We start from the raw sequence: 228294 nt of genomic DNA on the forward strand, positions 1-228294 counted from the left end.
GAGGACCAGCTCACTGATGCGGGATGCCATGTCCGCGAGTGTACGTTCCCGCCCTGCCGTGACGCACTGTCATATGGCGTTACCGAGTGGTCGGTTGACCGCGCGTGCGAGGGTGTCTCGGGCGCGCTTCCCGCGACGCCCACCCTCACCGGCACCCGGAGCGGCGAACACCTGCACACGGTCGCGGTCACCGCCACCGTCCCCTCCGGGGGCACGCTCAGGTCCGGGACCATCCACCGGTACGCGCTCCGCTTCTGCACCGACCTGTCCTCGCCGGCCACCCCGGTGGCCGGCGGAGCGGACGGACTCTTCTCGCTCACGTGATCGCCACGGACGAGGCCGCCGCCCGCAAGGCCCTGCTGTCAGGGGACTTCGGACGCGCCCACACCGCCCGGCCGCGGCCCCCGCTGGGGCCGCGCCCCAGCACGTACGTCCTGAGGCTCGGGCACCTCGACGGACCCGACGGCGAGCCGCTGCGCCCTCTGGGGCGGCTGCTCGTCCCCGGGCTGCCGGACGCCTGCGACCTCTTCTCAGCCGTCCCAGCCACCCCAGCCGCCCCGGTCGTCCGAGCCGTTCCGGCCCTTCCGGCCGGGCCGGTGGGTCTCGGCGTACAGGGCCGCGCGGGTCATCGGTCCGTAGACGCCGGGCTCCTCGGGGACGGCGCGGGCCACCTGGAAGCGGCTCAGGGCCACCTCCAGGGACTCGCCGAAGACCCCGTCGGCCGGGCCGAGGTACAAGTACAGCTGCTGGAGGCGCCCTTGGAGGTCGACGACCTCGGGTCCGGTGCTGCCGAGCGCGAGCGCGGACGCGCCGGGCGGATCGGAGCGCGGGGAGCTGCGGACCGGTGTCGGCGAGGGCGTCGGCCGGTGCGTGCGCGTGGGCGGGGGAGTCGGTGCCGACGGCGGGGGAGCGGGTGCGGCCGGCGGCGGTGAGGCGGTTGTCGAGACGGTCGTCGGCGCTGCCGTCGGCTGCGAGGTCCGGCCGGTGGCCGACGGTTCGGCGTCCGGGGTCACGTGGGGCGCCGGCAGGTCGGGCATCACGAGGGACAGGCCGTCCGGGGGCGTCGGACCGGATTCGGGCGTGAGGCCGACCGCGAGTCCGATCCCCGCGGCGAGCGCGCCGGTCAGCAGCAGCGGGAGCGAGAGGCCGCCCCGGCCCTCCCGCTCGGGCGCCCGCGCGGCCCGCCGCGACCGGGACTCCTTCCGTACGTGCCGGGGCCTCCCCGCTCCATGGCGTCCGTGCGTCCCGGCCTCCCCGGGGACGCGCGGCAGGGTCCGCGTCACGTCGAACAGCTCGACGTCCTGTGCGCGTGCCCCCGGCCCGTCGGCGCCGGGTTCGGCGACCTTCCCGAAGACGAGGTCGTCCCGCGCGGGAGGTGATGCCGGTTCGGGGGTGCCGTTCGTGACTGCTGCGGTCAGGGCAGTCCTGTCGAGCATCGATGCTCCAGGTGTGGTGAAGCCGTGGAAGTTGCGGCGAAGCCGAGGAGAATTTGACCGGCGGTCAAGGCAAGCGTCAACTGCGCCCAAGGTGTGCGAAAAGGGAACCTTCGCGACGTTGATTCTTAAACAACCCTTAACAAGTGACACAGGTCACGCCCGCTCGGGAATCCTCACATCAGCAGCGAGCCGGGATCCCGCACCAGGGGGGCCGTGCCCACCGAGTTGCTCACGTTGAACGTGACGCTCCCCGCGCGGTAGCGGTCCTCGGTCCACTCGATGGGGCGGCCGTCCTGATTGCTCGTCAGGTGCCGCTGCCGCAGCAGCGGGCTGCCCCGGCGGACCCGGAGCAGCCGGGCGTCGTCGCTCCCGGCGGGCACCGCGTCGATGAGGTGCTCGCCGTAGTGCGCGACGATCCCCGCGTCCTCGGCCATGCTGTCCATGATCGAGGCGCAGTCGACGGGCAGGGACTCGACGGTGGGCGCGACCCACTCCGCGTACGCCGTCCGTTCCACCATGACCGGCTCGTCGTCCAGGCAGCGCAGGCGCAGCACGTCGAGGACCCCGGCCCCCTCCGGGAGGGACAGGCGGCGCGCCTCCTCGGCCGTGGCCCGGCGCCGCTCGCGGTGGAGGAAGCGGCTCGCCGACCGGTAGCCCATGGCCCGCGCCCACTGGGCGAAGCTGTGGAGTTCGGCGAAGCTGTGCCGGCGCTCCCTGCGCAGCACGATGCGGCGGGCGCCCTGGCGCGAGCCGATGATCCCTTCCGAGGTGAGCAGGGCGACGGCCTGGCGCACCGTGCCCCGGGACGCGGACCAGCGGTCGGCGAGGTCGCTCTCGGACGGCAGGCGGGCGCCGACGGGGTACTCGCCGTTGAGGATCGAGCGGCGGAGCTCCTCCGCGATCTCCACGTACAGCGCCGTCACAATGCCCCCATCTCCCGTGCGGCTGTGCACATCCGGTCGGTCGGTGTGCCGTCCCGTCGCCCACCCTAACCCGATGACGGGTCGTCGGACGGCTCCGTCGGTTCCTCTCAAGACCTCCGCCCCCACCTGTGGTTCGCCACAACCGGCTCTTCCGGGAACCGTGTAGAACGCGCCATGTTCCGTTCACTTTCCAGACAGGAGGCGCGGGCGAACTAGGGGCGTCTTGTTCAGACAAGTTCCGTCACTTGCTCCTGGGAGAACCCCGTGCGCAGAACCCCCGTGGCCGCAGCCCTGCTCGGCGCCGTCGCCCTGACCGCCCTCACCGCCTGCGGTGCCGCCCCCGAGGGCGCGGCCGGCACCGACGGCAAGGGCGCGAAGTCGGCCACCGCCGCCTCGGCCAAGGACTTCGGCGGTATGGACGCCCTCGTCAAGGCGGCGAAGCAGGAAGGCGCGCTGCACGTCATCGCGCTGCCGCCGGACTGGGCCAACTACGGCGAGATCATCAAGGCGTTCGAGACGAAGTACGGCATCAAGGTCGAGAGCGAGAACCCGGACGCCGCCAGCGCCGACGAGATCGCCGCCGTCAAGTCCCGCAAGGGCCAGAAGCGCGCCCCCGACGTCCTCGACCTGGGCATCGCCTTCGCCCGCAGCGGTGCCGAGGAGGGCCTGTTCGCCCCCTACGAGGTCGAGGCCTGGGACAAGATCCCCGCGGCCCAGAAGGACGCCGACGGCCGCTGGTACAACGACTACGGCGGCTACGTCTCCATCGGCTGCGACGCCAAGCGCATCCCGAACTGCCCGAAGACCTTCGCCGACCTCCTCAAGCCCGAGTACAAGGGCAAGGTCGCCCTCAACGGCAACCCGACCAAGTCCGGCTCCGCCTTCGGCGGCGTGTACGCGGCCGCCCTCGCCAACAAGGGCTCCTTCGCCGACATCCAGCCCGGCATCGACTTCTTCGGCACCCTGAAGAAGAGCGGCAACTTCATCCCCGTCGAGTCCACCCCGGCCACGGTCGAGAAGGGCGAGACGCCCATCAGCATCGACTGGGACTACCTCAACGCCGGCTACGCCGACCAGTTCAAGGGCAAGGGCGTCGACTGGCAGGTCTCCGTCCCCACCGACGGCGTGTACGCGCAGTTCTACTCCCAGGCCGTCAACAAGGAGGCCCCGCACCCCGCGGCCGCCCGCCTGTGGATGGAGTTCCTCTACAGCACCGAGGGCCAGAACCTCTGGCTCAAGGGCTACGCCCGCCCCGTCCTGCTGCCGGCCATGACCGCCGACGGCACCGCCGACAAGACGCTCCTGGCCAAGCTCCCCAAGGTCGAGGGCACCCCCTCCTTCCCGGCCTCCGCCGAGCTCGACAAGGCCAAGGCCACCCTCGCCGAGAAGTGGGACAAGGCCCTCTCCTGATGTCCTCAGCCACCCCCACCACGGGAACCGCCGGCGGCAGCAGCCGCCGGCGGCGCGGCCCCCGCACCTGGCTCGCCGCCCTCCCCCTGATCGCCTTCACCGCCCTGGCCTTCGGGCTGCCCCTCGGCGCCCTCCTGTTCGGCGCCGTCACCCGCACCGACCCGGCCACCGGTGCCACCGCCCTCACCGGCGAGCACCTGAGCCGCTCGCTCCAGGGCCCCTACCTCGGCTCCCTCGTCGGCAGCGTGCAGCTCTCCGCGCTCACCGCCCTGATCGGCTCGGTCCTCGGCGTCCTCATCGCCCAGGCCGTCGTCACCTCCCGGTCCCAGGCCCTGCGCAGCGCCGTCCTCACCGCCTCCGGGGTCCTCGCCAACTTCGGCGGCGTCCCCCTCGCGTTCGCGTTCATCGCGACCGTCGGCATCTCCGGCGTCGTCACCCAGCTCGCCGACCTCACGAGCCTCGGCTGGAACCTGTACTCCTTCGGCGGCCTCGCCGTCGTCTACCTGTACTTCCTCATCCCCCTCATGGTCCTGGTGATGATGCCCGCCCTCGACGGCCTGCGCCCCCAGTGGCGGGAGGCCGCGCAGAACGCGGGCGCCGGCGGATGGCAGTACTGGCGCCACGTCGGCATCCCGGTCCTCGCGCCCTCGCTGCTCGGCGGGTTCGTCCTGCTCTTCGGCAGCGCCTTCGCCGCCCACGCCACCGCCGCGGCGCTCGTCGGCGGCTCCGTCCCCCTGGTCACCCTGAAGATCGCGGACGCGCTCTCCGGCAACGTCATGGTCGGCCAGGAGAACGTCGCCCTCGCCCTCGGCCTCGACATGATCCTGATCGCCGGCCTGGTCATGGCGGTCTACCTCCCCCTCCAGCGCAGGAGCGCCCGATGGCTGCGATGACCCCCACCGCCCCGGACGTCACCCCGGAGTCCGCGGCGCGGGCGGCGGCCCGGCCCACCGCCCCCGCACGGACCCGGCGCCGCCCCCGCGTGTGGCGCGGCCTCGTCCTCGGCCTCGGCGGCGCGTACTTCCTCGTCCCGCTGATCGCCTCGTTCGTCTTCACCGTGCACACCCCCGGCCAGGGCGTCTCCTTCGAGGCGTACACCGCGCTGCTCTCCGCCGACGGGTTCACCCAGAGCCTGCTGCTCTCCCTCGGCCTCGCCGCCGCCACCATCGCGCTCGCCCTGCTGCTCGCGGTGCCCGCCCTGGTCGCGGTCCGGCTCGGCGCGCCCCGCCTGCGGCCGGTCGTCGAGGTGATGTGCATGCTGCCGCTGGTGGTGCCGCCGATCGCGCTCGTCACCGGCATCAGCACCGTACTGCGCTGGGGCCCCGACCACCTGTCGCGGACCCCGCTCTACCAGACGTTCATCGCCGTCCAGAACGAGGACTTCCCCTTCGTCCTGGTCCTCGCGTACACCGTCATGGCCCTGCCGTTCGTGTACCGCTCCCTCGACGCGGGACTGCGCGCCGTCGACGTCCCCACCCTCGTCGAGGCCGCCCGCAACTGCGGGGCGTCCTGGCCGTACGTCATGCTCCGGGTGATCCTGCCCAACCTGCGCTCCTCGCTCGCCGGCGCCGCCTTCCTCACCCTGGCGCTCGTCCTAGGCGAGTTCACCATCGCCTCGATCCTCGGCTTCCGGCCCTTCGCCGTGTGGATCGTCTCCATCTCCGGAGCCCAGGCCCGCATGTCGGTGGCCGTCTCCCTCCTCAGCCTCGTCATCACCTGGCTGCTGCTCCTCGTCCTGTCCCGGGCCGGAACGGCACAGACCGGCACGCCCGGAGCCCCCCGCACCTCCCGCAAGGAGTCCTGACCCATGACCTCAGCCACAGCGGAACGGACGGAGTCCACCGCCGCCACCGGGGCCCGCGTCGAATTCCGCGGCCTGCGCCGCGCCTTCGGCACCACCACCGCCCTCGACGGCCTCGACCTGACCGTCGAGCCGGGCGAACTCCTCGCGCTCCTCGGCCCGTCGGGCTGCGGCAAGACCACCGCGCTGCGCGTCCTCGCCGGCTTCGAACGCCCCGACTCCGGCGAAGTCCTCGTGGACGGCCAGGACATCACCCACGTCCCGGCCAACCGCCGCGACGCCGGCATGGTCTTCCAGTCGTACAGCCTCTTCCCCAACCTCACCGCCCGCGACAACGTCGCCTTCGGCCTCCGCGTCCGCAAGGCCAAGGCCGCCGAGCGCCACGCCCGCGCCGCCGAACTCCTCGACCTCGTCGGCCTGCCCGAGCACGGCGACCGCTACCCGCACCAGATGTCCGGCGGCCAGCAGCAGCGCGTGGCCCTGGCGCGCGCCCTCGCCCTGCGCCCCCGCGTCCTGCTCCTGGACGAGCCCCTCTCCGCGCTCGACGCCAAGGTGCGGCTCAGCCTGCGCGAGGAGATCCGCCGGCTCCAGCTCTCCCTCGGCATCACCACCGTGTTCGTCACCCACGACCAGGAGGAGGCGCTGTCCATGGCGGACCGCGTCGCCGTCCTCAACGCCGGGAAGCTGGAGCAGTGCGCGGCCCCCGCCGAGCTGTACCGCCGCCCGGCGACCGCCTTCGTCGCCGAGTTCGTCGGCACCATGAACCGCCTCCCGGGCCGGCTCACCGACTCCGGCCTGGTGGAAGCGGCGGGCAGCCGCCTCCCCGTCGACGGGGACGTCCCCGGCACCCCCGACGTCGAGGTCCTCGTCCGCCCCGAGAACGTCACCGTGACCGCCGACGCCGACGGTGAGGCCGTGATCGTCTCCACCTCCTTCTTCGGCTCCGTCACCCGCGTCCACCTCGACCACCGCGGTACGACGGTCAAGGCCGACCTCCCGTCGCGCGACGCGGGCGAGCTGACCCCGGGCACCCGCGCCACCGTCGGCATCGCCCCCCACCCCGCCCTCGTCGTCCCGAGGACGGAGCGGTGAGCGGACTCGCCGCCGTCCTCTTCGACATGGACGGCACCCTCGTCGACACCGAGGTCCTCTGGTGGGAGGCGACGGAGGAGGTCGCCGCCCGCCTCGGACACCGGCTCACGGACGCCGACGCGCCCGAGGTCGTCGGACGCGCCGTCGAGGACACCGCCGCACACCTCGTACGGGCCACCGGCGCGCCCGACCCCGACGGCGTCGCGGCGGCGCTGACCAACGCCTTCCAGAAGCGCGTCGACGAGGGCGCGCCGATGCGCCCGGGAGCGGACCGGCTCCTCGCCGAACTGGAACAGGCCGGCCTGCCGTTCGCGCTGGTCAGCGCCTCGCCGCGCTCGGTGGTCGACTCGGTGGTCGGAGGCGCGCTCGCGCACGTGCCCTTCGCGTTCACGCTCTCCGCCGACGACACCGCACGCACCAAGCCGCACCCCGATCCGTACCGCACGGCCGCCGAACGGCTCGGCGTCCCGGTCACGGCATGCGTGGCCGTCGAGGACTCGCCGGACGGAGCGGCCTCGGCCGACGCCGCGGGCTGCACCGTCCTGGTCGTCCCCTCCCTCCTCCCGGTGCCCCCGGGCCCGGACCGGATCTTCGCGGACAGCCTGGAGGGCGTGTCCCTGGAAGGCCTTCGCCGCCATGTCAGCGACAGAAAGGCCACCTGAAGCCGCCGGCCGGCCGGTCGGCCCGCCGGTCAGTCGGACATGCGGGTGAACAGCCCGGGCTCGTACGCGCCGCCCGGGTTGTGCACGATCACGTTCATCCGCGTGGCGGCGTTGATCAGGGAGACGAGGCAGACCAGGGCGCCGATCCGGTCGTCGTCGTAGTGCTCGCGCACCTCGGCCCAGGTCTCGTCGGACACGCCGTGGTCGCCGAGCCGGGTGCCCTCCTCGGCGAGCGCCAGCGCGGCCCGCTCCGCCTCGGTGAACACGGTGCTGTGCCGCCAGGTGGCGACCAGGCTGAGCCGGACCGCGGTCTCACCGGCGGCGGCCGCCTCCTTGGCGTGCGCGTCCGCGCAGAACCCGCAGCCGTTGATCTGGCTGACCCGGAGCTGCACCAGCTCCCGCAGGGACCTCGGCAGCGACGACTCCTCCAGGACCAGCGAGGTGGCGTAGAAGCGCTTGGCGACCTTCGCGGCGGTCGGGCTGTCGAACAGGTTGAAACGGGGTTCCATGACATCGTCCTCACTCGTGGTGCCCCGTGCGGTCGCACCGGGCGGACACAAGACGCCGATGCCCCGCCCCGTGTGACGGGACGGCGCCGTGACGTGATTCACCGGCCCCGGACGTCACAGAACGGCGGTGCCCGGCGTCTGGGGAGCATGCATGACGTCACCGGGGCGTTCGTCGCCCACCGCAACCTGCTGTTCACCGTCGCCTACGAGATGCTCGGCTCGGCCGCCGACGCCGAGGACGTCCTCCAGGAGACCTGGCTGAAGTGGGCGGGCGTCGACCCCGGCACCGTACGGGACCCGCGCGCCTACCTGGTCCGGATCACCACGCGCCAGGCACTGAGCCACCTCCGCACCCTCGGCCGGCGCAAGGAGTCCTACCTCGGCCCCTGGCTGCCCGAGCCGCTGCTGACCACGCCCGACGTGGCCGAGGACGCCGAGCTGGCCGACAGCGTCTCGATGGCGATGCTCCTCGTCCTGGAGACCCTCACCCCGACCGAGCGGGCGGTGTTCGTCCTGCGCGAGGTGTTCGACCTGGCGTACGACGAGATCGCCGGAGCCGTCGACAAGACCCCGGCCGCGGTCCGTCAGATCGCCCACCGGGCGCGCGCCCACGTCGCCGCCCGCCGGCCGCGCGGGGTCGCCTCCGCCGCGGAGACCCGTCGCACGGTCGAGGCGTTCCGGCGTGCGGTCGAGACGGGCGACCTGCGGGGCCTGCTCGACGTCCTCGCGCCCGACGTCGTCCTGCTGACCGACGGCGGCGGAGTCGTACGGGCGGCGCTTGAGCCCGTCGTGGGAGCCGAGCGGGTGGCGGGGGTCCTGGCCCGGATCGCCGCCACGACGACGCTCCAGCCCGCCCGGGTCAACGGCGACCCGGCGCTGATCGTCCGGATGGACGGAGCGGTCGACACCGTCCTCGCGATGCGCGTCGAGGACGGCCGCGTCACCGGCCTCTACGCCGTGCGCAACCCGGAGAAGCTGTCGCACCTGGAACGGGAGACCGCCCTGAGCCGCTGAGCCGGACCGGGGAACGCCCCGACTGTCCGCCCACCCCCCTCCTTCCTATGCTGGAGGGAGGAGAGGTGAGGAGGGCCGCGATGGCCGCCGTCGCCGTGCACGACGCCGTCCTGGGGGAGGGGCGCCCCGTCCTCCCGTACGCGGAGACGGGCCGGCCGGGAGGCACACCGCTCGTCCTGGTGCACGGCTACCTGGACTCCTGGTGGACGTTCGAACCGATGCTGCGCCGCATGCCCCCGGGACTGCACGCGTACGCCCCCACCCAGCGCGGTCACGGCGACGCAGACAAGCCGCCCGACGGCTATCTGCCGGAGGACTTCGCCGCGGACCTGATCGCGTTCATGGACAGCCTGGGCCTGGAACGGGCGGTCCTGGCCGGCGGGTCGAGCGGCGGGGTGCAGGCCCGCATCGTCGCGGGCCGCCGGCCGGACCGCGTGGCGGGCCTCGTCCTGCTCGGCGTCCCGGCCACCCTCTCCGACAAACCGCGGGCCGCCGAACTGTGGGACACCGTAAGGAAGTTGCGGGACCCGGTGGACCCCGCGCTCGCGGCGGCCCTCGTGGACGGCATGACGGCGGCCCCCATGGGACGCGGCTTCCTGCAGACCGTCGTCGACGAAGTCCTCAAGTCCCCGGCCCACGTCTGGCGCGAGACCCTGCGCGGCCTCCTCGAGACCGACCTCCGGGCCACCCTGACGGGAATCCTCGTCCCCACCCTGGTCGTCTGGGGCGACCAGGACCCGATCCTGACCCGCGAGGACCAGCAGACGATCCTCGACGCCGTCCCCGACTCCCGCCTCCTCGTCTACGAGGGCGTGGGCCACGTCCCGTACTGGGAGGCCCCGGACCGCGTGCTCCGCGACCTGGCCGCCTTCATGGCCGACCACCCCTGAGGACCGGCCGCCCGAAACCGCGGATCAGTACGCGTCCGCGCTGGACAGGGCGTCGTCGATCAGACGGGTGGCGAAGTCCTGGTCGTCGGTGATCCGGTTGATGACCTCCGCCAGCAGGAAGGCGGTGGCCTCCAGGGGGTTCATCTCCTCCCGGGTCCAGTCCCCGTACTGCTGGCGCCACAGACTGGGGCTGAGCCCGGTGCCGGCCGCGATGACCAGCCCGGCCATGGTGGGGACGGCCTCGGGGCGGATGCTCTTGGGCATCCTGCCCATCGAGGTCACGAGGTTGGGGACGATGTACTCGATCACGTTCTTGTCGTGGTCCTCGCAGGCCATCCGCAGCCACTTCATGTACATGAAGATGATCGTGCACACGCCGTCCAGGAGGTCCTGGGCCCCCGTGGGCCCCAGGGAAGCGGTGAACTGCCGGTCCAGCAACTGCCGTTCGGGATCGACCTCGGTCCTGCCGTCGTAGATGGCCTTGAGCCGGGAGTCGACCAGCATCAGCGCCGCACTCACGTCGCCGGCGGGAGCGTACTGGGGGTCGCAGGGCGAAGACACAGGATCCTCCTCGGGTGACCGCGTTGCCCGTACGCTAGACCGCCGCCGAGGCGGGGGTCCGGCGAATGCCGAGGGAGGCCCCTCAGGAGTGAACGCCGCCCCCGCGTGCGCCAGGTGTCGCGCGAGGGAGCCGGGACGCGCGACGGACGGCGGATGAATCACCGGCGGGCGGCCGCCAGGATGACCGTCATGGATCCCGAACTCCAGGCATTCGTCCCCCTGTTCCCCAAGATGGACCTGACCGACCCGGTCGCCGAACGCAAGCAGTACGCCCGACTCGCCGCCACCCGACCCGCCCCGGACACCACGGATCTCGACATCGAGGACCGCCTGGTGACCGCCGACCCCGACGTGCCGGTACGGATCTACCGTCCGCGCGCGGCGCGCGGCGCGGTCATCTGGCTCCACGGCGGCGGATACGTCGTCGGGGACGTCGACACCGAGCACGCGTGGGCCGCCCGCATCGCGCGGGGTTCCGGCGCGGTGGTGATCTCGGTGGGCTACCGGACGGCCCCCGAGGACCCGTTCCCGGCCGCGCTGGACGATGTCTACGCGGTGCTGCTCTGGGCCGCCGGACACGCCGCCGAACTCGGCTTCGACCCCGAGCGGCTCGCGGTCGCCGGACACAGCGCGGGCGGCGGCCTCGCGGCCGCCGTGGCCCTGCGGGCGCGGGACGAACAGGGCCCGCGGATCTGCTTCCAGCTGCTCAACGAGGCCCAGCTCGACGACCGCCAGGAGACGTGGTCGCAGCGGAACTTCACGGAGACGCCGTGGATCACGCGGGACATCGCCGCCCAGTCGTGGCGCCACTACCTGGGCCCGGCGACCGCGACGCCGTACGCGGCGGCCGGACGGGCGGAGGACCTGTCGGGCCTGCCGCCGGCCTACATCGCCACGGCGGAGTACGACCCGAACCGCGACGACGACATCGCGTACGCGCTGCGGCTGCTGCGGGCGGGCGTGTCGGTGGAGCTGCACCAGTGGCCGGGGACCTTCCACGGCTCGCAGGCCATCCTCTCCGCCGAGGTCTCGCACCGGCAGATGGCGGCGATCACGGACGCGCTGCGGCGCGCGCTGACCGACTGACGACGGCCCGACCGACAGCGAGGAAGAAAGGACGACGGTCATGAAGATCCGAATGGCCCTGTGCGGCGGCCTGGCCGCGCTGACCCTCGGCACGGGAACGGTGGCGGCGGCTCCGCCGCACGGCACCCCGGACGAGACGGCCGCCTTGCGGTCCGCCCTGGAGGACGTCCACGAGGCGGGCGTGCCGGGGGTGTTCGCGGAGGTCCGCGACTCCGGCCGGACGTGGCGCGGCGCGTCGGGGGTGGCGGACACGGCCACCGGCCGCCCGGTCACCCCGGACATGCTGCAACGCGTGGGCAGCATCACCAAGACCTTCACGGCGGCGGCGGTCCTGCAGCAGGTGGAACGGGGCAGGATCCGCCTCGACGCACCGGTGGCCGACTACCTCCCCGACCTGCTCCCCGGCGAACGCGGCCGGAGGATCACGATCCGTATGCTGCTCAACCACACCAGCGGCATCCCCGACCACATCCGGTACGCCTTCCCGTCGCTTCAGACGGGCTCCCCGAAGAGCCTGGACGACAACCGGTTCCGGCAGTTCACCCGGGCCGAGCTCATCGACCTGGGCGTGTCGGCGGCGCCGGCGGGCGAACCGGGTGCCACGCCCGGGGTGTACTCCAACACCAACTACCTGATCCTGTGCGCGCTGCTGGAGGAGGTGACCGGTGAGCGGGCCGAGGACTACATCACGAGGAACGTGATCCTGCGAGCGGGCCTGCAGCACACCTACTTCCCGACGGGAACGGACATCAAGGGCCCGCACGCCCGGATGTACGAGTCGCTGTGGGGTCTGCTCGACCCGCCGCGCGACTACAGCGTCTACAACATGTCGTGGGTGGCCGGCACGGCCGACCTGGTGTCCACCATGAACGACCTCGACCGCTTCTTCGGCGCACTGCTCGACGGACGGATCGTGAGCCGCGCCTCGCTGGAGGAGATGCAGCGGACGACTCCCGTGATCGCGCTGGACGGCTCGACATCCGCCTACGGCCTGGGGCTCGAGAAGGTCGACATCCCGGGGTGCGGCACGTTCTGGGGCAACACGGGAACGGTCTGGGGCGCCGGAACGATGTCCATGACCCGCTCCGACGGCGGCCGCCAGATGTCGATCGCGCTCAACCGGATGAGGTGGAACGAGCCGGACGGGGAGGGGCGCCCGCAGCCCCATCCGATCGACGGCGCGCTCACGGCATGGCAGCGGGAGGCGCTGTGCGGCTGAGGAGGACACCCGCCCGCACCTTCTGAGGACGGGACGCGCCCGGGTGTCGCCCTCCGCCCGGAAGGCGACACCCGGGCGCCGGGTTTTCACACCACCTAGGCCGTGTTTTAGGTAGCGCGGGCGGCCAGCCATTTGGTGAGGTCGCCCGCGATCCGGTTGATGCCGGTCTCGATGGTGACGTCGTGTTCGCGGCGGGTGGTGTCGCGTCGGACGATCTCGTAGCCCCCCTCGTCCAGCACGGCGACGGAAGCGAACCAGGCGGGATCGTCGTCGTCGGGCTGGACGACGACGAAGGTGTTGTCCGTGCCGTTCAAATCGCTGATCAGCATGAACAGGGCGTCCTCGGACGGGTCGTCGACGTGGTCGCCGTTCTCGCTGTCCGCGCAGTAGTACTCGGCGGCCACAGGTCCTCCCCATGCGTGCGCTGCTCGAAGTCCGGCGGCCAGCATGGCACGGCCGTGACCGGCGGGCGGATCACAGCCACTGATGGATCGCCGCGACCTGGACGGCCGCCTCGAACCGGACCGCGAGCCTGTCATAGCGGGTGGCGACCGCGCGGTGCTGCTTGAGTCGGCTGATCCCGCACTCGACCGCGTGTCGGGCCTTGTAGTCCTGCCGGTCGAAAGCGGGCGGGCGACCACCGGTCCCGCCGCGGCGCTTGCGATTGCGGACCTGGTCGGCCGGTTCCGGGATCGTGCACCGGACCCCGCGTCCGCGCAGGTAGGCGCGGTTCGCGCGGGAGGAGTACGCCTTGTCGCCCGCACCCGCAGCGGACGGCTCCTTGGCCGGCCCGGACCGGTCCTGGGCACCCAGATCGCGTCCAGGACCGGTTCGAACTGCGGGCTGTCACCCCGCTGCCCGGCGGTGACCAGCAGCGACAACGGCTTCTGGCCCTGCTCGCACGCCAGATGGATCTTCGTGGTGAACCCGCCCCGCGATCTGCCCAGCCCGTGGTCGTCCGGCTCGGTGATGACACCGCCGGGCGGTTCCTTCTGCCCGGCGCCGTCCCGGCGGGCGCCGGCCGCGTGCTGGTGAGCCCGGCAGACCGTGGAGTCGACGTTGACCTCCCAGATGATCAGCCCGGCCGCATCCGCCCTCGCCTGCAACAGCGTCAGCAGCCGGGCCCACACGCCCTGCCGCTGCCATCGCCGGAACAGCCCGTACACGGTCTGCCAGGGCCCGTACTCATCCGGCAGATCACGCCACGGAACCCCCGTCCGCACCCGCCACCGCACACCATCCACCAACCGCCGCCGACCCGGCGACCGGCGACTCACACCCGCCGCAGGCAGCAACGACTCCAGCACCGCCCACTGCTCATCGGAAAGATCCCCACGCCCCACACCGTGATCATCGCAGCGCGAGGCATGGAGCAGACCCCCGAGCTAAAACACGGCCTAGGCGCCGGGTTCTCACACCCGGGCGCCGGTCCTCACGCCCCGGCGCTCCCGCCGACCCGCTCGACCGGGACCCACAGCTGGGAGTCGGTCTCCTCGCCGATGTCCACCGGTCGCGTCCGCAGCAGCTCGGGACCGGGCCGGCTCGCGTACGGGTTGGACGGGAACCACTGGGTGAACACGTCCCGCCACAGCTCCTGGAGGGCGCTGGGATAGGGCCCGTGGTCGTCGAAGACCGCCCAGCTCCCGGCCGGCACGTCGAGGGCGTCGAGTTCCTCGGCGACCGCCTCGGGGCCGGTGGCCACACCGATCCAGTAGTCGACCTCGGCGCCCTCCTCCCGGCTGTCGGTCAGGTGCACCACCGCCGACAGGACCCCCTCCGGCTCCCCGCCGGCCAGCTCCTTCATCCGCGTGATCGCCTGCGCGTCCAGGCTCTCCACGTGGGCCGCGGCCGCCGCGTTGACCCCCTCGTGCACGAGCGGGACCCGCGCCTTCCTGCCGACGACCCGAAACGCTTCCTTCTCGACGATCCGGTACCGCATGGTCGTACTCCCTTCGACGACGACACGGAAGGACATGCGCGGCTGTGCCGTGAGCGTCGCACCCGTGCGCCGGGCCTCGCCCGGTCCGATGCCGTGCACCGACCGGAACGCCCGGGCGAACGCCTCGCCCGAGCCGTACCCGTACCGCACGGCCACGTCGAGCAGCGTCCGTTCCCCGCCCAGTACCTCGGCCCCGGCGAGCGTCATGCGCCGGCGCCGCACGTACACGGAGAGCGGCATCCCGGCGAGCGCCGAGAACAGGCGCCGGAAGTGGTACTCCGACGTCGTCGCGATCCGGGCGACCTCGGCGACGTCGACCTCCCGGCCCGCCTCCGCCTCGAGGCAGCGCTCGATGTGGTCGAGCGCCTGGTTGAGCTGCTCCAGCACGGGTGCGTGTCCTTCCCTCGATGCCTTCACCGTAGGAGCGGCCACCCGCCCGGAACCCGATGATCCGTGCCCGGAACGATCGGGTGGCCCGCCGGGCGGCGACAGGCCGTCCCTCAGACGGCGACCGAGAGCAGGTCCACCACGAAGACGAGCGTCGAACCGGCCGGGATCAGCGGCGAGGGCGACTGCTTGCCGTAGCCGAGGTGCGGGGGAACGACGATCTCGCGCCGGCCGCCGACCCTCATCCCCCTGATCCCCCGGTCCCAGCCCTTGATGACCCGGCCGCCGCCCACGGCGAACTTGAACGGCTGCCCCCGGTCCCAGGAGGCGTCGAACTCCTTCCCGGACGCGAAGGTGACCCCGACGTAGTGCACCTGGACGACCCTGCCCGGCTTCGCCTCCAGCCCGTCCCCGACGACGATGTCCCGGATCGTCAGCTCCTCGGGAGCGTCACCCTCCGGAAGGTCGATCTCGGGTTTCGACAGTTCACTCATCGCAGCCTCGTCACTCTCCGCCGGAGGCCCTCGCGAGAGCCGGCCGGACGCATGGTCGTTCCATGCGGTGGACGATCACGCTACCGAGAAGACGCGAACGGCTCACCACCGGCCACCGCGCCGGTGCGGCCCTCCTCAGGCCGGGTAGGCGATCGAACCCAGCGGCGGGCAGGGGGCGAGCGTGGTGCCGACGCCGGGACGTTCGACGAAGGCCCGGGCCTCGGCCGCCCGCAGGCGCCGGTGGTCCAGCTCGTCGGCATGCCGGGCGTCGTACCTGGCGTGGGGGTGATCCCACGTGTCGTCGATGAGACCGAGGCTGGTGTTGCCGGAGCTGCGCTGGAACTCCGCCTTCATGACGACCTGCCGGAGCGCGGTCGCGGTCGCGGAGAGATCGATGCGGGTGATCAGGACGCCGGGGGTGTTCGGCGCGCGGGTCGGCATCGGAGCCTGGGGGAGGACCGACACCCCGGTGTCGAGACGGCCGATGTTGTCGACGGTCATCTGCTGGGCTTCCCTCGACATGATCTGCATCTCCTGGTGCAGCCAGAAGAACTCGTCGAGGTCGGCCTGGGTGACGCGTATCCGCCGGTACAGGGCCTGGAAGCGGGGATCGCCGTGCAGCGGGCGTACGGGGGCGACATGGAGCCCCACGCAGTCGTTGTAGCCGGCGGCCACCGCGGCGTCGAAGTGGAGGACGGCCTGATCCGTCTGCCCGTACGCGCAGGCCAGACCACCGAGACCCGCATGGGCCGCGGCGGCGAGCCACGCGCCGCCGGGGCCGAGGGCCGTGGCGCGCGCGACGACGTCGTGGAGCCCCGCGGTGCCCACCGCGGCGGGACCATCGAGCATGAGCGTCACCAGCAGATCGTGAAAACGGGCGGCCAGTGAGTCGACGGTGTCGGCCATGGATCTCCTCGAACCTCGGTGGTGAAGAGCGGAAGGGCGTTGTGTCTCCGGGAATCCCCGTGGACATGACGGGCGGACGAGGCGAATGGTTCCTCCGGGGACGGGCCGTGCCCGCGAACGCCCCGGCAGCCCTCTCTCGCGTACACGGAATCCCCTCCACCCCCTCCCTCCTTTTTCCCCCGCCCGGACCCGCCCACCGTGCCGCTCCGCGGTCGCCGCCCTACGTTCGGGACATGCGACGCCGCCGGATGCACATGTCCCGTGAGGCGCAGGACGCCCTGCTCAAGGCACTGCAGCAGCTGCGGGAAGAGCTGAAGACCCCTACGGAATTTCCCGCACACGTGCTCGAAGCGGCGGAGGCCGCCAAGGCCGCGCCCAAGCTGCCCGACAAGGACGCCACCGACCTGCCGTTGTTCACGATCGACCCGCCGACCTCGAAGGACCTCGACCAGGCCATGCACCTGGAGCGACGGCCCGGCGGCGGATACCGCGTGTACTACGCCATCGCCGACGTGGCCGCCTTCGTCAAGCCCGGAAGCCCGCTGGACGCCGAGGCCCACGACCGGATCGAGACGCTGTACTTCCCCGACCTCAAGGTGCCCCTGTACCCGCCGTCGATCTCCGAGGGACCGGCCAGCCTGCTCCCGGACCAGGTCGTCCCCGCCCTGCTGTGGCAGCACGACCTCGACGCCCACGGCGACGTGACCGGCTCGACGGTGAGCCGGGCCAAGGTCCGCAGCCGGGCCAAGCTCGACTACCAGGGCGTACAGCAGGCCATCGACGCCGGAACGGCCGAGGAGCCCCTCGCCCTGCTGCGCGAGATCGGCAGACTGAGGGAGGCCGTCGAGGCCGCGCGCGACGGGATCTCGGTGAACCTGCCGGACCAGGAGGTCACCCTGGAGGACGGAACGTTCCGGCTGAGCTATGTGGCGGCGCTGCCCGTGGAGGGCTGGAACGAGCAGATCTCCCTCATGACCGGCATGGCCGCCGCCGGAATCATGCTGGACGGCGGCACCGGGATCCTGCGGACCCAGCAGGAGCAGACCGACCAGGAAGTGGTCCGGCGCGTCCACGGCATCGCGAAGCTCCTGGGCATCGACTGGCAACCCGGCGTCTCGTACGCCAGGCTGGTCAACTCCCTCGAACCGACCGACCAGAAGCACATGGCCTTCCTGAGCGAGGCCACCGTCATGCTGCTCAAGGCGGAGTACACCACCTTCCGCGACCACCACCTCCCGGAACACACGAGGCATGCGGCCATCGCGGCCCCGTACACCTCCTGCACGGCCCCGCTGCGGCGCCTCGTCGACCGGTACACCGGCGAACTGTGCGTCGCCGCCTGCGCCGGCCAGGCCCCGCCGGCCTGGGTCCTCGACGCCCTCTCCTGCCTGCCCTGCGACATGGCGCGGGGAAAGGGCAGAGTGGCGGACCGGCGCGCGGTGGACCTGGCGGAGGCCGCGGTGCTCAAGAACCGGGTGAACGAGATCTTCAACGGCGCGATCATCAACACCGACGCGGAGGACGACAAACCGAAGGAGGGCACGGTACACCTGGCGGAACCCGCCGTGAGGGGCAGGATCACCTCCGGTTCCGAGCTCGTGCTGGGCGCGAACGTCCAGGCCGAACTCACGCGGGCCGACCCCCTCTTCTCCGGCAAGAACAAGATCCTCTTCAAGGCGGTGTAGAGGCCTGCAGCGGGTGCCGCGGAGCCCGCCGCCGACCCGGCCGCGGTCTGGCGGACACGCGTCAGTCCGGATCCGCCTGGTCGTCGGCGGGGATCCCCAGCCGGTCGGCGAGGCTGGTGAGGGCCGCCCCGAGCGGGAGGGCGATCCGGGTGAGGGCATGCCGGTCGCCGCGCGTCGGATCCCGGTTGATGATCAGCACCGGTGTCCCGGCCTGGGCGGCCTGACGCACGAACCGGAGGCCGGACATCACGGTGAGCGAAGAGCCCAGGACGAGCAGCGAGGCCGCCTCGCGGACCAGCCCGCGGCAGTGCTCGACCCGTGCCGGCGGTACGGCCTCGCCGAAGAACACCACGTCGGGCTTGAGGACACCGCCGCAGTTCGCGCAGGGCACCACGCGGAAGTCACCGACCTGCTCGTCGGTCAGATCGGCGTCACCGTCCGGGTTGATCCCGGCCGCCACCGGCGCGAAGCCCGCATTGGCCTCTTCGAGCCGCTGGGCGAGTTCACGGCGCGGACTGTACGTGCCGCAGGAGAGGCAGACGACCCGCGCCAGGCTGCCGTGGAGCTCCACGACGCCTCCGCTGCCGGCGGCCTGGTGGAGGCCGTCGACGTTCTGCGTGATCACGCCCGAGAGCAGGCCCCGGCGAGCGAAGGCGGCCACGGCCAGGTGCCCCGCGTTGGGCCGGGCGCGACCGAAGGTGCGCCAGCCGAGGTGACTGCGCGCCCAGTACCGGCGCCGGGCCTGGGCGCTACCGGTGAAGTCCTGGTACGTCATCGGGGTGTGCCGGCTCAGGCTTCCGCCCTGCCCCCGGTAGTCGGGGATCCCCGACTCCGTGGAGATGCCCGCGCCGCTGAGCACCAGTACTCCACCGGCCCCCAGCGCATCGGCGACCGGCCCCAGGTCCGTCGTACCCGGTGGCAGGTCCTCGTCGGGGGTCCAGCTCAGAGTGGGGCGCATACGCATGACGCCAGGGTACGGAAAGAGCCCGGCCGACCACTTCCGACACCGCGCCGCCCCGCCACCCGACTCCGCACGGTCCCGACGGGCGCACGCCCCGCAACCGCGCGAGCCCCCTCCCCGCCACCGCGGCTCACCTCGATGCCGGAATCATCCGCCCATGAGGAGAAGCCGCGTGTGGGAGACGAGTTTCCGATTGACGCTGGTGCTCTGCACGAAAATGGTGAAGTCGTCGTTGTGGTCGGGCTTGACGCGCGTTTCCACGTCCGGCAGGCCGAGCAGCGTCCGCGCCTGAGGGCCCGTGTACACCCGGTCCGTCTTCTTCTCCAGTACGGCGATCTGCTTGCGCGCCTGGATCTTCTCCGGCTTGGTCAGTTGGTAGAAGGCGCATCCCGTCCGATAGGTGTGCCCGGATTCGACGACCCGGTCCCGGATCGCCGCCTCACGGGAAACCGGAATCAGCCGGTATTCCGAGGGGTTCACCGGAGTGAGCCCCGCCGCCTCGATGGTGTTCTTGTTGACCGTCTCCGCGCCCGTGGAGAACACCGCGCGCGATCCGCGAATGCCCTGGGTGCGGCCGACCATGAACTTCTCGGTGGCCTCCCGGATGACCTGCCCGGCCTCCTCCAGGCCCTGCGTGCTCGTGGCGTCCCAGATCGCGACGTTCTCCTTGGGGAAACCACAGTTCATGGCCTCGCGCTTGCCCATCTGGTCCGGTACGAGAACGGCGAGGGTCCAGTTGTCCTCCTGCGTCCTGATCATCTCGGCCACGGCCTGGACCAGTTCACTCGGAGTTCCGGCCGGGGCGTCCGGGCAGCGGTGACTCGCGTTCTCCTGCCCGTCGGTGAGGACGAACGTCAGGAAGCTGTGGTCGCCGTACAGCTGGGCGGTCTGCGCCAGTTCCCGCTGCGACTTCAGAGCGGCCGCCAGCAGAGCCGTCATTCCGCCCGGCCGGTACAGCTGCTTGAGTGACGGCATTCGCAGCACGTCCTTGTCGTAGATGACGCATTCCACCTTGTCCGCGAAGACGTACACGGTGACACGCGTTTCCTGGTCCAGTTCCTTCGACCGGCGGGCGAGATACGCGATCTGCTGGTCGGCGACTTCGACGACCTTGCGGCTCAGGTGGGACATGGACGAACTGGCGTCCAGCACCAGGGCGACGTGATTGATGTAATTCTGAGTTCCGGACAAGACGGCTCCCCCTCTTCCGAGTTGATGCTCCTACCGTCTCACCCACCACTGACAATCGACCGGTCGCTCCGGTCGCCGACGCACCTGCCGACGCCCGGGCCCTCTGCTCGCCCGGTCGGGCCGGCTTTACGGCTGGGCGTGCCGCTCGGCCGCGTCGAACGCGGGCGCGAGCGGGGCCAGCGCCGCGCGGAGCCGGTCGGGCAGTGAGCCGGAGGGCACCACCAGTCCTCCGGTGGTGGGATTTCCGGCGCTCTCCGCGTCTCCGGCCGGCTGGAGCCAGCCTTCCAGCGCGATGCGCACCGCCGCGGCCACGCTCGCCGCGAGGACGCGGGCCGTGGGCGTTCCGGTGTCACCCAGGCGTTCGGCGAGCGCCATCGTGAGGGGGTGCCCGATGTCGGCGGTGGCGTCGAGGAAAGCCTCGCGCAGGGCGGTCCGGGAGGTGATCAGCAACAGCGCCCGCTGTTCGCTCTCGCCGGTGTCCGTGTACTGCTGGACCACCGCTTCGGTGACGGCGTCGGCCAGGCGTACTCCTGCGGGCCGGGCCGCGACCGCCGCCGCGACGCGCGCCTCCCGGTCCGCGGTGACGGCGGAGACGATCGCCTGCTCGCGACTGGCGAAGTAGTTGTTGTAGGTGCGCGGCGAGACCCCGGCCGCTTCGGCGATGTCCTCGACCCGCACCTGGTCCGGTCCGCGCTCCACGGCCAGGCGCAGGGCCGCCGCACGGAGCGCCTCGCGCGTGGCCTGCTTCTTCCGCTCCCGCAGCCCTGGTGGTGTCGTCACGGCGCCAGCGTTCCACACGGAGCTGCGTACGCGCAAAGTTACGTGTACGCAAACTTGCGTGCACGCATGTTTTTCTGTCAGTCTCGACCGACCGAGACCGACGGAGAGGACCTCCCATGCGAGCAAGAGGAATGACCTACGACACCGGATTCGTCGTGCACGGCCGGACATCCCGCGAGCACTTCGACCCCGAGGTGGTCCGGCGCGAGCTCGCCGTCATCCGCGACGACCTGCACTGCAACGCGGTCCAGATCATCGGCGGCGACCCGGAACGACTGGAGCTGGCCGCCGGCGCCGCCGCCGAACTCGGCCTGGAGGTCTGGTTCTCGCCCTATCCGCTGGAACTGGACCCGGAGCAGATCCTCACGCTCTTCCGCGACTGCGCCGAGCGAGCGGAACGGCTCCGGCAGCAGGGGGCCACGGTCGTGTTCGTCGCAGGGGTCGAGCTGAGCGTGATGAACCGCGGGTTCCTGCCCGGGGCGAGCCCCGAGGAACGGGTCGAGCAGCTGATGGGCCGGCCCGAGCGGCGGGCCGAAGCGATGCGCGAGCTCGGCATGCGCGTCAACGCGTTCCTCCGCGAGGCCGCGGCCACGGTCCGCGAGCGCTTCCAGGGCGGGCTCACCTACGCGTCCATCCAGTTCGAGCAGGTCGACTGGACCCCCTTCGACATCGTGACCTACGAGCTGATCCGCTCCGCCGAGGTCGCCGACCGGTTCCGGGAGGCGGTGCGCGCCCTGGCCCAGGGCCCGAAGCCGCTCGCCATCACCGGCTTCGGCACCGCGGCCTACCGAGGCGCGGGAGACCGCGGCGGACGGGTGCTGGAAGTGGTCGAGTACGACCCGGAGACCAAGGCCCCCGTACGGCTGGACGGCGCATACGAGCGTGACGAGGCCGGCCAGGCCGCCTATCTGAGCGAACTCCTTGAGATCTTCGAGACCGAGGGCGTGGACAGCGCGTTCGTGTTCCTCTTCGCCCTGCCCGGCTACCCGCACCGCCCGGACGGCGACCCCCGTGACGACTTGGACCGGGCCGGCCTGGGCATCGTCAAACTCCTCGAAGGACGCCGGGGGCAGACCTACCCCGACATGGAATGGGAACCCAAGGCCGCCTTCACGGCAGTGGCGCAGCGGTATCGGAGCTGACAGATCCCGAAAGCCCCCACGGTGTCCCTGGTCATTCCGGGCGGTTGAAGCGACGTGCCGCCCAGAACAGGGCGAGTGCGCCGCCCGCCAGGAGGACGGTGGCTTCGAGGGGGAGGGGTGGCGGCTGGCCTGCCCATTCGATGCCGGCGGCCGCCGCCTGGTCCGGGACGCGGAGGGTGATGGTGCGGCGGAGGAGGTCCACCGCGTACGCGAGGGGGTTGACGTCGGACAGCGTACGGGCCCAGCCGGGCAGGGCCGTGAGGGGGAAGAAGCCGCCGGAGAGGAACAGCAGCGGCATCATCACCAGACCGAGCAGCGTGTGGAACGTCTCGGCTCTGCGCAGGCCGACGGCCAGGGCCAGGGCCAGGGACGTGATGGTGAACGAGGCCAGGACCATGCCGGCCAGGAGCAGCACCAGGAGGACCGGGTCGTAGGGCAGGCCCACGACGCCGGCCAGGCTGAGCAGGACGGCGCCCTGGACGGTGGCGGTCAGGGTCCCGCCGGCGCAGCTGCCCAGGAGCAGGGTGGACCGGTGGACCGGCGCCATCAGGAGCTCACGCAGGTAGCCGCTCTGCCGGTCGGTGATCAGCCGGATGCCGACCATGATGGCGGGCGTCTGCACCGTCATCATCAACATGCCGGGGAAGAGGTACGTCTGGTATCCGACGCCCAGGGAGGACTGGGGGATGAGAGCGGCCAGTCCACCGCCGAGGATGAAGAGGTAGAGCACGGGGTGGAGCAGCATCAGCGCCGTGTGGGCGCGCTGACCGGACAGGCGCAACAGATCACGGTGGACCAGCGCGTGGACCGCGCGCAGCTCGTTCCGCAGCCGGCCGGCCCGCTCGCCGTACGCCGTCTCCGAGGACTTCCAGGTGAAGGTGGTCATCGGCCGGCACCGGTTTCCGTCGTCACCGTCGCCGCGGAGGGCGCCCGGCCGGGCTGTGCGACGCCCAGGCTGCGGCCGGTGTGGTGGAAGAAGACGTCGTCGAGCGTGGGCGGGGTCGCGGACGCGGCATGCACCGCGATGCCGCGTGCCTCCAGGGCCGCGCACAACCGGGGGATCCAGGCGCTGCCGCCCGGAACCCGCAGCCAGATCCCGTCCGCGTCGACGGTGACGGCACGGTCGGGCGGCGCGATCCGGCGGACGACCCGCCGCGCCGCCTCGTCGTCACCGGTGCGCAGGACGACCCGGTCGTCCCCGATCGCGGCCTTCAGCTCCACGGGCGTGCCCTGCGCGACCAGCCGGCCGCGGTCGATGATGGCGAGACGGTCGCAGTTCTCCGCCTCCTCCAGGTAGTGGGTGGTGACGAAGAGGGTGCTGCCGTGCAGCTCCCGCAGCGCCCGAAGGTGCTCCCAGACCTGGGCCCGGGCATGCGGATCCAGCCCGGTGGTCGGCTCGTCCAGGAACAGCACACCGGGCGCATGCAGCAGCTGGCGGGAGATCTCCAGGCGCCGCCGCATGCCTCCCGACAGGGTGCGTACGGGGGAGCGGCGCCGGTCGGTGAGCCCGGCCGTCTCGAGCACCTCGGCGGTACGCCGGCGGGCGTGGGCGCGGGAGAGGCCGTAGAGACGGGCGTGGATGTGGAGGTTCTGTTCGGCCGTCAGATCCGGGTCCACGGCGCTGTGCTGGAAGAGCATGCCGACCCGTCGCCGTACCTCGTGGGGCTGGGTGAGGACGTCCGCGCCGGCCACGACGGCGTGACCGGAGGTGGGGCGGGCCAGGGAGCACAGCATGGCGATCGTGGTGGACTTCCCCGCGCCGTTGGGGCCGAGGAAGGCGAACGTCTCGCCGCGGCGCACGTCCAGGTCCAGGCCGCGCACGGCATGGGTGACGGTGCCCTCCGGCCCCGGGTAGCTCTTGACCAGACCGCGTGTGCTGATGGCGTGGACGGGCTCGGGAGGGGGGTGCGTGCCGTACGGGCTGGCGGGCTCGGCCGCCGTGAGGGCCGCTGTGGCGAGATCGTCGTCACCGGTCTGTCGCTGCATGTGCTCCGGTCCTCGTCTACGGGTTCGACGTACCGGCCGGCGGCTGCCCGGGACAGCCGCCGGCCGGTTGGTGCCGACTGTCCTACGCGCAGCTGATGCCGATGCAGACGGTGTTGAGGAGCGTCAGCAGGCCGACGCACTCACAGGTCGCCGCGAACGGCGCACCGTCGGCGCCGACCGGGTCGGTCTCCGGGAGGGCGTGAAGGCGGGCCAGCAGTTCGAGGTCCTGGTTCTCCATGGTCTTCTCCTTCTTCTGTGAGGCGGCGGCAGCACTGTTCTGCCGCTCGACCCGGCGTCCGGAACATCCGGCGCCGGGAGTCTGTGTCGCTCAACCCGACTGCTGGACCATCCAGTGCCGTGGAGCGGTGTGACGGACCCGGAGCAGGAACGCGAGGATCCCCGCGGACCCGTCGCTCCAGCTGGTCGAGACGTCCCCGTACTCGTTGGGGAAGACCACCTGGTCGCGGCGGTGGGTCCGTTCGGCCAGGACGAGGCCGGCCAGTTCCTCGGCCATCGCCCGGTACGCGGGATCTCCCGTGGCCTCGGCCACGTCGAGGAGGAAGTCGCCGTTGCCCGCCAGCCCGTGGCACTGGCTGAGCGAGGCGCGCGAGGCGCGTTCCCTGACGGCATGCGTACTGCGGCGGGCGAGGTCGCCGCATCTGTCGTCCCCGGTGACCTGCCACAGCCGGACGAGGAACGTACCGATGCCCGCCGAGCCGTGGCACCAGTACGGTGCCGTGGGCACGTCTCCGGCCTGGGAGGGCCACTGGGCCGTCTCGCCGGTGCGTACGGCGGCGGCCACCAGCTGCTCGCCGGCCTCCAGGGCCAGTTCCCTGTGCTCGTGCCGCTGCGAGAGGTCCGCGGCCGCGAGGAGGAAGGAGCCGATGCCCGCCGTCCCGTGGGCGAAGCCCAGGTAGCGTTTGCCGCCGTCCTCCGCGTCGGCTTCGGCGGGGACCGGCCAGCCCACTCCGCCGGGCCCGCGCCTGACGGCGGCGGTCAGCCGCGCGGCGGCGTCGACGGCCAGTTCGGCGAAACGCGCGTCCCCGGTGCGCTGCCACAGGTGGAGGGCGGCGAGCCCGCTGCCCGCGGTGCCGTGGGTGATGTCGTGATGGGCCGTGACCTGCTGCGGGGCCAGCGCCAGGGCCAGCGCGTGGTCGATGAGCCGGCGGTCGTCGACGGCGCGCCCCGCGTCGTACAGCGCCCAGGCGGTCCCACGGCCGCCGAAGTGCAGGCCGGGGCGTGTGGAGCGGAGGTCGGTGCGGTCCGCGATCCAGTGCCCGGCGGTGGAGATCAGGCCGGGCAGACGCGGGTCGCCGGTGAGCTCGAAGTACCGCGACAGCACGGCCAGCACACCGGCCGCACCCTGCTGCACCGTGCAGGGATCGCTCTCCCCGGAGAGGGTCGACACGGGCCACAGCCGTCGGTCGTCCGCCGGCGTGATCGAGTCGACGAGGTGGTCCACGAGCCCCGTCACCACGTCGTCCAGCGCCCCGACGTCCCGCACCGGGCCGCCGTCGGCGCGGGCATCCGGCCGTACGGCGGCCCCGGCCACGCCCTGGGGCCGTGCCTCCGGCTCCGCCTTCCGCAGGGCCTCGCGGGCCCTGGACGGATCCCACCGCTCGGCGGGATCGTCCCGCATCAGCCCGAGGAGCATGGACACCACGCCGTCCGGGAGCCGGAGCGGCCCGGTACAGGCCGCGAGCCATGCGGCGAGCCGCTGCTCGGTCGGCCTGTCGGCGGGCTCCTCGGGCAGGAGGTTCGGCACCTTGCCGGCCAGGACGAAGCAGGCGGTTGCGCCGAGGCTGTAGTAGTCGGCCGTCGGACGGACGGGCGCGTCGGCCAGACGCTCGGGGGCGCTGAAACCGGGCGTCCCCACGCGGGTCGGCAGCGCGGCCTCGGCCTCCAGGACGGCGAGCTCCAGGTCGATCAGGCGCAGTTCACCGTCGGGCCGGACCATGACGTTGCCCGGTGTGAAGTCCCGCAGGACCAGGCCGCGGGCGTGCGCCGCCGCCACCAGGTCCACCAGGCGCGCGACCTGCGCCAGCGCGTCGACGCGGTAGCGCTCGCCCCCCACATCGCGGAAGTGCTCGGCCACCCAGGTGCGCAGGGTCACGCCCGGCACCTCGTCCTGGGCCAGGAACAGGTGCCCGCCGTGCTCGAACAGCGCCACCGCTTCCGGGGCCAGCCCCGTGCCCGTGAGCTTCTCCAGCGTCCTGGCCTCGGCCCGCAGCCAGTCCCGGACGTCGCCGCCGGAGGCATCGCCCTCCACGTGCGGCCGGGCCTCCTTGATCACCACGCCCGCACCCGTACGGACGTCGCTGCCCCGGTACACACCGCCCTTGTTCGTCTGCCGGATCGCCTCCCGCACCGCGAAACGGCCACCGAGCACCACCGGACCGTTCTTCGCGCCCCCGCCACGCGGCGTCACCGGAACCGTGGCGGGGAACGGACAGACGGCCCAGGGCGGCGGGGAGTACTGGCCGGTGCGCTTGTCCTCGACGGGGTTGCCGTCCGGGTCCTCGATGAACCACACCAGCAGACCGTCGTCCGACAGGCGCCGCCGGCCGACGAACGCCCCGTAGCGGTAGTGCACCAGGCTGCCCACGGCGTAGGGCTGGTCGGACAGGATCCGGGGTCCGGCGAGACCCGCCGTGACCGCGTGCAGCTCCCGGGCGAGCTCGGCCGCCTCGGCGTCGGAACACGGGTAGACCGTGATGAACTTGCCCGAGCTTCCCCGGGGCGTCGCACGGGAGTTGAGCGCGCTGACCTGCTCCAGCGACCGGGCGAACTTGAATCCCGACCTCCCCCGCAGCAGTACGCGCAGGGCCTTGGCGAGGACGGTCGGCGCCGACGCGGCCGTGGCCGACAGGTGCAGCTTCCACCCCTGCTCACGTCGCGTCCCGGACCGGGGCGCGACCCGGCTCCACATCTCGTCCGCCTCGACCACCCAGCGCGCACCCGTGCCCGTGGCGTGCAGCGCCTCGCGGAGAAGGCCTTCCAAATCGACTTCGGTAGCGTGGCTCGTCATTGCGTGTCCCTCTCAACGGTGAGAACCGCTGACGGGAAGGTGCCCGGTGACATAAACAGACCAACACGCACCCACCCGGATTCACTTCATCCAGCGAGCGCGCGACGTTCTACCACCCTGAAGAGGTGCGCCCAGCGCAATGAGCGGCGCACTTTGGTTCCAACGGGTCACGGGAAAAGGAGCGGGTCCGGGGGCGCGGCCTGCCAATGCAGTTGCCTTTGAGTTGCGGGGGATCGTCGCCCTGTCTGTGACGGAGTAGGGCGCGGGCCGGCAGGCCAGACACGCTCCGTACCATCCATAGGTGATCAACCCGTTCTTCCGCGCACCCAGACGCCGCTTCATCACCCTGGCCACGCTGGCTGCCGTCGTCGCCTTCGGGTGGTACGCCGTTCAGCCGGTCTATCCACGATGCACGACCTACGCAGTCGGCTCAGGGTCCCTCACGTCCGCCGGCACCTCGGCGGAAGAGAGGGAAGCCGCAGCCAGGCAGGCTTACGAGGACGCCTTGGCCGACGGCACATGCGGACCATCACACGCCCGATTCCGAGACTGGCTCGGCTGACCTGAGCCCGCAGCCCCGACGCGCTGCGGCCCTTGGCGCCGCCGTGGGACCCGCGACGAGGCAGAGGCCGCCGCCGCCCTCGCCCGGGCCCGAGCCGAGGAGCCGATCGTCATTCTCGGTCCCTCGTCACCTACTCCTTAGGCGGTGGCGAGGTTCGGGTTCCCCTGAGTACCGGTCTTCCGACTCGGCGGTTGCTCTTCGGTTTCGTGGTCTGGTTGTGGGCCCAGCGGCCCGGCTGGACCGTGTCTCGTCTGGCTCGGGCCCTCAGGACGGGCCAACGGTTCGGCTTCTTGATCGCGCGCGGGCACTCCCGGCCGCGCCGGGCCGACAGAAGGCGTGCACGTGCCTCCCGCCCGGCCTCGGTGAAGGAGCGGGTGAGCTTGGTGGCGGTCGCTCCGAGCTGGGACGGGATGCTGCGGCGGACGATGCGTACGCACTCCAGGTAGGAGACACGGTCGGCGTCCACCGTCGGGCGGGCGAGCGCGGCCGTGTGGGCGAGCTGGCGGATGGCGTGGTGGACCGCGAGGTAGGCCCGCAGTCCCTGCCGGACGCCTTCCGGTGTGCGCGACCTGATCGGCCCGCCGGGGCCGAGGTGGTTCTTGATCTCGTCGAAGGCGAGCTCGATCTCCCAGCGCTCCCGGTAGAGCGCGACCAGCTCGTCGGCCGGGTACCGCTCGGGGGCCAGCAGCGTTGTGCCCAGGTGGGCGACCTTGTCGCCCTTGGCGAAGGCGATGACCCGGTAGATCACGTGCCGGGGCAGCGTTCGGCCCTCTCGCGCGGCTCGGAGCCGGACGTCCTTTCCCGGTCGCGCCATCGACAGGTACGAGCCGTCCGGTAGTTCTTCCTGGGCGGGGCCGAGGTGGTTGGACTGGAGCCTGACCAGCGGATCCGCGCCCGCCACGGTGAAGACGTGAGCGAACTCGACCGACCAGAAGCCGCGGTCGGCGATGACCAGGTCGCCGGGGCCGGTGGAGCCGGCCAGCGGGTGAGCGAGGCTGCGTTCGCCGTCGCGGTAACCGCCGAGGCGGGCGTCGAGGACTCCGTGCGTTCCGATCTCGGCCAGGACCACCGCCCTGACCTGGGGGAAGCCGAAGGGGGCGCCGCCGGTGGCGGAGGGGCCGTCGAAGGTGTCGCCGTTGCTCGTCGAATCCGGGAGATCGAACCGGGTGCCGTCCAGGGCGAGGAGCCGCAGTCCTCGCCACCACGCTCCGGGCGTGGCCGGGGTGGCGAGCGGGCCGGCCACCTGGCGGAACACGGTCTCCAGCACGTCCTCGCCGAGGCGGGCGCGGGCCCGGCACAACGACGACCGGTTCACCCGCGCGAGGGCCCGGCTGCCCGGGATGCCGCTGGTCAGCACCCGCAGCACCTCCTCGTACGACTCCCGGGCGAACAGGCACAGGGCCAGGACGAAGTACACGACCAGCCGCGCCGGCAGGAGGCACCGGCGCCGCTCGCCCCGGTCGTGCTTGGCTATCGCCGCGTCGACCAGCTCAGCGGTGAACACCTTCGTCAGGATCCCGATCCGCACCCGCTGGCCCGCACCCCACCCCGTCACACGCGGGGCAACGATCTCCACAGCTCAAAGGCAACTGCATTGGCGCAGCCTGCCCCCGGACCCTGTCGGTGCCGCTCACATCACACGCCGGCACGCTTGAGGGCCCGGGTCATTCGTCAATGCGTCGCGTCCTGCCTTCGGACCACCGCCGATCGAGCTCGGCGGACCAGATTCGAACTGGCATTTCGACGCGCGGGGCCCGGGCCCGGTCGATCCGGCGATGAGCGGCGCATGCTGAGTCTGGAGCAATGGCCTGAGATTGACCGCGGTCTGCCTCTGCCTGGTCGGGCCGCCCCGGCGGGAAGTGCGCGGGAGGAGGACTCGAACCCCCACTGGAACCGCGTATGTCACGACAAGGCTCAGCTTCGGCTTTGCGCTCCTCGCGCACCCCGGCCGCTCTCCGCGGCCGGGGAGTCCGTGGTGTCCCCGCTACCCGAAGGGAGGTAGCCGAAGCGGCGTCGCCGACCCGCTGGTCGGTGGCCTCGGCGCCGTTCGCCTCCTCGCGGGCGAACGGCGCCGCCTGCTGGAGCTTCTCCACCCGTTCCAGGGGCTCGTTGACCCGCCGGGCCGGCAGCGCGTCCGAGAACTTCACCGTGGTCCAGTAGCCGACCGGAACGTCCTCGCAGGAGACCTCGACCTGCGCCGGGTGCTTGTCCGTCGCCTCCACGAGCACGCGTCCGTCGACCGTGATGTCCGCGCGCGCGTCGCAGTTCGCCCAGTCCTCGGTGGCCGTCACATCGAAGAGACGGGTCAGTGCCCGCGCCGTGTCACGGAGCACGTCCTCGGCCCTCACCTGCACCAGCGTCGACTCGGGCGGCAGCTGCTCGCCCTCCTCGTCCTTCGGCTGGTACGTACGGGAGATCCCGGCGAGCGACGCGGGCTTCTGTAGACCGTGATGCGCCGCCGTCAGGTCCTGGTGCGCCCGGGACTTGACGCCCTTCTCCACTGCGATGATCTGATTCGGAAACGTTCGAGGATCGCGTGATTCGCTTCAGACTGGACCCAGGTTCTGTCGTCAAATGCCACGCCCCTCAGGAGTGAGGCGAGGCGACGGCTGCTTCGTAGGATTCGGCGGCTTTGTCGTATCGGGCGGCGCTGCCGCGCCACCGCTTCAAGGGGTTGAAGCACCGTTCCACGACATTGCGGTGCTTGGAGACCGTGCGGTCGAAGGCCGGTTCGAGCTGTAGCCCTTGTCGTCCAGGACGTGATCGGGTCGGATGCGGGACCGTCCGGGTCTGATCCGGGGCACCCGGATCGCTTGCATCACGGTGGTGAACCGGGTGCAGTCGTTGGTGTTGCCGCGCGTCACGACGTTTTTTGGACGAGTACAGGTACGAGGCGCGGTCCACGGCGTCGTCACAGGGCGGTGTTCCGTTCCGCCGCCGGGACCGCTGGAGGCATGAGGAGGCATCACCTGCTCTCCACTGCAGGACCACTTCGGGGCTCAAGGGCCCGGTCGTCCCGCGCAGTGCCTCCCGGCCCGCCTCGGCGGGGATGGTCGGAAGAAGCCGAGCTTCTTCGGCGAGCAGCTGACCAGCAGGTTCTTCGTGTCCTTCACCCGGTAGGCGACGATCCCCTCTTCCCTGTCCGGCCAGTGCTCGACGGCCAGGGCGACCCCACTGCGGTGCGGCCCGAGGGCGGCCGGCTGTCGCAGCCGGGTGCCGTCGCCGTCGGCCTCGGGCTCGTACCGCCAGGAGGCGAGCGGCTTCGCGGGGTCCGGCGTCGGGTCTCCGTACCGGCCGTCCGAGTCCGTGACCGCCCAGCCCGGTTGTTCATGATCCACGACGGCGATCCGCCGCCGCAACGGGGTGGCGCGCGGTCGGCCGGCAATCGCACCGAGGGAGTAATGCGCTCGGCCGGCAGGGTGCGGTAAGCGCTTTCCGTGTTGCGGAATCGGACGGTCCACACGAACAGTGGTGCCCGGCCGCCGCGGGCGGTTGTGAGACCAACGCCCGTGTGTCAGTCCCCGTTGAGGAGCTGTCTTGCCGCACACGGATGTGACCTCATGAGCGGAACGGTAGCCGATCTCGCCTCGCAGCTGCGGACCGCATTGGCCGGAGTCCTGCCCACCTTGGGGGACACCCTCGACCCGACGCAGCGGCGCCGGAAGCTGGCTGAGGCGCTCGGACTGCCGGGGGCGCAGCTGACGCCCTCTGCGGTGTTGGCCCGCATCGGCGCGCCGGATGCGGATCAGGTCGGCGATCTCTGGCCCAAGCTGCTGACGCTGCTCGCCGACGCGGCGGGCGACGACGTTCCGGGCTGGAGCCTCACCGTGCCGGACGTCCTCGTGGTCACCGCGAACGACGTCCGGGTGCTGCACGACACGCTGCCCTCCGAGATCTCCTTCTCCGTGAACCTGGGCAAGCTCCGGCTCGCCGACGTGCTTCGGGTGGAGCAGGACATCACGCTCGCCCTCATCGTGCCGGCCGACCCCACCGCCGCCGCGCTGCGACTCTCCGTGCGCGGGATCCGGCTCACCCTGCCCACCGACGAACTGCTCAGCCTCGTCGTACCGGGCGGGCCGGCCCTGGAGGGTGACGTCCAGGCCCGACTGGACATGCAGGGAGTCCACTTCCAGGGCGGTGGGAAGAACGGCCTGGCGGTGCCGCTGCGCATCGCGCCGCCGGGCCTGCGTGCGCCCGCCCTGTATCTCGCGCCCTCCGGCCTCGCGTTGCGGTTCACCGCCTCCTTCGGTGCCTCGCTGCTGGGGCTCGCCGACGCCACGATCGACGGAATCGGCATCGAACTGACGCCGGGATCCGGCGCCACACCGGTGCCCCCGAGCGGGCTGGGACTGAGCCTGGCGGCGGGCCCCGCGCGGGGCAGCGGCTTTCTGGAACGGCGCGGTGACGAGTACCGGGGCGCGCTGGGTCTCGCCCTGGGCGTGGTCGACGTACGGGCGTTCGCCATCCTGCAGCCAAGTGAGCCCTCGCTTCTGGTGGCGCTCAGCGCCCTGTTCACGCCGGCCATCGAACTCGGTCTCGGCTTCACCCTGAACGCGGTCGGCGGCATCGTCGGCATCGGGCACGCCATCGACCGGGCCGGCCTCGCGGCGGCCGTGCAGTCGGGCCACCTGGACCGGGTGCTGTTCCCGGACGATCCGGCCCGGGCCGCGCCGCAGATCCTGGACACGCTGGCCTCGGTCTTCCCCGCCCGGCGCGGCAGCGTGGTCGTCGGGCCGACCTTCCGGCTGGGCTGGGGCCGCCCGGTGCCGTTCGTGACGGCCGACGTGGGACTCGTCCTGGAACTGCCCAGCGGTGTCGTCGCCCTGCTCGGCCGGCTCAGGATCGCCCTGCCCGCCCCCGAGGCTCCGGTCCTCGACCTGCGGGCATCCGTCGAGGGCGTCATGGACGTGGCGAACGGCCTCGTGGAGATGGTCGCCGACCTCGCCGGTTCCCGGTTGCTCACCGCCGGTATCGAGGGCGGGATCGCACTGCGGATCAAGACCGGCTCCGACGCCACGTTCATCTTCAGCGCCGGAGGGTTCCATCCCGGCTTCCTCGTGCCGGCCGGGTTCCCGGTACCCCGACGGCTCTCCATCGCCATCGCCAGCGCCTCGGCGCTCAGCATCGTCTTCAGCGGATACTTCGCCATCACACCGGGCACCGTCCAGGCGGGAGCCACGCTGACCGCCGTCATCGGCACGTCCGACACCGGGGTGAGCGGACAGCTCGGCTTCGACGCGTTGCTGCGCTGGGAGCCCAGCTTCGGTGTCGTACTCGATCTGTACGGCTCCTTCCACCTCCGCTTCGACGGCCACAGCCTGTGCTCGGTCGATCTGCGCGTCCGCGTCGAGGGACCGACGCCCTGCTGGCACGTCGCCGGACGGGCCACCGTCTCCCTGTTCTTCATCGACGTCAGCTTCCCCTTCGACGAGCACTGGGCCTGCACCGGAGTGGCGGGCGCCCCGCCACCACCCGACATCGCACCCCTGTTGGAACGGGAACTCGACAACCCGCGCAGCTGGGAGCCGGTGCTGCCCGAAGGCGCCGCCACCCTGGCCGCCCTGCGCGGCGACGGCGTGGACACCGCGCGCCTGCTGCACCCTCTCGGCCGGCTCCGCTTCAGCCAGCGTGTGGTGCCCCTCGACATCCCCGTGACCAGGTACGGCCCCGGCCGCCTCGAAAAGCCCGCCACCTTCACGGTCTCCGTACGCTTCGGCGACGGCAGTCCGACCGCCCAGCCGATCCGGGAGCAGTTCGCCCGCGCCGACTTCTTCGACCTCACCGACGACGAGAAACTCACCCAGCCCACCTTCGAACTCCTCCGTTCCGGCAGTGAGCTGACCCCGCCGGTGGCCGGCGCCGACGCGCCCCGCCGCACCGTGGAAGTGCGCTACGAGACCAAGTGGATCGGCGAGCGCGGTGCCGCGCCCCAGCCGCGCGCCTTCTGGCTGCTGACCGAACCGCACCTGCTCGCCGCGCTCGAGCACGGTGCGGTGGCGACCAGCGCGGTCCACGCCGACCGGGCCCGGTACGTGTACGCGCCCGCGCCGTCGGCCCTCAAGGCCCCTTCGTTCGCGGTCGCTCACGTCGACACCCTCACCGAGGCCACGGAACTGGGTCGCACGTCCACTTTCACCGAAGCGGCGCTGTCGTTCGGCGCCCCTGCCGGGCGCTCCCCGTCGCTGCACGTCGTCCCCTCGTACGAGCTGAAGTCGGTGGTCACACCATGACCGGATACGCATTCGCCTCGTGGGACCGGACGGGGGCCGCGGCGTCGCTGACGGACTTCGACGACCTCCAGCGCACGACCCCCGTCCGCGGCACCATCGCCGCCTCCGCGTTCGTCAACGCACGACCCGAACGGCCCGTACCGGTGCACCTGTACGGCCCCGGGGACGTAAGCGCCCTCGATCCCCGGCAGATCGTGCGGGTGTACCCGTTGCCCGGCACCCCCGACGCCGAGACCACGAAATTCCCCATGGTCGAATTCGACCGCACCGACCTGCCCTGGCTGTTCACACCCCTCGCCCCCGTGTCCGGCGGGGCGCTGCGCCCCTGGCTCGCGCTGGTCTGCGTCCCGGCGCGGCTCGCCAGGCCCGGGCGGGAGCCCGGCCGTCCGCTGCCCGTACTGCGCGTGTCCGGCGCCGAACTCCCCGATCCCGACCGGCTGCACCTGTGGGCGCACGTCCAGACCCTGGTCGGCCACGAGCAGGATCCGCGCGCCCGCGTCTCCCGGCTGCTCGCTCCCCGACGACTGCTTCCGCACACCGAATACGTGGCCTGCCTCGTGCCCGCGTTCGAGGCCGGGCGGCGCGCCGGTCACGGCGAGACAGGGGGCGACCTCGCCCACGCCTGGAGTGCGGACACGGACGCCGACCTGCCGGTCTACCACTCCTGGACCTTCTCCACCGGGGAGGCGGGGGACTTCGAGACCCTCGCCGACCGCCTCCAGTGCCGCCCCATCGCCGGCGCCGGCCGCAGGCCGATGGACATCAGCAGACCCAGGCCGCAGGACCCGGGTCCAGGTCCGGTCGTCCAACAGGTCGAAAGCGCGCTGATCGCACCCGACCTCGGGCCCCGGGACGCCTGGCCGGTCGACGCGCACAGCACCCAGTGGCAGAGCGCGCTCGCCGGCTCGCTCGAGGGCACGCACGGCGACGACAGCGACGACGACCCCGAAGTCGCCCCTCCGCTGTACGGCAGGTTTCACGCCCTCGCCGCCAAGGCCGTCCCCGGATCGGCGGGCTGGCTGGACACCCTGAACCTCGATCCGCGGTGGCGCGTCGCCGCGGGCCTCGGCACCAGGTCCGTCCAGCGCGAGCAGGAACAGCTGATGGCATCCGCCTGGACCCAGTTGGCCGACGTGCAGGCCGCCAACCGCTTCGTGGACCTCGCCCGGCTGGCCCGGCTGGTCGGCACGAGGCTCCACGAACGGCACGTACAGCCGCTCACCACGGACGAGTTCCTCCACCTCGCGGCACCGCTGCGCACCCGCACGCTGTTCGGCACGGCCACACTGGCGAGCAGCGTGCACGCCAGCGTCCTGCCCACAGCCATGGCCACCACCACCTTCCGGCGCGCCGTCCGACCGCTCGGCCTGCTCAGCAGACGCGTCGCCCTCGTCACCCGGCAGCAGAACCCGGACGTGGCGGAAGTGCCCTTCGCCAACACGCTGACCACGATGGCGGCGATCGAGACCGGACTGTCCGTCACCCCCCGCAGCCCCGACGGCACCGTCGCCTTCGCCGTCGCGCCGGAACGCGTCGTCAGCGCCGACCGCCTGCCCGCCGTCCTGGCCGCGCTCGGGCCGTCCACCGCCGCCGCGCCGGCCTGGAAGACCCTGGCGGGCCAGGCGATCCGCCACGCGGAGCTGCGCGACCTCACCACCGCGCAACTCTCCGCCGCGCCGCCCCTGGCGCCCGCCACGCTCGACGCCGTCTTCCGGCTCGGCACGGTACGGGAGATCGCCGTACCCACCCAGTTCCTCGCCGACACGCGCATCACCCCGCAGGACACCCTGGCCTTCCCGTCCGGGCGCATCGCCCCCACCGGACTTCTGACCGCCTCGGACGGCACCCCCACCGGAACGCTCAAGGGCATGTGGTCCGGCCACTGGGACCCGCTGTCCGCCGGTGGCGGCTGGAAGGGCGAGGCCCGGGGCACCTTCCGCCACGGTGACAGCGGCCCCGGCACCTGGCGGGGCGTGTTCACCGGAGTGTGGGACGCGCAGCCGGGTCCGCGGTTCGACGGCGGCTGGCGACTGGTCCTGACCGGAACCTGGGAGACCTCCGACGACCACGGCACCTGGCAGGGCGTCGCGGCAGGTGTCTGGGACGACCCGCCGGACGTCTCCGACGGCACGTTCAACGGCGTCTGGCAGTCGCAGACCGCCCGAGGTACCTTCCACGGCACCTGCCCCGGGATCTGGGACTGGGACGAGACCGGGAGGGCGGGGGACTGGCGCGCCGACTGCTCCGGCGGCTGGGAACGGCTCGCCGACGGCACCCCGCCCCCGGACGGCGACGTGTGGACACCGGACCGGCTGGGCGACATCCTCGCCGGCTGGCAACACGGCGGCGGCATGTCCCTGGGCAGCCTTTTCGGCCCGGCAAGCCTGCCCGGCCTCGCGGACCGGCTGCCCGCGCCCTCCGTGCTCGGCCTCAGCCCGGGCGACACCCACGGCATGATCGTCGGCGCCCACGACCAGGTCTTCCGGCCCGCCGACGTGCCGCCCATCCCGCCCCGCGACCTCTTCCCGGCACCCGCGGCCCACACCACCGTCACCGACCAGATCCACCCGCACACCACCGTGGACACCGTCGTCGGCTCCCGCGTCGAGCATCCGGCCGGCGCCGACAGCACCGCTCCGCTCCAGTGGGCGCCCACGTTCCCCGACGCCATGTGGCGTCCGCTGTCCGAACAGTCCACCGAGTGGATGCTCGCCGGACTGGACAAGGTGCCGCCCGACAGCGCCGCGCTCGCCCTGACCAACCCCGCCTTCATCGCGTCGTACATGGTCGGCCTCAATCACGAGTTCGCCCGAGAACTGCGCTGGCGCGAGTACCCCACCGACCAGCGCGGCACGTACTTCGCCTCCTTCTGGGGCACCAGTCCCGAAATGCCGCCCCTGCACCAGTGGCAGACCGGGGCCCCGCTCGGCACCCATCTGACCGCCCCGGCCGACCGGGTCGTCCTCCTGCTGCGCACGGCCCTGCTGCGCCGCTACCCCGGGGCGATCGTCTACGCGGCCCCCCTGCTGCCGCCGACTCCGGACGGTTCACGGGAACCCGACGACGGCCTCGCCCGCCACCCCGTCTTCCGCGGCGGCCTGGACCCCGACACGACGTTCCTCGGCTTCGACCTCCGACTCGGTGAGATCCTCGACCGCGACTGGTGCTTCGTCATCGCCGAACAGCCCACCGAACCCCGCTTCGGTCTGGACGACCCCTCCGACGAGATCCTTGCCAGCCCGCCGCCGCCCGGCCTGTGGGGCCGCCCCTACGTGCCGCCGGCCGAGACCGTGCCGCCCACCGACGCCGACGACTGGAACAACCTCGACTGGAGTCACCTCTTCGACTCGCCCGAGCAGTTCCAGGCCGCGACCCACGCCCCGGGAAGCCGGCGTCCCAACGTCGCGCTCGACGGCCTCGTCTGGGGCGACAGCGCCGCCGGCATCGCCCGCCAGTGCTTCCAACAGCCCGTACGGGTCGTCATGCCCGCCGAGCGGCTGCTCCGCCCCCCACCACCCCAGCCCTAGGGAGACAAGACCGGATGACCGATCTCGCCCCGCTGCGCGCGGCCGTCGCCGAGGCCGAGCAGCGCCGCGCCGGTCTCGGCCCCGGCGCCACACCCGAGCAGCGCCGTGCCGCCTACCAGACCCTCCAGACGGTCCGCGAGGCCCTGCACCAGGCGCTGCGCGAGTTCACCGCCGTGGCCGACGCCGACACCCTGCTCGCCGAGCTGGACCCCGACGTGCCCCTGATGCTCGCTCCGGTGCGGCTGGAGACCCGGCTCACACCGGACGGTGGCCGACCCGACACCCTCCAGGTGCGGATCTTCCCCGACGACATCCACGTCGACAGCCACGAACCCCTGCCCACCGACGGCGAGATCCAGCAGGGCAAGCGGTACTGGCGCGCCGTCTTCCGGGCCGGGCGCACCGAGAACGCGTCGGGAGACCGGGCCCGCATCCGGCTCGGGGCCTGGGAGCAGCTGCGCGGCACGCTGGGCCCGGCCCGGGCCCGCTGGATCGTCACCATCCTGACGCCGACGGCCGACGACCGCCCCGAAGTGCCCCTGCCCGACGAGGCGGCGGGCCCCGAGCCGGCCTGGCCCGCCGACCTGCCCACCCGCTCCCGCGGCTGGAACCGGCCGGCCGCTGCCTCCACCCTCCCCGACCAGTTCGTCGTCCAGGCCTTCCAGCAGACCCCGAACGGCGAGATCCTCGTCGGCGAGAGGCGCGGCGAGGCCGTGCCGGACACCGTCCAGATGAGCCCGGACCCCGACGCGCCCGCCACCGCGCCGGATGCGGGCACCGGGCCCCTGACCGACCCCGGCCTGCGCTGGCTCACCAGCTTCTCCGCCGCCCACGACGACGGCCTGGCTCTCACCGTGCCCCTCGACCGGCCCGGCTACGACCCTGACCGCCGCCCCCTGCTCTCCCGCGTCATCGCCTTCGGCGTCTCGGCCTCCCTGGACCCGACCGCTTCCGCGGCCCGGCTGACCCGGCTGCTCACCGGACGGGCGCAGGACGGCGAGGCCTCCTACGTCCTCCAGGACACCCCCACCAACAACGTCCCGCACGCCCGCCGACCGCAGGACGACCCACCCGACGTCGACGCCCTGCTGCACACGGCCGCTCCCCCTCCCTCCGCCCCCGACCCGTGGAGCAATGCCACCCGCCTGGCGACCGCGCTCGGCATCCCCCAGGAGGCGGCCACCGCGCTGCCCGGCGGCACCGAACCCGAACAGGCCGACGCACGAGCCCTCCAACTGGCCCTGTGGAGCGCGACCGGCGACTTCTTCCTCGACCAGCTCATGGAGAGCGGAAGCCACCGCGAGGAGACCGGCGTCGATCTGGAGTGGCTGCGGCTGCACCACGCGGACGCGGTACGAGCCCGCGGCCCGCTGCCCACCCTTCGCCTCGGCAAGCAGCCGTACGGGCTGCTGCCCATCACCGTCATGCGCCGCTGGAGTCCCGACCCGGAGCACGAGCGCGGACAACTGGCCGGGCTGCACCGCGTCCTGACCACCCTGCGCCCCTTCTGGGAGGTCGGCGTCGACACGATGCCGCGGGTCGGCGGCGCCGACCAGCCCGGCGACACCCTCGACCTGCCCAAGCCCGAACGCGACGTACTGCGCGCCCTGGGCCTCGCCGCGGTGTCGAAGTCCAGCGACGTGCGGGGCGTGCGCGGCGCCCTCAACGCAAGCTACTTCAGTCATGTTCTCGGCCTGGTCCCGGACTCCGGCCTCGGCCCCGAGGCCCGCCTGTCCACCGCCCTCAACCGGGCCCTGGGCATCGGCTACGAGCCCGTCGTCTCCCAGCACCAGAACGAGCCGCGCACCAGCCGCCTGTGGCTGCCCAACACGCGGCTGCAGAACCTGCCCGAGGGCACCGACCCGGTCGGCGAGCTCGCCGGGTTCCTGGAGGACGTGGTCGACCGGTTCGAAACCCTGCACGTCCTGGTGACCCCGGACCGGGCCCGCACCCTGTTGGAGGCACTGCTGCGGCACACCGCCAACCTGGAGTACGGCCACGCCGCCGCCGGAGCCGCGCATGCCGGCGGACTCGTCACCGACAAGCGGCTGCGCTTCACCGAGGTCCTGCTGCCACCCCTCACGGCCGGCTCCCTCGCCTCCCAGGCCGGCGTCGGACTCCGCCCCTTCACCCTCAAGGCCACCCTCGGCCTCAACCTGTCCGCGGCCACCGAAGCCGCGACCACCGTCCACGACGCCCTCACCAGCGCACGCGCCCAGCTCGCCCCCGCCGTGGCGGCCGCCGCCCTGAACCACCGGGGCGTCCTCGGCCTCCTCGGCGTCGAGCGCCCCTGGAGCGTCCGCCTGGCCCAGATCGACGCCGCCCTGCGCTACCTGTCCACCCGCGTCCACGACTGGCACGACGCCGGCCGGGACCCCTTCGACGTCATGGAACGCCTCCTCGGCGAGTGCCTCGACCTCGCCTCCCACCGGCTCGACGCCTGGATCACCTCGCTGGCCACCGTGCGCCTGCAGGCCATGCGGTCCGACACCCGGCGGCCGACCGGGGTGCAACTCGGTGCCTACGGATGGGTGGAGAACCTCTCGCCGCAGGCAGGCCGCCGCAGCGAGGGATACGTTCTGGCTCCCTCGCTCGCCCAGGCCACCACCGCCGCCGTCCTGCACAGCGGAGTCCTGTCCCACCCCTCGGACCCCGGCGCGTTCGCCGTGAACCTGTCCTCCAGCCGCATGCGCGCCGCCATGGCGACGCTGGACGGCGTGCGCCAGGGCCAGCCGCTGGGCGCCCTGCTCGGCTACCGGCTGGAGCGGCGGCTGCACGAGGCCCGGGAGAACGCCGCCGAGCCCCTGGAGCTCGACCGTGTCATCGCGCCACTGCGCACGCAGTGGCCGTTCCGGGCCGTCCACCACCCGGCACCCGGCGCCACCGAGTTCGTCGCTCCGCACGACGTCACCGACGGTGCCGCCGTGGGCGCGCTCACCGTGGCCGACGCGCTGAGCCGACTGGAGCCCACTGTCCACCCACCCCTGGAACCCACCAAGGAGGAACCCGCGGTCCGCGCCGCACTGGAGGCCCTGCACGACGACATCGACGCGATCGGCGACCTGCTGCTCGCCGAGAGCGTCCACCAGCTCGCCAACGGCAACCCCGACCGGGCGGGCGCCACCCTGGACAGCCTCGCCGCCGGAGGCCAGCCCCCGCCCCGACCCGAAATCCTCGACACCCCCGCCCAGGGCACCTCTGTCAACCACCGCGTCCTCGTCGTCGTCCCCGAGGACCTGGCGCTGTCGCACGGCTGGGACGGCCCCGCCCAGCGGACCCGACCCCGCGCGCAGGCGGAGCCACGGCTCGACGCATGGGCGGGCCATCAGCTGGGCCGGACCGACCGCATCCGCCTCCAGGTCGCCTGGCGCCGGCCCGGCCACTCCACCCCGGCCGAGACCCGCCAGCACCCCTGGCCGCTCACCGACCACTGCGCGCTGGACGTCGTCGCCCTCACCGCCGCCCGAAGCCTGCGTACGACCCTGAGCCGGGCCCTCACCGCACACCGCCCGCCCGACCTGCCGAGCGACGCCGTGGCCGAACCCCTCGACGGACGGGACGCCCACTGGCCGCGCTCCACAGTGTCCCTCCAGGAGATCGAGGCACTGGCCGGCGCCGTCGCCTCGGTCCTCGCCGCCGGTCGCCCCGGCACACCCGCCGACCTGGCCCCCGCCCTCAACCCGCCCGCACAGACCCCCGACGAGACGGAGCTGCGCGACCGCGCCCAGCACGCCGTCTCCGGCCTGACAGGCGCGAAGAACGCCGCCGACCTGGAGCTCCTCTCCGCCTACGGGATCGTCGTACCCGCCGCCGCCGACGACGACCCGGCCGTCCGCACCGCGGCCGCCGTCCACGAGGCCGACACCCGGCTCGGCCTCGCCGCGCAAGCCCTGGCAGGAAAGGGTGCGCAGGCGGCCGTGGAGGCCCTCCAGGCCGTCTTCGGACCCGGCTTCCGCGCCGTCGGCCTGACCACCCCGTCGGCCCCGGTCCCGCTCGCGGCATCCTTCGGGCCCGACCTCGACCGGGGCGGCACGGACGACACCGTCCCGCGCGACTGGCTCGAACGCGCGGCGACCGTCCGCACCGGCGCCTCCGCCCTCGCCGACCTGCTGCTGCACGGCGAAGCAGCCGGCACCGGCGGCGACTTCGCCCTGCGGATCGGGCAGACCCCGTTCACCGCCCACGACCGCTGGGTCGGCGCCACCAGTACCGCGGGCCTGCCTCCGGCGACCGGCCTGGTCGTGCACGGCCTCCCCGCCCCCGACCTCACCAAGCCGGTGGCCGTCCTCGTGGTCGACGAATGGCCGGAGCTGATCCCGGCCCAGCGGCACACGGCGGGCGTCGCCTTCCACTACGACGCCCCCGGAGCCCGCGCCCCCCAGGCCGTACTGCTCGCCGTACCGCCCGTCGTGGGACGCCCCTGGACGGCCGAGCTGCTGAGCGAGACCGTGCGCGAGGCGCTCGACCTCACCGGACTGCGCCTGGTCGACCTCCCGGCGCTCGGCTGGCTGGGCCGCTACCTCCCCGCCGTGTACCTGCCCCAGGACGCACTCGGCGGATTCCCCGGCATCGCCTTCAAGGACCTCATGAAGACCAGCATCGCCGCCGGCATCATCACGCAGCTGAGAGATCGGGAGGCCTGAGCATGGCCGACGACAAGGCGGTCTTCGCCCACTTCCACCGCATCGAGCCGAACGTCCGGCCGAGCGGGACCGGCGGCCAGCTCGACGAGGCCCTCCAGGCCCGGATCGCCGACCCGCTGTTCCTGCTGGCCCGGCAGCGGCAACTCGCCGAGTTCCACGGCGAGGACGGCGGCTCGCCCGTCGGCTGCTCGCTCACCACGGCCGCGGCCACCGTGGACCGGTTCAGGCCCGGCGACAGCGGCCCCTCCGTACCGTATCCGCCGGGCGTGCCCGTCGAATACCTCGCCGAGGCGGGCCGCACCCCGGACCAGGCCGACCGCGAGCTGCCGTTGCGCACCGCCGCACGGGCGGGACTGCGGTTCCTCGGCGGACTCGGCGCACTGCCCACCGGCGTTCGCGACTCCGTCACCGACCAGGCGCTGGCCGCGTTCCCTCTCCTCGACAGCACATCCCCGGCTGATCCCGCGGGCGGTCCGGAACCGGACCCCGCGGGCCGCACGCTCGCGCAGGTGCTGCTGGCCCGCGCCCCGCACGGCGGGAAACTCGCCCACGCACTGGCCTCCGCCGCCGGATGGCGCCCGACCGGCCTCAACACGGCCCAGCTGACCGCCTTCAACCTGGCCGCGAACAAGTGGAAGGCGTGGTTCGCGGCCGAACACACCCCGCCGACCGCCTCCAGCTGGGTACGCGACCGCCTGGAGCACCACTTCGCCGTCGAGGCGTCCCAGGGCGGTCAGCGCATCACCCTGACCGCACCCGAGTACCCGGGCGGTGGCGTCGAGAGCTACCGGTTCGACATCGACGCCACCGCCACCGCCCTCACCGCCACCGGCACGCAGACCCGCACCGTCCTGCCCACCCGCGCCACGTACCCCGGCATGCCGGCCGAGCGCTGGTGGGAGTTCGAGGACACCAGCGTCAACCTGCCCTCCATCGAGGCCGGCCCGGCCGACCTGGCCCGGCTGCTCCTGGTGGAGTTCGCCAACGTGTACGGCAACGACCACTGGGTCGTCCCCCTGGAACTGGAGGTGGGGCACGTCCACGGCATCACGGGCCTCACAGTCGTGGACACCTTCGGCGACTCGCTGAACCTCAAGGCCGCGGGCGACGAACACTGGTCGCTCTTCCGGCTCGGCATCGCCGGCTCCGGCCGGCCCGGGCCCGCCCTGCTGCCGCTCCTGCCCCGGGCCGCGGGCCGCATCGAAGGTCCGCCCGTGGAGGAAGTGCTGTTCGTCCGCGACGAAATGGCCAACCTCGCCTGGGCGATCGAGCGCACCGTGCAGAGCGCCACCGGAAAGCCCCGGCCCCGCGCCGACGAGAATCCCGGCCTGACCCCGCCCGGCCCGTCGGACGTCCCGGGCGCCCTCACCTACCAGTTGGCGACGGCCGTGCCGTACCAATGGATCCCGCTCGTGCCCGTCCCGCTCGCGCCCGGCTCGGCCGCGACCAGGTTCCGGCGCGGACGGATGACCCTGCCCACCGCGCACGGCACCCTGCGCACCCAGGCGCGCGGCCGGTTGCTGGAGCCGGAGGTGGCCCGGGTGTACTTCCGCGACGAGGAGATCCCGCGCTCCGGCGTGACCGCCGGCCGCACCCCGGTGACCGTGCGCGGCCACGACGGCCACCACTACCGGTGGACCGGATACCGTGCCCGCGCCGGGCAGGGCGAGGCCGCCTCCGGGTTGACCTTCGACGGGGTGCTCCCCGCCAAGGAGGCCACGCCATGAACCACGGCATCGGCGCGGTGAGCGCGCTCACCCTCACCCGCGACGGATCCGAGATCGTCAGCGCGGACGCCGTCGGCCGGGTCCTGCGCTGGCGGCGAGAGACCGGCGAAGCCCTCTGCCCCCTGCTGCCCGCCCACAAGCGCAGCGTCTGGGCGATGCTCCTCGGCCCCGATGACCAGGAGATCGTCACCGCCGGCAGCGACGGCACGCTACGCCGCTGGAACCGAGCCACATCCACCTCCGCGGCCGCCCCCGTCTCCGCCCACGCCGACTGGATCCTCGCCCTGCGGAAGACCTCGGACAGCACCGAACTGCTCACCGCCGCCTATGACGGCACGGTACGGCGCTGGAACCGGGCCGACGGCGTGCCCCTCGCCGCCCCGCTGACCGCCCACGACGGAGCCGTACGCGCCATGGCCCTCACCCCGGACGACCAGGAGATCGTCACCGCGGGCAACGACGGCGCCGTACGCCGCTGGGACCGCGCCGCCGCCACCCTGCTGGCCGGCCTCGACGGCCACATCGGCCCCGTGCCGACCGTGGTCGTCAGCGCCGACGGCAGCGAGATCGTCAGCGGTGGTCGGGACGGCACCGTACGCCGCTGGGACCGTGGGAGCGGCAGACCGCTCGCCGCCCCCATCGTGGCCGGCGCCGCTGTCCGCGTCCTCGCCCTGACCAGGGACGGCGAGATCGTCGCGGGCTGCGACGACGGCACCATCCGCCGCTGGCAGCGCACCACCGGACAGGCCGTGGGCACGCCTGTGGCCACCGACCATCTGAGCATCTGGGCGATCACCGTCACCCCCGACGAAAGGGAGATCATCACGGGAGGCTGGGACGGCTACATCCGCCGCTGGGCCCGCGATCCGGCCGACCCCACCGCGCTGCGCCCGGCGATCAACCAGACCCGGGTCGACCCCGCGCCGCGCCTGGTGATCCGCGGCACCACACCGTTCTGACGCCGGCCCGACACGGGAGAGCAGCCGATGCCCGACATCGAGATCGACACCTCACACCTCACCGAGCCGCGGTTCACGGTGCCCGAGGCCGGCACCGGGCCGATCGACGGGTCGGCGACCCCACCGCCGACGGTGTCTCTCCCGGCCCCCGGCACCTACCACCTGAAGCAGGGCTCGGCCGCCGCTTCCGACCTCGTGTTCTCGGTCGCCGCCGACGGAACGCTGGACTTCGACGCGTCCCTCGACGGCATCGCCGAGGGACGCGGCACCCGCCGTCTGACGGTGCACGGCCTCTCCGTGCACCTGGATGCCACCGCCCTTGACCAAGACCTCACACTGGACACCGGCAACGCGGCCCTGACCGCGGACCGGCCGCACGATCTCTCCCTGCTGCCCTGTCCCCAGTACCGCCTCAACGGGGGATACGGGAACCTGACCTTCGCACTGTCCGCGGACGGATCGATCCGGCTCGATCCGGATGCCGAGGGTTTCGCCTCGGCATTCGGAAACACGCTGACCGTTCGCGGCTGCAGGATTCTCATCGACGGGACCGCGCTGTCGCACGACCTACTGCCGCTCGGTCTTGCCCGGCCGAATGAGTTCCTGCCGCGTGGGTCCGTGAACGCGCTGACGGTGCTGCCTGCGACCGGGTACGGGTTCCAGCCCGGATCGGGGATCGTCGCGGATCTCCAGTACGGCGTGAGCCGCGACGGCCAGGTGACCGTCGGTGCCGAGTTCGCCGGATTCGCTTCGGTCGCCGGTGACACGCTCGTCCTGCGTGGATACCGAATCCGCGTGGACGGGACCGCGTTGTCGCACGATGTGGTGCCGACGGGTCTCGTCGGTGCGGAACGCTTTCTGTCGCGTGGGTCCGTGAACGCGCTGACGGTGCTGCCTGCGACCGGGTACGGGTTCCAGCCCGGATCGGGGATCGTCGCGGATCTCCAGTACGGCGTGAGCCGTGATGGTCAGGTGACCGTCGGTGCCGAGTTCGCCGGATTCGCTTCGGTCGCCGGTGACACGCTCGTCCTGCGTGGATACCGAATCCGCGTGGACGGGACCGCGTTGTCGCACGATGTGGTGCCGACGGGTCTCGTCGGTGCGGAACGCTTTCTGTCGCGTGGGTCCGTGAACGCGCTGACGGTGCTGCCTGCGACCGGGTACGGGTTCCAGCCCGGATCGGGGATCGTCGCGGATCTCCAGTACGGCGTGAGCCGTGATGGTCAGGTGACCGTCGGACCCGAGTTCGCCGGATTCGCCTTGACCGTCGGTGACACGCTCGCGCTGCGTGGGTACAAGGTTCGAATCGACGGGACGGCGCTTTCGCACGACCTGTTTCCGCTCGGTATGGCTCGGTCGGACGACGTCCTGCCCCGTGGGTCGGTGAACGAGCTCACGCTGCTGCCGGCGGCCGGCTACGGCTTCCAGCCCGGTCCAGGAGTTGTCGCGGATCTGCAGTTCGAGGTCGGCCGTGACGGTCAGGTGGGCGTCGCCTCACAGTTCGCCGGATTCGCTTCGGCTGCCGCTGACACGCTCGTGCTGCATGGGTACCCCGTCCTGATCGACGCGACCGCGGCGGACAGCGACCTCTTCGGGCTGGACAACATCTTCGCGGCCACCCCCGGACCTCCACCTTTCCGGTACAGCAACCGCCAGGCCGAGTTCGTGCTGCTGCCCGCCCCCGGCTATCTCCCGCGGACGGCCCACGGCGTCCTCAGCAGAGGGTTCGACCTCGAGCGAGACGGCACCCTCACCTTCCCGTACGCGACGGCCGGCCGCTACAGCGCCGAGCCCCCCACCTCACCCCACCCATCGGAGGAGGGCCAGGAGGTCACCGTCAACGCCCTGGTGCGCCCCACCGACCAGGACGTGCCCCCACCCCGCGGCACCGTGACGTTCTCCCTCCAGCAAGGCCCGCCCCTCGGCACCGCGGAGTTGGACGACCAGGGCCGGGCGAGCATCACCACCAGCGCTCTCCCGCTCGGTGACAGCGTCATCGTCATCGACTACGCGGGCGGCGGCGGCTTCGTCCCCGGCACCACGACCATCCGTCACCACGTGAACCCCCGGCAGGGCGAGCCGGTCGCGGACGCGCCGCAGCCCGAGGTCCTGGAGTGGGCCCTGCTGCCCACCCTCGCGCAGATGGCCGACCCGCACGCGGTCGACGGCCACGTCAAGCTGGCCCAGTGCCTGCTGAACGCGGCCGGAGCCGCGCTGCCGCCCCTCGTCGTGGACGGCAACTTCGGCGTCCTGACCCTGGCCGCCGTACGCACCTTCCGCGCCGGACCGCTCCTGACGCCGGGCGACGACATCGACACGCCGGTCTGGTTCGCGCTCGCCGTGGCCGCCCCGTTCCCCCTGCTGGAAGCCGGCCCCCGTATCCCGCCGATGACAGGACCGCCGGTGGCCGTCGTCCAACGCCTGCTCAACCGGCAGGGAACCGAGCCGCCCCTCGACGACGACGGCGTGTACAGGCCCCGGACGGAGACCGCCGTACGGGACTTCCAGACGGCCCACGGCCTCGCCGCCACCGGAACCGTGACCCCCGAGACCTGGGCCGCACTGGGCGGTCCGCCGCCCGTCCCCGCTCCCGACGGCCTGCCCCACTCCAAGAGCATGCGCCTGACCTTCTCGTACGACAGCGCCGACTGGGCGCAGGGCGGCCCGGTCGTCCGGTTCGTCTCGCGGGAGGACTTGGACATGACCGCCCCGCTCGCCGCCGATCCCGACGACACCCCCCTGGGCCGCGCCGGGTTCTGGTACGAGGTCCGCGACGCCGGCGGCCGGGTGCTCTACCGGCGTGGCCGTCATCAGCCGATCGCTGTCCTCACTGAAGAAGTCCCGGGCCCCGAGGAGGGCAGCGGCTTCGACGCGGTGCCCCTCGACGCGCCTCGGGGCACCTTCGAACTGCTGGCCCCCGTGCTGCCCGACGGTGCCACGGTCGTGCTGTTCAGCAGCCCGCCCGATCCCGGCCGGCTGGACGAACCGGCGTCCCAGATCTTCGCCCTGCCCCTCACCTAGCCGCCTTGAAGGAGTGCCAGTGCAGGTCGTCGACTTCGCCCTCGGGGACGCGAGCCGGGTTGCCCGCGGCTGGACCGTCGCCGTGGTGCCCGAGGGTTACACGCAGTCCGAACTCGATGCCGGGCTGTTCGAGACCGACGTGGCGACGTTCGTCAAACGGCTGCTCGCGACCCCGCCGTTCAGCCATACCGACCTGCGGCCGCTGCTGAACGTGGTGAAGGTCCGCAAGGCGTCTGCGCATTCCGGAACCACCATCCGGCTCCTCACGCCGGCGCCCGCCGTCTCCCCCTTCGGCACCGCGTTCGGCGCCCTGTTCGGCCGGGACACCTTCCAGGGCCGGCAGATCGAACGCACCGCTTACGGTGACAGCGACGCCGTGAAGAAGTTCGTGCGGAGCCAGCCGGCGCTCGGCCCGGTCAGTCACTTCCTCGTCATCATCAACAACACACAGGTCTACGGCGGGACGATGGCCGATGAGGTCGGCTGGTTCAGCAAGTTCGGTGATTCCTGGCCCGACGTGGCGATCCACGAACTCGGGCACCAGGCTTTCCGACTCGCCGACGAGTACCCCTACACGCGCGGTCTGTCGGACCCGGTGTCCGCACACACAGGGGCGGAGCCGAGCGAACCCAACGTCACCACGGTCACCGATACCGCCCTCATCAAGTGGGCCGAGCATCTCACCCTGCCGCAGTCACAGATCCCCACCACGGTGCGATCGACACCCTGCGTACGCGATCATCCGGTCATCACGGCGAGCCCACCGATCCCCGCCGACGCCGTCGGCGCCTACGAGGGCGCGCACTACCACGACTGCGGCATCTTCCGACCGTCCCTTCAGTGCCGCATGCGAGAGAACACCCGCCCCTTCTGCCGGGTGTGCGAGACGACGGCACGTCTGGAGATCGGCCACTACATGGTCGACATCGGCTTGGGGGCGGAGACACGGGCCGGGGCCTGGACGCATGTGCAGACCTTCGCGGCCGGCACGAACCCCCCACGCATGCTGTCGTACAACGCGGTCACCGGCACGTACGCGATCTCCGACGCCGACCGCTACTACATCTCCGCGGCTCGCCGCCCCGACGGCACCCCGCCACTCAACCCGGCCGACCCCGCACTGGGTACCGGATCCATCGGCGCCGACTGGACCTGGCTGGTTCCCTTCGAGATCGGTGGAGCCCTTCACTACTTCGGCCACCAGTTCGGTCCGGGCACGCAGGGCATCTTCGCGATGGACGTCACAGGGACCTCGCTGGCCGCCACCCACACCACACCGCCTGGCCACGCCTCGCACACCCACGTGGTGACACTCGACCTGGGCGGGGCGCCCCACTACCTCGGCTACAACAGCCTGACCGGCGACGCCGGGCTGTTCCGTCTGGACCGTGACACCGTCGATCCGGTCCCCGTCTCCACGATGCAATGGGGCCCCGGCCACACGGCCGTCGTGGCCGTGATGATCGGCAGCGAGCCCTACGCCCTGACCTACCGGATGCCCACGGGTGAGGTGATGATCCGTCACCTCGCTCCGTCCGGTTTCACCATGACCTTCGCCTCGCGATCCGGCTTCTGGAAGCGCAACATCACCCATGTCGCGATGCTGGACCTCGCCGGGCACCCCTACCTGGTCCGCTACTCCGGCCTCGACGGCAACGCCTTCATCCACCACGTACGCGACGGCGGGACGGGCGTGGACCCGGTGTGCCGCGTCCCCCCGCCCGGCCTGGGAGGCCTGTCGATCCTCGGGGTGGGTGCTCCGGCGATCGGACGCGTGAGCCTGCCGTCGGCGAGCGTCCCGAGCCAGGACCTGTACTTCTACAACGCCCTGAAGCAGACACTGAGCTTCACTCCCCTGACCGTGCACTGACCTCGCCATCCCGGAGACGAGGAGGACGACATGCCGCCGAACTGCAAACCGCCCGGCGAGATCTTCGACACGCCACAGCTGCGGCAGGCGGTCGCCGACTGGGTGGAAGGCATCGTGGCAGCCGACTACTGCAAGCACCTGAAGAACCAGGGATTCGGGGGCTGCGAGCTCTGGTTCCCCTCATCCGGCGGCAAGCTGGACTTCTTCGACATCAACGTGGGGAAGCACCGCTGTGCGAACATGGCGGACTACCTCAGGTTCCACACCCCGCACGTGAACTCCCAGGCGATCGTGGACCAGTGCCTGGCCAGCAGCCCCAAGCTCATGGACGTCAAGGTTCCCGACATCATCTCCCACCGTGTCAGCCGGCCCGAGTTCTATGAGATCAAGCCCGACTCGGCCAGCGGGAGGGCGAAGGGGATCGAAAAGATCGCCTGGTTCAAACTCCTCTGCCAGCCGGGGATGGCCAACCTTCCGTACCACGCGGGCAACACCTACAAGCCCAACTTCGTCGTCGACCTGCCGGGCGGTAACGCCCTGGGAGGCCGCTACAAGATCGTCGTCCAGGTGGAGTGGGAGACCGACGGCCTCATCCTGTACCGGCTGTGCCTGGTGAGCACGCGCCCCCGTCAGGACGAGAAGTGCGGCGCCCTGGAGCGGGCGGCGGCACTGGCGGCCGTCGTCCGTATCCGGCTTTCCCCGGAGGACACGCAAACCGTTCTGGAAGGACTGCTTCCCTCGGTGGCCTCGCCCTTGCAGGGGGCTGTGGGCAGGGCATCCGCCGCGGGCGCACCGGCGCCGAACATCGGGGACGACGTCATGTACGCCCAGCTCCTCCTCAATGACTGGCGCGGGCGTCAGGACTTGGCACTGATCGCCGAGGACGGACTGTTCGGCCCTGAGACGGACGGCGCGATCATCGCCTTCCAGGAGGCGGTGACCAGCATCCCGGACGGCCGCATCGACGTGGGAGGACCGGCCGTCACGGCTCTCGAACAGGACCATCTCAGGTCCGCGTTCGCCCCGGGAATGCTGGACGCCGATCAAGTCCCGGCCCTCACCCTCCACGGTGACACGATCTACACGGACTGGGACGGCGAAGGAAGCCCGGACGACCTGGAGGACGAGATCACCTGGCAGATGGTGCTGGATGCCATGGCTCAAGAGGTGCAGGGTTATTTCGATCTGCTCTACGGTTGAGCCCCCCTCAGCGGCCCTCCGGCGTTCCACCGGCCTTGGGCGGGCGCTCGGGTACGTCCCTGTCGGTTCCCAGAACACCTTCCCGTCCTTGTCGCTGTCCGCCCGAGCGGTGAGACCGTCCACGGGCGGCGAGGCGGGCGAGGCGGGCGAGGCGGGCGAGGCGGGCGAGGCGGCGCTGTTCGCGGGGCGCCCAGCGCCGTACATGGTCGGGGTCGAGCGGGGTGCCGTGGCCCGCGTGGAGGCACGTGGGGTTGAGTGCGAGCATCTCGCGCAAGCTGACGAGGTTGCCGAGCGGGTCGTCCTGGAAGGGCGGGTTGGCCGGCTTCCCCGGTATGAGGCCCATGAAGGAGTTGGCCACCAGGTCTCCGCGACGAGGTCACCGGTGTCGGTGACGACGGAGACCGAGTCGGCGAACTCGACTGGAGTCGCGCATGCGTGGACGGCTCACACGTCCGCGCGGGAATGGGGGTGCGGCGACCGGCCCGTCAACGGTCGACCGTCGGACGACGTGCAGCAAACACCGCCTGATGAGGAAGCGATGCCGCGCACCCCCGTGGCTAGGGGAAGTGCCTGCCCGATCCACCGTGGTACTCGCGGGAGACGGAGAACCCTTCGGCGCGGTTGTCCTGAACGACGCCCCATGTCGCCACCTGGCCGGGTCCCACCTCCGCCCCGGGGCGTTGACGAGTTGTACGCGGCGCTTCGGGTTCGCCGTGGGGCCGGTCAGAGCTGTGGCGTCCACGTCGACCTTCCCGGAGATGGTCGCGCGCCGGTACCGCAGATCATGGGCGGCCTCGAACTCCATCGATGCGTAACGGACATCGCGTACGTCGCTGACCAGTGATCCGAACTTGCCCGGCCACCCGCCGGCGTTCCCTCGGAAGATGTCCTCCAGCGCCGCTCGCTGCGCCGTCACCGCCGCCCTCGCGCTGGACGGGGCACGGTCCTCGGCTGGGCGACCGCCTGGACCACCCCGTCTTCGTTCCCCACCGGCCGCTGCCACCCGCAGATCTCCGCCGCGCTCGACGAGCACCGCACGGCCGACCGGCTGTGCGGCACCCGCGAGGTCGACGAGCTTGTCGGCTCGGCCGCCGCCCGCGACGCAGTCGCCTTCTACTTGATCGGGTGATGTCCGGTGGCGTGGGCCATCGGTCACCTGCGCTGGTGACCGCCGACCCACATGGGCTGGCCCTCGGTGTGCATACTGTGACCGGCAGAGGGGCCATCGTCCGACCGAACGGCGATGGGTGGGGCCGATAGGCCACGGGCCGGGCCGGACGATCAAGGAGACCAGTGATGGATGTCGAGGAATGCTGGCGCCGCTACGGGCTTCGCCCCGTCGACGCGGACCTCGACGAGATCCGTGCACTCCTCCGGGAGCACACGGCGCGTGAGCGACGCTCCCAGGGCGAGGGCGACACCGAGCTGATGAGGCTCTGCTGCTTCTATCTGTTCAACAGCGGCGACCTCGACGACGTGCTCCTGATCTGGAGTGCGAAGCAAGCCAGCTTCGACGCAGCGTGCTCGATCGACATCGAATTCCTGCTTGGGCACGGGCTCGACGCGACGAAGGCCCACCTCTCGGCCAACCGTGCACCTGCTGCGGCAGCGGCTCTGGACCGACTGCGCGAGCTCGAGGCAAAAGGTCAATTCGAGGGCTTCTCAGTGGAGGAGCGCTCCGCCTCCTACGACCGGTACTACGGCGACTGACGAATCTGCAGCGCCGCTCAGTCGTCCGTGATGAGGCCGGTGCCCGCAAGGCAGCTGTCGACGAAATCCGGGCGCTACTGGATCTGCTTGAGCCTGCGCTTCACGGCCCTGGTGATCTGGCCCAGGTCGGCTGCGGCGAGGTTGCCGAGGTCGCGCTTGACCAGCGCCCAGATGCCCTCCTGCGGGTTCAGGTCCGGCGCGTGGGTGGGGAGCTGGAACACGGTGAGCCAGACGGCATCCGCGGCGATGGACTCCCGCATCCCGACGGTCAGGTGGAGGCGGAGGTTGTCCCAGACCAGCACGATCGGCCCGCCGAGCTGGATGCGGGCACGCACCAAGAGGTCGCGGAGGCTCCGCGAGCCGAAGGCCTTCGGCTCGCCCTTGCGCCCTCGGTACTCGCGGATGGCGTAGATCAGCCGGGACCGCTCGCCCGGCTTGTAGCAGGTCATACCCGGCATCGACACCCGTCCGGAGCCTCGGCCGCGAACCCGGACGACCGGGGTTCGACCGATCAGCGTCTTGACTCGCGCCGGCGTCCACCGCTGATCGGCCCAACCGTGGACGAGTGGTCCACGCTCCAACTCCCGCTCCGGTCTCGCAATCTGAACCGAGCTGAGCCTGGGACGTCCGGGCGGTTCCTTCGGCAGGATCCCGGCCTCGCCTCGCTCGCGCCAAGCCCGGCGCCACCGCTCGCTCACCCGCAACGCGGCAGCGATCTCCCGGTTCTTCTCCGCGCCCTCGAAGCGTTCCAGGGCCTGCAGCCGGATCCGCTCCCGCGCGGCCCTCTCGGCGTCGGTCAACCCGCCGCCCTGCGCGTACCTCACAGCTACCGCAGCCAACAGGCCGGCGTCAGGCAAACATCCCCGACATCACCCGATCAAGTTCAGTAGCTTCAGGGTGGACCCAGGTTCTGTCGGCAAATGTCACGCCCGTCAGGAGTGAGGCGAGAGCGACGACCGCTTCGTAGGGTTCGGCGGTTTTGTCGTATCGGGTGGCACTGCCGCGCCACTCCGGCACCCGATACAGCTGCGGAACAGGCCAGTGCGACGGCCTGTGGGTCCAAGTCGACATGGGGGCAGACGCAGACGTTCGACAAGATCCTGCTCCATTCCGGCAGCAACATCGGCGATCATGCGCCTAGCGTGGACGTGTACGTGTACATCAAGGTCGTCAGCACCGGAAATGTCGCGAGTGACTGGTGGTCGATCGCTGAATTCACCATCTACAACGGACATGTGCCGTGTTGAACTCGCCGCTGTCGGGACTGATGGCGAATCTGCCCCGGCGAAACTGTTGGAGTTGCATCTGTACGACTTCTCCGAGTTTCTCCCGTTGGAGTTGTCGGCGGATGGCACGTTCGGTATCGCTGGTCGGACGGCTGCTTCACGGCCCCGGACCGCGAGGCCTGCTCGATCACCATGGGTGGCCAGGTGGCGGGGTTGCCCTGGCGCCGCTGCGACGTCGGTCAGGGGGCCGTGCCCTGCCGGGGTCCGCGACCCGTGGTGGTTCGGGCGCCCGGCTGGTGCCGGTGCAGGTGCTGCTTTTGAGACCCGGGTTATCGATTTCCGGCCGAAGGGGATACCGAGCTTTACAGATGTGGTCACCAGTGACCGACAATGAGCCGGAAGAAGAACGTCCGATTCACTCGGTGGTGCGGCTGAGTATTCCGCTCACATTGAGGACTTCATGGCATTCCTGCGCCTGCCGGCCCGTGGCCGGTGTACCGGGTTTCGTGCAGGTCACGTTGATGGTCACCGTGTCGTTCTCGGATATCTTGATGGGGGTGACCCAGTGGTAGTCCTGGTTGCGGAACGTCTCCAGCGCGATTGTGGTGATCTTGCGGTCGCCGAAGGTGATCGTCATCACTCCTTCGTCGCCCTGGAAGTTGGCGACGACGATGTCCGTGACCCCGAAGACGCTTTTCTCCGGAACCTTGTAGGTGCCGGTCTTGGTCTGCCCGGTGCCCGTCTTCAGGTCGATGGTCGCCGAGCTCTGCTGACCGGCGCCGGTCGTGGTGCCGCCCTCGGCCGAGGAGCCCCCGCCCGATCCGGTCGCCGCCCCCGACTTCTGGCCGCCGCCGGGCCGGTTGTTCGTGCCGGTGCCGGGGGACTCTCCGCCCGCCTGGCCGGCGGCCGGGGTGGTGCGCGGCCGTACCGCCTCGGTGGCCGCCTCCTCGGCGGCGCTGCGCACCGCGGGACGGACCAGCGCGAACCAGGCGAGCAGCAGCGCGAGCAGCGCGGCGAGCACGGCGAGCAGCCACTTCGGGAAGATCGGTATCTGGACGAACTCCGCGTCCAGCGGCGGCCGGACGACGGGATCGTCCCAGCGGGCCTCCGCCGTCTCCTCCTGCTCGCCGGTCTCGCGGGTGTCCACGGTGAACGGCCAGACCACGGGGTTGCCGAACCACACCGGCTTGGCGGTACGGACCCGCAGCCGGACCTCCGTCGACTCCCCGGGTTCCAGCTTCGGCTCCGCCGGGGCGAAGGCGAACCCCAGTTCCTCGCCGGCCTGGCCGGGGGCGAAGCGTACCTGCACCGGGGTGTTGCCCTGGTTGCGCACGGCCAGCAGATAGCGGCCGCGCAGCCAGCCACGCCGGCGGCGCGGGGCGAGCTCGGTCTTCAGCTCGCGGAACTCACCGACGTGCACGGTGGTTTCGAGGACCTTGACCGATTCGGGGTGCTCGTTCGGCAGGACCCGTACGCCGAGGGGCGTCTCGCCGGCCCGGATCTCCGGCGAGCGCGGCGGCGCCAGACGGAGCGTCACCGTCTCGGAGGTGCCGGGGTAGAGGGAGACGCGCTCGGGTTCCACGGTGGTCCAGGCGGCGCAGTCGCCGACGACCTTCAGGTCGTACGCCTCGACGATGTCGCTGTCGTTGCGCACGGTCAGGCTGGTGGTGGCGATGTCACCCGGCGTCACGGTCACGGCCGGGATGTCGAGGCCGGGCGCACCGGGACCGGAAGAGGCTGCGGAAGGCGTCACGCTGCCACCGTAGGAAGGTGCCCGGGAGGCGGGGGAGGGACGGGAGGGCAATACGCGGGCAGTGACGCTGCCCGGCAAGCCACTGTCAACTCCCAAGTAACGATGGGCTCTTACTGTGGTGAGCCGCCTTCGGTGCGCCGCTGACCCGTGATCGCCTCGCGCTGTATCACTCAACCCCCCACTGACCCACGGAAACAGGTATCCCATGTTCCGCGCAGAGGAGAACGGTCCTGCCATGTCCGACACCACGACACGTGATCTCGTCCAGACCGGCTCGATCCACCGCACCTCTCGCTCCGGTGGCCCGACCCGGGCGACCGTGGCCGTCTACGCCGCCGACCCCGTGCTGCGGGTCGGTGTCGTCCAGCAACTGCGCCAGCGCCCCGAGATCGAACTGCTGGACGACGCCGACGCGGAGCGGGCCCAGGTCTCGCTGGTGGTCGTGGACGGCATCGACGACGACGTGGCCGCCCTGCTGAACCGGCTGCGGTACAACAGCGCCACCCGCACCGGCCTGGTGATAGGCACCCTCGGGGCCGGCGGGCTGCAACGCGTCATCGAGTGCGGTGTGCCGGTGGTGCTGCGCCGCGCCGAGGCCGATCAGGACCAGCTCGTGCGGCTGGTCCTGGCGGCGGCCAACGGTGAGGGGGTGCTGCCCGGCGATCTGCTCGGCGAGCTGCTCAGCCACGTCGGCAATCTCCAGCGCTCGGCGCTCGACCCCGGGGCCCTGTCCCTGTCCGCGCTCACCACGCGCGAGGCGGACATGCTGCGCCTGGTGTCGGAGGGCCTGGACACCGCGGAGATCGCCCGCAAGACCTCGTACTCCGAGAGAACCGTCAAGAACGTCCTGCACGAGATCATCACGCGGCTGCAACTGCGCAACCGGGCCCACGCGGTGGGCTACGCGCTGCGCAACGGGCTGATCTGAAAGGTCCGTTCGACGGACCGCCCGACGGTGGAGGGGAAGGCGGCGGTGCCCGAAAGGACACCGCGTGCTTCCCCCGGGTGCGGCCCCCGAGCCCTGCCGTCCCGCGCGCGGCCGGCAGACGGTGGCGGGGGCACATCCAGATGCCGCACCAGACTGCGAAGGGGACCGAGATGGAAACCGCTGGCCCCGGCGGGCGGTACCGCCTGGGGAGACTCGGCACCTCGCTCCTGCTGCTGATCCCCCTGCTCGGGGTGACAGCGGCGACCGGGCCGGGCAGCGCCGAGCCCGCGGCGGCTGCCGACGCCGCGGAAACCCGGGTCGCGTACGCGGGCACCGGCCACCGCAGCCTCGGTGAGGTCGCCTCCAGCACCTCCAGCACCCCGCTGTTCGGTGGCGGCCCGGTCCACTACGACACGCAGCCGTCCGCCCTCGGCGACCAGATGGTCTTCGCCGGCCGTCGCGACGAGAAGGACCCGCAGGTCTACCTGCGGGCCGCCGACGGTTCGGTACGACGGCTCACCAGCGGCATGGACGCGGCGCACCCCCAACTGACCCCCGACGGCCAGTCGGTGGTGTTCGACGCGGCCGAGTCCGCAGGACCGGGCGGCGGGACCCGGCGCGACCTGTGGCTGGTGCGCACCGACGGCACCGGCCTGACCCGGCTGACCGACACGTCCGCGAACGAGGAGGACCCGACGGTCTCCCCCGACGGGCAGCGCATCGCGTACGCCGACGACAGCGACCCGCTGGTCGGCCGGCAGATCTACGTACGGGCCCTGAGCGGTGGCACCGCCACCCGGATCACCGATCCCGTCAACGGCACGGCCTCCGAGCCGGCCTGGAACCCGGTCGACGACGCGGTCAACCGCGACTGGGTCGCGTACACCGCCACCACGACCGTCGACGGGCAGTCCGTGACCCGGCTGCGGATCACGAACGGGACCGCCGACGAGCCGCTGTTCGGGGGCGCGCAGGCAACCTGGCGGGCCCACGGGGCAGCGTGGCTGCCCGACGGGGACGGTGTGCTGTTCCTCAGCCCCGAGATCACCTGTCAGTGCGAGGGCGACTGGAACCACGTGTTCCGCTCGACCGCCCACTCCGACCAGGTCCCCTCGCTGGTGCTCAACGAGGACCGGAACGTCCTGTCGCCCACCTGGCTCGGCTCCGTGGACGGCGGCAGGGCGGTGGTGGAGCGCACCTCGGCGGCCAACCCGCACGTGGTGACGCTCCAGGACGCCCGGGCGGACGGCTCCGACCCACGCGACCTGGGTCTGACGATCCTCAACGAGGATCCCGCGGCCGACACCAACACCGACCCCGCCAAGGACCCGCTGTTCCAGCCCGCGGCCGGCCACGACCCGTGGACCGAGCGGCAGAACTACACGCCCGACGGCCGCCGGATCGTCCTCACCCGCTTCGAGGGCGGTGCCGACGGCCGGATCGAGCGGATCTGGATGGCCGACGCCGACGGCTCCAACGCGGCGCCGCTGCCGCTCGCGGGACGCGGCGCGAACGACTGGGACACCGACCCGACGTTCTCCCCGGACGGCAGGCAGCTCGCCTTCACCCGGACTTCGCCTGGCGGCGTCGGCGATGCGGCCGGAGCCAGCCGCATCCTCATCGCGGACGTCGCCACCGGCGCGATCACCGGCGAGGTCGTGCCGCCGGGCGGACAGCTCCAGGGCCAGGACGCCCAGCCCACCTGGTCCTCCGACGGCATCACCCTGGCCTTCACCCGGAACATGAAGATCAACGGGGGCGGCGGCAACAAGCACGTGTGGACCGTGCCCGTGAACGACCTGACCCAGCAGCGCGACCTGAGCGCCACCGACTGCCCGGGTAACTGCGCGGTCATCGACGACAGCCCGGCGTTCTCCCCGGACGGGCGCAGCATCGCCTTCAACCGCAAGAACGGCGCCGGCCGGATCGACGAGGAGAACGGCATCCTCCTGACGTCCGTGTCCGGCGGCGACTGCCAGGTGCTGCTGCCCACCGCCGCCCGCGGCCGGTCCGGCGCCTGCGGCCGGGAGCTGCCGGACACCACGACCACCGGGCCGCACCAGCCGCGCGACGCCGCCTGGACCGCCGACGGCAAGAGCCTGGTGTTCAGCTCCCGCGCCGAGGCCCCGGTGAACAGCCCCGAGAAGCTGAGCCTCCTGGACGTCGACTCCGGCGACATCACCCCGCTCACCGCCGAACTCGCGGGCCGCCAGAAGGAACCCACCGTCCAGCAGTCCGTGGACCTCGCCGTCCACGCGCCCGGCACCACGCCGGAGGTCACCGTCGGCGACTCCACCACGGTCCGCGTCGACGTGGTCAACAACGGCCCCGCCGCCTCGCCCGGCACCCGACTGACCGTCGCGCCGCCGACCGGCGTGCAGGTCACCGGGATCAGCCGGCCCGGCGGCACCTGCGACGCCTCCTCGCTCCAGTGCGACCTGGGCGTGGTGGAACCCGGCACCACCGTGCCGGTGGACGTCACGCTCACCGGAGTCACCCCCGGCGACGCCCCGGTCGACTGGTCGGTCACCGGTACGGTCCTGGACCCGCAACCCAGCGACAACGCGGGCCGGACCGTGGTCCCGGTGCACGAGGCGACCCCGACTCCCACGCCCACCCCGACTCCCACGCCCACGCCCACCCCGACCCCCACCACGCCGCCCTCCACCCCGACTCCCACGCCCACCCCGACCCCCACCACGCCGCCCACGGTGCCCCCGGAGCCCGAGGAGCCGAAGGCCGGGCCCGGGGTTCGGGTCACGGCCCAGCCGAACCCCGGCTATGTCGGCGGCCGCGTCGTGGTGACGTACACCGTCCGCAACGGCCGCAACGCGCTGGCCACCGGACTGCGGCTGAAGATCGGCCTGCCCTCGGGACTGCCCAACAGCGGACCGCCCGAGGGCTGCGACCAGAACTGGGTGTGCGCGCTGCCCGACCTCACGCCGGGCGCGAGCACCGTCGTACGGGTCGTGCTCAGCCCGAAGAAGGCGATGACCGGCCAGGTCACCGGCGTGCTCACCACCACCGGCACGGACGCGAACAAGAACGACAACACGGCCAAGGAGCGGCTGCGCATCCTCCAGCCGCGCATCGTCGCGGTGCCGGACATCGGCAAGCCCGGCTTCGTCACCTCCGTGCGCGGCAAGGACTTCCCGCCGGGAGTGCCGGTGAGGTTCACGTGGAACCCGGGGATCACCGCGGCGGCCGCGCCCACGATCCCGAAGACCGACGGCACGTTCATCGGCCAGCTGCTCATCCTCGCCAAGGACCAGACCGGGCCGCGCACCATCACCGCCGCCGGACCCGGATTCTCCCCGGTGAAGACCGACTTCCTGGTCGTCAACGGCAGTGTGCAGCCGCCGGACGAGGTGACCCGCCGGTGATCCACGAGGTCGACGAGGGCCTGCGGCGACTGCTCGCCGAGAGCGGTCTGGAGGCATCGGGCGTCGAGGTGGTCTTCGACGCCCCCACCCGGGACTGGGCGGCCCGCCGCAGCGCCCCGACGGTCTGCGTCTTCCTGTACGACATCCGCGAGGACGCCGTACGACGCGGTACCGGTGCCGGGGAGGTGTACGACGAGGACGGACACCTCGTCGCCCGGCGCTCCCCGCCGCGCTGGTTCCAGCTGACCTATCTAGTCACGGCCTGGGCGAGTCGCCCGCAGGACGAGCACCGGCTGCTGTCCCAGGTGCTCGGCGCGCTGGTCGCGCACGACACGCTGCCCGCCGGGCTGCTCACCGGCTCGCTCGCCGGACTCGGCCTGACCGTGGGCCTGGAGACCGCCGGGACGGGCATGGACGCGCCGGCCGCCGCGGACGTCTGGTCGGCGCTCGGCGGAGAGCTGAAGGCGTCGCTCGGGGTACGGGTGCGGGCACCGCTCGCCGGTGTGACCAGGGCCGCCGCACCGCCCGTCACCGAAGGCCTCGTCGTGCGCTCCGCCGCCGCCCGCGAGGGTGAGGAGACGAGCCCGGGCCGCCGGCTGCGCTACACGGAGGCCACCGACCCCGGCCGCGACGGGTTCACCGGGCCCCGTGAACGGCCGCCGGCCCCGGCGCGCAGGCGACGTAGGGGGGATCGGCAGGCGTGACGTACACCGTGGAACCCGCGGTCGGGGGCAGTGTCGGCGCGGGAGGGAACACCGGTGTGGATCCCCTGTGGGAGCGGCTCGGTGCCGTCGAGGCGCGGGTACGGGAGGCCGTGGCGGTACGACGGTCAGCGGACCCCGATCCCGACGATCCCTACCGGGGCCAGTACCTCACCCCGGAAGCGGCGGCGCGGATCCTGGACGAGCCGGGTGGGCTGGACATGCCCGCCCAGGGACTCTGGCAGCCGCCGGCGGGGTCCGTGCTCGACGGACTCGTCCGGCGGTTCGGGCTGTCCTCGCTCGACCTGGACCTGCTGCTGGTCTCGATGGCACCCGACCTGGACGCGCGGTTCGAACGGCTCTACGGCTACCTCAACGACGACCTGACACGCCGTCGGCCCACGGTCGGGCTCGCGCTGGAGCTGTGCGGACTCGGCGGCGCCTCGCCCGCCCGGTTCCGCCTCGCCCCCGGGGCGCCGCTGATCGCACACGGTCTGGTGGAGGTCACCGAGCCGGAGCGGCCGCCGCTGTCCCGTGTCCTGGCCGTCCCCGACCGGGTCACCGCGCACCTCCTGGGCGGCACACGGCCCGACGCCCGGCTCACCGGGGTGCTCGGCGAGGCCCGGGAGGACCCGACCGCCGAGGCCGCGGACGTCCACCGCGCGGCGGCCGCGGCCGGCACCGGTGTCGGTCTCGTCCATCTGCGCAGCCGGGGCGGCGATGCCGAGGGGCTGGCCACCACAGCCCTGCACGCGGCCGGGCTCGGCCCGCTCGTCCTGGACGCGGTGGCGCTCGCCCGGCGCTCGGCCGACGTGCCGGCACTCGCCCGGGTGATCGCCCTCGAAGCCCGGCTGACCGGCTCCGGTGTGGTCCTCGGCCCGCTGGCCGCGTTGCCCGGAGAACCCGCCGAACGAGCCCGGACACTCTCGTCGTTGTGCGCCGAACTACGCGGCATCCCCCTGTTCACCCACGGCACGACCGGCTGGGATCCGGCATGGGCGGCCGACACCCCCGTCGTGCTGAACGTCGAGGCACCCTCCCCGGAACGACAGGCCGCACGCTGGCGCCACGCGCTGGACCGGGCCGCCGGTGACGCCGTGACCGGTGACGTCGAGGCGCTCGCCAGGGCCGTCGCCGCGCATCGCCTGGACTCCGGGCAGTTGCGCCGGGCCGCCGACGCGGCGGTGCGTACAGCCACCATCGAGGGACGGCAGGTGGGTCCCGACGATCTGCGTACCGCCGTACGGGCGCAGAACGGCGCCGGCCTTGACCGGCTCGCCCGGCGCGTCGAGCCGGGGGTCGGCTGGGACGATCTGGTGCTGCCGCCGACCACCCACCGCCGGCTGCGTGAACTCGCGCTGCGCGCCCGCCACCGCGAGCAGGTGCTCGGGCAGTGGGGGATGCGACCCGGCGGCGGCCGGGGCCGCGGTGTCATCGCGCTGTTCGCCGGCGAGTCGGGCACCGGCAAGACCATGTCCGCCGAGGTCGTCGCCGCGGACCTGGGCATGGACCTGTACGTGGTGGATCTGTCCACGGTCGTCGACAAGTACATCGGGGAGACCGAGAAGAACCTGGAGCGGATCTTCACCGAGGCGTCGGCGGTCAACGCGGTGCTGCTCTTCGACGAGGCCGACGCGATCTTCGGCAAGCGCTCGGAGGTGAAGGACGCCCATGACCGGCACGCCAACATCGAGTCGGCGTATCTGCTGCAGCGCATGGAGTCGTTCGACGGGATCGCGGTGCTGACCACCAACCTGCGGGCCAACCTGGACGAGGCGTTCACCCGCCGCCTGGACGTCGTCGCGGACTTCCCGGTGCCGGACGCCGGCCAGCGCCTCGCCCTGTGGGACCGGTGCCTGGGGGACCGGCTGCCCCGGGGCGACGACCTGGACCTCGCCTTCTGCGCCGACCGCTTCGAACTGGCCGGCGGCTCGATCCGCGCCTGCGCGGTCACCGCCGCCTACCTCGCGGCCGAGTCCGGCGAGCCGCTCACCATGCGGCAGACGGTGACCGCGATCGCCCAGGAGTACCGCAAGCTCGGACGGCTGGTCCTGGAGAGCGAGTTCGGACCGTTCCTGGCACAGGCCGCCGGCGCCTGAGGCGACCGGTCCGGGGTCAGGCCTTGGACCTCCTCGTGGCCTTGCTGAGATCCACGCTGTTGGGCAGCATCGCCTGCGGACGCAGGAGGTCCTTGAGGAGGAACTTCATCAGTTCCGCGCCGGACATGCTCTTCAGCCGGTTCGCCAACGCGGGATTGGCGTCCTCCATCCGCATGATCTCCAGTACCGCGCGGTCCACCAGGCCGGGAATGATGTCACTGCCCCGCAGGGTGTTGGAGCGGATCCGCTCCTTGTACTCCTTCTCCTTCCGGTGGCCGGCGCCGTAGGTCATCGTGCTGAACTCGTCCGCCGCGACCTCGCTCTTGACGACGGGGAGCAGGTTGGCCCGCTCCGGGTCCGTCTCCTGTGCCTTGGCCTGCATGACGAGTTCCATCATGTCGAGGTCCGTCTTGTTCATCCCGCGGTCGAAATTCCGCACGGGCCGGGAGAACCGCTCGGGCATCTTGTCCATGCGGGTGGGCAGTTCGCTCTTGAAGTCCGTGGGTTCGGCGGGGTCGGCCCTGATCACCGGATACTCGCGCTGGGCGAAGTCGCTGAGCATGAGCCAGCCCTGGGACTCCAGGGGCGAGTCCGCGAGCGGGATCTCGAACCGGACCTTTCCGAACCGGGTGTCGCGGAACTCGCTGCCCGGTGCCTCCAGGAAGAAGAAGACGAAGCCCTCGTTCGCCAGGACGTGCGCGTCGTAGCCCTCGGAGTTGTTGGCCGCGTCGGGGTCGTCCTTCAGCAGCTCCGTCTTCGACTTGATCTGGTTCGCCTGCGACAGCAGGTCGGCCCGGGCCTCGTCCTTGGTGTAGTGGCACAGCACGCTCTGCCGCAGCGCGGCTGTCAGGCTCTGCTCGACGCCGCTCACCCAGTCCTTGCGCCCGCGGGTATTGATCTCGTTGGCCATACCGGCCCGGTTCATCTCGGAGAGTTCGCGGAAATAGCTCGGCCCGTTCATGGCGAACGCCACGGCGCTGTCGGCCCAGGTCTCCTCGTTCCAGAGCAGGCCGCGCGCGGTCATCGCCTCGAAGGGGGCGCGTGCTTCTGCGGGGAAGTCGTTGTCCCTGCCGATCTGTTCGGTCACCAGGTTGTTCTCGGCCTTGAGGGCCGCGCGGGCCTCGGTCAGGAAGTGCCGGGCGGCGCTCCCGGACTCCTTGGTGAGATTCTCCTCGGCGCTGCCGACCGCCATCAGCAGTGTCACCAGCACCATCGCACAGTGCATCGGGTCACGCTTGGGATCCGCGTCGTACGCCTTGATGCCCTCGCGGATCTCCGCCAGCTCGGGAGACTCCTGCGCGGGCGTGCTCCCCCAGGACTTGAGGAAGGACTTCAGGGGGTTGCCGTCGGACCCGACCGCCGGCAGCTTGTCCGAGAGCGCCTCATGGCCCTTGCGCTGGATCACCGCCGCGCCGGAGGACACCGGCCCGGAGTGCTCCGCGGTGCATGCTTCCGCCCGCTGCACGGGTGCGGGCCCCGCCATGATCCGGTGCGCGTTCGCCTCGGCCTCCCGTTCGAACCGGTCCGAAGGGTCGGACACGCGCAGGCCGTCGCCGTGGTCGGTGCCCGCGACCGGCCCCTGCCGCTGCTGGACGACGTGGGTCAGTTCATGGGCGAGGGTGTGCTTGTCGCCGCCGCCTTCGCCGATGACGACATGGCTGCCGGAGGTGTAGGCACGCGCGCCGACGGAACGGGCCGAGCGGGCCGCCGAGGCGCCGGTGTGCAGCCGTACGTCGGAGAAGTCGGCGTCGAACCGGGACTCCATCTCCTGGCGGACCGGCCCGGCGAGGGGCCTGCCGGCCGAGCGCAGGACATCGTGCACCTCGGTGCCGGGCTGCTCCGGGGCTTTCGTGGTGCGCGCGCGGCGGGCGATCATGTCGGTCGCCGCGGCGTTGCCCGCCGTGCCCTGGGCGGCCTGGAGCGCGGCGGCCGTGAGCGGGGGCGGTACGGCGGCGCTGTTCCCGGACGTCTCCCGTCGGGCGCCGGCCTGGCCGCGGGCCGGTTCCTGGTCCTCGCTCCGGCCGGTGCGCGGCTTGGAAGTCTGCACCTGCTGCCTCCTCGTCGGCGCCCATGCTGCGGCTCTCCAGTTCATCGCGGGGGCGAGCGGGGCGTCCAGGCCCGAAGGGGCAGCGCGAGGGCAACGGTGGGCGACGTCGGGACGGTCAATCCGGGGCGTCCGTAAAGGCAGACGCATTGCCCTCGGGCAGGTCCGCAGGTCCCTGCCGCTCCGCCGGTACGCCGCGCAGACTCGGCCTGGACACAGGTGACCGTAAGGACGTTAAGGAGCGAGCATGCCGACGTACCTCACCCCGGGCGTATACGTGGAGGAGGTGCAGTCCGGTGCCCGACCGATCGAAGGGGTCGGCACGGCCGTCGCCGCGTTCGTCGGCTTCGCCGAGAGGGGCCCGTTCCACGTGCCGACGCTGGTCACCAGCTGGGACCAGTATTCCCAGGTGTTCGGCGGCTTCACCGAGGGTACCTATCTCGCCCACGCGCTCTACGGGTACTTCTCCAACGGCGGCGGCGCCGCGTACGTGGTGCGCATCGGCGGGGCGGCCGAGGCCGCCCCGGGCCCGTCGGTCAATGGCGGCCGGCAGCCGAAGGCGGCTGCGCCGGTCGAACTCGGCGGCTTCCTGATCGCGGCCAAGCCGGGCGTGACCGGGGTATCGGTGGAGGTCGCCGACGTGGACGGCGAGAACCCGCCGGAGGACCGCTTCAAGCTCCTGGTCCGGCGCGGCGACGAGGTGGTGGAGACGTACGACGCCTCCCCCCGCAAGAACGTCAAGGGCTACCTGGTCGCCCAGACCCGCGCCTCCAAGCTGATCGAGGTCACCGAGCAGCGCGGCGCCACCCAGGCCAAGCCCGCCGCCCAGACCCTCGCGATCCCCGACGCCGCCGGCGCGCCCGCCCCCGACGGCTCCGGTGAGCTGACACGCATCGACCCCGCCGAGTACGTCGGCGACGCGGCGGCCCGTACCGGGTTCGGCGGTCTGGAGACCATCGACGAGATCACCATGGTCGCGGTGCCCGATCTGATGGGCGCCTACCAGCGCGGCGACATCGATGCCGAGGGCGTGCGCACCGTGCAGCTCGCCGTCATCTCGCACTGCGAGCAGATGGGCGACCGCGTGGCCGTCCTCGACGCCCCGCCCGGGCTCAACGCCCAGCAGGTGCGCACCTGGCGCAACGACGAGGCGGGCTACGACTCCCGGTACGCCACCCTCTACTACCCGTGGGTGCGGGTCTTCGACCCGGCCCTCGGACGCAACACCACCGTCCCGCCGAGCGGTCACGTCGCCGGTGTGTGGGCGCGCAGCGACGCCGAGCGCGGTGTGCACAAGGCGCCGGCGAACGAGGTGATCCGCGGCGCGGTCGACCTCGAACTCCGACTCAGCAAGGGCGAGCAGGACCTGCTCAACCCGATCGGCGTGAACTGCATCCGGGCCTTCCCCGGCCGCGGCATCCGGATCTGGGGCGCCCGCACGCTCTCCTCCGACCCGGCCTGGCGCTACCTCAACGTACGCCGCCTGTTCAACTACCTAGAGGAGTCCATCCTCCTGGGCACCCAGTGGGTCGTGTTCGAGCCCAACGACGACCGGCTGTGGTCCAGCATCCGTCGCAACGTCACCGCGTTCCTCACCGAGGAATGGCGCCGGGGCGCGCTGTTCGGTCGTACCGCCGACGAGGCGTTCTACGTCAAGTGCGACCGCGACAACAACCCGCAGGAGTCCATCGACCAGGGCCGGGTCGTCTGCGAGATCGGCGTCTCGCCGGTCAAGCCCGCCGAGTTCGTGGTTTTCCGGCTGGCCCAGTTCTCCGACACCACCAGCCTCATCGACGAGTGATCCGCGAGTCCGGTTCTGTAAGGAAAGGTTGACAGACAGTCATGGCAACGGGCGATGCTCTTTCCACTCACGTCTTCGGCGTGCAGCTCGGCGGATACCTGGTGGAGTCCATCCAGGAGATCAGCGGGTTCACCGTCGAAGAGGATGTCGTCGAGGTCAAGCAGGTCACCGCGGAGGGCAAGCAGATCATCCGCAAGCAGCCGGGTGCCCGGCAGGCCGGTGAGATCACGATCACGCGGGGACTCGACCAGAGCAGCGAGTTCACCCAGTGGATCAAGGAGACCCTGAACAACGGCGCCGTCAACACCGCGCGGCAGAACCTCACCATCGAGATCAAGGACACCGAGGGCAACACCGTCCGCCGCATCCAGCTGATGCAGGGCTGGGCCTCCAAGTGGGAGGGCCCCTCCCTGAAGGCGGGCGAGTCGTCCCCGGCCACCGAGTCGGTCACGATCACGTTCGAGGAGATCGTCGTCGAATGAGACGCCGTACGGTGACAGCGGGCAGCCTGGATGATCTCCTCCAGGTCACGGCGCCCGCCCAGGCGCCGGAGCAGACGGCGGCCCCCACCCCGCCGCGCCGTGAGGGCGACAACAGCGGGCTGCGCACGGAGTTCGAGTTCGAGCTGCCGCGCGGGTACGTCGACGAGGCGGGCACCGTGCACCGGTACGGCTCGATGCGGCTGGCCACGGCCCGCGACGAACTGCGCCCCCAGATCGACCTGCGGGTCAAGGAGAACCCGGCGTATCTGAGCGTGGTGCTGCTGAGCCAGGTGATCACCCGGCTCGGCACGATCACGGATGTGCATGCCGGGATCGTCGAGCGGATGTACGCCACGGACGTGGCGTTCCTCCAGGACTTCTACCGCCGCGTCAACAGCGAGGGCCACACCCGCGCGGCGGTCACCTGTCCGCACTGCGAGGGCGGCTTCGAGGTCGACCTCTCGGGTGGGCGCCTGGGGGAATCGTGACGTACGCCCTTCCCCGCCTCCGGGAGGAGATCGCGTACATCGCCTACCACTTCCACTGGGAGCGCGAGGAGATCCTCGATCTCACGCATGGCGAACGCCAGCAGTGGGTGACCGAGATCGCCCGTATCAACACCCGTATGAACGAAAGCGGTTGAGTAGATGGCATGGCGGGACAGGCTGCGCCGCCGCGCCGGGGCGGGCGGGGCGGGGGCCCGGGGCTCTGTCGTGCCCGGGGGGTCCGATGCCGGTGGCGACGGTGGTTCGGATCCTTCGGGTACATCGGGTGCGTCAGGTGCATCAGGTCCTGTGGGTTCCTCCGTGCCTGGCGGCTGGGACGGCGGTTGGCGTCGCACCGCCCCACCTCGACTGACGGTCTCCCGTGCTCCGCTGGGAGTGAGTGACGGCCTCACCTTCCGTGCGGCGCTCGCCGCCTGGCAGAACCCCTCCTTCGACAGCGGGCTCGGGCATGCGCTGCTGCCGACGGCTCCGGCCGGGCTGGTACGGGGTGTGGCTCGCCCGGCCGGCCCGCGCGCTGTGAGCGTTGACGGGGGGCCGCTGGTGCTTCGGGCGGTGCGGACGGAAGGGGGCGAGGGGCCGGAGGACGGGGCGCAGGGGGATTCCCGCTCGGCGTCGGCGTCGGCGTCGGTACGTCCAGCTCGTGGTGGCTCCTCCGGTGCCGACCGCACTGGGGGGAAGGGGAGGTCGGGCGGAACTTCGCAGAGTCGTGACATCACGTCGTCCGTAGGTTCCCCCACTGTCCTTTCCTCCCCGACTCCCGCTGTCCAACGGGCCGTTTCCCCGTCGGCCGCCGCGCCGATTCCGCTCGTGCGACGCGTCGCGGTGATCCCCGGGGCGGTCGGACCGTCCGTCCAGCGTGCCGCGAAGGAGGCGCCGGAGACGGGTACGCAGCCCGCGCCGAGCGGAAACCGGTCGGAGGCGCCCCTCCCCGCCGTCCAGCCACGGTCGGTGGGTCCCCGTTTGACGGTCGCCCCCCGGCTGACGGGGCCTGTACGCCATGCCCCTGCCCTGAGGTCTGCGGTGGTCGCCGAGAGGGCCGCACCGAGCGCGTCCGTACAGCGTGCGGGGGATCGGCCGCCGTTGGGCGCGTCGCCGGTGGAGGACGCCTCCGTCGTGCCCGCTGCGGGGCCTGTGCCCGGTCCGGTGCTTCCCGTGGTTCAGCGGCAGGCCGAGGACGCCCAGAGTTCCTCCGTGAGCCCTTCGCCGAGCGCTGCCGTACAGCGTGCGGGAAGTCTTCCGACGTTGGGTGCGCCGCCGGTGGAGGACACCCTTGTCGCGCCCGCTGCGGGACCCGTGCCCGTTGCGGGGCCTGTGTCCGGTCCGGTGTTTCCCGTGGTTCAGCGGCAGGCCGAGGACGCCCAGAGTTCCTCCGTGAGCCCTTCGCCGAGCGCTGCCGTACAGCGTGTGGGAAGTCGCCCGGCGTTGGGTGCGCCGCCGGTGGAGGACGCCCGGAGTTCCTCCGGCAGCCGTGCGCCGAGCGCCCCCGTGCAGCGCACTGGAAGTCGACCTCCGTTGGGTGCACCGCTCTCTGAACTTCCCTCCACAGCGGTGCCGTTGGCGGATGACGCCCCTGTCGCGCCCGTATCCGGTCCGGTGCTTCCCGTGGTTCAGCGGCAGGCCGAGGACACCCAGGGTGCCTCCGGCGGCCCCGCCCCGGGCCCGTCTTCGGGTCCGCGGCGTTCCGGTGCGCGTGCGCGCGGCGGCCTGGGGGCGCCTCTGCCCGCGATGCCGGCCAGCGCCGGTCTGCCCGGCTCCGCCGCGTCCGGGGCCCGGGCCTCCCGTACGGCATCCGGGCCCGACATCCAGCGCACACCGGCATCGCCCGCGCCGGGCGGGGACCGTACGCCGCCCACGGAGCCCGCCTCGGATACGGCACGCCACGCACCGTTGCTGGGGACGGTCGACGTTCAGCGCCACCTCGCGGACCACCCGGCCCCCCAGGGCGGCAGCCCCACGGACCACGGAACCGGCCCTGCCACGCCGTTGGTGACGCCGCCCCAGGGCGCGGCGTCTCAGGCTCCGGCGGGCACAGTCGTACGGCCCGAGGCGAGGCACCCCGGTCCCGGTCCCGGCGACGGACGTCCCCAAAGCCCCAGCAGCCCAGCCCCGGTCGTCGTCGCCCGCCGTGCGGCCGAACCCATGGCAGGCGCTCGCCCCGCGACCGCATCCACCGGCGGCCCCCGCCCCGCAGCCCCCTCCATCCCGGTAGCCCGCCGCACCCTCGCGCTGCTGCCCGCACGGCCCCTCACCCTCAACACCTTGGCGCCGGAAGGCCTGGCACCGTCCGCCGCGTCGCGCCCCGTCGGCGGCCCTCCCGTGGTGGCGGCGCGTTGGAGCGGGGCGGACGTCCCCGGCGGCGGCACCCCCGCACCGTCCACCCGGTCGCTTGCGCACCCCGCACACCCCGCGTCGGCACCGTCCGCGGGCGCCGCTGCGACCCCGCCGGTCCAACGGTCCGTGACCGCGCGTGCGCCGCACCAGCCGGGTGTACCGGTAACCGGCACCGCGCACGCGCCGCACCACCCGGGTGTACCGGCAACCGGCTCGGCCGTACGAGCGACCGGCGCCCCCGGTGTTGTCCAGCGAGTCGTCCCGCTCGTCAAGCCCGCGCCGCCTGGCGGGGGAGTGCCCGGTACGGCGGAGGTCCCCCCGGCGCGGCCCCTGCCGGTCGTGCCCCCGTTGACGCCGCCCCTCGCGAACGGCCCGTCGACGGCCGTGGCGCAGGCGGCGGCCATCCCCGTGGTCCGGCCGCGGGTCGTGACGCCGGGCGCCCGATCGGCGAGCGGCGGCGGCAACAGCCCTGCGGTGCCCGAGGTCCAGCGTGCGAGCTCCGGCGCGGGGAAGGCCGTACCCGACGTACCCGGCGTATCCAAGGGCGTACCGGCGAAGGCGGTGACCGCGGCGCGTGGCGAGCAGCAGCACCCCGGGACGGCCTCCGCCTCCGCGTCCGGACGGCGCGCGGAGCGGTCCGCCGGCGCGGCGCAGGAGCCCGGTCTCGACCTGGACGACCTCGCGCGTCGCCTGCTCGACCCGATGGCCCGCCTGCTGCGCACGGAACTGCGGCGCGGCCGGGAGCGTACGGGTCGCCCCTACGACGGACGCCGCTGAGGGCGCGGCACGGAACGGATGACGGACGGATGACGGACAACATCTTCGCGAGCAGCGTGTTCTTCCGGCTCGCGATCGGCGGCAATGATCTGGGCGCCTTCCACACCTGCTCCGGCATGGGGGCCGAGGTGGAGATCGAGACCTATGCCGAGGGGGGCAACAACGGCTTCACCCATAACCTGCCCGGCCGGGTGACCTGGTCGAACATCACGCTCACCCGGCCGGTCACCGCCGACACCGCGAAGATCGCCCGCTGGCTCGACGAGACGCTGAAGCGGGTGGAGCCCAAGGACGGCGAGATCGTGGCGCTGCGGCCGGATCTGTCGCGGATCATCAGCTGGCAGGTGTTCGGGATCGTCCCGGTGCGCTGGCAGGGCCCGTCCTTCGACCCCAGCAGCTCGCAGGCGGCGGTGGAGACCCTGGAGATCGCCCACGAGGGACTCCGCCCTTCCTGACCAGCCCTCAAGTCCCGTTCTCCGTAAAGCGCCATGGAAAGGAATACCGGTCATGTCCCCAGCGTCCCGGTCCAGTCGGGCCAGGGCCCAGCTGACGCTGAAGGAGCCCCCGGCCTCCGTCGGCGCCAAGCCCGGCGGGACGCTCGCGCGGCTGAACCTCCAGTTCAACCCGTCCACCTTGGAGTTGCGCAAGACCACCGAGTGGCGGCGTTCTCCGTCGCGGATGGCGGAGGAGTCGGCGCTGCCCGAGTTCGTCGGCAGTGGCCCGCGCGAGCTGAGTCTCGAGGTGTTCCTGGACGCCACCGCCACCCACGACAACTCCGTGGAGCAGGCGGTGGAGAAGCTGATGAAGGCGTGCGTGCCGACGAAGGCGAGCCTGGGGCGCAAGAAGCCGGCGAGCCCGTGGGTGCGGTTCGAGTGGGGCAGTGCGCGGACGACGTCGTTCGACGGGGTGCTGTCCAGCCTGTCGGTGACGTACACGCTGTTCGACGTGGACGGCAAGCCGCTGCGGGCGACCTGCCGGCTGTCGATCGAGGAGGCGAGCGTCGGTCCGGCGGGGCAGAACCCGACGTCCGGCTCGCGCACCGGGCGCAGTACGCACCTCGTCGTGGCGGGCGACAGCCTGGCGCTGCTGGCGTGGCGGGAGTACGGAGACGCGACGGCCTGGCGGGTCATCGCGGAGGCCAATGACATCGACGACCCGATGGCGCTCGTGCCCGGCAGCGAACTGGTGCTGCCGGCGATGAGCGACGCGGGCGCTGAGGAGGAGCAGTGAGTGGCGGGGCACGGGACGGCCGGTCCTTCGCGGCGGACCCCATCGTGGAGACGCCCGGCGAGCTGCCGCCCGTCTGGGCCGCCCAGCTGGTGAGTTGCGTGGTCGACGAGAACGTGGGCCTGCCGGACGCGGCGGTCCTCACGTTCCGCGACCCCGATCACGAGTTCCTGAAGAAGACCGGCATCACCATCGGCACCCCGCTCAGGGTCTCCGTGGTCACCGTGACCGGGCAGGCGCGCGAGCGGCTGTTCAACGGTGAGGTGACGGCCCTGGAGGTGGACCGGGACCGCACCGGCTCGTTCACGGTGGTGCGTGCCTTCTCCAAGGCGCACCGCCTCCAGCGCGGCCGGAAGGTGGTGGCGTACCGGAACATGACGGCGGCGGCCATCGTCCGCAAGGTGGCCGCCGGGGCGGGCCTGGCCTGCGGCACCGTGCAGGCCGCGCCGGTCACCTACAAGCAGCTGTCCCAGGCGAACGTCTCCGACTGGGACTTCCTTCAGTTCCTGGCCGCCGAGAGCGGCGCGCAGGTGCGTGTCGACGACAAGGAGCTGCTCCAGTTCACCAAGCCCCAGAAGGCGTCCGGGGCGCCCGCGCCGTCCACGTCGGCTGCTCGGAACCCGATGGTGCTGGAGTACGGGCGCAATCTGCTGGCGCTGCGGGCCTCCTTGTCGGCGGCGGACGGCGCGCAGCAGGTGGAGGTGCGCGGCTGGGACGTCACCACCAAGCGGCCCCTGGTGGCCCGGCAGCCGTCGGTCGACAGCGACACGGTGGTACCGGGGCTGAGTCCGGCGCTCGCCGCCCGGTTCGGCAGGTCGTCGAAGCTGACCGTCACCGACACCCCGTACCGCACCCAGGCCGAGACGAAGGCGGTCGCGGACGCGGTGGCCGACCAAGTCAGTGCGGGATTCGGCGAGTTGGAGGTGCTGGCCGAGGGCAACCCCATGCTGCGGGCGGGCAGGCCCATCGCGCTCGGCAACGTCGGGCAGGCCTTCTCCGGCAAGTACACGGCGACGGCGGTGCAGCACGTCCTCGAACCGCACGGCGGATACCGTACGACGGTGTGGGTGAGCGCCAGCCCGGACCGCTCCCTGACCGGCCTGGTCACCGGCGCCAACGCGCCCTCCCGGGGCCCGCGCATGCCCGGCCTGGCGATCGGCGTGGTGACGGACGTGCGCGAGCCGGCCGGCTCCGAGCGCGGCGCCGTGAAGCTCAGGTTCCCCTGGCTGGACGACACGTACGTCACCGACTGGGTGCGCACCGTGCAGTGGGGCGGCAAGGGCGGCGGCGGGGTGGTGAGCCCCGAGGTCAACGACGAGGTGCTGGTCGGCTTCGAACAGGGCCTGCTGGACAGCCCGTACGTCATCGGAGGACTCTACAACGGCGTGGACAAGCCCTCGCCGCACGACGTCCCACTGATCGACAAGACGACGGGAAAGGTCAACCGTCGCTCCATCGTGTCGCGTTCGGGGCATCGGGTGGAGCTGCTGGACGCGCGGGCACCGGGGCGCTCCGGGGTGCGGATGATGTCCGCTGACGAGCGCCTCGAGGTCTTCCTCGACAACCGGCGGGACCGGATAGAGATGACGGTGTACGCGGGCAAGGGCCGGCAGGTGCTCAGCTCCGTCGTGCTCGACAAGAAGGGCATCACCCTGGACGCGGGACGGGGGGACGTGAACGTGTCGGGCGCCAACGTGGACATCAACGGCAGGGTCGGGGTGAAGATCGGCGGCCGCACGGTGGATGTCACCGGCGCCACGGGCGTCACCGTCGACGGCGGTCTGCTCGGTGTCCTCAAGGCCAAGCTCATCCGCATCAACTGATCGCCCTTCGAGAGGATTTCCCCATGCCCGCCGCAGCCCGTACCGGCGACCCCACCAACCACGGCGGGGTGATCGCCACCCCGCCGCCCGCCGCGGCCAGGGCGGTCGCGACCGTGCTGATCGGTGGCCGGCCCGCCGCCGTCGTAGGCAGCCTGCACGCGTGTGCGATTCCGCCGCACCTTGCCCTGGGACCGGCCAACGTGATCACGCCCAACCCGGCCGGTCTCGCCTCGGGACAGGTCCTCATCGGCGGGCTGCCGGCCGCACGGGCCCGCGACCAGACGGCGTGCGGCGCGATGATCGTCACCGGCGCCCCCGACGTTCTGATCGGAGGCGTGTGATGAGCGAGCGGTTCATCGGCCGTGGCTGGGCGTTCCCGCTGCGCGTCGGGCCGACCGGCGGGATCGCCCTGGTCGAACGGGAGCGGGAGATCGAGGAGGCGATCCGCCTGGTGCTCGGCACCGCGCCCGGCGAACGCCCCATGCGCCCCGAGTTCGGCTGCGGCATCCACGACTACGTCTTCGCCCCCGGCGACGGCGCCACCGCCGGCCGTATCGCGCAGCAGGTGCGCGAGGCACTGGAGCGCTGGGAGCCGCGGATCTCGGTCGACGACGTGGTCGTCGCCTTCGACGCGGTCGAGGACGGCACCCTCTACATCGACGTGCACTACACCCTGCGTTCCACCAACGACCGGCGCAACCTGGTCTTTCCCTTCTACACGATCCCCTCCGAGGAGGGGGCCGAGGAAGCAGGCGCGGACTGATGGCGCTGCCCTCCCCGAACCTGGACGACCGGCGGTTCCAGCAACTCGTCGACGAGGCGAAGCGATATGTGCAGCAGCGCGCCCCGGAGTGGACCGACCACAACGTCTCCGACCCGGGCGTCACCCTGATCGAGACGTTCGCCTACCTGGTGGACCAGTTGCTGTACCGGCTGAACAGGGTCCCCGACAAGAACTACACCGCGTTCCTGGACCTGTTGGGCATCCGTCTGTTCCCGCCGACCGCGGCCGGCGCCGACGTCGACTTCTGGCTCTCGGCGCCGCAGCCCGACACCGTCGCGCTGCCGCCGGGCACCGAGGTGACCACCGCGGGCGCCGAGAGCGACGAGGCGGTGGTGTTCACGACCACGGAAGAACTGCGCATCCTGCCCAGCGAGTTGACCCGCCTGGTGACCGCCCCCCGGACCGGTGAGCAGAGCGACCGGACCGGCATGCTCGCCGACGGCCTCGACATCCCCTGCTTCCAGACGACGCCGGAGCCCGGCGACGCGCTGCTGTTCGGACTGCCGACGGCCGTGCCGCGCTGCATCGTCGCCGTACGCCTGGACAGCCGTGTGGAGGGCATCGGTGTGGACCCGCGCCAGCCTCCGCTGGTGTGGGAGGCGTGGGACGGCGGCGGCTGGCAGCGGTGCGAGACCGGCGACGACACCACCGGCGGCCTCAACCGGCCCGGCGAGATCACCGTGTACGTGCCGGCCGGGCACACGGCGTCGGTGATCGGCGGCACCCGGGCCGGCTGGCTGCGCTGCCGGGTCATCGAGGCGGAGCCGGGCCAGCCGTTCTACTCGGAGTCCCCGACGGTGCGCGAGGCGGCGGTGTTCACCGTCGGCGGCACCATGTCCGTCGAGCACGCCGAGACGGTGACCGACGTACCGCTCGGCACCTCGGAGGGGGTCGCCGGGCAGACCTTCCGGCTCGGCCGCCCGCCGATCCTGCTCGACGCCGAGCCCCCCGTGGTGGAGGTGTCCTCCGACGAGGGGTGGCAGCGCTGGGAGGTGGTCGAGCACTTCGGCCGCTCCGGACCCGACGACCGGCACGTCCGCGTCGACGCCACCACCGGCGAGTTCGGTTTCCCCCCGGCGCTGCGCGAACCGGACGGCACGCTGCGGCAGTGCGGTGCCGTGCCGCCCAAGGGCGCCCGGATCCGGGTCGCCCGCTACCGCACCGGCGGCGGCCCCGCGGGAAACGTCGCCCGCGGTGCGATCTCCGTCCTGCTCAGCTCCGTTCCGTACATCGCCCAGGTCACCAACCGGGAGGCGGCGCGCGGCGGGGTCGCCGGGGAGACCGTCGAGAACGCCCGGCGGCGCGCACCTCAGGCGCTGCGGATGCAGGACCGCGCGGTGACAGCCGAGGACTACGAGATCATCAGCCGCCAGGCCGCGCCCTCGGTGCGCCGGGTCCGCTGTCTGCCGGCCGCGGACGCGCCGGGTGCGGTACGGGTCCTGGTGGTGCCGGACGCGGTGGCCGACGAGGGCGACGACCGGTTGCGCTTCGAGCAGCTGATCCCGTCCGACCAGGTGCTCTCGGCGATCACCGCGAGCCTCGACGAACGGCGTCTGATCGGCACACGTCTCGTGGTGGAGCCGCCGGTCTACCAGGGCATCACCGTGGTGGCCCGCCTCTCGGCGGCCCCCAGCGACACCGACAAGGTCCGCGAGGCGGCGCTGGACGCCCTGTTCCGCCACCTCAACCCGCTGGTCGGCGGCCCGGACGGCACCGGATGGCCGTTCGGGCGGCCGGTCCAGTACGGCGAGATCTTCGGTGTCCTGCAACGCGCCACCGGCAACGCGCTGGTCGAGGAGATCCGCCTGTTCCCGGCCGACCCCGTCACCGGCCGCCGCGGCGCCCCGACGGACCGCATCGACGTGGGTCCGGGCGCGCTGGTCTTCTCGTACCAGCACCAGGTGGTCGTGACGGGAGTCGGGGCGGAGGGGCGGGGATGAGCCGCGCCGCGATACCCGGGCTGCCGAGCAGGTACCCGATCGGGGAGCAACTGCCCGCACTGTACGCCGACGACGACTTCGCGCAGCGGTTCACCACCGGGCTCGACACCGTTCTCGCGCCGGTGTTCTCGACGCTCGACAACCTGCCCGCCTACCTCGACCCCCGGGTGACCCCGGTCGACTTCCTCCAGTGGCTGGCGTCGTGGGTGGGTCCCCTGGACGATCCGCAGTGGCCTGTGGAACTGCGCCGGGAGGCGGTCGTCCGCGCGGTGGAGCTGCACCGGTGGCGGGGCACGAAGCGGGGGCTGGCCGAGGCCCTGCGTCTCGCGCTGGGCGTGCATGCCGAGGTGAGCGGCGACGGTGGGGCGGCGTGGTCGAACACCGCGGGCTCCGACCTGCCGCCGGAGCCCGCCGCCGAGCTCCTGATCCGCGTCCTTCCGGACCGCGAGTCGGGGACCGGACGGCTGGACGTGGACAGGGTGCACGAGATCGTCCGGGTCATGTGCCCGGTGCACGTCGCGTTTCGGGTGGAGGTCCTCCCCGGCCCGCCCACCGAGGAAGGGAACTGACGCATGCGAGCATGTCCCGCATGCGGGGCCTCCAATGACCCCGCGGACGACTTCTGCGGCAACTGCGGCACGTATCTGGGCTGGTCGGACTCGTCGGCGAGCACGGATGCGTCGACCTCCACGGACACGTCGGCGAGCGCGCAGGCACCCGCGAACCCGCCCACGGCCGCCTCGGCGGCGACGGGATCCACGGGGGCCCCGAACTCTCCGGCCGCCCCGGAACCGCGGCCGAACGCGGACCGTGCGGCGGTCCCGACGCCCACGGATCCTCCGGCGGCGTCCCCGGCCGGCACTCCGCCGAGGGCTTCCGCGGCGCCGTCCGCGACGCCTGCGGCAGCCGCCTCGGGGGAGGGGGCCGCGTCGGCCGCACGCGGCCCCGGGTCGTCGTTGCGGTCCCGGCTGACGGGTCGTGGGCGTGGTGACGCGAGGGGGACGAGCACCACGGACGCCCCGGCCGCGGTTGCCTCGGCGTCGGCTTCCGCGGCTCCGGACAGCCCGGCCGCGGTCACCTCGGCACCGACCGCCACGGCCCCGGACGCCCCGGGCACGGATGCCGCGGACTCACGCCCGGGCACCGGCACCGGCCCCGACGCGGCTCCCCCCACCGGCGAGGGCCCCAGCAGTGCCCCCGCCCGACCGGAGCCCACGAACGCTCCGCCCCAGCCCGCATCGGACGCCGCCCGCACCGACTCCCCGACCGGCGGGTCCGGAGGCGAGACCCCCGCCGAGGAAATTCCCCCCGCCCCGACCCCAGGGCTTTCGGAACCCGTACGACCCACCGCCCCCGCATCCGGAACAGGTGCCCGGCTCCCGACCAGCCCCACCCCCGACCCGATCCTTCCCGTCCTCCCGGCGAAGGCCGTCGCCCCCCGTCCCGTCGTACGTTCCGCGGCGGTGCAGGACGGGGGCACCGGGCGGCCCTGTCCCGTGTGCGGGACGCCCAATCGGCCGGAGCGGAAGTTCTGCCGGCGGTGTGCCGCGGAGTTGAGGCCGGTGGAGAAGGCCGCGCCGTTGCCGTGGTGGCGGACGGTGTGGCCGTTCCGGCGTCGGGTGCGGGCGGGTTCGGGGCGGGGTGTGCGACTCATCGTGATCCTCGCCGTCGTGGTCGCGCTGTGCGCCGCCGGACTCTTCCTGCTCCCCGCCGGACGCGCCCTGTGGGAGGACACCCGGGACAAACTGGGCAAGGCCACGCCCGTGACCCCGGTGGACGTCAAGGCGAGCGGCGCGCTCCCCGGGCACCCCCCGACGAACACCACGGACGGGCTGAACAACAAGTACTGGGGAGTCCCCGAACCGGGCGCCTCGGTGACGTACACCTTCCGCAAGCCGTTCCGCCTCGTCGACCTGATCATCACCAACGGCGCGTCCACGTCCCCGGAGGCGTACGCCCGCCAGGCCCGCGCCCTCCAGGTCGACCTGGAGGTGACGACGGCCGACGGCACACGGCACGACAGGCAGATCGCCCTCACTGACAAGCCGGGCCCGCAGACGATCCAGACCGGGATCAGCGACGCGAAGACGGTACGCCTGACACTGCGCTCACCCGTCGGCCTGTCCCGGGGACGTCATCTGGCCCTGGCGGAGGTGGAGTTCTTCCAACGGAGCTGAAACCGGCGCCGTCCCGCTCCGTGAATGACCTTGTGGCGTACGGAAGTTGACGTACCCGTGGAGTGGAGACGGCGAATCCGCCGGGAACTGGAGGAGAGGCCGCGCCCCGTCCCGCCCATGGTTACGTTGATCCCGTGTGGAAACGGCAGCAGTCAGGGGACGGCGGGACCGGTGCGTCCGAGCAGGCGACCCGGACGTCCCGCGCCGCCCCGCCACCCGCCATCGCCTCCGGTGTCGCGCACCCTCCGCTGTCCCTTCAGCGCACCGCCGGCAACGCGGCCACCTCACGGGCCGTGCGAAGGGCCCGGAACCAGAGCGCCCGCCCCGCGCTGCCAGGCATCGAGGAGCGCACCGAGACGGGCTTCGTGCTGCCGTCGTACCTGATGCACCTCCAGGCGGGCGGCCTCTCCTCGACATACGGGCTGACCGGCCACGAGTTCGTCCGGCACGCGGTGTCCGCGGTCGTCGGGCACACCGACGGTACGGTCGCCGACCTCTCGGACGAACTGGCCGGACGGCCGGAGAGCTTCTTCGGGCAGGGCCGCGCCTTCGCCGTCGAGGGCCGAACGGGCGGGGAGTGGTACGACGTCACCGTCACGATCTCCCGGGCCCCCGACGACAAGCCGCCCGTCTTCCAGCCGGGGGACCTGCTGGCCGTCGCCTCGCAGGGGACCGACGGTGTGCCGCAGGCCCTGCTCGAGGACCCCCAGGGCAAGGACACCAAGCTCGACGTCCACCACAACTCTTCAGCCACCGTGAGCAGTTCGGGCGGCGGATCCTCCAGCAAGGGCGCCGGCGGCCTCGCCTTCGGGCTCGCGCCCGTCGTCCCGGGCCTGTGGCTCGGCGGTGCCGCCACCGGCAACGTCCAGCCCTGGCAGTCCTCCCGCGAGTCCCGTCGGCAGACGAACGTGGCCGAACCGCGTGTGCTGCGCAGCGACAAGGGCTCGGTCGAGGTGCACCGCAGAGTCCGCTACGAGGTCCGTGTCCGGCGGCACGGCACCGACGACGCGCAGACCTTCGGCGACTCCGGAACGCTCACCCAGCGCGTGCCGACCGAACACCTGGTCCCGGTCGGCACCGAGGCGCCCGCCCCGCCCACGCCGGTGTCCGCGGACACCGGCCGGCGCGTCTCCCTCGCCGACTCCCTGGCACCGGTCGCGGTCGCCGACGACGCGGCCCCGCACCAGACCGGCCGCGGGCTCTTCGACGCCGTCGCCTCCGTGCTGCACCCCTCGCTCACCGCCCCCGGCGCACCCGGGCGCGGGCGGCTGTACGACGTGACCTCCACGGCCACCGTCCTGGAGGACCTGCCCCGGCTGCTGCGCGACGGCGTGGTCGGCGAGGACCTGTACTCCAAGGACGGCAAGACGGCGGGCAGTTACCGGCTGCGCGCCGCGGTCACCGGCCTCTCCCCGGCCTGGGGCACCGGCAAGACCCAGCTGCGCACGCACCAGCACGGCCAGACGGCGGTCACCGAGAGCGCGGGCAAGGGGCGGGCCGTCCAGGCGGGTCTGGGCCCCGCGATCGGTGTCGGCGCGGCCTCCAACGCGGCCGTCGTACGGGCCACCGCCATGCCTGTCGCGGCGGCCCGCAAGGCGCGTTTCACCGTGGCCGAACAGAGCGTCGCCGGCCGCCAGGGCGCGGAGGTCCGGGGCGAGAAGGCGCTCTACTTCGGAACCGTGACGTTCACCGCGGAGGGTACGGGCCCGCGCTCGGTCCAGGCGATCCTGCACCCGGAGACCCGGGTCGCCGTCCACACGATGAACGTGTGGATCAGCCTCCGCGCCGACGAGGCCCGATCCTTCGGACTGCCGCTGCCGCTGGGCATGACGGCCGAGGAGTTCATCAAGAAGCCGACGCAGACCGATGAGAACGGCGACGAACAGAACATCGAGCGCCATCTCCCTTACGACGGCAAGGGATCCAGCGTCGCACTCAGCCAGGTCGACACCGGCCCGATGGTGCGGGCCGTCCAGCAGATGTTCGCCACCGACCCCCGACTGGCTGGCTACCTCCCCGCGTTCGGCACCACCGCGCCCGCCCTCGGCATCAGCGACGAGGAGGCCGAGACCCAGCGACGCAACCACCGCGAGCTGATGACCGCACTCTCGGAGACCAACCTCCGGGTGAACAAGGACCAGTTGCTGTCCACCGGCATCCGGGTACGGCTGCGCCGCAAGACCGCCATGCACGCCCACGACGTGCAGATCCTCGTCCGGGGCACGCTGAGCGACACCGCCTACGAGGGCGACATCAAGGACTGGTCGGTGCGCAGCCACACGACTGTCGGCGCCAACGCACAGAGCGGGCGAAGCAGTTCGCGCTCGATCGGCGGTCTGGTCCTCGGCCAGGCCAGGCTGGTCCCCGGCATCCTGACCGCCGGGGCCCGCTACGAGAAGCACAGCTCCGGCTCGCATCGCAACCAGGCCGGCACGACCGGTCGTACGGACGTCGTCGCCAACGGCTCCGACACCGCCAGCGCCTTCCGGGCGGCCCTGCACCTCGACGTGGAGGCCACCATGACCTCCCGGCCCCGCAAGCTCGCCCGCGGCCTCACCGTCGGCAGCCCGGGCCGGGACGTGCCGGAGGCCGAGACGCTGACGTACACGAACCTGGGCAGCCAGGACGTACGGCTGCTCACGCCGACCGAGTTCACCCTGGACCAGGAGGGCAAGGACCGGGCCGACGCGGCGCTCGGGGACCGTGCGGAACCGGCGCCCGCCACCGACGTGGCCGCCGAGGGCATCGGTGACCTGGCCACGCTCGCCCCCGCACCGGTCGCCGGATCCCTGCTGCGGGACTGGCAGCTGGTGGAGACCGTCGACGGGCAGCCCGTCCGCGACCTCGCCTTCGCGCTGCTGTCCAAGGCCGCAGCCCGCAACAGGCGCCTGCGCGAGGACCCGGCGCTGGCGACCGAGGGACTCGCGCCACGGCTGGCGATCGAGGAACGGTTCGGCGAACGAGCCGTCCAGGCGGCGCTGCGGCAGGCCTCGTCCTCCGGCTGGGTCGTCAAGAACCTCCGCTACCCGCGTCGCCTCGCCGCCCTCAACGGCGCGGTCGGCACCCGGCTGGCCCTGGCCAACCCCAGGTTCGTGCACACCGGCGAGGGCCCGGGCACCGAGACCTTCGTGCTCGGCGGCCACCAGTCCGCCGGGCAGTCGGGCCAAGGAGCCAGCAGCACGGTGCAGTTCGGCGTCACCGGCTCGGAGAGCGGCACCACGTGGCGCGCCGGGCAGGGTCTGTCGACGTTCCGCACCACGAGCGAGGGCGACTCCCAGTCGTACGCCCTGTCCGGCACGGTCGAGCGCAACGCCCACACCCCGAAGAAGGCCCCGCTGTATCTGGTCCAGTGCGACGTGCTGGTCACCATGGTGGCGGAGGTCAAGGTGACCGGCGGCGGCCCCTACGTGGCGAAGGGCGCCCAGACCCTGCCGGCCGCGGCGGGGGTGTGGCTGACGGAGGCGCAGCTTCCGCGGGAACTGCGGCGGGACGCGGGGCTGGAGGCCGCCGAACCGGACACGACCGCAGGAGACGAGAGCGACACGGAGAGTTTCCATACGGCCGCCGAACAGACCGTCCAGGACGAGAGCGACGACGAGAGTTTCTGGACGGCTCCCACGGGACCGGGGTTCCGCCGCGAACTCCCCCTCGGATTCGGCATGGTCGAGGACCTCCCGAACTTCGTGCCGCTGCTCGGTCAACTGCGTTCGCGTCTCGCCTTCGACCAGCAGCGGGACCTCGCCGACACGCTGCTGCCCCGGCGACAGCTCGACGACCGCAACGACAACGTGCAGCGCCTGCTCCGCGTCCTGGACCGGGACGGGTCCGCCGGACTGCTGTCCGGTGCCATGGACGGCGGGGTCACCGTCGAGCTGTTCGACGGCCGCAACACCCCGTACTGGGCGGTGTTCAAGGTCGACCGGGTGGGGGACGGCGAGTACGAGGGCGACGCGACGGACCGGCGGGACATGGAGTACATCACCTCGGCCGTGGCCCAGCAGGCGACCTCCCGCGACGAGGGCACGACCACCGGCGTCGAGGGCATCCTCGCGGGATCCGGCAAACCCGACGGCGGCTCGGGCCGGTTGAAGAGCACCGGCGGTGCGGCGGGCCTCGGCCTCTCGTCCGGCGCGTCGCGACGCGGCGGTGCCGTGAGCCGGGGCCAGCTCGGCATGAAGACGGTCGCGGACGCCAGTTCGGCGGCGGTGGCGAAGATGCGTGTGCCGGTCCGGGCGAGCCTCGAACTGTACCGGGGCAACACCCGGGTGGCGCTCGCCCTGCTGGACAACCTGGCGCTGACCCATCGCGTCCTGCGCACCGACCTGGACGCGCTCTCCCGCGTCGAACTCCCGACGCGGGACGTGCCCTTGGTCGCCCGGGGCTCGCACGCTCCCGACCCGGCGGCCCCGGCCGACCTGGGCGCCTGGCGCGCGAGCGGTGCCCGGCTGCCGATGGAGGCCCAGGTCAACGGCTTCCAAGGGGTCACACAGGTACGGCAGTTGCTGACGTCCGTGGTCCGGCAGGCGGGCGGCGGCGCGCGGTTCCGCGACAAGGGCCAGGCCGCCGCCTACGCACTGAACGAGGCGGTCTCCACCGAGTGGATGATCGCCGCCCTGCCGCTTCTCGCCTCCGCCGGCGTCGACCTGCCGCCCGTGCATGCCTCCGGTGCGGAGGGCCAGAACCTCCGGGCCTCCCTGCACGCGCGCCTGCGCAACGGCCGGGTCCTGGGCGTGGGCGACAAGATGGCCTTCGAGACGATCGGCCAGAGCCATCTGGAGGGTCCGCGCCCCACCCAGCGGGACGGCCAGAGCTCGGCCGACCACGGCAGGGCGGCCCGTGGCATGGCCGGCGCGGGGGTCCTCAACGCCGACCAGTTCCGCCTCAACCAGCTGATGGGCAACACGGGCGGCTCGGGCGGGACGACCGATGCCACGGCCAACGCGTCCGGCTCGATGCCGGTCCACAAGCCGAAGATGAAGTCGGTCCTGGTTCAGTTCACCCTTGACATCAGGGCGGTCGCCCACGTCACCAACCGGGTCCGCACCGGCAACACCTCCACGGCGACCCGCGAGACGACCCTCTCCCGCCCGGTCGTGATCCGCATGCCGGAACCCGTAGCGCGTCAGATGCTCACCACCCAGAGCAACCAACTCCGCGACGAAGAAAACCACTTGGGCCTCCGCCCGACGGTGGCACCGCCGCCCGCATAGCGCCCCGTTCCCTCGCCCCCCGCCCGCATCGTCGAACCCCACACGCTGCGAGGCGACGCCCTCTTCCATCAGGAACCATGTTCTGCCCTGCTGGGCCGGCTGGGAGACGCGGGCCATCGCCTGCCCTCCTCGACGACCGTGCAGGCGAACGGCGCCGCAAGGAAGACGGACGTGCCGACCCGGTTCCTCGGGGGGCTGCTGTCAGCCGGCCGGCTCCTCAGCAGGTCGGCGATCAGGTCCTTCCGTTCTGATGTGGGGCGAACGCCTTGCGCATGAGCGAGACCCCGAGGTGGGAGTTGTCGTGGCCGGCGGCGTTGCGGACGGCGACCTCGACGGCCTTCGTCGCGGCGAAGCAGGCCGTCTCGTAGTCGCCGAGGTCGTAGTACGTCCGGAGGGCGCCCTCCAGCTTGGGGTGCAAGGGGCCGACCGGTCTGTGGCGGGCGTCGAACCGGAGGATGTTCTGCGGGTCCGCCAGCAGATCGCGCCCCGCTTGGGTGACCCGTTGGAATGGCTCGCTCTGGCTCGGGACCTTGGACAGCGGAGCGTGCGCCTCCAGCCAGGCCCACGCGCCGGAGAGGCGGTCGAGGAGCGCCGCACTGTCGGATTCATCCTGGAACGCCATACGGGCAGCGCCGACGGTGCCCGTGTACGTCACGAATCCCGTCGCCTCGGCGAGGTGCCGGAGGAGCAGGAGAGCGCTGTCGCGTGTCGGCAGGCTTCGAATCCGTTCCGCGGGGACCGGCGGTATGGGGGGATCTTCATGGGCCGCACGCTACGTCGATCCGTCGATCCGTCGGCCCGTCAGGCGGTTTCCCTGCAGGAGAGGTTCCTGGGCATCGAAGGGAGAAGGCGGCTGCCCTACTGCCCGCACGGTCGGCATCTGGCGCCCGGCACGGCCCCATCCGCCAGCACAAACGGATGAGTCATCCGCTTGTGCTAACGTCGCCATTAAGCGGATGACCTATCCGGATCGCCGGGCTGGAGGAACGCAATGGGGAAGACAGCTGTGGTCACGGCCGGGACCGCCGGCATCGGCTTGGAGACGGCTCTGGGGCTGGCTGCCGCCGGATTCTCGGTCACTGTGGTCGGGCGCAGTGTCGACCGAGGCGCCCGGGCGGTCGACCGGATCAGCGCAGTGAACCCGGCGCGCCCTGGCCGGTTCCTGCCCGCCGACCTGGGCTCGCTCGACGGCGTGCGCGCGCTCGCCGACCGGATAGCCGGCGACCATGCCGCATCCGGCGAACCGCTGACCGTGTTGGTGAACAACGTCGGGGCGATGTTCGCGGATCGACAGGAGCTGGACGGCGTGGAGGCGTCGTTCGTCGTCAACCACCTTTCGCCGTACCTGCTGACGGAACTGCTTCTGCCCGCGCTCACGGCCGGTGCGCCGAGCAGGATCGTGAACGTGACCTCGGGTGCGGTCGGTGTCGCCAAGCGGGTGTTCGACGCCGTCGAGCCGCCCGGCGGCTATTACGGCTTCCACTGGTACGGCCGCGCCAAGCTCGCGAACCTCGCCTACACGCTCGACCTGGCGTCACGGCTCGACGGCACGGGCGTCTCGGTCTTCGCCGTCGACCCCGGAGGCGCCGCGACCGACATGACCAACGGCACCCTGACCGACCCGAAGATCGTCTCGCCGGCCCTGCGGCTGCTGTGGCCGCTGGTTCGCCGCAAGTTCGAACGCTCCACCGCGGGCCCGGCGTCCGAGGCCGCAAAGTCCTCCATCATCGCCGCCACCGACGAGTCCCTGACGGGCCGGACCGGCATCGTCATCGACGCCATGGCGCGCCCGGCGGCGCCGTTCCGTACGGCCGCCGACCCTCGCGTCGCCGATGCCGTGCTCCGACTCAGCCGGCAGTACGCGCCCCTCGTGGCACCCTGACCCGCCCGGCACGGGCGGCGGGACCATCCGGATGGGCTATCCGATTAGCATGTCCCCATGACGACACCACTGCGCAAGGACGCGGCCCGGAACTGGGACCGGATCGTGGCCGTCGCCCGCGAGCTGGTCGACCAGGGCACGTCGTTGCAGCTCAACGACGTCGCCCGCCGCACCGGACTCGGAGTCGGCACCGTCTACCGCCACTTCGCCACGCCCGAGGCGCTCCTGGAGGCCGTCGCCACGCCCCGCCTGGAGGCCCTGATCGCCCACGGCAGGCAGGCGCTGGCCGACACCGACGCCTGGCGGGCGCTGGAGAGCTTCCTGACCCGCACCGTCGAGGCGCAGGTCACCGACGCCTCTCTGGCGCCGGTCGCCGCCGCTTCCGTCGACGCCCTGCCGCGCACCACGGAACTCAAGGAGTCCCTGTGGTCGACGGGCACCACACTCCTCGACCGGGCCCGTGCGGCCGGGGCGGTCCGTCCCGACCTGGCCGCAGCCGATCTGGTCCCGCTCATGTGCGGCATCGCCTACGCCGTAGACGTACACGGCAGCGCTCCCGCAGACCGGATCGACACCGCGCATCGCTACCTGGCCGCATTGCTCGGCGGCCTGCGAGCCACGCCGACGACCGTGTGAGATCTCCCCTCTGCCGCAGTCCGGGGCAATCCTTGCGCCCGACAGCGACACCGGGCACCTCCGGCGCACGTCCATGACCGCCTTCCCTCTGGGGAATCGTGGCCGCAGGGGTGGGGAATTCCGTGTGCTGGACGCGGCCACCGCCGACCGGGCCGACCGCCGTTGCCGGCTGCTGACCTCGGTCGCCGCCATTACCGGCGTCGCCTTCTATGCGCGGCAGGACCCGGACACAGGCCACCCATCCCGCACCCGGGGAGCCGGCCGCGCCGCCTGCCTCGGCCCCCGACACCCGGCCCGCACAGCCGCCCCTCGCCCCCTCTTGGCTCTTCTCCGGAGTGGTCAGACCTTTCGGAAACGTTCGAGAATCGCGTGATTCGCTTCAGGCTGGACCCAGGTTCTGTCGTCAAATGTCACGCCCACCAGGAGTGAGGCGAGGGCGACGGCTGCTTCGCAGGGTTCGGCGGCTTTGCCGTATCGGGTGGCGCTGCCGCGCCACTGCTCCAAGTGGTTGAAGCACCGCTCCACGAGATTGTGGTGCTTGTGGACCGCGCGGTCGAAGGCCGGCGGCCGACCTCAGGCCGGCTTGCGCCACACGGAGACGTGCTTCGGGGAGTCCTGGGCGAACGGGGACCCGTCCCAGTCCGCAACGCGGCGTTCCAGCTCGAGCCCGGCGATCCGCGCCATCAGGTCGAGCTCGGCCGGCCATGCGTACCGGTGCCGGGAGTTCTCGCGGCGGTAGCGGCCGTCGTCGCCGTCGCGGGTGAAGTGGTGCGAGACGAGCATCTGCTCGACCACGTCGAAGGTGTCGAAGCCGAGATGCTGCTGGGAGACGTCGAACGGCACCGCGACCTGGCCGGGAGGCAGGAACCGCAGCGGCGGCACACCCAGCTCGATGACGAACCGGCCGCCGGGCTCCAGATGCCGTGCGGCGTTGCGGAAGCACTCGACCTGCTCGTCCTGGGTGAGCAGGTTCGTGATGGTGTTGTAGACGAGATAGACCAGGGTGAACCCGCCGGGAACGAGGGTGGTGGCCATGTCCCCGACGACTACCGGGAGCGTGCCCCCGTCGACCTTGCGCCGCAGCACCGCCGCCATGTGCTCGGACAGTTCGATGCCCACCACCGGCACTCCGCGTTCCCTGAGCGGGACTCCCACCCGCCCCGTTCCGATGGCGAACTCCAGCGCCCGGCCGTCTCCGGCGAGCTCGGTGAGGAAGTCGAGGGTCGGTCCGAGAACGGCAGCCGATGACGCTTCGGCCTTCTCGGCGTCGTAGCGTTCGGCGGTCGCGCGGGTCCACAGTTCACTGCTCGTCACGGGTGGCCACTGTGCCGGGGGCGGAGGGGCGATGTCGACGCATTTAAGTTCTCCGCGGGGCAGCGTGCACCGCCCCTACCCGTTGTTGCCTGGCCAGGGCTTCGGCCGAACCGCCCCGCACCCCGGATCGTCGGTCCCTGAGTGATCCGACCACCTTGGAGATCATTTCGTTAGGAGTTCTGAGGCCTTCTTCCCCGCCGCTCCGGTTCCAGGGTGGGCGGCGTCGTGTCGGGAAGGTGTGGGCCGCCCAGGGCACGGCGTCATTCGGTGACGCGGACCGCGAGGGCCGGGCGGATGGCGGCCGCGCGGCGCGCCGGTCCGATCGTGGCCAGGAGTGATGCGACGAAGGTGGCTGCGGCCAGGACCAAGATGCTCGTCCATTCGACAGGGAAGCCTCCTTCGAGGCCCTCGAACGCGGCGCTGTTGCTGTACATCAGCCAGGTGGTGAGGACGCCGAGGAGGGATCCGAGGACGATTCCCTCCAGGGCGATGAACGTGCTCTCCCCGAGGAAGGACCGCTGGACGGTGCGTGCCCGGAAGCCGAGGGCGCGGAGGATGCCGATGGTGCGGCGGCGTTCGCGTACGGCTCGGACCATGACGACGCCGAGGCCGGTGATGCCCACGCCGAGGCCCAGGGCGAGGAAGCCCTGCATGAGGCGGAAGAAGGCGGTGCTGGAGTCGAACTGCCGGCGGATGTCCGACTCGATGGGCGTGGCGACCAGACTGGACGACAGCTGCTCGCCCTGGAGCTGGGTCGCCAGCGCGTCGGGGGAGGTTCCGGGACTGGTTCTCACGAGCGCGGAGGCGGTCTGTGCCTGGGCGCCGAAGAGCTCGCGCGTCGCCTGCTCGCTCAGCACCACGGGGTAGGTGGTGGAACTGGCGCCGGTGCCCGGGTAGAAGACCATGCCGTTGCTGAGCACGCCGGCGATGACCTTCTGTTCGCTGCGGCCTGTGCGGGGATCGGTCAGGGTGAGCGTGTCGCCGGGGTCGTAGTAGTCGCCTGCCGGACCACCGGTGCTGCCGAAGAAGCCGTCGAGAACGACGTAGCGGGGGTCGGAGGCCAGAGCCCGCCAGACCGCGGGGTCGTCCGCCAGGCCGGGCAGACGCTCGCGGAAGGTGATGCCGGTGATCGCGCCGTCGGGCACCCCGACGGCGGCGATGTCGAGGGGCTGGGTGCTGCGGTGCCCCGGGTCGGTGGCCCTGCCCGTGGCGTTGACCAGCGGCGTCACGGCGGAGATGCCGGCGGCCGACGGGCCGGCCCGCAGCGCGGCGGCGAGTCGGTCGCCGGCGACCTGCGGGTTGTAGTCCAGCCGCAGGGAGTAGCCGGCGGTGGCGTCGGCGACGACCCCGTCGACCCCGGCGCGGAGGATGCCCGAGATCTCCGTCAGGAGCACGAGGACGAACACGATCAGGGTGTACATCACGAGCGTCGCGCCGGTCCTGAACCGCTTGGCCAGGGGGTACGCGACCGCGAGGCGGGCCGCCAGGCCCCCCTCCGTCGGGCGCTGGAGGAGTCGTCGCACGGGGCGGAGGAGCGTCTTCTGGTTGTCGCTGACGAGCACCACCGCGGAGAAGGCGGCCAGGGCGCCCTGGATGACGTACACGGACATCGACGGTGTGTCGAAGATCCGGGGGCGGATGACGGGGGCCAGGAGCGTCCAGGCGAGGACGGCTCCCGCGATCGCGGTGGTGACCGTGTGACGGGGGAGGACGCGCAGCAGCGCCGGAGCGGCGAAGGCGAGGGCGAGCGCTGGCATGAGGTACGTGGCGTCGGGCTGGCTGCTCGCCACCGCCGGGACGGCCGCGAAAGCGCACAGGACCGCCAGGGCCGTGGACACCGCGAGCAGACGGCGGCGCGGTCGTTGACCGGGCGTCGTCGGGAGGTCGCGGATGGCGGCGATGATGTTGAACCTGCTGATGCGCACGCTGGTCGCGAGGATCGAGGCGAAGGCGATGAGCAGTCCCATGGCCAGCCCGTTGAGGACGCTGGTGGGGGTGACGTCGAACGCGATGCGGATGCTGCTTCCGCCGACCGACCAGCCCTGGAAGATCTGCGCCGCCACCACGGCCACGCCCCAGCCGACGGCGACCCCGATGGCCACGCCCGGAAGCGCCGACAGCAACGCGTACGTCGCCCCTTCGAGGGTGAAGGACCCGACCAGCCGCGAGCGCTTCATCCCCACCGCCCGCACCATGCCCATCTGGGACTTCCGCTCCTCGCCGAGCATCACGAAGATGTTCACCAGGAGCAGGGCGCCCGCGATGATGCTGAAACTGCCGATCATGAGGAACAGGGCGCCGAGGGAGTCACCGGCCTGCTTCGCGTCCCGCAGGACCGTGTGCTTCGGCGTCTCGATCGCCGTCTGGCCGGCGAGCGGTCCCAGTGCCTGCCGGATGTCGGCGGTCACCCGGTCGGTCAGGGCTTCGCCGCTTTCGACGCCGCCTCGGTTGGACACGAAGGTGACCGAGCGTGGCTCCGCACCGGCGACCCGGGCGGCGGAGTCCAGGGCCTCCGGTGGCAGGAAGACGTCACGGTTCAGCCTGCCGCCGAGGCCCACACCGGCCAGACCCTGCTCCGGCACCACACGCTCGACCCGGTAGGTCTGCGGCGTCCCGAACAGATACAGCGTGACCGGATCGCCGGCTCCCACGTCCAGGGACCGGGCCAGCGGCTCGTTGACCACGACCTGGCCGGGCCTCGGGTTCGGTCCACCGAGACCGGAGTCGCTCCCCGGTGCGCCGAAGCGCGATGCCTTGTCGAAGTCCATCTGCCAGGCCAGAACGCGCGGTTCGGCGACCGTGCGGTCGGCGGCGGTGCTGACGGCCGATGCCTGGGTCGCCTGGGCGTTCAGGACTCCGTCGACATCGGGACTCCCCGCCAGGCCGGCCAGTCGTTCGGTGACGGCGCGGCCGGTCGGTCCCGGGGGTGCGACGACGCGTTCGTCCACCGGTCCCAGGGTGCGGTACGCCTCCTGCCGTACGGAGAAGTTCAAGGTGTCGCCGACGACCAGGGCGCCGATGACGATGGCCGTTCCGAGCATCGATCCGCCGATCACCAGTGCCGCCTCGGTGCGCCGGCGAGCGACCTGCCGGAAGGCCAGCCGCCGGGACACCGGCTGCCGGACGGCGACCAGCACGAGGGCCGCGAGGGCCACGGCCAGGGCGGTGAGCAGCGGGATGAGGAGGTTCGGGTACATGGTCAGCCCATGGGGAAGTCGCGGATCGCCGCCCGGGCGGTGACGGCCTGGCGGACGTCGCCGACCAGTTGCCCGTCGCGCATGCGGATCAGCCGGGGGACGCGGGCGCCGATGGCGCTGTCGTGGGTGACCAGGACGATCGTCTGGCCCTCGTCCCGGTTGAGCTCGCACAGCAGGTCCATGACCTGGTCGGCCATCGCGCTGTCGAGGTTGCCGGTGGGTTCGTCCGCCCACACGATGGCCGGGCGTCCGGCCAGGGCGCGGGCGATGGTCACCCGCTGCTGTTCGCCGCCGGACATCTCGCTCGGCCGGTGCTCGACGCGGTGGCCGAGGCCCACCCGGTCGAGCATGGCGAGCGCCCTGCGACGTGCGTCATGCGGCCGGGTGCCCACGAGCAGCAGGGGCAGTTCGACGTTCTCCACCGCGGAGAAGACGGGGATGAGGTTGAACGCCTGGAAGACGAAGCCCATGGTGTGGGCCCGGTGCTCCGTGCGCGCCGCGTCCGACATCGCGAACAGGTCGTGGCCGTCCACCTCCACCCGGCCGGCGTCGATGTCGTCGAGCCCCGACAGGCAGTTCAACAGGGTGGTCTTCCCGGAACCGGACGGTCCCATGACGCCCACCATCTCGCCGTGGCGCACGAGGAGGTCCAGGTCGAGCAGGGCTGTGACCTCGACGGAGCCCGTCCGGTAGATCTTGCTGACGCCGGTGGCGACGAGGAGTGCCCGGTCGGTGTCCATGCTCTCCATATCACCCTCCGAAGGAATGGGAGGCTACGGCCACCCAGGCCCCGAAGAGGGGCCGAAGGGCCCAATCGACGCTGCCGCGATCAGACGTCCGCGGTCGCCCGGGCGCGTCTCCGGACAGCGGTGGCGGCCAAGGCGCCCGCGGCCGTCGCCGTGGCGGCGAGGAGGACGAATCCCCAGGTGTAGTCGTGCGCGACGCTGTCGACCGCTCCCATCACAAGGGGCGGGAAGAAGCCTCCGAGACCGCCCGCCGCACCGACCACTCCGGTCACCGAGCCGACCCGCTCGGCCGGAACCAGACGTGCGACGAGCGCGAAGACGGCCCCGGACCCAGCTCCCAGGCCGGCGGCCATGCCGAAGAAGGCCGCCGTTCCCACGGGGACCAGCGCCGCCTCGAACGCCGCGACCAGGGCGCACACCGAAACGATCCCGTACGAAACCGTCAGCACGGGTACGGGGTGGATCCGGTCCGACAGCCAGCCGCCCACGGGTCGCATGGCCACGGCGAGGACGACGAAACCTGCGGTCCTCAGCGCCGCGTCGGAGCGGCCGAGCTCATAGGCCCGGGTGAGGTACGTCGGGAGGTAGACGCTGAACGCGACGAACCCGCCGAAGGACACGGCGTACAGGAACGCCAGCTGCCAGGTGGCCGGCGTGCGCATGGCCAGCGCCGTGCGCGACACCATCGACCCCGTCGCCGTCGCGCGTCCCGGCCTGTCGCGTAGGAGGAACCAGGCCACTCCGGCGTACACCGCGAGGCAGGCGGCCACGACGTCGAAGGGGAACGCACGGCCGACGGCGTCGGCGAGCTGGACGGTGGTGAACGCCGACAGGGCCGTGCCTCCGGTACCGATGCCGAAGACCCCGAGGGCGACGCCCCGCCGTGCCGGTGGGTACCAGGCGTTGACGAACGGCACGCCGACGGCGAAGGCCGTTCCCCCGATCCCGAGGAGGAAGCCGCCCGCGAGTACCTCGGCCAGTGAGTCGGCCAGGTGCCCCAGGTACAGCACGGGGAGGATCGTGAGCGCCGCGACGAGGGGGAAGACCCGGCGGGCGCCCCAGCGGTCCGTCAGCGCCCCCGCCGGGATCCGACCGAGCGCGCCCACCACCACGGGCACGGCGACCACCAGGGACTGCTCGAAGGAGCTGAGGCCGAGGTCGTCCCGCAGCCGCGGGCCAAGGGGGGCCAGCAGCGCCCACGCCCAGAAGCAGAGCGCGAACCCGATCGTGGCGAGGAGCAGCATCTGCCACGGCCGCGGTGCGTCCGCGACCGGCGGGCTCCCCGTGTTCCGGACCATGGTGGCCTCCCGGCAGTGATCCGCGTGGACGGCGTGAGCCGTGCTTTTCCCACTCTCCGGCCGCCGGGTCCCCGCTCTCAAGGGCCACTCGTTCCGTTCCGTGACCGTCCGGCCCCCGGCCAGGGGCCGGTCGGCCCTGTGCGGGCGTCCTGGGGCAGCGCACGGTGAGAGTGGCGGAGGGACCAGAGGCAGGGCGTCCTGCTCCTGGGGTCCCGCCGCCGGGAGTGTGAGTGGCGATGATGTTCTGGTACGGCGACGGCATGAACGGATGGGGCTGGTTCGCCATGTCGGCCGGCATGGTGCTGTTCTGGGGCCTGCTCATCAGCATCGCGGTGATGCTCTTTCGCGCACTGGATCGCGCCTCGCATCGACCGCCGGGGCCTCGGCCCGCCATGTCGGCCGAGCAGATCCTCAGCGAGCGACTGGCGCGTGGTGAGATCGACGAGGAGGAGTACCGTCGGCGTCTGACCGCCCTGCGCAGCGCGGAACCGTGAGCCCCATGACCGGCCGGGATGCGGGCGGGGGACCGGCCGGTCACCCTGGGAGCATGGTCGGTCGGATGCCCGGGGAGCCGGGCCGACGCTCAGACGCACTCCGTGAGCTGACCGCACGGCACGGAGGGCGTGGAGGGCTGTTGCCGGCCGCGCTGGAGCGTGCCAGGTCGGGTACCGGTGAAGAGCCCGGGACGTGGGCCCCCCAGGTCGCGGAGGCAGCCGGGCTTCCGGCGGCCGCGGGGCTCGGCCCGGCCACCTTCTTCGCCGATCTCGCCGCCCCGCGCGGCGAGCGGCACGTGCGGGTCTGCACCGCGACGGCGTGCTTCGCCGCGCGGGGCGGACGCCATCTGGCGGAGGTCGAGCAGGTGCTCGGAGTGACGGCGGGCGCGGTCGACGAGGCGGGTGCGACCTCGCTGCAGACCGTGCACTGCCTCGGCTACTGCTACACGGGCCCCGCCGCCCTCGACGGCACCCTTCCCCGTGCGGGCCCGGACCTGGCCGACCAGCTCGGCGGGCGGACGGAACCGCGCGAGCCGGGCATCCCCGTGGCCGACACCACCGGGGCGCCCGTCCTGCTCGCCGGGATCGTGGGAGGTCAGGACGCCTGGGAGGTGTGGCGGGCAGCGGTGACCGGGCTGCGGCCCGATGACGTACGGGAGGAGACCGCCGCCTCAGGACTGCGCGGGCGCGGCGGGGCCGGATTCCCCGTGGCTGCCAAGTGGGCCGCGGCGGCGGGGAAGCCGGGCGCGGTCGTCGTCGCCAACGGGGACGAGGGCGACCCGGGCTCGTACGCCGACCGGCTGCTCATGGAGGAGGACCCCGAGCGCGTCCTCACGGGACTGGCGCTGGCCTGCTTCGCCTGCGGCGCCGGGCGTGGGATCGTCCTGGTGCGCTCCGAGTACCCGAAAGCCATGGCTCGGTTGCGCCGGGCGGTGGCACGCGCGACGGAGGCGGGCGACCTGGCTCCCACGGTCGGGGCGGCCGGTCCGCGACCGTTCGTCGAGATCGTCGAAGGAGCGGGTTCCTACGTCTCCGGTGAGGAGACCGCCCTGATCGCCCGCCTGGAGGGCGCTCGCGGCTCCGCGCGCCCCCGGCCGCCCTACCCCACGGACCACGGCCTGTGGGACGCGCCGACGGTGGTCAACAACGTGGAGACGCTGGCGGCCGTGCCCTGGATCGTCGCCCACGGCGGAGCGTCCTACGCCCGACGCGGCGTACCGGACGAGACCGGCACCAAACTGGTCTGCCTGTCCGAACGCTTCGCTCGCCCCGGTGCCTACGAGGTCGAACTCGGCACTCCTGTCGGTGAGATCGTCACCCGGTTCGGCGGTGGCCTCAAGGAAGGGCGTGAGCTGGTCGCCCTCCAGATCGGCGGCCCTCTCGGGGGCTTCCTCGCCGGGACCGCGCTCGACGTCCCGCTCACCACGGCCGCTCTCGCCGAGCACGATGCCGCGCTCGGGCACGCCGGCATGGTCGCTTTCGACGCCGGCACCGATCCGCACGAACTCCTGCGACACATCTGGGAGTTCGCCGCCGACGAGAGCTGCGGAGCCTGCTCGCCCTGCCGGGTCGGTACCCGCCGAGGGCTCGAACTCGCACAGGGCCGGGGCGGGCCGGGGGAGACCTACGAGCGAATGGCACGGCTGATGGGCGAGACGAGCCTCTGCGCCTTCGGCCGCCGTGTCCCCGCCGCCGTCCGCAGCCTTGCCCGCGCCTACGGGCCGGTCCTGGAAGGATGGGACCGATGACCCGGCTCCAGGTCGACGGCGTTCCGGTCGAACTGCCCGCCGGGGCCACGCTGCTCGACGCCGTGCGTGCCACCGGAGCCGACCTGCCCACCCTCTGCCACGACGACCGTCTCCGGCCTGTCGGATCCTGCCGGACCTGCCTGGTCCGCGCCGACGGGCGGACCGTCGCCGCCTGCGTCACACCTGCCACGCCGGGCCTCACCGTAGAAACCGCCGATGAGAGCGTGCGAAATCTGCGCCGGGACGCGGTCGCCCTGATCGCCTCGGCGCTTCCACCGCACGCCCTCGCCGACAGAGCGCACAGCGAACTGGCCGATACGTGCCGGACCTTGGGGATCCCGGCGGACGCGGCAGCCGGTGACTCCACGCGCGGGCGGGACGAGAGCCACCCGTACGTCCACCTCGACCGCGACCTGTGCATCGCGTGCGGGCGCTGCGTCCGCATGTGCTCCGACGTCCAGGGCACGTTCGCGCTCACCCTCACCGGGCGCGGCGCCGACACGGTCGTCGCCCCGGGCACCGGCGGCGCCTGGGCCGAATCCGACTGCGTGTCCTGCGGTGGCTGCGTCGACACCTGCCCCACCGGGGCGATCACCCAGCCCGGACCCGGTCAGGGCCTCACATCGCGGCAGACCCCCGATGACCGCGTGCGGACCACCTGCGGCTACTGCGGCGTCGGCTGCACCCTGGACGTCGTCGTCCGCGAGGACCGCGTCACCGCCGTGCTGCCCGCCCGTGACGGGCCGGTCAACCGGGGCCACGCCTGTGTCAAGGGCCGCTTCGCGTACGGGTACCTCGGCTCCGCCGAGCGTCTCACCGAGCCCCTGCTCCGTGAGAACGGAGTCCTGCGGCCCGCGAGCTGGGATGAGGCCGTGGCCCGGATCGCCGACGGTCTGCGCGCGGCGGTACGTGACGGCGGCCCCGACGCGGTCGCCGCGATCTCCTCCGCCCGCGCCACCAACGAGGAGAACTACCTCGTCCAGAAGTTCCTGCGCACCGTCATCGGCACCAACAACGTCGACAACTGCTCCCGCCTGTGCCACGCCCCTTCCGCAGCCGGACTCACGGCGTCCTTCGGGCGGGCCGGCGGCACCGACCCCTTCGACGACGTCGAGACCGCCGACTGCCTCCTGGTCGTCGGCGCCAACCCCGTCGAAGCCCACCCCGTCGTCGGCGCCCGCCTCCTCCAGCGCGCCCTCGCGGGTGCCTCCCTTGTCGTCGCCGATCCCCGTTCCGTGGGGCTCGCCCGCCATGCCGACCTGCACCTGCGCCCCCGCCCCGGCACGAACGTCGCTCTCTTCCACGGCCTCGCCCACGTCCTCGTCGACGAAGGCATGACCGACCCGGGCTTCCTCCGCGACCGCGCCACCGGGCTCGACGAACTCACCGACCTGCTGGCCGACCACCCGCCCGAGCGGGTCGCCGAGATCACGGGCGTTCCCGCCGACGACATCAGGAAGGCCGCCCGGCTCTACGGCCGCGCGGAGAGGCCGGCCGTCCTGTACGGGCTCGGCGTCACCGAGCACCTGCACGGCACCGACGGCGTCCGGACCCTGGCGAACCTGCCCATCCTGCGCGGCGCCGTCGGCGGCACAGGACGGGGCTTCGGCATCAGCCCGCTGCGCGGTCAGAACAACGTCCAGGGTGCCTCCGACATGGGCGCCCTGCCCGACCTGCTGCCCGGCTACGGCCGCGTCACCGATCCTGACGCCCGCGCCCGCGCCGAGGAGGTCTGGCACCGGCCGGTTCCGCCGACACCGGGGATGCGGATCCCCGAGATGTTCACAGCGGCCCGGGAGGGCGCGCTGCGGGCGCTGTGGATCATCGGCGAGGACGTGTGCGCGACCGATCCCGACAGCAGACGGGTCGCGGAGGCCCTGGACGCCTGCCCGCTCGTGGTCGTCAACGAGCTCTTCCTCGGCGAGACGGCCCGGCACGCCGACGTCGTCCTGCCCGTGGCCTCCTGGCTGGAGAAGGACGGGACCTTCGTCAACTTCGACCGCCGCTTCCAGCGCGTGCGGCCGGCGGTGACTCCGCCGGGCGCGGCGCGTTCCGACTTCGAGGTGGTGCACGCCGTCGCCGCTGCCCTCGGTGCCGACCTGGGGTGCCACACCCCGGCAGCGGCACTCGCGGAGTGCGGACGTGTGACACCTCTCTTCGCGGGTCTCTCGCACGAGCGGCTCGACCGGGAGGGGGCCGTGCCCTGGCCCTGCCCGGCACCCGACCGGCCGGGCGAAGCCACCCTGTACACGGAGGAGTTCGCCACGCACGACGGACGCGCCCATCTGTCGGCGGCCCCGTATCTGCCGCCCGGCGAGGAGCCGGACCAGGACTATCCGCTGGTGCTCGTCACGGGGCGCCGCTGGGCCCATTACAACTCCGGAAGCATGACCCGGCGTGGCGGAAACCTTCTTCTCGACGCGGACGACCGCCTTGACCTGAACCCGGAGGACGCCGCCCGGTTCGGAGTCCGGGACGGCACACCGGTCACCGTCGAGAGCCGCCACGGGCAGGCGCGACTCGTCGCCCGCGTCGGCACGGAACTCGCCCCGGGGCAGGTCTTCTGCGCGTTCCATTTCCCGGCCAGCGGCGTCAACTCCCTCACCTCGGAGCATGCCGACACCGTGACCTCGTGTCCGGAGTACAAGGTCACGGCGGTACGGCTGCGTCCGACAGCACCCGAGGGCTGATCGGCACCGAGTTCAGGCGTGGGGCACGACGGCCACGGGCACCGGGCTGTGGTGCAGCACCGCGTGGGCCACGCTCCCGATGCGCGCGCCCAGAGCCGAATGGCGAGTACGCCGACCCACCACCACGAGCGCGGCGTCCCCGGCGGCCCCAACCAGTTCGAGGCCGGCCGATCCGACCACCACACGGGCGGCGGCCTCGACGTCGGGGTACTTCGCGCGCCAGGGCTCAAGGAGATCCTCCAGCGAACGCTCGATCTCCGGAGCCACGGCGAGGCGGACGTCCGGGACCATGGCGGGTCCCAGCCCGGCGAACGGCGGAAGCTGCTCCGCGTACACGACATGGACCCGGGAGCCACGCCGGGCGGCTTCCTCGAAGGCGAAACCCAGCACGGCGTCCACGGGCTGCCGCACATCGGTCCCCACGATGACGGGGCCTCGCGGAGGGGCCGCCCCGCTGCCCGCCCGTACCAGTACGACAGGCCGCTCGACGGCACCGGCGACCGTGAGGCCGACCGAGCCGAGCAGGTAGCCGGTCACACCACCGAGGGCCCGTGAGCCGATGACCAGCAGTTCGCTCTCCTCGGCCGCGGCGACGAGGCCCGGCACGGGCCCCGCGGGCAGCAGCCGGGTGGTCACCGTCAGCCCGTGATGGCGCTCGCGCAGCCCGTCGGCGACGCGCGCCACCATCTCTTCGGCCCACGCGTCCTCGGACTCCCGCGGCGCGAGCGACAGCATGGCCTCCGGCACCGGTTCCTTCGCGTACACCAGACGGACGCCGGTGCCGCGCAGCAGCGCCTCCTCGGCCGCCCACTCCGCGGCGGCCTTCGCCTGTTCCGTGCCGTCCAGGCCGACCACGATGCTCCGTGTCATGACCGTGCACCTCCTCGTCAGGTGTCGTCGACGTCGTACAGGAGACGGGTGGAGGAGACCGAGACCACGCCGTCGACAGTCGCGCACATGCGCTCGACCGCCGGGATCATGCGCCGGAAGGGAAGGGTTCCGCTGAGCTCCACACGGCCGTCACGTACCTCGACGGTGAGCACGGCCGGTCCGAGACGCAGGGTGTCGCCGAGCACGTCCTCGACGATCTCCCGGCGGATGTCCTCGTCCTCGCGGAGGAAGATGCTCAGCAGATCGCGGCGGCTCACGATGCCCACCAGCCGGTCCTCGTCGTCGACGACGACGAGCCTCTTGACCCCCTGGACCTCCATCAGCCGCGCCGTCTCCGCCACGGTCCAGTCCGGGCGGGCGCACACGGCGGGTGCCGACATCAGCTCCTCGGCCCGTGTCCCCTCGGCCTTGGCACGCGCCCATGCCTCCAGGTCCGGAACGGCCGGCCGATCACCCGGTGCGGTGGCCTGGTCGGCGGTCTTGCGCAGCAGATCCCCCTCCGAAACCACCCCGACCACCCTGCCCCCGCCGTTCAGTACGGGAACAGCGGTCACCCGGTGCTGCGAGAGCGTGCGGGCGACTTCCTTGAACGAGGCGTCGCCGCGGACACTCACCACTTCGCGCGTCATCAGCTCGCCGATCCTGTGGTGACGCATCACCCTCTCCTTTCTTGTGCGGGCGTACGCTCCTCGCCCACCAGGCGAGCGGCGCAGCCGTCCCAGGTGTCGAGGGCCGGATAGTCGTCCTCGGTGAGTTCCGTCCCGCTGAGTTCGGCGAGCGCCTCGACGAACTCGAGGAAGTCCAGCGAATCCATCTCGAACGCGTCCCTCAGCGACACGCGGGGATCCAGTCCGGTGAACCCGGCACCGGGGACGACACGCTGCACGGCTTGCCGAACGAACTCCTTGGCCTGGTCGTGGTTCACAGTTCCTCCGGTTGCTGCAGGAGCCGGTCCATGGCGGTCAGGAAACGCGCGCCGGTGGCGCCGTCGGCGGCCCGGTGATCGGCGGACAGCGTCGCCGTCAGCACGGGGTGCACTCCCAGCAGGCCGTTCACGGCCACCGGCCGCTCGACGATCCTGCCGAGGCCGACGAGCACGACCTGAGGCGGGTAGACGACGCCGAACACCGCCTCGACGCCCTGGTCACCGAGGTTCGTGACGGTGAGACTGGGATCGGCGGTCTGCGACGCGCGGAGCCGACCACCCCGTGCGCGTGCCACCAGATCCTTCAGCGCGGCCATCACCTCGGCCACGGAGAGCGTGTCGGCATGCGCGAGGGCCGGGGCGACAAGACCACCGCCCCGCAGGGAAACGGCGACGCCCAGCCGTACCTCCTCCGCCGGAACGAAGCCGTCGTCGCCCCAGTGCCCGTTGAGCTCGGGCACTTTGCGCGCAGCCATCGCGACGGCCTTGAAGGTGAGCGCGGCGGGCACCAGACGGGCGGACAGCGGCAGTTCGCGGTTGCGAGCATGCATCCACTCCAGTGCCGCTGCCATGTCCACGGTCGTGGAGAGGTAGAAGTGCGGGATCTCCCGCTTGGACCGGCTCATGAGCCGGGCGGTCGCCGCCCGTGCCGCATCCGGGACGGCCGGCCGCGGTGCGCCCTCGGCGGCTGCGGCGGAACGGACGTCCTCGGCACGGACGGTGCCGCCCCGCCCCGTGCCGGTCACCTCGGCGAGGTCGACGCCGAGTTCCGTGGCCAGCCGCCGCGCGAGCGGTGAGGACTTCACCCGCGCCGGAGCTGGACGCTTCCCCGTCGAGTCGTCGGTGCGCACCGGCTTCGCCGGCCGTGGTGTCGGCGCGGCCTTGTCGCGCTCTGGTGCCGGCGCGGTTTCCGGCTTCGGTTCCGCGTGTTCCACGTCCGCGCGTGTGATCCTGCCTCCCGGGCCCGAACCATGGACGGCGGCGAGGTCGAGGTGCCGGTCCTCGGCGAGGCGGCGGACCAGGGGTGTCGACGGCGGCGGGCTTTCGACGGGCCGTCTTCGGGCGGCGGGCTGTCTTTGGGCGGTGGGCTGTCTTTGGGCGGTGGGCTGCCTTTCGGCGGGCCGGCTCCCGGCGGTCGTGCCGATACGTGCCAGCGGGGTGCCCACCGGCACGGTGGTGCCCTCGTCGACGAGGAGGGCCTCGACCGTGCCGGTGTCGAAACACTCGACCTCGATCGCGGACTTGGCGGTCTCGACCACGGCGATGACGTCGCCCCGCGTCACCTGGTCACCCGGGTGCACCAACCACTCGGAAAGCAGGCCCTCGTCCATGTCGGCGCCGAGCGACGGCATGGTGAACTCGGCCATCTCAGCTCACCACCCGGCGCGCCGCCGCCACGATTCCGGACGGCTGGGGGAGTGCCGCCTCCTCCAGCCGGCGGGCGTACGGAATGGGGACCTCCGCGCTGCAGACCCGTTCCACGGGCGCGTCGAGGTCGAAGAACGCCTGTTCGCAGATGCGCGACTCGACCTCGGCCGACAGACTGCCGCTGCGCCAGCCCTCGTCGACCACGACGGCCCGGTGGGTCCGGCGGACCGAGCCGACGACCGTGGCGTCGTCCAGGGGCCGCAGCGTCCGCAGGTCCACGACCTCCGCGCTGATCCCCTCCCCGGCCATCGCCTCCGCGGCTTCGAGGGCTTTGGGCACGCAACCGCCGTACGCGACGATCGTGACGTCGGCGCCCTCGCGGCGGACGGCCGCGCGGTCCAGGTCGACGTCGTGGACCGCCGGATCGAGCACGCCGGCCGCGTTGTAGAGGCTGCCGTGTTCGAACAGCAGGACCGGGTCGGGGTCGGCGAGCGCGGCCGCCAGCACATGGCGGGCGTCGTCGACCGTGGCCGGCGCCAGGACCCGGAGCCCGGGGATGTGCGCGTACCAGCCTTCGAGGCTGTGGGAGTGCTGGGCGGCCAGCTGCCGTCCCGCGCCCGTCGTCATGCGGATCACCAGCGGCACACCGAGCTGTCCGCCGGACATGTGCCGCAGGGTGGCGGCGTTGTTGAGGATCTGGTCGAGGGCCAGCAGGCTGAAGTTGACCGTCATGATCTCGACGACGGGCCTCATCCCGGCCAGGGCGGCGCCGATGCCGGCTCCGACGAACGCGGACTCCGACAGAGGGGTGTCCCGGACGCGATCCGGTCCGAACTCCTCCAGGAGGCCGAGGCTCACGCCGAAGCAGCCGCCGTAACGGCCCACGTCCTCGCCCATGAGGAAGACCCTGTCGTCCGAGGCCAGGGCCTCGCGCAGCCCCTCTCGCAGGGCCTCCCTGTACGTGGTGGTGCCGTCGTCGGGATGGGCCCGCGGTCGCGTACGCGTGCTCATGACGGGGCCTCCTCACGTCGACCGGTGACATGGAGCAGCAGGTCTTCGGTCGGCTCCTCGGGAGCCTGTTCGGCCGCCCGGACGGCTCGGTCGATCTCCTCCATGACCTCGTGGTCCAGTGCCTCCAGCGCGGCGGTGTCGAGGAGACCGGCCGCGGTCATGCGGTCGGCGAGGCCCGTGACGGGGTCGTGCCGCTTCCACTCCTCGACCTCCTCCTTCGGCCGGTACCGGTCGGGGTCGTACATCGAGTGTGCTCGGAAGCGATACGTCCGCATCTCCAGGAAGTGCGGTCCGTTGCCGGCGCGCATGGACTCGACAGCCCCGCGCGCCGCTTTCTCCACGGCGTGTACGTCCATGCCGTCCACGGCCCAGGCCGCCATGCCGTACGACGCGGCCCGCAGGGCGAGGTCTGTCTGCGCGTGTTCGCGGGCGAGGGCCGTCCCCATCGCGTACAGGTTGTTCTCACAGACGAAGAGCACGGGCAGTCCCCAGAGGGCCGCCAGGTTGGCGGTCTCGTGGAACTCGCCCTCGGCGAAGGCCCCGTCACCGAAGAAGCAACAGGTCACCGGGGACTCGCCGCGCATCCGGTCGGCGAGGGCAAGACCGGCCGCGAGCGGCAGCCCGCCGCCGACGATCGCGTTGCCGCCGTAGAAGCGGCGGCCGGCGTCGAAGAGGTGCATGGAGCCGCCGCGGCCGTGGCTGCACCCGGTGGTCTTCCCGTACATCTCCGCCATCACGGCCTCGGGCGGTACCCCACGGGCCAGCGCGTGGCCGTGTTCGCGGTACGTGGAGACGACCGCGTCCCGCTCGTCGAGCGCCTGGTGGACGCCGACCGCCACCGCCTCCTCTCCGATGTACAGGTGGACGAAGCCCCGTATCGCCGCCGCGCTGTACAGCTCGACGCACCGTTCCTCGAACCGCCGGATGAGCAGCATCTGCCGCAGGAGGCCCAGGTCGTGAGCCGCCGCAGGAGTGGGGGAGGGGGGCGCGGCTCCACGAGTGCGACGGGGGCGCTTCGTCTGCGACGTCCCGGCGGATGTGCTGCCGTGCGCGGTGGCCATCACGGCTCCTTCCCGGACGTGCCGGCCGTCCCGGCCGGTTCGGGTGTCTCCAGCGTGGACACATCGCCCTCGGGCAGGCCGAGTTCGCGGGCCCGCAGCAGGCGGCGCATCACTTTTCCGCTGCGCGTGTGGGGCAGGTCCTCGACGAACTCGATCTCCCGGGGAGCGACGGCCGGGCCGAGCCGCCGTCGGGCGAACGCCAGGACGTCGCGCCGCAGTTCGCTGTCGGGCCGGTACTCGGGGCGCGGCAGCACGAACGCCTTGACGATCGAGCCCGCCAGCGGGTCCGGGCGCCCGATGACACCGGCCTCGGCGACGGCCGGATGCTCCATGAGCGCGCTCTCCACCTCGAACGGCCCGATGAGGTGTCCTGCGGACTTGATGACGTCGTCGGCCCGACCCACGAACCAGTACCAGCCGTCGGCGTCGCGGCTGACGAGGTCGCCCGTCAGGTACCACCCGTCCGCGAAGCACGCTTCGTACCGGCTCGGTTCATGGAGGTAGCCGCGGAACATCGACGGCCATCCCGCCCGCAGGGCGAGCTCGCCCTGAGCGCCCGGCTCCTGGAGGATCTGGACGCGTCCGCCGGTGACCGCGGCCCGGCCGTCCTCGCCGCATGCCAGGACGGCGGCCTCGACACCGGGAACCGGTCGGCCCATCGAACCGGGCCGTACGGGATCGGCCGCGAAATCGGCGATCATGATGGCGCCCGTCTCGGTCTGCCACCAGGTGTCGTGGACCGGAAGTCCGAGTGCCTCCCGGCCCCAGTGCACGGCCTCGGGATTCAACGGCTCGCCGACGCTTGCGACGAACCGGAGGGCGGAGAGGTCGTGGCGCGTGGCAGGCGTCGTGTCGCCACCGCGTGGCGCGGCCCGCATGAGCATGCGCAGCGCGGTCGGGGCCGTGTACCAGACGGTGACCTGCTGGTCGGCGAGGATCCCGTACCAGCGGGCGGGGGCGAAGTCCCCTTCGTCGACGACGGTCGTCACCCCGTGGGTGAGCGGGGCGATGATGCCGTACGACATGCCGGTGACCCATCCGGGGTCGGCCGTGCACCAGAAGACGTCGCCCTCGTGCAGGTCCAGGGCGTAGGCGGCGGTGACGTGATGGGCGAGGACCGCCTCGTGCACGTGTATCGCGCCCTTGGGCGTGCCCGTCGTGCCGCTGGTGAAGTGCAGCAGTGCCGGCTCGGCCGGATCGGTCGCCCCCACGGCGTACTCGTCGGGCGCGGCGGACGTGAGAGCGGGGAAGGAGAGGGTGTCCGGGGGTGGGTCGGTGCCGGGGTCGAGGAGCAGGACGTGGCGCAGGTGCGGAAGCCGGGACCGTATCGGGGCCACCTTGCGCTCGTACAGCTCCCGGGTCGTGACCAGAGTCCTGGCGTTGCCCAACTCCATGCGCAGCGCGACGGGTTCGGGTCCGAAGGCGGTGAACAGGGGGCACAGGACTCGTCCGGCACGCAGTGTGCCGAGGACGGTGCTGTACAGCTCGAACCGGCGGCCGAGCAGGGTGAACACCCGCTCGCCGCGTTCCACGCCCAGTGTTTCCAGCACGTGCGCGAAGCGGGAGCTCTCTGCCGCGAGCCGGGAGAAGGTCACCGTCTGCGTCGATCCGTCGCGGGCGATGCAGCGCAGCGCGACGTGTTCGCCGTGGCCCTCGCGCAGGTGCCGGTCGACCGTCTCGTAACCGATGTTGATGCCGCCGTCCGGCAGCCCGGCGAGCCGGGACCGTTCGCGCCTCCAGGAGAACGTGGCCCGGGCGCTGTCGTAGTCGGGCATGACCGGCGCCACCCAAAGGGCGTTCATCGCGGAGGCTCCACGTCGAGCGCGAGGTTGTCGTAGGAGTACTCGATCGATTCGTGCAGGGCGACCACTCCGTCGACCGAGCGGCAGAGCCGCACGATCACGCGGATGTCGGCGCGCTCGTCGACTCGGCCCGTCAGCCCGACGACCCCGTCGTCGACGGTCACACGGATCGTGTCGGGGGCGAGGCGCAGGGTGTCGGACAGGACGTCGTGCTCGATCTCGTCGCGGATCGCGGTGTCACTGCGCAGGAAGGGGCGCAGCAGGTCACTGCGGCTGATGATCCCGACGAGTCGACCGGTCTCGTCGGTGACGGGCAGCCGTTTGATCCCCTTGCGGTGCATCGTCCGAGCCGTCTCGACGAGATTCCAGCTCGGCTGGGCCGTGACGGCGGGCGAGGTCATCAGCTGGGCGGCGGTCTCCGGGTCGGGCGGCCCTTTCTCCCGGGACAGCGGCCGGACGCCCGCTGGGCGGCCCTCCGGGTCGGGGAGCTCGGCCGTGGTCCGCAGCAGGTCGGCCTCCGAGACCACGCCGAGCAGGCGTCGGTCCGGGTCGACGACCGGGACCGCCGAGACGTCGTTCTCGGCGAAGAGCCGGGCGATCTCCTTGAACGGGGTCTGCGGGGCGGCGGTGACCACGGAGTGGGTCATCACCTCGAAAACCGTACGGTGCTGCATGACGGTCCTCCTTCACGGGACGTGGCGGCCCCGGTAGATCCCACCCTGCTGCGCGAAGCCCGCTCTCGGGCAGTGCCGAATGGTCCCCTTCCGGGACTGTTCGCCCCTATGGCGGCCGGCGGGCCAGGACGCACGGTGGAGGCGAGAGCACCGGTCTCGGGAGGGCCGCGGCCGGGCGCGTGGCGCCGGGAGGCGAGAGCGATGACTGCGACCGGAACACGGCAAGGCCAGGAGAGTCCACGCGCCGGGCTGTGGGCTCATGTCGGCGACCGGTTGATCGTGGGCGGTGCCACGGTCGGGGACGAGGGGCGTGACGGTGAGATCGTCGGGCTGCACCACGTCGACGGAACTCCCCCCTTCGACGTCCGATGGTCGGACACGGGCCGGGTCACTCTGGTGTTCCCGGGCCCGGACGCGCGGGTCCAGCACTTTCCGACGCATGACGCGACGCATGACGCGAAGGCCGCTACGCGGTCGTGAACTCCGCAGCCGCGTCCACCACGCCGGGCACCGTCCGGGCGAGCCGCAGGGCCAGATCCGCAGATACGGACTCGGGCAGGCGCCCGGTGAGCGTCACCGCGCCGTCCGCGACACGTACGGTGAGTGCGGCGTCGCCTTCCGGAATCAGGTGCGTGAGGAGTTCGTGCCGCACGTCCTCCGCGAGTTCGGCGTCGGAGCGCAGATAGACCTTGAGCAGGTCGCCCCGGCTGACGACACCGACCGGGCGGCCGTCCTCGTCCACCACGGGAAGCCGCTTGAGCCGCCCACGCCCCATCAACCGCGCCGCCCCTGCGATCGTGGCGTCTCGCGGCACGGTGACGGCCGGCGCCGACATCAAGCTGCCCGCCGTCACCGAACCCGCGCCGTCGCGGTCCTCTCCCGGAACCTTGCCGAGAATGTCCGCCTCGGACACCACGCCGACCACCCGCCCCTCGGCCGACAGCACGGGAACCGCGCTCACGCCCCAGCGCCGCATGGACCGGACGATCTCCTTGACCGGTGCGTCGAGCCTGGCGGAGACCACCGCATGGGTCATCACGTCGTCGACGGTACGTGGGTGCTTCATGACCGGCCTCCGGTACTCCTGCCCCCCGAGTCCTGTTGCTGAGAGCGTGTCGCCGCAGGGCGGCGGCGGCAAGGGCCGAAAGGGGCACGTCCCGACCCGGGCAGCCCTGGCACGGACCGTCGACCGGTGCTTTCCTGACAGTGAGGAGGGGCCCGCCCCAGGGACGCGGGGAAGCGGCTTCGAGCCGTGCACCGCGCGATCAGGATCCGCGAGAAGCGGATGGGCCCCTCCTTCAGCCGTGTCTGGGGGTGCCACCTCCACGCCTGGTCCGGGCGGACCACGCCCGGGGCCGACCGGCCCTAGCCAGCGCCCGCCGCCCGGTGCGAGCGTGGCAGCAGGTCACCACTCGACCCGGAAGGCGGTGGGCACGATGGAGTCGTCCCTGGTGGTAGGAGTCGACGGGTCCGACGCCAGTCTCACGGCATTGGACTGGGGCGTCGACGAAGCGGTACGGCACGGGGTTTCCCTACGGATCGTCCACGCCTCGATGTGGGAGCGGTACGAAGGAGTCGTGCCGACCTGGGCCACGGACCGGCCCTCGGGCCAGGTCCTCGCCGAGAACATCGTCGGCGTTGCGGCCGAACGCGCCCGGCGCCGTGCACCCGCCCTCCCCATCACCACGGATGTCCTTGCCGAGGACGCCTCCACCGGGCTGCTCAGGGAGGGCTGGGAGGGTTCGATCCTCGTCGTCGGGTCCCGAGGGCGCGGTGAGTTCGCCGACCTTCTGCTCGGATCCGTCAGCCTCGTCGTGGCCGCCCGGGCCCACTGCCCGGTCGTCGTCGTCCGCGGGGACCGGCAGGCACTGGAGACACGCCACGGGCGCGTCCTGCTCGGCGTCGGAGAACACGACATCGACTCGCCGGCCGTGCGGTTCGCCTTCCGTGAGGCGGCGGTCCGGGACGCGGAACTCGACGTCGTCCGCGCCTGGCGACGACCGGCGCACGGACCGGCCGACCACCTGCTGATGAAGCGCGCCGGGGGAGCCTACTTCGCGGAAGAGTCCACCGAACTGCTCGACAAGGCCCTTGAGGCCGCGGCGTCCGAACATCCCCAGGTCCGCCTGCGCAGAAGCTCGGTCGAGGGCCCCGCCCACACGGTACTGACCGAGCGCTCGGCCGCCGCCGACCTGATGGTCGTCGGGGCACGACGCAGGGACAGGCTCGTCGGCCTGGAACTCGGCAGGGTCGCCCACCGCGCCCTGCACCACGCCTCGTGTCCGGTCGCCGTCGTACCCCAGCGGAATCCGGAGCCCATGGAAGGAGACCGGTGATGAACACGGCCGATGACCGACACGCGCCGCACGTCACGAGCGACCTGGGCCGCCGCGTCGCGGCCCGGCGCACGCAGCTCGGTCTGTCCCGGGAGGAAGTGGCCGAACGGGCCGGCTCCGCACCAGGCTTCATCGCCTACGTCGAGGAGCGGGTGCCGACGCCGGGGTTCGAATTCCTGGTCCGGCTCGCGAACGCCCTGGAGACCAACGTTCAGGACCTCACCGGGTACAGGGCGGACCTCGCGCCCGGAGGAGGCCATGCCGGGCACCGGGCACGGATGGAGGAGATCGGCGAGGCCGAGTGCTGGGAACTGCTCGACGGCCACGGAGTCGGCCGGGTCGCCGTCGAGGGAGGGGACGGCATGGCGGTCTTCCCCGTGAACTACCGAGTCGTCGACGGGGAGATCGTCTTCATGACCGCCGCCGACTCGACCCTCGCGCGCGCTTCGGCGTCCGGAGCCGAAGTCGCCTTCGAGGAGGACCGCCTGGACGAAGCGTTCAGCCAGGGTTGGAGCGTGCTCCTCGTCGGTCCGGTACGCACGGTGTCGGACGAGACGTCGGTACAGAGGATCACGGACGCCGGCCGCCCGGAGCCGTGGGCCGGGGAGGGGCGCGACACCATGGTGACGCTCTCGCCGCGCCGCGTGACCGGCCGCCGCATCCGGGTGCCGGGCGCGCCCGGGACTTCGAACGGGGCTGCTGACCAGGCGTGATCTCGGCTGCGGCGCCCGCCCCGTCCGGCTCTGACGATCGCGCAGAGAAGCGTTCGTCAGCACATGGCTGACGGCCCCGGTCAGGGGCGGACGTGGCGTCAGTGCTTGCTGGTGGCGACGTGGGTGCCGTGCCAGGTGTGGCCCCACACGGTGCCGGTGGAGGCGTTGGCAGACGGCATGCCGACGATCTTCCCCGAGCGCAGCGTGTGCAGGGTGTGGTAGCCGGGGAACGCCTCGGCCTCGTCGGCGGTCAGGCCGCTGCCCCGGTCACGCAGCCACTTCTGGGCGCGGTCCTGGGCCTGGTCCAGGGTCTTGACCGGGGTGCCGTCGCCGCGCTGCCGGTAGTGCCCGTTCACCATGCCGGGACCCCGGTCGCAGTCATCGGGGCCCATCACGCGCGGCCCATGCCGGGTTCCCACGACTTTTAGTCGTCGCCCGACACACTTGGCCTTCAGCCTTTCTGCGGCCGCAAGGGCCGCCCAGGGCCGTCCGGACCAGGCAGGTGTGCCGATCGGCTCGTTGATGAGACGGCCCGGGACGCCTTCGGGGTCAGCGGGCACCGTCCAGGGTGAGCTGAGCGTGGTGGAAGTCGAAGTGCTGCGTCGGGTAGCGGTAGATGTCCGCAAGCGTCATGAAGTCCTTGAAGAAGGGATCCCACCGCATCGGGTAGTGCATGCCGCGGGCGAGGGCGGCCTCGGACTCCGCCGCGAGCTTGCGGAGGAGCGAGTCGATGAGGCGGTCGAACGCAGCGTCCATCCGGCGCCGCCCGTAGACCTTCACGGCCCCGCACGGCCCGAGATAGTTGATGAGGTCGAACAGCGCTGTTGCTGCATCCAGCGCCCGGGCGAACCCCTTCCCCACGCCTGCGGGAAGCCGCCCGAAGAAGCGCACAAGGAACAGCAGCCGCACGGTGACCATGTAGCCGAAGAGCATGTGCCACAGCAGCTGTTCGTTGTTCCACCGGGTTCCGTCGGTAGCCCGGGCCAGGGCAGCCTCTGAGGCGGTATCGAGGAGACGGTGGAAGGTCTGCCGGACGCGCTCGTAGTCGTCGTACACCGCTTGCCGATCCATCGGATGCGTGTTCGTCATGGCTGCTGCTCTCCGTCGACACTGAAGTTGCGCCGAGACAGCGATGATGCGCCTGTCCGAGGGCCCGACACCAGCGGCAGCGCGTGGACGTGGCAAGACTTGCGATGCCGCCCCTTCGCGGGGGCCGGTCAGTCCGTGCCGGCCGAGAGTGGCCGACGCGGATGCTGAGCGGGAGGCTGGGAGAGCAGGCACGAGGAGGCGAGTGCCATGTCTGTCGCGGACGTCGTCGTCATCCTGGCCGCCGCCGGGCTCATCGCCGTCCTGGGCCGGTACTTCTTCGGGCCGCGGAAGGCCGGCGCGGTCCGCGTGGAGGACGGTGTACAGCGCGTCGACGTGATGGTGCGGGGCGGCTACAGCCCGAACCTGATCAAGGTCCGCCAGGGTGCGCCGGTCGAAGTCGTCTTCGATCGGCAGGAAGCCGGTGAATGCACCTCCCGCGTCGTGTTCCCCGATCTCAGGGTCGGGGCCGGCCTTCCCGCTCACACCCGTACGACCGTGCGGCTGAGCCCTGACCGGCCCGGCACGTACGGGTTCACCTGCGGCATGAACATGATCCACGGGACCCTCGTCGTCGAGCCCGCAGAAGACGGAGCACCGGAACCGGGCGCAGTGTCGGGCGGAGAGGTGGCGCCGAGCGCGGGGGAGCCGTCGGCCGAGGACGCGGAGGCGGCCGACATCGCCGAGCGCCGGGCGGAGATCAAGGACCTGACCCGCCGCGTCGTCGTGGGCGCGGTGCTCACCGCGCCGGTGCTGTTCGCCGTGATGGCGCACGAGCTGTTCGGTGCCGACTGGGTACCCGGCTGGATGCTGGACCACTGGTTCCAGCTCGCACTGATCACGCCGGTGATGTTCTATACCGGCTGGCCCGTGCACTCCATCGGCTGGCTCGCCCTGCGCCACCGGTCGGCGGACATGAACTCCCTGATCACCCTGGGCACCAGCGCCGCCTACGGATTCAGCCTGCTCGTCACCCTCGCCCCAGGACTGCTCCCCGAGGACGTACGGGAGGTGTACTTCGAAGCGGTCGGCGTCATCCTGACCCTGATCCTGCTGGGCCGTCTTCTGGAGGCAAGGGCCAAGGCCGGCACGGGCGAGGCCATCCGCGCTCTGATCGGGCTGCAGGCCCGCACCGCATGCGTCGTACGCGACGGCTCCGAGACCGGGATACCCGTCGACGAGGTGGTCGTCGGGGACGAGATCGTCATCCGCCCCGGGGAGAAGATCCCTGTCGACGCCGAGGTCCTGTCGGGCTCGTCCGCGGTGGACGAGTCGATGGTGACGGGCGAGCCGATGCCGGTCACGAAGCACCCGGGCGACGGTGTCATCGGCGCCACCGTCAACACCACAGGCTCCTTGCGGGTGCGCGCGGCCAAGGTCGGCGCGGACACCATGCTCGCCCAGATCATCCGACTGGTGCAGCAGGCGCAGGCATCCAAGGCCCCGATTCAGCGCCTCGCCGACGCGATCTCCGCCTACTTCGTCCCGGCGGTCATCGCCATCGCGATCGCGACATTCGCTCTCTGGTACACGGTCGGACCCGCGCCGGCGCTCACCCTCGCCCTCGTCTCCGCCGTCGCCGTCCTGATCATCGCCTGCCCCTGCGCCCTCGGCCTGGCCACCCCGCTCTCGGTCATGGTCGGCACCGGCAAAGGCGCGCAGGCAGGCATCCTCATCCGCTCCGCCGAAGCCCTGGAGACCGCCCACAAGCTCGACACCGTCGTCCTCGACAAGACCGGCACGGTCACCGTCGGCAAGCCCGTCCTCACCGACGTCCACCCCGTCGACGGAGTCGACGAAGCCGAACTCCTGCGGCTGGTCGCCGCTGCCGAGACCGACAGCGAACACCCCCTTGCCCAGGCCATCGTCTCCGGGGCCCGCGACCGCGGTCTTCAGCCGCCGACCGCGACCGGCTTCGACTCCGTCACCGGCAAGGGCGTCCGCGCCACGGCCGACGGTCACGCCCTCATGGTCGGCACCAGCCGCTTCCTCCACGGCACCGGCCTCGACACCACCCCGCTCGACGCCGTCGCCGCGAACCTCGCGGCCGCGGGAAAGACACCTGTCCTCGCCGCGGTCGACGGCCGCCCCGCCGGGGTGCTCGCCGTCGCCGACACCGTCAAGGACGACTCCGCCCAGGCGATCGCGGCCCTGCGACACCTGGACACCGAGGTCGTCATGCTCACCGGCGACAACGCCCGTACCGCCGCCGCCATCGCCGCTTCCGTCGGCATACCCAGGGCCCTGGCCGAGGTACTGCCCGAGCACAAGACCGACGAGATCCGCCGCCTCCAGACCGAAGGCCGGACCGTCGCCATGGTCGGCGACGGCATCAACGACGCCCCCGCCCTCGCGCAGTCCGACGTCGGACTGGCCATCGGCACCGGCACGGACGTCGCCATCGAATCCGCCGACATCACCCTCATCTCCGGCTCCCTCGCCGGAGTCGTCACCGCCATCCGCCTCTCGAAGGCGACCATGCGCAACATCAAGCAGAACCTGTTCTTCGCCCTCGTCTACAACGCCGTCGGCATCCCGCTCGCAGCCGGCGTCCTCTACCCCCTCTGGGGCATCCGCCTCAGTCCGATCATCGCCGCGGCCGCCATGGCCCTGTCCTCCCTGTCCGTCGTCACCAACGCCTCCCGCCTGCGCCGCTGGCACCCCGCACCCTTGCCCGAAGCGGGCGGCACGCCGTCACAGCCGGAGGTCGGGACCGCGACCGACACGACGCGGCGGCAGGACGGCCCGGACGGACACGAAACGGCCGTCGACCCCGTGTGCGGCATGGAAGTCGACCCCGCGACCGCACCCGAACACCGGGACGGTCCAGCAGGCACACTGCACTTCTGCTCCACTCGCTGCGCCACCGCGTACGACGCCGATCCGGACCGCTACACGCCCTCCCCGAGCCGCCGACATCCGTAGAGGTCACGGCAAAGGGACGACGGCGACCGGCGCTGGGCTGTGGTGGATGACCGCGTGGGCGACATGGCCGAGATGAGCGCCGAGGGGGACTTTCCGGTTCCGGCGTCCCACGACGACGAGTTGCGAGGTCTGTGACGCCTCGACCAGTTGGTACGCGGGCGAGCCCACCACCGCCGTGGCCGCCACGTCCACGCCCGCGTAGCGCTTTCGCCACGGTGCCACCAGGTCGTCCAGACCGCCGAGGAGGTGGTCGCCCAGCTCCTCGCCGATCCCGGAGTCCATGATCGCCGCGTAGCCGTACGAGGCGGGAAGCGTCCAGCTGTGCAGGAACCGCAGCGGCGTGTTCCTGCGGGCGGCTTCGTTGAACGAGAACGCGAGCAGGGCCTCGCACGGGTGGTGGGTGTCGACGCCGACCACGATCCCGCTTTCGGGAGACGTCGAGGTGCCCTCCGCGCGCACGAGGACGACCGGCCGACGCGCCGAGCCGACGACGGCCGGGGAGACCGAGCCGACGATGAAGCCCCGGACGCCCCCGAGTCCACGCGATCCGAGCACGGTCAGATCCGCCTCGTTCGCGGCGGCCGTCAGTTCCTCGGCCGCCCGGCCACGCGCACGCTCCGTGAGGATCTCGAGGCCGGGGTGGTCCTTCCGCAGGCGGTCCGCCTCGTCCCGCAGGAGACTCTCGCTCCGCTCGGCCATGGTGCGGGCGTACGCCAGGGGCAGCTCAGGGGTGTTCGGCCACTCCTCCACGTGCACCAGCCGGAGGGGCACTTCACGCAGCACCGCTGCCGTCGCCGCCCAGCCCACGGCGGCGAGGCTTTCCTTCGAGCCGTCCAGTCCGACGGTGACCTGAGCAGTCATGGCCTGCCTCCTCGGTCGTGTCCGCTCCGTTCTGCTCGTGGTCCGGACCGGAGAGGACATCCAGAATTCCAGGCTGGTGGTCCCGTGCCTCCCGACAGCAGGGCCGGGCAGGTCTCGATCGGGGCCGAACGGCCCATCCCGAGAATGCTCACCCTGGTGTCAGCGTGGTTGGTGTCGCCCCCCCTGGGACGTGCCCCGAGCGCCGGGCGTACCTCGGAGGAGGAAGCCATGACCAGCGAGATCCCCGCTCGACCGGAGCTCGGCAACGTCGTCGTGGGAGTCGACGGGTCCCCCTCCGGGCGCACGGCTGTTCTCTGGGCCGCTGCCGAGGCGGACCGCCGGGGGCGGCCTTTGCATCTCGTCCACGCCGCCGACACCGACCGCCGGGCTCTCTTCGCCCATGCGGAGACGATCCAGGCGGTACGCGAAGCGGGCCGCGACCTGCTGATCGAGACCGTGAGCACCGTCCAAGAGCGCTTTCCGGACCTCACCGTCACGAAGGAACTGAGCCGCCAGGAGCCGGTCGCCGGCCTCCGGGCGGCCGCCGGCCGCCGGGGCACGATCGTGGTGGGCAATCGGGGCCTCGGCGGATTCTCCGCACTCATGCTCGGCTCCGTGGGTCTGGGCGTGGCAGCCGGCGCCGAGGTGCCCGTGATCGTCGTCCGCGGTGACAGCGACCGTCCCGAGTCGGGCTCGGTGACGGCAGCCGTGCACGGCGCCTCGGATCTCGGATGGCTGCTGGTCGCGGCTGCCGAGGCGGACGCCCGCAAGGCGGTGTTGCGACTGGTGAGCGTCTGGAACGTGCTCACCCACGTCGGCAGCGTCGCGACCATGCTGGACGACCTCGACGAGATCGCGCGGCAGCGCCTGCACGAGATCAAGGCGCTCGCCGGCCGCGCGCGTGACTTCTATCCCGGGCTCATCGTCAGCCATCACGTCGAGACGGGCACGAGCACGCCCGGGACCCTGGTGGAGGCGAGTGCCCACACCGATCTGCTCGTGATGGGCAGAGAACACCGTGTTCTGGGCGCTGGTCCGTCCCTGGGGCGCGTCGCCCACGTCCTGCTCCACCACGCCCACTCTCCGGTGGAGATCGTCCCACCCGCCTTCGCCACCCGGGTCGAGGAGACGTGAGCGAAATACTGCTCGGCCTCGTACGGGAACTCCACGGCGGGCTGCGGACCGCGACGGAACCGGTGAACGGTGTGCCGGCCGTGCTCCACGACCCGGCGCACGCCGCACTCGTCGTCGTGGGCCCGCGCCGTCCGGGTCTGGGCTCCTTCCGCCCTCATCTCCCAAGAGGTCGTTCGAGGACACCCGGTCGAGCAACTCGCCTTGGTGTCCCAGCAGTCCCTCGCCCTGGTCGTCGGCCGCAGAGGCCGCGGCGGCTACTCCGGCATGAGGCTGGGTTCGACGGTCCACGGCCTGCTGCACCGCGCCATGTGTCCCGTGATCACCTGTCCCCCTCCCGCTGCGCGAGGGGCGGACAGGTGACCCGGCACGGGCCAACCGGCCCCGTTCCCGTACGACCGACCGGCCCCGGTCCGATGACCCGCTCGGCACTGGGGCGCTTCGGCCTCCGCGCGGGACGGTGGGGCGAGAGGACGACCCCGGTCCGTCCGCCGGTTCCCCGGAGAGGTGAGCACCATGCAGCGCATCCGGATCAGCCCCCGGCCCCGACAGCCCCGCAGGCCCAGTCCCCTCGATCTGCGCACCCCGTCCGGCCGACCGCTCCCGTACTGAGGACGCCCGAGACCACGGAGGATGTCATGGGACCGACTCAACGCGTCCTACCGTTCGATGAGCTGAGCCGCTCGGATGTCGGCCGGGTGGGAGGCAAGAACGCCTCGCTGGGAGAGATGACCAACCGGCTCGGCGCCGCGGGCGTACGCGTACCGCCGGGCTTCGCCACCACCGCCGAGGCGTACGAGGACCTTCTCGCCGGCCACGGACTGCGCGACTCCGTCGAGGAGCAGGTCGGCCGCCTGCACCAAGGGGCCCCGCTCGACGAGGTCGGGGCGGCCATCCGTTCGTTCTTCCTCGCGCAGCCACTGCCCGCGCCGCTGCGGGACGCCATCCTGACCGCGTACGAGCGGCTGGCCGAGGAGAGCGGCCGGGAGGCACCCGAGGTGGCCGTACGCAGCAGCGCGACGGCCGAGGACCTGCCCGAGGCCAGTTTCGCCGGACAGCAGGAGACCTATCTGAACGTACGAGGACCCGAGGCGCTCCTGGAGGCGTGCCGGCGCTGCTACGCCTCCCTGTTCACCGACCGGGCGATCGACTACCGCGAGCGGATGGGCTTCGACCACCTCGCCGTCGCCCTCTCCGTCGGCGTCCAGCTCATGGTCCGCTCCGACCTCGCCGGGGCCGGGGTCGCCTTCACCCTCGACCCGGAGAGCGGCTTCCCCGAGGTGATCGTGGTGAGCGCCGCCTGGGGTCTGGGCGAGACCGTCGTCAGCGGCCGGGTCGACCCCGACGAGTACACGGTGTTCAAACCGAGCATGAAGGACCCTGCACTGAACCCCGTGATCGATGTGCGGATCGGCACCAAGCGGCTGAAGACCGTGTACGCGGACACCGGGCTGACCCGCACGGTCGACACCCCCGACGCCGAGCGGAACCAACGGGTACTCGCCGACGCGGAGATCCGCGAGCTCGCCGCCTGGGCGGCCGCCATCGAAGGACATTACGGCTGCCCCATGGACCTCGAATGGGCCAAGGACGGCCTCACCGGCGAACTCTGGATCGTCCAGGCGCGCCCCGAGACCGTGCAGTCGCGCCGGCGGTCCACGACCCTGCGCCGCTGCCGGCTGACCGCCGTCCCCGGTGAAGCCCTGGTGGAGGGCATCGCGGTCGGCGAGTCGATCGGCCAGGGCCCCGTCGTCGCCCTCGACGCCCCTGTCGACCTCGACCGCTTCCCGAAGGGCGGGGTGCTCGTCACCCGCATCACCGACCCCGACTGGGAACCGGTCATGAAGAGGGCGTCGGCGATCGTCACCGACCACGGCGGACGCACCTCGCACGCCGCGATAGTCAGCCGCGAACTCGGCGTCCCCGCCGTCGTCGGCACCGGCACCGGCACCCAGGTTCTCCAGGAGGGCAGGCAGGTGACCGTCTCGTGTGCCGAGGGCGAGCGCGGGCGGGTTCACGAGGGCCTGCTGGCGTACGAGGAGATCCTGACCGACCTCGCGGAGCTGCCCGCCACGCGCACCCGGGTGATGCTCAACCTGGCCGACCCGTCTGCCGCGTTCCGCTGGTGGAGGCTCCCCGCCGACGGAGTGGGCCTCGCGCGTCTTGAGTTCATCGTCGCCCACCAGGTGAAGGTCCACCCGATGGCCCTGCTGCACCCGGAGCGGCTCGATCCGCATGACCGTCACGTGATCGACCGGCTCACCGAGGGGTACCTCGACCGCGGACAGTACTTCGTCGAGCGCCTGGCCCACGGGATCGCCCGGATCGCCGCTTCCCGCTGGCCGGCCCCCGTCGTCGTCCGGACCAGCGACTTCAAGACGAACGAGTACGCCAAGCTGCTCGGCGGCCGGCCCTTCGAACCGGACGAGGCCAATCCGATGATCGGCTGGCGCGGTGCGAGCCGCTACTACAGCGACGGCTACCGCGAGGGATTCGCCCTCGAATGCCGTGCGCTGCGCCTGGTCCGTGAGGGGATGGGACTGACGAACGTGGTCGTCATGATCCCCTTCTGCCGCACCCTCGGAGAGGCGGACCAGGTGCTCGCGGTGATGGCGCGGGAGGGACTCGTACGAGGTGAGAACGGCTTGCGCGTCTACGTCATGGCGGAGATACCGGCCAACATCATCCTCGCCCAGGACTTCGCGGAACGCTTCGACGGGTTCTCGATCGGCAGCAACGACCTCACCCAGCTCACCCTCGGCGTCGACCGCGACTCCGAGGCCCTCGCCCATGTCTTCGACGAGCGGGATCCCGCCGTCGTCCGCAGTATCCAGACCCTCGCCGCCCGAGCCCACGCGGCCGGCCGCCCTGTCGGACTGTGCGGGCAGCGGCCCAGCGACGATCCGGCGTTCACCGCCATCCTGGTCGACGCGGGCCTCGACTCCATCTCCGTGGCGCCGGACAGCTTCGCAGCCGTCAAACGGCACGTGGCCCGCGCGGAGGCGACGCTTGAAGGGGGCACCGGAGGAAGGGAGGAGTGACCATGCCCAGGAGGACACGGCACCGACTCGCCCGGGACGCCGGGCCGACGGCCAAGCCCGGTCGACCGGCGGCCACAGACACGCGCCGCGGTCACCCCGGGAAGCACCAGCCACCCGCAGAGGGAGTGGACCGGCTTCGCCTGCGCCCGGTGCACACCATCAGGGTGTCGACGCTCTTCCTCTGAAGAACGGCGCATCGGCCGGATCACGAGTGAGGGGGGCCTGAAAGGAGGCCGCGGCCATGACGACCGCAAGGGAGATCATGCACACCGGTGCGAGCTGCGTGCAGGAGAACGAAACCCTGATGGACGCAGCACGGCGCATGAGCGAACTGGATGTCGGCGCACTGCCCATCTGCGGGCCGGACAACCGGCTGCACGGCATCATCACCGACCGGGACATCGTGGTGAAGTGCCTCGCCAAGGGCAAGGACCCCCACCACATGACGGCCGGACTCCTCGCCCAGGGCAAGCCGATCACGGTCGACGTGGACGCCGACAGCGAGCAGGTGCTCCGCACGATGCAGGAGCACCGCGTCCGCCGCGTACCCGTGATCGACGACCACCGACTGGTCGGCATGATCAGCGAGGCGGACCTGGCCAGGCACCTGCCGGAGGAACGAGTGGGCCACTTCGTCGAGGAGATCTGCCGCTGAAAGCACCGGAACCGTGGCGCAGGGGGCCGGTCGGTCCCGGTGCGGCCCGTTCGGCCCCGTCGGGCAGCCCCCTTGGATGCTGCGCCACCTGACCTCGCGGGCGGACGATGGGGTTACGGAGTCGGACCGGCCCCGTAACCCGGTCCACGGCCCGTCCGTACCGACTCGGGTCCACGGCGACCGCCCTGGGCCCCGGGAACGAGGAGCAGAACAATGGCCGGAGGCAAGGTGGAACGCAGGCACAGCCTCTTCCCCGACTTCAACGACTGGTTCAACCGGGAGTTTCCGGGGCTGCCCGGGTGGCGACCCGCGACGGCCGCGCACTCCATCCCGGTAGAGGTGTCCAGCGGCGCCGACGGGTACGTGCTGCGGGCCGAACTGCCCGGAATGGACCCCGACGACGTCACCATCACCGTCGACGACAACCTGATCACGGTGAGTGCGGAACACAGCGAGAGCGAGGAGGACAAAGAGCACTCGGAGTTCCGCTACGGATCGTTCCGCCGGACCGTGCGTCTCCCGGCCACGATCCCGGCCGACGACGTCGAGGCGTCGTACGAGGACGGCATCCTCACCATCCGCGTCCCGATGCCCGAGCAGGAGACCGGCGCCGCACGCACCATCCCGGTGAAGCGAGGCGGCACCCCGCCCGAAGGCGCCACGTCGTGAACCCCTAGCGCGTCCCGGTCGCCTACGGCAGCAAGGCCAGCGCGACCGCCGGGATCGCCCGGAGATCGGCAACACGCTCCGGGACGACGGCTTCGACGCCGTCCTCCTGCCGGGCGGCGACTTCCGCAATCCGGAACGGATCCGGGCATGGACCCACCACACCGGAACGGAACCGGACACCACCCCCCCCGAGAGGTGTCGCGGTTCCTCATCCGGCCACACCCGACGGGAGGTGCGGCATGACTCACCAGGAGCCTTCGGGCAGTGGGTCCACGCCGTCCGTGGAAGGATCCCGCGGGCGTGCCGCCTTTGTCCTCGTCCTGATCATCGCCATGGTCTGCGGCGCCGTGGTCGGCGGAATGCTGTGGAACGCCGGAGCGAGGGCCGATCGTGAACTCGCCGCCCACCGTCATCGGGTGCAGGCGACCACCACAGGGCCGGCCAAGGAAACACCCGCCGCCGGGTACGGCACGAAGCCGCAGGCCCTCGCACCGGCGGCGTGGGAACAGCCGGAGCACGTCCGCCGCTCCGGGACGATCCATGTCCCGCCGAGGACGCCCCCGGGCCGCATCGTGACGATCTGGGTGGACGACGCAGGATCCCCCACCCGACCCCCGGGCAGCGCTGCGGACCGAGCATTCACCTCCCTCTCGGGCGGTATCGCGGCAGCGGGTGCCGTCGGGGTGGCGGGAGCCGGCGTGGTCTTCCTCGTACGGCGGCGGAGCGAAGGCCACCGGCTCGCGGCCTGGGAACGGGAGTGGGAGCAAGTGGAGCCTGTGTGGTCCGGCCGCCTGCACCGGGGCAGTGATGCCGGGGGCGACGATGACTGACCGCGCTGCCGGCCGAACCGCAGCGGGCCCGAGCACCGCCCCTGCCCCGGCGCTGCCCTTCGACCCCAGTGAGCCCCTGCCCAGGTTGCGCCGGGAACTGGCCACCGGTCCGGATGGGCTGTCCGCTCGCGAGGCGGCCCGCCGACTCGCCGTTCACGGACCGAACGAGGTACGGCGCAAGGCCCGCTCCTCCTTCGCGCGGGAGCTCGTCGGACAGTTGATCCACCCGCTGGCCCTTCTGCTGTGGGCCGCTGCCGCGCTGGCCTTCGTCGCGGACCTCGGGGTGCTCGGCTGGGCGATCCTGGCGGTCATCGCCGTCAACGCGGCCTTCGCGCTGCTTCAGGAACGGCAGGCCGAGCGGGCGGTGGAGACCCTCGCGCGGTATCTGCCCGAGCACGCCCTCGCCGTACGCGACGGCAGGCCCCTCACCGTGGAGGCGCGTGACCTGGTGCCGGGCGACGTGATCCTCCTGGAAGAGGGCGACAAGGTCCCCGCCGACGCGCGCGTCACCGAAGGCGGAGTGGAGGTCGATCTGTCGATGCTCACGGGGGAGTCCGTTCCCGCCGAACGCATGGCCGCGGCCGGACTCCTCGGCGCCCCGTTGCTGGAGGAGCCGAACCTCGTCTTCAGCGGGACGACCTGCGTCGAGGGACAGGCCCGGGCCACCGTGTTCGCCACCGGCGACCACACCGAGATCGGCCGGATCGCCGCCCTCAGCCAACGGACCCGGCGCGAGGCGAGCCCGTTGGAACGACAGGTCAAGAAGGTCGCCTGGCTCATCGCCGGCGTCGCCACCGGCATGGGAGCCCTGTTCCTCGTCGTCGGAGTGGCTGTCGGACTGCCGGTGACCGACTCCCTCATGTTCGCCATCGGGCTCCTCGTCGCCAACGTCCCCGAGGGACTGCTGCCGACCATCACGCTGGCCCTCGCCGTCGGGGTCCGCGCGCTGGCCCGCGAGGGCGCCCTGGTGAAACGACTCAGCGCCGTGGAGACGCTCGGCTCCACGAGCGTCATCTGCACGGACAAGACCGGCACGCTGACCCGCAACCGCATGCGTCTGAGGGCTCTCTGGACCGCGGAGCACGGAGCCGAACCCGGCCCCTGGGCGCAGGAGCTGGTGCGGGCGAGCGCGCTGTGCACCACCGTCACCCTCGAGGAGGAGGGCGAGCTGCACGGCGATCCGACCGAGGCCGCCCTCGTCACCGGGGCCGCCGACCACGGGGCTCCGGTGGATCTCACCCGGCGCGACGCGGGACGGCGCAGACTGTTCCGCTTCGATCCGCGGCTGCGGCTGATGTCGGTCGTGCAGGACGACGAGGCGACGGGTCGCCTGCGGATCGTCGCCAAGGGAGCGCCTGAAGCGATCCTGGCCCGCGTCCTTCCCGGCTCGGCCACAGACGCGGCCCGCTCCGCGGCGGAGGAGCTGGCCCAGGGCGGCATGAGGGTCCTCGCCGTCGCCGCGCGGGACCTGCCGGCGGGCGCGGATCCGCCATCGCACCGCCAGGACGCCGAATCGGAACTGGGACTGCTCGGTCTGGTCGGGCTGTACGACCCGCCGCGCCCCGAGGTGGCGGAGGCCGTCCGCCGCTGCCACGAGGCCGGGATGCGCGTGCACATCGTGACGGGGGACAGCGGAGCCACCGCCGCGGCGGTGGCCCGGGAGGTGGGCATCGGAGTGCCCGGCCTGCACGTGGTCGCGGCCTCCGAGTCGCTGCGCGACGACGAACTCGACCGGCTCCTCGTGGAGGGCGACGCCGAGGTCGTCTTCGCCCGCTCCTCGCCCGAGACGAAACTCAAGGTGGCCGACACCCTGCGGGCGCACGGCCGGATCGTCGCCATGACGGGTGACGGGGTCAACGACGCCCCCGCGCTGCACCGCGCCCACATCGGGGTGGCCATGGGACGCTCCGGCACCGACGTGGCCCGCGAGGCCGCCACCATGGTCCTCACCGACGACGACTTCGCCACCATCGTGACCGCGGTCGAATCCGGGCGCCGCGTCTACGACAACGTCCGCAAGTTCATCGTCTACATCTTCGCCCACGCCACCCCGGAGATCGTGCCCTTCCTCGTCTTCGCGCTCTCCGCCGGCGCCGTCCCGCTTCCCCTCACCGTCCTGCAGATCCTCGCCATCGACCTCGGCACCGAGACCCTGCCCGCCCTCGCCCTCGGCCGGGAACGCTCCGAGCCGGGCATCATGCAGCGGCCGCCCCGGCCGCGGCACCAGGGCGTGATCTCCCGCGACATGCTCGTCCGCAGCTGGGGCTACCTGGGCCTGGTGTCGGCGGCCCTCGTCATGGCCGGCTTCTTCTACGTGCTCTGGCGCGCGGGCTGGCAGCCGGGCGATCCCACGGGCACGGGCAGCCCCCTGCACCACGCTTACGTGACGGCCACGACGGCCACCTTCGCCGGCATCGTCACCTGCCAGGTGGGCACCGCCTTCGCTGCCCGCACCGACCACGCCGCGCTGCGGGACATCGGGGTGTCCTCGAACCCGCTGCTCCTCGCCGGCATCGCCTTCGAGCTCGCGTTCACCGCAGCGCTCGTCTACGCGCCACCGCTCCAGCACCTCTTCGGCACGGCAGCCCTCCCCCTGGACGTCATCCTGCTCATCGCGACGTTTCCGGTCCTGGTGTGGGGCACGGACGAGCTCCGGCGCGCCAGGCGGCGCCGTCAGCGCACGGCACCCACGGCCGGCTCGTGACCACCCTGGTCGAGGCGGAAGGGCGGGTAGGCGTCCGTCATGAGGCTCGCGTAGGCGGCGACGCGCAGGACCCAGCGGTTCAGGCCGACGATCAGGGCGAACAGGTCGCGCGGATACCGGTCGGTGAAGGCCACGGCGAAGCCCGCGATGAGCGTGAGGAGCGTGATCAGGCCGCCGCTCCACCAGTGCACCTCCATCCCGCCGGTGAAGAAGGCGATCACCAGATAGTGCGGGATGGCGAGCAGCCACCACTTGACCAGCACCTGCGAGCGGGAGAGCCGCTCCGGGTAGGCGATGTCGAGCCGGGCGGGGTAGTCGGATTCGGGGCCCAGGCTGAAGGGCGGGTAGCGGTCGGTGCCGAGGGCACCGTACGAGTAGTACGACACGCGCCAGGACCAGCGGAGGACGCCGAGGTTGAAGTCGAACAAGCCCCGGGGGAAGCGCTCGGTGAACAGGATGGCGAAGAACGCGATCACCGTCACGACGAAGAAGGCGATCCAGAGGAAGAACAGCACGATCCAGTGGGGGATCACCAGGATCCATTTCACCAGCCACAGCCAGCGGGACAGTCGGCTGTCGAGTTCGGCCGTCACCGTCACGGGAGCGTACGAGGCGCTCAGGCCGTCCATGATCGTCACGTCCTCATCAGGTCGTCGTCTTCGTACGTGAGCCGGTCGACGACCCCCACGACACCGTCGACGCTGTTGCAGAGCCGGAGAAGCACCGGAACGAGGCTGCGGCGGCGGACCGTGCCGCTGAGGGTGACCTTGCCGTCCGTGACCTCCACCGAGAGGGCTGACGGGCTCAGCCCCAGGGTGTGGGTGATCACGTCCTCGACGATCTCCTCCTGGATCGCCCGGTCCCTGCGCAGGAACAGCTGGACGAGGTCGCTGCGGCTGAGCACGCCGACGAGCTGCCCGTCGTCGTCCACCACGGGCAGGCGCTTGACGCCGGCCCGGTCCATCACACGCGCGGCGCGCACCACACTCCACTCGGGTCGGGCGACGACGGCGGGACTCGACATGAGCGCGCCCGCGGTGTCGAGCCCGGCCCCGGCGGTACGGCGGCGTACCAGGTCCGCCTCCGAGACCACACCCAGCGGCCGGTTCGCCCCGTCCACCACGCACACCGCGGTGATGTCGAACTCGTCCAGAAGCCGCGCGATCTCCTTGAACGTCGTGTTCGGCACGACGCTGACCACGGTGGGCGTCATCAGGTCCGCGACGCTGCGGTGCCTCATCGCTCGTCACCTTCTCGCGCGTTCGAAAGGCGGCCCCGTCTCTCAGGATGGGCCGCTCGCTTCGGCTCGGGGAGGGCCGTACGGCCCAAGGAGGCGTCCGTGTCCGTCGTCCGCGGCGCAGGCCGCGAAGACCCGCTCGGGTCCCTGGGAGCCGGAGGACCTGATCGCGGTCTGGACGCCGGCGGTGGGCCTCCGTCCAGGTGCCCACCGGGTCGGTGTGGACCCCGTGGCCGCCCCACCAGCCGGCCGAGGCCGATGAAGTAGGCGCCGAGGGCGATGACAGTGCTGAGCACGATCGGGGTGCGCAGGGCGATCCGCAGGAAGTGCAGGAGGCGGTCCAGGTAGTAGCAGCGGGCGATGACCAGGCCGATGGCGACCTTGACCCGGCCCACGGTGGCGCCGACGTCGAGGGTGACGGTGCCCTCCGAGACGCCGATCGCTCCGCGACCCTTGCCGGTCGGAACGCGTACCACCGCCGTGCGGGCGGACCGGTCGGCGGTCACCCACACCTTCTCGAACCGGTCGCTCTCGGCGGAGCGGGTCACCACGTTGTCCGCGGCCGAGCCTGGCCAGGTTCCCGGCCGCTTGGACGAGCGAACCGACCGGCAGGAGCGTGTTGCCCAGGACGAGGAGTCTGGTGGCGGGGCCCGGCTCGGCCCGCAGCACGTCGGCCGGCTCTTCAGCGGACCAAGTCCCCTGGAGCGCAAGGTATTTCGGCTACTCCTTGACGCTTTGCTGACGTATCCTTGATGCCTGGTGTGCCGGGAAGTCTGGTCGGCGGCCGAGTACGCATGGGCTCGTCCATGCGACCGGCTCTTGCTCGAAGGACTTTTCTCGTGACCGCCATACAGCAGCCCGCCGCGCCTGCCGCAGCGCAGGTACCCACCGGGCGGCGCGCACCGCGCAGGTCTGTCCTGTTCTTCGCGTTCGCGTTCGCCGTCATCGCCGACCCCGTCTCGTCGGTCGCCTACGCCATCGAGGCCGCCCTGCGGGCCCTCCACGGCGATCTCGCGCTGCTCCTGTCCACGATGAGCCTGGTCGTGGGGCTGGTCGTGGTGGTGACCGCGAACTACTGGCAGCTGGTCCGCCGGTTCCCCAAGGGCGGGGGAGCGGCCGCGGCGGCCGGGCGGGCCTTCGGGCCGCGCTGGACCTTCGTGCCCATCGGCGCGCTCGTCGTCGACTTCGTCCTGACCATCGGGATCTCCATCGCGGCCGCCGCGAGCGCCGTGATCGCGCTCTTCCCCGCCATGAGCGCCTGGCGGATCCCGCTCGCCCTGCTCCTGCTCCTTGCGGTGGCGGGACTGACCTGGTTCGGGCACGGAGGGCGGCTGCTGTTCGCGGTGATGACGGTGTTGTTCGTGCTGGTTGCCGTCGCGGTCCTCGTCCAGGGCTTCGTATCGCCGCACGGGGCCGGTACGGCGCCCGCGTCGACCGACCCGGGGCGATCGGCGGCCCTCGCCGTGGTCCTGGCCTTCCCGGTGGCCATGGCCCTGGCCACCGGCGTCGAGGCGCCCTCCACCGCGATCGCCCAGCTCGGCCAGCTCGACGACACCCGCCGCCGCCGCTTCGGCCGCGGCACCCTCGCCCTGCTCCTCGTCATCGTCGGCGGCCTGACCCTGGCGCTGACCGCCCTAGCCGTCCAGCTGCGCATCGGCATCCCCGGGGAGGACTCCACCCAGATCGCCGACATCGCCCATGCCGCGACCGGATCCGGCTGGCTCTACGGGGCCTTCCAGCTCACCAGCTCCCTGCTGCTCCTTGCAGCAGCCAGCTCCTCCTTCCAGGCCGGGCCCGGCCTGCTCAAGGCGCTCGCGGGTACGGCGGACCGGCCCGGAGTGCTGCCCGCCGTACTCGGCCGCACCAACCGGCACCACACCCCGTACTGGTCCGTCGTGGTCTACCTGGCCGCTGCCGCGGTGATCATCGTGGCGGCCGCCGGTGAGGAGCAGGAGCTCGTCCTCTTCTACGCGGTGGCCGTCTTCGTCAGCTTCCTCGTCGGCCTGCTGGCCATGACCCGCTTCGCCCGTGCCGAGCGCAAGCCGGTCCTCGCCTGGCTCAACGGCACCGCCGCCGCGGCAGTGGCCTTCACCCTGGTCGTGAACCTGCTGCGCGGCTGGCCTGTCCTGTCCCTCGTCGCGACCATGCTCGTCGCCGGGGCGTTCTACGTCCGTTGGGCACGTGCGGGCCGCCCGTCCGGCATCGAGGACGTAGAGGCGCGCGCCGAAGCGGACTGACCTGCCGGCCGCACGGGCATGCGAGGCCGGATCTCACGGGGATCGTCGATCCACGCGGCGATGCGGCGGGACTCCTCGCTCACGGATCTCCTTGAGGGCTGGGCCACCTGGTCGCAGGAGCGAGGTGCGGCGGTGCCGATCGAGACGGACAGGCACGGAGAGGCTCGCGCGCCTCGCGTACCGCCACGAATGTGGCATTGGCATGCATGCGACAGCGATCGGGTCGAACCCTCTGGACCTGCTTCCCTTCGGTCTCCAGCCGATGAGGAGGCAGGCGATCCGGTGTGCCGGGGGCCCAGCCACGGGTGTGGCGGAGAGCGTGTGCCCGGGACGGCTCCCACGCGCTACGTCCGGCCCCGGGCGGTGAGCTCGCACCGTACGTCCACCACGCCTTCGACAGCCCGTGCAAGGCGTTCGGCGAGGGGGATGCGCGTGCTGTCGCGGACCTCGCCGGAAAGGGTCACGACGCCGCCGTCGACACGGACGGCGACCTGGTGGCGGGAAAGGGGGAACAGGTGCTCCACGACATCGCGGCGGACCTCGGCGGCGAGGTCCTCGTCCGGACGCAGGAAGACCTTGAGCAGGTCGGAGCGGCTCACGATGCCCTGGATCGCGCCGTGCCCGTCGACGACCGGCAGCCGCTTGACGCGGTGGGCGGCCATGAGGCGGGCGGCCTGCGGCAGGGACGCGTCGGGGGCGACGGTGACGGCGGGCGAGGTCATCAGGTCCTCGGCCCGGCTGGAGCCGGCTTTGGCCGTCGCCTCGGGTCGTCGCATCTGTTCGACGAGGCCGAGGCGGTGTTCATGGAACTCCTCCTTGAGGAGCAGGTCCGCCTCGGAGACGACTCCGACGACTCGGCCCTCGCCCTCGACGACGGGGACGGCGGTCACCTTCCAGCGCTGCATGGTGGTGACGATCTCTTTGAAGTCGGCGCCGGGCAGGACGGCGACGACCTTCTTGGTCATCACGTCGGCGACGGTGAACGGCCGGCTGGTCATGGCTCTCTCCTCACCGGGCGTATGCGAGGGCTTCCGCGCCCGCATGCGGCGTGACGTCGTCGATGAGACGGCTGCGGGTCGAAAGGAGCCGCCGCGCCATGGTCGCGGCGACACACGCGAACACGGCCTCACCGACGGACGGGTCCTCCGCGCAGAGCTCCCGCACGGCCGGGGCATCGAATTCAAGGGCGCGGACCTCCGTGACCGCCGTGGCGCCGAGGTGCCAGTGGTAGGGCGGCATGATCCAGGAGCAGCCGAGCAGGGCGCCGCCCACGAGCGTGTCCACGACGGCGTTGCGGTGCCCGGGGACATGGGTGTCGAGGTCGACCCTGCCGGTTTCGATGATCCAGAACCGGTCGGCGCGCTGCCGCTCGTGGAAGAGGCGCGTCCCGGCGGCGAAGCGGACCGGGTGGGAGTGTTCCAGGAGCCGGTCACGTGCCTCGGGGGAGAGCTCGTCCAGCAGCGTCCGCGTGGTGGTCATGGTGTCCTCCAGCCCTTTCCTCACAGACTCGCCCCGGGCGGGCGGTGCCGGGGAGGGCCGCGCAGGTCATACCCGGGGGACCGAAGGGCCCGGGTCAGCGGACCAGGACGGCCTCGCCGGAGCGGGGCACGACGGCCGTCCAGCCCAGCTCGTGGTCGACGCGGTCGCGCAGCGCCTCGGAGGCGGCCGGTTCGCCGTGCACGAGGTAGGTGGTGTGCGGGGGCGGGGCGCCGCGCAGCCAGTCGAGGATCTGGCCGGCGTCGGCGTGGGCCGAGAAGTGCGGTACGTCGGCGACCTCGGCCCGTACCGGCACGTACTCGCCGAACATCTTCAGCGTCCGCGCCCCGTCCACCAGGTCGCGCGCCCGGGTGCCGGCGGCGGCGAAACCGACGATGACGACCGCGTTGCGGGAGTCGGGGAGCAGCCGGTGCAGGTGGTGCAGGACGCGGCCGCCGGTGGCCATGCCGGCCGAGGAGACGATGACGGCGGGGCCGTGCGCGCTGTTGATGTCGATGGATTCCTGGACCGTGCGGGCGGCGAGGAACGGTTCGGGGCTCAGTGCGGCCTCTCCCTCGGCGAGGATCTCCGGCCGCAGCTCGGCCGAGCGCTCGCGCACGGCGTCCCGGTACACGTCGAGGGCGGCCAGGGCCATGGGGCTGTCCACGTACACGGGGACCGACCGGGGCAGGATGCCAGAGTCGCGCAGTCGGCCCAGTTCGTGCAGGACGACCTCGGTGCGGTCGATCGCGAAGGCCGGGATGACGACGGTGCCACCCCGAGCGAGGGCGCGGGCGATGACCGAGGCGAACTCCGAGCGGGCGGACTCCTGGTCGTGGCGCCTGTCGCCGTACGTCGACTCCACGAGCAGCACGTCGGCGCCGGAGAACGGCTCGGGCGGCAGCAGCAGCGGGTGTCCGGGGCGCCCCAGGTCTCCGGAGACGGCCAGGGCGTGGCCGTCCTCCAGGGTGAGGTGCGCCCAGGCCGACCCGAGGATGTGCCCGCCGTGGTGCAGCGTCAGCCGGCTGCCGGCCATGATCTCGACGTCCTCGTCGACCGCGACGGGATCGAAGAACGCCAGCGTCTTCTCGACGTCGGAGTCGTCGTACAGCGGCTTGGCCGGGCGGTGCTTGGACCAGCCGTGCTCGTCGGCGTGCCGGGCGGCCTCCATCTGGAGGCGGGCACTGTCGCGCAGCACGATCCCGGCGAGCCGGGCGGTGTGGGCGCTGGTGAGGATCGGTCCACGAAAACCCTGCCGGACCAGGCGTGGCAGGTAGCCGCAGTGGTCCAGGTGGGCATGGGTGACGACCACGGCGTCGATGTCGGCTGCGTCGCGGGCGAACCGCTCCCAGTTGCGACGCCGCAAGGTCGCGAAACCCTGGAAGAGACCGCAGTCGAGGAGGATCCGCGCATGGTCGCTCTCGACCAGGAACTTGCTGCCGGTGACGGTTCCCACGCCGCCCAGGAAGCTGAGCAGTGCCGGGCGCGGGGTGCTGGGAGCGGGATTCGGGGCTGCTTCGGACATGGCCAGCCCTCCTTCGGTGGGGGCCGGTCTCCACCCTCGCATCCGGCCGAGCCGGTCCAGAGGGTCCGAGCGGGCCTCTTTCGGGGGCCGACCGGCTCATGCGCCGCAGGGGGGCTCCGCGGAGCCTGGTGCCGAGGACCGCAGCGACGCGCGACAGGAAGTGGGTGGACGCCGTGAAGGCACTCGTCTTCCAGGGACCGGGCCGTATGGACCGGCAGGATGTGCCCGACCCGGTCATCGAGGAGCCTGGCGACGCGATCGTGCGGGTCGACGTGGTCACCATCTGCGGCACGGCCGGTGGGCGGTCGCCGTCGGCAGACCTGGTCACCCACCGGTTCGAGACGGGAGAGATGGAGGAGGCGTACGAGGTCTTCGACAACGCGGCCGAGACCGGCGCCCTCGAAGTCGCCCTGGGCGGCCCGCAGCGCACGGCTGTGAGCCTCCCTGACACGCCGGTGGCCTGATGAATGGCCGAGGCCCGGGTTCTCGGCCGCCGGACGGTGTCGTCCTCGACACCGACGGCGTACTGCTCGACTCCGCCGTCGTCCACGCGGCGGCGTGGAAGATCGCGTTCGACGCCTGCCTCGACCAGCTCGCGCCCGACAGCGGGACGCAGCCGCCCTTCGACGCGGACGCCGAGTACCGCCGGCTCGTCGACGGCAGGTCCCGGTACGACGGCGCCGCGGCCTTCCTCACCGCCCGCGGCCTCCGCCTCCCGGTGGGAGAGCCGCACGACGCGCCCGGCTGCGGCACTGTCTGGGGCGTCGCGGCACACAAGGAACAGGTGTTCGTCGATCTGCTCCGTACGGAAGGCGTCACCGCCTTCGCCGACGCCCGGCCGGCCCTCGCGGCCCTGCGCACGGCGGGCGTCCCGTGCGCCGCTGTGTCGGCCTCCCGGCACGCCCGGCAACTGATCCGTGCCGCGGGACTCGACGGTCTCCTCGCCGTGATCGTCGACGGCGAGGACGCCGCGCGGCTCGGCCTCGCCGGCAAGCCGGATCCCGCGATCTTCCTGCAGGCGGCGGCCCTCCTCGGCAGCCGTCCGCAGGAGACCGCGGTCGTCGAGGACGCACTCGCCGGGGTCGTGGCGGCGCGTCGCGGCGGTTTCGGTCTCGTCGTCGGTGTCGACCGCACCTCGTTGCGGCGTACCGCCGCCCTCCTGCGTGAGCAGGGTGCCGACCTGGTGGTTCCCGATCTGACGACGTTGGTCCGGAGCGTGTGGGGTGAGCGCGGATGACCGCCAGCTGGACGTGGAGTTACGACCGGTACGAGCCGGAACGCGAGCGGCTGGTGGAAGCGCTCTGCACCCTCGGCAACGGCCGGTTCGCGACCCGGGGCTCCGCTCCCGAGTGCACCGCCGGGACCACGCACTACCCGGGCACCTACCTGGCCGGCTGCTACGACCGGCTCACCTCGGTCGTCGCGGGCGAGCAGGTCGAGAACGAGGACCTGGTCAACCTTCCGAACTGGACGCTCCTGCGCTACCGCTGCTTGCCGGACGACGGTCCGGCCGGCGACTGGCTGACGCCCGACGCCGGGGAACTGCGCCACTACGACGTGCACCTCGACCTGCGCGCGGGTGTGCTCACCCGGCGCCTGTTCTTCGAGGACGCCCGCGGTCGGGGCCTGCGCGTCAGCCACATCCGCGTGGTGCACATGGGAGATCCCGGGCTCGCGGCCCAGTGCACCCTGTTCCGCGCCTACGGCTGGAGCGGCTCGATCGAGGTCCAGTCCGTCCTCGACGGCGCCGTCACCAATGCCGGGGTCGAGCGCTACCGGAACCTCGACGGACGTCATCTCACGGACCACCGGACCGGATTCGCATCCGACGGCGTCGCCTGGATCTCCTGCCGCACGACCGACCCGGGCATCAGGATCGCCATGGCCGTGCGCACGGTCACCCGCCCCGCGCAGCCCGCGCGGGAGGCGGCCACGCCGGCCGGCACCGTACAGACGTATCACCTGCCGGTCGTTCCCCGCCGCTCGGCGATGGTCGTGAAGACTCTCGCGATGCACACCTCGATGGACCGGCCCGCCGTCGCCCCGCTCTCCGCGGCCGTCGACGCGCTCGCTCGTGCTCCGGCCTTCCCCCGGCTGCTCTCGTCGCACAAGGCGGCCTGGCAACGCGTCTGGGAGCAGGGCGAGTTGCACGTGCCCGGAGAGGCGGGCCGCATCCTCCGGCTGCATGTCTTCCATCTGTTGCAGACGCTCTCCCCGCACACGGCGGACCTGGACGTGGGCGTGCCCGCGCGCGGCCTGCACGGTGAGGCGTACCGGGGGCACGTGTTCTGGGACGAGCTCTTCGTCCTGCCCTACCTCGACCTGCACTTCCCCGAGGTGGCCCGAGCGCTGCTCATGTACCGGCACCGTCGACTGCCGGCAGCGCGCGAGGCCGCCCGTCTCGTCGGTCGACAAGGGGCCATGTACCCATGGCAGAGCGCGAGTTCGGGGCGGGAGGAGACCCAGGCCCTGCACCTCAACCCGCGCTCGGGACGCTGGCTGGCCGACCACTCCCGACTCCAGCACCATGTGGGCTCCGCCGTCGCCTACAACGTCTGGCGGTACGCGCAGGCCACCGGAGACCGCGGTTTCCTCCACTCTGCCGGGGCGGAGATCCTCCTCGAGGTCGCCCGCTACTGGTCCGGGGCCGCTGACTTCGACCCCGCCCTGCGGCGCTACCGCATCCGCGGGGTCGTGGGACCCGACGAGTACCACGACGCCTATCCCGGTGCCGTGGCCCCGGGCATCGACGACAACGCCTACACCAACGCGACCGCCGCCTGGGTGCTCGCCCGCGGCCTCGACCTGCTCGGCGAACTGCCCGGGGCCCGCCGCTCGGAGCTCTCGGAGCAACTGTCGCTGGACGCAGGCGAACTCGCCCGCTGGGAGGACGTCTCCCGCCGCTTGTATGTGCCGTTCCACCAGGGTGTGGTGAGCCAGTTCGAGGGATACGGAGACCTCGCGGAGCTCGACTGGGAGGCGTACCAGGCCCGTTACGGTGACATCCGCCGCCTCGATCGGATCCTCGAAGCCGAGGGCGACACGGTCAACCGCTACCAGGCGTCGAAGCAGGCCGACACCCTCATGCTCGGCTACCTCTTCCGGCCCGAGGAGCTGTACGGCCTGTTCGACCGGCTCGGCTACCCGCTGGACGACGGGGTGTGGCGGGCGACCGTCGCGTACTACCTGCGGCGCACCAGCCACGGCTCGACGCTCAGCAGCCTCGTCCACGGCTGGGTCCTGGCCCGGCAGAAAGGTGCCGACGCCTGGCGGTACTGCGAGGAGGCCCTCCTCGCCGACGTGGCCGACGTGCAGGGCGGCACGACCGGTGAGGGCGTCCACCTCGGCGCGATGGCCGGCACGATCGACCTCGTCGAGCGTGGCATCACCGGCCTGGAAACCGGACCGGAAGGGCTTCGGGTGGCCCCGGTGCCGCTGGCGGAGATCCCCAGGTTCGCCTTCACCCTGTGCGTCGGCCGCCATCGAGGAGTGCGCCTGCGGATGCTTCCCGGTCGCCTGGCCGTCCGGGTACCCGCCTCGTCCGCGGGCCCGCTCGCCGTCTTCCTCCCGGGCGACCGGAGGGTCACCGTCGCACCCGGACAGGAGCGTTGGTTCCGGCTGTGAGGAGCGGATCCGTCCGTGCGAGGCGGTTCAGCCGAAGGCGAGCACCTCGGAGACCGGACGGCGCGGCGTGGCACGGCCCCCGGGGCCGTAGCCCAGGCGGATCACCATGTGGACGAAACCGCCGACCGCGCCGGGAGCGCGGGCGTCGGAGCGGAGCTCGGGCCATTCCAGCGGCTGGGACATGAGCGAGGTCGCGAGACCGTCGAGAGTGGCCTGCAGAAGGACCCGCTGCAGGGCCTGGCCTGCCTTCAGCCAGTCCTCCGGCGCGTCCCCCGGCGTGCCGAGCAGCGCGATCTGCGGCCTCTTCTCGAAGCGGGCCGCATCACGGTCGGGCACCCGCCGACGGGAGTCGAAGTCCCTGACGGGGGAGGTCACGTCGTACTGCCGCGGGCCGAGGGCGTACGCGGGAATGCCCTCGGTTGCGGGGCCTTCCCCGGCCGCACCGGTGCGTGTCCAGGCGGCGATCTCCGCCCGTACGGCCTCGTCCGCTGCTTCGTACAGCGCGGCGGCGTGGACGAGACCCATGACCATGACGGCATGCCACTCGCCCGGCACGACCAGCCTGCAGTCTTCGAGCAGAGCAGCCGCACGGAGTCCGTCGATCACCTCGGTGGGGATCCGCTCCTCCGTGAACGGGAAGCGGCTGGTGTGCCGCCGCGCCAGGGCGGCACGGAGGCCGCCCAGATCGCTGTCGGCGTCATCGGGGCCGGTGAACCGCACGTCGGCGAAGTGCCAGGGATCTCCGGGGGACGGCAGCAGCTGCACGACCGGATGCAGGCCCCGGTACGCGGCGCCGACCCGCAGACCGAACAGGGCGGCGCCGCAGCCGAGGTGCAGGGCGCGGTGGTCGGGGTCTCCGTGCGGCATGCCGCGCCGCGGATCACCGTGCAGCTCGATGACACCGGTGTCCGTCCTGGCGACGAACCTCCACGGCTGCGCGTTGTGCATCGAGGGAGCCGTGACGGCGTCCTCGATCAGCGAGGTCACGAGCGGTCGGGTCAGAGCGGTGGTAGACACGGTTCGTCCTGTCTGCGGTGAGTCACCAAGAGAAGTCGTGCGGAGTCCGGGCGGAGGACGTGAGACGCGTGTCGTCCTCATGGAAGGACAGCCGGTCCACGACCGCGACCACACCGTCGACCCGCTCGGCGAGTTCGACGAGCATCTGGGCCTGGCTGCGTCGCCGGACACGACCGGCGAGCGTCACCACGCCGTCGAGGACGTGCACGTCGACCGCGTCCCCGGGCAGGTCCATGGCATCAGTGAGGACGTCCTCGCGGATGCGGCGCCGGATCTCCGCGTCCGGGCGGAGGTAGACGCAGAGCAGGTCACGGCGGGTCACGATGCCCACCAGTCGCTCCTCCACGTCGACCACGGGGAGGCGCTCGACTCCGCGACGCACCATCAGCCGCGCCGCGTCGGCCACCGTCTCCTCGGCGTGGACGGTGACGGCCGGAGTGGTCATCAAATCCCGTGCGGTCAGCTCGTGGCGGGCCAGGAGGTCGCTCTCGGAGACGACTCCGACGACGCGGTCGTCCTCGTCCAGCACGGGGACCCCGGTGATGTCGTGCTCGGCGAGCAGTTTCGCGATCTCCCTGAACGACGTCGCGGGGACGGCGGAGACCACGTTGCCGGTCATGAGACCGCCGATCTTCATGTGCTTCATCGCGGCGCCTCCTGTCGGGGGTCCGGAAGGTGTGCTGTCCCGTGTGACCAGCCTCCAACGCACGCCTGGGGTCGGCGAGGGCCGAACGGTCCCAGGGCAGGACCGAACGGGCACGTCACTGCCCCTCCGTACTCCGACCGGCCCGGTGGGGACCTTTGGTCCCGCCATTGGCCCCAGCGGCCCTCCGGCTGCCCGGCACCGACTGCCAGGGTGGAACCAAGTCCCCCGGACCGTGCGAGGAGGAACCATGGACGGAACCACGGCCCGTCCCGGCCTCGGCAGGGTCGTCGTCGGCATCGACGGATCACCGCCCGCAAGCACAGCGGTGATGTGGGCGGCGGCGGAGGCAGCCCGGCGGGGCAGCACGCTCTGCCTCGTCCATGCGGCGGACACGGACGCGTCGGCTCCGTTCCTGCCCCAGACGGAGATCGTCAGGAGCCGGAAGGCGGGGCGGGAACTGCTCGACCGGACCGCCGAGGCGGTCACGGCGCGCCACCCCGAGCCGACCGTCGTGGGCTGTGCCCGCGCGGCGGCTCGCGAGGCCCTGTTGCGCAAGGCGCCTGTACGACTCCTGCACACCTGGGGTATGGGGCTGTCCGGCGGGCCGCGGGCTCTGCCGCGCAACGGTGGCGAGGAGGTCGCCCGCGATCACGTACGCGCGCTGTCCTCGGTGTCGGACACCGTCCGGGAGGAGTTTCCGGAACTGGCCGTGCATGCCGACGGCCAGAAAAGCCACAGCGTGCCCGGAGCTCTCGTCGAGGCGTCGCGCCACGCGGACCTGCTCCTCGTCGGAGGCCGGCGGTCGCCCGGCTATCTCGGGCCCACCATCGGACGGACCACGCTCGGCCTGCTGCAGCACGCCCACTGCCCCGTGGAGCCCATCCCTCGGCAAGGGCCCGGACACGGGAGCACGTCATGACACGCACCACGGCCCGACGCGACATCGCGATCGGCATCGACCCGGTCAAGAACTGGCACCTGGCCCTTGCCTGGGCGGCGGACGAGGCTCACCTGCGAGGTGTGGGACTGCGCCTGGTGGTCGCGGTACCACCGCAGCACGACCCCCAACACGTCGACGGAACCCCCCGTCGCCTGGTACACCGACAGGCCGGCACAGAAGCCCTGCGTACCGCGCTCGCATGGGCGCACGCCCGGCAGCCGGCCGTCAAGGTCGACTCTTGCCTTCTCGACGGGTTCCCGGCAGCAGTGCTGGTGGGCCTTTCACAGGAGGCGGGCATGGTCGTGCTGGGCTCCCGGCACCTCAGCCGTACCGAGGAGTTCCTGAGCGCCGGCTCCCTGGTCGTCCCGGTCACCGCGAAGGCGCACTGCCCGGTGGTCGTCGTGGGCGACGCGGAGCACGTCACGCAGGAGACGCCCTACCTCGTGGTCGGCGTCGACGGCAGCGAGTCCTCACGAGCAGCCCTGGCCTGGGCCTTCGAGGAAGCGGACCTCCGGCGCTGCGCGCTGCGGGCCATCGCCGTCTGGCAGCCCCCTGTCTTCTCCCTGCACAGCGGTGACACGTTGTTCCACGCCGAGCGCCGCCTCCTCTCGGAGACCACCGCGGGCTGGGCGGAGAAGTACCCCGACGTCCGACTCACCCACGAGGTGTCGATCGGCTCCCCCGTCGAGACGCTCGCGAACGCCGCCGAACACGCCCTGGCCGTCGTCGTGGGCCGTCGGGGTCGGGGCGGGTACACGGGGATGCGGGTCGGTTCCGTCGTCCACGGGCTGCTGCACCGTGCCCACTGCCCGGTGATCACCGTTCCCGCAGGGTGAGCAGGTCATGACCAGGCCGACAGCGGAGCGGGCGCCCGTGCGGGTGCGGGAGACGACGGGACTGACCCAGGAGGAGGCCGCCCGCCGGTTCGCCGACACAGGCCCCAACGAGGTGACCGCGAGCAAGCCCGTCCGGCTGCACAAACGGGTCCTGGCCCAGCTGACGGACCCACTGATCATGGTCCTCCTCGGGGCCGTCGTGCTGACCCTCGCGATCGGCGACCATCCCGACGCGATCGTCATCGGGATGGTCGTCCTCGTGAACACGACCGTCGGGGTGGCGCAGGAGATCCGCGCCGACAACGCCGTCGCCGCACTCTCCGCCCTCACCGCCCCCCACGCCCGCGTGCGGCGCGACGGCGCCGTCTGCGACCTCCCCGCCGCGTCGGTCGTCCCCGGTGACGTCCTCCTGGTCGGTGAGGGCGACATCGTCGCCGCCGACGCCGACCTCGCCGAGGCGTCATCCGTGCTGGTGGACGAGTCCATGCTGACGGGGGAGTCCGTGCCTGTCGACAAGGATCCGGGTGCGACGCTGAGCGCAGGCACCGTCGTCGTCCGAGGCCGAGGCGTGGCGGTGGTCACGGCGACTGGCGCGTCCAGCGCGCTCGGCCGCATCGCGGCCCTCCTCGACGAGCGCCGTGAGCCGACCCCGCTGCAGCACCGACTCGCCGCCCTCGGGCGCATCCTCGCGGCCGTGACACTCGCCCTGTGCGTCCTGGTGTTCGCCCTTGGCCTGGTGCGGGGGCTCCCGCCCGGCACGATGGCGGTCACGGCCATCAGCCTGGCCGTGGCGGCGGTTCCCGAGTCCCTCCCCGCCGTGGTCACCCTGGCTCTGGCTCTCGGGGCCAGGCGCATGGTCACCAGGAACGCCTTGGTGCGGCGTCTGCCCGCAGTGGAGACGCTCGGCTCCGTATCCGTCCTCGCCACCGACAAGACCGGCACCCTCACCGAGGGCCGCATGGTCGTCCAGCACGTCTGGACCCCGAGTGGGAGCGCCGAGCTCTCAGGCGTGGGGTACGAACCCGTGGGCGAGGTCCTCGTCGCCGGGAGGCCGGCGGAGGCGGACGAGCTCGAGCCGCTGCGTGAATTGCTGACAGTCACCACCCTGTGCAACGACGCCACGCTGTGCCCGTCGGACGACGAGGCGACCGACGGCCGCTGGACGGCCTTGGGCGACCCGATGGAGGCGGCCCTGCTGACGGCAGCGGCCAAGACGGGCTGCCCGGATCCGGCGGAGCTGTCCGCCACCCGTCCCCGGATCGGAGAGGCGCCCTTCGACAGCCTCCGCAGACGCATGACCACGCTCCACGAGACCGGCGGACACGGGGTGCTCGTCTGCCTGAAGGGCGCCCCCGAAGCCGTCCTCGACCCGGCCGTCCTGTCCGATCCTCCGGACGCGCTCGCGGAGGCCCGCCAAGAGGCCGCGCGCCTGGCTGCCCGGGGATACCGTGTGCTCGCCGTGGCATCGGGGATGCGGACCGACATTCCGCACCCGGTTGCCGCGGCGGAGTCGGGGCTCGCTCTCCTCGGCCTCGTCGCGTTGAGCGATCCGCCCAAACCGCATGCCGCCGGGACCCTCGCCTCTTGCCGGGCGGCCGGTATCACCCCTGTCCTCATCACCGGCGACCACCCCGCGACGGCTCGGGCGGTGGCGTCGCATGTCGCGCTCCTGGGCGACGGCGGCGAGTCGGAGGGCCGCGTCGTCACAGGGGCGGACGTGGCCGCGGGACGGGTCGCCGACCTCACCGCGGTGCGGGTCTTCGCCCGTACGGACCCCCAGCAGAAGCTGGACATCGTCGAGGCGTGGCGCGCCAGGGGAGCGGTGACCGCGATGACCGGTGACGGGGTCAACGACGGCCCCGCCCTGCACCGCGCCGACATCGGCGTCGCCATGGGCGCGCGCGGCACGGAGGTCGCGCGGCAGGCCGCTGACCTCGTCCTCACCGATGACGAGCTGTCGACGGTCGTGGCGGCCGTCGACGAGGGACGGCGCGTCTACGACAACATCCGGCGCTTCCTCGTCTACGGGATGGCCGGCGGCGCGGCCGAGATCCTGGTCATGCTGATCGGCCCGCTGCTCGGGCTGCCGCTGCCCCTGCGGGCGGGCCAGATCCTGTGGATCAACCTCCTGACGCACGGCCTCACCGGCGTCGCCATGGGCGCCGAGCCGGCCTCACCGGGAGCGATGCGACGACCGCCTCGCCCGCCGGACCAGCACATCCTGGGCGGCGGTGCCTGGCAGCGCCTGCTCGTCCTGGCCGCTGTCGTCACGGCGGTCTCGCTCGGCGCGGGAATCGGCGCCCGGGGACTCGGCCTCGCTTGGCAGAGTGTCCTCTTCCTCGCGCTGCTCGCCGCACAGCTGGGCGCCGTCCTGGGACTCCGCTCCCGGCTGTTCACCCGCAAGAACCCGTTCCTCCCGCTGTCCGTCCTCGCCTCCGCTCTCCTGGCCGTGGCGGCGCTGTACGTGCCCTTCCTGAGTTCAGTCCTGGAGACCGAACCGATCGGCTGGGCGGGCGTCGGGATCGCGGTGGCCGGTGCCCCCGCGGCGTTCCTTGCCGCGCGACTCGTCCGCACCGCCTTCCGCGGGACGAATCCGGCTGGAGCGCCGGAGGCACCGGAACCACCGTGAGTATGTGCTCGTCAGGCGAGGACTGTGCGCTCGACGTGGCCGGAGGTGGTGATGGAGCACGAGGGGCCGGTGCCGGCGGACAGCAGGCTTCCGCGCCTGCGACTCGACGAGCTCCAGGCACGTATCGACGAGGTGAGGGGCACCAGGGACCGCCTCAACGGGCTGCTGGAAGCCGTCATGTCCGTGGGCAGGGAACTCGACCTGCCTCAGGTGCTGAAGGGCATCGTGGAGGCGGCCGTCACCCTCGTGGACGCCGAATACGGTGCCCTGGGCGTCATCGGGGACGGCAGAAGACTCTCGGAGTTCCTCCCCGTCGGCATCGGGGACGACCTGCGGGCGCAGATCGGCGACCTGCCCTCCGGGCACGGCCTGCTCGGTGAGCTGATCCGCAATCCCGAACCGCTGCGGCTCTCCGAGTTGTCCGAGCATCCCGTCTCGTACGGCTTCCCGCCCCACCACCCGCCGATGCACGCCTTCCTCGGCGTGCCCATCCGGGTCCGGGACGAGGTCTTCGGCAACCTCTACCTCACCGAGAAGCGCGGAGGCGCTGACTTCGACGCCGAGGACGAGGCGGTCGTCACGACCCTGGCCGTCGCGGCCGGCATCGCCATCGAGAACGCCCGCCTGTACGAGGAGGGCCGCCTCCGGCAGCGGTGGCTCGCCGCAAGCTCCGATCTCACCAGCGCCCTTTTGTCCGGCGAAGAGGAGACCGAGGTCCTCGACGAGATGCTGGAGCAGGCGGTGGACATCGCGGCCGCCGACATGGGGGTCTTCTACCTGGTGGGCGCCGACGGTGAACTGCGGGGCTCGCTCGCCCACGGCGAGGGTGCCGAAGCGCACCGGGGCGTCGTCCTGCCGTCCAGTGAAGGAACGCTGGCCGAGGCCGCCCTCGCGCAGGAGGGCCTGGTCACGGTCGCCGACGTCGAGAACGAGCCGCGCATCAGGGTGCAGCCCGAACGGTGGGAGGGATTCGGGCCGGCCGTGGCGGTCACGGTCAGCACCAAGGAGCGGTTGAGCGGGGTGCTGATCCTCGCGCGGCGGCACGGACGGCCCCCGTTCACCGGCTTGGAGATCACCGCTCTCCCCGGATTCGCGGGGCAGGCGGCCCTGGCGCTGGAGCTGGCCGACCGGAGGCGGGACGCCGAGCAGGTGATCCTCCTGGAGGACCGCGACCGGATCGCCCGTGACCTGCACGACTTGGCGATCCAGCGCCTGTTCGCCACGGGAATGACGCTGCAGAGCGCCCAGCGGTTCGTCGAGCACCCGGAGGCCGTGGACCGGCTGGGACGGGCGATCGACGACCTGGACGCCACCATCAAGATCATCCGGTCGACCATCTTCGGGCTCCGGGAACACGACACCCCGGGCACCGTCCCGAAGCTGAGGAACCGGGTGGTCAAGGCGGTGGACGAGGCCGCGACCACGCTCGGATCCGCCCCCGCCCTGCGCATGGAGGGCCTCCTCGACACGGACGTGCCCTCTGAGGCGGTCGAACAGGTAATCGTGGTCATCGGTGAAGCCCTCACCAACGTGGCCCGCCATGCTCGGGCTCGCCGAGCCGAGGTGTCTGTCGTCGCCGACGGCGGAGTCCTGACGGTGACGGTGAGCGACGACGGCGTGGGCATACCGCAGGGCGGCAGGCGCAGCGGGCTGCGGAACCTGTCCGAGCGGGCCGAGCGGCTGGGCGGCACCCTGTCGGTGCGCGCCCGGGTGGAGCCCGGCAGCGGCACGGTACTCGAGTGGCGTATCCCGCTGCCGCCCGAGCGGGAATGAGCTACGTCTCCCCGGCGTCGTGCTCGTGAGCCTGTGCGGCGATGACGGCGGCCTGTACGCGGCGTTCCACGCCGAGCTTGCCGAGCAGCCGCGAGATGTGGTTCTTGACGGTCTTCTCCGACAGATAGAGCCGCTTGGCGATCTGGCGGTTGGTGAGCCCCTCGCCGATGAGGTCGAGTACGGACCGTTCCCGCTCGGACAGCACCGCGAGCCGCTCGTCCTCCGGCGGCTTCGCTGCCTCCGGGTCTCGGAGTGAGTGCATCAGCCGCGCTGTGGTGGCCGGGTCCAGCATCGACTGCCCGGTGGCGACGGTCCGCACGGCCGAGACGAGGTCCGATCCCTTGATCTGCTTGAGGACGTACCCGGCCGCACCGGCCATGATCGCGTCGAGGAGAGCGTCCTCGTCGTCGAACGACGTCAGCATCAGGCAGGCCAGCTCGGGCATCCGGGACCGCAGCTCCCGGCACACGGAGATGCCGTCGCCGTCCGGTAGGCGTACGTCGAGAACCGCCACGTCCGGCCGCAGGGCGGGACCCCTGGCCAGCGCCTGCTCCGCCGTCGCCGCCTCGCCGACCACCTCCATGTCGGGCTCGTCGTCGATCAGGTCACGCAGGCCCCGTCGGACGACCTCGTGATCATCGACGAGGAACACCCGCGTAGGTGCGGTGGCTGCCGGCAGATCGGTCATGGCGACCCCTATGGTCGGTCGGTAGTTACCCGCCCCCACAAGGATTGTCCATCAACGGAGCGCCTCAAGGGATGGCGAGATCCATCCGGACGTCGACGACGCCCTCCACGGCCCGCGCGGCGCGGGCGACCAGAGGCACCAGCGACCGGTCGGAAAGCGTCCCACGGATCGTGGCCACACCGTCCGCGACGGTCACCTCCAGCCCCACGGAGGCGGCCGACTCGCCGAGGACGGAGTGGCGGATCTCCTCCTCGATCTCGGCGTCCGTACGGAGGAACACCTTCAGCAGATCGCTCCGGCTGACCACACCCTCCAGCAGGCCGATGCCGTTGACCACGGGCAGGCGCTTCACCCTCCGCGTCGCCATGATCCGTGCCGCTTCGGCGAGCGTCGCGTCAGGATGGACGGTCACGGCCGGGCTGGACATGAGTTCCCCAGCCCGTAGAGCTCTGGCCTTGGATGCCGCGGCGAACTCGTCCGGGCGGGGCTCGTCCGTGCGGAACTCCTCCTTCGGCAGCAGATCGGCCTCCGATACGATCCCGATCACCCGTCCCTCCCCCTCCAATACGGGCACGGCGCTCACCTTCCACTGGTCCATGAGCGCGACGATCTCCTTGTACGACGCGTCACGCCCAATGGCGATGGCGGTACGGGTCATGACGTCGCTGACGGTGTAGCGCGAGGCGGTCATCACGTTCTCCCAGAGGGATGAGGATCTACGGGCCGCTCCCGTGCGGGGCGTAGATCCAACAGCCGCGCACGGGCGGAGAAGACACGGTGGGCGAGCATGTGTCCGGCGAACTGGTCCAGAGCGAGGCGGGGGCCTCCGCACCGGAGTCCACTCCACTCCAGTCTGGCCTCGTTCCTTCAGAGGAGAGGAGGGCCGGATGGCCCCCCTCGGGCCCTGTTCGGCCCGTGCATGGCGTGTCGCGCTCTGGCTGGCGGAGCACGGCTTCGGCGACCGCACTCGAGTCCCGGAAGGCGCCGGCGAGTGCGTCAGCCAGGACGTACGCGCACCTGATCTTCGGCTCAACCGCCATAGCCCCCGTGGGTCCTGGTTGCTTTGCGGATCGGTCAGGCGACCTGGAGGGCCGCGCCCCATGCCCTCGCGCGATCCCGTTCGCCTTCGCGCAGCGGTCCTTCGGTGTCCTCGATGATGAATCCCTCCGGTTCCGCGACGAGTTCGTAGCCGTGGCTGCGCAGCCGACGTGCGATGCCGCTGGCGGCGGCGCCGGCCAGGCGCATGTCCGCCCGGGTGTCGAAGGCCGCGGCGGCATGGGTGCCGGTGTGGGCCTTCGGGAGCGTGTCGTGGAACCAGTCGCGGACGCCAGGGCCTTCGGCGCCCTCCTCCGGTGTGAAGGGACGCTCCTTCTTCTCAGCCTCGTGCTCCTCGCCCTTCAGCCCCATCTTCCGGCTCATCCCCGTGGTCATCCCCCGCATATGGGTCGGCCCGCCGACGACCAGCAGGTCGGTGGGGCCGATGCGCTCCGGCAGGGCGTCGGCCACTGCCACGCACTCGACCTCGGCGTCCGGGTGCGCTTCCTTCACACCCTCACCGATCGCGTCAGCGACCTCGCGTGTGTTGCCGAACAGGCTCTCGTACACGATCACAGCACGCATCACGGCTCATCTCCTCAGGTGCTTCCTTCTCCGGTCTCCGCCGCCGCTTCGATCGCCCGCAGCGCTCCGCGCAGCACGATGCCGACGCCGGGGGAAACCAGCGTCCAGTAGCGGCCGAACCGCGTGGTGGAGACGGGGTCGGTGCAAGCGGTACGCGCTTCGTAGGTCAGGAGGGACCGCCGTGCGCCGTAGGGGTGGACGACGAAGGCGGCGGCCATCTTCGCCCAGCCGGGTTCCGCGAAGCCCGGGTAGTCATCGGGTTCGACACGGCGCCACTCGATGGTGGGCTTCCACACCTTGCCGACCGCCCCGAAGACGATCTCGCGCCCCGCGCGCTCGCCCAGGGCGACCCAGGGCTGAGCCAGGTCCTCCCGATCACCAGCTGCGGCGGCTTCGAACAGGTCGGACACCCGCATCGAAGGCGGTGTGGCCACGGGTCGACGGCGCACTCGGTCAGGCACGCCACGTGCCCACGTGACCGCGTCGAACAGCGGCGAGTGTATGGACAGCATGTCCAGATCACGCGCTGCGCGGTACACGACGTCCGGATCGGCGGCGATCACGGCGCACTCCAGGCGGGAGAACCGGAACTCGGGCAGAACCGCGTCGAGCAGGAGCGGCTCGGCTGTCGCGGTGACGCTCGGCTGGGCATTCATGGAGACCTCCCACATCCGACACCACCAGTCTGGTCCACAGCACAGGCATCTCGCCGGGGTCGAACGGCCCCCGATGCATCGCCGACGTCTCCGCCCGCTCCACGGCGGCAACGGCGTCCCCCTGCGCCGGCCTGCGCGCCGACCAGACCGTCGGGAGAGGCTTCAGGATCTGGCGCGCGTGCCGGCACTACGCCCTGCGCCCCGACGCCGGCGAGCTGCTTGTCATGCGCCTTCGCTTCAGCGCCGCCCTGGGTTCCGTGGCCCGCGGGCTCGGCCATCTTGCGCAGCCCCTCCTGGTATGCCTCGCCGAAGTCGCTCAGAAGAAGCCGACCTTCCTCGGTGAGTAGCTGACCAGCAGGTTCTCCGTCTGCTGGTGGTACAGCCCATGCCCCCACGCTGAACAGTGAAAACGACGCCTTCGGGCGCCCGTTGAAGAGAGCTGGTCCGGAAATGGCCCGGATTTCGGCGGGCGCGGAACCCGAAGGCGCGCGAGGTCAACCACGTCGCCGCACACTGGAAGGGGTCCGGCGACTCCAGCGGACACCGTTGGCGGGGGCGAGTTCGGCGACGATTCCCTTGCCTCTGTCGCACTCGGCCGGACCGCCTCGGGTGGGCCGGGCCGAGGCGACCGTCGCCGTCGGCGTCAGCCGGCTCGGTCACCAGGAGGCCTGGACCGGCCGCGTCGGCGACGACGCCCCGGGCGCGATGGTCCTCGACGAGGACCGGATCACCGCCGTCCGGATCCTCCATGCCACTGGTATCACCGCCCGCGTTGAGCGCCACCGTGCGCGCCGCCGTCGAACAGGCCGTCGCCCTCGCCCGCGTCGCCGTCTCTTCGCCGTCAACCACCGCGAACGGCTGTGGAGCCGCGCCGAGGCCGTCGAGGTGCTCGCCCGCCTCCTCCCGTACGCCGACATCGTCTTCGCCGACGCCACCCACATCACCGGAACCAACCTGGTCGTCGATGGTGACTGGACCGTGAAGAAGGAATTCAAGTGAAGATCACCTCTCTCCGTACCCACCTCGTCGCACCGCGCTGGTGCTTCCTCCGCGTCGGCCCCGACGAGGGCGTCACTGGCCGGGGCGAGCCCGTCGTCGGCAAGGCCCTCGGCGTCCCCGTATGGCAGCTGCTCGGCGGCAAGGTCCGCGACCGTGCCCGCGTCTACAGCCGGATCGGCGGGGACCGGTCCGACGAGGTCGAGAGCGAGGCACTGGCCCGCAAGAACGGGGGCTTCACCGCCATCAAGATGAACGCCTCAGCCCAGCTGCGGCTCATCGACACCCCGGCCGCCGCCCAGGGCATCGCCGTCGCGCGGCCCGAGCTCTCACAGGCGGGCAGCACCTCCCGGAGGTCCGCAGGACCACCGCGATGGCGGAGGCGTACGACGTCTCCCCCGCCCCGCACTGCCCACTGGGCCCGATCGCGCTCGCCTCCTGCCTCCAGGTCGGCTTCGCCGCGCCGAACCTCCTCATCCAGGAGCAGAGCCTCGGCATCCACTGCAACACCGGCTCCGACCTGCTCGACCACCTCGTCAACCCCGCGGTCTTCTGGTACGAGGACGGGCACGTGGCCCTGCAGACCGGCCCGGGTCTCGGTATCGAGGTGGATGCGAAGGCCGTCGAACGGGCCGCCGAGGTCGGGCACCGGTGGCGCAACCCGGCCTGGCGCCGGGACGACGGCTCGCTGGCCGAGTGGTAGCCAGAACGTACGAAAGGGGCGGGCTCGCGAACGAGCCCGCCCCTTCTCATGGGTCAGCGGTGCGCGAGCACGCCCGCAGCCGGCAGCAGCCGGCTGTCGTAGTCGAACAGGGCCTGGTTCTCCCAGCCGTTGCCCGAGGACGGGTCGGCCGGGTCCCAGCCGTTGCCTGCGACGGCCGTCCAGGTCGGCTCCCAGTAGATGACGCCGAGACCGCGGCCGTTCGGCACGGCCTCGACGACGTTCATGACGTCCCGCAGCCAGGCCGTCTGGCCCGCGCTGCTCGCCGGGTAGCCGGAGACCAGCTCGGACGAGAGGTCGATGATGTTCTCGTGGGCGTCCTCGCTGTCCAGACGGAACGGGTACGCGGTCTCCGCGACCATCACCTTCTTGCCGTAACGCGCCGAGATGTCGTCGAGGTTGGCCTGGAGCGAGGACAGCGCGCCATGCCAGTAGCCGTAGAAGGACAGCGCGATCACGTCGTAACTCACGCCCTGCGCCGTCGCGTTGTCGAACCAGGTGCGGTAGAGCGTGTTGTCGCCGCCGTTGGCGAGGTGCAGGGCGATCTGGGTGTTCGAGGAGACCGCCTTGGCGGCGGAGATGCCGGACTTGAGCAGGCCGGCGAGCTGGGACCAGTTGCTCGTGGAGCCCTCGGGCCAGAGCATCCCGGCGTTGATCTCGTTGCCGATCTGCACCATGTCGGCCGTGGTGCCCTGTGCCTTGAGGGCGTTCAGGACGTCGTAGGTGTGGTTGTAGACGTCCGTCTTGAGCTGGGCGTACGAGTGGCCCGACCAGGCGGCGGGCTTGGTCTGGGCGCCGGGATCGGCCCAGATGTCGGAGTAGTGGAAGTCGACGAGGAGCTTCATGCCCTGCGCCCTGATCCGCTGCGCGGTCGCGAGGACGCGGGCCTTGTTGTTGTAGCCGTCCGCCGGGTTCACCCACACCTTGAGACGGCCGTAGTTGGCGCCGGAGTTCTTGAGGAGGGCGACCGGGTCGCCGGTGGTGCCGGAGCTCGACTTGTAGGTGCCGCCGAGGTCCTCGCTCTTCTTCAGCGCGGACAGGTCGACGCCCTTCATGGCGAGCCCGGTCGTGCCGGAGGTGAAGGTGAGGTCGTCGACGTTGATCCAGTTGCCCGCGTTCGCATCGGAGTCGATGCTGATCGTGCAGGTCCCGCCGACGACGGTGATCGGGGTGACGATCCGTATCCAGCCGCTCGACGTCACCGGAAGGTCGGTGCGCTGCTCGGCGGAGCCGCAGTTGCGCAGGGCGAGGTAGGCGGACTTCTGCCCGCCGCCGGAGCGCACCCAGGCGCTGAGCGTGTAGCTGCCGTCGGTGAGGCCGGTGAGGTACTGGTACGTCTCCACTTTGTACGCGGCGGAGGACCAGTGGCTCAGGCGGTAGCCGCCACTGTGGCCACCGGCCTCGGTGAAGGAGGCGGAGTTCTGTCCGGCGGCGGAGTAGGTGGACCAGCCGGAGGGGGTGGCGGTCCCCGTGCCGTCGGCCTCGAAGCCCGCGTTGGTCAGGGTGGAGGCGGCTTCGGCGCGGTGGGCGGCGGGGAGCGGGGCCAGGAGCAGGGCGCCGAGCGCGGCGGCGAGGGCCGTGGCGCGCAGGCGGATGCGGCTGCCGTGTCGTACGGGGTGCATCGTCGAGTCCCTTCGACGGTGACGGATGGGGAAGGAGGTGCGGGGTGGTTCCTTACGGTGGTACGGCTCGCCCGGGGGCGGCGCAGTGGGTGCGGGCCGCCCCCGGGGAGTTCAGGGGGGAGTGGGCTCAGGAGTCGAGGCGTACGACCCTGACGGCCCCGGCCGGGACGGTGAGCTTGCCGTCCGCCGTGTCGCCGTGGAGGAGTTCCGTGCCGGAGCCGTCCAGTGGCACCTCGGCGTCCTCGCCGGAGTGGTTGAGGGCGAAGACGTACCGGGTGCCCCGGCCCGCGCGGTGCACGACCTCCACGTCGTGCGGCAGCGCGGTGCGCGGGGCGACGCCGGCGTCCTCGCAGGCGGCGGCGAGGATCGCGTCGAGCGAGGCCGCGTCGAGGCGGGTGGAGACGTACCAGGCGGTGCCCCGGCCGAGCCGGTGCCGGGTGACCGCGGGCCCGCCGGCCGCCGGGCCGTCCGCGTACGTCCACACGGTCTCCGCGCCGCGCGGGCGGACGAACTCGGTCCAGACGTCTCCACCGAGCGTGGCGCCGTCCGGTCCGGTGATCGTCACCCGCTGGTCGTCCAGGAGCGGCGACCACTCGTCGACGGTGAGGCCGAGGACCTCGCGCAGGGCCCCCGGGTAGGCGCCCGGGTGGACGGCGTCGTGCTCGTCGACGATCCCGGAGAAGTACGAGACGACGAGGGTGCCGCCGTTCTCGACGTACTCGCGGAGGTTCTGCCCGGCGGCCTCGGTGGTGAGGTAGAGCGCGGGCACGACGACCAGCGGGTAGGCCGAGAGGTCGGACTCGGGGTGCGCGAAGTCGACGGTGAGGTGCCGGTCGTAGAGGGTCTCGTAGAAGCTGTCGGCGCGCTCGCGGGCCTCGTGGGCCGCGTTGGGCCGCCACTCCAGGTTCTGCGCCCACCAGGAGTGCCAGTCCCAGACCATGGCGACGTCCGGGACGGTCCGGCTGCCACGCACCTCCTCCAGGGTCTCCAGACCGGCGCCGAGTTCGACGACCTCGCGCCAGATCCGGGTGTCGGTGCCGCCGTGCGGGACCATCGCCGAGTGGAACTTCTCGGCGCCGCGCCGGGACTGGCGCCACTGGAAGAACATGGCGCCCTCGGAGCCCCGGGCGACGTGGGCGAGGGAGTTGCGGGCCATCTCGCCGGGGCGCTTGGCCGGGTTGCGGGCCTGCCAGTTCACGCCGGAGGTGGAGTGCTCCAGGAGCAGCCAGGGCGCACCGCCGGCGACGGAGCGGGTGAGGTCGGCGGCCATGGCGAGGTTGACGTGGGTGCGGCGGCCGTCGGTGATGAGGTAGTGGTCGTTGGTGACGAGATCGACCTCGCGGCCCCAGGCCCAGTAGTCGATCGAGTCGCACTGGCTGAGCGCGGTCATGAAGTTGGTGGTGACGGGGATGTCCGGAGTCAGTTCGTGGAGGATGTCCCGTTCCATCCGGAAGTTCTCCCGGATGGTGGCGTCGGCGAAGCGGCGGTGGTCGAGCTGCTGGGCCGGGTTGCCGACGGTGGGGGTGGCGCGGGGCGGGTCGATCTCCTCGTACGAGCCGTAGTGCTGGCCCCAGAAGGCGGTGCCCCAGGCCTCGTTGACGGCGTCCACGGAGCCGTACGTCTCGTGGAGCCAGCGGCGGAAGTGGGCGGCGCAGCCGTCGCAGTAGCAGGCGCTGACGGGCACGCCGTACTCGTTGTGGACGTGCCAGAGGGCGAGGGCCGGGTGGCTGCCGTACCGCTGGGCCAGCGCGGTGGTGATCCCGGCGGCGGCCGTGCGGTAGGCGGACGAACTGTGGCAGATCGCCCCGCGTGAGCCGTACGAGAGGCGGACGCCCTCGGCGGTGACGGGCAGGGCCTCGGGATGGGCGCGGTAGAACCAGGCGGGCGGTGCCACGGTGGGGGTGCCGAGGTCGACGCGGACGCCGTTCTCGTGCAGCAGGTCGAGGATCCGGTCGAGCCAGCCGAAATCGTGCCGGCCGGGCTCGGGTTCGAGCAGGGCCCAGGAGAAGATCCCGACGCTCACCATGGTGACGCCGGCCTCCCGCATCAGCCGGACGTCCTCCCGCCAGACGCTTTCCGGCCACTGTTCGGGGTTGTAGTCCCCGCCGAACGCGAGCCGGTGCAGGCCCTTGGGAGTGGTCTGCGGCATGAGTTTCTCCTGAACGCTCGGAAGGTGGAAGCTACGGATCACTGGGAACGTGCACACAGTCGATCTCGATGTGGCAACGCAACATAACCGCACACGAACAACCATTGACAAGTGTCCGGAACATTTCTCTACTGTGAACGCTCACAGATGCATGACCGGCCATCCCCCTTCGGGGAGAGGCCCCTTTTTCGGTCAGGGAGAAGTACCCCATGCCTCACATCTCGCGCCGCGGACTCGCCGCCGCCACCGCCGTCCTGCTCGGCACCACCGCGCTCACCGCCTGCGGTTCCTCCGGCTCCGGCGGCAAGGCCGACGCCGAGTCCGGCCCCGTCTCGCTCACTTACTGGGCCTGGGCGCCCGGCATGGACAAGGTCGCCGCCCTCTGGAACGCCGAGCACCCCGACATCAAGGTCACCGTTCAGAAGCAGGCCTCCGGAGACGACCTCGTCACCAAGATCATCACGGCCACCAAGGCGCACAAGGGCCCCGACCTCGTCCAGGCCGAGTACCAGGCCCTCCCGACCCTCGTCAGCAACGACTCCCTGGCCGACATAGCCGCCGAGGTCCCGGAGAAGGTCCGCGACTCGTTCGCCCCCGGCATCTGGCAGCAGACCACCTTCGGCGGTCCGGCCGTATACGCCCTGCCGCAGGACTCCGGGCCGCTCATGTTTTTCTACCGCGAGGACCTCTTCAAGCAGTACGGCCTCTCCGTCCCCACCACCTGGGACGAGTTCGCCGCCACCGCCCGCACCCTGAAGCAGAAGGCCCCGGACAAGGCCCTGACCACCTTCTCCGCCAACGACGCCGGCCTCTTCGCCGGCCTCTCCCAGCAGGCCGGCGCCAAGTGGTGGACCTTCGCGGGCGACAACTGGAAGGTCGGCATCGACGATGCCGCCACCAAGAAGGTCGCCGACTTCTGGGGCGGCCTGGTAGCCGAGGGAGCCATCGACAACCAGCCGATGTACACCCCCGCCTGGAACAAGGCCATGAACACCGGCGAGCAGCTCGCCTGGGTCAGTGCCGTCTGGGCCCCCGGCACCCTCACCACCGCCGCCCCCGCCGGCAAGGGCAAGTGGGCCATGGCCCGTCTCCCGCAGTGGACCAAGGGGGCGAACGTCACCGGCAGTTGGGGCGGCTCCTCCACCGCCGTCACCGCCGACTCGAAGCACAAGGCGGCCGCCGCGAAGTTCGCCATCTGGCTGAACACCGACCCGAAGGCCCTCGCCGCCCTCGTCAAGGAGTCCGGCATCTACCCCGCCGCCACCGCCGCCCAGACCAGCGGCGCCCTCGCGAAGGCCCCCGACTACTTCGCCGACCAGCCCGACTTCTACACCCGTGCCGCCGAGATCGCGAAGACCACCGCGCCCGGCGCCTGGGGTCCCAACGTGAACGTCGCCTACACCTCCTTCAAGGACGAGTTCGGCAAGGCCGCCAAGGCCAAGGCCAAGTCCGGCTTCGCCACCGCCCTCACCGCCATGCGGGACACCACCGTCGCGGACCTGAAGAAGCAGGGCTTTGGAGTCGCCAAGTGACGCAGCCCCACCAGGGTGCGCGCCGGTCGTACGGGGTCAAGGCGGCCCCGTACGGCTTCCTCCTCCCCGCCGCCCTCCTCTTCGCCCTCTTCTTCGCCCTGCCCATCGGCTACGCCGTCTGGCTCAGCTTTCACAAGGTCGAGATCAAGGGCCTCGGCCTGGGCAGGGGAGCCCGGCACGAGGTCTGGGCCGGCCTGCAGAACTACACCTCCGCCCTCACCGACTCCGAGTTCCTCCACAGCGCCCTGCGCGTCCTCGGCTACGGCGCGATCGTCGTCCCCGTCATGCTCGGCCTCGCCCTGTTCTTCGCGCTCCTGCTCGACTCCGAGCGCGTCCGGGGCCGCTCCTTCGCCCGGCTCGCGATCTTCCTGCCGTACGCCGTGCCCGGTGTCATCGCGGCGCTCCTCTGGGGCTTCCTCTACCTCCCCGACGTCAGCCCCTTCCTGTACGTCCTCGATGCCCTCGGCCTCCCGCGGCCCGACCTCATGGACGGCGGCCCCCTCTACCTCGCGATGGCGAACATCGCGGTCTGGGGCGGCACCGGCTTCAACATGATCGTCATCTACACCGCACTGCGCTCCCTGCCCGCCGAGGTGTACGAGGCGGCCAAGCTCGACGGCTGCTCGGAGCTCCAGATCGCACTCCGCATCAAGATCCCGATGGTGGCGCCCTCCCTGGTGCTCACCTTCTTCTTCTCGATCATCGCCACCCTCCAGGTCTTCAACGAGCCCATGACGCTCAAGCCGCTCACCAACGGCATCCCCTCCACCTGGAGCCCCCTCATGAAGGTCTACAACGACGCCTTCACCGGCGGGAACATCCACGCAGCCTCGGCCACCGCCGTGGTGCTCGCCCTCGCCACCTTCGCGCTCTCCTTCGCCCTCCTCCGGGTCTCCAACCGCCGCACCACACAAGGAGCAAGCCGATGACCGGGCTCGCCTCCCCTCCGCTCCGCGCGTCCGCCCCGGCCGCCGGCACCACCCCCGGCACCTCCCAGGGACGGCCCGCCGCCTCCGACGGAAAGACCCGCGGCCGCACCGCCCTGCTCCCCACGGCCGCCCTCGTCCTCGGCGCGCTCTACTGCCTGCTGCCCGTCGCCTGGGTCGTGGTCGCCGCCACCAAATCGGGCGAGGACCTCTTCTCCACCTTCACCTTCCTGCCCGGCGACGGCTTCGCCGACAACCTCACCGACCTCGACGCGTACCGCGAGGGCATCTACTGGCGCTGGATGGGCAACTCCGTCTTCTACGCGGGCCTCGGCGCCGTCCTGTCCACGGTGGTCTCCGCGTTCGCCGGTTACGCCTTCGCCGTCTACCGCTTCCGGGGCCGCGAGGCCTTCTTCAACATGATCCTCACCGGCGTCCTCATGCCGCCGGTCATCCTCGCCATTCCGCAGTACCTCCTCATGGCCCAGGCCGACCTCACGGACACGTACGCCTCCGTGCTGCTGCCGCTGATCCTCTCCCCGTACGGCGTCTACCTCGGTCGCATCTACGCCGAGGCCGCCATCCCCATGGAACTCGTCGAGGCCGGGCGGATGGACGGCGCCGGAGAGTGGCGCATCTTCCTGCGGATCGCCGTCCCCATGATGGCCCCGGGCCTGGTGACGATCTTCCTCTTCCAGTTCGTCGCCATCTGGAACAACTTCCTGCTGCCGTTCATCATGCTCGGCGACGACGAGAAGTTCCCCATGACCGTCGGCCTGTTCACCCTCCTCAAGCAGGGCGCCAGCCAGCCCTCCCTCTACACCCTCGTCATCACCGGAGCCCTCCTCGCCGTCCTCCCGCTCATCGCCCTGTTCCTGGTCATCCAGCGCTTCTGGAGCCTCGACCTGCTCTCCGGCGCCGTAAAGTCCTGACCACAGGGGATCGAGGGGAAACACACAGCATGAGCACAGCAGCGAGCAGGCGCCGCCCGGCGACCATCCACGACGTGGCCCGCGAGGCCGGCGTCTCGCGCGGCACCGTCTCCCGTGTCCTCAACGGCGGCCACTACGTCAGCCCGACGGCCAAGGCGGCCGTCGACGCCGCGATCCGAAGAACGGGATACGTCGTCAACCGGCACGCCCGCTCACTGATCACCGGCAAGTCCGACTCGGTCGCCTTCCTCCTCACCGAACCCCAGGAGCGCTTCTTCGAGGACCCCAACTTCAACGTCCTCCTCAGGGCCTGCACCCAGGCCCTCGCCGCCCAGGACATCCCGCTCCTCCTGATGATCGCGGGCACCGAGGACGAACGCCGCCGCAACCTCCGCTACATCGAGGCCGGCCACGTCGACGGCGTCCTCCTCGTCTCCAGCCACTCCGGCGACCCCGTGGTGGCCCGGCTGCACGAGGCCGGCGTCCCCGTCGTCGCCTGCGGCAAACCCCTCGGCCAGACCGCCAAGATCGGCTACGTCGCCGCCGACGACCGGGACGGCGCCCGCGACATGGTGCGCCACCTGTACGCGACCGGGCGGCGCCGGATCGCCACTGTCACAGGCCCCCTCGACACCCCCGGCGGCGTCGAGCGCCTCGCCGGCTACCGCGAGACGCTCGCCGAGCACGGCCTGCCCGTCGACGAGACCCTCATCGCCACCGGCGACTACAGCCGCGCCAGCGGCGAGGACGCCGCCCGCGTCCTCCTGGAGCGCGCCCCCGACATCGACGCCGTCTTCGTCGCCTCCGACCTCATGGCGCAGGGCGTCCTCGACGCCCTCGCCCGAGCGGGCAAGCGGGTCCCCGAGGACATCGCCGTCGGCGGCTTCGACGACTCCCCGGCTGCCCTCTCCTCACGTCCCTCGCTGACCACGATCCGCCAGCCCTGGGACCGGATCAGCGCCGAGATGGTCCGGACGCTCCTCGCGCGGATAGCGGGCGAGGACACGGTCACGGTCATCCTGCCGACGGAGCTCGTCCGCCGGGAATCGGCGTAGCGGGGACGTCGGTCACCAGGATGACCTCCAGGGTCCGCGGCCCGTGGACGCCATCCGCCCGGTCGAGTCCGATGTCGCTCGTCGCGGAAGGACCGGAGACCCAGGTCAGCGGGCGTACCGGTCTCGGCGATCGCCACCGCGCACCCCGTCACCACGGCGTCCGTGCCGTCCAGTTCGTACGGGGTCAGCCGGGGCTCGTCGAACCGCCGGGCGCCCTCGGTCGCGGCGAACCTGTGGGCCCGGGCTCCGCGCAGGAGGCGGGGGTCGAGTGAGGCGCGGGCGAGGAGGCGGACGCCTGGCCCCGGCGGCGAGGTGCGTGCTGAGGACCCTTGCCGCCGGGGGCGATGGCAGCACGGGTCAGTGGGTGAGGCACTTCGCTGCCCGTCGTGTCGGCGCCACCGGCTCAAGGCGCAGAAGCTCCTCGGCAGAACAGCCGGAGTCAAGGTCCTCCACCAGGCACAGATCGAGTCCGTGCTCGTCCCGCGGGACCTGAACCGACAGAAGACAGGAATCCTTCGGGTCGTCGATGCGCACGGAGACGGTGTCGCCGCTGGTGAACCCGTCATCGGCGAACACGGAACCCGCCCTGTCGGGCGAGCTGAAGAAGCTCCAGTGTCCGGTCGCAGCGTCCGGGCACGATGTGCCTCCCCACATCGCACCGTTCAGGCGTTCCCCCCCCGTCATGGCAAGGTCATCCCCCAGGTGAAGACGAGTGCCGCCCGGACTGCTCCACCCGCCGGTAAGCGCCGACCGGTCAACCCGGGCCATGTCTCCACCCGCATCCCGCCCACCCGACTGAACGCGTTCGGAACAAACGGCAGGTTCAGGCGATCTCACAGCGGGAGGCCCCTGTCGCGGAGGCATGGGGCCAGAAGTACTCGTTGGTGCAGGAGACCGGGATTCGCTCGCCCATAGGCCATGCGTTTGAGGAGTTGACCCGGGTGACGTGGCCCTCGACCTGCCCGGATCTCCCTGGGGTGGAGAGGCCGGCAGTGACGGCGTCGAGGTGAGGGCAGGCCGTACGGATCTCCTTCGGTTCCGCGGCGTCGGCGGCCGCGAGGTGCTGGGGGTGCGTCATGGTCCAGCGGACAACGCGGCGGGGCTTCGGGGCCGGCCTTGGCTGCGGCCGGAACACCGGATGCAGCTTCCGGCCTGGCTGGCGGGCAGATCTGAAGGCACGGAAGTGGCGGCGGAGGCGCTGGATATTCCCGGTGAATCCGCGCTCGCGCAGTTCGCGGTGGAGCTAGGGAACGTCGTGCCGGCCCTCCAGTCAGCGGGCATGAAGACAGGGCTTGTGCTCGTCAGGTACGGACAGTCGTCCGGTGGCTTTGACCAGCAGTTCGTCGAGGCTGCCGGCCCGGGCGAAGCGACCGACGGTGGAGTGGTCCAGCCGCAGCGTCCGGCGATCGCCGCCAGCGACCTCCCCTCGGCCAGCAGTGCCTGGACCGCCTCGTATCTCTGGGTCGTACGTGCCACCGGACCCCGGGGGCGGCCGCTGACGTCGAGAGTGCCGTCCGGCGTGACGAACGGCACGACCACCGCCTCAGACGGCTCCGGCGTGACCAGGTCCCTCGCGGTTGCCTCCGCCGTGACCGGGGTCGCCGCGAACGCGGCCCGGAGGCAACCGTGGTGAGAGCCGACCGTCTTCTCCGCCGCATCCGCGACGTTCCGCTACGGATGCCACGCGTCGGCGACCTGCATCACCTGCGGGGCGCCGCTTCGGGCTCCCTCCGTGTAGGCGCCGGCCCGGTCCCGGCAGATCACCTCCACTTCCGGGTGCCGACGGAGCCATGCGGCCGACGGCTCGGCGTCCCGGCCGGGCAGGACCTCGACGGGGCGGCGCGTCTCCAAGTCCACCAGGATCGTCGTGTGGGAGTCGCCCTTGCGCAGAGCGAAGTCGTCCACTCCCAGGAATCTGACGGTGCCGATGAGCGGCTGCGGGACCGAGCGGAGCAGGTCCGCTCGATGACCATGGGCCTGCCAGCCACAGGCGCGTCACCGAGCCGGCGGACGTACCGGCCGTGCACCCCGAAGGACGGCATACCGCATCCCGGGCATCTCGCCGGCAACGTCTGAACACCCCGCGCGAAGCGTGACGACCCCGGCTGTCCACCGAATCGACTTGATGACAACACCGGACAGAGGCGGCAACAACTGCCCCGACACCCCTGAACCGCACATCCGGAGGCCGCGCAGCTCAGCCCTGCGACACCACAAGATCCCCGACAGAGCCCGTAATTCCCCAGGCGCCGACGGAAGGCTCTCTCCCGGGGGACGGTGCGACCCGCTTGGTCGAGGTGAAGGGAGGACGATCCTCTTGAGTTTCGTTGCCACGTCGCCGACCTGAGGGCGAGAGGCCGTCGCCGATCGAACGGCTTTTCCGTCGGCCGGTCGCCGGGCGACCGCGTGAACCACGAATCGTGGTGGTTTCGGAAAGGCACCGTCACAGAATCGTGAAGCACGCGCGCGAAGCTGGTGTCCACCACAGCGCAGATCGTGCGCAGCCATTCGGGGGAGTACCACCATGAGCACCGTTCGCAGAGCAGCCGTCGTCCTCGTCGCCGTGTCCGCACTGGCCCTGACCGCCTGCGGGCCCTCCGAGGACGGAGCCGCCGGCGGGGCCGACGTTCCGGCCACGACCCCTCCCGCCACCGCCTCCTCCGCGCCGACCGAGCCGACCGAGCCGTCCGCGCCGTCGAAGTCCGCCGAGCCGTCGAAGCCGGGCAAGCCGTCGGCATCCGCCAAGCCGACGACGCCCGCCAAGCCGACGGCGCCCGCGCCCGCCAAGCCGTCCGCGCCGTCGACCGATCCGGACTACGACGTCTTCCCGTGCAGCACCTACGACCTGACGTTCACCGCGACCCTGGCCGAGCCCACGACCAGCAGCTACCTGCTGAAGATCACCAACAAGAGCGGCAAGCCGTGCCGCGTGCTCGGCCACCCCATCGTGACCTTCGGCGACCTCGAAGGGCAGGCGACGGCGCGCGGCACGGCCCCCGGCATCGAGGAGGCCATCCGGCTCGCACCGGGCGAGTCCGCCTACGCGGGACTCATGGGCGGCGTGAAGGGCGCCAAGAGCAAGACGGTCTCCTCGATCTCCATGACCATGGACACCGAGTCGGACCTCGAGCAGGTGCCGCTCAAGGCCGCGACGCCCGGCCTGAACGTCTCCGACGACAACTCCGTCACCGCCTGGATGGACAACTCCGAGGACGCGCTGAGCCTGTAGCCGGGTCCTCCCGCGGAGGTGCCGACGCGTCTCCGGCCGGGGTCAGCCTCCGCCCAGGACCGTGGTGTACGCCGCCTCCCGGACCTCCCGATCCGGGTGGCGGCGCAGGCGCGTGACGGCCGCGAGGCAGGGCTCCGGCCACTTCAGCCGCTCTCCGAGGGCCGTGGCGAGACCGACGGCGAGGAGACCTTCCACCAGACCGCCGTCGTCGCTCAGGGCGCCCACCGCCGCCAGGGCGGCGGCGGGGTCGGCGAGCTGCTTGCCGTACCGGTGTGCCTCCTCCACGTCCTCCGCCACCCGGACCGCCAGGACGGCGCGGCCCTCGATCGCCGCAGTCAACTCACGGAGCGAGAGCAGCAGTTCGGGCCCGGTCGCCTCCAGGTCGACCGCTCGTACGAGGAGCGAGGTACGGGCCCCGGTGACCATCGGTTCGGCCGCCAGCTGCCGGGCCAGGACGGCGCACATCCGGTGGTCCCTGAACGAAGAGCCGACGAGGGATTCCAGGCGACGGCGTGCCGGCAGATCCCCACCGCGCCCGCCGCCCTCCGGTTCACCGGCCGCGACGAGCGCCAGAAGCCGGTCCACGACGCCGTGCAGAAGGCTGCCGGGTGCCGCGCCACCGATCGGGTGGGGTAGTCCGGACTGGGCGAGTTCCGTCAGCGCGTGGGCCGCCCGATACGCGCTCAGGGGCGAGGCGAGGTCCGTGTAGACGTCCGCGAGGGCGGTGCCGGCCGCGGGCGTGTACGGCGCCCAGTTGCCGAGGGCGGACAGGGCTTGGTCCGCCACGTACTCCTCGGAGGCGAAGGCCAGCCGGGCGACGAGCTCGCCGTACCGCGACCGGTGGGCGGGGACCAGGTCCGCCGGGCTCGGACCGAGGAGGGCGAGCCGGGCGGCGTCGGGCCCGTCGGCGGCCGTCGAATCCAGCAGGGCCCACATCTCCTCGTCCGGCAGCAGGGTCGCCGCCAGGCCGACGACGACGGCGCGTACGTCCGGATGGACGCCCGGGGCGCGGCCCACGGTCGCCAGCAGGGCGGTGGCGGCCTTCGGAGGCAGGTGGCGGGCGGCGAGCCGGGCCGCCGCCTTCCGGACGGTGACCTTCACCCCCGTCTCGCGGGTCAGGACGTCACGGAGCAGGGAGGCTATCCGGCTGGGCCGGGCGTGGGCCGCGGCGCGGGCGGCGGCGGACCAGGCGGCCGCCGCCCGCTCGTCGCCCGCGTGGTCGAGCAGGGCACCGAGAGCCGAGGCCGGGTCGTCGGTGTGGGCGGCCGCGTCCAGAGCGGCCGCCGTCAGAGCGGGTGCGACGCCGTGGCCTCCGTCGGCATCGTGCGGCGGGGCGGCGCCCGGGGCGTCGGGACCGGCCGGGGCGGGCACCGGGGCGGCGTACCGCCGGAGCAGGGCCCTTCCGTACTCCGGCACCGGGGCCACCGCGCGGAGCAGCGCGGCACGTTCGTCGAGACCCCGGACGGGATCGGCGACGACGGCCGCCGCCAGCCGGACCGCGGCCTCCTGCTGACGGGGCAGCCACCGGTCGGCGTACCGGAACGGGGGCAGCGGCCGGGGGGCGCCCGCCACGGGGAACCGGCCGCCGGGGAGCGGCGCCTTGGACAGGGCGCGGTCCAGCAGATCGGTGCGTTCCGCGGCGAGGACCGCGAGCACCTGGGGCACGAAGACCGCGGACGGCTCCCGCGCCAGCAGCCCGGCCACGCGGTCGCCCCGGGTCGCCGGGTCGGCCAGCCAGACCGCGGCGACCTCGCCGAAGACCCCGTCCGGGCAGGTGCGCAGGGCCTGTTCGAGGCGGTCCTGGAGCTCCGGGATCCGGTACGCGCGGCGCCCGCCGGACCTGCCCAGCGCCAGCAAGGGCGTGACGTCGCCGTCGGCGGTGGCCCGGTCCAGCCACGGCCCGAGCACGTCGAGCAGGGCACCGGCCCCGCGGCCGCGCAACGCCTCGCCGAAACGATCCAGTTCCACCGTTCCGGTGTGAGCGATGAGCGCTTCCGTCAGGCGTACGGCAGTCGGCAGGGCGGTGGCGGCGACAACATCCGTACCGTTCACGGCGGTGGAGAGCAGGGTCACGGCCAGGGACCGGACCGTGTCCCGGGTCCCGTGCGAGCGGTCCCGGGCCCTCAGGGCGTCCAGGCACAGCCGTTCCAGGGACGCGGCCCCGGTGCGGCCCCCGGCGGACGCGGCCGACCTGAGGGCCGCCACGAGCAAGGGCACCGGCAGGCCGGCGACGGCGGACAGGGCCTCCCCGCGTACGGCGTCGCGTTCGCCGGCGAGTCGGTCGGCGGCGAGCGCGAGGACCTCCGCGACCTGTTCCGGGTCACGGGTGTGGCCGGCGTTGGCGACCAGCCGGTCCCAGACCGTCCCGCGCTCCTCGGGGTCGTTGCTGCGGAGGCCGGCCAGCAGCTGTGGGCGGGCCTCGGCTGTCGGCAGCAGGGCGAGGAGGGCCCAGAGGGCCCAGCCCGAGTGGGCGTCGGCGCGGATCCCCTCGATCTCGGTACGGGCGCGGGCGTGCCGCTCGGCGGTCGGCAGCAGGGCGAGCACCCCTGCGTGCGCGCGGATGTTCCCGTACGGGTCGCCCACGGCGACGACCGCGTCCACGAACCCGGGCCGACGCGCGGGCGGCACCGACCGCAGCAGAACGCCGAAGGCCTCGCGGTGGAACCAGCGGGCTCCCAGCAGGGGCAGGGACGGAGGGTTCGCCGCCGTCAGCTGCCGCATGACCGCGGGACGGGGTGTCCGTTCCCACCGCGCGGCCGTCCGGCCGGGGTCGGCGAACCAGCGGACGACGCGCTCGGCGTCGACCGCGACGAGATCGCCCAGCCGGTCGAGCACCGGACCGGGCAGATCGTCGGGGCCGTACCGCTCGAGCAGGTCGAGGACGCGCTCCGGTGCGGCGGGCAGGGCGGCCGCGATCCCGGCGGCGTGCCGCCGCCACCGGAGAGCGCGCAACCGTTTCGGAAGGCCCCCGAGTTCCCGTTCCATCTGGTCGAGGACGGCCACGGGATGGCGGACGGCCAGGGTGCTCCAGTCCTCGTAGGAGAGCGCCCCGGCGAGCTCGGGCAGCAGTCGCGCGGTGAACTCCGCCGAGCAGCCCGGCAGCAGCAGGGCCGCGTCCCGGTCGCCGTATTCGCCGCGCACCCGGAGCACCAGCCGCTCGGCGAGTCCGGGCCGCCGCCCGTCACGCAGCAGTCGTGCGAGGTCGGCGCGGACCACGGCGGGCGCGTCGTCGTAGGCGGCCTCGACGGCGGCGTCCGGGACGGGCAGCCGTCGGGCGCCGCGCAGCGCGTACCGGCGGACCACCGGGTCCGGATCGCCGAGCCGGGCCGCCAGGTGCCCGAGCTCCCCGGCGGTCAGGGCCGCCAGCGCGGCGAGCCGGCGCTCGTACGGGCCGAGCGCGTCCAGCGCGGCGAGCAGAGGAGGGAGTCCGCCGTGGGCGGCGAGCCGGTGGGCGGTGACGGCGGTGAACCGGAGCCGGGCGGCATGCGGCAGGGGTTCGAGGGCGGCGAGCAGCTGGGCTGCGGTGGAGATCATCGCGGGCATTGTGCCCGATGGCACGGCCCCGCCCCCACCGAGTATGCGGACCGGCTGAACGGGGGGCGAGGGTGAGGAGGAGCCTCCGTCGCTCCTCCCACGTCGTTCCGTTGCTCCTCCTGTCTCAGGGACGGGGTGTCGGAGCCGTCGGGGAGGCGCCGCCGCATGCCGCTCGTCTTGAGGTCCGGCAGAGGCGGACGGCGAGCGCGGCCGCCAGGGCGGTCCCGAGGGTCGCCCAGGTCGCCGGGTGGGTCCACACGGCGGTGTCGAGCTGCTTCGCGAGGACGAAGACCCCCATGACGACGACGAACCAGCCGAACGTCGTGCGCAGGGTGTCCTGCGGGACGCGGCCCGCGAACCGGCCGCCCACGAGGCTGCCGGCCACCGCCGCCGCGGTGACGGTCAGGGCCAGGCTCCAGTCGATCCCGACGCCCGAGAGGTGACCGGCGAGACCGGCGAAGGAGTTCATCCCGATGACGAGGAGCGACGTGCCGACCGCGACGCCCATGGGCAGCCCGCCGAGGACGGCGAGGGCCGGGACGACGAGGAAACCGCCGCCGGAGCCGACCAGACCCGGTACGGCGCCGACGAGGAGACCCTCCACCGCGATGTGCCGCACGGGCAGGTCGTCGTGGACCCGCTGGGGCTTCGCCCGGCCCGGCCGGGGCCTGCGGAGCATCGCCACCGCGGTGGCCAGCATCATCAGGGCGAAGGAGACCAGCAGGACCGTCCCCGGAACGTACGCGGCGAGCCGCCCGCCCGCGTACGCGCCGGCCATGCTGAACCCGCCGAAGAGCAGCCCGGTCCGCCAGCGGACCCGGCCGGCCCGGGCGTGGGGGACCAGCGCGGCGAGGCTGGTGACGCCGACGACGAACAGGGAGGTGGCGATCGCCTCCTTGGTGTCCTGCCCGGCCAGGTAGACCAGGATCGGCACCGTCAGGATCGAGCCGCCGCCCCCGAGTACCCCGAGGGTGACACCGACGAGCAGGGACGCCGCGACGACCAGGGCGGTCACGGCGTGCTCCGCAGCTCCGCGATCACCGTACGGATGTCGGCACGGGGCCCGCGGTTGTACGGCAGCTTGGACAGCATGACGCCCATGGCGCAGGAGTTGCTGAGCGCCGCGTAGGTCAGGCCCGCGCCGATCGCGGTGCCGATCAGGTGGGCGCCAGGGACGAACACCCCGATGAGGCCGGTGGTCAGGACGATCGAGCCGGCCACGAGCCGGACCTGGCGCTCCATGTCCCACCGCTCCGGGCCCCGCTCGACGGGCGCGCCGGCCGTCTCCCAGGCGACGATGCCGCCCTCCAGGACGCGGAGGTTCGGCAGGCCGGCCTCGGCGAGGGCCTTCTCGGCCTGGGTGGCGCGCTGTCCGGAGCGGCACACGAGCACGACGTCCTCGTCGAGGTGGGCCAGGAGCTCGGCGCGGTGCTCGCGGAGGGTGGCGAGCGGCACGTTGTACGAGCCGGGGATGTGCGCCGTACGGAACTCGCCCGGCGTGCGCACGTCGAGCAGGCGGGGGGCGCGCCCTTCCTGGACGAGCCGGTGCAGTGCGGCGGGAGTGAGGGAGGGGGTGGGTGCGGGGGTGTTGCTCATGGGGTGCGGGATTCCACTTCGAGTAGGACTGGTATACCCAGGGGGGTATGCAGGAGGGTGTACGGGGCCCCGGGCGAGGAGCGGGAGGGGGTGGGGTGGTCAGGCGTCGACGGGTCCGGCCGTGGGCTCCGTCAGCGCCCAGGCGGCGTATCCGCCGAGGATGTCGGAGACGTCCCGGAGGCCCCGCTGTCGCAGCAGGCTCGCGGCGATGGAGGAACGGTGGCCGCCGGCGCAGTGCAGGACCAGCGGCCGGTCGGTGGGCAGCTCGTCCGCGCGGTGCGGGAGTTCGCTCAGCGGGATGTGCAGGGCGGACGCGATGAAGCCGTTGGCCTGGCGCTCGCCGCAGGTGCGCACGTCCACGACGACCGGCGGCCGTTCTCCCGCGAGCGCGGTGCGCAGGTGCGCGGCGGTGACCCGGCTCGCGGGGGAGACCTCGTCGGCCAGTGCCTCCAGGGCGTCCTCGGGGTCGCGCAGGTAGCCGGCGACCCGGTCGAAGCCGATCCGGGCGAGCCGGGTGACGACCTCCTCCTCCCGGTTCTGCGGCGCCATGACGAGCAGCTCGGCGGCCGGGTGGAGCACGGTGCCGGCCTGCTCGGCGAAACGCCCGTCGGCGGGCACGTTCACCGCGCCGCGCAGGTGCCCGGCCGCGAACTCCTGCGGGTCGCGCGCGTCCACCACGACCGCGCCGGCGGCCCGCAGTCCGGTGAACTCGGCGAGCGCCAGCGGGCGGGGCGCCGAGGCGCCGAAGCGGGCCCGGTCCTTGCGGTTGAGGTCGGCGTCGTACGCGAAGTAGCCGGGCGCGGCCGACTGGCCGGCGGTGACCAGCGCGACGAACTCCTCGCGGCTCATCGGCGCGCAGGCGTAGTTGGTGGCCCGCTGTTCGCCGATGGTCGACTGCTTCTCCGTCGACAGGTTCTTGCCGCAGGCCGATCCGGCGCCGTGCGCGGGGAAGACCCGTACCGCGTCCGGCAGCCCCATCAGCTTGTTCTGCACGCTGTCGTGGAGCATCGCGCCGAGCTCCTCGGCGGTCACGCCCACCGAGGCGAGCAGGTCGGGGCGGCCGACGTCGCCGATGAACAGCGCGTCGCCGGTCAGGACGCCGTACGGCACCTCGTCGTCGGCCCGCTCGTACACGAGGACGCTGATCGACTCCGGGGTGTGCCCGGGGGTCTCCAGGATCTCCAGCGTGACGTCGCCGAGGGAGATCCGCTCACCCTCCGTGAGCTTGCGGATCGGGTACTCGGTCTCGGCGCGCCGGCCGTATCCGATCCAGGCGCCGGTCTCGTCCGCCATCTCCAGGTGGCCGGCGACGAAATCGGCGTGGAAGTGGGTGTTGATGACGCCGACCACCGTGAACCCGTGGGCGGCGGCGTCGGCCAGGTACTCCGAGACGTCCCGGCGGGGGTCGACGACCACCGCCCGGCCCGTGCGTTCGTCGGCGATCATGTAGGACGCCTGGGAGAGGCAGTCCAGGTAGTACTGGGTGAAGAACACGGCAATCCCTTCATCAGGAGCACACGCCGAGGTGGGTGCGGGGGTGCGGGGCGGTCGTACCGCGTGCGTGCGGGCGTCCGGTACGGGCCCGGTCGGCGGTTCCGCCTGTGACAGAGGCGGCGTCCGCCTGCGACGGAGGCGGAACCCGCCTCGAAGCACCTCCCGCTCGGATACCCCCCTAGGTATTTACGTACTCGACGGTAAAGGGGTCTTTCAGCGAAGTCAAATACCCCCCTGGGTATGAACGTGGCATGGGCACGTAGATTTTGCCGTCCCGTGGTTGCCGCTCCGGCGGGTCCGTCAGAATCTTGGTCACCATGCCCTCGGGCAGTCGGTACTGCTGGTCACGGGGGGTGCAAGGGTCCCTCCGCCCTGAGTGGGGGAATGTTCATGCACCTCGAGTTCCGCCACCTCCGCGTCCTGCTCACCGTCGCCGAGGCCGGCAGCATCCGCAGGGCCGCCGCGCGCCTGCAGCTCTCCCAGCCCGCCACGAGCGCCCAGCTGAAACGGATCGAGCACGAGCTGGGAGGTCCCCTCTTCACCCGCAGTGCCGAGGGGGTGAAGCCGAACGAGAACGGTCAGTACGTCCTGCGCTGCGCGCGTGACCTCGTGGTCGGCTTCGACCGGCTGCGCGAGCACGCGCGCTCGGCCGCCGAGGCGGACGGGGGGACCGCCTCGCCGCTGCGGGCGGGCGGAACCGCCGGCCCCCTGGTGTCGCTGCTGATCTCCGCCCTCTTCGAGCTCGTCCCGGAACGCCGGCTCGGCATAGACGCCCGCCGTTCCGTGCACACCCTGGTGAAAGCGCTGAGCCAGTCGAAATGCGACATAGCGGTCTTCGGCGAGTTCCCGGGATTCCCCCTTCCCGTCGGCGATTCGGTGGTGACGCGCACGCTGCTGCGCGAACCGGTCTTCGTCCTGCTCGCCGAGGACCACCCGCTCGCACGCCAGGAGGTGGTCAGCCTGCGTGACCTGAGGGACGAGGAGTGGGTCATGCCGGAGGCCGACGAGAGCGGTGTGCACGCGTACCTCCATCTCACCTGCCAGTCGGCGGGATTCACGCCGCGGATCGCGCACGTGACGCCGGACCTGTCCGTGGCGCAGATCCTGGTCGCGGGCCGGCGCGCCGTCTGCGGCGTATGGCCGAGCGCCGACGTCCCCACCCAGGGCACCGTGCAGCGGCCGCTCGTGGACGTCCCGTTCCACCGGCGGCTCCAGCTGGCCTGGAACACGGAAACGGTCCCGGCCGAACTCGCCGACGCGGTGGGCGAACGCCTGCTGGCCGCGTACCTCTCGCTGGTGCGGCAGCGGCCGCCGTACCTGGCCTGGTGGGAGGGCGGCGGCGAGGAGTTCGCCCTCGGCGCCGAGAACGGCTGACCTCCCGGACCGCGTCTCCTCGCGCCGTACGACTCCGCGGGTGACCTCCCGGACCGCGTCTCCTCGCGCCGTGCGACTCCGCGGGTGACCTCCCGGACCGCGTCTCCTCGCGCCGTGCGACTCCGCGGCCGACCGTCCGGACCGCGTCTCCTCGCGCCGTACGACTCCGCGGCCGACCGTCCGGACCGCGTCTCCTCGCGCCGTACGACTCCGCGGCCGACCGTCCGGACCGCGCTTCCTCGCGCCGTACGATTCCGCAGGTGACAGCCCGGGCCGCCGTGTGCCCCACCGTATAACTCCACAGTTGTAGCCCACATGGGATCACGTCAGGCACATGTCACCTGGTGAACACTTCGCGTCAACGTCCCAGGACGTCGTCACCCCCCACGACGAGCGAAGGAAACACCCCGTCATGTCCCGTCCCCTCCTTGCCCTCTCCACGATGGTCGCCGCCGCCGTCATCACCACCGGCGTGGTCGCCGTGCCGGCGTACTCGCAGCCCGACGCGGTGCAGCACGGAACCTCCGCCCGCGACACGGCGATATCCCGGGCCGAGGCGAACGTGACCCGCCACGCCGACACCTTCGGCTTCGGCGCCGGCCAGGCGCTCCACGTCAAGGACGTCGTGATCGACGCCGACGGCACCCAGCACGTCCGCTTCGACCGGACCTACCGCGGTCTCCCCGTCGTCGGCGGTGACTTCGTCGTCCACCAGAAGGCCGACGGCTCGCTCAAGGGCTCCAGCCACGCCAAGGCCCACAACGTGGCGGTCAAGTCCGTCACCCCCGCCGCCGACGCCAAGGGCGCCTCGGCCGGCGCCCTGAAGCGCGCGCGGGGCCTCGTCAGCGCCGCCAAGTCCACGCCCGAGCTGATCGTGTGGGCCGCCGACGGCACCCCCCGCCTGGCCTGGCGCACCACCGTGCAGGGCCTGGGCGACAAGGGCCAGCCGCACGGCGAGGTCTTCGTCACCGACGCCGCCTCCGGCGCCGCGATCGAGAACTACGACGTCGAGCACGAGGCGACCGGTACCGGCCACTCCGAGTACACCGGTGACATCACCCTCGACACCACCCTCCAGTCGAACGGCACCTTCGCCCTCATCGACCCGGTCCGCGGCCACATCACCAAGGACGCGCACAACGTCTCGTCCTCGTCCCTGAACGCCTCCTCCGGCACCCTGTTCACCGACGCCGACAACATCTGGGGCGACGGCAAGAAGTTCTCCACGGACCGCGCCACCGCCGCCGTCGACGCGCACGCCAACACCGCGAAGACGTACGACTACTACAAGGACACCTTCGGCCGCAACGGCATCAAGAACGACGGCCGCGGCGCCACCGTCTTCGTCCACGTCGGCACCAACTGGGACAACGCCCAGTGGTCGGACTCCTGCTTCTGCATGATGACCGGCGACGGCAACGGCACCACCGACCCCGAGCAGGTCGACCTCGACACCATGGGCCACGAGATGACCCACGGCGTCACCTCGGCCACCGCCAACCTGCGCTACAGCGGCGAGTCCGGCGGCCTGAACGAGGCCACCAGCGACATCCTCGGCACGATGGTCGAGTGGTACGCCAACAACCCCGTCGACACCCCCGACTACCTCTTCAGCGACCAGTCCACCCCGCCGTGGCTGCGCCGCTTCGACAAGCCCTCCCTGGACGGCCGCTCCGCCGACTACTGGTCGAAGTCCGTCGGCCGGCTCGACGTGCACAACTCCTCCGGCGTCGGCAACCACTGGTTCTACCTCGCCAGCGAGGGCAGCGGCACCAAGACCATCAACGGCATCACCTACAACAGCCCGACGTACAACGGCTCCACCGTCACCGGCATCGGCAACCAGAAGGCCTCCGCCATCTGGTACCGGGCGCTGACCGTCTACATGACCTCCACCACCGACTACAAGGGCGCCCGCACCGCGACCCTGAGCGCGGCCAAGGACCTCTACGGCGCCACCAGCCCCGAGTACGCCACGGTCGCCGCGGCCTGGACCGCCGTCAACGTCGCCTGACGCACCCCCGGTCACGGGTTCGGGCCCCGTCCCACGGACGGGGCCCGAACCCGTACGGCGGCAGGCCCGGAGCGGGGTTACGCCTCTCGTGTGGACGTCGTGCGCGGCGGGGGAGCGGTACGGGTGCGACGGCGACGCGGACCGTAGCCTCGGGCGGCCCCCACGGCATCCGCCCGCGCACACACGAGGACCCGCCATGACCGCACAGGACACCGCCCCGCCCCTGCTCACGTCCGACCGGCTCGACGAGGTCGAGGGGTGGTTCTTCGCCGCCGACCGGTTCCTCTTCGACTGGCTCCTGACCCACCAGCGCGAGCACGGCGTCCGCGGCGACCTGCTGGAACTCGGCGTCTACAAGGGCAAGAGCGCCATCGCCATCGGCTACCACGTCTCCGAAGGCGAGCGGTTCACCGTGTGCGACCTGTTCGACGCCGACGAGGCCCCGGACAGCTCCACGGCCACCGAGATGCGGGTGTACTACCCGACCCTGACCCGCCGGGTGTTCGAGACGAACTACCTCCGCTTCCACCGCCGGCTGCCCACCGTGGTCCAAGGGCCCTCCTCCGAGGTCACCGGCCATGTGGCCGCCCGCAGCTGCCGCTTCGCGCACATCGACGCCTCGCACCTGTACCACCACGTCCGCGCCGACATCGCCGCCGTCCGCGAGCTGCTCACCGAGGACGGGGTGGTCGCCCTCGACGACTTCCGCAGCCCCCACACGCCCGGGGTCGCGGCGGCCACCTGGGAGGCCGTCCTCACGGCCGGCCTCAGGCCGGTCGTGCTCACCGAGAGCAAGCTGTACGGGACCTGGGGCCCGGCGGACGCCCTGCGCGACGCCCTCGCCGGCCGCCTGACCACCCACCCCGCCCTCTGGGGCGTGACCGAGGACGTGGCGGGCCACACCCTGCTGCGGGTCCACTCCCGCTGACGGCCGCCGCGCGCCGTCCTACGCGGCCCCCCGGCCGAACTCCTCCGCGAGGAGCGCGGCCGTCCGGGCCACCAGCGGGTCGTCGGCCGGGGCGTCCTCCTCGGGCTGGGTGGTGAGGACGGCGAGGACGACCGGCGTGCCGTCCGGACGCCAGGCGACGCGACGCCGTTGGCGCCGCCGTGGCGCCCGGAACCGGTCTTGTCGGCGAGGGGCCGGTCGGACGGCAGGCCGCGGCGGAACCTCTCGGTGCTGGTGGTGTTGCGGAGCATCCAGCCGGTGAGCCGCTCCCGGTCGCGGGGCCCCGGCTCGTCGCCGAGCCCGGCGACCGTCATGCCGCCCGAGACGTTCCCGGCCGCCCCCGTGACCGGAGAGAAGCCCGACCGGTCGACGTACGCCCGGGTGCAGTGGACGCGCCGGGCGAGGAACTCCCCGTCGTGGTCGAGGTCGCGCAGGACGGCCGCGACGGCGAGCGTCTTGAACACGGAGGCCATCGGGAAGCGCTCGCCCGCCCGGTGGGCCACGGTCCTCCCCGTACGCAGGTCACGGGCGAACACGCCGAGCCGCGCGGCGTGCTCCCGCTCCAGGCGCCTCAGCCGCGCGACGACGCCGCCCGCCTCCGGTGCGGCCCGCGCCGCACCGCCGCCCAGGGGAGCGCGGCCGTGAGTGCCGTGCCGCCGCCCAGGGCGAGCGCGGTACGCCGGGACGGACCCGGTCCGTGGGAGCGCAAGGCGAGTCCTTCCGCAGGGGGCACCGCTCCCGTACGTGTACAGGCCACGACGGCCCGTCCGAGGGACCGACACACGACGCGGGCCGCGTCGAGCCGCCGTCAGGCGTCGGGGGCCATGTCGTACGTGACCCACATGGTGCGCGTGGCCACCTGGTCGTACTTGGAGCGGGCACGGTGGTTGTCGTCGGCGGTGATCCAGCGGACGACGCTCCAGCCGCGCTCGGCCCCGATCCCGCGCAGCGCGCCGAGCAGCAGGTCCGCCGCGCCGGAACCCCGGCTCTCCGGGTCCACGAAGAGGTCGTCGAGCCAGCCGCCGACGGTGGCGGACAGCGGGCGCGCGAAGGGCCGGAAGTGCACGAGCCCGACGAGCCGCCCGTCCGGGGCCTCGGCGACGAGGCCCTCCACCTCGTGGCCGGGGTCGTGGATCCAGGACCAGACGAGCCGCGCGGCCTCCTCGGTCTGCTCGACCCGGTAGAACTCGGCGTACCCCCGGTACAGGGCACGCCACTGGTCGAAGTCGCCCTCACGGGCGGGACGGACCACGACGGCGGCGGTGTCGGACATGACTGCACACTCCTCACGCACCGCTCCCTGCGGCGCGGACCCAGTGGATCATGCCGCGCTCCCGCCTCCGCACGCAGGTTCCACCAGGTAGGGGGGCCTGCGGGCCGTGAGCTGCGTGAGACTCGCCGTATGGATATGGGGCGGGAGTCGCGGTGGGAGAAGGACGCGATGACGGTGGAGATCGTTTTCGCCGTGGTGACGGCGGCCTTCCTGGCCGCGATCGTGTTCGGAGCGCTGCTGGTGCCGGCCGTGCTCGTCGGCGTCTCCGGGCCCGCGGGGAAGGCCCTGCTCGTGATGGGGGCCGTGCTGGCCGCCTTCGCCGCGGTGTGGCGTGTGGTGCGGGTGCTGCTCCGGTTCGACGCGGTCCGGCGTCAGGGGCGTTGATCCCGATTCGCCCTCACCTCCGCGCCGACGGCGGCGGGTGGGGGCGGGCCGGCGCCGTCGTGCGCGCCGGCCCGCCGTCGGTCACCTGGTGAAGCCGTAGTCCAGCAGCTTCTTGACGTCGGCGGCCCTGTTCGCCTCGGACGGCGCGCCGAGCACCGTGCCGATGACCGTCTTCGTGCCGCGGGTGGCGGCGAAGACGAGGCAGTACTTGGCCTGCGGACCCGAACCGGTCTTCACGCCGATCGCGCCGCTGTACGTGCTCAGGAGCTTGTTCGTGTTCGTCCACGACATGTAGCGGTAACCACCGCTCTTCGTGGTGACCTTCTGGCTCGTGGACTTCGTCTTGACGACGGTGCGGAACGTGGCGTTCTTCATCGCACTGCTCGCGATCTTCGTCAGATCGCGCGGAGTCGAGTAGTTCTGCCCGCTGCCTATGCCGTCGAACGAGTCGAAGTGGGTGTTCCGCAGGCCGAGCCTCTGGGCCTCGGTGTTCATCTTCCCGATGAACGACTTCACGCGGGCCGCCCGGGTGGTGCCGGTGCCGAACTTGTCGGCCAGCGCGTAGGCGGCGTCACAGCCCGACGGCAGCATGAGGCCGTAGAGGAGCTGTCGGACCGTCACCTTGTCGCCGACGATGAGTCGGGCCGAGGAGGCGTTGTTGGCGACGATGTAGTCGCTGTAGGCCTTCTGGATCGTGACCTTGGCGTCCAGGTTCAGGTTCGGCTGGGACAGCACCACCTTCGCGGTCATGATCTTCGTGGTGGAGCCGGTCGACCGGCGGGTGTCCGCGGCCTTCCCGTACAGCGTCGTACCCGTGCCGTTGTTCATGACGAAGGCACCGGGGGCGGTGACCGACGGAGCGGTCACGGCGTTCGCCTGGCCGGCGAAGAAGCCGCCGGCGAGTACGGCCGAGGCCGTGAGCGAGACGGTCACGGCACTGCGCAGGCCGAGTGTCGGAGTCAGCAAAGTCTTCTGTCCTTGGTAGGAATCGATGTTTTCCGGGTCCGGTTCGAGGCCGACACGGGCCCGGCGCATAGAAGACGCGCGAGACGGCTCCAGGGATGCACGGCAAGGGCCATGAATTTCCTCGCGTTTCACCGGCGCCCCGCGGGGGCCGGCGGGCGAGGCTCGCCGGCCCCTCAGATGTTGTGCACCTGCATTCGAATGTAGTACTTCTTATACATGAGCGAGCAGGTGCACAACAGGCTGGCCGTTGTCAGGGCAGAGCGGAAAGTGTCGCGTCAGGCACTGGCCGAGGCAGTGGGCGTCCACTACCAGACCATCGGCTACATCGAACGCGGCCAGTACAACCCCAGCCTCGATCTGGCCCTGAAAGTGGCCAGGTTCTTCGGACTGCCGGTGGAGGCGCTGTTCTCCCTGGAGCCGTTCCAGCCGCTCACCGACGAGGTCTACGGGAGGAAGCAGTGATGACCGCGACGCGCTACGACCGACGGATGTACGCGGTGATGAACGACCGCCGGGCGGCGGCCGCCTACGCCACCGCGACCCGGCGCCGCCTCCTGGTGGGGGCGCACATCGCCCTCACCCTCACCGGGGTGGGCGCCTGGATCGCCACGGTCTTCGGGCCCGGATTCGGTCTGCTCGTCGTGGTCGCCGCGGTGCTGCTGCCCTGGATGCTGCTCACCGGCATGCTCAACGGCTCCACGCGCGGACTGCTCGAACTGCGCGGCCGGATGCTCGACGAGCGCCAGCTGATCGAACGCGACCGGGTGCGCGCCCTGGCCCACCGCATCACCCTGTGGCTGCTCCTGGCCGGGGCGTTGGGCTTCGGCGCCTACGGAGTCCTGACGGACGCGCCCCTGCGGGCGGCCGTCACCCCGGTCCTCGTCGGCGTGCTCGTCGTGCACTGGATGATGCCGCTGTGGGTGGCGGGCCTGAGGGTCCAGGACGACGCGGCCGACGACCTCGGCGACGGGTCCTGAGCCCCGCCGCCGTCACGCCCCGCGCGGGGCGGCCTGCTTCGCGGCGGTGACGAAGGCACGGATCAGCTCGTGGTCCTTGACGCCCGGGGCGGACTCGACGCCGCTGGACACGTCGACGCCCCAGGGGCGCGCCTTCCCGATCGCCTCGGCGACGTTGTGCGGCGCGAGCCCGCCCGCGAGCAGCCACGCGCCCTCGGGGCGGGCCGCGTCGAGGAGGGACAGGTCCCAGGGCTCACCGGAGCCCGCCCGGGGCGAGTCGAGGAGGAGGACCTCCTCGCCGTAGGCGCCGACGCGCGTGTCGGGCCGGTCGCTCAGGGACGTGGCCCGCCACAGTCGCGGGAAGACCCCGGCCGCGGCGGCGAAGTCCTCCTCGCGATACGCGGTGCCGTGCAGCTGGAGAGCGCCGAAGCCGAGCTCGCCGGCGATGCGGGCCGCCTCGGCGGCCGGGGTGTCGTTGACCACGAGGACGGACAGGACCCCCGGCGGCACGTGCGCGGCGAGCCGCACCACCCGGTCCCGGTCGAGCCCGCGCACACTGGTGCCGCTGATCACCAGGCCGACCGCGTCCGCTCCGGCGGCGACCGCCACGTCGATGTCGGCGGTGGTCCCGAGCCCGCACACCTTGACGAACACGTGTCTCTCCTCTGCTGACCCTGGCGCGGCCCCCGAGCCTACCCACCCCGACCACCCGCCGATACGACGCACCCCCCTCGCGTCGACGCCGCTTACCGGACCAGGCGCCGGGAGAAGCCGATCAGCTCCGGCCGACTACGCCTACGTCCCCTCCGTCGGCATCGGAGCCCGACCGCTCCGGCCGCCCGCGCCCGGCGCCGCCGTCCGCTCCCAGGCCCGCGAGCAGGCGGAGTCCGTCCTCGGAGGGGCTGCCCGGGGCCGCGGACAGCACCAGCAGTTCCGTGCCCGACCCGTCGGGCAGCGCGAAGTTCTCCTGGTGCAGTTCCAGCGGCCCGACCAGCGGGTGCCGGTAGGCCTTGCGGCCGTGCCCGCGGGCGCGGACGTCGGCGCGGGCCCACAGGCGACGGAAGCGCTCGCTGCCCATCGCCAGTTCGCCGACGAGCGAGGCCAGGCGCGGGTCGTCGGGGTGCTTCCCGGCGGCCAGCCGCAGATGCCCGACCACATCGCGGGTGCACGTCTCCCACTCCGCGTACAGACCGCGCTCGGCCTCCTCGAGGAAGATGTGCCGGGCGGTGTTCAGGCCGGGGATCGGCCGCCCGTACAGGAGACGGGCGAGACCGTTGCCGGCCAGGACGTCCAGACGGTGGTTCATGATCAGCGCGGGCGCGTCGGTGACCAGGTCGAGGATCCGCAGCAGCTCCGGCCGCAGGCGCGGGCCCGGCGTCCTCGCGGGACGCCGCCGCTGCCGGGCGAGCCGGTACAGGTGCCCGCGCTCGGTCTCGTCGAGGCCGAGGACGCGGGCGAGCGCGTCGAGGACCTGCTCCGAGGGCTGCGTCGCCCGCCCCTGCTCCAGGCGTACGTAGTAGTCGACGCTCACCCCGGACAGGTGCGCGACCTCTTCACGGCGCAGCCCCGCGACCCGGCGCCGGCTGTCCGTGGGGATGCCGACCGCCACCGGATCGACCCGGGAACGCCGGGTCCGCAGAAAACCCGCGAGATCGTCCATGCCCCTCAGTATGGCCTCGGCGACGCCCGCGAACGTGGCCCTGCCAGTACCAGGAAGCCCGGTCCGACGGAAGCGGCGCCCCTGAACGACGGCCGCCCCGGCGTCCAGGATCGAAGCCGTCCGGGCCATCCGGTCCGACGATCCGAAGGAGTCCCCGTGAAGACGCTCATCGTCCACGCCCACCCCGAACCCCGTTCGCTCAACGGCTCGTTGAAGGACCTCGCGGTGTCCACCCTGGAGTCCGCGGGGCACGAGGTACGCGTCAGCGATCTGTACGCGATGAACTGGAAGGCGGCCGTGGACGCCGAGGACTACGGCCCCGAGGCGTCCAGCCCGCTGAAGGTCGTCCTGGACTCGGGCCGCGCCTTCGACGCCGGGACGCTCACCCCGGACGTCCTGGCCGAGCAGGAGAAGCTGCTGTGGGCCGACACGATCGTCTTCCAGTTCCCGCTGTGGTGGTACACGATGCCCGCGATCCTCAAGGGCTGGGTGGACCGCGTCTTCACCTACCGCTTCGCCTACGGCGTCGGCGAACACAGCGACACCAAGTACGGCGAGCGGTTCGGCGAAGGCACCCTGGCCGGCAGGCGGGCCCTGCTGTCGGTGACCGTCGGCGGCCCGGAGTCGCACTACACCGCCCGCGGGATCAACGGCCCCATCGACGACCTGCTGTTCCCCATCCAGCACGGCATCCTCTACTACCCCGGCCTCGACGTCCTGCCCCCGTTCGTCCTGTACGGCACCGACCGCATGACCGACGAGGACTACGGCATCGCCGCCAAGGCGTGGGAACAGCGCCTGCTCACCCTGGAGTCGACCGAGCCCATCGCGTTCCGGCGGCAGAACTTCGGCGACTACGAGATCCCCTCGCTGCTCCTGAAGGAGGGCCTGGAACCGGCCGGACGCAAGGGGTTCGGGCTGCACGTGCGCGGCTGAGGACCGCCGGGGGACGGGCCACCGGGAGCGGTGCGCTTGACCCTCACGCGGCGTGATGCCGCATCGTCTCCGGCATGGAGGAACACCTGACCGTGGGACGCGTCGCCGGACTGGCCGACGTGAGCGTCCGCACCCTGCACCACTACGACGAGATCGGCCTCGTACGACCGTCCGCGCGGACCCCGGCCGGATACCGGGCCTACGCGGCGGTCGACGTGGAGCGACTGCGGGAGGTGCTCGCCTACCGGCGGCTGGGCTTCGGACTGCGCGAGATCGCGGATCTCGTCGACGACCCGGCCACCGACGCGGTCGCGCGCCTGCACCGGCTCCGCGGCCTGCTGCTCGACCAGCGCGACCGCGCCGCCGCCATGGTGACGGCCATCGACGGGGAACTGGAGGCACGGGCCATGGGGATCGACACCACACCGGAGGAGCAGCTCAAAGCGTTCGGAGCACAGTTGTACGAGACCATCGGATCCGCCTACCCGGCGACGCGGCGCACCGAACCGCGGATCGCCGCGCGGGTCTGGGAGGCGCTCGGGGACGCGCGGACGGTACTGAACGTGGGCGCCGGAACGGGCTCGTACGAGCCGCCGGACCGCGAGGTGACCGCGGTGGAACCGTCGGCCGTCATGCGGGCGCAGCGACCCGCCGGCGCGGCGCCGTGCGTGGCCGCCGAGGCCGAGGACCTGCCCTTCGAGGACCGGTCCTTCGACGCCGCGATGGCGTTCAGCACCGTCCACCACTGGCGGGACCCCATCGCCGGGCTGCGCGAACTGCGGCGCGTGGCCCGGCGGGTGGTGGTCTTCACCCACGACGACAGCGCCACCGGCTGGAGCAACCGCTTCTGGCTGAGCCGCGACTACCTGCCCGAGGTCGCCGGCCTGGTCACCGGCCGCCCCTCGGTGCACGAACTGGCGGACGCGATCGGGGCCCGGATCGAGCCGGTGCTGATCCCCTGGGACTGCGCCGACGGCTTCTTCGAGGCCTACTGGCGCCGCCCGGAGGCGTACCTGGAGGAGCACGTGCGCCGCGCCGTGTCGATATGGACCCGGGTCGGGCCGGAGGCCGAACGGCGGGCGGTGGACATGCTCCGCGAGGACCTCGACTCGGGCCGGTGGGCCGAACGCAACCGCGAACTCGCCGACCTCGACTCGGCCGAGCTGGGCCTCCGCCTCCTTGTGGCCTGAGACAGAGGCCTGAGGCAGAGGCCTGAGGCAGAGGCCTGAGAGGGAGGTCCGAGGAGGCGTCCTCAGCGGTCCAGCGCCGCGTCGAGGGTCATCGCGGCCGTGATGAGCGCGAGGTGCGTGAAGGCCTGCGGGAAGTTGCCCAGCTGCTCGCCGGTCGGACCGATCTCCTCGCCGAACAGGCCGACGTGGTTGGCGTAGGTGAGCATCTTGTCGAAGGCGTACCGGGCCTGCTCGACGCGGCCGGCCCGGGCCAGGGCGTCCACGTACAGGAAGCTGCACAGGGAGAAGGTGCCCTCGGAACCGCGCAGGCCGTCCGGGGAGGCGGCCGGGTCGTAGCGGTAGACCAGGCTGTCGGAGACCAGGTCCTTCTCCATCGCGTCCAGGGTGGACAGCCAGCGCGGGTCGCGCGGCGCGATGAAGCCGGTGATCGGCATCAGCAGCAGCGAGGCGTCCAGGACGTCACTGCCGTAGTGCTGGACGAAGGCCCGCCGCTCGGCGGACCAGCCGTGCTCCATCACCTGGTGCAGCACCGCGTTCCGGGCGGCGGTCCAGCGCGGCAGGTCGGCCGGGCGGCTGAGCTCGACCGCCATCCGTACGGCACGGTCGAGGGCGACCCAGCACATCACCCGGCTGTACGTGAAGTCCTGGCGCCCGCCACGGGTCTCCCAGATCCCCTCGTCCGGGCGGTCCCAGTGCTCGCACAGCCAGTCCACGGTGGCGGCGAAGCGCAGCCAGCCGTCGTAGCCGGCCAGCTGCGCCAGGTCGCGGGCCTGCGCGAAGGCGAAGACGGCCTCCCCGTAGATGTCGAGCTGGAGCTGGTCGGCGGCGCCGTTGCCCGCGCGGACCGGGGCCGAGCCGCGCCAGCCCTCCAGATGGTCCAGCACCTCCTCGCGCAGGTGCGGATCGCCGTCCACCCGGTACATGATCTGCAAGGGCTCGCCGCTGACCGTGCCACCGGCCTGGAGCCGGGCGCCCAGCCAGCGGCGGAAGGCGTCCGCCTCCTCGGTGAAGCCCAGGTCGACCATGGCGCGCACCGACAGCGAGGCGTCCCGGATCCAGGTGTAGCGGTAGTCCCAGTTGCGTTCGCCGCCGACCTGCTCGGGCAGGCCCATGGTCGCGGCGGCCACCGGCGCGCCGGACGGGGCGTACGTGAGCAGCTTCAGGGTGATCGCCGAGCGGTTGACCTGCTGCTGCCAGCGGCCCCGGTAGCGGCAACGGCTGATCCACCCGTGCCAGAAGGAGCGCACGGAGTCGAAGGCGGCCCGCAGGCTCTCCTCGTCCGCCTGAGCGGGCGGCTCGGCGCCGGGCGCGTCCAGGGTGAGCACGGCGGCGGCGCGCCGACCGGCGGTCAGCTCCACCTCGGCGTGGACGTCGTCGCCGTCGCGTCGCAGCGGGACGGCGCCGAGCACCTGGAGGTGCGCGGCGGCCGTGGCGCCGGTGAAGCGCGCGGTGGCGCCGTCGAGGACCAGTTCGTGGGCCTCCCGGCCGTAGTCGAACCGCGGCCGGCACTCCAGCGCGAAGCGGACCGTGCCCCGCACCACCCGCAGCACCCGGATCAGGGTGTGCCGGTCGGAGGGCACGGCCGGGTCCTCGGCGAGCGGCATGAAGTCGGCCACCTCGCCGACCCCGTCAGGGGTGAGGAAGCGGGTGAGCAGGACCGCGCTGTCGGCCAGGTACAGCTGACGGACCGTCGTACCCGGTGCCTCGACGGTGATGGAGAAGTGACCGCCGCGCTCGCTGTCCAGGAGCCTGCCGAAGACGCTGGGCGAGTCGAACCGGGGCGAGCAGAGCCAGTCCACGACCCCCTCGGCGGAGACCAGCGCGCACGTCTGCAGGTCTCCGATGAGCCCGTGGTCGGCGATCGGCGGGTAGCGGTGCATCGGCGGGGTCCTCGTGGGCTCGGCGACGGAAGACGGTCCTCCTCCCCACCCTCCGACGACACGGCCCTCCGGACCACCACGACTGCGCCGAACAGGCGCCTCGCTCACGCGCCGGCCGCGGCGCCGGCGGACGGGAAGGGCCCGCTCCGTCTCCGGGCCGGGCTCCCGTGACGTCCGGACGCCGCCCGCGGTCGGTCGGTACAGTGGCGCGATGACCGACCCCTGGCCCATGGGCGCCCCCGGTGTGCTGCGGCTGCCCTCCGGGCGCCTCGTGCGGGGCCGTGGTCTGCGCCGGCCCCTGCCCGAGGGCCCCGCCCCCACCTTCGCCGTCCATCTGCTCGGCCGCCGCCCGCCCGAGGCCCCGTGGCCGTCGGTCTGGCTCCGCTGGCCCGACTTCCGGCTGCCGGCCGATCACGCCGAGGCCCGCGCGGTCCTCGCCGAGGCCTGGGAGCGGGCGGCCGGGGAGCGGGTCGAGTTCGCCTGCGGCGGCGGGCGGGGGCGTACCGGCACCGCCCTCGCCTGCCTCGCCGTCCTCGACGGCGTCCCGCCCGCCGAGGCCGTGGCGTACGTCCGCCGCTCCTACGACCGTCACGCCGTGGAGACGCCCTGGCAGCGCCGTTACGTGCGCGCCCTCACCCCGGCCTGAGCGGCACCCCCGGGGAGGGTCACAGCTCGCGCTCGGCTGCGGTGATGCCGCGCAGAGACCACAGCCCGTACGCCGCCAGCAGCGGTTTGAGCAGCGTCCACTCGCCGAGACGGTAGTCCTCGCCCCGGACGAGCCGGTCGGCGAGATCAGGGCGCTGCCGGCGCAGGTACGCGCGTGCCTTGAGCGCGTGGGCCGGCTGGGACACGATCGCGATGCGCTGCGCGTCCGCCAGCAGCGGGACCACGTGGGTGATGTTCTCCCAGGTGTTCCTGCTCCGGTCCTCGACGAGGACGCGGCCCTCGAAACGGAGGACGGACCGCGCGTACTCGGCCATCAGCCGCGCCTCGGCGATGTCGCTGCCCACCGGCCCTCCGCTGAAGACGACCACGGTGCCGGGACCGTCGTCCGTACCGACGGAGCGGAGCCCGGCCCTGACCCGCCAGCGGTTGACCAGGTTGATCGAATCCGACGGGTTGCGGTAGCCGAGCACGACCACCGCCCCGGGACCCTGACGATCGGCGTTGACCAGGGTCTTCGACCAGCGCCGGTTCAGCCACTCGCCCCAGGCCAGGAGAGCGACACCGGCGGCCGGCACCATCCACGCTCGCATGTCGGGGGATCCTAGGGCCTGTCCGCGGGCTCCCGGCGCGTCACTCCAGGAACGCCGGCGCCAGCGCCGCCGTCAGCAGGCGCTTCGGGGCGCCCGAGCCGTCGGCCGGGACGCTGTAGAGGTCGGCGCCGTAGTCGCCCGGCAGGGAGTACGAGACCGTGTGGTCGTCGAGCCAGACGGCCTGGTCGTCCACGCTGCGGGACTCGGCGAGCGCGGTCTCCCGCAGGGTGGACAGGTCCAGGGCGTACTCGTGCCAGGGCGCGTCGGTCGGGGCGCCCGCGACGCGCTTCTTGTAGACGATCCTGGTCTCGTCGGGGGACAGCGAGGGGCACTCGACGTTCTCGTGGAGGGTGGCGACGGTACGGGCCGTCAGGTCGCCCCGCACCAGGTACGTCCTGCCGGCGGTCGCCATGGTCGCGTAGAAGTGCCGGTCGTCGCGGGAGAAGGTGACGCCCCAGAAGTTGGTGTCGGAGGCGTGGTACTCCTTGCCGTCCTTCAGCACCCGGAACTCCTCCAGGGACGTGGTGAGCCGGCCCGTCGTGGTGTCCAGGACGGCGGTACGGGTGGAGAAGCTCGCGCTGGCGTACGAGTCGCCGCCGACGAACACCGTCCACGCCACCAGCCGGCCGGACGGCGAGACCCGGGCGCGGGTCGGGATGCCCGGCAGCGGATAGTGGGCCCGTTCCCTGAGGGCCGGGTCGAGGACGACCGCCCGGTAGGTGTCGTCCACCGCGCCGCGCACCGCCTGGAGGCAGACGCCGGTGCCGCCGGCCGCGTGGAAGCGCAGGCACTTCACCCCGGACGCGGTCCGCGGACCGGAGGGGGAGCCGGCGGGCACGGTGACCAGCTCGTCGCGGTGCGGACCCCAGGCCATGTTGCGGAAGACGATCCGGCGGTCGGCGCCGGCCGCGAGCGAGACCCGCCCGGATCCGATCGCCGGGCCGCCCGCCTGCGGACGGTCCTTCTCGGCCGCCCGGCCGGCCGCGTGCAGCAGCGACGCGACGGCCACACCGCCGAGCACGACGAGCGTGGCGAGCAGGACGAGCAGCTTGTTGCGCAGGGTCATACGGGTGTTTCCTCCGAAGCCATGGCGGTGGGCGGGGCCGGTGCCTGTGCGGCGGGCCGCAGGGCGAACGCCGCCGCCGCGCACACCGCGAGCAGGGCCGTCGCCGCGCCGACCGCCCAGCGGTCGCCCCACGCGGTCCAGGCCGCGCCGAACGCGATCGAGCAGCCGAACCGGGCGAGCGCCTGCCCGGTCTGGATCAACGCGAGCCCCGACGACCGGAGCTCGGGCGGCACACGACCGGCCGCCGCGGCCATCAGCACACCGTCGGTCGCCGCGTAGAAACCGCCGTGCAGGGCCAGGACCAGATAGGGGAGCGCGGGACTCTGCCAGCCGCTCAGCAGCGCCCCGTACACGAGCAGCAGGGCGGCGTGGCCGCCGAGGAACACCCGCCAGCGGCCGACCCGGTCGGCGAGCCGGCCGAGCGGCACGGCGAGCAGCAGGAAGGCGGCGGCGGTGCCGATCGGCAGCAGCGCGAACCAGCGGTCGGTGACGCCGAGGCGCCGCTGCAGCAGCAGATAGACGAAGGAGTCGCTGACCGTGGCGAGGCCCAGCAGCAGTGCGCACAGCGCGAGTCGGCGTACGTCGGGGACCCGGAGCAGACCGACCGCGGCCTTGAGCGAGGCGCGGGGCGCGCCCTCCGCCGGCACGGCCGGGGGCTGGGGACGCGAGGGGACGAAGAGCAGCAGGACGAGCACGCCGACCGCGGCCACGCAGAAGCTGACCGTGAACACGGCGTCGTAACCGTCCGCCGCCTGCCGGAGGATCAGAAAGGCCACCAGGGGGCCGATCAGGGCGCCCGCGGTGTCCATCGCGCGGTGCACGCCGAAGGCCCGGCCGCGCGACTCCTCGGGCGACGCCAGCGAGATCAGCGCGTCGCGCGGCGCGGTCCGCAGACCCTTGCCGGTGCGGTCGGCGGCCAGCACGGCGCCGATCAGCGGAAGGGAGCCCGCCACCAGGAGGAGGGGCTTGCACAGCGCGGAGAGCCCGTAGCCGAGCGCCGCCACCGTCTTGTGCCGGCCGCCGCGGTCGGCGAGATGGCCGCCGACGAGCCGTACGAGCGCGCTGAATCCGTTGTACACGCCGTCGAGCAGGCCGAAGCCGAGCGGCGAGAGGCCGAGCCCGGCGACCAGGTAGAGCGGCAGCACGGCCGTGACCATCTCCGAGGAGACGTCCGTGACCAGGCTGACCGTGCCGAGCGCGAACACGGTCGGGGCGACGGCGGCGCGCCGCCCGGGACCGAGGTCCCGGGCGGCGGCCGTCGCGGCCGTCGCGGGGGTGCTGCGACTGTCCGCTACGTACACGTCAGGGCGTCCAGATGCCGGTGATCGGGGTCGCGTTGGCGGCCTGGCCGGCGTGCGTGGTGCCGTACATGTCCTCGATGGTGCGCAGCAGGTTGTAGTGGTTGTACGTGGTCGCGGACGTCGAGCCCGGGATCACCTGCTGGCCGTAGAGGACGGTCGCGATCTTGTTCCCGGCGAGCCGGTTGTCCTCGTCGAAGGTCACGACGAGCAGGCTGTTGTGGGTCTTCGCCCAGGTGGCGTAGGCGCCCAGGTTGTTCTTCAGCCAGGTGTCGCCGGTGCCGACGGAGCAGTCGTGCATGTCGTTGCACAGGTTCGGGACCACGAAGGACACCTGCGGCAGCGTGGTGTAGTCCGTGGGGAACTGCGCCATGGTGTACGCCGAGGAGGTCGGGACGTTCGAGAAGCCGAACCAGGGGTTGTGCTTGCGCGCGTACTTGCCGCTGCTGCACGTGGTCGAGCCCTGGCTGGGCAGGGTCTCGTTGTAGCTCTTCCAGGTCTTGCCCGCGGCGATCAGCTCGGAGGCCAGGTTCGGCGCGGACGAGAAGCCGGGCGTGTAGCAGGAGTCGTCCGTGATGCCCTGGGTGGAGCCCGAGAACATCGCGAAGTAGTTGGGCTGGCTGGGGTGGGTCTCGGCGTACGACTGGGTGAGGTTGGCGCCGCCGGCCTTCAGCGAGTTGATGTACGGGGCGCTGGAGTTGTCGATCACCTGGCTGTAGGCGTGGTTCTCGAAGACGACGACGACCACGTGGTCGGGGGTGGGGACGGTCGCCGCCGCCTGGGCCTGCGACGTGCCGCCGGTGCCGGCCCAGAGGCCGATCGAGGCGGCGGCGAGGCCGAGGGCGGACAGAAGGGCGGTGCGGCGTTTTCTGGGCGCGCCGGACACGACTACCTCCGGTTGAGGGTGATGGCTACGGGAGCGGTGCAACCGGCAGGCTAGGAGTGCGCATGTCAACTTTGAAGGTGCAGTGCGTGAAGACCCGGGAAACGTCTCGTGTCCTGTCGTCCGGGCGTCGGGGATGCCGGTTCCGCCGGGAGCGCCGTCGGTGAGCACCGCTGCTTCCATAGTGCCCCAGGGACGACGAAGCGGACACCGGGACGGGTGCGGTCGCCGTCCGCGTGCACCTTGTGGGTGCTTCGCGAGCGACGACAGAGGCGTCCGGTCGACGCCGCGCCGGTCCCCGTGGGTTCCGGAGGCCGTTACCTCTGCTGGGTCTCGTCCTTGGCCTGCTGGGCGATCTGCTCCAGTACGGCCTTCGGGTCGGCGGAGGGCGCGACGGCCTTCCCGATGTTCCGCTTGATGGTGTTGCTGACCTGGAGCCAGGACGGCTCGTCGACCGGGTAGAGCTGGGCGCTGCGCAGCGCCGTCATGAACTGCTCGGCGCTGTGGTCCTCCGCCGTGGACTCGGACTCCTCGGCGGCGGTCACCGTCGACGGCAGCAGGTGATAGCGGTTCGCGAACGCGTTGAGGTTCTTGTCCTGGTAGACGAAGTCCAGGAAGGAGCTGACCAGATCGCGGTTGCCGTCGTGCTTGAACGCCATCATCCAGTCGGCGACGCCCGCCGTCGGCGGGATCTGCTCGTCACCCAGCGTGTCCGACACCGGCATGCTCAGCGTGCCGACCTTCATGCCCTTCGCCCGCGCCTCGTGGAGGAGCGAGGGGTAGCCGTTGAGCATGCCGACCTCGCCGCGCAGGAAGGCGTCGAAGGCGTCCTGCCGGTTGAGCCGGCCGGGCGCGACCGGGCCGGTCAGCCCCGGTGTGACCAGGTTGTCCTTGATCCAGTCGAACGTCTCCGCGTTCCGCTCGGACGCGATGTTGTAGCCGCCGCTGTCGTCGGTGTACCCGCCGCCGTTGCTCAGTTCCCAGATCAGGGCCTCGGCGTGCGCCTCCTCGGGGCCGAGCGGCAGGGCGTACGGGTAGCGCACGCCCTCCTTCTTCAGCGCCTCGGCCGCGGCCTTCAGCTCCGACCAGGTCTTCGGCGGCTTCGCCCCGGCCTTCTCGAACAGCTCCTCGTTGTAGAAGAGCAGCCGGCTGCTGGCCACGAAGGGCAGGCCGTACAGGGTGCCGTCGACCGAGCCCGCCGCCGCCAGCGGCCGCAGGAAGTTCGCCTCCGCCTCGACCGACAGCACCTCGTCGGCGGAGTACAGGCGGTCCTGCGCGGCGAAGTCGGAGTACGCGCCCATCAGGGCCACGTCGGGAGCGTCGCCCGCATCGACCATGCGGGTGACCTCGCGGTCGACATCGGCCCACGGGTAGAGCGTCACCTCGACCTTCGTGCCAGGATGGGCGGCGGTGAAGGTGGCGGTCAGCTTGTCCCAGTACGCCTTGGAGCCGGTCGCCGGACCGGTGCCGTACTCGGGGGCCACCAGACGCAGCGTCGTCGCGTCGCTCCCGGACGAGCCGCAGGCGGTGACGAGGGAGCCCAGCAGTCCGAATGCGGCCACGGAGACGGTCATGCCGAAGGGTCTTGGTCGCATGGGTTGTTCCTCTTGCTTTTGCTTTTCTGGACAGTGCGCCCGAAATCATCTCCCGGTCCGGGGCATATGACGCCCCCTGGCGAACAGGTGTGGGCATAACTCCAACACGGGGGATTCCGCCTCGTGTCTTCCGATATGCCGATGCTCATTTCATCGCGCGTAGAACCTTCCACGGCGTCCAAAGCGACTCCGCCGAGGCGCATTGACGATCCGTCTTCCGCGACCGCCCCCGCAGAGACGTAATTCGGCCAACATCATGACGAATTCCACTCTCCGGACAACCGCGCATTCCCTCCTTTCCTCTCACCGCACGGGCGCGGCACCCGTCTCGTACCGCTCGGGCCGGACGGCGGTTCCGTCCCGTCGGGCCGCGGCCCGCTCACTTCCCACAGCACCCGGAGGACGAGGGAACGATGACCACTACGCGCACCACCCGGCTGCGGCGTCCGCTGCTCGCCGGGACCACGGCCGTCGCCGCCATGGCCGTGACCGCGGGATTCATGGCCGCCACGCCGGAGCAGGCGAAGGCCGCGACGGGGCCCCGGCTGAGCCTCGTCGCGGCGACCGGCTCGGTCACGCTCACCTCCTGGAAGGAGGACCCGGGCGTCTACCTGGACCTGGGCACCTACCTGACCGCGGAGGGAACACCGCTGGAGCTCAAGGTGACCCGGAAGTCCTACAAGGACCCGGTGACCCTCACCCAGACCGTGTCCGAGGGCGGCAGGACCAGGACGAGGACCCTGCCCCAGGGCACCGTGAAGGACTTCTCCGGACTGCCCGGCTTCGCCGAGATCACCGTCACCGACAGCACGGGCAAGGCGGTCGTCAGCCGGACGGAGAGCTTCTGCCCGAACAACGCCAGCGGACGGATCCGCCCCGACGCGCCCGCCACCTCGAAGTATCCGGAGAGCTGCCCCACCAATCCCTTCACCCTCGGTTCCGTGTGGGGCGTCGAGAAGGGCTGGGCCGCCAACACCTACGCCGGTTCCTACACCCAGCCGGTGAAGCTCGCCGCGGGCACGTACACGGCCAAGGTGAGGATCGCCAAGAAGTACCGGGACCTCTTCGGGATCGCCGACAGGCCCGCGACGGTGAAGGTCACCGTCCAGGAGCGCAGCTGGGACGAGGGCGCGGGCGCCGGCCCCGCCCGGTCGGCCGCCGGGGAGCACGCCGGGCACGGGACGGGGCACACCGGGCACCCCATGCCGGGGCACGAGGTGCCCCCCGCCCAGGCCGGTGCTCCCGAGACGAGCGGCGCGGGCCCCTCGTACAACGTCGGCCACGGACCGCTGAAGGCCGCGCCCCCGGCCCTGCCCTGGGCGCTGAAGAAGCAGCAGGCCGCCGCGCGCGCCGACGTGCGGGCCGGTGACACCGCCGGGCAGACGGACGGCTCGCGCCGGGCGCCCGCCTTCGGGCCGCAGACCCGGCGGCCCACCGGGACCCCCTCCGTCCCGAACGTCCCCAAGCCCGACCTGCGGTCGCTGCCGGCCTACGGCATCACCATCAGCGACGGCGACCGGGACGTCCCCGGCAAGGACTACCTGGCCTTCAGCGCCAACGTGTGGAACGCGGGACCGGCCCAGCTCGTGGTGGACGGCTTCCGCTCGCCCGGCAAGGCCACGATGGACGCGTACCAGTACTTCTACGACGCCCGGGGCAAGCAGGTCGGCTACACCCCCACCGGCACCATGGAGTGGGACCCGCGCCCCGGCCACGTGCACTGGCACTTCACCGACTTCGCCAGCTACCGGCTGCTGAAGGCCGACAAGAAGGAAGCGGTCCGCAGCGGCAAGGAGGCCTTCTGCCTGGCCAACACCGACGCCGTCGACTACACGGTGAAGAACGCCAACTGGCACCCGTACAACACCGACCTCGCCACCGCCTGCGGCCAGGAGAACTCCCTCTCCGTCCGCGAAGTCCTCGACGTCGGCTCCGGCGACACCTACACCCAGGACCTCCCGGGCCAGTCGTTCGACATCACGGACGTGCCCAACGGCACCTACTACATCCAGGTGCTCGCCAACCCCGCCAAGCGCCTGAAGGAGACCAACCTCGACAACAACAGCGCCCTGCGCAAGGTCGTCCTCGGCGGCACCCCCGGCCGACGGACCGTCACCGTCCCCGCACACGACCTCGTGAACGCGAACTGACCACCCACCACACGCGCCCCGTGCGTGACCGGGCCGCCCGGTCACGCACGGCCCCCGGCAGGACCGCATTGTCGGTGCGACCGTCTATCTTCGGCGCATGACACAGGTGGATGTTGCCGCGTTCGGTCGTGCGTGGGGTCGTTTCGAGTCGTGGCTCAGGGCGAACTCCCCTGCCGACCGGGCAGCCCTGCGAAGGCCGGCGGAGCGAGAGCGGCTCGTCGAGCTGGAAGCACGGCTCGGCTTCGACCTGCATCCGGAGCTCAGGGCACTGCTCGAACGGCACGACGGAGTCGCCGAAGCCCACGCCGTCCCCGGCCCCCGCGGACTTCCACCCGCCGGCGCGTTCCTTCCGTCCGGACACCGGCTCAGCGGTGTGGACGACATCGTGACGACGTACGACGTGCTCGTGGGCGTCGGCGAGGACAACATCGACGCCGACCTGTGGGAGGAGGACGCGCTGGCCGTGAACCTGGACCGCTGCGTGCCCTTCGCGCTCCCCAACGACGGCGGCGTCGCCTTCGTCGACCACCGTCCTGGCCCCTCGTACGGCCACGTGTACGAGATGGGCATCGGATCGGGAGACCTGGACGGGACGCTCTGGGCGACCAGCCTGACGGAACTGTTCCGGGCCCTGGCCGAGGCTCTGGAGACCGACGGCCCCTTTCTGTACTACTGGCCCGCTCCCTACGCACACGAATCGGGCCACCACTTCCTCGAATGGCAGATCAGGACCTGAGCACGGCCACACGGGCCCCGGCCCCGGAGCCGCACCGGTCGCTCCGGGGCCGGGGGACGCCGGCTGCCGACGACGGGGTCAGGCGAGACCGTCCCAGCCCCAGCGCGGGGTGGGGCCGGGTTCGCCGAGGTCCGTGCCCGGGGCCGAGGCGGAGACGTCCTTGGCGATCCGCGTCCCCCAGTCGAAGTACTCCAGCACCCGGCGGCGCAGCAGCGCGTCGTCCGGCAGCTCCTTCTCCACGGCCGCCGCCATCAGCTCCATCCAGCGCAGCCGCTGCTCCTCCGTGATGCCGAGCCCGAGATGGGCGCGGAGGAGGGCCTGGTGCCCGCCGTGCTCCGCCGTGAAATCCGCCGGTCCCGAGAAGACCTCGGCCAGCCACACGGCCACGTGCCCCACATGGGTGGGGGTGAAGTCGGCGAAGACGGGCGCGAGGAGGGGATCGGCGAGGACCCCCTCGTAGAACGTCTCGGAGAGCCGGTGCAGCGCGTCGGCGCCGCCCACGGCCTCGTACAGGGTGTTCGTGTGCTCGGTGCTCATGGAAGGCCTCCGCGATCAGGGATGTGTCCTGCCAGCTTTCACGCAACACGGCCCGGATCCAAGGATGTTCGCTCAGGAGGTAGGCGGATTCCCCCGCCTGCTTGAACCCGTGCGAAGGGGAGGGCAGGTTGGGGCCATGACATGGACAGCACCCTCGGTCGTACGCACCCAGCAGCTGAGCGACCTGGGCACGGTGACCGAGCGCCGGATGCTGGAAGGCTGGCTGCGCCGGCACCGGGAGACGCTGCTCGCCAAGTGCGCCGGGCTCACACCGGCCCAGCTGGCCCGGACGACGGTGGAGCCCTCGGACCTCAGCCTCCTCGGACTGGTGCGGCACATGGCGGAGGTGGAGCGGTGGTGGTTCCGGCGGAGCTTCGCGGGCGAGGACGTCGGTGACGTCTTCACCGGCCCCTCGGACGGCGACGAAGGGCTCGCCGGGGTCGACGCGGCCGAAGCGGAGCGGGACTTCGCACTGTTCCGCGCCGAGACCGCGGCCTGCGACGCGGCGGCGGCCGGACACGACCTCGACGAGACCTTCGTGTCCCGTGGCGGAGTCCCGCTCAGCCTGCGCTGGGTCTACATGCTGATGATCCAGGAGTACGCCCGCCACAACGGCCACGCCGACTTCCTGCGGGAGCGGACCGACGGGGCGACGGGGGACTGAGCGGCCGTACGGGCGGGGGCGCCGTCACGGCGACGGCTCCGGAGGGCGTACGCGCGCGGCGGCCGCGCGGACCGCCGCCGTCACCCGGGCCAGGGGGACGTCGGTGGGGACGGTCACGCCCAGCGCGGCGACCGTGCCCGCCGGGCCCCGCACCGGAGCGGCCACCGTGACCTCGCCCAGCCGGAACTCCTCGGCGCAGACCGCGAGGCCCGCCGCACGGATCCGGGCGAGCTGGGCGGCGAGGACGCCGGGGGAGACCACCGTGTGCCGGGTGAGCCGGGGCAGCTCCGGCGGCGGGACGGCGAGCAGCACCTTCCCGTAGGCCGTCGCATGCGGCGGCGGCCGTTCACCGCTCACCAGGCAGAGCACCTCGCCCGCCGACGGAGCGGAGAGGACCGCCAGATCCGCGTGGCCGCCGGTCCGGGCCCCCAGCGACCGCAGTGCCGGGAGCGCCGCGTCGAGGAGCCCCCGGGGGCAGGGCGCCGCCGAGCCGAGCACCCGCAGCCGGATCCCCAGCCGGTACCTGCCGTCCGCGCCGCGCTCCAGACCGCCCCACGCCACCAGCTCCCGCACCAGGCGCAGCGCCGTCGGCGCGGGGAGCCCCGTGCGGGCCGCGATGTCGGTGAGCCGCAGCGCTGCCGGGCCACCGCCCTCGAAGGCGTCCAGCACCGAGAAGAGCCGCCCCGCCACGCTCTCGCCCAACTCCCCGCCCCTGTTCCTCCGGTCGGGTTCCACTCAGTGGAAGCCCGGACTTCCCGCCCCTGTCCGGGCCGTACGAGGCTCAACGCATGCATCTCGGTCTCGCTTCCGACACCCTGCTCTCCACCACCCGCGCCGTCCGCCACCGGCTCGACCTCACCCGGCCGGTGCCCCGCGCGCTCCTGGAGGAGTGCGTCGACCTCGCCGTCCAGGCGCCCACCGGCCGCAACCGGCAGCGCTGGCACTTCGTCATCGTCACCGACCCGGCCCGCCGGGCCCTCCTCGCCGACCTGTGGCGGGCGGGCCTGGGCGTCGCGGAGGCCCACCAGCCGCTACCAGCCCGGGACGTGCGCCGGGCCGAGGTCGCGCCGGGCGTGATGGGGCGGGTGTACTCGGGCGTCGAGCACCTGTACCGGCATCTGCACGAGGTGCCCGCCTACGTCATCCCCTGCGTCGAGGGACGCACCGAGGGCCTCTCCGTCACCCACCAGGCCGGCACCTGGGGGTCGATCCTGCCCGCCGCGTGGAGCTTCATGCCGGCCGCCCGCGAGCGCGGCCTCGGCACCGTGTGGACGACCGGGAACCTGCCGCTGGAGCGGGAGTTCGCGGAGGCGCTCGGCATCCCGTACGCGGAGGTCATGCAGGCGGCCTTCATCCCGGTCGCGTACACCGTCGGCACCGACTTCCGCCCCGCCCGGCGGATCCCGCGCGGGCAGGTCCTGCACTGGGACCGGTGGTGACCGCCCTCCGAAGAGCCGTCACCTGGCGAAGGTGAACCTCTGGACGGACTTGAGGTCGGTGTCCCAGAAGGTGACCCCGGGGGTAGGCCCGATGTTGACGAAGGGCATCCCGTCGGGCAGCGGTACGTCGATCGGCGAGCCGATCTCGTCGGCCGAGTCGCGGCCCTGGAAGCCCAGGGTCAGCGTCTTCACCGCGCGGGTCTCCTCGCCGGCGACGAAGAGCCGCATCCCCGCGTACGCCTTCTGGCCCGGCGCGAGCGTGGCGACGGCGTTCGAGTTGGACTCCAGCGGGCCGACCTCGTCGTAGGAGCCCTCGTCGAAGCGGATGAGCGCGTACTTGTAGAGGGTGCAGGTCTTGTCGCCGATGTTGGTGGCCGTGAGGGTGAGGTGCCGGAGCTCGTCGTGCGGCTCCGCCCTCGACGTGACCGCGATGTCCTCGTCGGTGCACGCCGTGGTCCTGCCCTTGCTTCCGGAACCCCCGTTCCCGGAGTCGCCGTTCCCGGAGCCGTCGCTCGTGGCGGGCGGTTCACCGGCCGGTGTACGCGTGCTCGCGGTCGGGCTCTTCCCGTCACCCCCGTCACCCCCGTCGACGGGGGTGACGGAGCTCGACGCGCTCGGACTGCCCGCCGTGCTCGGACTGTCCGACACGCTCGTGACGGACGGCGTGGGCGTGCCCGCCCCCTTGGCGGCATCGCTCCCCTGACAGCCCGTCGACGACAGGAGCGCCGCGACGGCGACGCCTCCCAGGACACAGGTCTTCCAGGTGTTGCGGGCGGTGTGCATGGTGTTCCCCCGTGGTCTGCCAAGCCGATGGCCGAGACGGTACGCGGCAGCCGTTCGCCCCGGCGTCAACCCGCCGGTGGACACCGGGTAAACCCTGGCGGTAGGCCCGGCGCGGCAGGAAGCCCGGCGCGGCGGGGCCGTCGCCTCCACCTTCCGCGGTACCACGTACGGTTGACGCCGGCCGGCCGGCCCGCCGATAGGCTGCGCCGATGCAGCGTCCGCGGGTGCCGATACCCAGATCCCCCCTGCTCGTCGACACCGGAATCGCGTCGGCCGTCCTGGGCTGCGCGCTCCTGCTCGGACGCCAGGACACCGGCGAGGGCTATCCGCCGCTGGACGCGCCCGGCTGCCTGCTGACGCTCGCCGTCCACCTGCTGCTGTGTGGGCGGCGCCGACACCCGGAGGCGGTGACGGTCGGCATCCTCACCCTCTGGACGGCGTACATCGCGCTCGGCTACTGGCCGGTCGTGAACAGCCTCGCCGCCCAACTGGCCCTCTACACCGTCGCGTCCACCCGCCCGCTGCGCACGGCCCTCGCCGCCGGCGCGGGACTCGGCGCCATCTGGCTGTACGGGGGGTTCGCGGCCCCCCACGGCTCGGTGGCGGCCGCCGCGGCACTGGGCGCCGTCGTCCCGGCGGTACTGGTGAGATTCGGCCAGTCCGCGCGCGAGTCCGAACGGCGCGGCGAGCGACTGGCCGAGCTCGCCGCCCAGTTGCAGGAGGAACGCGACGCCAAGGCGCTCCGGGCCGTGGCCGAGGAGCAGGCGCGGATCGCCCGCGAACTGCACGACGTGATCGCCCACCACATATCGGTGATCGCCGTCCAGTCGGGCCTGGCCGACTACGTCTTCGACACCGATCCCGGCACCGCCCGGAGGGCGCTCGGCACCATCGCCGACACGTCGAGCGAGGCGCTGGAGGAGATGCGGCGGATGCTGACCCTGCTCCGCGCGGGGGACAACGCCCCCGAGACGTACGCTCCCATGCCCACGCTGGGCGGCCTCGCGGACATGGCCGCCCGGATGCGCGCCGGCGGGGTGCCCGTCGAACTGGTCGTGGAGGGACGGCCCCGGACGCTGCCGCCCGGAGTGGAGCTGTGCGCGTACCGGGTGGTGCAGGAGGCCCTCACCAACGTACTGAAACACGCGCGGCCGGCCACCGCCGTGGTGCAGGTGCGCTACCAGCCGCACCGCCTCCTGGTGACCGTCACGGACGACGGGCCGGGGAGGGACCCGGCCGGAGCCGACGCCAGGGGCGGCCATGGCTTGATCGGGATGCGTGAACGCGCGAAGCTCTACGGTGGTGCCGTGACGACAGGCCCAGGCCCCGAAGGGGGCTTTCACGTACGGCTGACACTGCCGACCTCCACCGCCACGGCAGGAGAGACGCCGGCCGGCAGCTGAAGGGGGAGCGGTCGACCATGACGATCCGGGTACTCGTGGTCGACGACCAGTACCTCATCCGCGCCGGCATCGTGGGGCTGCTCCAGGCCACCGACGGCATGACCGTCGTCGGAGAGGCGGGGGACGGGGAGGAAGCCGTCGCCGAAGCGGCCCGGCTGCGGCCCGACGTGATCCTGATGGACATCCGGATGCCCCGGATGAACGGCATCGACGCGGCACAGCGGATCCTCGACGCCGACGCCGACGCCGACGACACCGAAGGGGCGGGTCCGCCGCCGCGGATCCTGATGCTCACCACCTTCGACCTCGACGAGTACGTCTACCGGGCCCTGCGCGCGGGCGCCAGCGGCTTCATCCTCAAGGACACGGGCCCGAAGCGACTGCTCGCCGCGGTGGCGGCGGTCGCGGGAGGCGACGCGCTCTTCGCGCCGAGCGTGACGCGGAGGCTGGTGGAGGCCTTCACCCGCACGTCGGCACCCGGTGAACCCGGCGGCCGGCGGCCGGAGATCGAGCAGCTCACGGCCCGCGAGACGGAGGTGCTGCGCCTGGCCGGCACCGGCAGGTCCAACGCCGAGATCGCGGAACGGCTGTTCATCTCCGAGGCGACCGTCAAGACGCACCTCAACCGCACCATGGCGAAACTGGACCTGACCAGCAGGGCCCAGGCGGTGGTGCTGGCCTACGAGACGGGGCTGGTGGCACCGGGGGGCGGCCCGTACGCGCCGTGACCGGCGGGCCGCAAGCGGGCCCCGGTCCGGAGACCGGAGCGGGGCCCTGGTCCGAGGGTCGGAGCGGGCCCCGTCCAACGGCGGTCCGGGGCGCGCCCGACCCGTGCCGTCCTTCAGCGCCCGTCGACGAGGTGCTGGATGCCGGGGGCGTAGAGGTCCGCGAGCCGTTCGGCGGTGGTGCGGGCGGTGGCGCCGTCGGGGCGGTGGAGGCTCAGGGTGGCGCCCAGGCCGAGGAGCTGGCCGGCGATCAGCTCGGCGCGCAGCCGGGCCTCGGGGCCGGTGAGGAGGCCGGCGAGACGGTCGGTGACCTGCTCGCGGAAGCGGGCGCGCAGCAGGGTGCGCTCGTCCTCGATGCCGAGGGAGAACACCACGCGCAGGAGCGGGTCGCCGCGCAGCCGGTCGCGGAGGTCGACCATGGTCAGGACGAGGTGCCGGCCGAGGCCGGGCAGCGGAGCGGTGAAGAGTTCGGCGGCGGCCGGGCGGAAGTCGACGACCGTGTTGAACAGGGCTTCCTTGGTGCCGAAGCGCTTGACGATCAAGGAGGGGCTCACCCCGGCCGCCGCGGCGATGCCGCGCATGGTGACCTCGGCGTACGGCTTGAGCGTGAACGCCCGCCGCGCGGCGCGGATGATGGCCTCGCGCCCGTTCTCCGGGCCCTCCTCCGCTCCGTCCGCGGGGGAGGGCCCGGCCTCCCGGCGGACGGTTCGGTCCGTGCCGGCCGGGGCCGGGGAGGTGGGTTCGTCGGCGGTGCTCATGCGTTCCCTCGGACGGCGCTGGTGGGTGGTGACACCGTGACCGTACCGCCCGGCCGTCCGCCGTCGCGCGCGGTGCCCCGGCCCGGCCGGTCGGACGGCAGGAGCAGGGTGACGACGAGGGCGGCCAGGGCCGCTCCGGCGGCGATCAGGAAGATCAGCAGGTACGCGTGGAGCGTCGGCGCGGTGCGGCCGTCCACGACGAAGGTCACACGGGCGAGCACGGTGGCGACCACCGCGCTGCAGCAGGCCTGGCCGACGGAACGCATGAGGGTGTTGAGGCCGTTGGCCGACGCGGTCTCGCTCACCGGCACGGCCCGTATGACGAGGGCGGGCAGCGCGGAGTACGCGATGGCGGTGCCGCAGGCGACCACGGTGGCGCCGGTGACGATCAGCCAGAGGCTGTGGCTGGTGAAGAAGCGCACCCCGTAGCCCAGGGTCATGACCACGGCCGCGACGGCGAGCGCGGTGCGGGGCCCGTACGCGGCGGAGATCCGCGCCGAGAGGGGGGACAGGGCCACCATCGCGAGTCCGCCGGGCAGCAGGCACAGTCCGCTGACGACGATGGAGGCGCCGAGGCCGTACCCGGTGCTCGTGGGCTCCTGCACGAGCTGGGCGGTGACCAGGGAGTTCGCGTAGAACGAGAAGCCGATGAGCAGGGCCGCGACATTGGTCAGCAGCACGGCGGGCCGGGCGGACACCCTCAGGTCCATGATCGGGGACGGGGTGCGCAGCTCGTACCGGCCCCAGAGCAGCCCCACGGCCACCGAGGCGCCGAGCACGCCGAGCGTCAGCGCGGAGGTCCAGCCCCAGTCGGAGCCCTGGGTGATCGCCAGGAGCACACCGACGAGGAGGACGGCGAGCCCCAGCGTGCCCGGCACGTCGAAGCGTCCCGGGGAGCGCACGCCCGACTCCGGCACGATCACCAGCACGAGCAGGAGGTCGAGCAGGCCGAGCGCGGCGGACGCCCAGAACATGGTGTGCCAGTCGAAGTTCTCCGTGACGACGGCGGCCAGGGGCACTCCGATCGCCGCGCCGATCCCGAGGGAGGAGCTCATGAGCGCGATCGACGGCAGGACGCGCTCGGCGGGGAGCTCGTCGCGGATGATGCTGATGCCGAGCGGGATCACCGCGAGCGCCGCGCCCTGGAGGGCCCGGCCGGTGATCAGCACGCCGATGTCGGAGCTGACCGCGCAGAGCACGGAACCGAGGGTGAGCACCCCGAGCGACGCGAGGAGGACCCGCCGCTTGCCGTACATGTCGCCGACCCGGCCGAGCACCGGAGTGAACACCGCTCCGGTGAGCAGGGTGACGGTCACGAGCCAGCCCGCGGCGCCCGCGCTCGCCCCGGTCAGCTCGGGCACGTGGGGCAGCAGCGGTACGACGAGGGTCTGCATGACGGCGACGACCATGCCGCAGAAGGCGAGGACGGGGACGACGAGCGGGGAGCGGGCGTGTCCGGACCCCGGGCCGGGTATCGGCGCGGACTCGGGTTCGGGTTCGGTTTCGGCGGAGGTCATCGTGCTCCAGGGGCGATGCGGGAAGCGGAGGGGTGCACACTTGTTCACCCCCAAGGTAAACAAGTGTGCACCCCAAGCCAAGACCGGGGTCCCCCTACCTCGCCGAGTGCAGATCAGGCCACCCGCAGAGGAACGCCCGGCGGGCGCGGGCGGTGGCGCCGTAGCCTGGGCGCCTTTGCGGAGCTCCGCTTCCGGCGGAACGCCCTGCCCGTGACGTTCGTGATGCCCGTACGAGAGGACTCAGGTGACCTCGATACGCACCGCACTCGCCCTCCCCCTCGCCGCCGTCTCCCTGGCCCTGGCGACCCCGCCCGGCTCGGCCGCCGGGACGGCCGTCGCCTCCGTGGAGGAGGCCCGGCTCGACCGGGCCGTGCCCCAGGAGATCCTCAGGCTCAGCGGATTCGCCTCCCTGGCGCCGGAGTTCGCCGACGTCCTCGCCGGCACCGACTCCCTCGCCGCGGCCGAGCGGACGGTCGCCCGGTACGGATCGGGGCTCTGGCGGCGTGCCGTGGACCGGGCGCAGGGCAGGGGACCGGCGGGCGACGGCCTCTCACGGGACGACGACCGGCCGCTGTACTGGTCGCGACTCGCGCTCACCCGTGAACTCCGTTCCTGGCAGCCCGGATTCGGGATCACGGAGGAGGGCCGGGCCCGGCTCCTCGACCGGCTCGAACGCTCCTCGCGCGGCCAGGACTCCATCCGCTACCCGGCCGGGAAGGGAGTGAAGCGCATCCTGCTGACCGGCTTCGACCCGTTCACGCTGGACAGGGACACCCGCATCAGCAACCCCTCCGGGGCCACCGCGCTCGCACTGGACGGCACCTGGCTGCGCACCTCCGACGGCTCCCTCGCCCGGGTCGAGACGACCGTCTTCCCCGTCCGCTGGCAGGACTTCGCCGACGGCACGGTCGAGCGGACCCTGGGCCCGCACCTGCCGGAGGTGGACCTCTTCACCACGGTGAGCCAGGGCCGGCCCGGCCGGTTCGACATCGAGCGGACCAACGGCGCCTGGCGCGGCGGGTTCCCCGACAACGAGAACCTCTCCCGTACGGAGACCGTTCCCGTCGCCGATCCGTCCACACAGCCCCAGTGGACGTCGACGACCCTTCCGTACGCGGCGATCACGGCGGCGTCCACGGGCCGCTTCCCGGTGTACGACAACACCTCCGTGACCGAACTGCCGGCCGGGTCCGGCACCCCCGTGGTCCGCCCCGGCGGGCCGACGCCCGGCTCCGCGGCCCGCGCGGGCGGCGGCGGGAACTACCTGTCCAACGAGATCGCCTACCGGGCCACCCTGCTGCGCGACCGCCTCGGCCTGACGCGGCTGCCCGGCGGTCACGTCCACACGCCGGTCCTCGAGTTCGGCCCCGGAAACACCGACCCGGCGACGGGAACGGTCACCGACGCCCAGTTCGTACGGAACCGGCTCGACATCATCGCCCAGGTGCGGGCGATCGTCGCCGTGGCCGCCGGGTCGCGGTAGCTCCGGGAGGCGGGTGGGCCGGCGGCACGCAGCTCGCCGGGCCGACCCGGCACGCCGGGATGGGGGCGCTGCCGGCCCGCGTCGCCCGGTGCGGCTCTTCTGGTCCCGGGTCCGCGCGTGGTACGAACCCTCCGTAGGCACCCCGCGACGGAAGGGACTCGGAATGGACCACGAGGGTACGAAGGGGCGGACGGTGTCGGCGGCGGAGCTGTTCGACGGCCTGGGGATCGCGTACGAACGCGCCTTCGTCCGGCTGCCGGCCCAGCTGGAGGCGGTCGAGTGGCTCACCGCGCGACTGGGTGCGGGAGCCAGGGTCCTCGACGTCGGCAGCGGTACCGGTCGCCCGGTCGCCGACCTCCTGGTGCGCGCCGGCTGCGAGGTGACCGGCATCGACGTGTCCGGCGAGATGGTCGCCCTCGCGAGCGCACAGGTGCCCGGGGCCCGCTTCGAGCGGTGCGACGTGCGCGCCTTCGACGCGCCGGAGGGCAGCTTCGACGCGGTGTGCGCGTTCTTCCCGCTGATGATGATGAGCCGGGCGGAGGCCGCCGCCGCCCTCAAGCGCATGGCCGGCTGGCTGGCGCCGGGCGGCTTCCTGGTGACGGCGACCGTGCCCGTGGACGTGGAGGACGTCGAGATCGTCTGGATGGAGCGTACGGTCAGGGTCTCCAGCTTCTCGGTGGAGGAGTACCTGCGCCTCCAGCGGGAGGACTGCGGGCTCGACGTGCTCCACCACGCGCTGTCGGTCTTCGACCCGGACGACGACCGCGCGGCTCCCGAGGACCACCTCTTCACCTACGCCCGCCGCCCGGTCGCGACGAAGGGTGTCTGACGGATCGTCAATTGACGGTGCATCAGTTATTGACGCTTCATCAGTCCGGTCACAGAATGCGGTCACCCGACGGAGGGATCGCCCGTGCCTCGACCGTTGCGCGTCATAGCCGCCGCCTGCACCCTGCTCCTCGTCACCGCCTGTAACTCCGCGTCCACCGGCGGAAGCAGCCCCTCCTCCGTACGCGGGGTCACCGCCGACTCCATCAGGGTCGGCGGCATCGTCTCCATGACCACCGCGAGCGGCTACTCCAAGAAGGACACCGACCTCGGCGCCCGCGCCCGCTACGACCGGGCCAACGCCGAGGGCGGGATCAACGGACGGAAGATCGAGTACCTGGGGGCCGAGGACGACGGCCAGGACCCCGCCAGGAACCTGGCGGCGGCCCGCAAGCTCGTCCAGCGGGACGAGGTCTTCGCCGTCTCTCCCATGAGCTCGGTCACCTTCGCCGGGGCCGACTTCCTCGACGGCCGGAAGGTCCCGACGGTGGGCTGGGGCACGCTCCCCTCCTTCTGCGGTCCCGAGCACCTCTACGGCTTCAACGGCTGCCTCGTCCCGACGCCCGGCGGCACGCTCAACCAGACCTGGCCCGAAGGCCTCGCGGCCGTCCTCGGCGGCGCGCACGGCAGGTCGGTCGCGCTGATCGCCGGCGACAACGACGCCGGCAAGTTCGGCATCCGTACCTTCACCCAGGGGTTCAAGGCGGCCGGCTTCCAGGTGCCGTACGCCAAGGCCGTGGTGCCGGCGACGTCGATGCCCAGCGACTGGTCGGCGTACACCAAGGAGATCCTCCGTTCCGGCCCCGGCGGCGGCGCACCCGACGCCGTCGTCTCCGTCATGCAGACGCCGTACAACATCGGCCTGTTCACCGCCCTCAAGCGGTCCGGCTACAAGGGCGTCATCTCCGACCCGACCGACTACGATCCCGGACTGCTCGCGAAGGAAGCGACGAAGCAGGCCCTCGACGGGGTGTACGTCCTGCTGCAGTTCCAGCCCTTCGAATCGGACAGCCCCGCGATGCGGCAGTTCAAGGCCGACATCAGGAAGGCCGCAGGCGGCAAGGACATCCCCCTCAACATGCACATGATGACGGGGTACATGAGTGCCGACCTCTTCCTCTCGATCGCGGAGAAGGCAGGCAAGGACCTCACCGTCGAGTCCTTCCAGAAGGCCGCCGACGGCTTCTCCGACACCGGGACGCTCGTCGGCGACCGTGCCGAACCCAAGGGACAGAAGGAGAGCTTCGGCTGCGGGGCGCTCGTCCGGCTGAAGAACGGGCGGTACGAGGTCGCCGTGCCGTTCCGGTGCTATCCGCCGATCCCCTTCGGCTGAGGGGCGCGCCACGTGGGTGACCTGCTGGGCTTCGTCCTGAGCGGGCTGGTCTCGGGCGCGCTGTACGCGCTGCTCGCGACCGGCCTCGTCCTGTCCTACTCCGCCTCCGGGCTCTTCAACTTCGCGCACGGCGCCACCGCCTACCTGTGCGCCCTCGCGTTCTACGAGCTGCACTCCGGCTTCGGCTGGCCGGCCGTCCCCACCGCCCTGCTCCTGGTGCTCGTGGTGGCGCCCGGCCTCGGCTGGGGCCTGGACCGGCTGATGTTCGGAAAACTGGCCGGGGCCGGCGAGACGGCGCAGATCGTGGCCACGATCGGTCTCCTCGTCGCGCTGCCCGCGGCCGGACTGTGGGTCGTCGAACTCCTGGAGCGTACGGGCGCCCCGGTCCAGCCCGCCGAGAACCAGTTCGGGCTGCCGGGCGTAGGGCCCAGCCCCGCGGTGTCCTGGCAGCCGCTCGACGGCGTGGGCATCGACTCCGACCAGCTGATCACCTGGATCGCCACCGCCCTCGCGGCGGCCGGCCTGTGGGCCCTGATGCGGCACACCCGGCTCGGCCTGCGGCTGCGGGCGGCGGTCGACAACCGGACGCTGACCGAGCTGCGGGGCATCAGCGCGGACCGGCTGTCCTCGATCGCGTGGATGCTGTCGTCCGGCCTCGCGGGCCTCGCCGGTGTCCTCGCCACCCCGCTCCTCGGCCTCTCCGCGCACGACTACACGCTGTTCCTGTTCGTCTCGGCCACCGCCGCGGTCCTCGGGCGCTTCACGTCCGTCCCGCTCGCCTTCGCGGGCGGCCTCGGGCTCGGAGTGCTGCAGAACCTGGTGGCGGGGTACGCGTCGTTCGCCGAGGACATCACCGGCTTCCGCACGGCCGTACCGTTCCTCATCCTCTTCGCCGGACTCGTCGTCCTCGGACGGCGGCGGAGCCGCGCGGCGGGCACGGCGGCCGCGGACCCGCCCCCGGTCGACTACCTCGCCGGGAAGGGCCGGGGCCGCCGCTGGGGTCCCTGGCTGGCGGCCGGCGCGCTCCTCGGCACGGCGTTCTACACCGTCACCACACCCTTCTGGAGCGGCATCCTGGCCCAAGGGCTCGCGATCGGGCTCGTCTTCATGTCGTTCACGGTGGTCACCGGCCTCGGCGCGATGGTGTCCCTGGCCCAGGCGACGTTCGTGACCGCCGCCGCCCTGGTCGCCGGGCTGCTGATGAGCCACGGCTGGCCCTTCGTCGCCGCGGCCGCCGCCGGCACCCTGGCGGCGGCCCTGCTCGGCGCCGTGGTCGCCCTTCCCGCCCTGCGGCTCGGAGGCAGAACACTGGCCCTGGCCACCCTGGCGCTCGCCTTCCTGGCGGACCAGGTGCTCTTCCAGCTCGGATGGCTGCGCAACGGCGACACCGGCTGGGAGGTCCCCCGGCCGGTGGCCGGACCCGTGGACCTCGGCGACGACCGGGCGCTGGGGCTCGCCCTCGTCCTGCTCAGCGGGGTGACGGTCGCACTCCTCACCTGGCTGCGCGGCTCCCGCTGGGGCCGGGCCATGCTCGCGGTCCGCTCGGCCCCGGAGGCCGCCGCCGCGTCGGGCGTTTCGGTGGTACGGACGAAACTCCTGCTGTTCACGGTGTCCGCGGGCCTCGCCGGCTTCGGCGGGGTGCTCTACGCCTCGTACAACACCAGGATCACCGCCACGGACTTCACGGCGATGACGGGCCTGGTCTGGCTGGCGGTCGTGGTCGCGGCCGGGGTGCGCAGACCGCAGTTCGCGGTGGTGGCGGGCCTCGTCTTCGCGGTGGTCCCGCACCTGATGGCCACGTACGTGACGGAGTCCGCGCAGCTCCCGGTGATCCTCTTCGGCCTGGCGGGCCTCGCGCTGGCGAACGACCCGGACGGGTACTGCGCCGCACTGCCGTCGAGACGAGCGGCCCGACGGGCCGCGAAGCGGAGACCGGCGGGGGAGGGCCCGCCCGAGCGGTACGTAGTCGGTGCCGGGGGCGCCGCGCCAGGAACGGGAACGGGAACGGAAACGGGCAGCGGCTCCCGCGAGGCGCCGAGCGCGCTCGAACTGACCGGCGTACACGCGGGCTACGGCGGCGCGCCCGTGCTGCACGGCGTGGACCTCGCGGTGCGCGGCGGTGAGGTGCTGGTGCTGCTCGGGCCCAACGGGGCCGGGAAGTCCACCCTCTGCCGGGTGGCGGCGGGACTGCTGCGGCCGGCCGACGGGCTCGTACGCGTACGGGGGGAGGACGCCACCCGCGACGCGGCGGTCACCCGGGCACGCCGTGGCGTACGACTGGCCCCCGAGGGGCGGGGCATCTTCGCCGGACTCTCGATCGAGGAGAACCTGGCCCTGCACCTGACGCGAGCCGAGGACCGCGACGCCGTGTACGCGCGGTTCCCCGCGCTCGCCGCCCGCCGCACCGTCGCCGCCGGGTCCCTGTCGGGCGGCGAGCAGCAGCTCCTCGCCCTCGCCCCACTCCTCCAGCGACCGCCGGCGGTCCTCGTCGCCGACGAACCGTCCCTCGGCCTCGCGCCCCGCGTCGTGGACGAGGTCTTCCACCTCCTGACCGAACTCCGCGACCACGGCACCGCGCTCGTCCTCGTCGAGGAGAAGGCGGCCGAGGTGCTCGGCATCGCCGACACCGTCGCCTACCTGGCCCAGGGCGAGATCGCCTGGTCCGGGCCCCGGTCCGAGGTGGACCGGGACCGGCTCGCCGAGGCCTACCTGGGGACGGGAGTCCGCCGATGAACCACACGACGAACCCCACGACGAACCACACGCTGCTCCGCGCGAGCGGGATCGACGTCCGCTTCGGCGGCGTCCACGCCCTGCGCGGCGTCACCCTCTCCGTCGGCCCCGGTGAGATCTACGGCCTCATCGGACCGAACGGCGCGGGCAAGACGACTCTCTTCGACGTGCTGTCGGGGATGCGGCGGCCGGACGCGGGAACGATCGCGTACGACGGTACGGACATCACCCGCCGGTCCCCCGTCTGGCGGGCCCGGCACGGCATCCGTCGTACCTTCCAACGCCAGCAGCTCTTCGGCCAGTTGACCGTCACGGACAACCTCGTCGTGGCACAGGAATGGCGGGGCGGAGTACGGCCCGCCGCGCGGCGCCACCGGGAGCGGGCCGCCGCCGTGCTCCACGAGTGCGGACTCGACGCGCTCGCGGGCTCGTACGCGGGCGGGCTGCCCGTCGGACAGGCCCGCATGGTCGAACTGGCCCGCGCCCTCGCCGATCCGCCCCGGGTCCTGCTCCTGGACGAACCGGCGTCCGGGACGACCGTCGAGGAGCGCCGCGGACTCGCCGCCGTCATCCGCCACATGGCCGACGAGGAGAACTGCGCCGTGCTGCTCGTCGAGCACGACGTGGCCTTCGTGATGGAACTGTGCTCACGCGTCGTGGTGCTCGACCTCGGCCGGGTCCTCGCCGAAGGAACGGCCGCCGAGGTCCAGACGGACCCGGCGGTACGGGAGGCGTACCTCGGCACCGGCCCCGGTGGGGCGTAGGTTCCGTCGTCACGTGTCATGCCCGCGGTGCTGCCGGCGCGTCCCAGTCGATGTGGTGGTCGAACTGCCAGGCCGTCTTCTCGGGGTTGACCAGCTTCATGGCGACCGGCATCACGAGGTCGCGCAGCACGCGGCCGACCGGGCCCGCGGTCTTGTTGCTGTTCGTGCGGGCGCCGAGCTTGATGATGCGTTCGACGCGGGGGCGGCGCAGTCGTTCGTACGCTGCGAAAGCCTGGTCGTAGGGCAGGTCCCGCAGGCAGCGCGCCAGTTGGACGGCGCTTTCGGCGGCGATGGAGGCGCCCTGCCCGGAACTGGAGGAGGCGGCGTGGGCCGCGTCGCCGATCAGGGTCATGCGGCCGCGGGTCCAGTGCGCGACTCCCGGCATGTTCTCCATCGGGCCGGTGATGAGGAGATCGTCGGCCTCGGTGCGGCTGATCATCCCGAGGGCGGGGGTGCGGTCGTCGGCGAAGGCGTTCCGCAGGACGCGCATCCACGCGTCCGCGCCGATGGCCTGGGCCTCGGAGACCGTCATCGGGGCGCGGTGGGGCAGGTTCACGAACCACACCGCCGAGGAGTCCTCGAAGACCTGGTAGCCGAAGAACGCGCGCTTGCCGAAGCACATGTACATGACGCCGTCGGTGGAGGGCATCCCCGACCGGTGCATCCGTGCTCCGAAGCAGACCAGGCCGGCGTAGTTCGGCTGTGCCGCGGCCGGGTCGATCAGGGAGCGGACCGTGGAGCGGATGCCGTCGGCGCCGATGAGGACATCGGCGCTCGCCTCCGTACCGTCCGCGAAGTGCGCGGTGATGCCGGATCCGGTCTCCGTCGTGCCGGTCAGCCGCTTGCCGTGGTGGACGGGGACGGAGCGGCGCTCCGCCTCGTCGTGGATCGCCCGGTAGAGGTCGGCGCGCCAGACGAACCGCGGGGACGGGAGGTGGGAGGGCGGGGCGAACCGCGCGAGGTCCCTGCCCGTCCAGCTGCGTAGTCCCATGGCGGTGACCGGTGTGCCGATGGCGCGGACGAGGTCGCCCGCGCCGATCGCGTCGAGGGCGTTCTGGCCGTTGGGAGCGATGGTCATACCGCCTCCGATCCCATCGGCCGTGGAGCCGTACGCCTCGTGGACGGAGGCCTCGATGCCCGCCTGGCGGAGGGCCATCGCGGCGACCGGGCCCGCGATGCCGCCGCCGATGACGAGCGCGGTGCGGGTTCCGTCGGTGCGGGTCATGACTGGTGCCCCCTCGGGTCGTGGATCGTGGGTACGCCGCCGCTCCTGTGCGCGCGGCGCACGTCCTGGAAGTACGCGCGGGAGAACATCGCCGACAGGATCGCGACGCCACCGCGGTGGACGCGGATCTCGCTGTTCGTCGCGGAGCCGGACAGGCGGACACGGCGGCCGGTCGCCGTGTCGCGGGTGGATGAGGGCGGGGAGTCCTTGACCTTGCCGCGGGCGGTCCACCTCAGGCTCCCGTGGTCGACGGCGGTGGCGTCGTCGACGAGCAGTTTGACCACGGCCCGGTCCATGTCGAGGTGGATCTCGACGTCGTCGGGAAGGCCGGGGGAGCGGAGGTCGAGGACGGCGGTGCCGTGGCGGGCCTTGACCTCGAAGCGGCCGGCCTCGGTCCAGTCGCCGAGGTGCTTGACGAGGTCGTGGTCGGAGTGGATGCGCTCGGTGAGGGACATGTCGGTGGTTCCTCTCGGGGCTACGTCGCGTCGACGATTCGATAGTTTCACTGAAACTAGTTTCTCGTCAACTAGTCACTCCGGGCTAAAATCGCGTCCATGACCGCATCCGCTCCCCGCAGCTCCCCCCTCGCCCTGACCGTCCTGGCCCTGCTGCACTACAAGCCGCTGCACCCGTACGGCATCCAGCGGCTGGTCAAGGACTGGGGCAAGGAGCAGGTCGTCAACGTCAGGCAGCGCGCGAGCCTCTACCGCACGATCGAGAGACTCCATGGCGACGGGCTGATCGCGGTCCTCGAGACCGGGCGCGATCAGCAGTACCCCGAGCGGACCGTGTACGAGGTCACCGACGCGGGACGCGAGATCGCCCGCGCCTGGCTGGAGGAGATGCTCTCCGCGCCCAAGCAGGAGTTCCCCGAGTTCCCGGCCGCCCTCTCGAACCTGCTGCTGCTCACGCCCGAAGAAATGGCGGACGTACTGCAGCGGCGGGCCGACGCCCTCGCAGCGCAGCTCGACGGACTGGAAGCGGCCATGACCGCCGAGGCGGAGCGGGGTCTGCCGCGCATCACCCGCCTGGAGACCGAGTACCTGCGGGCGGTGACGGCCGCGGAGCTGGAATGGGTACGCACAGTGGTCGAAGACCTGCGAGCCGGCCGGCTCTCGGCGTCGCAGGAACAGCTGGAGGCCCTCGCGTCCGAGCCGACGCAACCGTGAGCCCGCCTCCGACGCGTCCGGGTACGGCCTGACGCGTCGCGCTCTCGCGGGGTCAAACGCGCGGCGAGCGTTGACCGGTGGCCGGATCCGCCTGGACGCCGTCGCTCCGGCAGCAGCCCCCACGACAGGTGGCCGCCCTGCCTGAGGACCGGCACTTCGGCCGCCACCGCAGTGCCCGGCGACGAGGCGACGTCCGTCGGCACGGCCATCGAGCCCCCGCGACGCAGGCTGCTCCTTCCACGAGCGCGGGAGGGCGCCGACTCCGGTCGACCGAAGCAGAGCAGAGCGGTTCCGCTCAGTGGTCAGGCGGGAACGCCGGCCCGGTCCATGACGGCGGCCATCTCGTCCTCGGGCAGCGCCGGGTTGGCCCCCGCGCTGGAGGCCAGTTCGGGGACGAGGAGGGCCTCGCGGAGCCGGTGGAGCGGGAGGCGCGGATCACCGACCGCCGCCTGCCGCGTCCAGACCGCGGGGTCGTGGCTGAGCCGTTCGATCAGCTCCGGCGTGGCCGCCGGGTCCCGGACGGCCAGCCGGCGGTAGTTCCCGTCCGGGTGGTCCGCGTAGCGCGCGGCGAGACCCTCGCGGGGAAAGCGGGGATGCGTCTCCGCCATCCAGGCGGAGAACGTCCCACCGAGCCGCGCGAACACACGCATCAGGACCTCCTCCGGGGTGTCGGGGTGGTGGATGCCCAGAAGGTTCTCAAGGACCGGGTCCTCGACGCGTGCGAGGAGGCGCAGCAGGTCGGGCGGCAGGTGGGGGCTCCGGGCGGCGGCGCGCCGGAGCAGCGGGTGGGCGGAGGTCGCCGCCCGGCGCAGCACCTCGGGGTCGGCCGACCCGTCCCGTACCCACCGCACGCCGTCCCCCCGGTCGAAATCGTCGGCCGTGAAGTCGATCGCCATGCGTCGCGTCTCGTCCAGCTCGGGCCTGACGGAGACCGCGAGTCGTACGGCCTCGTCGGGGTCGACGGCGAGCCGCTCCACGAGGTCGGCGGGCAGCGACGGGTTCTCCGCGAGGGCCTCCAGGTGCCTCCGCTCGGCGACGCACCGCTCGGCATCGGTACGGGCAAGGAGCCCGCGGCGCAGCGCCTCGGCGGCGGACTCCGGACCGCGGAGGAGTTCCGCGGTGAGACGCGCGTCCCGTCGGCACTCCCGCAGTGCGGCCGCCCGCCGCACCCCGGGGTCGGGGTCGGCCAGCAGCGCCGACCGCTCGCCCGGCGACAGGATCCCCCATGCCCGCACCGCGCCCCGGCGCGCCGCCGGATCGTGGTGAGCAGCCATCGAGGCCACGAACGACGGCGCCAGATGGGGCGAGTCCAGCAGCGCCGCGCGGACGGAGGGGTCGGGATCGTCGAGCAAGCGGGCGCACACGGCGTCCGGCAGCGGCTCGACCGTCGTACGCGGAAGGCGGTCAGGACCGTACGCGAGAGCGACCCGCACCTTGGGCGAGGGGTCGTCCGCGAGCCGCGCCCGCTGTACGGCCTCCGCCCTGGCACTCAGAGCGAAGTCGATCCGAACGCCCGGATCCGGATGCGCCAGGATCACCTCGACGGCCTGCCCCGCAAGCCCGCCCCGCCGGAGGGCATCACGGGGCGGACGGCCGCCGCCCCCGTCGAAGGCGAGCAGCCGCAACAGCAGCGGCGTCGGCAACGCCGAATTGCGGGCGATTCCGTCCAGCGCGGATGCGTGGAACGCGACCATGACTCCCCTGCCCCTGCGTCTTCCCCGATTGATCCGCGCCCATGATCTCCCGGACGCCCGTCAGAAACCGTCGAGCGGCCCCGGCCGCCCGGCCGGAGCAGGGCTACGGACACTGTCGCATCCTTGCCGCGCTCTACCGGCGGGCGGGGGACGGCAACTTCGGCCCTGAGTACACGCTGCTCCCTCCCGCCCGGACAACGGCTGCCGAAGAAGGCACCACGGTCGACGGCGACCCCGACCGCGTACCGCCGGCCACCGTTCGTACCGGCACGTTGTGGCACTACTCGTTCCTGCCTCCGACAGCTCGGGCACCGTCAGGTGTCCGAGCTGTCGGCCGAGGATCTCGCGGGCTCGCAGGCCGGCCTGGAAGCGGGAACGGGCGTTCAGGGCGGTCATGAGGGCGGCGACCCGTCGGCGGTAGGTTCGCAGGGACACTCCCCGCAGGCGGGACGCGGCCTCGTCCGTGTGGCCGGCCGCCAGGGCCCGCAGGACGGCCCGTTCGGCGTCGCCGAGACGGGGAAACGGCGTACGGCGGTACGTGGCGAGGTCCGTCGAGGTCTCCCAGGCCGTCTCGAACAGAGCCCGCACCCCGGCCACCACGTCCGGCTCCTGGACGACGCTGTACGTACGGGGTTCTCCCGGGACGGACCGCGGGGCCGCCAGTACGGCGAGGCGCCGGTCGACGACGATCGCCTCGTGGACCGGGGGCGCGGGCGAGATCCGGATCTCCGCGCCGGCCCCGCCGAGGCGCCCCAGCAACTCCCGGCCGTCGGGGGCCCGGAAGACACCGGGCCCGTACAACTTGCGCACCACGACACCCGGCGGGAGCGCGCGACGCGCACGCGGGGCGGCGGTCGACCACGTCCCAGGCTCCCCGGCGGCGCAGAGGAACTCCCGTCGCACCCCCTCGAACAGGGCGCCCGCGCACCGTACCAGCTCGGCCTCGCCCCGCAGCGTCACGACGCCTTTCGTCGTCATGGCACCGAGCTGCCACTCGTTCGCCTTCGACACGAGGCATCCCGAGCATCCGGAGGCATGACCACGCCCCGTGAGAACCCGCCCTCCGCCTTCCCTCTCGGCGGAGACCTTCCCGTCGCCCGCATGGGCTTCGGCGCCATGCGGCTCCCCGCCCGCGAGATCGCCGATCCCGCGAACGAGGCGAACCGCAAGGCCCGTGAACGGACCGTGTGGCACCCCTGGCAGCCACGGACGCGGGCTGTGCTGACGACCGTACGGTTACGGCCGTACGGTCGTCAGTACGGCTACGGCAGCACGGGATCCGGCAATCAGGTCACGCCCAGCCGTCCTCGTTGCTGCCGGTCTCATAGTCGAAGGGCTCGACGTGCTCCCACTCGACCCCGGTGACGCGCCCGAAAGCGGTAGGAGCGGCCTCGAGCAACTCTTCCGCCACGGCGGCCTCATCGCTCGTATAGGGAGAGAAATCGACCCCCGCCGGATCCGTCAGAATCTCCCCGTAAGCCTTTCTGCCCGCCAGGATCACAGCGCAGCGGGCGTAAAGGAATCCGTCCTCGGACAACGGCAAGGGCCGCCCTGACCGGGAAACAGCCCCCTTGACCGGTGTATCAGCCAGAATCTTGAGGTCGAGCCGAAAAAGCGACTCGGCCAGCACATCGGCGAACTCGGTGATCTCGCCCGGTGAACGGTCGGTCAGCCTGGCCGAGATCGCCCCGCAGTGGATCGAGATATCGGAATCGGCGGACGCTTCGATGATTTCCCAGAATTCGGACTCGTTCAACTTTCACCCCTCGGGCCACGACTCCGAGGCAACTTACTCGACACGCCGAAACGGAACAAGAGACCAGCGAGTCGGTGGGGTGCCGCTCGGGCACCCCGGCATCCGCCGCGCCCTCTCCTTCCCGGAGGAGTACGCGTGGTGAAGTCTGCACAACCAGGAGTGTTGATGCTGGGTCAGCTTCTCCTTGTTGACCTGACCCTGGACTCGGTTTCCCTTTCCTGCGCCGTATTTCCAAGCCTTCCCGTTGCGGTATATGGAAGTTGATCCTTGCGGACTGAGTCCGCTTCCTCACGCCGCAGTGCAGCGAACAACTTGCCGAACTGCCGTGGGGTCAGCCCGGTGAACGGGGCTGTCCAAGACGGTTCTGACGCTGCTACTGAGCTTGAATGCGTGATGTCGGCCAGTCGTCCATGATCAGGCCGGTTGCGGTCATCCCTGGGACCGAGCTGGTGCGGTCCGTGGACGGGTGGTCTGGGCGCGGTTGCGGGCCCGGACAGCCCGGCGCTCCCCGGCTTCGGCGAGCACCGCGGCTCTGGCTTCCTCTCCGGCGTCGAATGCCGCCGGAGAGAAGCGGTCGCTGGCTCTGACATGCCGTTCCCAGTCGTCCTGCCAGAACTCCACCGTCCAGCCCGGCCACAACTCTGGTACTTGGTAAGCCTGTGGCGAGGAGTAGAGGGACCACCAGCCCAGGTGGCGGCGTTCCGGGGCGAGGTGGATGCCGGAGTTGACGTGCAGGTGGCAGCCTCCGTGCCCGGGGGCGTTTGCCAGGCGGTTGAGCAGGGCGACACCCTCGCGGACAGGGTGGTCGAAGGCGTCAGAGGCGACGTGGCAGCGACCGGTGCTGACCGTGATCACCACACCGCCTGGGTCGGGCCCGGCCAAGTCCTCGTCTTCGGGGGCGAGGAGCGGGGCCAAAGAGGGATCCGAATCGCGGCAGCGGACGTACTCCGGGTCGAGCCCGACGTACTCACGCAGTTCGGCCGAGCCGTCGTACAGCCAGCGGACTTCCCAGCCCGGCCACGCAGCGCGGATCAGCTCGAACATGGCCGCGCGGTGGCGGAGCTCAGTGCTTGGCCCTTCCCAGGCGAAGAACAGGAGCACCTTCCGGCCGAGGTCGAGCAGTATCCCGCCCTGGGCCATGGTGTCGTCCAACCACCAGTCGTCTTGGCGGAGTCCGGGAAGCATGGCGAGAACCTGCGTCGGCCCTTCCAGCAGGTCGAGGTCGATTCCGACCGCCCAGCCGGTCCGGTACAGCTCGTGTGTGCCGTTCTCGCGGACCACGATGACGTTGGCTCTGTCTCCCATTGGGTCAGGATGACCGGGCGGGAGGCTGTCGGCTATCCGTTTTCGGCGGCTGCGAGGCTCCGGTGTCCAGAGAGTGAAGGCGTGCGGACAGGGTGGGGGCCGGGGGCGTGGTCATGCCCCTTGGAATAGTGTCGGCAGTAGATGCGGCCGGTGTCGCCCAGCCGCAGGTTCTTGTGGAAGTCGCCGAGTCAGGTGGTCAGCGGGGTCGAACCCCATGACGTGGTGAGTTCGCCCCGCACCTCGGTGGTGTACGGGTCGACGAAGACGGTGCGCTGCTTCTGGCCCGGTTCGGGAAGCGACAGCACCACGCGCATGGTGTCCTTCGGCTCTGCGGAGGGGGCCTCCAGGTGAGCGGTCCGCGCCGCGGCGATCTGCTCGGCGAGCGGACGGGGCTGGTCGAGCTGTGTGTGGTGAGAGGGAGGAGTCGTGTGCCGAGCCTCTCCAGTTCCCGCGAATCCGCGTGGTATTGGTCACCTATTGCGATGGTTTGGCTGATACGGATGGCTGGGCAATCCATTCCTGCCGGAATGATCCGAACCTCGACATGGTGAGGTGGCCCAGATGCCCAACCCGAGTCCGGAACCGATCGCGACCTTCTGTGGAAAGTGTGACTGCGGGTGCCCGCAGCTGTTCGTGGACGCCGATGCACCCGAGGACAGGCGGGTGCGCATCACCGACGACTTCGGGCAGCAGGTGCAGATGAGCGAGGACCAGTTCTCCGACCTCGTCGCCCAGGCCAAGGCCGGTGCGCTGGACCGTCTGACCGTGGGCGCGGCTTCGCCCTCCTCCTGAGACCAGGAAGCCGACGGTCCGCTGGAACGGAAGCACGGAGTTCGCGGGCCGTCGGTCCCTGCTCATGTCGGAATCCCTGGCGGCGGGGTGCTGTCGACCACCGCCATCATCACGTACGAGGGTGACGTCCGCGGCACCGATGGCCGCGTTCCCGCAGGGTGCGCACGAGAGCGGCTTTCTTCTCGGGAATCGGCGTGAGCCCGTGCGCGGTCGATCGACGACCGCTCGGCCCAACGGATGCTCCGAACCGTGCTCCACCAGCCGCTGCACACGGGCCTTCCCGGCCTGGTCCTCCTCCACCAGCCGGGCGGTGCGGGCGAGGCGCGTGTCCGCACCGACCGCCGTGGCCCGTACGAGCAACAGTCGGGCGACGTTGACCGAACCTCCCACCACCAGGGCCCCCGGTTCGACCCCGATCGGCTCGCTCTCCCCGGTCACCAGGGACAGGTCCACCGCCGAACCGCCCACGACCACCTCGCTGTCGGTGGCGACGCGCTCGCCGGGCCGTACGCGGAACGTCTGGCCGACACGCAACCGCGCGTCACGAGTGGCCCCCGTGGTGCGTGTTCCCCGTGCCGGGCGTCGGACCCGTCGTGGACGGCGGGTCCGAGAGGGGGCCGACCGGTCCCACGGCCACTCCGAGCGCGTACGACCCCGTGAAGACCAGGGCCAGCAGCAGGAGGAATCCTCCGAGGACGAAGGGCGGTGACGCGAACCGTCCTGTCGCTTTCGCGGGGGAGGGCGATTCTCGTGGCTTGTCCATCGGCGGCCTCTCCAGAGCGTGTCGTACGGCACCGGAGGGATCGGGCCGTGTTTCCGGAGGAGTCGGATGGTCGCACGGTTCGGTTCCCGGGGCGGGCACCGCCAAGGGCACGGGTGCTTCATCGCCCGGTGAGCAGGGTGAGCAGGGTGAGCAGGGCGATCAGGGAGGTCCGTGCCCGTGCGACCCGCCAGCGGACCGTGCCGTACCGGGCTGGGCGGTGCCGTGGCTGTGACCTCCCCCAAGCTCTCGGCTTCGTTCGAGCAGGGGACCCCCATTCCGGCCCGGGGGTTCAGGCCGTCTGGGTGGCGGCGTGTTCGTGTTCGCAGGTGTCGTGGATGCCGTATGTCTCCCAGGTGGGGAAGTCGTCCTCGGGGGGTGCTTGCTCGCCGGGGGAGAGGAGGCAGGCGTCGAGGGCTGTGCGGAGTGCTTCGGTGCGCAGGTCGGTGCCGATGAACACCAGCTCTTGGCCCTGTTCGGTGCCGGGGTCCCGGGTGCCGGAGGGTTCGAAGCGGGCGACGGCGCCGGCTTGGGACCACAGTCCGGTCAGGCGCGGTCGGCTGGCGAGTTGGAAGAAGCCCTTGGAGCGCAGGATTCGTCCGTAGGTGCCGCTGTCGAGGTCTTTGGTGATGAAGGTCCAGAGGCGGTCGGGGTGGAAGGGGGCTTTGGAGCGGTACACGAGGGAGGAGATGCCGTATTCCTCGGTCTCGGGTACGTGGTCGCCGTTGAGTTCCTTGACCCAGCCGGGGGCCTGTTGGGCGCGTTCGACGTCGAACAGGCCGGTGTCCAGGACCTGTTCGAGGGCCACGTGCCCATGGACGGCGGGGACGATCCGGGCTTCGGGGTTGAGGCGGGCGAGCGTGGCGCGCAGCCGTGCGGCCTGGTCCGGTCCGACCAGGTCGAGTTTGTTGAGGACGATGACGTCCGCGAATTCGACCTGGTCCACGAGGAGGTCGCTGACGGTGCGTTCGTCGTCCTCGTACGGGGCGAGTCCGCGCGTGGCGAGTTCGTCGCCGCCGGCGAGTTCCGGGAGGAAGTTCGCGGCGTCGACGACGGTGACCATGGTGTCGAGGCGGGCGAGGTCGGCGAGGGTGGCGCCGTCGTCGCGGGGGAAGGAGAAGGTGGCGGCGACGGGCATGGGCTCGGAGATGCCGCTGGACTCGATGAGCAGGTGGTCGAACCGGCCCTCGCGGGCGAGGCGGTCGACCTCTTCGAGCAGGTCGTCGCGCAGGGTGCAGCAGATGCACCCGTTGGTCATCTCCACCAGGCGCTCCTCGGTGCGGGACAGGGCGGCCTCGCCGCCGCGCACGAGCGCCGCGTCGATGTTGACCTCGCTCATGTCGTTGACGATGACCGCGACCCGCAAGCCCGCGCGGTTGCCGAGGACGTGGTTGAGCAGGCTGGTCTTCCCCGCGCCGAGGAAGCCGGACAGGACGGTCACGGGCAGTCGGCCGTACGTCGTCATGAGCGGCTCAGCCCTCGGGGCGGATCAGGCCGCGCTCGTACGCCTTCACCAGGCGCTGCGGCACCTGGTGGACCGAGCCGTCGATCGTGATCGGGACTAGCTGGGGTGTGGTGGCCTTCCACTGGGCCCTGCGGTGGCGGGTGTTGCTGCGGGACGTCTTCCGCTTGGGGACGGCCATGGGGATCTCCAGGGGGTGGTGGATCGGGTAGTGGTCGAGAACATATATGGAAATGGATGTCATTATCAATTCGTCTCGGTGTTGCTCGACCTCGTCGGGTGGGTACTTCGCATGGTCGGGGCGGCTTCGCCAGTGCCCGATCCGGCCGTCGGAGCCCGGCCCGTGGGCCCCTCGCCCGTGATTCCCGTGATCGCCTCGACCGATGTGTACAGGGGGGCGTCGCCCAGCAGATCGGCGCTGACAAGGTCGATGTCGTCTCGATCGCCAGCGACTCGGCGCAGGATCCCCACTCGTACGGGCCAGTACCCGCATCCAGCCGGCGCTGGCCGAGGCGCCGCCGTGGCCGTCACCGAGTCCGTGCCCCCCACCTGGCCGAGGCGTGCAGCCTGGTGAGCAGGACGCCGGCCGACGCCGACGCACTCGATCGAGAACGCCCTGGACCGGTGATGGGCCGCCCAGAGGCTGTCACGCCGCCTTCCCCACCGGCTCCGGTGGGCCGCTGGATGGCCGGCCGGGTGGCGCCGGTGATCGGCATGCGGGCCGGCGCACGGGTCCGTAGCTGCCGCGTGCTGTGACGCGAGCTGGACCTGAGCCGGACCTGGACCTGCGGCCGGGGGAGCTCAGGGGCGGACCCACGAGGTGCCGACTACGGCACGCCGTCCGTTCACCGTGTCCCTCACGGGGGCGTCGGCGCGCATGGCGGCGACCCGGTCGCAGGCGGTTCAGGCCGCCACGTGCTCGGGGCGTTCGACCTGCCTGGGACGCTCCCTGCGGACGGGGCCCCACTTGTTTCCGGGCGTCCAGGCATGACGCGGCTGAAGATCGAGACATCCGTTCCCGCGAGCCGTCCGGATGTCGTGGTCGAGGCACTTCACGCGGCCGGTGCGGGTTATGTCGGCGAGTGCGCGCGGTGCCACAGCGCCTGGAAGGGGACCGGAAGTTGGCGACCGCCGCCCGGGTCACACGGCCGCCGGCCGCGCCGCGGCTGGCGCGCACACGGAGGACCTTCGGAAAAGGGGCGCTTGCGCAGGCCTCGTATCGCCTCCCGCTGATGTTTTGCCTGGTGGAGCACCGGGGCCCAGTCGCACCCGGAAGGAGACACGGACCCCCATGCCCGCCACCGCCCCCGCGCTCACCGCCCTCGCCGGCGACTGGGGCGCCCTGGCGCCCCTGCACAGCAGGATCGAGACGTGCATCGAGCGCGCCCTGTAGTCCCGGCACGACCTGAGCGTTCGGGGGTACTCGCTGCTCGACGTGCTCAGCCAGAGCGCCACGACCCGCCCGGTCAGCCGGCTCGAGGACCGAGGACCGAGGGCTGCGGGCTGCGGACCGCTCTCCCGGTACCTGTGTGCCCCACCGACCGCCGCGGCATCTGCACCGATGTCACCACGGTCGGTCCGGAGCTCCCGGAGGAGGCCCGGTCGGCCTACGACGCCGCCCTGTGCGAGGCACTCGACGGGGCCGCGAAGAACTCCGAGCCGGCCCCGCTCGTCGCGGCGGTCGAGCATGCCGACGCCGAGAGCGGACCCTCCGGCACGAGCGGGGGCGTGAGGTTCCGGTAATCCCCGCGTCATACGAAACACAGCGGAAACGCCTGTGTACGCATCGCGAAACGCACCGCCACGAGGCTCTCCTCCTACCCTGTAGGAGGAGACCGTTGATGCCCCTCGCCGCCGCACCCCGGCTCGACACCGGCGACACCGCCTGGCTGCTGGCCGCCACCGCGCTGGTTCTGCTGATGACCCCGGGCCTGGCTCTGTTCTACGGCGGCATGGTCCGCACGAAGAGCGTCCTCAACATGCTGATGATGAGCTTCGTGTCGATCGCCCTGGTCACGGTGGTCTGGCTGGTCGCCGGCTACTCGCTCGCGTTCGACGAGGACGCCTTCGCGGGCCTGATCGGCGGCCTCGGACACCTCGGCCTGGCTGGCATCGGTCCCGACACCCTCACCGGCACGGTTCCCACCTTCCTCTTCAGCACCTTCCAGCTGACCTTCGCGATCATCACGGCGGCGCTGATCAGCGGCGCGGTCGCGGACCGCACCAAGTTCGCGGGCTGGCTCGTCTTCGTGCCGGTATGGACGCTTCTCGTATACGTTCCCGTGGCGCACTGGGTGTGGGGTCCCGGCGGCTGGATCTCCCACTCGCTGGGCGCCCTCGACTTCGCGGGCGGACTCGTCGTCGAGATCGCGTCGGGCGCGTCCGGCCTCGCGATGTGCCTGGTGCTCGGTCCGCGCATCGGCTTCAAGAAGGACGCGATGCGGCCGCACAATCTGCCGATGGTCCTGCTCGGCGCGGGTCTGCTGTGGTTCGGCTGGCTCGGCTTCAACGGTGGCTCGGCGCTCGGCGCGAACGGTCTGGCCGCCGCGTCCCTCCTCAACACCCTCGTCGCCGGGTGCACCGGTCTCCTCGGCTGGCTCTTCGTCGAGCAGCGGCGCGACGGCCACCCGACCACGTTCGGCGCGGCGTCCGGCGCGGTCGCCGGGCTCGTGGCGATCACTCCCGCGTGCGGGGTCGTCGGCATGCCGGGCGCGGCGGCGGTCGGTCTCGCCGCGGGCGTCGTCTGCTCGTACGCGGTCGCCTGGAAGTTCCGCTTCGACTACGACGACTCCCTCGACGTCGTGGGCGTGCACTTCGCCGGAGGCGTCGTCGGCACGCTGCTGATCGGCCTGTTCGCGACCTCGGTGATGACCGGCGGCAAGGAGGGGCTGCTGTACGGCGGCGGGCTCGGCCAGCTCGGTCGGCAGGCCCTCGCCGTGGCGGTCGTGGCGGCGTACACCTTCCTCGTCACGTACGGGATCGGCAAGGTCCTCGACCGGGCGATGGGGCTGCGGGCCTCCGCCGAGGAGGAGTTGACGGGACTCGATCAGACGGTGCACGCGGAGACCGCTTACGATCACGGCGTGCTCGGCCACGGCGGCGCACCGCTGCACGCCGCGTCCCCCGTCACCCCGCTCGTCAAGGACAGGAAGCCCTCCGCATGAAGCTGATCACCGCGATCGTCAAGCCGTTCCGCCTCGACGAGGTGAAGAACGCGCTCCAGGAACTCGGCATCAACGGGCTGACGGTCACCGAGGCCAGCGGCTACGGGCGCCAGCGCGGCCACACCGAGGTGTACCGGGGCGCCGAGTACCGCGTGGACCTCGTCCCCAAGGCCCGGATCGAGGTCGTCGTCGAGGACGTCGACATGGAGCCCGCCATCGACGCCATCGTCCGAGCCGCCCACACGGGCAAGATCGGCGACGGCAAGGTGTGGGCGGTGCCGGTGGAGACGGTGGTGCGCGTCCGCACGGGGCAGCGCGGCCCGGACGCGCTCTGACGTACGGGGCGGCACCGGGTCGCCTTCGCCAGCTCCGCTCAACGGCTGAACCGCGGCGCACGCGCATAACCGCGCCGCCCTCACGGTATATACGCCCCGATATATACCCATAGCGCCATCCTGCGTCCCGTCGACCCGGGTGCCTGGCGTGGTGTCGAGCCGTGGAGGACCCCATCACCGGAACCCCACCCCCGAGCCGCGTGACCGATGCGCAGGGCAGCCAGCCCCAGGAAGCCGACCTGCTGCGGACGATGCTGCGGCGGCCCGAGTACCGCAAGGCCCTGGTGTTCTCCGGGCTGATCGGCGTTCCGGTGGCGCTCGTCGCCTTCTGGTTCCTCGTGGCGCTCCACGAGCTGGAGGGCCTGATCTGGACGGACTGGCCGAAGGACCTGGGCTGGAAGCAGGCTCCCTGGTGGTGGGGGCTCATGCTGCTGCCGGTGGCCGGGCTCGTCGTCGGTCTGGTGGTCGCACGCCTGCCCGGCCGGGGTGGACACATCCCGGCGGGCGGGCTGCATGCGGGCGGGGTCACGAAGCAGGCCCTGCCCGGTGTAGTCCTCGCCGCGGTGGCCGGTCTCCCGCTCGGCGCCGTACTGGGCCCCGAGGCGCCGCTGATCGCCCTGGGCGGAGGCCTCGCGCTGTTCTTCGCGGGCCTGGTCCGCGCCCCGCAGACCGAGGCGAGCACGGCGCTGCTCGGCGCGGCCGGGGCGGCGGCGGCCATCTCCGCGCTCTTCGGGAACCCGGTGGTCGGCGCCGTGCTGCTGATGGAGGTGGCCGGGGTGGGCGGACCGCAGCTGTTTGCGGTGATGCTGCCGGCGCTGCTGTCCAGCGGCGTGGGAGCGTTGATCTTCACCGGGTTCGTCCACTGGACGGGCCTGGAGACGGGGAGCCTGGACATCGGGCTGCCCGAGCCGCCGCCGCTCGACGGCGCGGACGTGCTGTGGGTCCTCGTCGTGGCGCCCGCCGTCGCGTTCGTCGTCCACTGGGCCCTCGTGGGCGGCCGGTTCGCGGCCCGTTTCGTGGTGAGCCGGATCGTACGGAACACGGTTCTCTGCGCGACGGGCGCGGCGGTCTGCATCACGCTCTACGCCGTCACCACCGGTCGCTCGCCCGCCGAGGCAGCCCTGTCCGGCGAGGCGACGCTGTCCGAGCTGGCGCAGAGCCCCCACGCCTGGTCGGTGGGCGCCCTCGTCGCGATCCTCGTCTTCAAGGGCCTCGCGTACACGCTGTGTCTGGGCAGTCTTCGCGGTGGCCCCGTCTTTCCCGCGCTGTTCCTGGGCGGAGCGACCGGCGTCCTGCTCGCCCCCCTGCCGGGCCTCGGTCTCGTGCCGGCGATGGCGATCGGCATGGCCGCCTCGGTGACCGCGGCGCTGCGGCTGCCCGTGAGCGGCGTGATCCTGGTCGTGCTCCTGCTGGGCAACGCGGAGACGGTGGCTCTGGTGGTACTGGCCGCCGTCCTGTCCTTCGTCGTCACCGAGCTTCTGCCTCAGGGCCCGCGCATCCCCGCCTTCGGCGAGCGTGCGACCGGGCGTCCGACCGGGTGAACGCGTCGTCCCTCGCCCCGGCAGCCATCAGCTGCTCGGGGCGGGGGCACGGCGCTCCGGCGGTCAGGAGCCGAGGAGCTTGCTCTTCTGAGCCGCGAACTCCTCCTCGGTCAGCACGCCCTGTTCCTTCAGCTGACCGAGTTCCTTGAGCTGAGCGATCTTGCTGCTCATGTCGTCGGCCGGCGCGGGAGGCGCGGGCTCCGGGGCCTGCTGCGGTGGCGGAGCGTACTGCTCGGCCGGCGGCGCCTCCTGCCGGGCCCAGCGGCCTGCCTGGCGCCGCGAGACCCTGTTGGAGACGGCGGTCGCGGTCCCGGCCACCACCGCGGTGCGTGCCACACCGCGAAGAAGTCCTGGCATGTCGATCCTCCTTGACTGTCTGTCGTCCGCCGGCGTCAGGCGGCGGCGCTGCCGCCCGATTCCTCCACGGCGTCCAGCGAGGCCAGCAGAGCCTGCACGGGGATGCGCCCGCCGGCCACGAGCTGCGCGCCGCCGCGCCGCAGTTCCCGCGCGAGGGGGGCGGCCCAGAGGTTCTCGTAGACGATGATGCCGGCCGAATTGCCCGGCTCCAGGGCCGTCCCCGCCTCGTCGAGGTCGTCCTGGCCGAGGAGCCCTGATGAGGAACCCTCGAACACGGCCAGGTCCAGCTCGCCGTCGGCGTCGAAGTCCCCGAGTTCCAGGCCGACGACACTGCCGTCGGCGTCCTTCCGGACGAACGTGAGGTCGAGAATGCGGATGATGCCTCTTTCGACCAGATCGAGGAGGAGGGGCAGTCCCTTGCCCGTCATGCGGTTGCCGGGAAACTCGATGACCAGGTAGTCCACCGGCCCCATGTCCTCGAATTCATCGCTCATGACCACTCCACACGCAGTTGGGAAGGACTTGACCGACCCCGTCCCGTCCGTGCCGCGTCTCGACGGACGCCCCGGACGCAGTCCTGTTCCCATTGCAGCATCGGCCGGTGCGCCTCGCACGTTCACACCGAGCCCGTGGAGACGACGAGTCCGACCCGGAGGTGGTCGGGAGGCGTCGACTGCGGCCCACGCGCAGGCCGGGGCCCGGGCTGCGGCCCGACGTGGCCGTCCGTAGCCGGTACGACAGCGGCTGGTCGGCCTGCGGGGAGTCAACCGTCCTGATCGTCTCCATGGCGAGGCCGTGGTCGACGAGGAGGTCCTCCCGCAGTTGCGGTGCGAGGCCCCGCATGTCCATCTGGTGCTCGATGTCCGTACCGGGCAGCCGCAGGATCTCGGGGCGCGCGGCGACGGGCTTGAGCCCGGTGGCCATGGCGGGCAGAAGGCGGTGCGGATTCAGAAAGGGAACGCCGCTGACGGAGTGGATCAGGTCGTAAGGGGCGGCTTCCCGCAGGTGGTCGACGGCGTCGGCGCACACCGGGCGCAGCCCCGGGGTCCAGGATGCGCAAGCCGATGACGGCGCCGAGCACGTCGACGCCGGGGCCGACCCGGGGGACGTCCCAGGCCCAGTCGCCCAGCTCGGGCAGGTCGAAGGTACGAGTGAGCCGGTGCCGGCCGTAGAGAGCCCGGATCTTGGCGATGTGCTTCCCGATCTCCGGCACGGTCCGGCACGAGGTGCTTCCTTCCGTTCGCGCGACGGGTGGTCAGGGGCGCGGTGTGTAGCAGCGCAGGAGGTCGAGGTCGGCGGTGCGCACATGGGACCTTGCCAACAAGTGGGCCATGCGCGGGATTACGCGTCGTCGTGGAGCTCGGCTCGGATGCGGCGGGAGGGGCGGAAGGCGTAGAGATCGAGAATGTCGGACGGGCCGGTGAGGTCGGGGCCGCTGTCCTTGATCCAGGCGGTGGTGCCGGTGGTGCCGGTGGTGTCGGTGGTGGCGTCGGGGCCGTTGACGAGGCCGAGCCAGACAGGGGGGCCGCCGTTCTTGCGACCTTCGGCGGAGGGCTGGACGACTTCGCGCAGTGGGCGCAAGCCGTTGAGGCCGATGATGACGGCGGAGCCCTCGTGGCCGGCGACGCCGAGGGGTAGGGGCAGGGGCCGATCATGCCCCAAGCGGCCAGGACGGTGATGAACGCGTCGGCGGTGACCAGGTTCTGGATGACGAGGCGGCATGCGGTGTGCGAGAGCTGCACGATCGAGGGGATGGCGGCCAGTTCGTCGCGCCAGCCACCACAGCCTCACCAAGACCAGGGAGCACGAACGATGCCTTCGCCCAACGGTCACCGGGGCAACGACGCGTTCTCCACCACACACCTGCCCGTACACCGACGCTCTGACCAGGGAGAACGGGTCGTCTACTCGGAATGTCCATCACGACCGGCACCTTGGGACTTCAAGATCCCCGACAGCGTCAAGATCCCCGACAGAGTCAAGTGAGTTGTCGCCCCGGCGCGTCCTGGCGGGCAAGGACGCGTGAGGCCCGCGACGCGTCTGGCCGCAGCCACGGCCCGCGGCAACGCAAGTGGCCGCCCACTGGTTCAGGCGGCTGGGCCGCAGCCCTTGGGCGTCCACTTCCCAAGGACCGGTCGCGAACCCATCCAGGCCTTCCTCGGGCCGTTCGGGAGCATGGACACGGTCCGTTCGGCCAGGCTCTTCGGAGGCGGCAGCACGGCCGGCTCGCGGACTCGTCAGTGGCTGGCGCGGGCATCGACTTTCAGTCCTCCGATTTGTCGTCGTCCTTGTCGAGCCCGGGTTGTCGGAGGCCCCCAGTACATCGAAGCGGTATCGCCCCAGCTCCCATGACGGCCGGGCCGGGTGAGCGTACGGCGGGTCGCCGAGCCACGCTCTTCACCGACCGGACAGTTCGTAACTGTCGGTGTCAAGTGCGGCGAGTGAGAGTGAGCGACGATGACGACTGTGAGCGGGCGGGAAAGTCAGCCTGCCCAGCGGAGGGGGGCCGCGGCTGGCTGTCGAAGGTGTTCACACCCGACCCTGCGGGCTTCACCGGGCGCGTGGCGTGTTGGTCCTGGACATGGCACTGGTGCCGCTGATCGTCTTCTGGGCGATCGGGCACGAGGAGTACCTCCTCAGCGCGCTGATCGGCCTGTTCTTCGCGGCGCTGGATGATCCGGGCGGCAGTTTCGGGCGCCGCGCGTCGTACGTCTCCGTCTTCGGGCTGATCGGCGCGGGGCTGACCGCGCCGGGGTCCCACCTCGGGGGACAGGCCTGGGGCTGGCTGGCGCTGGCGGCCTTCGTGGTCACTCTGCCGGCGGGGCTTGCGGTCGCGTTCGGCGCGCGCCGGTTCGTCACCGCCCTGCTGCTCAACGTCTGGTTCATCGTCGCCTTCTCGATCTCGTTCGTCTTCCGTCAGCACGCCCGAGGCACCAGCTGCATCTGGGCGCAGACGGTCTCCTGGGTCGGCGGGGTCGCGCTGTGGATCGCGGTGGCGTTCGTGGCATGGCTCATCCAGGGTCGGCGGGACCAGCCGCCGCCGGTTCCGGAGATTCCCGGCGACACCTCGCGGCGGAAGCTGACGCCGCCGCTGATCGTCTTCGCGGTGCTGCGCGCCGTGGTCATCGGCGGTACGGTCGCGCTCGCGTTCGGCCTGGACCTGTCGCACAACTACTGGATGCCGATCGCGGCCATGGTCGCGATGAAGCCGAACCTGGAGCAGGCCACGCTTGCCGCCGCGCAGCGCCTGGCCGGGGCGCTGATCGGCGCGCTCCGGTCCGGCGTCAGCGTCCCTGGGCGTCGGCCCGGGGAACGTCCGGGGTGGATGCCTTGCGCTCCTGGCCGCGGCGTACCGCGGCCAGGATGGCCTTGATGGCCAGCCCGAGGACGATCAGGTTGGTGATCATCTGCACGGTGACCAGCAGCCGCGCCGTCTGGCTCTTGGCGGTGATGTCGCCGAAGCCGACGGTGGAGAACACGGTGACGGTGAAGTAGAGCCCGTCGGTGTGGGAGAGGTGTGTGCCGAAGCTGTCGGGCGACAGGGATGCCAGCGCGACATAGGCGCCCGCGAACAGCAGCAGGAAGAACGGGACACAGGTCGCCAGCGCCTCGACGGCGCGCAGCCCCGGGTGCGGGGAGCGCAGGATCGTGCGGACCTGTCCCGCGACCAGGGCGACGAATACGGCCAGCCCGATCAGGAGGGTGGCGGGGGCGGCGGTCGTGGAGGTGTGGTCCAGGGGCAGCAGGTAATAGAGGGTGACGAGCAGGAAAAGCGTGCCGAGGACGCGGAGCACGGTCCAGGCGATGCGACGGAACGAGGGCCGGGCGCCGGCCTGGTCCTGGCGCGCCGCGCCGGTGCCAGGGATCATGACGCCCTCCGCATCTTCTTGAGCGCGGCCCGGAAGGACAGGCCGCGGTCGTGCCACATCATGCCGACGGCGGCGCCCAGGGTGATCACCACACCGATCGCGATGAAGAACGACATGAGGGCGAAGACCACCCCGATGGGCCCGTACTTCTGGTTGTAGCTGATGACCATGCCGGAGAAGGCGAAGTGGAACACCACCAGCATGCCGACCCAGAACGCGCCGGTGGCGACGGCGCACGGCAGCAGCCTGCGCCAGGCGACTTCGCCGGCCAGCAGGAACCACATCGTGAGCCACCAGAAGCCGATGAACGCGGGGACGTTGACGATCCACCATGCGACGGGCGCCGCGGAGTGCAACTCGTGCCCGGCCGTGGTGCCGACGGCGGTCCAGGCCACGACCCATGCCAGCCAGACCACCGCGCGCAGCTTGTCGCGTACGCCGTGCGGACGGACTTCGAACACCTGCTGGTACAGAGTCTGGAACGCGGAGGCCGATGCGATGCCGCCGAGGACGAAGAAGACCCACGACGTACCGGTCACCGCCGAGGTGGTGGCCGTGGAAGAGGCGAACAGGCCACCGACCTCGGTGGCGGCCTCGTGGTTCAGGCCCAGCCGCTCACTCAGGTACGACACCGCCGACCGCCCGGCCAGAGCGGCGACGATCAGCATGAACGGGACAGCGCACAACAGCAGCGTGGCGGCCAGCACCATGGCCCGGTTCAGGAAATCCACCGCGTCCAGCCGGTGCCACAGGTTCTCGGCCCAGGACCCGGAATACTTCGCCCTGCCCCACTCGGCGGCCCGCCGCGTACGCCCGGCGTTCCCGCTCGGCGACCCGCTCTCAGCGGTGGTCCGTGGCATGTGGTTGTCTCCCGAACCACCTGGGGATCTGCCCCTCGACCGCATGACGCATCCTTCCGGCAATGACCACCTGGGTCGATGATCGCCTGGAAACCCTTGCGCGGACGCGTCACGCGTCGTCGGGGTCACGCTGTCACCTCAACGCCTCACGGCCGTTCGAAGTGCTGGAGCACGCCGCCGACGGAGAAGCAGAGAGCGCCGGTGAGAGTGCCCCGGTCGGCGATGTCGGTGTTGATCAGGCTGCCCGCGGCGGGGCGGGTGAAGGCGGCGAGCGCCGAGACCATGAAGACAACTGAGCCGAGCTGGTTGACGGCGGCGATCCACCAGCCGAGGCCATGCGGCAGCAGACGCGGCCAGCCGCGGTGTCGTCCGCCCTTGCGTGCTGGGCGGTGGCCGCTCCTGACAGGTGGACCGCGATGAGTCCGCGACGCCGGGCGGGCCGCGTCTACCAGGCCTGCGCCGACACCGCCCGACACCTCGCCCGCCAGATCGCCGACATGGGCCCCTTCACCCGGCTCTACGACGGCGACGGCGCCCTGCCCGCCGTCTCCTACACCCTCACCGATCCCGAATCCGTCGGCCGGACCCTGTACGACCTCTCCGACCAGCTCCGCATGCGCGGCCGACAGGGCCCCTCCTACCCCCTACCCCTGCCGCCAGGCGCCAGGAAACCGTCATCCAGCGCGTCCTGGTCCGCCACGGCGTCGACCGCGACGAGATCGAACTCCTCGCCGACGACATCCGCAGGGCGATCAAGCGCTTCGACGCCGGCCACCGCACGCCGCCGACCGCGTCGGCTTCCACCACCGAGCCAGCGCCTCCGCCCCGGCGGCCGGCTCCGGAGGACGGTGCGAATACCTTGGCGTACGGAGGTGGAATGTCGCTGCCGTGCGAGGAGGGGCCGGTGTTCGATGATGAGTGGCCTGCTGAGTTCCTCACCGATGGGTGGTCGAGTGCCCGAGACCATGTCAGGTGGATCGTGCCGTACGTCGTTTCCAGGCCGAACCGCTGAGAGCGGCCCGTACCGCAGGTGCGGCGCGGTCAGGGAGCGGTGGGCGGACCGGTGCTCGCTCGCACGGGTGAGGGCACGGTGAGCGGCAGCGCGTGGACCGGGGCGGCCGTGGCCGCCGTCTCGGCCGCGTACGCGCTGGTCTCCCGACGGCTGTCCACCACCGCCGTGTCCGCTCCGATGGTGTTCACCGGTTGCGGGGTGGCCATCGGTCCGCTCGGGCTCGATCTACTCGATCCGGGCCATGACGTGGGACCGGTGCTGACCCTGGTCGAGGCCACCCTGACGCTCGTCCTGCTCACCGGCGCGATGGCGGTGCACCGAAGGGATCTGAGCCTCGGCAGGTTCCTGCCCGGCCGCCTGCTGGGGATCGGCCTTCCGCTGACCATCGGGGCCGGATGGCTCCTGGCGTGGCCCCTGCTGCCCGGCCTGACCGTCTGGGAACTCGCCCTGGTCGGCGTGATCCTGGCCCCGACCGACGCGGCTCTGGGCAAGACGGCGGTGTCCAGCCCGAGCGTTCCACCGCTCGTCCGCAACGGCCTCAACGTCGAGAGCGGTCTCAACGACGGCATGGCGCTGCCCTTCTTCGTCCTCTTCCTCGCGGGCCTGCCCGGCACGACGGCCGCGGAGGAGGGAACGGCCGGGGTCTTCTGGCGGGCGCTCGTGCTGAGCACCGCGCTGGGCCTGGCCGTCGGCGGCGTCGGCGGGTGGGTGCTGCGCCGGGCGCGCGAGCAGGGGTGGGTCGACGACGGCTGGCGGCAGGTGTTCGTCCTGGCCGTGGCGGCGGGCTCGTACACGCTCGCGGTCGCCGTCGACGGGAGCGGGTTCATCGCGGCGTGGGTGGCCGGCTTCGCGTTCGGTGTCTCTCTCCGGCAGGAGACGACGGCGGACACGCCGCGGCCTGCCGCGGACGACACTGCCGACCTGGCCGAGCACCTCGCCGAGCTGCTCGCCTGTCTGAGCTTCCTGGTCTTCGGGGCCGTCCTGCTCGGTCCGGCACTGGAGCAGCTGGACTGGCGGGTCGTCACCTACGCCGTGCTGAGTCTCACCGTGGTCCGGATGCTGCCCGTGGCCCTCTCCCTGGCCGGGAGCGGTCTGGCCCTTCCCACCGTTGCCTACGTCGGATGGTTCGGGCCGCGCGGGCTCGCCTCCGTGGTCTTCGGGCTGCTCGTGGTGGAGGAGCACGTGCCGGGGGTGCAGCTCCTGGGACGAGTGGTCGCCGTGACGATCGCGCTGAGCATTCTGCTGCACGGCGTGTCGGCCGTCTTCCTCGCGGAGCGGTACGGCGCCTGGCACAGGAAGGCCGCCGCCCGACGGCCGGACCTGCGGGAGGGGCCGGCCGAGACACCGGAGGCCGGAGCCTCGTCCACCACGTCGTAGGCCAGGGGCCGACGACGGAAGGAGTCGCATGGATTCTGATGGGCGCTCGACGGCGGAAAGTGGATCGGGCGGACACTGCTGCAGCCCCTCCCGAGGAGGGACGGCGCGGCGGGTGACCACGACCGCGCCGCCCGTCCCCGCGACCGGCGCGCGGGCGGACGGCATGGTGCGTGTCCCCGGCGGTGAGTTCCTCATGGGCGCGGAAGACGACTGGACCGTGCCCGGCGATGGGGAGGGGCCAGGGGCGGACGTACGTGACCGTGCGGAGCACCCGGTGGTCCACGTCTCGTGGAACGACGCCACGGCCTACGCCGCCTGGGCGGGCAAACGGCTGGCGACCGCGGCGGAGTGGGAGTACGCCGCCCGCGGCGGCCTCCATCCGCATGTGTTCCCCTGGGGCGACGAAATCGAGCCGGGCGGCGAGCACCGGATGAACAGCCGCTGCTCGTCCGCGCTGAGCGAATCCCAGGGCCGGACGGTGTCCAGCATCGGCCACGGCTGCCCGTCCGGGCCCGTCGCGTCCGGTTCACCATGGGGGTTGATCAAGGACAGCTCGGTGTGCTCGGGGAGCAGGCCGAGCTCCTTCTGGCGGCGCGGGATCCCCGGCCGGATCGCCTCGTACCCCTCGTCGAACACGCCCTTGTAGGCGTCGGCCCATTCCGTGAAGACGTGGTGCGGTGCGTGGGCCGCGTCCAGGGACAGGTACATGAAGAACGGCTTGTCGGGCTCGACGACCTTGGCGTCACGGAGGAACTCGATCGCCTTGTCCGAGAAGTCCTTGGCGATGTGGTAGCCCTCCTCGGGAGTGGCCGGCGGCTCCACCTGGTGGTTGTCGTGCACCAGGTCCGGATACCAGCAGCTCGATTCGCCGCCGAGGAAGCCGTAGAAGCGCTCGAATCCGCGTCCCGGCGGCCAGCGTCCCTTGTACGCCGCCATGTTGGTCTCCTCACCAGGGGTGAGGTGCCACTTGCCGACGGAGTACGTGTGGTAGCCGCGCTCGGCCAGAACCTCCGAGACGAACCCGTTCTCGAACGGGATGCGGGTGGAGATCCCGGGGAAGCCGGAACTGAACTCGGCGATGGTGGCCATGCCGTTCGACGTCGCGTTGCGGCCGGTCAGCAGCGAGGCCCTGGTGGGGGAGCAGAGTGCGGTCTGGTGGGGGAGCAGAGTGCGGTGGTGTGGAAGTTCGAGTAGCGCACGCCCAAGTCCGCGATCCGTGACGTCGTCGGCGTTCTCACCGGGCCGCCGAAGCACTCCGTCGTTCCGTAGCCCACGTCGTCCCAGGCGATCACCAGCACGTTCGGGGCACCTTCAGGTGCCTTCGGTGCCAGGCTGGGAAGCGACTTGGGAGGGGGGCCGACCGCCGTCCCCTTCAAGGGTCAGGCTCCTTGACCTTCTGCTCGGTGCCGCGTTGCGGGACCGGCGGCCGCGAGTCGATCCTGTCCGGCTGTTCCGGTCGTTCCGTTGCGAAGGGCCCCGCCCCACACGTTCTCCCAGACCAACACCCCGGCTGTCGTGCCGGGTTCCATGGCTTCGGCCAGGTTGGCGATGTCGTCCTCGGCGAGCAGGTCGGCCAGCTCCGCCTCCGCGGCACGCAGTTCGCCGACGCTGTCCGGGACATCGACCTCCATCACGTCCGGGTGAAAGGGCGGACCAAGGGAGGGCGGCGGTCACGGCGAGCCCCCGAGCGTGACCTCGAGTCATTGATACGGCGAGGCACCCGGTCAGGGCGATCAGGACGCTGAGGTGGCCGTGGCTGTCCGCCCGCCATTTCGACGCGCGCCGTCTCGGCTCCTTCCGGCGAAGGAAGCGATCGCCTCCTCCTCGGTCCCCGGGGCCTTCTGACCTCTCCGTAGTCAGCCTCGCACGGCAGCTGTACACCCGCGTCCCGGCCTGACTCTCAGCGTGGGAGACGGCAGAGGCCGCCTGTTCCCCACGTGAGACAACGGACCGGACGTGCATGCGTTCCGGGTCGCCAGGCAAGATCGTCCAGGCCTGGGTCTGCGTTCGCTTGCGCAGGCGAGCAATGGATGACGCATCGTCAGGCGGACTGTGCATGAGCTGTCGTCGCCGCGTTCGCCGACCTCAACAGGGCGTCGCCGAGATCAACCCCACCCCACCGACGGTTGATCTGGTCGACACCTTCTGGTGAGGTCTACGCGATGTTCGCCGTGAGCAGGCGGTGCATTGCCGTGGATGCTCCGGCCAGGTGGAGAGGGATCTCCAGCCCCTCGCAGATGCGGTGGGCGCGAAGGGCTGTACCGAGTGTGGCGGGCGTCGGTTCCCCGGCGGGGAGGCCGAGGGGCACGCGGCGGGGGCGGTGGGCGTGAACGAGGGCCTCGATCTCCCGTGCGGCCGCGGCTCGGGTGACGATGTCGAGATGACGGTGCAGGGTCACGCGCAGCAGGTCGCCGTCAGAACTGTGGCTGATCAGCATGCCGGCCTCCGCTCGGCGGTGTCCTCACGCCTTTTCCGGCCGGACCTCGACCCTGGCTGTCCGACCTCCCAGGATGACAGTCAGGACGTGTCACCGCAGCTCATGCCGCATCCATCGGCCAGGTGCCGCCTATGAGACACGCTTTGTGCCAACGCCTGGCCCCGGAGGTCCGGGCTGGCACGATGCTCCTCATGCATTCCGTATCTCCTGCTCGTCCGGCCGACCGCCTCAGCCTCGGTGCTGCCCCGCTTCGGGCGGCCACCGATTCGCGCCGGTCGAAGGCGGCCGCAGCCGGAGACCGGGCAGGCGGGCGCCCGTGACGGCGGGAGGCGAAGAGGGATCGGGGCAGCCGCGGATTCCTGACGTAGAGCCGGGACTGCGGCTGGATGCTCAGCTGGACGAGATCGCCGCAAAGCTGCGAGAACTGGCCAGGGCCAAGGACCGGCTGCAGGGCCTGTTGGACGCGGTACTGGCCTTGAGCAGGGAAGACGATCTGCCGGCGGTGCTGCACCGCGTCGTCGCCACCGCCATGGATCTGACCGGTGCCCGCTACGGGGCGCTGGGCGTCCTGGACGAGTCCGGTCAGGGGCTGGAGCAGTTCATCACCGTCGGCCTGTCCGATTCCGAGCGCGCCGACCTGGCCGGGACCGACCTGCCGCACGGGCGCGGGGTTCTCGGGCACCTGATCCGCAATCCTCGGCCGCTTCGGGTCGACGACATCGCCTCCCACCCCGCCTCCGTCGGATTTCCGCCCGGCCACCCGCCGATGCGCACTCTGCTGGGGGTCGCCATCAGCGTGCGGGGCACGATCTACGGCGACCTGTACCTGTCCGAACGCGGTGACGGGCGATCGTTCGACCACGAGGACGAGGACGTCATCGTCACCCTGGCCGGCGCGGCCGGCATCGCGATCGAGAACATCCGCCTGCTCGAGCAGGTCCGTGGCAGCGCTGAGCACTTCCAGCGCCTGCTGCTGCCCACTCTGCCCGACCTGCACCCCTTCACCGGTGCCGCCGTCTACCGTCCCGCCACCGCTACCGCCACCGCCCCAGGCCATCTCGGCGGCGACTGGTACGACGCCATCTGGCTGCCCGACAACGCCTGCGCCGTGGTCATCGGTGACGTCGTCGGCCACGACCTGCATGCGGCCGCCGCCATGGCGCAGACCCGCAGCATGCTCCGTGCCCTGCTCTACGACCGTCTCACGCCGCCCAGCGCCATCCTCCACCAGCTCGACCGCACCCTGCACGCCATCACCGACCTGCCCGTCACCACCGTCTGTCTCGCGCGCATCGAACCCGCGCAGAACGGCTGGATGCTGCACTGGAGCACTGCCGGCCACCTTCCCCCACTCCTGATCACTCCGGACGGGAAGGCGCGGTACCTCCATGCCGAGCCCGGCCTGCCGCTGGCCGTGAACACGGAACTGCACCGCCCCGACCACACCCATGCCCTGCCGCCAGGAGCCACCGTGGTCTTCTACACCGACGGACTCACCGAGCACCCGGCACACACCGTCGACGACGACCTGGACCGACTCGCCGAACTTGCCGTCGCCTACATCGGCCTGCCCCTGCAGGACTTCGTCGACGCTCTTGCCGACCACCACCCCAGCGACGGCCACGACGACATGGCGATCCTCGCTCTCCGTACCCCTCCGCATCCGGACGGCACGGGCGTCTGAACGCACGCCGAGCGGTCGCGTTCGTGATGAACGCGATCTTCGCGGGGCTGCAACGCCGTCGCTTCCGCAGGGGAGCCGCCGAACCCGGCAACTGCTGTGGGGGCAGGGTCCGGTGACCGTCGCGCGGGGTTACCGGCAGCCGCGAACCCGGCAGAGCCCCGGCCCTCTCTCCCGGGGTTCAGATCCCGGAGGCGGCTTCGACCTTGCCGTCTTTCACGGCGGCCTGCAGCGCGCGGTAGTCGTCTTCGTTCTGGTCGGCATACGCCTCCGCGAAGTCCGCGATGGCGTGGTCGAACTTCTTGGAGCCGCCGAGATAGGCGGCCAGGGCGATGCGGTCACCGGAGCGGGCGTGCGCTCTCGCCAGGGTCCAACCGCACAGCTGGGCGTACACCTTCATGCCCGCGGGGATCATGCGCTCGATCGGCGCCGAGAACTTCCAGTCCCGCAGCTGGCGTACGTAGAAGTCACGGTTCACGCCGTCCGGGCCGGTCACGCGGGTCCAGCCGAGGAAGATGTCGCTCTGGGCCTGCATGAGACGCTGGCCGGCGACGACGCGCTCGCCCTCGTTGACGTACAGGCTGCGTTCGGCGTACTCCTCAAGGACCGACGCCTGGGCCTCTTTGGCCTGGAGGAACAACGGTTCCACGCCGTCTCCGGCATCCAACAGTACGATCCAGGCCCGGGTGCCGACACTGCCGACCCCGACGACCTTGCGGGCCATCTGGACCAGCGAGAACTGCGCGAGCAGGTGCCGGCGGTCGGACTGCAGGGTGAGCCGGTAGTCGTCGAGCACGGTGCTGATCTGGTCGTGGATCGCGTCGGCCCGCCTGTCACTGAAGAGCTC

189 protein-coding genes and 15 pseudogenes (2 of these 204 running past the window's edge) are annotated in these 228294 nt (G+C 72.0%); 101 read left to right on the plus strand and 103 right to left on the minus strand.

All coding sequences use genetic code 11. The annotated features are described in order from the left end of the window. The 3 genes from ACH4TP_RS28905 to ACH4TP_RS28915 all read right to left on the minus strand — a co-directional run. Positions 1 to 30 carry the 5' portion of a VOC family protein gene (locus ACH4TP_RS28905; RefSeq protein WP_398183451.1) on the minus strand. The gene continues 354 nt to the left of window position 1, outside the view, so 30 of the gene's 384 nt are visible here — the first part of the coding sequence; the start codon lies at positions 28 to 30; its stop codon lies beyond the left edge, outside the window. Positions 31 to 530: 500 nt separating this feature from the next. After that, positions 531 to 1436 (minus strand): peptidoglycan-binding protein, encoded by a 906-nt coding sequence (locus ACH4TP_RS28910; protein WP_398439520.1) that lies wholly within the window; start codon positions 1434 to 1436, stop codon positions 531 to 533. A gap of 173 nt (positions 1437 to 1609) precedes the next feature. After that, positions 1610 to 2359 carry a GntR family transcriptional regulator gene (locus ACH4TP_RS28915; protein ID WP_389235115.1) on the minus strand — a complete coding sequence of 250 codons (750 nt, stop codon included), beginning with the start codon at positions 2357 to 2359 and terminating at the stop codon, positions 1610 to 1612. 264 nt (positions 2360 to 2623) lie between these two features. Here ACH4TP_RS28915 and ACH4TP_RS28920 point away from each other — a divergent pair, with 264 nt between their 5' ends. From ACH4TP_RS28920 to ACH4TP_RS28940, 5 genes are read left to right on the plus strand one after another with little or no spacing between them, the layout of a single operon-like run. Then, positions 2624 to 3769 (plus strand): ABC transporter substrate-binding protein, encoded by a 1146-nt coding sequence (locus ACH4TP_RS28920; RefSeq protein WP_398183445.1) that lies wholly within the window; start codon positions 2624 to 2626, stop codon positions 3767 to 3769. Further along, positions 3769 to 4662: an ABC transporter permease gene (locus tag ACH4TP_RS28925; RefSeq protein WP_389235121.1), complete on the plus strand. Its 894-nt coding sequence runs from the start codon at positions 3769 to 3771 to the stop codon at positions 4660 to 4662. The genes ACH4TP_RS28920 and ACH4TP_RS28925 overlap by 1 nt, the downstream gene beginning before the upstream one ends. Beyond that, a complete protein-coding gene (locus ACH4TP_RS28930) occupies positions 4650 to 5573 on the plus strand; it encodes an ABC transporter permease (RefSeq protein WP_398439521.1) in 924 nt (307 codons plus the stop codon). The genes ACH4TP_RS28925 and ACH4TP_RS28930 overlap by 13 nt, the downstream gene beginning before the upstream one ends. A gap of 3 nt (positions 5574 to 5576) precedes the next feature. Further along, positions 5577 to 6662, plus strand: coding sequence for an ABC transporter ATP-binding protein (locus ACH4TP_RS28935; protein ID WP_398183439.1), 1086 nt, complete (start codon positions 5577 to 5579; stop codon positions 6660 to 6662). After that, positions 6659 to 7324, plus strand: a complete 666-nt coding sequence (locus ACH4TP_RS28940) for an HAD family hydrolase (protein WP_389235130.1) — start codon at positions 6659 to 6661, stop codon at positions 7322 to 7324. The genes ACH4TP_RS28935 and ACH4TP_RS28940 overlap by 4 nt, the downstream gene beginning before the upstream one ends. 29 nt (positions 7325 to 7353) lie before the next feature. On the opposite strand, the gene ACH4TP_RS28945 is transcribed toward ACH4TP_RS28940, so the two are convergent. Further along, entirely contained in the window at positions 7354 to 7833 is a 480-nt protein-coding gene (locus ACH4TP_RS28945) for a carboxymuconolactone decarboxylase family protein (protein ID WP_398183435.1), read from the minus strand. A 147-nt stretch (positions 7834 to 7980) separates the two neighbouring features. Between ACH4TP_RS28945 and ACH4TP_RS28950 the strand changes: the two genes are divergently transcribed. After that, entirely contained in the window at positions 7981 to 8847 is an 867-nt protein-coding gene (locus tag ACH4TP_RS28950) for an RNA polymerase sigma-70 factor (protein ID WP_398439522.1), read from the plus strand. Between the two features lie 80 nt (positions 8848 to 8927). Continuing rightward, positions 8928 to 9737: an alpha/beta fold hydrolase gene (locus ACH4TP_RS28955; protein WP_389235139.1), complete on the plus strand. Its 810-nt coding sequence runs from the start codon at positions 8928 to 8930 to the stop codon at positions 9735 to 9737. Positions 9738 to 9761: 24 nt separating this feature from the next. Here the strand turns inward: ACH4TP_RS28955 and ACH4TP_RS28960 are convergent, their stop codons facing one another. Continuing rightward, on the minus strand, positions 9762 to 10298 hold the full coding sequence (locus ACH4TP_RS28960) for a hypothetical protein (RefSeq protein ID WP_398439523.1): 537 nt from the start codon (positions 10296 to 10298) through the stop codon (positions 9762 to 9764). 189 nt (positions 10299 to 10487) lie between these two features. On the opposite strand from ACH4TP_RS28960, the gene ACH4TP_RS28965 reads away from it, so the two are divergent. Next, positions 10488 to 11384 carry an alpha/beta hydrolase gene (locus ACH4TP_RS28965; protein ID WP_398183423.1) on the plus strand — a complete coding sequence of 299 codons (897 nt, stop codon included), beginning with the start codon at positions 10488 to 10490 and terminating at the stop codon, positions 11382 to 11384. A gap of 40 nt (positions 11385 to 11424) precedes the next feature. Then, entirely contained in the window at positions 11425 to 12603 is a 1179-nt protein-coding gene (locus ACH4TP_RS28970) for a serine hydrolase domain-containing protein (RefSeq protein WP_398439524.1), read from the plus strand. Positions 12604 to 12710: 107 nt separating this feature from the next. Here the strand turns inward: ACH4TP_RS28970 and ACH4TP_RS28975 are convergent, their stop codons facing one another. From ACH4TP_RS28975 to ACH4TP_RS28995, 5 genes are all read right to left on the minus strand, one after another. Continuing rightward, positions 12711 to 13007 carry a hypothetical protein gene (locus ACH4TP_RS28975; RefSeq protein ID WP_398439525.1) on the minus strand — a complete coding sequence of 99 codons (297 nt, stop codon included), beginning with the start codon at positions 13005 to 13007 and terminating at the stop codon, positions 12711 to 12713. Between the two features lie 70 nt (positions 13008 to 13077). Further along, positions 13078 to 13946 (minus strand): IS5 family transposase gene (locus tag ACH4TP_RS28980; RefSeq protein WP_398439526.1). Its coding sequence is split into 2 segments (ribosomal slippage): positions 13078 to 13364 and positions 13364 to 13946, totalling 870 coding nucleotides; the frame shifts between segments, so codons are not numbered across the junction. An 89-nt stretch (positions 13947 to 14035) separates the two neighbouring features. Beyond that, on the minus strand, positions 14036 to 14929 hold the full coding sequence (locus ACH4TP_RS28985; RefSeq protein ID WP_389235151.1) for a GyrI-like domain-containing protein: 894 nt from the start codon (positions 14927 to 14929) through the stop codon (positions 14036 to 14038). A gap of 113 nt (positions 14930 to 15042) precedes the next feature. Next, positions 15043 to 15423, minus strand: coding sequence for an FKBP-type peptidyl-prolyl cis-trans isomerase (locus ACH4TP_RS28990; RefSeq protein WP_389235154.1), 381 nt, complete (start codon positions 15421 to 15423; stop codon positions 15043 to 15045). A 135-nt stretch (positions 15424 to 15558) separates the two neighbouring features. Beyond that, on the minus strand, positions 15559 to 16329 hold the full coding sequence (locus tag ACH4TP_RS28995; protein ID WP_398439527.1) for a hypothetical protein: 771 nt from the start codon (positions 16327 to 16329) through the stop codon (positions 15559 to 15561). 233 nt (positions 16330 to 16562) lie between these two features. On the opposite strand from ACH4TP_RS28995, the gene ACH4TP_RS29000 reads away from it, so the two are divergent. Then, positions 16563 to 18014 (plus strand): RNB domain-containing ribonuclease, encoded by a 1452-nt coding sequence (locus ACH4TP_RS29000; protein ID WP_398439528.1) that lies wholly within the window; start codon positions 16563 to 16565, stop codon positions 18012 to 18014. A 61-nt stretch (positions 18015 to 18075) separates the two neighbouring features. On the opposite strand, the gene ACH4TP_RS29005 is transcribed toward ACH4TP_RS29000, so the two are convergent. The 3 genes from ACH4TP_RS29005 to ACH4TP_RS29015 all read right to left on the minus strand — a co-directional run bounded on the left by ACH4TP_RS29005 (position 18076) and on the right by ACH4TP_RS29015 (position 20946). Beyond that, entirely contained in the window at positions 18076 to 18978 is a 903-nt protein-coding gene (locus ACH4TP_RS29005) for an NAD-dependent protein deacetylase (RefSeq protein ID WP_398439529.1), read from the minus strand. Between the two features lie 144 nt (positions 18979 to 19122). Beyond that, a complete protein-coding gene (locus ACH4TP_RS29010; RefSeq protein WP_398439530.1) occupies positions 19123 to 20166 on the minus strand; it encodes a vWA domain-containing protein in 1044 nt (347 codons plus the stop codon). A 126-nt stretch (positions 20167 to 20292) separates the two neighbouring features. Continuing rightward, positions 20293 to 20946 carry a TetR/AcrR family transcriptional regulator gene (locus ACH4TP_RS29015; protein WP_398439531.1) on the minus strand — a complete coding sequence of 218 codons (654 nt, stop codon included), beginning with the start codon at positions 20944 to 20946 and terminating at the stop codon, positions 20293 to 20295. 131 nt (positions 20947 to 21077) lie between these two features. On the opposite strand from ACH4TP_RS29015, the gene ACH4TP_RS29020 reads away from it, so the two are divergent. Next, entirely contained in the window at positions 21078 to 22088 is a 1011-nt protein-coding gene (locus ACH4TP_RS29020) for a hypothetical protein (RefSeq protein WP_398439675.1), read from the plus strand. 31 nt (positions 22089 to 22119) lie between these two features. Here the strand turns inward: ACH4TP_RS29020 and ACH4TP_RS29025 are convergent, their stop codons facing one another. The 4 genes from ACH4TP_RS29025 to lanL form a co-directional block, all read right to left on the minus strand. Next, complete coding sequence (locus tag ACH4TP_RS29025) at positions 22120 to 22974, minus strand: ABC transporter permease (protein ID WP_389235175.1); 855 nt, start codon at positions 22972 to 22974, stop codon at positions 22120 to 22122. Beyond that, positions 22971 to 24074 (minus strand): ATP-binding cassette domain-containing protein, encoded by a 1104-nt coding sequence (locus ACH4TP_RS29030; protein WP_398439532.1) that lies wholly within the window; start codon positions 24072 to 24074, stop codon positions 22971 to 22973. The genes ACH4TP_RS29025 and ACH4TP_RS29030 overlap by 4 nt, the downstream gene beginning before the upstream one ends. Before the next feature lie 82 nt (positions 24075 to 24156). Beyond that, positions 24157 to 24312: a VenA family class IV lanthipeptide gene (locus ACH4TP_RS29035; protein ID WP_388857907.1), complete on the minus strand. Its 156-nt coding sequence runs from the start codon at positions 24310 to 24312 to the stop codon at positions 24157 to 24159. 90 nt (positions 24313 to 24402) lie between these two features. Further along, positions 24403 to 27102, minus strand: coding sequence for a class IV lanthionine synthetase LanL (gene lanL / locus ACH4TP_RS29040; protein WP_398439533.1), 2700 nt, complete (start codon positions 27100 to 27102; stop codon positions 24403 to 24405). A gap of 301 nt (positions 27103 to 27403) precedes the next feature. On the opposite strand from lanL, the gene ACH4TP_RS29045 reads away from it, so the two are divergent. Further along, positions 27404 to 27664 carry a hypothetical protein gene (locus tag ACH4TP_RS29045; protein ID WP_398439534.1) on the plus strand — a complete coding sequence of 87 codons (261 nt, stop codon included), beginning with the start codon at positions 27404 to 27406 and terminating at the stop codon, positions 27662 to 27664. 130 nt (positions 27665 to 27794) lie between these two features. On the opposite strand, the gene ACH4TP_RS29050 is transcribed toward ACH4TP_RS29045, so the two are convergent. From ACH4TP_RS29050 to ACH4TP_RS29065, 4 genes and pseudogenes are all read right to left on the minus strand, one after another. Continuing rightward, entirely contained in the window at positions 27795 to 29240 is a 1446-nt protein-coding gene (locus tag ACH4TP_RS29050) for an IS4 family transposase (RefSeq protein ID WP_398439535.1), read from the minus strand. 338 nt (positions 29241 to 29578) lie between these two features. Further along, a pseudogene (locus tag ACH4TP_RS29055) lies at positions 29579 to 30165 on the minus strand (hypothetical protein). Between the two features lie 103 nt (positions 30166 to 30268). Continuing rightward, positions 30269 to 30531, minus strand: a pseudogene (locus ACH4TP_RS29060) (IS5/IS1182 family transposase); the annotation flags it as partial. A gap of 132 nt (positions 30532 to 30663) precedes the next feature. Next, positions 30664 to 31002: a hypothetical protein gene (locus ACH4TP_RS29065; RefSeq protein WP_398439536.1), complete on the minus strand. Its 339-nt coding sequence runs from the start codon at positions 31000 to 31002 to the stop codon at positions 30664 to 30666. Positions 31003 to 31224: 222 nt separating this feature from the next. On the opposite strand from ACH4TP_RS29065, the gene ACH4TP_RS29070 reads away from it, so the two are divergent. Genes ACH4TP_RS29070 through ACH4TP_RS29105 form a run of 8 tightly spaced genes read left to right on the plus strand, consistent with a single transcriptional unit; the run spans position 31225 to position 50841 of the window. Further along, entirely contained in the window at positions 31225 to 33894 is a 2670-nt protein-coding gene (locus ACH4TP_RS29070; protein WP_398439537.1) for a DUF6603 domain-containing protein, read from the plus strand. Next, positions 33891 to 37421, plus strand: a complete 3531-nt coding sequence (locus ACH4TP_RS29075; protein ID WP_398439538.1) for a hypothetical protein — start codon at positions 33891 to 33893, stop codon at positions 37419 to 37421. The genes ACH4TP_RS29070 and ACH4TP_RS29075 overlap by 4 nt, the downstream gene beginning before the upstream one ends. Positions 37422 to 37435: 14 nt before the next feature. Beyond that, complete coding sequence (locus tag ACH4TP_RS29080; RefSeq protein ID WP_398439539.1) at positions 37436 to 42064, plus strand: hypothetical protein; 4629 nt, start codon at positions 37436 to 37438, stop codon at positions 42062 to 42064. 2 nt (positions 42065 to 42066) lie between these two features. Then, complete coding sequence (locus ACH4TP_RS29085) at positions 42067 to 43791, plus strand: hypothetical protein (RefSeq protein ID WP_398439540.1); 1725 nt, start codon at positions 42067 to 42069, stop codon at positions 43789 to 43791. After that, positions 43788 to 44750: a WD40 repeat domain-containing protein gene (locus ACH4TP_RS29090; protein WP_398439541.1), complete on the plus strand. Its 963-nt coding sequence runs from the start codon at positions 43788 to 43790 to the stop codon at positions 44748 to 44750. The genes ACH4TP_RS29085 and ACH4TP_RS29090 overlap by 4 nt, the downstream gene beginning before the upstream one ends. 27 nt (positions 44751 to 44777) lie before the next feature. Next, on the plus strand, positions 44778 to 47771 hold the full coding sequence (locus ACH4TP_RS29095) for a peptidoglycan-binding protein (RefSeq protein WP_398439542.1): 2994 nt from the start codon (positions 44778 to 44780) through the stop codon (positions 47769 to 47771). A 19-nt stretch (positions 47772 to 47790) separates the two neighbouring features. Next, entirely contained in the window at positions 47791 to 49641 is a 1851-nt protein-coding gene (locus ACH4TP_RS29100; RefSeq protein ID WP_398439543.1) for a M64 family metallopeptidase, read from the plus strand. A 30-nt stretch (positions 49642 to 49671) separates the two neighbouring features. Beyond that, positions 49672 to 50841: a peptidoglycan-binding protein gene (locus ACH4TP_RS29105; RefSeq protein WP_398439544.1), complete on the plus strand. Its 1170-nt coding sequence runs from the start codon at positions 49672 to 49674 to the stop codon at positions 50839 to 50841. A 7-nt stretch (positions 50842 to 50848) separates the two neighbouring features. On the opposite strand, the gene ACH4TP_RS29110 is transcribed toward ACH4TP_RS29105, so the two are convergent. Next, complete coding sequence (locus tag ACH4TP_RS29110; protein ID WP_398439545.1) at positions 50849 to 51199, minus strand: hypothetical protein; 351 nt, start codon at positions 51197 to 51199, stop codon at positions 50849 to 50851. Positions 51200 to 51217: 18 nt separating this feature from the next. Continuing rightward, on the minus strand, positions 51218 to 52210 hold the full coding sequence (locus tag ACH4TP_RS29115; protein ID WP_398439546.1) for a DUF1326 domain-containing protein: 993 nt from the start codon (positions 52208 to 52210) through the stop codon (positions 51218 to 51220). Between ACH4TP_RS29115 and ACH4TP_RS29120 the strand changes: the two genes are divergently transcribed. Continuing rightward, complete coding sequence (locus tag ACH4TP_RS29120; RefSeq protein ID WP_389235220.1) at positions 52138 to 52551, plus strand: hypothetical protein; 414 nt, start codon at positions 52138 to 52140, stop codon at positions 52549 to 52551. The genes ACH4TP_RS29115 and ACH4TP_RS29120 overlap by 73 nt on opposite strands. Before the next feature lie 74 nt (positions 52552 to 52625). Here the strand turns inward: ACH4TP_RS29120 and ACH4TP_RS29125 are convergent, their stop codons facing one another. Next, positions 52626 to 53066 (minus strand): transposase, encoded by a 441-nt coding sequence (locus tag ACH4TP_RS29125; protein ID WP_398439676.1) that lies wholly within the window; start codon positions 53064 to 53066, stop codon positions 52626 to 52628. Positions 53067 to 54192: 1126 nt separating this feature from the next. Further along, entirely contained in the window at positions 54193 to 55530 is a 1338-nt protein-coding gene (locus tag ACH4TP_RS29130; protein WP_398439547.1) for a hydrolytic protein, read from the minus strand. 235 nt (positions 55531 to 55765) lie between these two features. On the opposite strand from ACH4TP_RS29130, the gene ACH4TP_RS29135 reads away from it, so the two are divergent. The 4 genes from ACH4TP_RS29135 to ACH4TP_RS29150 all read left to right on the plus strand — a co-directional run bounded on the left by ACH4TP_RS29135 (position 55766) and on the right by ACH4TP_RS29150 (position 62641). Continuing rightward, positions 55766 to 56458, plus strand: a complete 693-nt coding sequence (locus ACH4TP_RS29135; protein WP_398439548.1) for a LuxR C-terminal-related transcriptional regulator — start codon at positions 55766 to 55768, stop codon at positions 56456 to 56458. A 170-nt stretch (positions 56459 to 56628) separates the two neighbouring features. Beyond that, on the plus strand, positions 56629 to 59841 hold the full coding sequence (locus ACH4TP_RS29140; protein ID WP_398439549.1) for a hypothetical protein: 3213 nt from the start codon (positions 56629 to 56631) through the stop codon (positions 59839 to 59841). Then, positions 59838 to 60545 (plus strand): DUF4255 domain-containing protein, encoded by a 708-nt coding sequence (locus ACH4TP_RS29145; RefSeq protein WP_398183345.1) that lies wholly within the window; start codon positions 59838 to 59840, stop codon positions 60543 to 60545. The genes ACH4TP_RS29140 and ACH4TP_RS29145 overlap by 4 nt, the downstream gene beginning before the upstream one ends. Next, a complete protein-coding gene (locus ACH4TP_RS29150) occupies positions 60542 to 62641 on the plus strand; it encodes an ATP-binding protein (protein WP_398439550.1) in 2100 nt (699 codons plus the stop codon). Before ACH4TP_RS29145 ends, ACH4TP_RS29150 begins: the two co-directional genes overlap by 4 nt. A 16-nt stretch (positions 62642 to 62657) precedes the next feature. Here ACH4TP_RS29150 and ACH4TP_RS29155 read toward each other — a convergent pair whose 3' ends face one another. Next, the gene (locus ACH4TP_RS29155; RefSeq protein ID WP_398183339.1) at positions 62658 to 64688 is read right to left on the minus strand and encodes a DUF4157 domain-containing protein; all 2031 of its coding nucleotides are present in this window, start codon (positions 64686 to 64688) and stop codon (positions 62658 to 62660) included. A 244-nt stretch (positions 64689 to 64932) separates the two neighbouring features. Here ACH4TP_RS29155 and ACH4TP_RS29160 point away from each other — a divergent pair, with 244 nt between their 5' ends. The 14 genes from ACH4TP_RS29160 (at position 64933) to ACH4TP_RS29225 (ending at position 83743) form a co-directional block, all read left to right on the plus strand. Beyond that, positions 64933 to 66486: a phage tail sheath family protein gene (locus ACH4TP_RS29160; protein WP_398439551.1), complete on the plus strand. Its 1554-nt coding sequence runs from the start codon at positions 64933 to 64935 to the stop codon at positions 66484 to 66486. 41 nt (positions 66487 to 66527) lie between these two features. Beyond that, positions 66528 to 66968: a phage tail protein gene (locus ACH4TP_RS29165; protein WP_041127466.1), complete on the plus strand. Its 441-nt coding sequence runs from the start codon at positions 66528 to 66530 to the stop codon at positions 66966 to 66968. Further along, a complete protein-coding gene (locus ACH4TP_RS29170; RefSeq protein WP_389235251.1) occupies positions 66965 to 67456 on the plus strand; it encodes a hypothetical protein in 492 nt (163 codons plus the stop codon). Before ACH4TP_RS29165 ends, ACH4TP_RS29170 begins: the two co-directional genes overlap by 4 nt. Continuing rightward, positions 67453 to 67611 (plus strand): DUF6760 family protein, encoded by a 159-nt coding sequence (locus tag ACH4TP_RS29175; RefSeq protein WP_398439552.1) that lies wholly within the window; start codon positions 67453 to 67455, stop codon positions 67609 to 67611. The genes ACH4TP_RS29170 and ACH4TP_RS29175 overlap by 4 nt, the downstream gene beginning before the upstream one ends. Positions 67612 to 70144: 2533 nt before the next feature. After that, positions 70145 to 70582 (plus strand): hypothetical protein, encoded by a 438-nt coding sequence (locus ACH4TP_RS29180; RefSeq protein WP_398439553.1) that lies wholly within the window; start codon positions 70145 to 70147, stop codon positions 70580 to 70582. A gap of 29 nt (positions 70583 to 70611) precedes the next feature. Beyond that, entirely contained in the window at positions 70612 to 71037 is a 426-nt protein-coding gene (locus tag ACH4TP_RS29185) for a phage tail protein (RefSeq protein WP_137992814.1), read from the plus strand. Positions 71038 to 71089: 52 nt separating this feature from the next. Beyond that, complete coding sequence (locus tag ACH4TP_RS29190) at positions 71090 to 71812, plus strand: peptidase M23 (protein ID WP_398439554.1); 723 nt, start codon at positions 71090 to 71092, stop codon at positions 71810 to 71812. After that, positions 71809 to 73632: a VgrG-related protein gene (locus ACH4TP_RS29195; protein ID WP_398439555.1), complete on the plus strand. Its 1824-nt coding sequence runs from the start codon at positions 71809 to 71811 to the stop codon at positions 73630 to 73632. Before ACH4TP_RS29190 ends, ACH4TP_RS29195 begins: the two co-directional genes overlap by 4 nt. A 23-nt stretch (positions 73633 to 73655) precedes the next feature. After that, positions 73656 to 73973 (plus strand): PAAR domain-containing protein, encoded by a 318-nt coding sequence (locus ACH4TP_RS29200; RefSeq protein ID WP_389235263.1) that lies wholly within the window; start codon positions 73656 to 73658, stop codon positions 73971 to 73973. Next, positions 73973 to 74395, plus strand: coding sequence for a GPW/gp25 family protein (locus ACH4TP_RS29205; RefSeq protein ID WP_041127460.1), 423 nt, complete (start codon positions 73973 to 73975; stop codon positions 74393 to 74395). The genes ACH4TP_RS29200 and ACH4TP_RS29205 overlap by 1 nt, the downstream gene beginning before the upstream one ends. Next, positions 74395 to 76356, plus strand: coding sequence for a putative baseplate assembly protein (locus ACH4TP_RS29210; RefSeq protein WP_398439556.1), 1962 nt, complete (start codon positions 74395 to 74397; stop codon positions 76354 to 76356). Before ACH4TP_RS29205 ends, ACH4TP_RS29210 begins: the two co-directional genes overlap by 1 nt. Next, positions 76353 to 76925: a phage tail protein gene (locus ACH4TP_RS29215; protein WP_398439557.1), complete on the plus strand. Its 573-nt coding sequence runs from the start codon at positions 76353 to 76355 to the stop codon at positions 76923 to 76925. The genes ACH4TP_RS29210 and ACH4TP_RS29215 overlap by 4 nt, the downstream gene beginning before the upstream one ends. 1074 nt (positions 76926 to 77999) lie before the next feature. Beyond that, complete coding sequence (locus ACH4TP_RS29220) at positions 78000 to 78533, plus strand: NADase-type glycan-binding domain-containing protein (protein ID WP_389235275.1); 534 nt, start codon at positions 78000 to 78002, stop codon at positions 78531 to 78533. Positions 78534 to 78667: 134 nt separating this feature from the next. Continuing rightward, entirely contained in the window at positions 78668 to 83743 is a 5076-nt protein-coding gene (locus ACH4TP_RS29225; protein WP_398439558.1) for a hypothetical protein, read from the plus strand. A gap of 232 nt (positions 83744 to 83975) precedes the next feature. Here ACH4TP_RS29225 and ACH4TP_RS29230 read toward each other — a convergent pair whose 3' ends face one another. Beyond that, positions 83976 to 84365, minus strand: a complete 390-nt coding sequence (locus ACH4TP_RS29230) for a TIGR02391 family protein (RefSeq protein ID WP_398439559.1) — start codon at positions 84363 to 84365, stop codon at positions 83976 to 83978. 369 nt (positions 84366 to 84734) lie between these two features. Between ACH4TP_RS29230 and ACH4TP_RS29235 the strand changes: the two genes are divergently transcribed. Both ACH4TP_RS29235 and ACH4TP_RS29240 read left to right on the plus strand, forming a co-directional pair. Beyond that, the gene (locus ACH4TP_RS29235) at positions 84735 to 85625 is read left to right on the plus strand and encodes an SDR family NAD(P)-dependent oxidoreductase (protein ID WP_398439560.1); all 891 of its coding nucleotides are present in this window, start codon (positions 84735 to 84737) and stop codon (positions 85623 to 85625) included. A gap of 57 nt (positions 85626 to 85682) precedes the next feature. Continuing rightward, positions 85683 to 86261: a TetR/AcrR family transcriptional regulator gene (locus ACH4TP_RS29240; protein ID WP_398439561.1), complete on the plus strand. Its 579-nt coding sequence runs from the start codon at positions 85683 to 85685 to the stop codon at positions 86259 to 86261. 573 nt (positions 86262 to 86834) lie between these two features. Here ACH4TP_RS29240 and ACH4TP_RS29245 read toward each other — a convergent pair. From ACH4TP_RS29245 to ACH4TP_RS29260, 4 genes are all read right to left on the minus strand, one after another. Continuing rightward, a complete protein-coding gene (locus ACH4TP_RS29245; protein ID WP_398439562.1) occupies positions 86835 to 87575 on the minus strand; it encodes a class I SAM-dependent DNA methyltransferase in 741 nt (246 codons plus the stop codon). 260 nt (positions 87576 to 87835) lie between these two features. After that, entirely contained in the window at positions 87836 to 90772 is a 2937-nt protein-coding gene (locus ACH4TP_RS29250; protein WP_398439563.1) for an ABC transporter permease, read from the minus strand. A gap of 2 nt (positions 90773 to 90774) precedes the next feature. Next, the gene (locus tag ACH4TP_RS29255) at positions 90775 to 91521 is read right to left on the minus strand and encodes an ABC transporter ATP-binding protein (RefSeq protein ID WP_398439565.1); all 747 of its coding nucleotides are present in this window, start codon (positions 91519 to 91521) and stop codon (positions 90775 to 90777) included. Between the two features lie 80 nt (positions 91522 to 91601). Then, on the minus strand, positions 91602 to 92816 hold the full coding sequence (locus ACH4TP_RS29260; protein WP_398439566.1) for a nitrate/nitrite transporter: 1215 nt from the start codon (positions 92814 to 92816) through the stop codon (positions 91602 to 91604). Between the two features lie 236 nt (positions 92817 to 93052). Between ACH4TP_RS29260 and ACH4TP_RS29265 the strand changes: the two genes are divergently transcribed. The 3 genes from ACH4TP_RS29265 (at position 93053) to fdhF (ending at position 97748) form a co-directional block, all read left to right on the plus strand. After that, positions 93053 to 93310 carry an SHOCT domain-containing protein gene (locus tag ACH4TP_RS29265; protein ID WP_398439677.1) on the plus strand — a complete coding sequence of 86 codons (258 nt, stop codon included), beginning with the start codon at positions 93053 to 93055 and terminating at the stop codon, positions 93308 to 93310. Positions 93311 to 93450: 140 nt separating this feature from the next. Next, entirely contained in the window at positions 93451 to 95058 is a 1608-nt protein-coding gene (locus tag ACH4TP_RS29270; RefSeq protein ID WP_398439567.1) for an NADH-ubiquinone oxidoreductase-F iron-sulfur binding region domain-containing protein, read from the plus strand. Further along, positions 95055 to 97748 (plus strand): formate dehydrogenase subunit alpha, encoded by a 2694-nt coding sequence (fdhF, locus tag ACH4TP_RS29275; RefSeq protein ID WP_398439568.1) that lies wholly within the window; start codon positions 95055 to 95057, stop codon positions 97746 to 97748. Before ACH4TP_RS29270 ends, fdhF begins: the two co-directional genes overlap by 4 nt. A gap of 12 nt (positions 97749 to 97760) precedes the next feature. Here fdhF and ACH4TP_RS29280 read toward each other — a convergent pair whose 3' ends face one another. The 8 genes from ACH4TP_RS29280 to ACH4TP_RS29315 are packed head-to-tail and all read right to left on the minus strand — an operon-like array spanning position 97761 to position 105480. Next, positions 97761 to 98618 (minus strand): universal stress protein, encoded by an 858-nt coding sequence (locus ACH4TP_RS29280; RefSeq protein ID WP_398183282.1) that lies wholly within the window; start codon positions 98616 to 98618, stop codon positions 97761 to 97763. A gap of 17 nt (positions 98619 to 98635) precedes the next feature. Next, a complete protein-coding gene (locus tag ACH4TP_RS29285; protein WP_398439569.1) occupies positions 98636 to 99295 on the minus strand; it encodes a CBS domain-containing protein in 660 nt (219 codons plus the stop codon). Then, positions 99295 to 99564: a phosphopantetheine-binding protein gene (locus tag ACH4TP_RS29290; RefSeq protein ID WP_398183276.1), complete on the minus strand. Its 270-nt coding sequence runs from the start codon at positions 99562 to 99564 to the stop codon at positions 99295 to 99297. The genes ACH4TP_RS29285 and ACH4TP_RS29290 overlap by 1 nt, the downstream gene beginning before the upstream one ends. Further along, positions 99561 to 100931, minus strand: coding sequence for a 2-oxo acid dehydrogenase subunit E2 (locus ACH4TP_RS29295; protein ID WP_398439570.1), 1371 nt, complete (start codon positions 100929 to 100931; stop codon positions 99561 to 99563). The genes ACH4TP_RS29290 and ACH4TP_RS29295 overlap by 4 nt, the downstream gene beginning before the upstream one ends. A gap of 1 nt (position 100932) precedes the next feature. After that, positions 100933 to 101943 (minus strand): alpha-ketoacid dehydrogenase subunit beta, encoded by a 1011-nt coding sequence (locus ACH4TP_RS29300; protein WP_398183270.1) that lies wholly within the window; start codon positions 101941 to 101943, stop codon positions 100933 to 100935. Beyond that, entirely contained in the window at positions 101940 to 103004 is a 1065-nt protein-coding gene (gene pdhA / locus ACH4TP_RS29305) for a pyruvate dehydrogenase (acetyl-transferring) E1 component subunit alpha (protein ID WP_398439571.1), read from the minus strand. Before pdhA ends, ACH4TP_RS29300 begins: the two co-directional genes overlap by 4 nt. Continuing rightward, entirely contained in the window at positions 103004 to 104806 is a 1803-nt protein-coding gene (acsA, locus tag ACH4TP_RS29310; protein ID WP_398439572.1) for an acetate--CoA ligase, read from the minus strand. Before acsA ends, pdhA begins: the two co-directional genes overlap by 1 nt. Continuing rightward, a complete protein-coding gene (locus tag ACH4TP_RS29315) occupies positions 104803 to 105480 on the minus strand; it encodes a CBS domain-containing protein (RefSeq protein ID WP_398183261.1) in 678 nt (225 codons plus the stop codon). The genes acsA and ACH4TP_RS29315 overlap by 4 nt, the downstream gene beginning before the upstream one ends. Before the next feature lie 201 nt (positions 105481 to 105681). On the opposite strand from ACH4TP_RS29315, the gene ACH4TP_RS29320 reads away from it, so the two are divergent. Continuing rightward, positions 105682 to 105960, plus strand: a complete 279-nt coding sequence (locus ACH4TP_RS29320; RefSeq protein ID WP_398439573.1) for a DUF1918 domain-containing protein — start codon at positions 105682 to 105684, stop codon at positions 105958 to 105960. Here the strand turns inward: ACH4TP_RS29320 and ACH4TP_RS29325 are convergent. Continuing rightward, the gene (locus tag ACH4TP_RS29325; protein ID WP_389235336.1) at positions 105947 to 106546 is read right to left on the minus strand and encodes a CBS domain-containing protein; all 600 of its coding nucleotides are present in this window, start codon (positions 106544 to 106546) and stop codon (positions 105947 to 105949) included. The two genes, ACH4TP_RS29320 and ACH4TP_RS29325, sit on opposite strands and share 14 nt — an antisense overlap. Positions 106547 to 106916: 370 nt before the next feature. Between ACH4TP_RS29325 and ACH4TP_RS29330 the strand changes: the two genes are divergently transcribed. Both ACH4TP_RS29330 and ACH4TP_RS29335 read left to right on the plus strand, forming a co-directional pair. Further along, complete coding sequence (locus ACH4TP_RS29330) at positions 106917 to 107816, plus strand: universal stress protein (RefSeq protein ID WP_398439678.1); 900 nt, start codon at positions 106917 to 106919, stop codon at positions 107814 to 107816. Continuing rightward, positions 107816 to 108529, plus strand: coding sequence for a helix-turn-helix domain-containing protein (locus ACH4TP_RS29335; protein ID WP_398439574.1), 714 nt, complete (start codon positions 107816 to 107818; stop codon positions 108527 to 108529). Before ACH4TP_RS29330 ends, ACH4TP_RS29335 begins: the two co-directional genes overlap by 1 nt. 98 nt (positions 108530 to 108627) lie before the next feature. Here ACH4TP_RS29335 and ACH4TP_RS29340 read toward each other — a convergent pair whose 3' ends face one another. Beyond that, a complete protein-coding gene (locus ACH4TP_RS29340; protein WP_398439575.1) occupies positions 108628 to 108888 on the minus strand; it encodes a hypothetical protein in 261 nt (86 codons plus the stop codon). A 190-nt stretch (positions 108889 to 109078) separates the two neighbouring features. Further along, entirely contained in the window at positions 109079 to 109618 is a 540-nt protein-coding gene (locus tag ACH4TP_RS29345; protein ID WP_398439576.1) for a DinB family protein, read from the minus strand. Between the two features lie 207 nt (positions 109619 to 109825). On the opposite strand from ACH4TP_RS29345, the gene ACH4TP_RS29350 reads away from it, so the two are divergent. Next, the gene (locus ACH4TP_RS29350; protein WP_398439577.1) at positions 109826 to 112540 is read left to right on the plus strand and encodes a heavy metal translocating P-type ATPase; all 2715 of its coding nucleotides are present in this window, start codon (positions 109826 to 109828) and stop codon (positions 112538 to 112540) included. 3 nt (positions 112541 to 112543) lie between these two features. Here the strand turns inward: ACH4TP_RS29350 and ACH4TP_RS29355 are convergent, their stop codons facing one another. After that, positions 112544 to 113401 carry a universal stress protein gene (locus ACH4TP_RS29355; protein WP_398439578.1) on the minus strand — a complete coding sequence of 286 codons (858 nt, stop codon included), beginning with the start codon at positions 113399 to 113401 and terminating at the stop codon, positions 112544 to 112546. A 228-nt stretch (positions 113402 to 113629) separates the two neighbouring features. Here ACH4TP_RS29355 and ACH4TP_RS29360 point away from each other — a divergent pair, with 228 nt between their 5' ends. The 7 genes and pseudogenes from ACH4TP_RS29360 to ACH4TP_RS29390 all read left to right on the plus strand — a co-directional run bounded on the left by ACH4TP_RS29360 (position 113630) and on the right by ACH4TP_RS29390 (position 122431). Further along, complete coding sequence (locus ACH4TP_RS29360; protein ID WP_398183238.1) at positions 113630 to 114535, plus strand: universal stress protein; 906 nt, start codon at positions 113630 to 113632, stop codon at positions 114533 to 114535. A 165-nt stretch (positions 114536 to 114700) separates the two neighbouring features. Beyond that, a pseudogene (locus ACH4TP_RS29365) lies at positions 114701 to 114895 on the plus strand (universal stress protein); the annotation flags it as partial. Between the two features lie 275 nt (positions 114896 to 115170). Next, positions 115171 to 117573, plus strand: coding sequence for a phosphoenolpyruvate synthase (ppsA, locus tag ACH4TP_RS29370; protein ID WP_398439579.1), 2403 nt, complete (start codon positions 115171 to 115173; stop codon positions 117571 to 117573). Positions 117574 to 117814: 241 nt separating this feature from the next. Continuing rightward, a complete protein-coding gene (locus ACH4TP_RS29375) occupies positions 117815 to 118228 on the plus strand; it encodes a CBS domain-containing protein (protein WP_384664605.1) in 414 nt (137 codons plus the stop codon). A 213-nt stretch (positions 118229 to 118441) separates the two neighbouring features. Beyond that, positions 118442 to 118897 carry an Hsp20/alpha crystallin family protein gene (locus ACH4TP_RS29380; RefSeq protein ID WP_398439580.1) on the plus strand — a complete coding sequence of 152 codons (456 nt, stop codon included), beginning with the start codon at positions 118442 to 118444 and terminating at the stop codon, positions 118895 to 118897. Positions 118898 to 119178: 281 nt separating this feature from the next. Further along, a complete protein-coding gene (locus ACH4TP_RS29385) occupies positions 119179 to 119727 on the plus strand; it encodes a hypothetical protein (protein ID WP_398439581.1) in 549 nt (182 codons plus the stop codon). Beyond that, entirely contained in the window at positions 119720 to 122431 is a 2712-nt protein-coding gene (locus tag ACH4TP_RS29390; RefSeq protein WP_398439582.1) for a cation-translocating P-type ATPase, read from the plus strand. The genes ACH4TP_RS29385 and ACH4TP_RS29390 overlap by 8 nt, the downstream gene beginning before the upstream one ends. Here ACH4TP_RS29390 and ACH4TP_RS29395 read toward each other — a convergent pair. The 3 genes from ACH4TP_RS29395 to ACH4TP_RS29405 are packed head-to-tail and all read right to left on the minus strand — an operon-like array spanning position 122401 to position 124216. Beyond that, the gene (locus ACH4TP_RS29395; RefSeq protein ID WP_398183227.1) at positions 122401 to 123060 is read right to left on the minus strand and encodes a DUF4389 domain-containing protein; all 660 of its coding nucleotides are present in this window, start codon (positions 123058 to 123060) and stop codon (positions 122401 to 122403) included. The two genes, ACH4TP_RS29390 and ACH4TP_RS29395, sit on opposite strands and share 31 nt — an antisense overlap. 5 nt (positions 123061 to 123065) lie before the next feature. Continuing rightward, positions 123066 to 123671 carry a CBS domain-containing protein gene (locus ACH4TP_RS29400; protein WP_398439583.1) on the minus strand — a complete coding sequence of 202 codons (606 nt, stop codon included), beginning with the start codon at positions 123669 to 123671 and terminating at the stop codon, positions 123066 to 123068. Beyond that, entirely contained in the window at positions 123668 to 124216 is a 549-nt protein-coding gene (locus tag ACH4TP_RS29405) for a hypothetical protein (protein WP_398439584.1), read from the minus strand. The genes ACH4TP_RS29400 and ACH4TP_RS29405 overlap by 4 nt, the downstream gene beginning before the upstream one ends. A gap of 291 nt (positions 124217 to 124507) precedes the next feature. Here ACH4TP_RS29405 and ACH4TP_RS29410 point away from each other — a divergent pair, with 291 nt between their 5' ends. Continuing rightward, entirely contained in the window at positions 124508 to 125905 is a 1398-nt protein-coding gene (locus tag ACH4TP_RS29410) for an amino acid permease (protein ID WP_398439585.1), read from the plus strand. A gap of 344 nt (positions 125906 to 126249) precedes the next feature. Here ACH4TP_RS29410 and ACH4TP_RS29415 read toward each other — a convergent pair whose 3' ends face one another. From ACH4TP_RS29415 to ACH4TP_RS29425, 3 genes are all read right to left on the minus strand, one after another. After that, entirely contained in the window at positions 126250 to 126903 is a 654-nt protein-coding gene (locus tag ACH4TP_RS29415) for a CBS domain-containing protein (protein WP_398439586.1), read from the minus strand. A 10-nt stretch (positions 126904 to 126913) separates the two neighbouring features. Next, entirely contained in the window at positions 126914 to 127384 is a 471-nt protein-coding gene (locus ACH4TP_RS29420; protein ID WP_398183219.1) for a Crp/Fnr family transcriptional regulator, read from the minus strand. 94 nt (positions 127385 to 127478) lie between these two features. Next, entirely contained in the window at positions 127479 to 128906 is a 1428-nt protein-coding gene (locus tag ACH4TP_RS29425; protein ID WP_398439587.1) for an MBL fold metallo-hydrolase RNA specificity domain-containing protein, read from the minus strand. A 173-nt stretch (positions 128907 to 129079) separates the two neighbouring features. On the opposite strand from ACH4TP_RS29425, the pseudogene ACH4TP_RS29430 reads away from it, so the two are divergent. The 3 genes and pseudogenes from ACH4TP_RS29430 to ACH4TP_RS29440 form a co-directional block, all read left to right on the plus strand. Next, a pseudogene (locus tag ACH4TP_RS29430) lies at positions 129080 to 129199 on the plus strand (alcohol dehydrogenase); the annotation flags it as partial. A 170-nt stretch (positions 129200 to 129369) separates the two neighbouring features. Continuing rightward, positions 129370 to 130143, plus strand: coding sequence for an HAD family hydrolase (locus ACH4TP_RS29435; protein ID WP_398439588.1), 774 nt, complete (start codon positions 129370 to 129372; stop codon positions 130141 to 130143). Next, the gene (locus ACH4TP_RS29440) at positions 130140 to 132530 is read left to right on the plus strand and encodes a glycoside hydrolase family 65 protein (RefSeq protein WP_398439589.1); all 2391 of its coding nucleotides are present in this window, start codon (positions 130140 to 130142) and stop codon (positions 132528 to 132530) included. The genes ACH4TP_RS29435 and ACH4TP_RS29440 overlap by 4 nt, the downstream gene beginning before the upstream one ends. A 27-nt stretch (positions 132531 to 132557) precedes the next feature. On the opposite strand, the gene ACH4TP_RS29445 is transcribed toward ACH4TP_RS29440, so the two are convergent. Next, positions 132558 to 133547, minus strand: coding sequence for an Acg family FMN-binding oxidoreductase (locus ACH4TP_RS29445; protein ID WP_398439590.1), 990 nt, complete (start codon positions 133545 to 133547; stop codon positions 132558 to 132560). A gap of 22 nt (positions 133548 to 133569) precedes the next feature. Next, a complete protein-coding gene (locus ACH4TP_RS29450; RefSeq protein ID WP_389235399.1) occupies positions 133570 to 134193 on the minus strand; it encodes a CBS domain-containing protein in 624 nt (207 codons plus the stop codon). Between the two features lie 247 nt (positions 134194 to 134440). On the opposite strand from ACH4TP_RS29450, the gene ACH4TP_RS29455 reads away from it, so the two are divergent. Genes ACH4TP_RS29455 through ACH4TP_RS29470 form a run of 4 tightly spaced genes read left to right on the plus strand, consistent with a single transcriptional unit; the run spans position 134441 to position 140371 of the window. Then, positions 134441 to 135112 carry a universal stress protein gene (locus ACH4TP_RS29455; protein ID WP_398439591.1) on the plus strand — a complete coding sequence of 224 codons (672 nt, stop codon included), beginning with the start codon at positions 134441 to 134443 and terminating at the stop codon, positions 135110 to 135112. Next, positions 135109 to 135969, plus strand: a complete 861-nt coding sequence (locus ACH4TP_RS29460) for a universal stress protein (RefSeq protein WP_398439592.1) — start codon at positions 135109 to 135111, stop codon at positions 135967 to 135969. The genes ACH4TP_RS29455 and ACH4TP_RS29460 overlap by 4 nt, the downstream gene beginning before the upstream one ends. A gap of 7 nt (positions 135970 to 135976) precedes the next feature. Further along, complete coding sequence (locus ACH4TP_RS29465) at positions 135977 to 138598, plus strand: cation-translocating P-type ATPase (RefSeq protein ID WP_398439593.1); 2622 nt, start codon at positions 135977 to 135979, stop codon at positions 138596 to 138598. A gap of 51 nt (positions 138599 to 138649) precedes the next feature. Continuing rightward, positions 138650 to 140371, plus strand: coding sequence for a GAF domain-containing protein (locus tag ACH4TP_RS29470; protein WP_398439594.1), 1722 nt, complete (start codon positions 138650 to 138652; stop codon positions 140369 to 140371). A gap of 1 nt (position 140372) precedes the next feature. Here ACH4TP_RS29470 and ACH4TP_RS29475 read toward each other — a convergent pair whose 3' ends face one another. The 4 genes from ACH4TP_RS29475 to ACH4TP_RS29490 all read right to left on the minus strand — a co-directional run bounded on the left by ACH4TP_RS29475 (position 140373) and on the right by ACH4TP_RS29490 (position 143350). Continuing rightward, the gene (locus tag ACH4TP_RS29475; protein WP_398183189.1) at positions 140373 to 141059 is read right to left on the minus strand and encodes a response regulator; all 687 of its coding nucleotides are present in this window, start codon (positions 141057 to 141059) and stop codon (positions 140373 to 140375) included. A 64-nt stretch (positions 141060 to 141123) separates the two neighbouring features. Continuing rightward, the gene (locus ACH4TP_RS29480) at positions 141124 to 141750 is read right to left on the minus strand and encodes a CBS domain-containing protein (protein ID WP_398439595.1); all 627 of its coding nucleotides are present in this window, start codon (positions 141748 to 141750) and stop codon (positions 141124 to 141126) included. Between the two features lie 383 nt (positions 141751 to 142133). Continuing rightward, positions 142134 to 142679, minus strand: a complete 546-nt coding sequence (locus ACH4TP_RS29485) for a flavodoxin family protein (protein WP_389235417.1) — start codon at positions 142677 to 142679, stop codon at positions 142134 to 142136. Between the two features lie 14 nt (positions 142680 to 142693). After that, complete coding sequence (locus tag ACH4TP_RS29490; RefSeq protein ID WP_398439596.1) at positions 142694 to 143350, minus strand: hypothetical protein; 657 nt, start codon at positions 143348 to 143350, stop codon at positions 142694 to 142696. Between the two features lie 561 nt (positions 143351 to 143911). Between ACH4TP_RS29490 and ACH4TP_RS29495 the strand changes: the two genes are divergently transcribed. Together ACH4TP_RS29495 and ACH4TP_RS29500 are read left to right on the plus strand one after the other, a co-directional pair. Beyond that, positions 143912 to 144334: a hypothetical protein gene (locus tag ACH4TP_RS29495; protein ID WP_398439597.1), complete on the plus strand. Its 423-nt coding sequence runs from the start codon at positions 143912 to 143914 to the stop codon at positions 144332 to 144334. Next, a pseudogene (locus ACH4TP_RS29500) lies at positions 144331 to 145034 on the plus strand (enolase C-terminal domain-like protein). The gene ACH4TP_RS29495 and the pseudogene ACH4TP_RS29500 overlap by 4 nt, the downstream one beginning before the upstream one ends. A gap of 53 nt (positions 145035 to 145087) precedes the next feature. On the opposite strand, the gene ACH4TP_RS29505 reads toward ACH4TP_RS29500, so the two are convergent. Both ACH4TP_RS29505 and ACH4TP_RS29510 read right to left on the minus strand, forming a co-directional pair. Next, entirely contained in the window at positions 145088 to 146674 is a 1587-nt protein-coding gene (locus ACH4TP_RS29505; protein WP_398439598.1) for an arabinogalactan endo-beta-1,4-galactanase, read from the minus strand. A gap of 127 nt (positions 146675 to 146801) precedes the next feature. Further along, positions 146802 to 148823: a beta-galactosidase gene (locus ACH4TP_RS29510; protein ID WP_398439599.1), complete on the minus strand. Its 2022-nt coding sequence runs from the start codon at positions 148821 to 148823 to the stop codon at positions 146802 to 146804. Positions 148824 to 149032: 209 nt separating this feature from the next. Here ACH4TP_RS29510 and ACH4TP_RS29515 point away from each other — a divergent pair, with 209 nt between their 5' ends. The 4 genes from ACH4TP_RS29515 to ACH4TP_RS29530 are packed head-to-tail and all read left to right on the plus strand — an operon-like array spanning position 149033 to position 153268. Then, on the plus strand, positions 149033 to 150355 hold the full coding sequence (locus tag ACH4TP_RS29515) for an ABC transporter substrate-binding protein (protein WP_398439600.1): 1323 nt from the start codon (positions 149033 to 149035) through the stop codon (positions 150353 to 150355). Beyond that, positions 150352 to 151284, plus strand: a complete 933-nt coding sequence (locus ACH4TP_RS29520; RefSeq protein WP_398439601.1) for a carbohydrate ABC transporter permease — start codon at positions 150352 to 150354, stop codon at positions 151282 to 151284. Before ACH4TP_RS29515 ends, ACH4TP_RS29520 begins: the two co-directional genes overlap by 4 nt. Further along, positions 151281 to 152213: a carbohydrate ABC transporter permease gene (locus tag ACH4TP_RS29525; protein ID WP_398439602.1), complete on the plus strand. Its 933-nt coding sequence runs from the start codon at positions 151281 to 151283 to the stop codon at positions 152211 to 152213. The genes ACH4TP_RS29520 and ACH4TP_RS29525 overlap by 4 nt, the downstream gene beginning before the upstream one ends. Positions 152214 to 152242: 29 nt before the next feature. Then, the gene (locus tag ACH4TP_RS29530) at positions 152243 to 153268 is read left to right on the plus strand and encodes a LacI family DNA-binding transcriptional regulator (protein WP_398183162.1); all 1026 of its coding nucleotides are present in this window, start codon (positions 152243 to 152245) and stop codon (positions 153266 to 153268) included. Here ACH4TP_RS29530 and ACH4TP_RS29535 read toward each other — a convergent pair. Next, a pseudogene (locus ACH4TP_RS29535) lies at positions 153228 to 153468 on the minus strand (lactate utilization protein C); the annotation flags it as partial. The gene ACH4TP_RS29530 and the pseudogene ACH4TP_RS29535 overlap by 41 nt on opposite strands. A gap of 157 nt (positions 153469 to 153625) precedes the next feature. Then, on the minus strand, positions 153626 to 153844 hold the full coding sequence (locus ACH4TP_RS29540) for a hypothetical protein (RefSeq protein WP_398439603.1): 219 nt from the start codon (positions 153842 to 153844) through the stop codon (positions 153626 to 153628). A gap of 370 nt (positions 153845 to 154214) precedes the next feature. Here ACH4TP_RS29540 and ACH4TP_RS29545 point away from each other — a divergent pair, with 370 nt between their 5' ends. Then, complete coding sequence (locus ACH4TP_RS29545) at positions 154215 to 154901, plus strand: hypothetical protein (RefSeq protein WP_398439604.1); 687 nt, start codon at positions 154215 to 154217, stop codon at positions 154899 to 154901. Positions 154902 to 154939: 38 nt separating this feature from the next. Here ACH4TP_RS29545 and ACH4TP_RS29550 read toward each other — a convergent pair whose 3' ends face one another. Further along, entirely contained in the window at positions 154940 to 155173 is a 234-nt protein-coding gene (locus ACH4TP_RS29550; RefSeq protein ID WP_398183153.1) for a transposase, read from the minus strand. 619 nt (positions 155174 to 155792) lie between these two features. On the opposite strand from ACH4TP_RS29550, the gene ACH4TP_RS29555 reads away from it, so the two are divergent. Next, on the plus strand, positions 155793 to 156497 hold the full coding sequence (locus ACH4TP_RS29555; RefSeq protein ID WP_398439605.1) for a DUF4232 domain-containing protein: 705 nt from the start codon (positions 155793 to 155795) through the stop codon (positions 156495 to 156497). Positions 156498 to 156539: 42 nt separating this feature from the next. On the opposite strand, the gene ACH4TP_RS29560 is transcribed toward ACH4TP_RS29555, so the two are convergent. The 4 genes from ACH4TP_RS29560 to ACH4TP_RS29575 form a co-directional block, all read right to left on the minus strand. After that, complete coding sequence (locus tag ACH4TP_RS29560) at positions 156540 to 160031, minus strand: hypothetical protein (protein WP_398439606.1); 3492 nt, start codon at positions 160029 to 160031, stop codon at positions 156540 to 156542. 124 nt (positions 160032 to 160155) lie between these two features. Beyond that, positions 160156 to 161046: a sulfite exporter TauE/SafE family protein gene (locus tag ACH4TP_RS29565; protein WP_398439607.1), complete on the minus strand. Its 891-nt coding sequence runs from the start codon at positions 161044 to 161046 to the stop codon at positions 160156 to 160158. Next, positions 161043 to 161627 (minus strand): rhodanese-like domain-containing protein, encoded by a 585-nt coding sequence (locus ACH4TP_RS29570; protein ID WP_398439608.1) that lies wholly within the window; start codon positions 161625 to 161627, stop codon positions 161043 to 161045. Before ACH4TP_RS29570 ends, ACH4TP_RS29565 begins: the two co-directional genes overlap by 4 nt. 99 nt (positions 161628 to 161726) lie before the next feature. Continuing rightward, on the minus strand, positions 161727 to 163121 hold the full coding sequence (locus ACH4TP_RS29575; protein ID WP_398439609.1) for a rhodanese-like domain-containing protein: 1395 nt from the start codon (positions 163119 to 163121) through the stop codon (positions 161727 to 161729). A gap of 390 nt (positions 163122 to 163511) precedes the next feature. Here ACH4TP_RS29575 and ACH4TP_RS29580 point away from each other — a divergent pair, with 390 nt between their 5' ends. The 3 genes from ACH4TP_RS29580 to ACH4TP_RS29590 all read left to right on the plus strand — a co-directional run bounded on the left by ACH4TP_RS29580 (position 163512) and on the right by ACH4TP_RS29590 (position 167437). Next, entirely contained in the window at positions 163512 to 164495 is a 984-nt protein-coding gene (locus tag ACH4TP_RS29580) for a LysR family transcriptional regulator (RefSeq protein WP_398439610.1), read from the plus strand. A gap of 412 nt (positions 164496 to 164907) precedes the next feature. Beyond that, complete coding sequence (locus tag ACH4TP_RS29585) at positions 164908 to 166509, plus strand: M4 family metallopeptidase (RefSeq protein WP_398439611.1); 1602 nt, start codon at positions 164908 to 164910, stop codon at positions 166507 to 166509. A 196-nt stretch (positions 166510 to 166705) separates the two neighbouring features. Continuing rightward, a complete protein-coding gene (locus tag ACH4TP_RS29590; RefSeq protein WP_398439612.1) occupies positions 166706 to 167437 on the plus strand; it encodes a class I SAM-dependent methyltransferase in 732 nt (243 codons plus the stop codon). An 18-nt stretch (positions 167438 to 167455) separates the two neighbouring features. On the opposite strand, the pseudogene ACH4TP_RS29595 reads toward ACH4TP_RS29590, so the two are convergent. After that, a pseudogene (locus tag ACH4TP_RS29595) lies at positions 167456 to 168164 on the minus strand (serine hydrolase). 99 nt (positions 168165 to 168263) lie between these two features. Then, the gene (locus tag ACH4TP_RS29600) at positions 168264 to 168728 is read right to left on the minus strand and encodes a GNAT family N-acetyltransferase (RefSeq protein WP_398439613.1); all 465 of its coding nucleotides are present in this window, start codon (positions 168726 to 168728) and stop codon (positions 168264 to 168266) included. Positions 168729 to 168857: 129 nt separating this feature from the next. On the opposite strand from ACH4TP_RS29600, the gene ACH4TP_RS29605 reads away from it, so the two are divergent. After that, a complete protein-coding gene (locus tag ACH4TP_RS29605; RefSeq protein WP_398439614.1) occupies positions 168858 to 169112 on the plus strand; it encodes a DUF6332 family protein in 255 nt (84 codons plus the stop codon). A gap of 81 nt (positions 169113 to 169193) precedes the next feature. Here the strand turns inward: ACH4TP_RS29605 and ACH4TP_RS29610 are convergent, their stop codons facing one another. Then, entirely contained in the window at positions 169194 to 170057 is an 864-nt protein-coding gene (locus tag ACH4TP_RS29610; RefSeq protein ID WP_389233810.1) for a D-alanyl-D-alanine carboxypeptidase family protein, read from the minus strand. Positions 170058 to 170294: 237 nt separating this feature from the next. Between ACH4TP_RS29610 and ACH4TP_RS29615 the strand changes: the two genes are divergently transcribed. Continuing rightward, positions 170295 to 170540, plus strand: a complete 246-nt coding sequence (locus ACH4TP_RS29615) for a helix-turn-helix transcriptional regulator (RefSeq protein ID WP_055639523.1) — start codon at positions 170295 to 170297, stop codon at positions 170538 to 170540. Further along, a complete protein-coding gene (locus tag ACH4TP_RS29620) occupies positions 170540 to 171055 on the plus strand; it encodes a hypothetical protein (protein ID WP_398439615.1) in 516 nt (171 codons plus the stop codon). The genes ACH4TP_RS29615 and ACH4TP_RS29620 overlap by 1 nt, the downstream gene beginning before the upstream one ends. 12 nt (positions 171056 to 171067) lie before the next feature. On the opposite strand, the gene ACH4TP_RS29625 is transcribed toward ACH4TP_RS29620, so the two are convergent. Next, positions 171068 to 171688: a phosphoribosylanthranilate isomerase gene (locus ACH4TP_RS29625; RefSeq protein WP_389233766.1), complete on the minus strand. Its 621-nt coding sequence runs from the start codon at positions 171686 to 171688 to the stop codon at positions 171068 to 171070. Between the two features lie 121 nt (positions 171689 to 171809). Further along, the gene (locus tag ACH4TP_RS29630; protein WP_398439616.1) at positions 171810 to 172694 is read right to left on the minus strand and encodes a helix-turn-helix transcriptional regulator; all 885 of its coding nucleotides are present in this window, start codon (positions 172692 to 172694) and stop codon (positions 171810 to 171812) included. 156 nt (positions 172695 to 172850) lie between these two features. Here ACH4TP_RS29630 and ACH4TP_RS29635 point away from each other — a divergent pair, with 156 nt between their 5' ends. Together ACH4TP_RS29635 and ACH4TP_RS29640 are read left to right on the plus strand one after the other, a co-directional pair. After that, entirely contained in the window at positions 172851 to 173630 is a 780-nt protein-coding gene (locus tag ACH4TP_RS29635) for an NAD(P)H-dependent oxidoreductase (RefSeq protein ID WP_398183115.1), read from the plus strand. 74 nt (positions 173631 to 173704) lie between these two features. After that, positions 173705 to 174820, plus strand: a complete 1116-nt coding sequence (locus ACH4TP_RS29640) for a methyltransferase domain-containing protein (protein ID WP_398439617.1) — start codon at positions 173705 to 173707, stop codon at positions 174818 to 174820. A 62-nt stretch (positions 174821 to 174882) separates the two neighbouring features. Here the strand turns inward: ACH4TP_RS29640 and ACH4TP_RS29645 are convergent, their stop codons facing one another. Continuing rightward, positions 174883 to 176700, minus strand: coding sequence for a glycoside hydrolase family 15 protein (locus ACH4TP_RS29645; RefSeq protein ID WP_398183109.1), 1818 nt, complete (start codon positions 176698 to 176700; stop codon positions 174883 to 174885). A 211-nt stretch (positions 176701 to 176911) separates the two neighbouring features. On the opposite strand from ACH4TP_RS29645, the gene ACH4TP_RS29650 reads away from it, so the two are divergent. Continuing rightward, positions 176912 to 177346: a protein phosphatase gene (locus ACH4TP_RS29650; protein WP_398439618.1), complete on the plus strand. Its 435-nt coding sequence runs from the start codon at positions 176912 to 176914 to the stop codon at positions 177344 to 177346. A 19-nt stretch (positions 177347 to 177365) separates the two neighbouring features. Here ACH4TP_RS29650 and ACH4TP_RS29655 read toward each other — a convergent pair whose 3' ends face one another. From ACH4TP_RS29655 to ACH4TP_RS29675, 5 genes are all read right to left on the minus strand, one after another. Next, positions 177366 to 177956: a YdcF family protein gene (locus tag ACH4TP_RS29655; RefSeq protein ID WP_398439619.1), complete on the minus strand. Its 591-nt coding sequence runs from the start codon at positions 177954 to 177956 to the stop codon at positions 177366 to 177368. A gap of 40 nt (positions 177957 to 177996) precedes the next feature. Continuing rightward, a complete protein-coding gene (locus ACH4TP_RS29660; protein WP_398439620.1) occupies positions 177997 to 179022 on the minus strand; it encodes a TolB-like translocation protein in 1026 nt (341 codons plus the stop codon). Further along, positions 179019 to 180323, minus strand: coding sequence for an MFS transporter (locus ACH4TP_RS29665; RefSeq protein WP_398439621.1), 1305 nt, complete (start codon positions 180321 to 180323; stop codon positions 179019 to 179021). The genes ACH4TP_RS29660 and ACH4TP_RS29665 overlap by 4 nt, the downstream gene beginning before the upstream one ends. A gap of 1 nt (position 180324) precedes the next feature. Beyond that, the gene (locus ACH4TP_RS29670) at positions 180325 to 181206 is read right to left on the minus strand and encodes an alkaline phosphatase family protein (RefSeq protein ID WP_389233739.1); all 882 of its coding nucleotides are present in this window, start codon (positions 181204 to 181206) and stop codon (positions 180325 to 180327) included. A 314-nt stretch (positions 181207 to 181520) separates the two neighbouring features. Next, positions 181521 to 182798, minus strand: a complete 1278-nt coding sequence (locus tag ACH4TP_RS29675; RefSeq protein WP_398439622.1) for an extracellular solute-binding protein — start codon at positions 182796 to 182798, stop codon at positions 181521 to 181523. A 413-nt stretch (positions 182799 to 183211) separates the two neighbouring features. On the opposite strand from ACH4TP_RS29675, the gene ACH4TP_RS29680 reads away from it, so the two are divergent. Together ACH4TP_RS29680 and ACH4TP_RS29685 are read left to right on the plus strand one after the other, a co-directional pair. Further along, positions 183212 to 184948, plus strand: coding sequence for a lysyl oxidase family protein (locus ACH4TP_RS29680; protein WP_398439623.1), 1737 nt, complete (start codon positions 183212 to 183214; stop codon positions 184946 to 184948). A gap of 97 nt (positions 184949 to 185045) precedes the next feature. Further along, on the plus strand, positions 185046 to 185684 hold the full coding sequence (locus ACH4TP_RS29685) for an SMI1/KNR4 family protein (RefSeq protein WP_398439624.1): 639 nt from the start codon (positions 185046 to 185048) through the stop codon (positions 185682 to 185684). Positions 185685 to 185762: 78 nt separating this feature from the next. Here ACH4TP_RS29685 and ACH4TP_RS29690 read toward each other — a convergent pair whose 3' ends face one another. Beyond that, the gene (locus ACH4TP_RS29690; protein WP_398439625.1) at positions 185763 to 186221 is read right to left on the minus strand and encodes a group II truncated hemoglobin; all 459 of its coding nucleotides are present in this window, start codon (positions 186219 to 186221) and stop codon (positions 185763 to 185765) included. Between the two features lie 136 nt (positions 186222 to 186357). Between ACH4TP_RS29690 and ACH4TP_RS29695 the strand changes: the two genes are divergently transcribed. Continuing rightward, positions 186358 to 186885: a DinB family protein gene (locus ACH4TP_RS29695; RefSeq protein ID WP_398439626.1), complete on the plus strand. Its 528-nt coding sequence runs from the start codon at positions 186358 to 186360 to the stop codon at positions 186883 to 186885. Between the two features lie 24 nt (positions 186886 to 186909). On the opposite strand, the gene ACH4TP_RS29700 is transcribed toward ACH4TP_RS29695, so the two are convergent. Then, positions 186910 to 187587, minus strand: coding sequence for an IclR family transcriptional regulator (locus ACH4TP_RS29700; RefSeq protein WP_398439627.1), 678 nt, complete (start codon positions 187585 to 187587; stop codon positions 186910 to 186912). Between the two features lie 86 nt (positions 187588 to 187673). Between ACH4TP_RS29700 and ACH4TP_RS29705 the strand changes: the two genes are divergently transcribed. Then, complete coding sequence (locus ACH4TP_RS29705) at positions 187674 to 188324, plus strand: nitroreductase family protein (protein WP_398183079.1); 651 nt, start codon at positions 187674 to 187676, stop codon at positions 188322 to 188324. An 18-nt stretch (positions 188325 to 188342) separates the two neighbouring features. Here the strand turns inward: ACH4TP_RS29705 and ACH4TP_RS29710 are convergent, their stop codons facing one another. Beyond that, positions 188343 to 189107: a DUF4232 domain-containing protein gene (locus ACH4TP_RS29710; protein ID WP_398439628.1), complete on the minus strand. Its 765-nt coding sequence runs from the start codon at positions 189105 to 189107 to the stop codon at positions 188343 to 188345. Positions 189108 to 189331: 224 nt separating this feature from the next. Here ACH4TP_RS29710 and ACH4TP_RS29715 point away from each other — a divergent pair, with 224 nt between their 5' ends. Together ACH4TP_RS29715 and ACH4TP_RS29720 are read left to right on the plus strand one after the other, a co-directional pair. Next, a complete protein-coding gene (locus ACH4TP_RS29715; protein WP_398439629.1) occupies positions 189332 to 190510 on the plus strand; it encodes a sensor histidine kinase in 1179 nt (392 codons plus the stop codon). Positions 190511 to 190527: 17 nt separating this feature from the next. Next, the gene (locus ACH4TP_RS29720) at positions 190528 to 191238 is read left to right on the plus strand and encodes a response regulator (protein WP_398439630.1); all 711 of its coding nucleotides are present in this window, start codon (positions 190528 to 190530) and stop codon (positions 191236 to 191238) included. A 113-nt stretch (positions 191239 to 191351) separates the two neighbouring features. Here the strand turns inward: ACH4TP_RS29720 and ACH4TP_RS29725 are convergent, their stop codons facing one another. Then, positions 191352 to 191993 carry a TetR family transcriptional regulator gene (locus ACH4TP_RS29725; RefSeq protein WP_398439631.1) on the minus strand — a complete coding sequence of 214 codons (642 nt, stop codon included), beginning with the start codon at positions 191991 to 191993 and terminating at the stop codon, positions 191352 to 191354. After that, positions 191990 to 193510 carry an MFS transporter gene (locus ACH4TP_RS29730; RefSeq protein WP_398439632.1) on the minus strand — a complete coding sequence of 507 codons (1521 nt, stop codon included), beginning with the start codon at positions 193508 to 193510 and terminating at the stop codon, positions 191990 to 191992. Before ACH4TP_RS29730 ends, ACH4TP_RS29725 begins: the two co-directional genes overlap by 4 nt. Positions 193511 to 193763: 253 nt before the next feature. On the opposite strand from ACH4TP_RS29730, the gene ACH4TP_RS29735 reads away from it, so the two are divergent. The 5 genes from ACH4TP_RS29735 to ACH4TP_RS29755 all read left to right on the plus strand — a co-directional run bounded on the left by ACH4TP_RS29735 (position 193764) and on the right by ACH4TP_RS29755 (position 200651). Next, a complete protein-coding gene (locus tag ACH4TP_RS29735; protein WP_398439679.1) occupies positions 193764 to 194993 on the plus strand; it encodes a pyroglutamyl peptidase in 1230 nt (409 codons plus the stop codon). 163 nt (positions 194994 to 195156) lie between these two features. Beyond that, entirely contained in the window at positions 195157 to 195822 is a 666-nt protein-coding gene (locus tag ACH4TP_RS29740) for a class I SAM-dependent methyltransferase (RefSeq protein ID WP_398439633.1), read from the plus strand. 84 nt (positions 195823 to 195906) lie between these two features. Further along, positions 195907 to 197154: an ABC transporter substrate-binding protein gene (locus ACH4TP_RS29745; protein ID WP_398439634.1), complete on the plus strand. Its 1248-nt coding sequence runs from the start codon at positions 195907 to 195909 to the stop codon at positions 197152 to 197154. A gap of 12 nt (positions 197155 to 197166) precedes the next feature. After that, on the plus strand, positions 197167 to 199887 hold the full coding sequence (locus ACH4TP_RS29750; RefSeq protein WP_398439635.1) for an ATP-binding cassette domain-containing protein: 2721 nt from the start codon (positions 197167 to 197169) through the stop codon (positions 199885 to 199887). Continuing rightward, the gene (locus ACH4TP_RS29755; RefSeq protein ID WP_398183053.1) at positions 199884 to 200651 is read left to right on the plus strand and encodes an ABC transporter ATP-binding protein; all 768 of its coding nucleotides are present in this window, start codon (positions 199884 to 199886) and stop codon (positions 200649 to 200651) included. The genes ACH4TP_RS29750 and ACH4TP_RS29755 overlap by 4 nt, the downstream gene beginning before the upstream one ends. A gap of 16 nt (positions 200652 to 200667) precedes the next feature. On the opposite strand, the gene ACH4TP_RS29760 is transcribed toward ACH4TP_RS29755, so the two are convergent. After that, positions 200668 to 201876, minus strand: coding sequence for an FAD-dependent oxidoreductase (locus ACH4TP_RS29760; RefSeq protein WP_398439636.1), 1209 nt, complete (start codon positions 201874 to 201876; stop codon positions 200668 to 200670). Next, complete coding sequence (locus ACH4TP_RS29765; RefSeq protein WP_398183048.1) at positions 201873 to 202331, minus strand: hypothetical protein; 459 nt, start codon at positions 202329 to 202331, stop codon at positions 201873 to 201875. The genes ACH4TP_RS29760 and ACH4TP_RS29765 overlap by 4 nt, the downstream gene beginning before the upstream one ends. A 99-nt stretch (positions 202332 to 202430) precedes the next feature. Here ACH4TP_RS29765 and ACH4TP_RS29770 point away from each other — a divergent pair, with 99 nt between their 5' ends. Then, positions 202431 to 203045 carry a helix-turn-helix transcriptional regulator gene (locus ACH4TP_RS29770; RefSeq protein ID WP_398439637.1) on the plus strand — a complete coding sequence of 205 codons (615 nt, stop codon included), beginning with the start codon at positions 202431 to 202433 and terminating at the stop codon, positions 203043 to 203045. A gap of 302 nt (positions 203046 to 203347) precedes the next feature. On the opposite strand, the gene ACH4TP_RS29775 is transcribed toward ACH4TP_RS29770, so the two are convergent. The 6 genes and pseudogenes from ACH4TP_RS29775 to ACH4TP_RS29800 form a co-directional block, all read right to left on the minus strand. Then, a complete protein-coding gene (locus ACH4TP_RS29775) occupies positions 203348 to 204739 on the minus strand; it encodes a Mucin-2 (RefSeq protein WP_398183042.1) in 1392 nt (463 codons plus the stop codon). A gap of 60 nt (positions 204740 to 204799) precedes the next feature. Next, positions 204800 to 205750, minus strand: coding sequence for a hypothetical protein (locus tag ACH4TP_RS29780; RefSeq protein WP_398439638.1), 951 nt, complete (start codon positions 205748 to 205750; stop codon positions 204800 to 204802). Between the two features lie 280 nt (positions 205751 to 206030). Next, positions 206031 to 206495, minus strand: coding sequence for a DUF4240 domain-containing protein (locus ACH4TP_RS29785; protein ID WP_398439639.1), 465 nt, complete (start codon positions 206493 to 206495; stop codon positions 206031 to 206033). Between the two features lie 266 nt (positions 206496 to 206761). Further along, positions 206762 to 206890 (minus strand): annotated as a pseudogene (locus ACH4TP_RS29790) (IS5/IS1182 family transposase); the annotation flags it as partial. A gap of 34 nt (positions 206891 to 206924) precedes the next feature. Continuing rightward, a complete protein-coding gene (locus ACH4TP_RS29795; RefSeq protein WP_398439686.1) occupies positions 206925 to 207800 on the minus strand; it encodes a hypothetical protein in 876 nt (291 codons plus the stop codon). Positions 207801 to 207991: 191 nt separating this feature from the next. Next, a pseudogene (locus ACH4TP_RS29800) lies at positions 207992 to 208189 on the minus strand (PepSY domain-containing protein); the annotation flags it as partial. 172 nt (positions 208190 to 208361) lie between these two features. On the opposite strand from ACH4TP_RS29800, the gene ACH4TP_RS29805 reads away from it, so the two are divergent. Then, positions 208362 to 208592, plus strand: a complete 231-nt coding sequence (locus tag ACH4TP_RS29805; protein ID WP_389233673.1) for a hypothetical protein — start codon at positions 208362 to 208364, stop codon at positions 208590 to 208592. 252 nt (positions 208593 to 208844) lie between these two features. Here ACH4TP_RS29805 and ACH4TP_RS29810 read toward each other — a convergent pair. The 3 genes and pseudogenes from ACH4TP_RS29810 to rpmF all read right to left on the minus strand — a co-directional run. After that, positions 208845 to 209126: pseudogene (locus ACH4TP_RS29810) on the minus strand (heavy metal translocating P-type ATPase); the annotation flags it as partial. A gap of 518 nt (positions 209127 to 209644) precedes the next feature. Continuing rightward, positions 209645 to 210817, minus strand: a complete 1173-nt coding sequence (locus tag ACH4TP_RS29815; protein ID WP_398439640.1) for a GTP-binding protein — start codon at positions 210815 to 210817, stop codon at positions 209645 to 209647. 7 nt (positions 210818 to 210824) lie between these two features. Beyond that, a complete protein-coding gene (rpmF, locus tag ACH4TP_RS29820) occupies positions 210825 to 210995 on the minus strand; it encodes a 50S ribosomal protein L32 (RefSeq protein WP_389233804.1) in 171 nt (56 codons plus the stop codon). 1110 nt (positions 210996 to 212105) lie between these two features. Here rpmF and ACH4TP_RS29825 point away from each other — a divergent pair. The 4 genes and pseudogenes from ACH4TP_RS29825 to ACH4TP_RS29840 all read left to right on the plus strand — a co-directional run bounded on the left by ACH4TP_RS29825 (position 212106) and on the right by ACH4TP_RS29840 (position 215854). Continuing rightward, positions 212106 to 212557: pseudogene (locus tag ACH4TP_RS29825) on the plus strand (MarR family transcriptional regulator). Between the two features lie 98 nt (positions 212558 to 212655). Then, positions 212656 to 213978, plus strand: coding sequence for an ammonium transporter (gene amt / locus ACH4TP_RS29830; RefSeq protein ID WP_389233667.1), 1323 nt, complete (start codon positions 212656 to 212658; stop codon positions 213976 to 213978). Continuing rightward, a complete protein-coding gene (locus ACH4TP_RS29835) occupies positions 213975 to 214313 on the plus strand; it encodes a P-II family nitrogen regulator (protein WP_398439641.1) in 339 nt (112 codons plus the stop codon). The genes amt and ACH4TP_RS29835 overlap by 4 nt, the downstream gene beginning before the upstream one ends. Before the next feature lie 251 nt (positions 214314 to 214564). Continuing rightward, positions 214565 to 215854: a chloride channel protein gene (locus tag ACH4TP_RS29840; protein ID WP_398439680.1), complete on the plus strand. Its 1290-nt coding sequence runs from the start codon at positions 214565 to 214567 to the stop codon at positions 215852 to 215854. Positions 215855 to 215917: 63 nt separating this feature from the next. Here the strand turns inward: ACH4TP_RS29840 and ACH4TP_RS29845 are convergent, their stop codons facing one another. From ACH4TP_RS29845 to ACH4TP_RS29860, 4 genes and pseudogenes are all read right to left on the minus strand, one after another. Further along, positions 215918 to 216211, minus strand: a complete 294-nt coding sequence (locus tag ACH4TP_RS29845) for an SHOCT domain-containing protein (RefSeq protein ID WP_389233663.1) — start codon at positions 216209 to 216211, stop codon at positions 215918 to 215920. 35 nt (positions 216212 to 216246) lie between these two features. After that, positions 216247 to 216705 (minus strand): DUF6325 family protein, encoded by a 459-nt coding sequence (locus tag ACH4TP_RS29850; RefSeq protein WP_389233660.1) that lies wholly within the window; start codon positions 216703 to 216705, stop codon positions 216247 to 216249. Positions 216706 to 217552: 847 nt separating this feature from the next. Beyond that, the gene (locus tag ACH4TP_RS29855) at positions 217553 to 217792 is read right to left on the minus strand and encodes a (2Fe-2S) ferredoxin domain-containing protein (protein ID WP_398439681.1); all 240 of its coding nucleotides are present in this window, start codon (positions 217790 to 217792) and stop codon (positions 217553 to 217555) included. Next, a pseudogene (locus ACH4TP_RS29860) lies at positions 217775 to 217983 on the minus strand (heavy metal translocating P-type ATPase); the annotation flags it as partial. The gene ACH4TP_RS29855 and the pseudogene ACH4TP_RS29860, both read right to left, overlap by 18 nt. A gap of 809 nt (positions 217984 to 218792) precedes the next feature. Between ACH4TP_RS29860 and ACH4TP_RS29865 the strand changes: the two are divergent. Continuing rightward, positions 218793 to 219584, plus strand: a complete 792-nt coding sequence (locus tag ACH4TP_RS29865) for an FUSC family protein (protein ID WP_398439642.1) — start codon at positions 218793 to 218795, stop codon at positions 219582 to 219584. On the opposite strand, the gene ACH4TP_RS29870 is transcribed toward ACH4TP_RS29865, so the two are convergent. The 3 genes and pseudogenes from ACH4TP_RS29870 to ACH4TP_RS29880 all read right to left on the minus strand — a co-directional run. Then, positions 219496 to 220080 (minus strand): potassium channel family protein, encoded by a 585-nt coding sequence (locus ACH4TP_RS29870; RefSeq protein ID WP_389233648.1) that lies wholly within the window; start codon positions 220078 to 220080, stop codon positions 219496 to 219498. The two genes, ACH4TP_RS29865 and ACH4TP_RS29870, sit on opposite strands and share 89 nt — an antisense overlap. Continuing rightward, complete coding sequence (locus ACH4TP_RS29875) at positions 220077 to 220940, minus strand: YhjD/YihY/BrkB family envelope integrity protein (protein ID WP_398439643.1); 864 nt, start codon at positions 220938 to 220940, stop codon at positions 220077 to 220079. Before ACH4TP_RS29875 ends, ACH4TP_RS29870 begins: the two co-directional genes overlap by 4 nt. Positions 220941 to 221086: 146 nt before the next feature. Continuing rightward, positions 221087 to 221299 (minus strand): annotated as a pseudogene (locus ACH4TP_RS29880) (hypothetical protein); the annotation flags it as partial. Positions 221300 to 222003: 704 nt separating this feature from the next. On the opposite strand from ACH4TP_RS29880, the gene ACH4TP_RS29885 reads away from it, so the two are divergent. Together ACH4TP_RS29885 and ACH4TP_RS29890 are read left to right on the plus strand one after the other, a co-directional pair. Beyond that, complete coding sequence (locus tag ACH4TP_RS29885; RefSeq protein WP_398439644.1) at positions 222004 to 223329, plus strand: cation:proton antiporter; 1326 nt, start codon at positions 222004 to 222006, stop codon at positions 223327 to 223329. Positions 223330 to 223357: 28 nt separating this feature from the next. Beyond that, positions 223358 to 223765: pseudogene (locus tag ACH4TP_RS29890) on the plus strand (formylglycine-generating enzyme family protein); the annotation flags it as partial. A 188-nt stretch (positions 223766 to 223953) separates the two neighbouring features. Here the strand turns inward: ACH4TP_RS29890 and ACH4TP_RS29895 are convergent. The 4 genes and pseudogenes from ACH4TP_RS29895 to ACH4TP_RS29910 form a co-directional block, all read right to left on the minus strand. Beyond that, positions 223954 to 224496, minus strand: a pseudogene (locus ACH4TP_RS29895) (sulfatase-like hydrolase/transferase); the annotation flags it as partial. Further along, entirely contained in the window at positions 224445 to 224627 is a 183-nt protein-coding gene (locus ACH4TP_RS29900) for a sulfatase-like hydrolase/transferase (protein ID WP_398439682.1), read from the minus strand. The pseudogene ACH4TP_RS29895 and the gene ACH4TP_RS29900, both read right to left, overlap by 52 nt. A gap of 81 nt (positions 224628 to 224708) precedes the next feature. Continuing rightward, positions 224709 to 224960, minus strand: a complete 252-nt coding sequence (locus tag ACH4TP_RS29905) for a hypothetical protein (protein WP_398439645.1) — start codon at positions 224958 to 224960, stop codon at positions 224709 to 224711. 524 nt (positions 224961 to 225484) lie between these two features. Then, the gene (locus tag ACH4TP_RS29910; RefSeq protein ID WP_398439646.1) at positions 225485 to 225766 is read right to left on the minus strand and encodes a hypothetical protein; all 282 of its coding nucleotides are present in this window, start codon (positions 225764 to 225766) and stop codon (positions 225485 to 225487) included. Between the two features lie 316 nt (positions 225767 to 226082). On the opposite strand from ACH4TP_RS29910, the gene ACH4TP_RS29915 reads away from it, so the two are divergent. Further along, positions 226083 to 227450: a PP2C family protein-serine/threonine phosphatase gene (locus ACH4TP_RS29915; protein ID WP_398439647.1), complete on the plus strand. Its 1368-nt coding sequence runs from the start codon at positions 226083 to 226085 to the stop codon at positions 227448 to 227450. Positions 227451 to 227628: 178 nt separating this feature from the next. On the opposite strand, the gene ACH4TP_RS29920 is transcribed toward ACH4TP_RS29915, so the two are convergent. Then, a protein-coding gene (locus ACH4TP_RS29920) for a DUF2252 domain-containing protein (RefSeq protein WP_398183549.1) crosses the window boundary here: on the minus strand, positions 227629 to 228294 show its 3' portion. It continues 768 nt past the right edge of the window; the window shows 666 of its 1434 coding nt (coding positions 769-1434); its start codon lies off the right edge, out of view; its stop codon occupies positions 227629 to 227631.

The organism is Streptomyces sp. NPDC021012, from assembly GCF_044333355.1.
Lineage (GTDB): Bacteria > Actinomycetota > Actinomycetes > Streptomycetales > Streptomycetaceae > Streptomyces.

Bases quoted from the DNA above. Each gene is read 5' to 3' on its own strand.
- ACH4TP_RS28910 (WP_398439520.1), bottom strand. From the start codon at position 1,436: ATGCTCGACAGGACTGCCCTGACCGCAGCAGTCACGAACGGCACCCCC.
- ACH4TP_RS28925 (WP_389235121.1), top strand. From the start codon at position 3,769: ATGTCCTCAGCCACCCCCACCACGGGAACCGCCGGCGGCAGCAGCCGC.
- ACH4TP_RS28930 (WP_398439521.1), top strand. From the start codon at position 4,650: ATGGCTGCGATGACCCCCACCGCCCCGGACGTCACCCCGGAGTCCGCG.
- ACH4TP_RS28935 (WP_398183439.1), top strand. From the start codon at position 5,577: ATGACCTCAGCCACAGCGGAACGGACGGAGTCCACCGCCGCCACCGGG.
- ACH4TP_RS28945 (WP_398183435.1), bottom strand. From the start codon at position 7,833: ATGGAACCCCGTTTCAACCTGTTCGACAGCCCGACCGCCGCGAAGGTC.
- ACH4TP_RS28950 (WP_398439522.1), top strand. From the start codon at position 7,981: ATGCATGACGTCACCGGGGCGTTCGTCGCCCACCGCAACCTGCTGTTC.
- ACH4TP_RS28955 (WP_389235139.1), top strand. From the start codon at position 8,928: ATGGCCGCCGTCGCCGTGCACGACGCCGTCCTGGGGGAGGGGCGCCCC.
- ACH4TP_RS28965 (WP_398183423.1), top strand. From the start codon at position 10,488: ATGGATCCCGAACTCCAGGCATTCGTCCCCCTGTTCCCCAAGATGGAC.
- ACH4TP_RS28970 (WP_398439524.1), top strand. From the start codon at position 11,425: ATGAAGATCCGAATGGCCCTGTGCGGCGGCCTGGCCGCGCTGACCCTC.
- ACH4TP_RS28990 (WP_389235154.1), bottom strand. From the start codon at position 15,423: ATGAGTGAACTGTCGAAACCCGAGATCGACCTTCCGGAGGGTGACGCT.
- ACH4TP_RS28995 (WP_398439527.1), bottom strand. From the start codon at position 16,329: ATGGCCGACACCGTCGACTCACTGGCCGCCCGTTTTCACGATCTGCTG.
- ACH4TP_RS29000 (WP_398439528.1), top strand. From the start codon at position 16,563: ATGCGACGCCGCCGGATGCACATGTCCCGTGAGGCGCAGGACGCCCTG.
- ACH4TP_RS29005 (WP_398439529.1), bottom strand. From the start codon at position 18,978: ATGCGTATGCGCCCCACTCTGAGCTGGACCCCCGACGAGGACCTGCCA.
- ACH4TP_RS29020 (WP_398439675.1), top strand. From the start codon at position 21,078: ATGACCTACGACACCGGATTCGTCGTGCACGGCCGGACATCCCGCGAG.
- ACH4TP_RS29025 (WP_389235175.1), bottom strand. From the start codon at position 22,974: ATGACCACCTTCACCTGGAAGTCCTCGGAGACGGCGTACGGCGAGCGG.
- ACH4TP_RS29030 (WP_398439532.1), bottom strand. From the start codon at position 24,074: ATGCAGCGACAGACCGGTGACGACGATCTCGCCACAGCGGCCCTCACG.
- ACH4TP_RS29035 (WP_388857907.1), bottom strand. From the start codon at position 24,312: ATGGAGAACCAGGACCTCGAACTGCTGGCCCGCCTTCACGCCCTCCCG.
- lanL (WP_398439533.1), bottom strand. From the start codon at position 27,102: ATGACGAGCCACGCTACCGAAGTCGATTTGGAAGGCCTTCTCCGCGAG.
- ACH4TP_RS29070 (WP_398439537.1), top strand. From the start codon at position 31,225: ATGAGCGGAACGGTAGCCGATCTCGCCTCGCAGCTGCGGACCGCATTG.
- ACH4TP_RS29075 (WP_398439538.1), top strand. From the start codon at position 33,891: ATGACCGGATACGCATTCGCCTCGTGGGACCGGACGGGGGCCGCGGCG.
- ACH4TP_RS29080 (WP_398439539.1), top strand. From the start codon at position 37,436: ATGACCGATCTCGCCCCGCTGCGCGCGGCCGTCGCCGAGGCCGAGCAG.
- ACH4TP_RS29085 (WP_398439540.1), top strand. From the start codon at position 42,067: ATGGCCGACGACAAGGCGGTCTTCGCCCACTTCCACCGCATCGAGCCG.
- ACH4TP_RS29090 (WP_398439541.1), top strand. From the start codon at position 43,788: ATGAACCACGGCATCGGCGCGGTGAGCGCGCTCACCCTCACCCGCGAC.
- ACH4TP_RS29095 (WP_398439542.1), top strand. From the start codon at position 44,778: ATGCCCGACATCGAGATCGACACCTCACACCTCACCGAGCCGCGGTTC.
- ACH4TP_RS29105 (WP_398439544.1), top strand. From the start codon at position 49,672: ATGCCGCCGAACTGCAAACCGCCCGGCGAGATCTTCGACACGCCACAG.
- ACH4TP_RS29120 (WP_389235220.1), top strand. From the start codon at position 52,138: ATGGATGTCGAGGAATGCTGGCGCCGCTACGGGCTTCGCCCCGTCGAC.
- ACH4TP_RS29135 (WP_398439548.1), top strand. From the start codon at position 55,766: ATGTCCGACACCACGACACGTGATCTCGTCCAGACCGGCTCGATCCAC.
- ACH4TP_RS29140 (WP_398439549.1), top strand. From the start codon at position 56,629: ATGGAAACCGCTGGCCCCGGCGGGCGGTACCGCCTGGGGAGACTCGGC.
- ACH4TP_RS29160 (WP_398439551.1), top strand. From the start codon at position 64,933: ATGCCGACGTACCTCACCCCGGGCGTATACGTGGAGGAGGTGCAGTCC.
- ACH4TP_RS29165 (WP_041127466.1), top strand. From the start codon at position 66,528: ATGGCAACGGGCGATGCTCTTTCCACTCACGTCTTCGGCGTGCAGCTC.
- ACH4TP_RS29170 (WP_389235251.1), top strand. From the start codon at position 66,965: ATGAGACGCCGTACGGTGACAGCGGGCAGCCTGGATGATCTCCTCCAG.
- ACH4TP_RS29185 (WP_137992814.1), top strand. From the start codon at position 70,612: ATGACGGACAACATCTTCGCGAGCAGCGTGTTCTTCCGGCTCGCGATC.
- ACH4TP_RS29190 (WP_398439554.1), top strand. From the start codon at position 71,090: ATGTCCCCAGCGTCCCGGTCCAGTCGGGCCAGGGCCCAGCTGACGCTG.
- ACH4TP_RS29200 (WP_389235263.1), top strand. From the start codon at position 73,656: ATGCCCGCCGCAGCCCGTACCGGCGACCCCACCAACCACGGCGGGGTG.
- ACH4TP_RS29205 (WP_041127460.1), top strand. From the start codon at position 73,973: ATGAGCGAGCGGTTCATCGGCCGTGGCTGGGCGTTCCCGCTGCGCGTC.
- ACH4TP_RS29210 (WP_398439556.1), top strand. From the start codon at position 74,395: ATGGCGCTGCCCTCCCCGAACCTGGACGACCGGCGGTTCCAGCAACTC.
- ACH4TP_RS29215 (WP_398439557.1), top strand. From the start codon at position 76,353: ATGAGCCGCGCCGCGATACCCGGGCTGCCGAGCAGGTACCCGATCGGG.
- ACH4TP_RS29230 (WP_398439559.1), bottom strand. From the start codon at position 84,365: ATGGCGTTCCAGGATGAATCCGACAGTGCGGCGCTCCTCGACCGCCTC.
- ACH4TP_RS29235 (WP_398439560.1), top strand. From the start codon at position 84,735: ATGGGGAAGACAGCTGTGGTCACGGCCGGGACCGCCGGCATCGGCTTG.
- ACH4TP_RS29240 (WP_398439561.1), top strand. From the start codon at position 85,683: ATGACGACACCACTGCGCAAGGACGCGGCCCGGAACTGGGACCGGATC.
- ACH4TP_RS29250 (WP_398439563.1), bottom strand. From the start codon at position 90,772: ATGTACCCGAACCTCCTCATCCCGCTGCTCACCGCCCTGGCCGTGGCC.
- ACH4TP_RS29255 (WP_398439565.1), bottom strand. From the start codon at position 91,521: ATGGAGAGCATGGACACCGACCGGGCACTCCTCGTCGCCACCGGCGTC.
- ACH4TP_RS29260 (WP_398439566.1), bottom strand. From the start codon at position 92,816: ATGGTCCGGAACACGGGGAGCCCGCCGGTCGCGGACGCACCGCGGCCG.
- ACH4TP_RS29265 (WP_398439677.1), top strand. From the start codon at position 93,053: ATGATGTTCTGGTACGGCGACGGCATGAACGGATGGGGCTGGTTCGCC.
- fdhF (WP_398439568.1), top strand. From the start codon at position 95,055: ATGACCCGGCTCCAGGTCGACGGCGTTCCGGTCGAACTGCCCGCCGGG.
- ACH4TP_RS29280 (WP_398183282.1), bottom strand. From the start codon at position 98,618: ATGACACGGAGCATCGTGGTCGGCCTGGACGGCACGGAACAGGCGAAG.
- ACH4TP_RS29285 (WP_398439569.1), bottom strand. From the start codon at position 99,295: ATGCGTCACCACAGGATCGGCGAGCTGATGACGCGCGAAGTGGTGAGT.
- ACH4TP_RS29295 (WP_398439570.1), bottom strand. From the start codon at position 100,931: ATGGCCGAGTTCACCATGCCGTCGCTCGGCGCCGACATGGACGAGGGC.
- ACH4TP_RS29300 (WP_398183270.1), bottom strand. From the start codon at position 101,943: ATGAGCACGCGTACGCGACCGCGGGCCCATCCCGACGACGGCACCACC.
- pdhA (WP_398439571.1), bottom strand. From the start codon at position 103,004: ATGGCCACCGCGCACGGCAGCACATCCGCCGGGACGTCGCAGACGAAG.
- acsA (WP_398439572.1), bottom strand. From the start codon at position 104,806: ATGAACGCCCTTTGGGTGGCGCCGGTCATGCCCGACTACGACAGCGCC.
- ACH4TP_RS29315 (WP_398183261.1), bottom strand. From the start codon at position 105,480: ATGCAGCACCGTACGGTTTTCGAGGTGATGACCCACTCCGTGGTCACC.
- ACH4TP_RS29320 (WP_398439573.1), top strand. From the start codon at position 105,682: ATGACTGCGACCGGAACACGGCAAGGCCAGGAGAGTCCACGCGCCGGG.
- ACH4TP_RS29325 (WP_389235336.1), bottom strand. From the start codon at position 106,546: ATGAAGCACCCACGTACCGTCGACGACGTGATGACCCATGCGGTGGTC.
- ACH4TP_RS29330 (WP_398439678.1), top strand. From the start codon at position 106,917: ATGGAGTCGTCCCTGGTGGTAGGAGTCGACGGGTCCGACGCCAGTCTC.
- ACH4TP_RS29335 (WP_398439574.1), top strand. From the start codon at position 107,816: ATGAACACGGCCGATGACCGACACGCGCCGCACGTCACGAGCGACCTG.
- ACH4TP_RS29340 (WP_398439575.1), bottom strand. From the start codon at position 108,888: ATGGTGAACGGGCACTACCGGCAGCGCGGCGACGGCACCCCGGTCAAG.
- ACH4TP_RS29345 (WP_398439576.1), bottom strand. From the start codon at position 109,618: ATGACGAACACGCATCCGATGGATCGGCAAGCGGTGTACGACGACTAC.
- ACH4TP_RS29350 (WP_398439577.1), top strand. From the start codon at position 109,826: ATGTCTGTCGCGGACGTCGTCGTCATCCTGGCCGCCGCCGGGCTCATC.
- ACH4TP_RS29355 (WP_398439578.1), bottom strand. From the start codon at position 113,401: ATGACTGCTCAGGTCACCGTCGGACTGGACGGCTCGAAGGAAAGCCTC.
- ACH4TP_RS29360 (WP_398183238.1), top strand. From the start codon at position 113,630: ATGACCAGCGAGATCCCCGCTCGACCGGAGCTCGGCAACGTCGTCGTG.
- ppsA (WP_398439579.1), top strand. From the start codon at position 115,171: ATGGGACCGACTCAACGCGTCCTACCGTTCGATGAGCTGAGCCGCTCG.
- ACH4TP_RS29375 (WP_384664605.1), top strand. From the start codon at position 117,815: ATGACGACCGCAAGGGAGATCATGCACACCGGTGCGAGCTGCGTGCAG.
- ACH4TP_RS29380 (WP_398439580.1), top strand. From the start codon at position 118,442: ATGGCCGGAGGCAAGGTGGAACGCAGGCACAGCCTCTTCCCCGACTTC.
- ACH4TP_RS29390 (WP_398439582.1), top strand. From the start codon at position 119,720: ATGACTGACCGCGCTGCCGGCCGAACCGCAGCGGGCCCGAGCACCGCC.
- ACH4TP_RS29395 (WP_398183227.1), bottom strand. From the start codon at position 123,060: ATGGACGGCCTGAGCGCCTCGTACGCTCCCGTGACGGTGACGGCCGAA.
- ACH4TP_RS29400 (WP_398439583.1), bottom strand. From the start codon at position 123,671: ATGAGGCACCGCAGCGTCGCGGACCTGATGACGCCCACCGTGGTCAGC.
- ACH4TP_RS29415 (WP_398439586.1), bottom strand. From the start codon at position 126,903: ATGACCAGCCGGCCGTTCACCGTCGCCGACGTGATGACCAAGAAGGTC.
- ACH4TP_RS29420 (WP_398183219.1), bottom strand. From the start codon at position 127,384: ATGACCACCACGCGGACGCTGCTGGACGAGCTCTCCCCCGAGGCACGT.
- ACH4TP_RS29425 (WP_398439587.1), bottom strand. From the start codon at position 128,906: ATGTCCGAAGCAGCCCCGAATCCCGCTCCCAGCACCCCGCGCCCGGCA.
- ACH4TP_RS29435 (WP_398439588.1), top strand. From the start codon at position 129,370: ATGAATGGCCGAGGCCCGGGTTCTCGGCCGCCGGACGGTGTCGTCCTC.
- ACH4TP_RS29440 (WP_398439589.1), top strand. From the start codon at position 130,140: ATGACCGCCAGCTGGACGTGGAGTTACGACCGGTACGAGCCGGAACGC.
- ACH4TP_RS29450 (WP_389235399.1), bottom strand. From the start codon at position 134,193: ATGAAGCACATGAAGATCGGCGGTCTCATGACCGGCAACGTGGTCTCC.
- ACH4TP_RS29455 (WP_398439591.1), top strand. From the start codon at position 134,441: ATGGACGGAACCACGGCCCGTCCCGGCCTCGGCAGGGTCGTCGTCGGC.
- ACH4TP_RS29460 (WP_398439592.1), top strand. From the start codon at position 135,109: ATGACACGCACCACGGCCCGACGCGACATCGCGATCGGCATCGACCCG.
- ACH4TP_RS29465 (WP_398439593.1), top strand. From the start codon at position 135,977: ATGACCAGGCCGACAGCGGAGCGGGCGCCCGTGCGGGTGCGGGAGACG.
- ACH4TP_RS29470 (WP_398439594.1), top strand. From the start codon at position 138,650: ATGGAGCACGAGGGGCCGGTGCCGGCGGACAGCAGGCTTCCGCGCCTG.
- ACH4TP_RS29475 (WP_398183189.1), bottom strand. From the start codon at position 141,059: ATGACCGATCTGCCGGCAGCCACCGCACCTACGCGGGTGTTCCTCGTC.
- ACH4TP_RS29480 (WP_398439595.1), bottom strand. From the start codon at position 141,750: ATGACCGCCTCGCGCTACACCGTCAGCGACGTCATGACCCGTACCGCC.
- ACH4TP_RS29485 (WP_389235417.1), bottom strand. From the start codon at position 142,679: ATGCGTGCTGTGATCGTGTACGAGAGCCTGTTCGGCAACACACGCGAG.
- ACH4TP_RS29490 (WP_398439596.1), bottom strand. From the start codon at position 143,350: ATGTGGGAGGTCTCCATGAATGCCCAGCCGAGCGTCACCGCGACAGCC.
- ACH4TP_RS29505 (WP_398439598.1), bottom strand. From the start codon at position 146,674: ATGCACCCCGTACGACACGGCAGCCGCATCCGCCTGCGCGCCACGGCC.
- ACH4TP_RS29510 (WP_398439599.1), bottom strand. From the start codon at position 148,823: ATGCCGCAGACCACTCCCAAGGGCCTGCACCGGCTCGCGTTCGGCGGG.
- ACH4TP_RS29515 (WP_398439600.1), top strand. From the start codon at position 149,033: ATGCCTCACATCTCGCGCCGCGGACTCGCCGCCGCCACCGCCGTCCTG.
- ACH4TP_RS29525 (WP_398439602.1), top strand. From the start codon at position 151,281: ATGACCGGGCTCGCCTCCCCTCCGCTCCGCGCGTCCGCCCCGGCCGCC.
- ACH4TP_RS29530 (WP_398183162.1), top strand. From the start codon at position 152,243: ATGAGCACAGCAGCGAGCAGGCGCCGCCCGGCGACCATCCACGACGTG.
- ACH4TP_RS29555 (WP_398439605.1), top strand. From the start codon at position 155,793: ATGAGCACCGTTCGCAGAGCAGCCGTCGTCCTCGTCGCCGTGTCCGCA.
- ACH4TP_RS29560 (WP_398439606.1), bottom strand. From the start codon at position 160,031: ATGATCTCCACCGCAGCCCAGCTGCTCGCCGCCCTCGAACCCCTGCCG.
- ACH4TP_RS29570 (WP_398439608.1), bottom strand. From the start codon at position 161,627: ATGAGCAACACCCCCGCACCCACCCCCTCCCTCACTCCCGCCGCACTG.
- ACH4TP_RS29580 (WP_398439610.1), top strand. From the start codon at position 163,512: ATGCACCTCGAGTTCCGCCACCTCCGCGTCCTGCTCACCGTCGCCGAG.
- ACH4TP_RS29585 (WP_398439611.1), top strand. From the start codon at position 164,908: ATGTCCCGTCCCCTCCTTGCCCTCTCCACGATGGTCGCCGCCGCCGTC.
- ACH4TP_RS29590 (WP_398439612.1), top strand. From the start codon at position 166,706: ATGACCGCACAGGACACCGCCCCGCCCCTGCTCACGTCCGACCGGCTC.
- ACH4TP_RS29600 (WP_398439613.1), bottom strand. From the start codon at position 168,728: ATGTCCGACACCGCCGCCGTCGTGGTCCGTCCCGCCCGTGAGGGCGAC.
- ACH4TP_RS29605 (WP_398439614.1), top strand. From the start codon at position 168,858: ATGGATATGGGGCGGGAGTCGCGGTGGGAGAAGGACGCGATGACGGTG.
- ACH4TP_RS29615 (WP_055639523.1), top strand. From the start codon at position 170,295: ATGAGCGAGCAGGTGCACAACAGGCTGGCCGTTGTCAGGGCAGAGCGG.
- ACH4TP_RS29620 (WP_398439615.1), top strand. From the start codon at position 170,540: ATGACCGCGACGCGCTACGACCGACGGATGTACGCGGTGATGAACGAC.
- ACH4TP_RS29630 (WP_398439616.1), bottom strand. From the start codon at position 172,694: ATGGACGATCTCGCGGGTTTTCTGCGGACCCGGCGTTCCCGGGTCGAT.
- ACH4TP_RS29640 (WP_398439617.1), top strand. From the start codon at position 173,705: ATGGAGGAACACCTGACCGTGGGACGCGTCGCCGGACTGGCCGACGTG.
- ACH4TP_RS29645 (WP_398183109.1), bottom strand. From the start codon at position 176,700: ATGCACCGCTACCCGCCGATCGCCGACCACGGGCTCATCGGAGACCTG.
- ACH4TP_RS29650 (WP_398439618.1), top strand. From the start codon at position 176,912: ATGACCGACCCCTGGCCCATGGGCGCCCCCGGTGTGCTGCGGCTGCCC.
- ACH4TP_RS29655 (WP_398439619.1), bottom strand. From the start codon at position 177,956: ATGCGAGCGTGGATGGTGCCGGCCGCCGGTGTCGCTCTCCTGGCCTGG.
- ACH4TP_RS29660 (WP_398439620.1), bottom strand. From the start codon at position 179,022: ATGACCCTGCGCAACAAGCTGCTCGTCCTGCTCGCCACGCTCGTCGTG.
- ACH4TP_RS29675 (WP_398439622.1), bottom strand. From the start codon at position 182,798: ATGCGACCAAGACCCTTCGGCATGACCGTCTCCGTGGCCGCATTCGGA.
- ACH4TP_RS29680 (WP_398439623.1), top strand. From the start codon at position 183,212: ATGACCACTACGCGCACCACCCGGCTGCGGCGTCCGCTGCTCGCCGGG.
- ACH4TP_RS29685 (WP_398439624.1), top strand. From the start codon at position 185,046: ATGACACAGGTGGATGTTGCCGCGTTCGGTCGTGCGTGGGGTCGTTTC.
- ACH4TP_RS29690 (WP_398439625.1), bottom strand. From the start codon at position 186,221: ATGAGCACCGAGCACACGAACACCCTGTACGAGGCCGTGGGCGGCGCC.
- ACH4TP_RS29695 (WP_398439626.1), top strand. From the start codon at position 186,358: ATGACATGGACAGCACCCTCGGTCGTACGCACCCAGCAGCTGAGCGAC.
- ACH4TP_RS29705 (WP_398183079.1), top strand. From the start codon at position 187,674: ATGCATCTCGGTCTCGCTTCCGACACCCTGCTCTCCACCACCCGCGCC.
- ACH4TP_RS29710 (WP_398439628.1), bottom strand. From the start codon at position 189,107: ATGCACACCGCCCGCAACACCTGGAAGACCTGTGTCCTGGGAGGCGTC.
- ACH4TP_RS29720 (WP_398439630.1), top strand. From the start codon at position 190,528: ATGACGATCCGGGTACTCGTGGTCGACGACCAGTACCTCATCCGCGCC.
- ACH4TP_RS29725 (WP_398439631.1), bottom strand. From the start codon at position 191,993: ATGAGCACCGCCGACGAACCCACCTCCCCGGCCCCGGCCGGCACGGAC.
- ACH4TP_RS29730 (WP_398439632.1), bottom strand. From the start codon at position 193,510: ATGACCTCCGCCGAAACCGAACCCGAACCCGAGTCCGCGCCGATACCC.
- ACH4TP_RS29740 (WP_398439633.1), top strand. From the start codon at position 195,157: ATGGACCACGAGGGTACGAAGGGGCGGACGGTGTCGGCGGCGGAGCTG.
- ACH4TP_RS29755 (WP_398183053.1), top strand. From the start codon at position 199,884: ATGAACCACACGACGAACCCCACGACGAACCACACGCTGCTCCGCGCG.
- ACH4TP_RS29760 (WP_398439636.1), bottom strand. From the start codon at position 201,876: ATGACCCGCACCGACGGAACCCGCACCGCGCTCGTCATCGGCGGCGGC.
- ACH4TP_RS29765 (WP_398183048.1), bottom strand. From the start codon at position 202,331: ATGTCCCTCACCGAGCGCATCCACTCCGACCACGACCTCGTCAAGCAC.
- ACH4TP_RS29770 (WP_398439637.1), top strand. From the start codon at position 202,431: ATGACCGCATCCGCTCCCCGCAGCTCCCCCCTCGCCCTGACCGTCCTG.
- ACH4TP_RS29775 (WP_398183042.1), bottom strand. From the start codon at position 204,739: ATGGTCGCGTTCCACGCATCCGCGCTGGACGGAATCGCCCGCAATTCG.
- ACH4TP_RS29795 (WP_398439686.1), bottom strand. From the start codon at position 207,800: ATGGGAGACAGAGCCAACGTCATCGTGGTCCGCGAGAACGGCACACAC.
- ACH4TP_RS29805 (WP_389233673.1), top strand. From the start codon at position 208,362: ATGCCCAACCCGAGTCCGGAACCGATCGCGACCTTCTGTGGAAAGTGT.
- ACH4TP_RS29815 (WP_398439640.1), bottom strand. From the start codon at position 210,817: ATGACGACGTACGGCCGACTGCCCGTGACCGTCCTGTCCGGCTTCCTC.
- rpmF (WP_389233804.1), bottom strand. From the start codon at position 210,995: ATGGCCGTCCCCAAGCGGAAGACGTCCCGCAGCAACACCCGCCACCGC.
- amt (WP_389233667.1), top strand. From the start codon at position 212,656: ATGCCCCTCGCCGCCGCACCCCGGCTCGACACCGGCGACACCGCCTGG.
- ACH4TP_RS29835 (WP_398439641.1), top strand. From the start codon at position 213,975: ATGAAGCTGATCACCGCGATCGTCAAGCCGTTCCGCCTCGACGAGGTG.
- ACH4TP_RS29840 (WP_398439680.1), top strand. From the start codon at position 214,565: ATGCTGCGGCGGCCCGAGTACCGCAAGGCCCTGGTGTTCTCCGGGCTG.
- ACH4TP_RS29845 (WP_389233663.1), bottom strand. From the start codon at position 216,211: ATGCCAGGACTTCTTCGCGGTGTGGCACGCACCGCGGTGGTGGCCGGG.
- ACH4TP_RS29850 (WP_389233660.1), bottom strand. From the start codon at position 216,705: ATGAGCGATGAATTCGAGGACATGGGGCCGGTGGACTACCTGGTCATC.
- ACH4TP_RS29865 (WP_398439642.1), top strand. From the start codon at position 218,793: ATGGCACTGGTGCCGCTGATCGTCTTCTGGGCGATCGGGCACGAGGAG.
- ACH4TP_RS29870 (WP_389233648.1), bottom strand. From the start codon at position 220,080: ATGATCCCTGGCACCGGCGCGGCGCGCCAGGACCAGGCCGGCGCCCGG.
- ACH4TP_RS29875 (WP_398439643.1), bottom strand. From the start codon at position 220,940: ATGCCACGGACCACCGCTGAGAGCGGGTCGCCGAGCGGGAACGCCGGG.
- ACH4TP_RS29905 (WP_398439645.1), bottom strand. From the start codon at position 224,960: ATGGAGGTCGATGTCCCGGACAGCGTCGGCGAACTGCGTGCCGCGGAG.
- ACH4TP_RS29910 (WP_398439646.1), bottom strand. From the start codon at position 225,766: ATGCTGATCAGCCACAGTTCTGACGGCGACCTGCTGCGCGTGACCCTG.